General features: G+C 35.2%; 208 protein-coding genes, 2 tRNA genes and 1 pseudogene. 109 read left to right on the top strand and 102 right to left on the bottom strand.

The annotated features are described in order from the left end of the window. Positions 1-304 precede the first annotated feature (304 nt). From CLV90_RS01725 to CLV90_RS01715, 3 genes are all read left to right on the top strand, one after another. Positions 305-883, top strand: coding sequence for a PepSY domain-containing protein (locus CLV90_RS01725; protein ID WP_133685802.1), 579 nt, complete (start codon positions 305-307; stop codon positions 881-883). A 43-nt stretch (positions 884-926) separates the two neighbouring features. Next, the gene (gene rlmF, locus CLV90_RS01720; protein ID WP_133685801.1) at positions 927-1,898 is read left to right on the top strand and encodes a 23S rRNA (adenine(1618)-N(6))-methyltransferase RlmF; all 972 of its coding nucleotides are present in this window, start codon (positions 927-929) and stop codon (positions 1,896-1,898) included. Positions 1,899-2,009: 111 nt separating this feature from the next. After that, positions 2,010-2,405 carry an ACT domain-containing protein gene (locus tag CLV90_RS01715; RefSeq protein ID WP_133685800.1) on the top strand — a complete coding sequence of 132 codons (396 nt, stop codon included), beginning with the start codon at positions 2,010-2,012 and terminating at the stop codon, positions 2,403-2,405. 30 nt (positions 2,406-2,435) lie between these two features. Here CLV90_RS01715 and gltX read toward each other — a convergent pair whose 3' ends face one another. Continuing rightward, positions 2,436-3,944 (bottom strand): glutamate--tRNA ligase, encoded by a 1,509-nt coding sequence (gene gltX, locus CLV90_RS01710; protein WP_133685799.1) that lies wholly within the window; start codon positions 3,942-3,944, stop codon positions 2,436-2,438. A 193-nt stretch (positions 3,945-4,137) separates the two neighbouring features. On the opposite strand from gltX, the gene CLV90_RS01705 reads away from it, so the two are divergent. The 5 genes from CLV90_RS01705 to CLV90_RS01685 all read left to right on the top strand — a co-directional run bounded on the left by CLV90_RS01705 (position 4,138) and on the right by CLV90_RS01685 (position 11,566). Then, on the top strand, positions 4,138-7,632 hold the full coding sequence (locus tag CLV90_RS01705; RefSeq protein ID WP_133685798.1) for a DUF4175 family protein: 3,495 nt from the start codon (positions 4,138-4,140) through the stop codon (positions 7,630-7,632). Next, on the top strand, positions 7,625-8,044 hold the full coding sequence (gene ybeY, locus CLV90_RS01700; RefSeq protein WP_133685797.1) for an rRNA maturation RNase YbeY: 420 nt from the start codon (positions 7,625-7,627) through the stop codon (positions 8,042-8,044). The genes CLV90_RS01705 and ybeY overlap by 8 nt, the downstream gene beginning before the upstream one ends. 5 nt (positions 8,045-8,049) lie before the next feature. Then, complete coding sequence (gene mnmG, locus CLV90_RS01695; RefSeq protein ID WP_133685796.1) at positions 8,050-9,918, top strand: tRNA uridine-5-carboxymethylaminomethyl(34) synthesis enzyme MnmG; 1,869 nt, start codon at positions 8,050-8,052, stop codon at positions 9,916-9,918. A 65-nt stretch (positions 9,919-9,983) separates the two neighbouring features. After that, positions 9,984-10,820 (top strand): class I SAM-dependent methyltransferase, encoded by an 837-nt coding sequence (locus CLV90_RS01690; protein ID WP_133685795.1) that lies wholly within the window; start codon positions 9,984-9,986, stop codon positions 10,818-10,820. Positions 10,821-11,059: 239 nt separating this feature from the next. Next, the gene (locus CLV90_RS01685; RefSeq protein WP_133685794.1) at positions 11,060-11,566 is read left to right on the top strand and encodes an OmpH family outer membrane protein; all 507 of its coding nucleotides are present in this window, start codon (positions 11,060-11,062) and stop codon (positions 11,564-11,566) included. Between the two features lie 65 nt (positions 11,567-11,631). Here the strand turns inward: CLV90_RS01685 and CLV90_RS01680 are convergent, their stop codons facing one another. The 3 genes from CLV90_RS01680 to rnr all read right to left on the bottom strand — a co-directional run bounded on the left by CLV90_RS01680 (position 11,632) and on the right by rnr (position 15,255). After that, positions 11,632-12,294, bottom strand: a complete 663-nt coding sequence (locus CLV90_RS01680; protein WP_133685793.1) for a LysE family translocator — start codon at positions 12,292-12,294, stop codon at positions 11,632-11,634. A gap of 6 nt (positions 12,295-12,300) precedes the next feature. Then, complete coding sequence (locus CLV90_RS01675; protein WP_133685792.1) at positions 12,301-12,978, bottom strand: head GIN domain-containing protein; 678 nt, start codon at positions 12,976-12,978, stop codon at positions 12,301-12,303. Positions 12,979-13,062: 84 nt separating this feature from the next. Beyond that, entirely contained in the window at positions 13,063-15,255 is a 2,193-nt protein-coding gene (gene rnr, locus CLV90_RS01670) for a ribonuclease R (RefSeq protein ID WP_133685791.1), read from the bottom strand. A 648-nt stretch (positions 15,256-15,903) separates the two neighbouring features. Between rnr and rpiB the strand changes: the two genes are divergently transcribed. Together rpiB and CLV90_RS01660 are read left to right on the top strand one after the other, a co-directional pair. After that, on the top strand, positions 15,904-16,335 hold the full coding sequence (rpiB, locus tag CLV90_RS01665; RefSeq protein ID WP_133685790.1) for a ribose 5-phosphate isomerase B: 432 nt from the start codon (positions 15,904-15,906) through the stop codon (positions 16,333-16,335). A gap of 109 nt (positions 16,336-16,444) precedes the next feature. Beyond that, on the top strand, positions 16,445-16,888 hold the full coding sequence (locus CLV90_RS01660; RefSeq protein WP_133685789.1) for a GNAT family N-acetyltransferase: 444 nt from the start codon (positions 16,445-16,447) through the stop codon (positions 16,886-16,888). A gap of 48 nt (positions 16,889-16,936) precedes the next feature. Here CLV90_RS01660 and CLV90_RS01655 read toward each other — a convergent pair whose 3' ends face one another. Together CLV90_RS01655 and dcm are read right to left on the bottom strand one after the other, a co-directional pair. Then, positions 16,937-17,311, bottom strand: a complete 375-nt coding sequence (locus tag CLV90_RS01655; RefSeq protein WP_133685788.1) for a hypothetical protein — start codon at positions 17,309-17,311, stop codon at positions 16,937-16,939. A gap of 150 nt (positions 17,312-17,461) precedes the next feature. Next, positions 17,462-18,691, bottom strand: coding sequence for a DNA (cytosine-5-)-methyltransferase (gene dcm / locus CLV90_RS01650; RefSeq protein WP_133685787.1), 1,230 nt, complete (start codon positions 18,689-18,691; stop codon positions 17,462-17,464). 56 nt (positions 18,692-18,747) lie between these two features. Between dcm and CLV90_RS01645 the strand changes: the two genes are divergently transcribed. Next, a complete protein-coding gene (locus CLV90_RS01645) occupies positions 18,748-19,941 on the top strand; it encodes a C40 family peptidase (protein ID WP_133685786.1) in 1,194 nt (397 codons plus the stop codon). Between the two features lie 101 nt (positions 19,942-20,042). Continuing rightward, positions 20,043-20,672: a hypothetical protein gene (locus CLV90_RS01640; protein ID WP_133685785.1), complete on the top strand. Its 630-nt coding sequence runs from the start codon at positions 20,043-20,045 to the stop codon at positions 20,670-20,672. A 23-nt stretch (positions 20,673-20,695) separates the two neighbouring features. Here CLV90_RS01640 and CLV90_RS01635 read toward each other — a convergent pair whose 3' ends face one another. Then, on the bottom strand, positions 20,696-22,201 hold the full coding sequence (locus CLV90_RS01635; protein ID WP_133685784.1) for a S10 family peptidase: 1,506 nt from the start codon (positions 22,199-22,201) through the stop codon (positions 20,696-20,698). 197 nt (positions 22,202-22,398) lie between these two features. On the opposite strand from CLV90_RS01635, the gene CLV90_RS01630 reads away from it, so the two are divergent. Next, positions 22,399-23,274 (top strand): 3-keto-disaccharide hydrolase, encoded by an 876-nt coding sequence (locus CLV90_RS01630; RefSeq protein ID WP_133685783.1) that lies wholly within the window; start codon positions 22,399-22,401, stop codon positions 23,272-23,274. Positions 23,275-23,304: 30 nt separating this feature from the next. Here CLV90_RS01630 and CLV90_RS01625 read toward each other — a convergent pair whose 3' ends face one another. The 8 genes from CLV90_RS01625 to CLV90_RS01590 form a co-directional block, all read right to left on the bottom strand. Beyond that, on the bottom strand, positions 23,305-24,933 hold the full coding sequence (locus CLV90_RS01625) for a S41 family peptidase (RefSeq protein WP_133685782.1): 1,629 nt from the start codon (positions 24,931-24,933) through the stop codon (positions 23,305-23,307). Beyond that, positions 24,914-25,342: a ribonuclease P protein component gene (rnpA, locus tag CLV90_RS01620; RefSeq protein WP_243835242.1), complete on the bottom strand. Its 429-nt coding sequence runs from the start codon at positions 25,340-25,342 to the stop codon at positions 24,914-24,916. The genes CLV90_RS01625 and rnpA overlap by 20 nt, the downstream gene beginning before the upstream one ends. A gap of 27 nt (positions 25,343-25,369) precedes the next feature. Next, complete coding sequence (locus CLV90_RS01615; protein ID WP_133685781.1) at positions 25,370-27,223, bottom strand: M1 family metallopeptidase; 1,854 nt, start codon at positions 27,221-27,223, stop codon at positions 25,370-25,372. Between the two features lie 15 nt (positions 27,224-27,238). Then, entirely contained in the window at positions 27,239-28,888 is a 1,650-nt protein-coding gene (locus CLV90_RS01610) for a S8 family peptidase (RefSeq protein WP_133685780.1), read from the bottom strand. A 46-nt stretch (positions 28,889-28,934) separates the two neighbouring features. Then, entirely contained in the window at positions 28,935-29,795 is an 861-nt protein-coding gene (locus CLV90_RS01605) for an MBL fold metallo-hydrolase (protein ID WP_133685779.1), read from the bottom strand. A gap of 163 nt (positions 29,796-29,958) precedes the next feature. After that, complete coding sequence (locus tag CLV90_RS01600) at positions 29,959-30,378, bottom strand: response regulator (protein ID WP_133685778.1); 420 nt, start codon at positions 30,376-30,378, stop codon at positions 29,959-29,961. Next, a complete protein-coding gene (locus CLV90_RS01595; RefSeq protein ID WP_133685777.1) occupies positions 30,359-34,546 on the bottom strand; it encodes a PAS domain S-box protein in 4,188 nt (1,395 codons plus the stop codon). Before CLV90_RS01595 ends, CLV90_RS01600 begins: the two co-directional genes overlap by 20 nt. 521 nt (positions 34,547-35,067) lie before the next feature. Continuing rightward, positions 35,068-35,388: a SulP family inorganic anion transporter gene (locus CLV90_RS01590; RefSeq protein ID WP_133685776.1), complete on the bottom strand. Its 321-nt coding sequence runs from the start codon at positions 35,386-35,388 to the stop codon at positions 35,068-35,070. A 413-nt stretch (positions 35,389-35,801) separates the two neighbouring features. Here CLV90_RS01590 and CLV90_RS01585 point away from each other — a divergent pair, with 413 nt between their 5' ends. The 5 genes from CLV90_RS01585 to CLV90_RS01565 all read left to right on the top strand — a co-directional run bounded on the left by CLV90_RS01585 (position 35,802) and on the right by CLV90_RS01565 (position 42,560). Next, positions 35,802-37,658: a cation:proton antiporter gene (locus tag CLV90_RS01585; RefSeq protein ID WP_133685775.1), complete on the top strand. Its 1,857-nt coding sequence runs from the start codon at positions 35,802-35,804 to the stop codon at positions 37,656-37,658. 143 nt (positions 37,659-37,801) lie between these two features. Next, the gene (locus CLV90_RS01580) at positions 37,802-38,062 is read left to right on the top strand and encodes a hypothetical protein (RefSeq protein WP_133685774.1); all 261 of its coding nucleotides are present in this window, start codon (positions 37,802-37,804) and stop codon (positions 38,060-38,062) included. Positions 38,063-38,398: 336 nt separating this feature from the next. Beyond that, on the top strand, positions 38,399-40,765 hold the full coding sequence (locus CLV90_RS01575; protein ID WP_133685773.1) for a TonB-dependent receptor domain-containing protein: 2,367 nt from the start codon (positions 38,399-38,401) through the stop codon (positions 40,763-40,765). Between the two features lie 12 nt (positions 40,766-40,777). Continuing rightward, positions 40,778-41,785: a sensor histidine kinase gene (locus CLV90_RS01570; RefSeq protein ID WP_133685772.1), complete on the top strand. Its 1,008-nt coding sequence runs from the start codon at positions 40,778-40,780 to the stop codon at positions 41,783-41,785. Between the two features lie 10 nt (positions 41,786-41,795). Further along, positions 41,796-42,560, top strand: a complete 765-nt coding sequence (locus tag CLV90_RS01565) for a LytR/AlgR family response regulator transcription factor (RefSeq protein ID WP_133685771.1) — start codon at positions 41,796-41,798, stop codon at positions 42,558-42,560. Between the two features lies 1 nt (position 42,561). Here CLV90_RS01565 and lepA read toward each other — a convergent pair whose 3' ends face one another. Then, the gene (lepA, locus tag CLV90_RS01560) at positions 42,562-44,358 is read right to left on the bottom strand and encodes a translation elongation factor 4 (RefSeq protein ID WP_133685770.1); all 1,797 of its coding nucleotides are present in this window, start codon (positions 44,356-44,358) and stop codon (positions 42,562-42,564) included. Positions 44,359-44,561: 203 nt separating this feature from the next. Here lepA and CLV90_RS01555 point away from each other — a divergent pair, with 203 nt between their 5' ends. After that, the gene (locus CLV90_RS01555; protein ID WP_243835241.1) at positions 44,562-46,964 is read left to right on the top strand and encodes an outer membrane beta-barrel family protein; all 2,403 of its coding nucleotides are present in this window, start codon (positions 44,562-44,564) and stop codon (positions 46,962-46,964) included. A 109-nt stretch (positions 46,965-47,073) separates the two neighbouring features. Next, entirely contained in the window at positions 47,074-49,473 is a 2,400-nt protein-coding gene (locus CLV90_RS01550; RefSeq protein WP_133685769.1) for an outer membrane beta-barrel family protein, read from the top strand. A 3-nt stretch (positions 49,474-49,476) separates the two neighbouring features. On the opposite strand, the gene CLV90_RS01545 is transcribed toward CLV90_RS01550, so the two are convergent. From CLV90_RS01545 to CLV90_RS01535, 3 genes are read right to left on the bottom strand one after another with little or no spacing between them, the layout of a single operon-like run. Beyond that, positions 49,477-49,674: a hypothetical protein gene (locus CLV90_RS01545; RefSeq protein ID WP_133685768.1), complete on the bottom strand. Its 198-nt coding sequence runs from the start codon at positions 49,672-49,674 to the stop codon at positions 49,477-49,479. Then, positions 49,671-51,065, bottom strand: a complete 1,395-nt coding sequence (locus CLV90_RS01540) for a radical SAM protein (protein ID WP_133685767.1) — start codon at positions 51,063-51,065, stop codon at positions 49,671-49,673. The genes CLV90_RS01545 and CLV90_RS01540 overlap by 4 nt, the downstream gene beginning before the upstream one ends. Then, complete coding sequence (locus tag CLV90_RS01535) at positions 51,037-51,819, bottom strand: prolipoprotein diacylglyceryl transferase family protein (RefSeq protein ID WP_133685766.1); 783 nt, start codon at positions 51,817-51,819, stop codon at positions 51,037-51,039. The genes CLV90_RS01540 and CLV90_RS01535 overlap by 29 nt, the downstream gene beginning before the upstream one ends. Before the next feature lie 184 nt (positions 51,820-52,003). On the opposite strand from CLV90_RS01535, the gene dusB reads away from it, so the two are divergent. Beyond that, the gene (gene dusB, locus CLV90_RS01530; protein ID WP_133685765.1) at positions 52,004-53,002 is read left to right on the top strand and encodes a tRNA dihydrouridine synthase DusB; all 999 of its coding nucleotides are present in this window, start codon (positions 52,004-52,006) and stop codon (positions 53,000-53,002) included. Here the strand turns inward: dusB and CLV90_RS01525 are convergent. Both CLV90_RS01525 and rbfA read right to left on the bottom strand, forming a co-directional pair. Then, positions 52,999-54,204 carry an ABC transporter permease gene (locus CLV90_RS01525; protein WP_133685764.1) on the bottom strand — a complete coding sequence of 402 codons (1,206 nt, stop codon included), beginning with the start codon at positions 54,202-54,204 and terminating at the stop codon, positions 52,999-53,001. The genes dusB and CLV90_RS01525 overlap by 4 nt on opposite strands. A 4-nt stretch (positions 54,205-54,208) precedes the next feature. After that, positions 54,209-54,601 carry a 30S ribosome-binding factor RbfA gene (gene rbfA / locus CLV90_RS01520; RefSeq protein ID WP_133685763.1) on the bottom strand — a complete coding sequence of 131 codons (393 nt, stop codon included), beginning with the start codon at positions 54,599-54,601 and terminating at the stop codon, positions 54,209-54,211. 64 nt (positions 54,602-54,665) lie between these two features. On the opposite strand from rbfA, the gene mce reads away from it, so the two are divergent. The 4 genes from mce to CLV90_RS01500 all read left to right on the top strand — a co-directional run bounded on the left by mce (position 54,666) and on the right by CLV90_RS01500 (position 55,950). Next, entirely contained in the window at positions 54,666-55,070 is a 405-nt protein-coding gene (mce, locus tag CLV90_RS01515; protein WP_133685762.1) for a methylmalonyl-CoA epimerase, read from the top strand. A gap of 134 nt (positions 55,071-55,204) precedes the next feature. Further along, positions 55,205-55,278: transfer RNA gene (locus tag CLV90_RS01510), tRNA-Ile, on the top strand. A 54-nt stretch (positions 55,279-55,332) separates the two neighbouring features. Further along, the gene (locus CLV90_RS01505; protein ID WP_133685761.1) at positions 55,333-55,632 is read left to right on the top strand and encodes a GIY-YIG nuclease family protein; all 300 of its coding nucleotides are present in this window, start codon (positions 55,333-55,335) and stop codon (positions 55,630-55,632) included. A gap of 108 nt (positions 55,633-55,740) precedes the next feature. Beyond that, positions 55,741-55,950: a GIY-YIG nuclease family protein gene (locus tag CLV90_RS01500; RefSeq protein ID WP_133685760.1), complete on the top strand. Its 210-nt coding sequence runs from the start codon at positions 55,741-55,743 to the stop codon at positions 55,948-55,950. Between the two features lie 272 nt (positions 55,951-56,222). Here CLV90_RS01500 and CLV90_RS01495 read toward each other — a convergent pair whose 3' ends face one another. After that, complete coding sequence (locus CLV90_RS01495; protein WP_133685759.1) at positions 56,223-56,603, bottom strand: hypothetical protein; 381 nt, start codon at positions 56,601-56,603, stop codon at positions 56,223-56,225. 35 nt (positions 56,604-56,638) lie between these two features. Beyond that, positions 56,639-56,950 (bottom strand): hypothetical protein, encoded by a 312-nt coding sequence (locus CLV90_RS01490; RefSeq protein WP_133685758.1) that lies wholly within the window; start codon positions 56,948-56,950, stop codon positions 56,639-56,641. A gap of 381 nt (positions 56,951-57,331) precedes the next feature. On the opposite strand from CLV90_RS01490, the gene CLV90_RS01485 reads away from it, so the two are divergent. The 6 genes from CLV90_RS01485 (at position 57,332) to CLV90_RS01465 (ending at position 62,120) form a co-directional block, all read left to right on the top strand. Beyond that, entirely contained in the window at positions 57,332-59,872 is a 2,541-nt protein-coding gene (locus CLV90_RS01485) for a M14 family metallopeptidase (protein WP_243835240.1), read from the top strand. 544 nt (positions 59,873-60,416) lie between these two features. Continuing rightward, positions 60,417-60,593: a hypothetical protein gene (locus tag CLV90_RS19155; protein WP_166638516.1), complete on the top strand. Its 177-nt coding sequence runs from the start codon at positions 60,417-60,419 to the stop codon at positions 60,591-60,593. A gap of 8 nt (positions 60,594-60,601) precedes the next feature. Further along, the gene (locus CLV90_RS01480) at positions 60,602-60,871 is read left to right on the top strand and encodes a hypothetical protein (protein ID WP_133685756.1); all 270 of its coding nucleotides are present in this window, start codon (positions 60,602-60,604) and stop codon (positions 60,869-60,871) included. Between the two features lie 80 nt (positions 60,872-60,951). Further along, positions 60,952-61,194 (top strand): hypothetical protein, encoded by a 243-nt coding sequence (locus tag CLV90_RS01475; protein WP_133685755.1) that lies wholly within the window; start codon positions 60,952-60,954, stop codon positions 61,192-61,194. A gap of 36 nt (positions 61,195-61,230) precedes the next feature. Further along, entirely contained in the window at positions 61,231-61,419 is a 189-nt protein-coding gene (locus CLV90_RS01470; RefSeq protein WP_133685754.1) for a hypothetical protein, read from the top strand. Between the two features lie 131 nt (positions 61,420-61,550). Then, complete coding sequence (locus tag CLV90_RS01465; RefSeq protein ID WP_133685753.1) at positions 61,551-62,120, top strand: TlpA family protein disulfide reductase; 570 nt, start codon at positions 61,551-61,553, stop codon at positions 62,118-62,120. Here CLV90_RS01465 and CLV90_RS01460 read toward each other — a convergent pair. Then, positions 62,117-63,169: a phosphotransferase enzyme family protein gene (locus CLV90_RS01460; protein ID WP_133685752.1), complete on the bottom strand. Its 1,053-nt coding sequence runs from the start codon at positions 63,167-63,169 to the stop codon at positions 62,117-62,119. The two genes, CLV90_RS01465 and CLV90_RS01460, sit on opposite strands and share 4 nt — an antisense overlap. Before the next feature lie 185 nt (positions 63,170-63,354). On the opposite strand from CLV90_RS01460, the gene CLV90_RS01455 reads away from it, so the two are divergent. Next, positions 63,355-63,909 (top strand): hypothetical protein, encoded by a 555-nt coding sequence (locus CLV90_RS01455; protein WP_133685751.1) that lies wholly within the window; start codon positions 63,355-63,357, stop codon positions 63,907-63,909. Here the strand turns inward: CLV90_RS01455 and CLV90_RS01450 are convergent, their stop codons facing one another. The 15 genes from CLV90_RS01450 to nirB form a co-directional block, all read right to left on the bottom strand. Beyond that, positions 63,910-64,470: a phosphatase PAP2 family protein gene (locus tag CLV90_RS01450; RefSeq protein WP_133685750.1), complete on the bottom strand. Its 561-nt coding sequence runs from the start codon at positions 64,468-64,470 to the stop codon at positions 63,910-63,912. It abuts the gene before it with no gap. Between the two features lie 74 nt (positions 64,471-64,544). Further along, positions 64,545-65,432 carry a diacylglycerol/lipid kinase family protein gene (locus CLV90_RS01445; RefSeq protein WP_133685749.1) on the bottom strand — a complete coding sequence of 296 codons (888 nt, stop codon included), beginning with the start codon at positions 65,430-65,432 and terminating at the stop codon, positions 64,545-64,547. Continuing rightward, the gene (locus CLV90_RS01440; protein WP_133685748.1) at positions 65,429-67,414 is read right to left on the bottom strand and encodes an LTA synthase family protein; all 1,986 of its coding nucleotides are present in this window, start codon (positions 67,412-67,414) and stop codon (positions 65,429-65,431) included. The genes CLV90_RS01445 and CLV90_RS01440 overlap by 4 nt, the downstream gene beginning before the upstream one ends. A gap of 161 nt (positions 67,415-67,575) precedes the next feature. Beyond that, positions 67,576-68,274, bottom strand: coding sequence for a DUF1003 domain-containing protein (locus CLV90_RS01435; protein WP_133685747.1), 699 nt, complete (start codon positions 68,272-68,274; stop codon positions 67,576-67,578). Between the two features lies 1 nt (position 68,275). Then, positions 68,276-68,809 carry a DedA family protein gene (locus CLV90_RS01430; protein WP_133685746.1) on the bottom strand — a complete coding sequence of 178 codons (534 nt, stop codon included), beginning with the start codon at positions 68,807-68,809 and terminating at the stop codon, positions 68,276-68,278. A gap of 18 nt (positions 68,810-68,827) precedes the next feature. After that, positions 68,828-69,250 (bottom strand): MgtC/SapB family protein, encoded by a 423-nt coding sequence (locus CLV90_RS01425; protein WP_133685745.1) that lies wholly within the window; start codon positions 69,248-69,250, stop codon positions 68,828-68,830. Between the two features lie 47 nt (positions 69,251-69,297). Further along, a complete protein-coding gene (locus CLV90_RS01420; RefSeq protein WP_133685744.1) occupies positions 69,298-70,050 on the bottom strand; it encodes a COG4705 family protein in 753 nt (250 codons plus the stop codon). Positions 70,051-70,061: 11 nt separating this feature from the next. After that, positions 70,062-72,479: an outer membrane beta-barrel family protein gene (locus CLV90_RS01415; protein ID WP_133685743.1), complete on the bottom strand. Its 2,418-nt coding sequence runs from the start codon at positions 72,477-72,479 to the stop codon at positions 70,062-70,064. 60 nt (positions 72,480-72,539) lie between these two features. Further along, a complete protein-coding gene (locus CLV90_RS01410; protein ID WP_133685742.1) occupies positions 72,540-73,799 on the bottom strand; it encodes a sensor histidine kinase in 1,260 nt (419 codons plus the stop codon). A 3-nt stretch (positions 73,800-73,802) separates the two neighbouring features. Further along, positions 73,803-74,477, bottom strand: coding sequence for a response regulator transcription factor (locus CLV90_RS01405; protein ID WP_133685741.1), 675 nt, complete (start codon positions 74,475-74,477; stop codon positions 73,803-73,805). A gap of 91 nt (positions 74,478-74,568) precedes the next feature. Continuing rightward, on the bottom strand, positions 74,569-75,153 hold the full coding sequence (locus tag CLV90_RS01400; protein WP_133685740.1) for a precorrin-2 dehydrogenase/sirohydrochlorin ferrochelatase family protein: 585 nt from the start codon (positions 75,151-75,153) through the stop codon (positions 74,569-74,571). Beyond that, positions 75,140-76,990 carry an ATP-binding protein gene (locus tag CLV90_RS01395; protein ID WP_133685739.1) on the bottom strand — a complete coding sequence of 617 codons (1,851 nt, stop codon included), beginning with the start codon at positions 76,988-76,990 and terminating at the stop codon, positions 75,140-75,142. Before CLV90_RS01395 ends, CLV90_RS01400 begins: the two co-directional genes overlap by 14 nt. A gap of 20 nt (positions 76,991-77,010) precedes the next feature. Beyond that, positions 77,011-77,601, bottom strand: coding sequence for a DUF4202 domain-containing protein (locus CLV90_RS01390; protein WP_133685738.1), 591 nt, complete (start codon positions 77,599-77,601; stop codon positions 77,011-77,013). 21 nt (positions 77,602-77,622) lie between these two features. Continuing rightward, positions 77,623-78,000, bottom strand: coding sequence for a nitrite reductase small subunit NirD (gene nirD / locus CLV90_RS01385; protein ID WP_133685737.1), 378 nt, complete (start codon positions 77,998-78,000; stop codon positions 77,623-77,625). A gap of 36 nt (positions 78,001-78,036) precedes the next feature. After that, positions 78,037-80,556: a nitrite reductase large subunit NirB gene (gene nirB / locus CLV90_RS01380; protein WP_133685736.1), complete on the bottom strand. Its 2,520-nt coding sequence runs from the start codon at positions 80,554-80,556 to the stop codon at positions 78,037-78,039. Between the two features lie 124 nt (positions 80,557-80,680). Between nirB and cobA the strand changes: the two genes are divergently transcribed. The 12 genes from cobA (at position 80,681) to CLV90_RS01320 (ending at position 96,578) form a co-directional block, all read left to right on the top strand. Further along, a complete protein-coding gene (cobA, locus tag CLV90_RS01375) occupies positions 80,681-81,454 on the top strand; it encodes a uroporphyrinogen-III C-methyltransferase (RefSeq protein ID WP_243835239.1) in 774 nt (257 codons plus the stop codon). Positions 81,455-81,702: 248 nt separating this feature from the next. Then, positions 81,703-83,130: an MFS transporter gene (locus CLV90_RS01370; RefSeq protein WP_133685734.1), complete on the top strand. Its 1,428-nt coding sequence runs from the start codon at positions 81,703-81,705 to the stop codon at positions 83,128-83,130. Between the two features lie 12 nt (positions 83,131-83,142). Beyond that, complete coding sequence (locus tag CLV90_RS01365; protein ID WP_133685733.1) at positions 83,143-83,901, top strand: Crp/Fnr family transcriptional regulator; 759 nt, start codon at positions 83,143-83,145, stop codon at positions 83,899-83,901. A gap of 250 nt (positions 83,902-84,151) precedes the next feature. Next, the gene (locus CLV90_RS01360; protein ID WP_133685732.1) at positions 84,152-85,540 is read left to right on the top strand and encodes a CmpA/NrtA family ABC transporter substrate-binding protein; all 1,389 of its coding nucleotides are present in this window, start codon (positions 84,152-84,154) and stop codon (positions 85,538-85,540) included. A gap of 90 nt (positions 85,541-85,630) precedes the next feature. Beyond that, complete coding sequence (locus CLV90_RS01355; RefSeq protein WP_407943375.1) at positions 85,631-86,674, top strand: ABC transporter permease; 1,044 nt, start codon at positions 85,631-85,633, stop codon at positions 86,672-86,674. 19 nt (positions 86,675-86,693) lie between these two features. Next, positions 86,694-87,533: an ABC transporter ATP-binding protein gene (locus tag CLV90_RS01350; protein WP_133685730.1), complete on the top strand. Its 840-nt coding sequence runs from the start codon at positions 86,694-86,696 to the stop codon at positions 87,531-87,533. 11 nt (positions 87,534-87,544) lie between these two features. Next, a complete protein-coding gene (locus tag CLV90_RS01345) occupies positions 87,545-88,369 on the top strand; it encodes an ABC transporter ATP-binding protein (protein ID WP_133685729.1) in 825 nt (274 codons plus the stop codon). Between the two features lie 34 nt (positions 88,370-88,403). Further along, the gene (locus tag CLV90_RS01340; RefSeq protein WP_133685728.1) at positions 88,404-89,684 is read left to right on the top strand and encodes an alginate export family protein; all 1,281 of its coding nucleotides are present in this window, start codon (positions 88,404-88,406) and stop codon (positions 89,682-89,684) included. Between the two features lie 111 nt (positions 89,685-89,795). Beyond that, positions 89,796-90,467, top strand: a complete 672-nt coding sequence (locus CLV90_RS01335) for a response regulator transcription factor (RefSeq protein ID WP_133685727.1) — start codon at positions 89,796-89,798, stop codon at positions 90,465-90,467. Positions 90,468-90,584: 117 nt separating this feature from the next. Further along, the gene (locus CLV90_RS01330; protein ID WP_133685726.1) at positions 90,585-91,262 is read left to right on the top strand and encodes a hypothetical protein; all 678 of its coding nucleotides are present in this window, start codon (positions 90,585-90,587) and stop codon (positions 91,260-91,262) included. Positions 91,263-91,599: 337 nt separating this feature from the next. Continuing rightward, on the top strand, positions 91,600-95,130 hold the full coding sequence (locus CLV90_RS01325; RefSeq protein ID WP_133685725.1) for a nitrate reductase: 3,531 nt from the start codon (positions 91,600-91,602) through the stop codon (positions 95,128-95,130). A gap of 11 nt (positions 95,131-95,141) precedes the next feature. Beyond that, positions 95,142-96,578 carry a rubredoxin gene (locus tag CLV90_RS01320; protein ID WP_133685724.1) on the top strand — a complete coding sequence of 479 codons (1,437 nt, stop codon included), beginning with the start codon at positions 95,142-95,144 and terminating at the stop codon, positions 96,576-96,578. Positions 96,579-96,900: 322 nt separating this feature from the next. On the opposite strand, the gene CLV90_RS01315 is transcribed toward CLV90_RS01320, so the two are convergent. From CLV90_RS01315 to CLV90_RS01305, 4 genes are read right to left on the bottom strand one after another with little or no spacing between them, the layout of a single operon-like run. Next, positions 96,901-98,112: a Pycsar system effector family protein gene (locus CLV90_RS01315; RefSeq protein WP_133685723.1), complete on the bottom strand. Its 1,212-nt coding sequence runs from the start codon at positions 98,110-98,112 to the stop codon at positions 96,901-96,903. A gap of 52 nt (positions 98,113-98,164) precedes the next feature. Continuing rightward, a complete protein-coding gene (locus tag CLV90_RS01310) occupies positions 98,165-101,890 on the bottom strand; it encodes a BamA/TamA family outer membrane protein (protein WP_133685722.1) in 3,726 nt (1,241 codons plus the stop codon). Between the two features lie 24 nt (positions 101,891-101,914). Further along, positions 101,915-102,085 (bottom strand): hypothetical protein, encoded by a 171-nt coding sequence (locus CLV90_RS19150; protein ID WP_166638515.1) that lies wholly within the window; start codon positions 102,083-102,085, stop codon positions 101,915-101,917. Positions 102,086-102,090: 5 nt separating this feature from the next. After that, a complete protein-coding gene (locus tag CLV90_RS01305; RefSeq protein WP_133685721.1) occupies positions 102,091-103,452 on the bottom strand; it encodes an NAD-dependent succinate-semialdehyde dehydrogenase in 1,362 nt (453 codons plus the stop codon). Positions 103,453-103,645: 193 nt separating this feature from the next. Between CLV90_RS01305 and CLV90_RS01300 the strand changes: the two genes are divergently transcribed. From CLV90_RS01300 to CLV90_RS01290, 3 genes are read left to right on the top strand one after another with little or no spacing between them, the layout of a single operon-like run. Next, positions 103,646-103,978, top strand: a complete 333-nt coding sequence (locus tag CLV90_RS01300; protein WP_133685720.1) for a YtxH domain-containing protein — start codon at positions 103,646-103,648, stop codon at positions 103,976-103,978. Beyond that, positions 103,979-104,326 carry a phage holin family protein gene (locus tag CLV90_RS01295; protein ID WP_133685719.1) on the top strand — a complete coding sequence of 116 codons (348 nt, stop codon included), beginning with the start codon at positions 103,979-103,981 and terminating at the stop codon, positions 104,324-104,326. Between the two features lie 55 nt (positions 104,327-104,381). After that, complete coding sequence (locus CLV90_RS01290; RefSeq protein ID WP_243835238.1) at positions 104,382-104,528, top strand: hypothetical protein; 147 nt, start codon at positions 104,382-104,384, stop codon at positions 104,526-104,528. Positions 104,529-104,621: 93 nt separating this feature from the next. On the opposite strand, the gene CLV90_RS01285 is transcribed toward CLV90_RS01290, so the two are convergent. Then, entirely contained in the window at positions 104,622-105,089 is a 468-nt protein-coding gene (locus tag CLV90_RS01285) for a Dps family protein (RefSeq protein ID WP_133685717.1), read from the bottom strand. Positions 105,090-105,194: 105 nt separating this feature from the next. Next, complete coding sequence (locus CLV90_RS01280; protein WP_133685716.1) at positions 105,195-105,800, bottom strand: DUF2652 domain-containing protein; 606 nt, start codon at positions 105,798-105,800, stop codon at positions 105,195-105,197. A gap of 260 nt (positions 105,801-106,060) precedes the next feature. Between CLV90_RS01280 and CLV90_RS01275 the strand changes: the two genes are divergently transcribed. Then, complete coding sequence (locus CLV90_RS01275; RefSeq protein WP_133685715.1) at positions 106,061-107,134, top strand: DNA topoisomerase IB; 1,074 nt, start codon at positions 106,061-106,063, stop codon at positions 107,132-107,134. A 25-nt stretch (positions 107,135-107,159) separates the two neighbouring features. Here CLV90_RS01275 and CLV90_RS01270 read toward each other — a convergent pair whose 3' ends face one another. After that, positions 107,160-107,372: a hypervirulence associated TUDOR domain-containing protein gene (locus CLV90_RS01270; RefSeq protein WP_133685714.1), complete on the bottom strand. Its 213-nt coding sequence runs from the start codon at positions 107,370-107,372 to the stop codon at positions 107,160-107,162. A gap of 269 nt (positions 107,373-107,641) precedes the next feature. Between CLV90_RS01270 and CLV90_RS01265 the strand changes: the two genes are divergently transcribed. The 3 genes from CLV90_RS01265 (at position 107,642) to CLV90_RS01255 (ending at position 109,258) form a co-directional block, all read left to right on the top strand. Further along, positions 107,642-107,884, top strand: coding sequence for a hypothetical protein (locus tag CLV90_RS01265; RefSeq protein WP_133685713.1), 243 nt, complete (start codon positions 107,642-107,644; stop codon positions 107,882-107,884). 49 nt (positions 107,885-107,933) lie between these two features. Then, entirely contained in the window at positions 107,934-108,383 is a 450-nt protein-coding gene (locus CLV90_RS01260; protein ID WP_133685712.1) for a ferritin-like domain-containing protein, read from the top strand. Positions 108,384-108,595: 212 nt separating this feature from the next. Further along, positions 108,596-109,258, top strand: a complete 663-nt coding sequence (locus tag CLV90_RS01255; protein ID WP_166638514.1) for an SOS response-associated peptidase — start codon at positions 108,596-108,598, stop codon at positions 109,256-109,258. Here the strand turns inward: CLV90_RS01255 and CLV90_RS01250 are convergent. Together CLV90_RS01250 and CLV90_RS01245 are read right to left on the bottom strand one after the other, a co-directional pair. After that, the gene (locus CLV90_RS01250) at positions 109,255-110,292 is read right to left on the bottom strand and encodes a helix-turn-helix domain-containing protein (RefSeq protein ID WP_133685710.1); all 1,038 of its coding nucleotides are present in this window, start codon (positions 110,290-110,292) and stop codon (positions 109,255-109,257) included. The two genes, CLV90_RS01255 and CLV90_RS01250, sit on opposite strands and share 4 nt — an antisense overlap. 149 nt (positions 110,293-110,441) lie before the next feature. Further along, positions 110,442-111,488 (bottom strand): helix-turn-helix domain-containing protein, encoded by a 1,047-nt coding sequence (locus CLV90_RS01245; RefSeq protein WP_133685709.1) that lies wholly within the window; start codon positions 111,486-111,488, stop codon positions 110,442-110,444. Between the two features lie 275 nt (positions 111,489-111,763). Between CLV90_RS01245 and CLV90_RS01240 the strand changes: the two genes are divergently transcribed. Further along, positions 111,764-111,946: a hypothetical protein gene (locus CLV90_RS01240; protein WP_133685708.1), complete on the top strand. Its 183-nt coding sequence runs from the start codon at positions 111,764-111,766 to the stop codon at positions 111,944-111,946. A gap of 70 nt (positions 111,947-112,016) precedes the next feature. Here CLV90_RS01240 and CLV90_RS01235 read toward each other — a convergent pair whose 3' ends face one another. Beyond that, complete coding sequence (locus CLV90_RS01235; protein WP_133685707.1) at positions 112,017-113,573, bottom strand: hypothetical protein; 1,557 nt, start codon at positions 113,571-113,573, stop codon at positions 112,017-112,019. Between the two features lie 62 nt (positions 113,574-113,635). Next, positions 113,636-114,046, bottom strand: a complete 411-nt coding sequence (locus CLV90_RS01230) for an arsenate reductase family protein (RefSeq protein ID WP_133685706.1) — start codon at positions 114,044-114,046, stop codon at positions 113,636-113,638. Positions 114,047-114,179: 133 nt separating this feature from the next. Between CLV90_RS01230 and cls the strand changes: the two genes are divergently transcribed. Together cls and CLV90_RS01220 are read left to right on the top strand one after the other, a co-directional pair. Further along, positions 114,180-115,604 (top strand): cardiolipin synthase, encoded by a 1,425-nt coding sequence (gene cls / locus CLV90_RS01225; protein ID WP_133685705.1) that lies wholly within the window; start codon positions 114,180-114,182, stop codon positions 115,602-115,604. Continuing rightward, positions 115,604-116,233 (top strand): hypothetical protein, encoded by a 630-nt coding sequence (locus CLV90_RS01220; protein ID WP_243835237.1) that lies wholly within the window; start codon positions 115,604-115,606, stop codon positions 116,231-116,233. Before cls ends, CLV90_RS01220 begins: the two co-directional genes overlap by 1 nt. A gap of 4 nt (positions 116,234-116,237) precedes the next feature. Here CLV90_RS01220 and CLV90_RS01215 read toward each other — a convergent pair whose 3' ends face one another. The 3 genes from CLV90_RS01215 to CLV90_RS01205 all read right to left on the bottom strand — a co-directional run bounded on the left by CLV90_RS01215 (position 116,238) and on the right by CLV90_RS01205 (position 119,869). Further along, a complete protein-coding gene (locus tag CLV90_RS01215) occupies positions 116,238-117,761 on the bottom strand; it encodes a GH3 family domain-containing protein (protein ID WP_133685704.1) in 1,524 nt (507 codons plus the stop codon). A 154-nt stretch (positions 117,762-117,915) separates the two neighbouring features. Continuing rightward, positions 117,916-119,073 (bottom strand): hypothetical protein, encoded by a 1,158-nt coding sequence (locus CLV90_RS01210; RefSeq protein WP_133685703.1) that lies wholly within the window; start codon positions 119,071-119,073, stop codon positions 117,916-117,918. A gap of 40 nt (positions 119,074-119,113) precedes the next feature. Continuing rightward, positions 119,114-119,869 carry a sulfite exporter TauE/SafE family protein gene (locus tag CLV90_RS01205; protein WP_133685702.1) on the bottom strand — a complete coding sequence of 252 codons (756 nt, stop codon included), beginning with the start codon at positions 119,867-119,869 and terminating at the stop codon, positions 119,114-119,116. Positions 119,870-119,944: 75 nt separating this feature from the next. Between CLV90_RS01205 and CLV90_RS01200 the strand changes: the two genes are divergently transcribed. Then, positions 119,945-121,756 carry a sodium:solute symporter family protein gene (locus CLV90_RS01200; protein WP_133685701.1) on the top strand — a complete coding sequence of 604 codons (1,812 nt, stop codon included), beginning with the start codon at positions 119,945-119,947 and terminating at the stop codon, positions 121,754-121,756. Between the two features lie 4 nt (positions 121,757-121,760). After that, positions 121,761-122,849, top strand: coding sequence for an acyltransferase family protein (locus CLV90_RS01195; RefSeq protein ID WP_133685700.1), 1,089 nt, complete (start codon positions 121,761-121,763; stop codon positions 122,847-122,849). Positions 122,850-122,853: 4 nt separating this feature from the next. Here CLV90_RS01195 and CLV90_RS01190 read toward each other — a convergent pair whose 3' ends face one another. Continuing rightward, positions 122,854-123,438, bottom strand: a complete 585-nt coding sequence (locus tag CLV90_RS01190) for a riboflavin synthase (protein ID WP_133685699.1) — start codon at positions 123,436-123,438, stop codon at positions 122,854-122,856. A gap of 138 nt (positions 123,439-123,576) precedes the next feature. On the opposite strand from CLV90_RS01190, the gene pdxA reads away from it, so the two are divergent. The 10 genes from pdxA to CLV90_RS01140 all read left to right on the top strand — a co-directional run bounded on the left by pdxA (position 123,577) and on the right by CLV90_RS01140 (position 132,534). Beyond that, the gene (gene pdxA, locus CLV90_RS01185; protein WP_133685698.1) at positions 123,577-124,629 is read left to right on the top strand and encodes a 4-hydroxythreonine-4-phosphate dehydrogenase PdxA; all 1,053 of its coding nucleotides are present in this window, start codon (positions 123,577-123,579) and stop codon (positions 124,627-124,629) included. 122 nt (positions 124,630-124,751) lie between these two features. Further along, entirely contained in the window at positions 124,752-125,282 is a 531-nt protein-coding gene (locus tag CLV90_RS01180) for a YceD family protein (protein WP_133685697.1), read from the top strand. A gap of 7 nt (positions 125,283-125,289) precedes the next feature. Further along, on the top strand, positions 125,290-125,487 hold the full coding sequence (rpmF, locus tag CLV90_RS01175; protein WP_027065618.1) for a 50S ribosomal protein L32: 198 nt from the start codon (positions 125,290-125,292) through the stop codon (positions 125,485-125,487). Positions 125,488-125,720: 233 nt separating this feature from the next. Then, positions 125,721-126,713, top strand: a complete 993-nt coding sequence (locus CLV90_RS01170; protein WP_133685696.1) for a beta-ketoacyl-ACP synthase III — start codon at positions 125,721-125,723, stop codon at positions 126,711-126,713. A gap of 34 nt (positions 126,714-126,747) precedes the next feature. Beyond that, positions 126,748-127,242: an acetyl-CoA carboxylase biotin carboxyl carrier protein gene (gene accB / locus CLV90_RS01165; RefSeq protein ID WP_133685695.1), complete on the top strand. Its 495-nt coding sequence runs from the start codon at positions 126,748-126,750 to the stop codon at positions 127,240-127,242. Positions 127,243-127,326: 84 nt separating this feature from the next. Continuing rightward, complete coding sequence (gene accC, locus CLV90_RS01160; RefSeq protein ID WP_133685694.1) at positions 127,327-128,679, top strand: acetyl-CoA carboxylase biotin carboxylase subunit; 1,353 nt, start codon at positions 127,327-127,329, stop codon at positions 128,677-128,679. Positions 128,680-128,769: 90 nt separating this feature from the next. Then, positions 128,770-129,885, top strand: coding sequence for an NAD(P)/FAD-dependent oxidoreductase (locus CLV90_RS01155; protein WP_133685693.1), 1,116 nt, complete (start codon positions 128,770-128,772; stop codon positions 129,883-129,885). Positions 129,886-130,056: 171 nt separating this feature from the next. Further along, complete coding sequence (locus CLV90_RS01150; RefSeq protein ID WP_133685692.1) at positions 130,057-130,665, top strand: hypothetical protein; 609 nt, start codon at positions 130,057-130,059, stop codon at positions 130,663-130,665. Next, a complete protein-coding gene (locus CLV90_RS01145) occupies positions 130,652-131,122 on the top strand; it encodes a GreA/GreB family elongation factor (protein WP_133685691.1) in 471 nt (156 codons plus the stop codon). Before CLV90_RS01150 ends, CLV90_RS01145 begins: the two co-directional genes overlap by 14 nt. 83 nt (positions 131,123-131,205) lie before the next feature. Next, complete coding sequence (locus tag CLV90_RS01140; RefSeq protein ID WP_133685690.1) at positions 131,206-132,534, top strand: GntP family permease; 1,329 nt, start codon at positions 131,206-131,208, stop codon at positions 132,532-132,534. A 12-nt stretch (positions 132,535-132,546) separates the two neighbouring features. Here CLV90_RS01140 and arfB read toward each other — a convergent pair whose 3' ends face one another. From arfB to CLV90_RS01105, 7 genes and pseudogenes are all read right to left on the bottom strand, one after another. After that, positions 132,547-132,948 carry an alternative ribosome rescue aminoacyl-tRNA hydrolase ArfB gene (arfB, locus tag CLV90_RS01135; protein ID WP_133685689.1) on the bottom strand — a complete coding sequence of 134 codons (402 nt, stop codon included), beginning with the start codon at positions 132,946-132,948 and terminating at the stop codon, positions 132,547-132,549. A gap of 14 nt (positions 132,949-132,962) precedes the next feature. After that, positions 132,963-133,952 carry an ABC transporter ATP-binding protein gene (locus CLV90_RS01130; protein ID WP_133685688.1) on the bottom strand — a complete coding sequence of 330 codons (990 nt, stop codon included), beginning with the start codon at positions 133,950-133,952 and terminating at the stop codon, positions 132,963-132,965. Positions 133,953-134,037: 85 nt separating this feature from the next. After that, positions 134,038-136,193 (bottom strand): annotated as a pseudogene (locus CLV90_RS01125) (prolyl oligopeptidase family serine peptidase). Between the two features lie 86 nt (positions 136,194-136,279). Then, positions 136,280-137,269 (bottom strand): aspartate-semialdehyde dehydrogenase, encoded by a 990-nt coding sequence (locus tag CLV90_RS01120; RefSeq protein ID WP_133685687.1) that lies wholly within the window; start codon positions 137,267-137,269, stop codon positions 136,280-136,282. Positions 137,270-137,511: 242 nt separating this feature from the next. Continuing rightward, positions 137,512-137,913 (bottom strand): large conductance mechanosensitive channel protein MscL, encoded by a 402-nt coding sequence (mscL, locus tag CLV90_RS01115; RefSeq protein ID WP_133685686.1) that lies wholly within the window; start codon positions 137,911-137,913, stop codon positions 137,512-137,514. Positions 137,914-137,999: 86 nt separating this feature from the next. Next, positions 138,000-139,106 carry an alanine racemase gene (alr, locus tag CLV90_RS01110; protein WP_133685685.1) on the bottom strand — a complete coding sequence of 369 codons (1,107 nt, stop codon included), beginning with the start codon at positions 139,104-139,106 and terminating at the stop codon, positions 138,000-138,002. After that, complete coding sequence (locus tag CLV90_RS01105; protein ID WP_133685684.1) at positions 139,099-139,743, bottom strand: thymidine kinase; 645 nt, start codon at positions 139,741-139,743, stop codon at positions 139,099-139,101. The genes alr and CLV90_RS01105 overlap by 8 nt, the downstream gene beginning before the upstream one ends. Before the next feature lie 104 nt (positions 139,744-139,847). On the opposite strand from CLV90_RS01105, the gene CLV90_RS01100 reads away from it, so the two are divergent. From CLV90_RS01100 to CLV90_RS01035, 15 genes are all read left to right on the top strand, one after another. After that, complete coding sequence (locus CLV90_RS01100; protein WP_133685683.1) at positions 139,848-140,540, top strand: hypothetical protein; 693 nt, start codon at positions 139,848-139,850, stop codon at positions 140,538-140,540. Between the two features lie 155 nt (positions 140,541-140,695). Continuing rightward, on the top strand, positions 140,696-141,367 hold the full coding sequence (gene rsmI / locus CLV90_RS01095; RefSeq protein WP_133685682.1) for a 16S rRNA (cytidine(1402)-2'-O)-methyltransferase: 672 nt from the start codon (positions 140,696-140,698) through the stop codon (positions 141,365-141,367). Between the two features lie 105 nt (positions 141,368-141,472). After that, positions 141,473-141,844, top strand: coding sequence for a hypothetical protein (locus CLV90_RS01090; RefSeq protein ID WP_133685681.1), 372 nt, complete (start codon positions 141,473-141,475; stop codon positions 141,842-141,844). Between the two features lie 229 nt (positions 141,845-142,073). Further along, a complete protein-coding gene (locus tag CLV90_RS01085) occupies positions 142,074-142,880 on the top strand; it encodes an MbnP family protein (protein WP_133685680.1) in 807 nt (268 codons plus the stop codon). A gap of 50 nt (positions 142,881-142,930) precedes the next feature. Next, a complete protein-coding gene (locus CLV90_RS01080) occupies positions 142,931-143,971 on the top strand; it encodes a cytochrome-c peroxidase (protein ID WP_133685679.1) in 1,041 nt (346 codons plus the stop codon). A 3-nt stretch (positions 143,972-143,974) separates the two neighbouring features. Further along, entirely contained in the window at positions 143,975-144,943 is a 969-nt protein-coding gene (locus CLV90_RS01075) for a transporter family protein (RefSeq protein ID WP_133685678.1), read from the top strand. Positions 144,944-144,977: 34 nt separating this feature from the next. After that, entirely contained in the window at positions 144,978-145,322 is a 345-nt protein-coding gene (locus tag CLV90_RS01070; RefSeq protein ID WP_133685677.1) for a HopJ type III effector protein, read from the top strand. Between the two features lie 51 nt (positions 145,323-145,373). After that, on the top strand, positions 145,374-145,946 hold the full coding sequence (locus tag CLV90_RS01065; RefSeq protein WP_133685676.1) for a uracil-DNA glycosylase family protein: 573 nt from the start codon (positions 145,374-145,376) through the stop codon (positions 145,944-145,946). Between the two features lie 62 nt (positions 145,947-146,008). After that, positions 146,009-146,581 carry a uracil-DNA glycosylase family protein gene (locus tag CLV90_RS01060; protein WP_133685675.1) on the top strand — a complete coding sequence of 191 codons (573 nt, stop codon included), beginning with the start codon at positions 146,009-146,011 and terminating at the stop codon, positions 146,579-146,581. Positions 146,582-146,947: 366 nt separating this feature from the next. Continuing rightward, positions 146,948-147,376, top strand: a complete 429-nt coding sequence (locus CLV90_RS01055) for an OsmC family protein (RefSeq protein ID WP_133685674.1) — start codon at positions 146,948-146,950, stop codon at positions 147,374-147,376. Positions 147,377-147,576: 200 nt separating this feature from the next. Next, positions 147,577-149,265 carry a single-stranded-DNA-specific exonuclease RecJ gene (gene recJ / locus CLV90_RS01050; protein WP_133685673.1) on the top strand — a complete coding sequence of 563 codons (1,689 nt, stop codon included), beginning with the start codon at positions 147,577-147,579 and terminating at the stop codon, positions 149,263-149,265. Next, on the top strand, positions 149,262-149,453 hold the full coding sequence (locus CLV90_RS19395) for a VOC family protein (RefSeq protein WP_243835236.1): 192 nt from the start codon (positions 149,262-149,264) through the stop codon (positions 149,451-149,453). The genes recJ and CLV90_RS19395 overlap by 4 nt, the downstream gene beginning before the upstream one ends. A gap of 31 nt (positions 149,454-149,484) precedes the next feature. Next, positions 149,485-149,640, top strand: a complete 156-nt coding sequence (locus CLV90_RS19390) for a VOC family protein (RefSeq protein ID WP_243835235.1) — start codon at positions 149,485-149,487, stop codon at positions 149,638-149,640. Between the two features lie 62 nt (positions 149,641-149,702). Further along, complete coding sequence (locus tag CLV90_RS01040; RefSeq protein ID WP_133685672.1) at positions 149,703-150,065, top strand: hypothetical protein; 363 nt, start codon at positions 149,703-149,705, stop codon at positions 150,063-150,065. 104 nt (positions 150,066-150,169) lie between these two features. Continuing rightward, complete coding sequence (locus CLV90_RS01035) at positions 150,170-151,432, top strand: MFS transporter (protein WP_133685671.1); 1,263 nt, start codon at positions 150,170-150,172, stop codon at positions 151,430-151,432. 637 nt (positions 151,433-152,069) lie between these two features. Here CLV90_RS01035 and CLV90_RS01030 read toward each other — a convergent pair. From CLV90_RS01030 to CLV90_RS01000, 7 genes are all read right to left on the bottom strand, one after another. Next, complete coding sequence (locus CLV90_RS01030; protein ID WP_133685670.1) at positions 152,070-152,834, bottom strand: UDP-2,3-diacylglucosamine diphosphatase; 765 nt, start codon at positions 152,832-152,834, stop codon at positions 152,070-152,072. Positions 152,835-152,917: 83 nt separating this feature from the next. Beyond that, positions 152,918-153,904 carry an endonuclease/exonuclease/phosphatase family protein gene (locus CLV90_RS01025; RefSeq protein ID WP_133685669.1) on the bottom strand — a complete coding sequence of 329 codons (987 nt, stop codon included), beginning with the start codon at positions 153,902-153,904 and terminating at the stop codon, positions 152,918-152,920. Between the two features lie 83 nt (positions 153,905-153,987). Then, the gene (locus CLV90_RS01020; RefSeq protein ID WP_133685668.1) at positions 153,988-154,437 is read right to left on the bottom strand and encodes a 6-pyruvoyl trahydropterin synthase family protein; all 450 of its coding nucleotides are present in this window, start codon (positions 154,435-154,437) and stop codon (positions 153,988-153,990) included. 56 nt (positions 154,438-154,493) lie between these two features. After that, positions 154,494-154,922, bottom strand: a complete 429-nt coding sequence (locus tag CLV90_RS01015; RefSeq protein ID WP_133685667.1) for a hypothetical protein — start codon at positions 154,920-154,922, stop codon at positions 154,494-154,496. A gap of 213 nt (positions 154,923-155,135) precedes the next feature. After that, entirely contained in the window at positions 155,136-155,903 is a 768-nt protein-coding gene (locus tag CLV90_RS01010; RefSeq protein WP_133685666.1) for an enoyl-CoA hydratase/isomerase family protein, read from the bottom strand. Positions 155,904-155,972: 69 nt separating this feature from the next. Next, positions 155,973-157,307: an MATE family efflux transporter gene (locus tag CLV90_RS01005; RefSeq protein ID WP_133685665.1), complete on the bottom strand. Its 1,335-nt coding sequence runs from the start codon at positions 157,305-157,307 to the stop codon at positions 155,973-155,975. Between the two features lie 12 nt (positions 157,308-157,319). After that, entirely contained in the window at positions 157,320-157,820 is a 501-nt protein-coding gene (locus tag CLV90_RS01000; protein WP_133685664.1) for a GNAT family N-acetyltransferase, read from the bottom strand. 53 nt (positions 157,821-157,873) lie between these two features. On the opposite strand from CLV90_RS01000, the gene CLV90_RS00995 reads away from it, so the two are divergent. Continuing rightward, positions 157,874-158,671, top strand: coding sequence for a universal stress protein (locus CLV90_RS00995; protein WP_133685663.1), 798 nt, complete (start codon positions 157,874-157,876; stop codon positions 158,669-158,671). A 138-nt stretch (positions 158,672-158,809) separates the two neighbouring features. Continuing rightward, a tRNA-Ala gene (locus CLV90_RS00990) sits at positions 158,810-158,883 on the top strand. A gap of 449 nt (positions 158,884-159,332) precedes the next feature. Here CLV90_RS00990 and CLV90_RS00985 read toward each other — a convergent pair. Further along, positions 159,333-160,373, bottom strand: coding sequence for a succinylglutamate desuccinylase/aspartoacylase family protein (locus CLV90_RS00985; RefSeq protein ID WP_133685662.1), 1,041 nt, complete (start codon positions 160,371-160,373; stop codon positions 159,333-159,335). A 252-nt stretch (positions 160,374-160,625) separates the two neighbouring features. On the opposite strand from CLV90_RS00985, the gene CLV90_RS00980 reads away from it, so the two are divergent. From CLV90_RS00980 to CLV90_RS00905, 16 genes are all read left to right on the top strand, one after another. Next, positions 160,626-161,831 (top strand): serine hydrolase domain-containing protein, encoded by a 1,206-nt coding sequence (locus CLV90_RS00980; protein WP_133685661.1) that lies wholly within the window; start codon positions 160,626-160,628, stop codon positions 161,829-161,831. 18 nt (positions 161,832-161,849) lie between these two features. Continuing rightward, positions 161,850-162,386, top strand: a complete 537-nt coding sequence (locus CLV90_RS00975; protein WP_133685660.1) for a sigma-70 family RNA polymerase sigma factor — start codon at positions 161,850-161,852, stop codon at positions 162,384-162,386. A gap of 56 nt (positions 162,387-162,442) precedes the next feature. After that, a complete protein-coding gene (locus CLV90_RS00970) occupies positions 162,443-163,321 on the top strand; it encodes a PhzF family phenazine biosynthesis protein (protein WP_208295085.1) in 879 nt (292 codons plus the stop codon). Between the two features lie 287 nt (positions 163,322-163,608). Next, entirely contained in the window at positions 163,609-164,139 is a 531-nt protein-coding gene (locus CLV90_RS00965) for a nuclear transport factor 2 family protein (protein ID WP_133685658.1), read from the top strand. A 269-nt stretch (positions 164,140-164,408) separates the two neighbouring features. Further along, positions 164,409-164,762 carry a hypothetical protein gene (locus CLV90_RS00960; protein WP_133685657.1) on the top strand — a complete coding sequence of 118 codons (354 nt, stop codon included), beginning with the start codon at positions 164,409-164,411 and terminating at the stop codon, positions 164,760-164,762. Positions 164,763-164,978: 216 nt separating this feature from the next. Continuing rightward, positions 164,979-165,350, top strand: a complete 372-nt coding sequence (locus tag CLV90_RS00955) for a hypothetical protein (protein WP_133685656.1) — start codon at positions 164,979-164,981, stop codon at positions 165,348-165,350. 181 nt (positions 165,351-165,531) lie between these two features. Further along, complete coding sequence (locus tag CLV90_RS00950; protein WP_133685655.1) at positions 165,532-166,851, top strand: serine hydrolase domain-containing protein; 1,320 nt, start codon at positions 165,532-165,534, stop codon at positions 166,849-166,851. Positions 166,852-167,041: 190 nt separating this feature from the next. Continuing rightward, a complete protein-coding gene (locus CLV90_RS00945) occupies positions 167,042-167,728 on the top strand; it encodes a DUF6624 domain-containing protein (RefSeq protein WP_133685654.1) in 687 nt (228 codons plus the stop codon). Between the two features lie 273 nt (positions 167,729-168,001). Further along, on the top strand, positions 168,002-170,020 hold the full coding sequence (locus CLV90_RS00940) for an RNA-directed DNA polymerase (RefSeq protein ID WP_133685653.1): 2,019 nt from the start codon (positions 168,002-168,004) through the stop codon (positions 170,018-170,020). Between the two features lie 276 nt (positions 170,021-170,296). Continuing rightward, positions 170,297-170,698 carry a biotin/lipoyl-containing protein gene (locus tag CLV90_RS00935; RefSeq protein ID WP_133685652.1) on the top strand — a complete coding sequence of 134 codons (402 nt, stop codon included), beginning with the start codon at positions 170,297-170,299 and terminating at the stop codon, positions 170,696-170,698. Between the two features lie 113 nt (positions 170,699-170,811). Further along, the gene (locus CLV90_RS00930; RefSeq protein ID WP_133685651.1) at positions 170,812-171,381 is read left to right on the top strand and encodes a Crp/Fnr family transcriptional regulator; all 570 of its coding nucleotides are present in this window, start codon (positions 170,812-170,814) and stop codon (positions 171,379-171,381) included. Between the two features lie 58 nt (positions 171,382-171,439). Next, on the top strand, positions 171,440-172,444 hold the full coding sequence (locus CLV90_RS00925; RefSeq protein ID WP_133685650.1) for an NAD-dependent epimerase/dehydratase family protein: 1,005 nt from the start codon (positions 171,440-171,442) through the stop codon (positions 172,442-172,444). 173 nt (positions 172,445-172,617) lie between these two features. Beyond that, positions 172,618-173,568, top strand: coding sequence for an SDR family oxidoreductase (locus CLV90_RS00920; protein ID WP_133685649.1), 951 nt, complete (start codon positions 172,618-172,620; stop codon positions 173,566-173,568). A gap of 26 nt (positions 173,569-173,594) precedes the next feature. Next, the gene (locus CLV90_RS00915) at positions 173,595-174,104 is read left to right on the top strand and encodes a hypothetical protein (RefSeq protein WP_133685648.1); all 510 of its coding nucleotides are present in this window, start codon (positions 173,595-173,597) and stop codon (positions 174,102-174,104) included. Between the two features lie 4 nt (positions 174,105-174,108). Beyond that, on the top strand, positions 174,109-175,020 hold the full coding sequence (locus CLV90_RS00910) for a helix-turn-helix domain-containing protein (RefSeq protein WP_133685647.1): 912 nt from the start codon (positions 174,109-174,111) through the stop codon (positions 175,018-175,020). A gap of 336 nt (positions 175,021-175,356) precedes the next feature. Next, positions 175,357-176,439: a Fic family protein gene (locus CLV90_RS00905; protein WP_133685646.1), complete on the top strand. Its 1,083-nt coding sequence runs from the start codon at positions 175,357-175,359 to the stop codon at positions 176,437-176,439. A gap of 2 nt (positions 176,440-176,441) precedes the next feature. On the opposite strand, the gene CLV90_RS00900 is transcribed toward CLV90_RS00905, so the two are convergent. After that, the gene (locus CLV90_RS00900) at positions 176,442-177,782 is read right to left on the bottom strand and encodes a sugar porter family MFS transporter (protein WP_133685645.1); all 1,341 of its coding nucleotides are present in this window, start codon (positions 177,780-177,782) and stop codon (positions 176,442-176,444) included. Between the two features lie 116 nt (positions 177,783-177,898). On the opposite strand from CLV90_RS00900, the gene CLV90_RS00895 reads away from it, so the two are divergent. Continuing rightward, positions 177,899-178,609 carry an SDR family oxidoreductase gene (locus CLV90_RS00895; protein ID WP_133685644.1) on the top strand — a complete coding sequence of 237 codons (711 nt, stop codon included), beginning with the start codon at positions 177,899-177,901 and terminating at the stop codon, positions 178,607-178,609. 2 nt (positions 178,610-178,611) lie between these two features. Here the strand turns inward: CLV90_RS00895 and CLV90_RS00890 are convergent, their stop codons facing one another. From CLV90_RS00890 to CLV90_RS00875, 4 genes are all read right to left on the bottom strand, one after another. Beyond that, positions 178,612-181,356 carry a PD-(D/E)XK nuclease family protein gene (locus CLV90_RS00890; protein ID WP_133685643.1) on the bottom strand — a complete coding sequence of 915 codons (2,745 nt, stop codon included), beginning with the start codon at positions 181,354-181,356 and terminating at the stop codon, positions 178,612-178,614. A 71-nt stretch (positions 181,357-181,427) separates the two neighbouring features. After that, complete coding sequence (locus CLV90_RS00885) at positions 181,428-182,771, bottom strand: OmpA family protein (RefSeq protein WP_133685642.1); 1,344 nt, start codon at positions 182,769-182,771, stop codon at positions 181,428-181,430. Between the two features lie 113 nt (positions 182,772-182,884). Continuing rightward, positions 182,885-184,078 carry a glycine C-acetyltransferase gene (gene kbl, locus CLV90_RS00880; protein ID WP_133685641.1) on the bottom strand — a complete coding sequence of 398 codons (1,194 nt, stop codon included), beginning with the start codon at positions 184,076-184,078 and terminating at the stop codon, positions 182,885-182,887. 6 nt (positions 184,079-184,084) lie between these two features. Continuing rightward, positions 184,085-187,180, bottom strand: a complete 3,096-nt coding sequence (locus tag CLV90_RS00875) for a UvrD-helicase domain-containing protein (protein ID WP_133685640.1) — start codon at positions 187,178-187,180, stop codon at positions 184,085-184,087. Positions 187,181-187,299: 119 nt separating this feature from the next. Here CLV90_RS00875 and CLV90_RS00870 point away from each other — a divergent pair, with 119 nt between their 5' ends. Further along, complete coding sequence (locus CLV90_RS00870; protein WP_133685639.1) at positions 187,300-187,908, top strand: superoxide dismutase; 609 nt, start codon at positions 187,300-187,302, stop codon at positions 187,906-187,908. 1,065 nt (positions 187,909-188,973) lie between these two features. Here the strand turns inward: CLV90_RS00870 and CLV90_RS00865 are convergent. The 4 genes from CLV90_RS00865 to purN all read right to left on the bottom strand — a co-directional run bounded on the left by CLV90_RS00865 (position 188,974) and on the right by purN (position 193,168). Next, positions 188,974-190,872: an amidophosphoribosyltransferase gene (locus tag CLV90_RS00865; protein ID WP_133685638.1), complete on the bottom strand. Its 1,899-nt coding sequence runs from the start codon at positions 190,870-190,872 to the stop codon at positions 188,974-188,976. 44 nt (positions 190,873-190,916) lie between these two features. Then, the gene (locus CLV90_RS00860; protein ID WP_133685637.1) at positions 190,917-191,843 is read right to left on the bottom strand and encodes a PfkB family carbohydrate kinase; all 927 of its coding nucleotides are present in this window, start codon (positions 191,841-191,843) and stop codon (positions 190,917-190,919) included. Between the two features lie 114 nt (positions 191,844-191,957). Beyond that, entirely contained in the window at positions 191,958-192,593 is a 636-nt protein-coding gene (locus tag CLV90_RS00855) for a ribonuclease H1 domain-containing protein (RefSeq protein WP_133685636.1), read from the bottom strand. Then, entirely contained in the window at positions 192,593-193,168 is a 576-nt protein-coding gene (purN, locus tag CLV90_RS00850) for a phosphoribosylglycinamide formyltransferase (RefSeq protein WP_133685635.1), read from the bottom strand. The genes CLV90_RS00855 and purN overlap by 1 nt, the downstream gene beginning before the upstream one ends. A 290-nt stretch (positions 193,169-193,458) precedes the next feature. Here purN and CLV90_RS00845 point away from each other — a divergent pair, with 290 nt between their 5' ends. The 5 genes from CLV90_RS00845 (at position 193,459) to pyk (ending at position 197,819) form a co-directional block, all read left to right on the top strand. Continuing rightward, the gene (locus CLV90_RS00845) at positions 193,459-193,692 is read left to right on the top strand and encodes an acyl carrier protein (RefSeq protein ID WP_008269813.1); all 234 of its coding nucleotides are present in this window, start codon (positions 193,459-193,461) and stop codon (positions 193,690-193,692) included. Positions 193,693-193,799: 107 nt separating this feature from the next. Beyond that, positions 193,800-195,050: a beta-ketoacyl-ACP synthase II gene (gene fabF / locus CLV90_RS00840; RefSeq protein ID WP_133685634.1), complete on the top strand. Its 1,251-nt coding sequence runs from the start codon at positions 193,800-193,802 to the stop codon at positions 195,048-195,050. A gap of 9 nt (positions 195,051-195,059) precedes the next feature. Further along, the gene (rnc, locus tag CLV90_RS00835) at positions 195,060-195,794 is read left to right on the top strand and encodes a ribonuclease III (protein ID WP_133685633.1); all 735 of its coding nucleotides are present in this window, start codon (positions 195,060-195,062) and stop codon (positions 195,792-195,794) included. Between the two features lie 115 nt (positions 195,795-195,909). After that, positions 195,910-196,374, top strand: coding sequence for an IPExxxVDY family protein (locus tag CLV90_RS00830; protein ID WP_133685632.1), 465 nt, complete (start codon positions 195,910-195,912; stop codon positions 196,372-196,374). A 2-nt stretch (positions 196,375-196,376) separates the two neighbouring features. Next, on the top strand, positions 196,377-197,819 hold the full coding sequence (gene pyk, locus CLV90_RS00825; RefSeq protein ID WP_133685631.1) for a pyruvate kinase: 1,443 nt from the start codon (positions 196,377-196,379) through the stop codon (positions 197,817-197,819). 71 nt (positions 197,820-197,890) lie between these two features. Here pyk and CLV90_RS00820 read toward each other — a convergent pair whose 3' ends face one another. The 6 genes from CLV90_RS00820 to dinB all read right to left on the bottom strand — a co-directional run bounded on the left by CLV90_RS00820 (position 197,891) and on the right by dinB (position 206,241). After that, positions 197,891-198,415 (bottom strand): PAS domain-containing protein, encoded by a 525-nt coding sequence (locus CLV90_RS00820; RefSeq protein ID WP_133685630.1) that lies wholly within the window; start codon positions 198,413-198,415, stop codon positions 197,891-197,893. A gap of 259 nt (positions 198,416-198,674) precedes the next feature. Further along, entirely contained in the window at positions 198,675-200,123 is a 1,449-nt protein-coding gene (locus CLV90_RS00815) for a TolC family protein (RefSeq protein ID WP_133685629.1), read from the bottom strand. Then, complete coding sequence (locus CLV90_RS00810; protein WP_133685628.1) at positions 200,110-203,358, bottom strand: efflux RND transporter permease subunit; 3,249 nt, start codon at positions 203,356-203,358, stop codon at positions 200,110-200,112. Before CLV90_RS00810 ends, CLV90_RS00815 begins: the two co-directional genes overlap by 14 nt. Positions 203,359-203,377: 19 nt before the next feature. Further along, the gene (locus CLV90_RS00805; protein ID WP_133685627.1) at positions 203,378-204,463 is read right to left on the bottom strand and encodes an efflux RND transporter periplasmic adaptor subunit; all 1,086 of its coding nucleotides are present in this window, start codon (positions 204,461-204,463) and stop codon (positions 203,378-203,380) included. Positions 204,464-204,609: 146 nt separating this feature from the next. Continuing rightward, entirely contained in the window at positions 204,610-205,029 is a 420-nt protein-coding gene (locus CLV90_RS00800) for a hypothetical protein (protein ID WP_133685626.1), read from the bottom strand. 108 nt (positions 205,030-205,137) lie between these two features. Beyond that, positions 205,138-206,241 (bottom strand): DNA polymerase IV, encoded by a 1,104-nt coding sequence (gene dinB, locus CLV90_RS00795; RefSeq protein WP_133685625.1) that lies wholly within the window; start codon positions 206,239-206,241, stop codon positions 205,138-205,140. A gap of 52 nt (positions 206,242-206,293) precedes the next feature. Here dinB and CLV90_RS00790 point away from each other — a divergent pair, with 52 nt between their 5' ends. Next, positions 206,294-206,761: a CYTH domain-containing protein gene (locus CLV90_RS00790; RefSeq protein WP_133685624.1), complete on the top strand. Its 468-nt coding sequence runs from the start codon at positions 206,294-206,296 to the stop codon at positions 206,759-206,761. 151 nt (positions 206,762-206,912) lie between these two features. Here the strand turns inward: CLV90_RS00790 and CLV90_RS00785 are convergent, their stop codons facing one another. The 18 genes from CLV90_RS00785 to CLV90_RS00700 form a co-directional block, all read right to left on the bottom strand. Next, positions 206,913-208,316 carry a TolC family protein gene (locus CLV90_RS00785; protein ID WP_133685623.1) on the bottom strand — a complete coding sequence of 468 codons (1,404 nt, stop codon included), beginning with the start codon at positions 208,314-208,316 and terminating at the stop codon, positions 206,913-206,915. Positions 208,317-208,332: 16 nt separating this feature from the next. Further along, positions 208,333-211,470 carry an efflux RND transporter permease subunit gene (locus tag CLV90_RS00780; protein ID WP_133685622.1) on the bottom strand — a complete coding sequence of 1,046 codons (3,138 nt, stop codon included), beginning with the start codon at positions 211,468-211,470 and terminating at the stop codon, positions 208,333-208,335. A 37-nt stretch (positions 211,471-211,507) separates the two neighbouring features. Beyond that, positions 211,508-212,593, bottom strand: a complete 1,086-nt coding sequence (locus tag CLV90_RS00775; RefSeq protein WP_133685621.1) for an efflux RND transporter periplasmic adaptor subunit — start codon at positions 212,591-212,593, stop codon at positions 211,508-211,510. A 101-nt stretch (positions 212,594-212,694) separates the two neighbouring features. Further along, a complete protein-coding gene (locus tag CLV90_RS00770) occupies positions 212,695-213,174 on the bottom strand; it encodes a GbsR/MarR family transcriptional regulator (protein WP_133685620.1) in 480 nt (159 codons plus the stop codon). 255 nt (positions 213,175-213,429) lie between these two features. Continuing rightward, positions 213,430-213,825 (bottom strand): hypothetical protein, encoded by a 396-nt coding sequence (locus CLV90_RS00765; protein ID WP_133685619.1) that lies wholly within the window; start codon positions 213,823-213,825, stop codon positions 213,430-213,432. A gap of 9 nt (positions 213,826-213,834) precedes the next feature. Continuing rightward, a complete protein-coding gene (gene pheS, locus CLV90_RS00760; RefSeq protein WP_133685618.1) occupies positions 213,835-214,854 on the bottom strand; it encodes a phenylalanine--tRNA ligase subunit alpha in 1,020 nt (339 codons plus the stop codon). Between the two features lie 78 nt (positions 214,855-214,932). Next, positions 214,933-216,801, bottom strand: a complete 1,869-nt coding sequence (locus CLV90_RS00755) for a SulP family inorganic anion transporter (protein ID WP_133685617.1) — start codon at positions 216,799-216,801, stop codon at positions 214,933-214,935. 170 nt (positions 216,802-216,971) lie between these two features. Next, a complete protein-coding gene (locus CLV90_RS00750) occupies positions 216,972-217,601 on the bottom strand; it encodes a carbonic anhydrase family protein (RefSeq protein WP_133685616.1) in 630 nt (209 codons plus the stop codon). A 61-nt stretch (positions 217,602-217,662) separates the two neighbouring features. After that, positions 217,663-219,255, bottom strand: coding sequence for a SulP family inorganic anion transporter (locus tag CLV90_RS00745; protein ID WP_133685615.1), 1,593 nt, complete (start codon positions 219,253-219,255; stop codon positions 217,663-217,665). Between the two features lie 70 nt (positions 219,256-219,325). After that, the gene (locus CLV90_RS00740) at positions 219,326-219,619 is read right to left on the bottom strand and encodes a hypothetical protein (RefSeq protein WP_133685614.1); all 294 of its coding nucleotides are present in this window, start codon (positions 219,617-219,619) and stop codon (positions 219,326-219,328) included. A gap of 59 nt (positions 219,620-219,678) precedes the next feature. Further along, positions 219,679-220,440: an SH3 domain-containing protein gene (locus tag CLV90_RS00735; RefSeq protein ID WP_133685613.1), complete on the bottom strand. Its 762-nt coding sequence runs from the start codon at positions 220,438-220,440 to the stop codon at positions 219,679-219,681. 2 nt (positions 220,441-220,442) lie between these two features. Then, a complete protein-coding gene (locus tag CLV90_RS00730) occupies positions 220,443-222,167 on the bottom strand; it encodes a BatD family protein (RefSeq protein ID WP_133686988.1) in 1,725 nt (574 codons plus the stop codon). A 59-nt stretch (positions 222,168-222,226) separates the two neighbouring features. Continuing rightward, on the bottom strand, positions 222,227-223,081 hold the full coding sequence (locus tag CLV90_RS00725) for a tetratricopeptide repeat protein (RefSeq protein ID WP_133685612.1): 855 nt from the start codon (positions 223,079-223,081) through the stop codon (positions 222,227-222,229). Next, a complete protein-coding gene (locus CLV90_RS00720; RefSeq protein ID WP_133685611.1) occupies positions 223,074-224,120 on the bottom strand; it encodes a VWA domain-containing protein in 1,047 nt (348 codons plus the stop codon). Before CLV90_RS00720 ends, CLV90_RS00725 begins: the two co-directional genes overlap by 8 nt. 1 nt (position 224,121) lies before the next feature. After that, positions 224,122-225,120, bottom strand: a complete 999-nt coding sequence (locus tag CLV90_RS00715) for a vWA domain-containing protein (protein WP_133685610.1) — start codon at positions 225,118-225,120, stop codon at positions 224,122-224,124. After that, positions 225,121-226,782: a hypothetical protein gene (locus CLV90_RS00710; RefSeq protein WP_243835305.1), complete on the bottom strand. Its 1,662-nt coding sequence runs from the start codon at positions 226,780-226,782 to the stop codon at positions 225,121-225,123. Positions 226,783-226,787: 5 nt separating this feature from the next. Then, positions 226,788-227,654, bottom strand: coding sequence for a DUF58 domain-containing protein (locus CLV90_RS00705; RefSeq protein WP_133685609.1), 867 nt, complete (start codon positions 227,652-227,654; stop codon positions 226,788-226,790). Between the two features lie 85 nt (positions 227,655-227,739). Beyond that, positions 227,740-228,741, bottom strand: a complete 1,002-nt coding sequence (locus tag CLV90_RS00700) for an AAA family ATPase (RefSeq protein ID WP_133685608.1) — start codon at positions 228,739-228,741, stop codon at positions 227,740-227,742. Between the two features lie 171 nt (positions 228,742-228,912). On the opposite strand from CLV90_RS00700, the gene CLV90_RS00695 reads away from it, so the two are divergent. Further along, the gene (locus CLV90_RS00695; RefSeq protein WP_133685607.1) at positions 228,913-229,776 is read left to right on the top strand and encodes an aldo/keto reductase; all 864 of its coding nucleotides are present in this window, start codon (positions 228,913-228,915) and stop codon (positions 229,774-229,776) included. A gap of 12 nt (positions 229,777-229,788) precedes the next feature. Continuing rightward, entirely contained in the window at positions 229,789-230,544 is a 756-nt protein-coding gene (locus CLV90_RS00690; protein ID WP_133685606.1) for an SDR family NAD(P)-dependent oxidoreductase, read from the top strand. Positions 230,545-230,686: the final 142 nt, after the last annotated feature.

Raw genomic sequence — 230,686 nt, 5'->3', positions numbered from 1 at the left:
CAATTTAGATTTTAATAGATAAATCTTATTGTGTAATTATATAAGGAATTATTTAACTTCCTCTTTTATAAATATGGCACTTAAATATACACAATATCCTTCTTACCATTTTCCACTTATTACATGAAATAATTAGTATATAATTATCAATCAAACGGTTATACCAAACACTAATCGAAATTAAAATCAATTGGCTTAAAACAAATCTCAATAGTTTTTAAACAGGTAGTCTTTCTTTTAACATTATTGGATTCTCCGAGCCTACAAAATCTAGTTATATTGCATAGCTATATCATAGTTATTTATGGCAGAGTCATCTAAAAGACAAAGACAGGCTAAATGGTTACGTATTTTTCGAAAAGTACATAGAACAACAGGCGCAGCATTATTTATTTTCTTCTTTATTATTTCAATAACCGGACTTCTTTTAGGGTGGAAAAAACACAGTGGGGGAATACTATTATCAAAATCATATGAAGGTACTTCGACCGAATTAAAGCATTGGTTACCTATTGATAGTTTACATACCCTCGCCAATTCATATCTATTAGAAAACGTATCGCCAGAATTGTCAACAAAAATTGATAGGATTGACATAAGAAAAGATAAGGGGATGGTCAAGTTCGTTTATGACGAGCATTATTGGGGCTTACAATTAGATGGTGCGACAGGTAAATTACTTCATGTAGAAAAAAGATATTCTGACCTAATAGAACAAGTTCATGATGGTTCTATTATAGACGATTATTTAGGTACCAGTAACAAACAAATTAAAGTTTTCTACACCTCTATAATGGGTTTGGCGCTACTGCTTTTTACGATTACAGGATTTTGGCTGTGGTATGGTCCAAAGCGTATGCGAAGAAATAATGCAACAGCTTAAAAATTAGGGTTAGCTTTGGGGTCTCAATTATGGCTGATTAACTATGGCAGATACAAAGAAAAAAGAGGGTACAGAAAAACCCACATTACACCCAAGAAATAAACATACCGGTCGTTACGATCTAAGAGCGCTTAAATTAATAAATACTGATTTAAAGCCGTTTGTAGAGAAAAACAAATACGGAAACTTAACGATAGACTTTTTTAATCCCGTTGCGGTAAAAGCCCTAAATAAAGCAATTTTAATTTCTCAATACGGTTTAGATTTTTGGGATATACCAGATGGTTTTTTATGTCCTCCAATTCCAGGTAGAGCCGACTATCTACACCATATAGCAGATGTATTGGCCGCCAGTAATGATGGAGATTTAGTTAAAGGTGAAAAGATAAAATGTCTAGATATTGGAGTTGGGGCAAATTGTGTGTACCCCATAATTGGAAATAATTCTTACGAATGGTCATTTATTGGTTCTGATATAGATTCAAAGGCAATTGAAGCAGCACAAAAAATTGTGACTTCAAATCCTTCCCTTCATGGTAAAATAGAATTTAGACTACAACCGAAACCTGAACATATATATTCTGGAGTTTTAAATACTGAAGAAAAGGTCGATTTAGCTATTTGTAACCCTCCATTTCACGCAACACAAGCTGAAGCAGAAGCAGGGACGCTTAGAAAATTAAGTAACCTGAAGAAAAAAAGGGTGAAAAAACCCGAGCTAAATTTTAGCGGACAAGGTGGCGAACTTTGGACAGACGGTGGCGAAAAACGATTTGTATTAAACATGATTAATGAAAGTGCCCAATATTCTAAAAATTGCGCTTGGTTTTCTACATTGGTATCAAAACAATCGAATCTTCGTGCGTTTTATGACAGACTAGAAAAAGTAGGAGTGGTGGAACACAAAACCACACCAATGGGACAGGGCAATAAACTAAGTAGAATTATAGCTTGGACATTTTTATCTGCACCAGAAATGGAAACTTGGGCGAACGATAGATGGAAAAACGAATAAAATTTTCGCCGAAAAACCTTTTAGGTTCAAAATACAGCCACTTTAAGCCGTTTTAATCTTAAATAGACCCGAAGGGTCGAATTTTTTTTGAAAATAAGCACTATACCTAAAATGCCAGGAGAAACAGATATTAGCGTACTATTAAAGAGCTTAAAACCCATTTTAAATGATGGAAGCTATGTTTTTGTTTGCTTACAAGCATTAGATAAAAAACTTAGAGAACACATTTTATTCGAATTTAAAGAAAAGGAAGGCATAACGATTGTTTTAAGAAAAGAGAAAGCCGACGAATTAAATCTTGATTATGAATTTGTTGCTTCATGGATAACTCTAAATGTTCACTCCGCATTAGAAGCCGTTGGATTAACGGCGGCAGTTTCTACCGCATTAACAAAATATAATATCAGTTGCAATGTAGTGGCAGCGTATTATCACGACCACATTTTTGTCCCTATCAAAGACACGACAAAAGCAATGGCAATTTTAGGTGAGTTTTCAGGAAAATAAAGGGCTTTTTATTTTCCTGAAAATTCTATTTTATCCTAATTTGTTTAAAGCTCTTTCTATTCTAGAAATTGTTTCTTCTTTACCAATCATCGCCATAATATCGAAAATATGCGGTCCTTTCATATCACCAACTAAGAATAGGCGTAAAGGTGGCATCACTTTTCCGAAAGACAATTCTTTTTCGCCAATCCATGCTTTTACAATGGTTTCGCTATTTTCAGATGAAAAATTTTCTATAGGTTTTAATATAGAGATAAGATCGGTCATAATTTCTGCCGTATCTTCTTTCCATTGTTTTTTGGCTGCTTTCTCATTGTATTCATTGGGTGCTACAAAAAAGTAATCGCTTAATTCCCAAAAATCAGACACAAAAACTGCACGTTCTTTTATAAGCGTAACCACCTTCGTTACATAATCTAAACTTGAATTCTCACTACCTGAAATATGAGCCTCTACAACTGGTAAGTACAATTTAGCTAACTCATTATCAGCTGTTTCTTGAAGATAATGCTGATTGTACCATTTGGTCTTTTCAGGATCAAAACGCGCTCCAGATTTATTTACACGGTCTAAACTGAACGTTTCTACCAATTCATCTAAAGAAAATAATTCTTGTTCCGTACCAGGATTCCATCCTAATAAAGCCAAGAAATTAATAACCGCCTGGGGGAAATAACCAGATTCTTTATACCCAACAGATTCGTTCCAAGAAAGAGGAAAAACAGGGAAACCCATTTTTTCACCATCGCGTTTACTCAACTTTCCTTTTCCTACCGGTTTCATTATCAACGGTAAATGCGCAAATTCTGGAGCATCCCAACCAAAAGCATCATACAATTGTTTGTGCAGCGCCATAGAAGGCAACCATTCTTCCCCACGAATAACGTGAGTGATTTCCATTAAATGATCATCAACAATATTTGCTAAATGGTATGTTGGCATACCGTCACTCTTAAATAATACTTTATCGTCTAAAACGTTTGTGTCTATTTGAATTGAACCACGAATTAAATCTTTTAAATGTAATTTTTCATCTGGTGGATTTAAAAATCGAATTACGAAATCATCACCATTATCTAAACGACTTTTAACTTCATCTGGCATCAATGACAACGAGTTGTCAAGCTTTAATCTATTATGCCAATTATATATAAATGTTTTTCCGCTTTCTTCATGCTCTTTTCTGTGCCCATCTAAACTCTCTGCACTATCGAATGCGTAATATGCATGACCACTTTCAATTAAATCATCGGCATATTTTTTATATAACGATTTACGCTCGCTCTGTCTATATGGACCAAATCCGCCGTCTTTACCAATACCTTCGTCAAAAGGAATACCGCACCAATTCAAAGAATCAATAATATACTGCTCAGCACCTTCAACATATCTATTCTGATCAGTATCTTCTATTCTAAGAATAAAATCACCACCATGCTTTTTAGCAAATAAATAATTAAATAGGGCAGTACGGACACCACCAATATGTAATGGCCCAGTAGGACTAGGGGCAAAACGAACACGAACTTTCTTCGACATACTTTTTTTATAAGATCACAAAGATACATAACCGCTACTTTGTATCTAAAGATTTACAAATAGGATTTTAATGTCGTCTTTTTTAAAAATTTACTATTAGATGCCTAGTTATAAAATACACAGTGTTTTGATTTAACAAATATTTCCCAACAAACATAGGTGATAACCGTTATCTTGGTATAAAAAAGAACAATTGCAAGACTATAAACACATTTTAGACCGATTAAATCAGTTTATTCAGAAACATTACTCTCAAGTTCTACTGAAAGGTATATTATTATTCTTTGCCCTTGGGTTATTGTTTTTCTTATTGATTTTAGGAGTAGAATATTTTCTGTGGATGAATACCACAGGAAGAATGATTCTTTTCGGAATTTTTATAGCGGTTGAACTATTTCTTCTTTTCAAATACATTTTAACCCCAATTTTCTACTTATTTAAATTAAAACAGGGCATCGGACCAAAAGATGCCGCACAAATCATCGGGAATTATTTTCCTGAAGTGGGAGATAAGCTTACCAATTTATTAGATCTGGCAAACGACCCAGAACAATCAGAATTATTACTCGCTAGTATAAACCAAAGATCAAAACAGCTAGACCCAATTCCGTTTTCAAATGCTATTGACTTTAAAGATTGCTTAAAATATTTGAAGTATGTTATAATTCCCATTGCTATAATAGGGCTATTGTTAATCTCAGGAAATTGGAATAGTTTTTTTGGAACTTATGAACGGGTAGTTAACTATGAAATGGCATATGAAAAGCCAGCACCTTTTCAATTCGAATTATTATCAGATGATTTAAAAACATTACAAGATGAAACCTTTACCATACAGGTTGCTACTAGGGGTGAATTAAAGCCTGAAAATGTATATATAGAAATAGATGACAAGCAGATTCTATTGCAACAAAACAATGGTTTCTATGAATATGAATTTACACCACCATTAACTACAACAAACTTTAAGTTTATGGCAAATGAAGTCAATTCTAGAGAATATACATTAACCGCTTTAGAAACACCATCCATTTTAGATTTTACCATGAATCTTACATATCCTTCATACCTAAACAAACCAAATGAAACAATAAAAAGTACGGGAAACGCTGTAATACCTGAAGGCACCAAAATACAATGGAAAATAAATGGTGAAAATACCGATAAGATTAATCTCTCCACAAAAGACACGATACTACAGCTAACAAAAGAAAACAATACGTTCCAACTGGAAAAACGTATCTACAATGATTTCAATTATGAGCTAACAACCACCAACAAAAATGTTGAAGACTACGAACGTCTAACCTATAACTTTAAAGTAATTAAAGATGGGTACCCTACAATCAAGGTTAATCAAGTTCTAGATAGTTTGAATCCGAATGTATCTTACTACACCGGTAATGCAACAGATGATTATGGTTTACGCAAAATTGATGTTGTGTATTTTGAAGTTGGAAAAGAAGAAAAAAAGAATACCATAAACCTATTAAAACCTACTTCAAACTATGAGCAATTTTATTACACTTTCCCCTCTGGTTTAGCACTTGAAGCAGGCAAAAATTATGGCTTTTATTTCGAGGTTACAGACAACGATGCTATACATAATGGCAAGACAACCAAAAGTCAAATATACCAACAAGTATTGCTAGATGAAAATCAATTAACAAACAAAGATTTAGAGTCGCAACAATCCCTTATAAAAGACCTTGATAAATCGTTACAAAAATCTAAAGAACAAAAAGAATATTTAGAAGAAATCAATCAAAATCAGAAAGAAAAAAACAGTCTAAATTTTAATGATAAAAATCAAATAAAAGACTATTTAAAAAAGCAAGAACTGCAAGAACAGCTGAGGCAAAAATTCAGTAAAGAATTAAAAGAAAATTTGAATAAAGAAAACAAAGATGACAAATTAAACCAACTGTTACAAGATCGTTTAGAACGTCAAGAAAAACAAGCTAAGAAAAACCAACAACTCCTTGAAGAACTTAATAAAGTAGCTGATAAGATAAAGAAGGAAGACCTTACCAAAAAACTAGAAGAACTAGGTAAAAAACAACAGAATAGTCAACGTAGCCTTGAACAGTTATTAGAATTAACCAAACGGTATTATGTTACAGAAAAGGCATCTCAGATTGCACGCGATCTAGAAGAATTAGCTAAAAAACAAGAAGAACTTTCAGAACAAAAAAATGAAAATAATACCGCTGAAGAACAGGAAAAACTAAACGAACAATTTGATAAAATATCAGCCGAACTAGACGACCTAAAAAAGGACAATGAAAAGCTCAAAAAACCAATTGATATAAATATTGATAAAAGTAAAAAAGAAGGGGTAAAAGAAGACCAAAAAAAGGCACTAGAAGAACTTGAAAAAAACAACTCTAAAGACCACAATAAACCAACCAGTTCTGACGCAAATAAAAAGCAAAAATCTGCTTCAGATAAAATGAAAGAAATGAGTGAACAACTTAGCGAATCATCTTCTGGTGGAGGCGGTGGTTCATCTGTAACTGAAGATGCAGAAATGCTAAGACAAATTCTTGATAACCTTATCATATTTTCATTCAAACAAGAAACTTTATATGACAGACTAACAGCTAGAGAAGACCAAGATGCTACTCAATATTCTGAAAGGGTGCGCGATCAGAATGAATTAAAGAGTTTATTCGAACATGTTGATGATAGTCTTTTTGCATTATCACTTCGACAGGCTGAGCTTTCAGAATTTGTGAATGAACAAATTACCGAAGTATATTATAACATTGACAAATCTTTAGAAACCATGGCAGATGGTCAAATGTTTCAAGGAATTTCTCATCAGAAATATGTCTTAACAGCAGCAAATAGCCTTGCCGATTTTTTAGCAGAAGTAATGGACAATATGAATTCAAGCATGCAAATGGGCAAAGGTTCTGGACAAAGCGAAGGTGGTTTTCAATTACCAGATATCATCAAAGGACAACAGCAATTAGGTGAAAAAATGGGTCAACAAGGTAAATCTGGGAGTGAAGGAAAACAGGGTAAAAGTGGAGAAGTTAAACAGGGTGAAAACGGAGAAAATGGTGAAGGTGGAAAACAAGGCGAACGTGGTAAACAGGGGGCTAACGGAAAAGAAGGAGAGAGCGGAAGTGACGGGGAAAATGGTAAAAATGGAGAAGGAAAAAGTGGGAAAAATGGTATAAATGGTGAAGCTGGGGAAAATGGTCAAGGAAATAATGGGTCTAACGGTACAAACGGGCAAGGGCAAGGTTCAATGAGTGAAACTGAACTTAAAGAAATTTATGAAATCTATCAAAATCAACAAAAATTAAGACAAGAATTAGAAAAACAACTTGAAAATATGATAAATTCTGGTGATCAAAAATTAGGACAAAAATTGATCAAACAGATGGAAGATTTTGAGAACGATCTTTTAGAAAATGGAGTAACACAACGTACCATCAACAAAGCCAATACTATACAGTATGAATTGTTGAAATTAGAGAATGCAGCACTTAAGCAAGGAGAGAAATCTGAGCGAGAAAGTAATAGGAATACCAAAGACTTCACAAATCCTATTACTACTAAACCCTCATTATTAGATAATTATCGTAATGAAGTTGAAATTTTAAATAGGCAAAGCTTACCTTTGCGGCAAAATTTTCAATCTAAGGTTAAAGAGTACTTCAAAGCAAATGATTAATTACAATTACCTAACAGAATTTAAACTTGTAGCAGAAAATAACTTCGATTCATGGATTACAAAATCTTGTAATACCGAAGGGTTTTCTATAATTGAACTCAACTACATTTTTTGTAGTGATGACTACTTGCTTAAAATAAATCAAGATTACTTACAACACGATTATCTAACAGACATTATCACTTTTGATTATGTGTCAGGAAAAAATGTGTCGGGCGACCTATACATTTCAATTGACCGCGTAAAAGAAAACGCAAAAGAGTTTAATGTTTCATTTGATAATGAATTAAAACGCGTAATGATTCATGGGGTTTTACATCTTATGGGTTATTCGGATAAATCGGATGCAGCTACTGCCGAAATGCGCGCTAAAGAAGAAGAAAAAATAAAGCTGTTCCACGTGGAACAATAGAAAATATGTTTGGAGAAGAATATGATGTAATTGTAGTTGGCGGAGGACACGCCGGTGCAGAAGCGGCAGCAGCAGCTGCAAACTTGGGTTCAAAAACCTTATTAGTAACTATGAATTTGCAAAATATAGGACAGATGTCTTGTAACCCAGCAATGGGTGGAATTGCAAAAGGACAAATTGTTAGGGAGATCGATGCACTCGGTGGATATAGCGGAATAGTATCAGATAAATCTGCTATACAATTTAAGATGCTTAACAAATCTAAAGGACCTGCAATGTGGAGTCCAAGAACCCAAAACGATAGAATGCGTTTTGCAGAAGAGTGGCGTTTAATGTTAGAACGAACTCCGAACGTAGACTTTTATCAAGAAATGGTTTCTGGATTGTTAGTAGAAAATCATAAAGTTGTTGGTGTAAAGACTTCTTTAGGAATTGATATACGATCAAAAGCAGTTGTATTAACTAATGGAACTTTCTTGAATGGACTCATTCATATTGGAGAAAAACAATTTGGTGGTGGTAGAGCAGGAGAAAAAGCAGCGACAGGAATTACAGAACAACTAGTTGAATTAGGTTTTGAAAGTGGAAGAATGAAAACTGGAACTCCGCCAAGAGTTGATGGAAGATCTTTAGATTATTCTAAAATGATTGTTCAACCTGGTGATGCAATTCCTGAAAAATTCTCTTATACAAATACAAAACCATTAGCACATCAACGTGATTGTTACATGACACATACAAGTGCAATGGTTCATGATTTGTTACGCGAAGGTTTTGACAGATCACCAATGTTCAATGGCAGAATAAAAAGTTTAGGTCCAAGATACTGCCCATCTATTGAAGATAAAATAAACAGATTTGCTGATAAAGACAGTCACCAAATGTTTATTGAACCTGAAGGTTGGGAAACTGTAGAAGTATATGTAAACGGATTTTCAACTTCTTTACCAGAAGATGTTCAGTTCAAAGCACTACGTTCTGTAGTAGGTTTTGAAAAAGTAAAATTCTTTAGACCAGGTTATGCCATAGAGTACGACTATTTTCCGCCAACACAATTGAAACACACTTTAGAAACTAAGTTAGTTGAAAATTTATATTTCGCAGGACAAATAAATGGAACTACTGGATATGAGGAAGCAGCATCGCAAGGATTGATGGCTGGCATAAATGCACATCTAAAAATAAAAGAAGAAAATCCATTAATACTAAAAAGAGACGAAGCATACATTGGTGTATTGATAGACGACCTAATTACCAAAGGTACAGAAGAACCATATAGAATGTTTACCTCTCGTGCGGAGTATAGAACATTACTTAGACAAGATAATGCTGATTTAAGATTAACACCTTTGAGCCATGCTATAGGTTTTGCGACAGATGAAAGAATGAAAAGGATGGAGCAAAAACTAGAACAGTCAGAAACTCTTGTTAACTACTTTCGAGAAACTAGTGTATTGCCAAAGGACATTAATCCAATCTTTGAAAGCGTTGATTCATCTTTAGTAAAACAATCTGATAAAATGTACAAAGCCTTTTCAAGACCTAATGTTACTATGGAACATATGTTGCAATTACAAGATGTTTCTAATTTTGTAAAACAAAATAATTTCGATAGTGAGGTACTTGAACAAGCAGAAGTACAAATAAAATATTCTGGATATATAGCAAAAGAAAAACTGAATGCTGATAAACTTCATAGATTAGAAGCGGTTAAGATTCCTGCTAATTTTGATTACTCAAAATTGAAATCTTTATCTTTTGAAGCGAGAGAAAAAATGACAAAAATTCAACCCGTTACTATTTCTCAAGCATCAAGAATTAGTGGAGTTACACCGAGTGACATCAGTGTACTTTTAGTTTTTCTTGGAAGGTAGGGCAAATTGTTCCACGTGGAACAATGAAAAGTTATAGCAAAAATTTCAATATTTATAATTAAGACATGCCTAATCACATTTCAAAAATCTTGACAAAGGATTTTCTAGTAACTCAAGAATCATTTGAATTAGAATATGATTCTAAATACGATATGCTAGTTACAAAACCTATACCCGAAGACTTAGAAAAATACTACGACCCAAATAATTATATTTCACATTCCGATAATGGAAAAAGTCTAGTTGAAAAAATTTATCAAAATGTAAAAAAATACACCTTAAACAAAAAAGTAAAGCTGATAAATGAGTATACTACAGATGATAAAAATTTACTTGATATAGGATGTGGAACAGGAGAATTTCTAATCAATGCAAAAAATAAAAATTGGAAAACAGTAGGGGTAGAGTTAAATGATAGTGCAAGAAAGAAAGCAGTAGATAAAGAACTAGAAATTTATAAATCATTGGATGATTTAAATAGTAAAAAATTTGATGTCATAACACTATGGCATGTCCTAGAACATCTGCCAGATTTAGATAAGCAGATAAATAAAATAACATCTTTATTAAATAAAAACGGGACACTCATAATTGCTGTTCCAAATTACAAATCATATGACGCTCAATACTACAAAGAGTTTTGGGCAGCTTATGATACACCAAGACATATATGGCATTTTTCACAAAAAGCAATAAGAAGTATTTTTAAAAATAAAAAAATAGAAGTAGTCAATACTTTACCAATGTACTTCGATTCTTTTTATGTTTCATTATTATCAGAAAAATATAAATCTGGTTCTTCAAATTACTTAAAAGCAATTTACAGAGGATTTATCTCAAATATAAAGGCAAAGACATCTACTGAGTATTCTTCTCTAATATATGTGCTCAAAAAAGAGTAAAAAGCTATTTAAAACTTATTTAAAGGAATAACTAATCTAATCTATATACCATATCAAATAAATCTAAATAATCCCTTAAATAAGCTTTAAAATCGATAGAAAAAATAAGAAAAACTGATATTCTAAATTTTAATAATAAGAAATATCTATTTTTACTTAGATCTCATCATTTATCTTGATTTTAAAACATTTTCATTCTAAAAGCTTTATTACTTTTGCACGACATAAAAATGAAAAAAATGAAAAACATAATTTTAATTTTCGCTATCGCATTATTAGCATCTTGCCAACAAGAAAAAATCGGATACGTAGATAACGTAAAATTGATGGATGAGTATCAACAAAAAATTGATGTTGAATCTAAATTCAAAGTTAAAGCAGATGCTTTAGCAAAAACTAGAGATAGTATTTCTCAAGCTTTTCAATTTGAGGCACAAGCCTTTCAAGCTAAAGCTCAATCAATGTCTCAAACAAAAGCGCAGGAAGAATATGCAGCAATGCAGCAAAGAGGTCAAATTATTGGTCAACAACTTCAACAACAAGACCAACAATTACAAATGGAAGGTCAGACTGAAATGGACAGTATAGTTTCTGTAGTGAAAAAAGAAATTAAGGCCTACGGTGAATCAAAAGGTTACTCTTACATACTAGGTGGAGGAGATGGTGGTAGTGTTCTTTATGGCAAAGATGCCAATGATCTAACTGATGAGATTGTAAAGTTACTTAATGATAAGTACAAGAAATAAAACTATTATTTACTATAATTAAAAAGCCGGTCAATGACCGGCTTTTTTTATTCTATTATATTAGTCTAAAATCTTTCTAGTTCATGCTCTATATTAAACTGATCCTTAGGTAAAAATCCCTTTACAATAAGAACAACTCCACATATCACTAATATTATCCCTATAACCTTTTTTATAAGTACAATCCTTTTAACCGTCAATTTTCTCTTTAACTGTTTCGCTAATAGAATTTTAAAAATATCTGTTATAAAATAAGAAAGCAATACAGTAGCAAAAAAAGTGAAAAATCTATTTGGTTGATTATCTAAGCTTGGTCCTATAATAATTATAATACCCAACCAAAATACAAGAACCCCAATATTAATAAAGTTAAGTAAAAAGCCTTTTATAAAAAGACTAAAGAAATCTGATTTATTAATCTTCCTAGACTCATCTGGTATTTCTTTTTTATCAACTTTTAAAAAAGTAAATAACCCATAAATTAAAAGAATTACACCACCAAAAACATAAAGCCCCGGTTGATTACTTAAATTTTCAAGAAGTTGAAAACTACTAAAATAAGCTACTAGGATAAATAATATATCTGCCAAAAATACTCCCAAATCAAAAGTAATAGCAGCGCGAAAACCTTTTACAGCGCTAGTTTGTAGCAAAACAAAAAAAACAGGCCCTACCATAAAACTTAAGAAAAAGCCTAAAGGGATTGCTGCCTGAATATCTTCTAACATCTACGTTTACATTCTTTTAATAGTACCGCCAAATACAGTTTTCTCTTCTAACCTTTCAGGATTGCCATATACTTGAACCTCCCCACCTGCTTTAACCGTTGCTTTAACATAGTCTTTGGCATTAATTTCTGCTCTAGACCCTGCATTTACATTTATTGTAGAAAAATTTGTTTTGAAATTTTTACCTTCATAAACACCACCTGTATTTATTTGCACATCTTGAAAATTAGACGATCCAGTGGTTCTTATAATTCCGCCTGAAACAGACTTTATCAACATTTGCTCAACCTCTGCATTAACAATCAACTCACCACCTTCTTGAGCTTTTAATTCTAATATCTCTTGTTGAATAATCTGTTCAGTAACAATTCTAGCATCCTCATTAACATCGATAACCAAAATATCTCCGGTATAATATAAATCTACAAACGTTTTATATCCACTAAAAATTTTACCGATTTGCATCCGTATTTTTAAAATACCTTCGTTATTAACAATTGCGACTTTACTGGTATTCTCACCAGTTATAATAACTTTATTCTCTGTAGATTTAATAAGATTGATAGATAAACCATCAAATCCTTTTAATTCTTTAAAGGGCTCTAAATTTTGGGTAATCTTATTTTCCTGGCCTGTAACCAAAAGACATCCAAAGAGAAACATTATAACTACTATTTGTTTCATTCTTTTACGTGTAATTTTTTAGAAAAACTTTAATTTAAAATAGTTTTTCTAATTCAGCCTTATAATACCAAAATCTATTCCAAATTAATTATTCTTATCCGGAATTAAAGCAAAATCTAAATGTCTTTTGACTAAATCGGTATTTTTAACCATAACGGTTATCTCATCACCTAAGGTATATTTCTTTTTGGTTCGTTCACCAACGATAGCGTATTGCTTCTCGTCAAAGATATAATAATCTCCTTTAATGTCTCTAATACGAATCATGCCTTCACATTTATTATCAATGATTTCAACATAAATACCCCATTCGGTAACACCACTAATTACACCACGGAATTCCTCATCTTTATGATCTTGCATGAACTTAATCTGCATGTACTTTATAGAATCTCGTTCAGCACTTGACGCTAAATATTCCATATCTGACGAATGCTTACATTTCTTCTCGAATTCTTCTGCATTTGCAGAACTACCACCATCTAAATAATGTTGCAATAAACGATGCACCATTACATCGGGGTATCTTCGAATAGGAGAAGTAAAATGGGTATAATAATCAAAAGCTAATCCATAATGTCCAATATTATCAATAGTATAAATCGCTTTGCTCATACTACGTATCGTAAGTGTATCAACCATATTTTGTTCTTTTTTACCTTTTACATCTTGTAGTAATTGGTTTAAAGAAGAACTAATAGATTTCTTATCCTTGAAATCTAATTTATGTCCGAATTTAGAAACGATACCATTCAAGGCCATTAACTTATCTGGATCAGGATCATCGTGAATTCGATAAACAAATGTCTTTTTAGGTTTTTGTTTACCAATAAATTCAGCAACTTTTCTATTTGCTAAAAGCATAAACTCTTCAATCAGCTTATTAGCATCTTTAGATTCTTTGAAATAAACTCCGATTGGCTCACTATTCTCATCAAGATTAAAACGAACTTCAACTTTATCAAAAGAAAGTGCACCTTGATCCATACGCTTAGAGCGCATAATTTTTGCAAGTCTGTCCATCTCTAAAGTAGCCTCTACAACTTCTTTAGACACAGAATAAGCTGCGTCTCTAATCGAAATTTCTTCTGGTATATTGCCACTGCCTGTCTCTATGATATATTGAGCCTCTTCATAAGCAAAACGTTCATTAGAATCGATTACAGTTCTTCCAAACCATTGATTTCTTATGGTTGCATTCTTATCTAGCTCAAATATGGCAGAAAAAGTATACTTTTCTTCATTAGGTCTTAAGGAACATGCATTGTTAGAAAGGACTTCTGGTAACATGGGTACTACACGATCGACTAAATAAACAGATGTTGCTCTTTCATAGGCTTCATCATCTAAAATGGTGTCTTTCTGTAAGTAATGAGAAACATCGGCAATATGAATACCTATCTCATAATTACCATTTTCTAAAATTTGAAACGATAATGCATCATCAAAATCTTTAGCATCTTTTGGATCAATTGTAAACGTAAGAACATCACGTACATCTCTACGTTTTTTAATTTCCTCTTCTTTAATGCTAGTATCTAAACCATCCGCAAAATTTTGAACATCTGCAGGAAAAGAATATGGTAAACCATACTCCGCTAAAATGGAATGAATTTCAGTATCATGTTCGCCAGGTATACCTAAAACTTCGGTAACTCTACCAAAAGGAGAATCAACATCATCGGGCCAATCGGTTATTTCTACTAAAACCTTTTCACCATCATTTGCTCCATTTAATTTATCTTTCGAAACAAAAATATCGGTATACATTCTAAAATCTGAAGGTCTTACGAATGCAAATGTCTTCTGCATATCAACAATACCAACGAAAGTTGTCTTGTACCTTTCAAGAATCTTTACGATTTCACCTTCAAGTTTTTTACTTTTACTTCTAGGGTAGATATAAACCTCTACTTTATCTTTATGAAAAGCTTTATTTAATTTATTGGCAGGAATAAAAATATCGTCATCCATACCTTCGACTACGATATATGCATTTCCTTTTCCTGTAACATCTACAGTACCAACGTGATAAGATTTTGTATCCTCTAAAACCTGATACTGACCTCTATCAACCTCTTTAATTCTTTTTTTCTCTTTCAGCTCAGTTAACCTTTTTATAAGTGTATTTCTTTCTTGAGCATCGGTAATATCAATTTTGGCAGCAATTTGCTTATAGTTAAAACTTTTATTCGGATCCTTTTCAAGAACGGTAAAAATTCCTTTAGTAATTTCGTTCTTTCTATGGTTCTTCGCCTTCTTATTCTTCTTCGACATTAAACTTTTAATTTGTTGGAAAATTACGAATTATAATCCACTACCAATTAATCAACTTCTTATTGAAAAGTTAAGGAAACAAGTTGTTATTAACATATATATCATAATTGGCATTTTTTCTTTTAAATTAAATTAAATATTAATGATTATTATAGCTTGTTAATATCTGGAATAACTTATTTCAATATTACTTGACATTATGAGATACTAATACTTGTTGACGATCAATTTATATAATCTATAATTGAGAATCAGTATTTTGAGAAGTTATTAAACATGGTTTATAAGTGCTATTAACATGAATTTATTAATAACTAAATGTAATTTTAATGTTAACTAGGGTTGTTATTTTGATGAAAATCCTCTAATAGTTTCTAATATTTAAATTCGTCTTCAGAGGATTAATAATGTAAGCAGATGTTAACTTTAATAAGCAAATTTTTTAGCAACTTTTTCTAAACAATTTATGCATTACCTAATCTTGCTTATAACATACTAATTAACAATTTAAATTAATTAGATAATAACAAATGTTGTGAACCCCTCGTTTTTTGTTGTGAATGCCTGATTATTGTACCTTTAGCATGGTTTTATGCCATTCCCCACTGGTTATAAACAATGATCTATTAACCTTTAAATATTATACATATGAAAATAGCTATTGGTAACGACCATGCTGGTACAGAATACAAGTTAGCTATAATAGGTTTACTTAAATCTATACAGATTGAGGTTATTAACTATGGTACAGATGGTACTGATAGTGTTGATTATCCTGATTTTGCACACCCTGTGGCATTAGATGTTGAAAATGGTACCGCCGATTATGGTATTTTAATCTGTGGTAGTGGCAATGGGGCTTCTATGACCGCCAATAAGCAACAAAATGTAAGAGCTGCATTATGTTGGACAAAAGAGATAACGAAACTAGCTAGAGAACATAACGATGCCAATATATTAAGTTTACCGGCGAGGTATATTTCTTTACCTCAAGCACTTGAAATGGTTTCTACGTTTTTAAACACTTCTTTTGATGGAGGTAGACATGAACGTAGAATTGAAAAGATTCCACTTCAGTAGATAGTTATTATAACTATGTTGATAACCCAAAATAGTTATTACAACTACTTAATAATCAAATATTTATTAGGTTATAGATATGAACATATCTAGTTAATTAAGCAAACTCATGTTAGATATAAAAGTAATTGGTTTTAAAGAATTCGATATTGAAGAACTGTACAATGTACTACAATTACGAAGCGATATTTTTGTCGTAGAGCAAGATTGTGTTTATTTAGATTTAGATGGTAAAGATGGTAAAGCTTTTCACGTCATCGGCTTTAAAGACAATACGCTAGTAGCATATACAAGAATTTTTAAGCCAGGCGATTATTTTGACCAAGCAAGTATTGGCAGGGTTGCGGTACATAAAGATTTTAGAAAATTTGGTTATGGTAAAGTAATTATGGAAGCTTCTATTAAAGCTGTAGAAAAACGTTTTAGTGAAAATGAAATAAAAATTTCAGCTCAAAAATACCTTACCAAATTTTACACAGATTTAGGATTTAATGCCACAGGAAAAGAATATTTAGAAGACGGTATACCGCATTTAGAAATGATTAAAACATAAAAAAAGTCCACTAATTGCGGACTTTTTTAATACGTTATTTTAAAATATTTAAATTTTGATAGGCGTTTTATTACTTAAGTTAATATCCTCAAGCATATTATCTGTAAACTTATAATGACCTTTAGTTGTAATTATTCTAAACCGGTTAGAGTTCATTCTACTTAACGTGTCTAAAAACAACCACTTCGATTTTAATAATCTTGTCTTTGGAGATTTGAGACTAATATCAAAATAATATTTTCTTCCATTTTTTATTGCAACAATATCTGGAGTTATATTATCATTTTTTCCTTTTCTAGAATATGATTTAGGTGTTTCATAACCATCCATATCAGCCTTAATATTCTCGAAACCGGTAGCTTCTAAATGTTGAATTGACTTTTCTAAAAATTCTACGTTTTCTGACTTTTCTACTTTTACCATACCTAATAAAATAAAAAAAAAATGGACAATTCCTAATTTTAAACGTTGATTAACAATATGTTGGGTTTAAAAGTAGATTTTACACCACTATTATTTACAGCAAGATAACAGCGAAATAAGTACTATAAAACTATAAAAGAGAAAGTTATACTAGGTCGATTTTATGTTTTCATAAAGAACTTCGCCAATTTTTTTAACAACACCAACAACCAAGGCATTCCCCATAAAAAATGCTCTTTTGGTATTTGAAATACCCTCAAGTAATGTATGATCATCGGGGAACATATTCAAGCGTTCTAATTCAATGGGAGTTAATCTACGAAGTCCTTTTTTGGTGTTGATAACATGTTTAAACCGCGATGCGCTCTTACCGCCTTCACCAGTTATTATTGTTCTTGATGCATTGTCTAATGAATCAGGAAAAATCATATTACCCTCATTATAATGGTAAGCAAAACCAGATTTAGAAGTCCGGGTTTCTTTCTTTGAACCTTTTAGATAATACCATTTATCATGCTCCTCTTCAGGAATATAAAATTCTTCGGGTATTTCTTCTTTTTGTAAAACATCGGCTAAGACTGTTCTTTTACCAATATAACTAGCCTTAGTTTTAGCGGTGTATACTTTACCTTTAATGAACACTCCGGTATTTTGAAAAGGAGATAATTTTTCGCCTAAATTAAAATTTTTGGATAGTGAAACAAGATCTTCGGTAATATCAAATGAAATCATTTTAGAAGAAGTACTTGTAATAGGAAATGCTGTTGCAATTGTCCCTTTTTCAAAAATCCAGTCTTCAACTTTGGCTTTTTTAAATTGTTTATAAAGCGGCGTAGATTTATGGTATCCTAAGAAAAAAATACGTCTTCTTCTTTGTGGCATTCCATAATCTGCAGCGTTGATAACCCGCCATTCTACGGCATAACCTAAATCATCTAAACTTTTAAGCATTATGGCAAAATCTCTACCTCTTTGGTTTGACGGAGATTTTAACAATCGATCTACATTTTCAAGAAATAAGTATTTCGGCGGATTTTTCTTTTCCGATAAAATTCTATGAATGCTCCACCATAAAACCCCTTTTTTACCAATAAGTCCTTTAGAATTGTTCAGTGTAGCGGCAACGGAGTAATCTTGACAAGGAAAACCACCAACTAAAATATCGGCATCGGGTATATCTTTAGTGGGTACCTCAGAAATATCTTCATTTCTGTGATTCTCATGACCGAATCTAGCTTCATAAACTGTAGAGGCGTGCTGGGCTTTCGTACTAGGCTCAAATTGGTTACTCCAAACTACTTCGTAGTTCTCGGTATCCTCTAATCCTAAGCGAAATCCGCCAACACCCGCAAAAAGTTCTATGACCTTTAGTTTCTTCATTTGCGATAAAATTACATAATTTCACAAGGCTAATACTATTAGAAATTTTTTTACGGATGAAGAGAATACTATTAAAGAGGGCTTTTGTATTGATTTTGATTGTTTTAAATACAGCATGTGGCCTTCATATGGACGAAAAGAAATTATTGGTCGAAGAAATTGAAATTATAAAAAATGCTTTTGCACCAGATAAACGTACGGCACTTTTTAATTTAGAAGTATTAGATGGTCCATCTGGCTTTACTTTGGTAGGTGAAACAAATTTACCTTTAGCCGTAGATTCTTTAAATAGTCTTTTAAAGGAAAAGGGAATTACCGCTACCAATGATATAAAAATTTTACCAGCAGAAGATTTAGAGGGTATGACCAAGGCGGTTATTAACATCTCTGCAGCCAATCTTAGAAGTAACCCTAAACATTCGGCAGAACTGGCTACACAGGCCACTTTAGGTACTGTTGTTGATGTTCTAAAAAAAGAAGGGGATTGGTATTTGATACAAACACCAGATAAGTATTTGGCTTGGGTAGATTTAGGCGGAATAGAATTAATGAATGCAGATGATATAAAGGGGTGGACAACTGTGGATAAAATTATTTATACCAATACTTATGGGCATGCATTTAGTTCTGAAGAGGCTAAAAACAGAATATCTGATGTAGTTGCCGGAAGCTTATTAAAACTATTAAGTAGTGATGATGAGTATTATAAAATTGAATTTCCAGATGGTAGACAGGGGTACATTTCTAAAGATGAAGCAGAAGAATATGATACTTGGTTATCAAATCTGAGTTACAATGCAGATTCACTTATAGCTACTTCGAAAACCTTAATGGGTGTGCCTTACTTATGGGGTGGTACTTCTACAAAAGGTGTTGATTGTAGTGGCTACACAAAGACTATCTATTATTTAAATGGAATGGTAATTCCACGCGATGCATCTCAGCAAGTGCATGCTGGTAAGCCAATAGATTCTATTGCAGATTTCAGCAAATTACAGAAAGGAGATTTGTTGTTCTTCGGAAGAAAAGCAACAGAAACAAGCTCAGAAAAAGTAGTTCATGTAGGTATGTGGATCGGTGATAACCAATTTATACATTCATCTGAAATGGTACGTATAAGCAGTGTTGATAAAGATTCGCCAAATTTTGATGCGTTTAATGTAGGTAGATATTTAAGGACCCAACGCTTGTTAAATGAAGAGGATCCTTTGCTTCTAAACCTAAATATTACAAAACCGTTAAACGAATAACAGTTTTGGTTTTTAAAAGAGGTGTTTCATCGATTTTAAGATAAATAATATAACATAGTAATAATGAGCTCGTTTTAAAATAGCACGATCATTTATGTACTATGAAAAAAACAATTCTTCTAGTTTTAATCTGCTGTTTTGTAGGATCATCTATAGCTATTGCCCAAAAAGATGCTGCAACTTTATATTTTAAAGATGGCAAGCAATTAAAGGGAATGGCAAAGCTTGTAAATGGAGACCAGGTAAAATTCAAAATAAATAAGGGAGATAAACCAGAAAAATATCATTTTGAAAAACTTGAGCAAGTAGTTATCAATGATAGGGAAGAGCCATCTACCTACATTTATTTAGAAACCCGAGAAGGTTATTTTAATGTAGTAAGAGAATTAGAAATAGGCAAAGTAAGTCTTTATGTTCTCGAACAAACAGGGTATTCCGCACCCATGTTTGTTGGTAGTGCAAATGGCCAAATGAATATGGTGCATGGTAATTACTATGACATTAAAAATCTATATGTAAGTAAAGGAGTAAACGGAGAGGTAACCCACTTGGGGTCAAATCAGCTCTTTAGTAAGAATTTTAAAAATGCAGCTTCGACCTATTTTTCAGATTGTCCGGTTTTAGTGGAGAAAATTCAAAATAAAGAATACAAGAAAAAGCACATTAGAGACATTGTAAATTTTTATAATCTAAAATGTAATGAAGAACATGTGTTAATTCTTAAAAAATAGTACTACTGTAATATTGATTTTTATTAATCTACAGTAATAAACTCCCGTATATCTTTACTTAATTTAATAAGATCCGGTTCATGGGTATACATCATATGACCACCTTCATAATACTTCATTTGTACGCGCTCTTTTACGATTCCGTTTCTATCAAAAGTATATTCAGCATCAAAAAACGGAGTAATTAAATCATAATATCCACTTGCTACCATTACTTTCATAGCAGTATTTCTACGCATGGTTTCACCTAAATCCGGAGCAGTATTTACCGGCATCGGTTCCCAATATTGTCCATCGGGTACGGTTCTCCATCTCCAATTAGATCCACCACCAGAAGTAATATAGGGTCTATCCATTTTTACTTTTAAAGCTGAAGCGAAATAGTGATTTAAGCTAGCAGTGTAGGCAGCACTAATTTGATAACTTGCCGCATCGCCCAAATGTGGATTTTCAGAAACTTTATCTTCCTCATCACCCATAAATCGTCCGTCTAATCTACCAATTGCCAAACCTTTGTTTTCTAGTAGTTTTTTCTGAAAACGACCCATCAGTATTCTCAAATTAGATTGTAGAATATATGTTTTATCCAACCCTGTGAAATAAGAAAGTTTTTCAGCTATCGTGTTCTTTTCTGCTTCACTTAATGAATTGCCCTTGTATAAAGAAGGTATGTAGGTGTTGTATGTAAAATCTCTACATTCTTGTGTAAAGTTTTCTAAAGACTTGCCCTGACCTGCTTTTTTATGATACCAAGCAGTAGCCGCCATACTGGGTAAATAAGTAATGAACGAAGTAATATTGTTCTTTACTGAAGTAGAACCTGCATAATCTAAAGCTTGCGATATTAAAATCATTCCGTTCAAAGCCATATTTTGACCTGAACCTTCTAAAGCTTTTCCAAGAGCTGCGGCACGTGTGGTACCATAACTTTCACCAGCTAAATATTTAGGTGAAAACCAACGTTCGTTTTCGGTCACCCATTTTCTAATGAATTGAGCAAAAGAATCTACATCTTCTTTTAATCCGTAGAAATCTTTGCCCTCTCCTTTACCAACCAAACGACTATAACCGGTACCTACAGGATCAATAAAAACTAAATCGGTGACATCAAGTAAACCATGGTCGTTGTTCACTAAATTGTAAGGTGCGGCACCATCATCAGATTTGGCATCAGAATCTACTTTTACAATTTTTGGTCCAAAGAATCCCATGTGTAACCACATCGAAGCAGATCCTGGTCCGCCATTAAAAACGAAAGTTACCGGTCTTTTAGCAACATCTCCCATATTGGTTTTAGTATAGGCAACAGACCAAAAAGTAGCAATAGAATCTCCGTCTTTATTAGTTAAAAAAGTTTCTTTAGCCGTTGTTGTATAATCTATAGCCGTACCACCAAAAACACCTTTATGCTTGGTTATAAAAGATTTTGCTTCTGGTATGGGTTTCGTTTTAGTTTCCTTTTTTGAGTCTTGAGCTTGCAAAAATTGAAGAAACAAAATACTGGTTGCTAGTAATAGAAGATTTCTCATTTTGAGTAAAAGTATTGATGGTATCGTTAGTTTGTACTTTTAAAAGTAGCAATAATAAATGAACAGATGTACTGGTATTGATTGGAATATCTCTCAATAATCGCATCGCCTAAGGTATCAGAACATTGAGTATATTTATATATGTATTTTTTGCATCAGTTCCCTTTTTTTTGAAAATTCAACCAAACACTATCAACATGAAAACACAACAACTTAAATCTCAACTACTCGGAACTTCACTTTTATTTTTATTAGGATGCGGACTCATTACCTCACAAGAAACTAACGATGGTTGGGAAACCATGTTCAATGGTAATGATTTAGATGGGTGGACCACCAAAGTGCACCATTATGAAGTGGGTGATAACTATGCAGATACCTTTAGGGCAGAAGATGATATGGTAAAGGTGAGGTATGATAAATATGAAGGAGAATTTAACAATAGGTATTCTCATTTATACTATGACAAACCTTTTTCAGATTTTCATTTTACGGTACAGTATAGATTTCTAGGCGAACTATATAGAGGAGCACCAGATTATACGATTTTGAATAGCGGTGTAATGTTTCATTCTCAAGATCCAAAAACCATGCTAAAAGAACAAGATTGGCCCATAAGTGTTGAGATACAATTTTTAGCAGGGGTAGAAGAAGGTGTAGAACGCCCAACAGGCAATATGTGCTCACCAGGTACCGATGTAGTTTTTGAAGGTAAAATAGACCCAAGACATTGTATCAAATCAACATCCGATACATATTATGGTGATCAATGGGTAACGGCAGAATTAGTAGTTTATCACGATTCATTAGTTAAACATATTATTAACGGAAAAACAGTGTTAGAATACACAAAACCACAAATTGGTGGTGGTGTAGCTAATGGTTATGACCCCAGAATGAAAGAAGACGGTAAGTTATTAACAGAAGGCTTTATTGCTTTACAAAGCGAAGGGCAACCAATTGATTTTAAAAATATAAAAATTAGAAATTTAAAAGGATGTACAGATCCAAAAGCAACGAACTACAAAGAGTATTACGAGGTTTCAGATTTAAAAGCATGCAGCTATAATTAAATTGGTCGCTTAAAAATTAAGTAAACAACACTATTTTAATATAGCACTGTATTTAGAATTATTGCTTAATAATTCGGTAGCAGCTAAAATAGCATCATCATTATTTAAGTAATATTGGTACAAACCATCTCTGTAGAAATAACGCTTAACAATTTCATCTTCAAGATTCTTTTGAATCTCACTTTGGTATTTGTCCAACGCGTTGATTTTACCTTTTTCAATGTTGGCCAACAACGTTTTATAGCTATCCTTAACATCTGAACCTAAAAAGTCATTTTCATCGCCAGATAGGGCTTTTTTAATGGCTTGCTCTGCTTTGGTTTCAAAAGAGAAACTACTCTGTTTTACGTAGCTCTTAAAAGCAGTAAAGTCGGCATCTGTAAATTTAAAGTCGGCAACGGCATTATACTTATGTGAATAATGGTAATTAGTAGCATAATCGAAAATGACGTTATTCTGTAGCAAAGCCAAAGTAAGGTCATTGGTTTTAGAAGTGGCTACTTCAATATCTGGTAAAATACCACCACCATCTTGTACTTTTCTACCGTTACGGGTCGTAAAATCATTGAAAGTAGTATTACGCACAGCTTTACCACTTTCATCTCTGTTCCAATAATCTAATGATTGTATGCAACGGCCAGATGAAGTGTAATATCTAGAAATGGTCACTTTTAATTGTGTACCATAAGTCAATTTTAGCGGGCGTTGTACCAAGCCTTTACCAAAGCTTCTAGCACCCATTATTACCGCTCTGTCTAAATCTTGTAAACTACCAGAAACAATTTCACTTGCCGAAGCACTGCTTCCGTTTACTAAAACCACAAGTGGAATTTCTTCATCTACAGGTTGGTTATTAGTGTGATATTCTCGGTTAAACTTTTTGACCTTAGATTTTGTAGTCACCACCAACTCCCCTTTAGGTACGAATAAGTTAGTCACGTTAATAGCTTCAGATAATAATCCGCCAGGGTTGTCCCTAAGATCTAAGATTATTTTTTCTGCACCTTTACCTTTTAAATCTAAAAGAGCCGCTTTTGTTTGTTCGGTTGCTTTAGCATTAAATTTTGCCAGAACAATATATCCGGTTTTGTTATCAATCATTTTAAAGAAAGGCACGGCATCTACTTCAATACCTTCGCGGGTAATAGCTGTTGTATTTAATTTACCCTGTCTTTTAAAAGTAACATTTATAGTTGAGCCGTTAGCCCCTTTAAGAAGCTCACTCGCATTATCTTCAAAATCGGCTACTTTGATATCTCCAATTTGTATTATTTCATCACCAGCCTTCAATCCTGCCTTATCTGCGGGGTATCCTTGGTGTGGTTCTATAATTAGCAGTTTATCATCAAAAGAACGGACCATAGCACCAATACCAGAATATTCACCAGCGTTATTTATACGGTATGTCTCAACATCTTGTTCGTTTAAGAATTTGGTATAAGGATCCAATTCGTTCAGCATATTTTTAATGGCGGTGTCCATTAATTCTGCAGGGTTGGTTTCGTCCACATAGTTCATGTTCAATTCTTTGAACAAGGTGGTAAAGATTTCGATTTGTTTGGCTATTTCAAAAAAGTCGCTTTTATAACTACTTCCTACAAATAGAAAAGCGATGGCAATTATGGGTACAAGTACTTTTTTACTTATTATTTTTTTCATCAATCTGTAGCTTAAACTTGTTTAAAACGAGCTTCATTTTATGATCTAACTGCTCAAAGGTGGGCATATCCTTACCAAGGTATAAAAATAGAAACGCAAAGTTTGCATCTGTATTGTTAAAAACCAGTGCTTTATTAAGTCTATAAGACTCTCTAAGTAGCCGCTTAATCTTATTTCTATCTACGGCACTTTTAAAATTTCGTTTAGATACGGTAACCCCTGTTTTAATAGGCACTTCTTTTTGTTCTACGGAAAGATAAATTAATTTCAGCGGATATACCGAAACGCCCCTACCCTCTTCAAACAACTGGGTAATGAGTTTTTTGCTTTTAAGTTTTTCCTTTTTTCCGAAGGTGGCATCCATTATAAAAGAAGTATTAAAAAGAACTAGCCCCCAATGAGGGGGCATAAATATCTAAAAGTTTAGCAAAAGAAACTACTCTGCTTGCCAAACATTATTCTCTAAATTGACATCTGCCATTAATTGCGAAGGATCAATAACAATTGCTTTTATTGAAGACATTGGTTTGTTTATAGTAAAGTTATACGTTGGGTAAGCCCAAGGCCAGTCTTCTATAACAGTTCTTTCAATACCCTCATAAGGGTTTGCTTTTTCACCACGCATCATACGTAAAGGAGCATAAAAGGTTTCTTTAGAATCATCATTATATACCACCAAAATATCTATAGGCATTGGCATTAAACCAATACGTTCTAAGGTAACTGTAGTATTATTTTCTGATGCAGCAACCTCTTTAATACTGTAGTCAATAGTATTAGTCGTTTGTGTCCAATCGGTTAAATACCAATCTAGTTCAAAACCAGATACTTTTTCAGCAACACGTTTAATATCGTTAGGCACCGGGTGTTTAAACTTGAACTCATCGTAGTATTGACGAATAGTTTCCATCAATTTATCTTGACCGATAACATAGCCCAATTGAGATAAAAATATAGAGCCTTTACTATATGCAGAAACACCATAAGCAAAGTTAAGAGCATAACGATCCGCATAGGTACCTTGAGGTTGTTCTTTACCCGAAAGCGCTAAGTTTCTATACCCTTTGTAAGTACCCTCAAACGGATTCTCTTTTTCGTAATCCATTATTTCGCTCATACAAAGCTTAGAAATAAAAGAAGTAAACCCTTCATCCATCCACTCATGTTTAGCTTCATTAGTGGCTAATATATGTTGAAACCATGAGTGTGCCATTTCATGCGCCATAACACCAACAAGGCTACCAAATTTGCGGTTACCTGTAATAAGAGTAGACATGGCATATTCCATACCACCATCACCACCTTGAATAACCGAATATTGATCATAAGGGTATTTACCAATGTTTTTACTAAAAAACTGCATAGCCTCTATCGTTTTAGGCTGAAGTTTTTTCCAGTTCTCTAAAATTTTAGCATCGTCTTTGTAAAGAAAATGAAGTACTGGTCCGTCAGGTACTTGCTGAATATCGTGAATATATTCTGGGTCTGCGGCCCACATGAAATCATGTACCATTGGAGCTTTAAAGTGCCATGTTAAGGTCTTGCCCTTTTGTTTTTTAATTTTGGTACCAGGCGTCTCGTAACCATGACCAATCTCATCAGGGTTTTGTAAATAACCAGTTCCACCAACGGTGTATTCTTTATCAATGGTCAATTTTACATCAAAATCTCCCCATACCCCTTGAAACTCGCGAGCGATATATGGATCTGCATGCCAACCTTCAAAATCATACTCCGCTAGTTTTGGGTACCACTGACTCATAGATAAGGCAACACCTTCTTCACTATTTCTACCAGAACGTCTAATTTGTAAAGGCACTTGACCTTTAAATTCCATGTTAAATGTAGACTTCGCACCAGCAGCTATCGGCTTAGCCAAATCAACAACCAACACAGTGCCTTCCTCTGAAAAAGTAACCTTACTACCATCTTGTGTTAAAGAGGTAGCATGTAAGTAACCTATTTCGCTATCGGTAAGTGATGCTATTCTACTTTTCTTGTCTGGCGTAGTCATTCTATCATCTGGATCTGCGATGTTCTGCAGGCGAATATCCATTTCACTACCAGGTTGAAAAGCGTTGAAATACATATGGAAGTAAACACGTTTTAACTCATCTGGTGAGTTGTTCGTGTAAACCAAAGTTTGTGTACCGTTATATTGAAAATTGTCAACATTCATATCTACCGCCATGGTATAATCAACATGTTGTTGCCAATAATCGGTTTTATTCTGGGCAAATAATGCAACAGTGAATACTACCGTTAAAAATGTAAGAAATGATTTAATCATGAGAGTTGTATAAAATTATAATTTAACCTGTCCGGCAGCTACTTTACTTGCTAATACCAAAGCATTATATGCATTTGCGATTTTACCAGAAGTAGACACTTCGTTTAAAGATCCGCTTTTACCGCCATTGCTGCCTAATACTACCTTAGTTTTAATTGGTAAACCAGATTGTAATATGATTTTTTTGACCTGTGCAGCTGTTAGGTTTGGATATTGAGAAATCACCAAAGCAGCAATACCGGCAACACCAGGAGAAGCCATTGAGGTACCAGGTGAATATTCGTACTCGTTGTTTGGGTAGGTAGAATAGATATCTGTGCCCGGGGCAAAAATATCAACATTTATTTTACCATAATTAGAATAGCTAGCAACCATTTCAGAACCATATTTAGGATTCAAAGCACCAACTGTAATTACGTTATCGGCAAATTCTGGTCCGTTTGTAATTTGATCGTTAGGAAAGTTTGGATTTGTAGGATCATCTAAATCGGCACCATCATTACCAGCTGCATGTACGAAAAGAACATTTTTCTTCGCGGCATATTTTAAAGCATCGTTTACCCATTCGGCCTTTGGTGAAAATGACTTACCGAAACTACCGTTTATTACACGGGCACCATTATCAACAGCATAGCGAATACCTCTAGCAATATCCTTGTCGTACTCATCACCATTAGGTACAGCTCTAATACTCATTATAGCTACGTTATTGGCAACACCGTTAACACCTTTACCATTATTACGTTCAGCAGCAATAATACCTGCAACGTGCGTACCATGACTTTCATCATCTACCCTGTTCATTGGGTTACCATTACCGTAATTTACATCTGCTAAATTATAAGGGTCATCACCAACAGGAGATCTACCGTTGAAATCTTTATTTAGATTGTAGTTAAGCTGTTCTGAATAATACTTAATTCCTTTGTTTAAATCGTCAAGTACGCCAGGTATTGTTTCATTAATACTTAACATTTGGTTCAGTATGGCAACATTTCGCTGCATAGCCTCGTCCGTTGCTTTTATACCAGCAAGATCTTGTTTGTTGTACGTTTCTTTCTTCAAGTACTTTTTAACATCGTTATCAGCATTCTTTACCGCTTGGTAAATAGACTCGTATTGCTCTTTACCTTGTAAAGCCTCGTTGTATTTAGCATCTAATTGTGATTTAGCTTTTGATAAAGTAGCAGCATCCCCAATATTTAAGCGAAGCATACGTACATATTCTAGTTGCTCATTATAAGATTCGCCTAAGAAGTTATACCCGTGAATATCATCTATATAACCATTACCATCATCATCAATACCATTACCTGCTCTTTCTTTTGTATTCGTCCACAGAACATTAACAAGATCTTCATGTTTTAAATCTATACCAGAATCAAGAACGGCAACAATGGTTTTGGTTCCTTTTCTGTTTTTTATGATTTCACTGTATGCTTTATCAACACTCATACCAGGTATAGTGTCTGCTACAAGGTCTAAATGACCCCAATTATTTTTCTCGCTGGTAGTAAGATCCGCAATTTTTAAAGGAGTAGAATCTATATTTTCTACAGGAGTAAGAATTAATCCGCTTCCGCCTGCTGTGCCTGCACTACCACAACTAGTTAAAATGGCAGCTATTGTAAGGGTGAAGATTGATTTAAAATATGTATTTGTCATACTAGGGTAACTTTTAATAATTTATTTATAGTTAATTATGATTGTATTAATTGAAAAGTTCGTTGAAGGTATAAATTTGATCAAGCCGAACACCACGATCAGTATGTTTTAGGGTACATAATTGATTATGTGCATCATGTTCAAAAAACAGATAGTATTTATTATCTGCCGCTTCGTTTAAGAATAACGCTTTCTCTGCCATTGTCATTAGTGGTCTCGTATCATATCCCATTACATATGGTAATGAAATATGACCTACGGTAGGTATAAGGTCTGCCATGTAGGTAATGGTCTTACCTTGATATGAAAATTGTGGTAACATTTGCTTTTCGGTATGCCCGTCTACAAAACGAATATCAAAACCTAGCGGACTATTTTTTAAAAAATCATTTTCTGTGTGATTAATAAAATTCAAATGACCACTTTCTTGCATTGGTAGTAAGTTCTCCGTTAAGAAAGAAGCTTTTTCTCTTGGGTTGGGTTCGGTGGCCCATTTCCAATGTTTTTCATTGGTCCAAAATTTTGCATTTTTAAAAGCAGGTTCATACCCGGTTTTATCTTTGTTCCACTGAATGGCACCACCAACATGATCAAAATGAAGATGGGTTAAAAATACATCGGTAATATCATCTCTATGAAAACCATGTTTTTTTAAAGAAGAATCTATCGTAAAATCGCCCCATTTATAGTAATAGCCAAAAAATTGATCAGACTGTTTATTACCCATACCGGTATCAATTAATATCAATCGGTCGCCATCTTCAATTAAGAGACTTCTTGCAGCGATATCAATTAAATTGTTTTGGTCTGCTGGGTTTGTTCTTTGCCAAATCGTCTTGGGAACAACACCGAACATAGCGCCACCGTCCAATTTAAAATTACCGGTTTCAATGGGATAAATTTTCATAAGGGGCAAAATAATAAAAGCGAATGATATCTTAAGATTATTAAGAATATATTATCATTTAACCCACAGAAAAGTGAAGATTTTACTATTTATAAATATCTGTGCCGAGTTTTGTGGTATAGTAAAGGTTAGGCAGTATTTAAATTATTTGGTAGGCGGTTGTTTAGTCTTCAGCAAGTAAATGTCCAATTTGGTGGTGTGCCAATGGTTTTATTAAATGTTTTGTAACTACCGAGTACTCTTTGCCTTTTTCTGAATCAACAGAGTCCATAGACGAACTTAGAATATAAATTTTACAATGGTCTGTCAATGCTTTTGGTAGGTTAATGTATTCATCTAAAAACTCAAAACCATTCATTCTTGGCATCTTAATATCTAGAAAAATTACATCTGGGTAGTCCTCGGTATTATCGACAATACTTGTTAAATGTGCTAGAGCATCATGACCAGACGTCATAGTTGTAATTTGAGAGATATTATCTTCTTTCGAAATAATGGCTTTGTTTATGAAATTGTCCACATCCGAATCGTCTATCAATAAAATATTTATATCCTTTGCCATATTATAATCTGCCTGATTCATTTGGTATCCTTATAGTAAACGTTGATCCTTCTCCAATATTTGATTTAGCTTCGATAGTACCTTTTAATTTTGTTATAACTTCTTTAACAATAAACAAACCTATACCAGACCCCATTACTTTAGAAGACACTCTATAAAACATGTCAAATATTCTTTCAAGTTGGTCATCTGCCATACCAACACCATTGTCCTTTATTACTATAATAGCCTCATTATCGTTTGTCTTAACATTGATCCAAATAGAGGGCGATTCTTTATCTAAATCATGATATTTGATTGCATTAGAGATAAAATTATTCAATAAAACCGAAATTCTCTTACTGTCAGACACAAAACTGGTATTATCGGATATATGAACTTCTATATTTATTCTATCGGTATTCTCTAAGTACCAAAAGCTTTCTAGACAATGCTCAATTAAAGTAGTAAAATTTATGGTTTCTAACTCTACCTTTAGGTGTTTATTTCTAGAATACTCAATAATATCTTTAATGAAATCATCTAATCTTTCTATAGATCTTTCCATCATGTTTAAATGTTGAAACAACTTTGGGTCAATATCTTCATGTTGAATAAGGTTTATGAGCCCTAATACAGAGGATAAAGGGGCTCTTAATTCGTGAGAAGCGCTGTAAACAAAACTGTCAAGTTCTGAATTTGTTTTTTGAAGTTCTTGAAATTGAGTTTCTAAATTATTTTCTGCCTCTTTTCGTTTTGAGTCGTCAAAAATATTGACCAAGTAACTGACTTCGCCTTTTAATTGAAAAGGGGTAATTGACAGCAGAAGGGTCTTTTTTAGTCCGCTTTTGAGTTGAATCTTATACTCTTCGTTCAATATCTCGCCTTCTTCTATAAGTTTTTCCCAAAGTCTTCTTCTCTCGTTTTCATTAATAAATATTTCTTGAGATTCTATAACTGTCTTACCAAGTAATTTTTTCTTTGAGGTCTCTAGTATAGAGTATACCATTTCGTTGGCGTCAATTACTCGTCTTTGCTTATCTAAAATAAGCATGCCCATTAGATTGGTATGGAAAGCCTTAGAAAATTTTTCTTGACTTTCTTTAAGTGCTAATTCTGAAATAACACTTTTGGTAATATCCATTGCAGTACCATGATAAACTACAGGCTCACCATTTTCATCATAAATTATTTCAGAAAAAGCTAAAAAGTATTTAAAAGAATTGTCTTTGAGTTGAATTCTATAATTACTGGGTGTAGCAATACCTTCACCTTTTTTCTCGGCAAGTTTAGTATCTAAAATAAGTACGTCTTCATGATATATAATTTCCCTCACCAATTCTGGTGTAATAGGAGTATTTGGAGCTATTTCATGCATAGCATACATCTCTTTAGACCATTCTACTATAGGGTTTTCCATGTCCCAATGCCAATAGCCTATATTGCCAATTCTAATGGCAGCATTCATTTTTGATTGTAAATCAAGAATTTCAAAATCGGCCTCTTTTTGTTTTGTAATATCTATAACTGTACCTCTAAATACAAGTCCCTTATTATTAGTGTCTCTTATAACTTCTACCTCAACCATCAGATACTTAATGGAGCCATCTCTAACAATAATTCTATAGGTGAAATTATGATTGTTCTTCTCTTTTATAATATCAGTTAGATTTTGGCGATGCTTTTCTAAATCTTCTGGGTGAATGATACTTTCTAAATAAGGTATGGTCAAAACCGTGTCTTGGTCAATATCATATATGGTATACATTAAAGGCGAACAAATGAACGTCTTTGTTTCTATGTCAAAATCCCAGTATCCAATTTTACCAATACGAATGGCCGCGTCCATTTTACCTTGTAATGCAAGTATTTCTTTTTGATTTTTTTTACGTTCTGTTAAATCAAAACCAATAGCACCTATTGCAATGGGTTGGTCAGATTTTTTGTCTTTAATCAAGAAACCAGAAAATTCTAATGGGGTCTTTTTTTTAGTTTTAAAATTTTTCAAAGGAACTTCGCCCGACCATAAGCCTTTTTCCATAATGGTGGGCATATGTTCATTAGCGATGACATCTCTATATTCATCATCGAAAAAATCAAAAATGGTACTGTTTTTAACGTCAAAATCAACAGGGAGGTCAATCATCTTTTTACCGGCATCGTTCATAAAAACGGATTCACCTTTTAAAGTTGCCAGACCAATAAACCCTGGGCTATTCTCAATAATAGAGATTAATTGCTGTTTTTCTTGTTCAGCCTTTTTTTTGTAAGTGATGTCTCTAAAATATACTGAAAGTCCGCTAGGTGAAGGGTATAGGTGATTTTCGATCCAAAGGTCAGCTGTTGGGTGGTATTGTTCAAAATGAGTGTACACCTGATCGACCATCGCCTTTTTAAATGCGATATAGCCGTCTGAATTCTTAAAATCTGGATATTCGTCCCATACATTTTTACCCAACATTTCTGCGGCGTTCATACGAACCAGTTTGGCCGCCTTTATGTTGATATCGGTAAAACACCAGTTTTGATCAAACGCAACGAAGGCATCTGAAATTCGTTCGGTAAACTGTTTATATTTTTTTTCACTTGCAAGTATGGCCAAGTTGGCGCTTTTCGCCTCTGTTTGGTCAATGAAAGTACTTAGACTATATTTTTTACCTAAATAGTCATAAGGTTCGGCAGAAGTTATTAAATGTAATTTCTCACCTTTATTATTTGTAAAATCTAACTCAGTTTTATCGATACCTTCAGATTCTATTATAGATTTTTGACACGGGTTGGTATTTAAAGCCGGCGAAAAATCAATCAGCCCAATTTCATCAAGGGTTTTTCCTTTAATTTCATCTAACGAATACCCAATAAGGTTTAGAAAGTAAAAATTAGCGTCTACCACACATCTATTTTGATCTTTAATGACCATACCTACAAACCTGTTATTATAGGCCTTACCGAATCTTGCTAAATTTTCTTGTGCGGCTAGCTCTAATTCTTTTCGTTCGCTTATATCTCTTACAATACCTAAAACTGTTGTCTCATTTAATTGTCTAGCACTTACTTCACCGTAAAATAGAGTGCCATCTTTTTTTATCAATCTTCGTTCTGATCGTACAGTTTGCCCTTCACGCATCTCTTTATAGCGTGGTGGTTTTTTTTTAGTGTCTTCAGGAACAGTAATATCTATTAAATTCTTTGTTAATAGCTCTTCTTTATCATAGCCTAACATTTCTAGTCCATAAGGGTTTGCATCTACAATATTACCCTGAAAATCAATGAGGAATATACCGTCAGAAGCCCCTTCAATTAATAATCGGTATCTTTCTTTACTATCATTTAAGAGCGCTGTTTTTTCATCAACAAGTTTATTTAATTTAGCTGGTTGACGCATTAGAAACCACGACAAAATACCACAAACTATAGATAATATTAGACCGAGAACGGCAAATAGAATAGCACCAGAATTTGAATGTGTATTATTTGAGTAGACATACAACTTCCACTCGCCTTGGCTGGTGGTAAGTGGTACACCAATTGCACCTTCTTGAAAACTATTTTTTGATGTATAAAAGGTTTCTTCAGAATTATCCGTGTTTATTTTAACCAGTTTATAAGAGAATTTTGTCTGCTCAAGAGAATCTAATTGAACCGCATTTACAATAGTTGATAGACGTACCACGGCTGCAACGAAGCCATTGAATTTCCCGTTCTTGTACATAGGTCTGCGACCAATAACGCCCGAACCACCTTGCTTTAAATAAATGGGTCCGGCTGTATAGTAATCTCCTTTTTCAAGAGTAATCTTTGCTCCAAACTTATTTTCAGGATCGTTAAGAATATTCATACCAAGCACCTCATTCCCTTTAAAAGGATAAACGTGTGTAATTACACCTTCGGCATTAACTAATTCAAGAGCATCAACGCTATTGTTACTATTTAAAAGAATTTGCGCAATACTGTCAAAATTATTTGGTAAACCATATTGGTCAACAATAAATGCTAAAGTTTGTGTGACATTATAACTTTGGCCTAATACGTTCTGTAGGTCTATTTTAAGTTTATTAACTCTTTCATTTACTGTCTGGAGTTCTGTTTTTTGATAAATTTCATATTTTTGAAAGGCAATGAATTGGGTGATTATAAAAATAAAAAAAAACGTGGCAAGACCGTATAGAATAGGGTTTTTTAAAATAGACCGCTTATAGGGTTCAGACATTTTTATAAATATGAAGTATATAATTTTTTTTAAACCAATACTGTTGGTAAAAGCTTAAACCATAAGGTATTTACGAAGTTAAAAAAGTCGCGCCTATTATAACGTTTTTTCTTCAACTTTTGTAAGATTAAACTAATGTAAATAATACACTTAATTATTGATTATTAAGCGATTAACAATTTAGAATTTAACATTTTTAGTGATTATGATAAAAAATGTTTAACTAAATACTGATATATAGCAGATTTAACAATATGTTTCGGCAGTTGAGGTAAAACAAAAAAGCACTATACAGAAACACTTTGGTAAAGAAGTTGATTTAGTTTTTCCCCAAAATACAGTACTGCCTTATCTTCTTAACACTTAATAGGCGTTGCTTTTTAAGATTAAGAATAGATGTGCCATTGGTCTCAATATGATTCTAAGGGTTACTTTCTAAGAAAGTAATGAGCTCATTTGTAAATAGTTCTTGAATTACATTTTTTTGCTCTCCACCTAAGAAAAAAACGCTTATTGAAATCTTAATGGTTTTTTAAACCAATGGAGGCCAACATACCTTCAATCGCAGATGCCGGAAAGAAATCTGCCAATCTGCCCATTTTAAGAATCTCGAAAAACATAAGAATACCTGAGTAAACAATGGCTGCAAGTGTAAATAGCGCAGCATACAGATCACTACCAATAGTTGTAATTACCCCTAAAAGTAGAATCACCAAACCATTTCCAGGACCTCTAATGCTCACATTAGAACTACTCAGAATCACCACCAGTATAACGCTTACATCTGCAGCTATAATAACTGATATAGTGGGGGTCGATTGTAAGAGCAAGTCCCAACCCAAGAGGTATGCTATTAACGACACTACAAAACCAGAAAATAGATTCTTAGGCAGCGTAGCTAAAAATTAAAGGTTTTTTTTAGCTGTCAAATCTAAGTTTTAACCATTAATATATCGGTGGGTATATCCGATAGAATACATTCAATGTTATACGGAAGTACTCTACCTCAAACACTGGTTTTTACTGTAGATTCTAATATGTTTACCTTAAGTGAAGGTGAAAATACGATGTCGAATAAAATAGATTTTTATAACTTGATAAGCAGTCATTTGTTAGGTTGTGCGATAGAATATAGTGCTAATTAGCAAGAAGTCATGTCAACCCCTTAAATCGATGGTTTAAATATGCTTGTTATGGTTTAGTAATTTTGATATATAATGACCTAGAATTCTTATTTTTATCAAAAATAAACTAAATGCTAGAGCTTGCCGGAATTATTATTTTAGGAATACTTGCTCAATGGGTGGCTTGGCGCCTAAAATTACCAGCAATTTTACCTTTAATTCTTATTGGATTAATCGTTGGTCCGTTATCGACATTGTACACCGAAGATGGTTCTAAAATTATTGAGCCAATCTGGAACGGAACCAAAGGTCTTTTCCCTGGCGAAAGTCTATATTATTTTGTGTCTCTGGCCATTAGTATTATTTTATTCGAAGGCGGACTTACACTAAAGCGTTCTGAAATTAAAAATATTGGTCCGGTAATTACCAAGTTAATTACCCTTGGTAGTTTAACGACATTTTTCGGCGCTTCTTTGGCGGCTTATTTTTTATTCGGACTTTCTTGGCAGCTTTGTTTCTTGTTTTCAGCTTTGATTATTGTAACAGGACCTACTGTAATTACTCCTATTTTAAGAAATATTCCACTTAAAAAAGATGTTTCGGCCATACTAAAATGGGAAGGAATATTAATTGATCCCATTGGTGCATTGGCTGCGGTATTGGTATATGAATTTATAAGTGTAGGTGAAGGTCAAGCATATACTATGACCGCATTGATCGAGTTCGGTAAAATATTATTGTTCGGGTTTACTTTCGGTTTCACTTTTGCCCATGCGCTTACATTTTTAATCAAGAAAAGCTTTATTCCGCATTACTTATTAAACGTTGTCTCATTATCGGTAGTGTTGGGGGTTTTCGTTATGTCAGATGTTTTTGCTCATGAATCTGGCTTGTTAGCGGTTGTAGTGATGGGTATGGTGATGGGGAATACCGATTTACCTAATATTAAAGAATTACTTTATTTTAAAGAGTCGTTAAGTATTCTTTTAATCTCGATATTATTCATATTGTTGGCGGCAAACATCAATATCGCAGACCTAGAGTTAATATATACTTGGAAAACAGTCGCTTTGTTTTTATCTATCGTTTTAATAATTAGACCGCTAGGTGTTTTTCTAAGCTCTATAGGGTCTAATTTAAAATTCAACGAAAAATTATTTATTAGTTGGGTAGGCCCTAGAGGTATTGTTGCTGCAGGTATAGCTTCTTTATTTGGTTCTAAATTATTGGCAAGGGGCGAAGCTGGTGCAGAATATATTACACCTTTGGTATTTATGATTGTTCTTGGTACGGTATTGCTAAATGCTACTACAGCTAGAATATTTGCGAAGCTAATAGGGGTGTTTTTAAACAAGTCTGAAGGAATTTTAATTTTAGGAGCCTCTAAAGTATCACGTTTAATAGGAGCGTACTTACATAAAAACGACAGACATGTGGTTTTAATAGATAACAACCAGACGAATATTGACAAAGCAAACAAATTAGGACTAGAAGCTATTTCAGCAAATATTTATTCGGATAACCTAACCGACAATATTGAGCTTAATGACATAGGTTATTTAATGGCCTTGACCGCAAATTCAGATATTAACAGATATGCGATAGATAAGTTTCAAGATGTATTTGGTGAAAATGGATCTTTTAGGTTGGTAGATGTCGATGAAATGGCTGACCCAGAGAATAACCCAAAAGAAGGGTTGTTTTCGCATACCGATGACTTTATTAAATTGACGGAAGCGGCAAGAAAGTACCCTTCAATACACGAGATAGAACTTCATGATACAGAACATTACGAGGGTTTAATTGAGATTACAAAGGCAGATTCAGATATTGTTCCTTTATTTCTGAGAGATTTAGAAGGAGAAATACATATTATCACGGCATTTAGTAAAGAATTCACAGATATTAAAGAAGGATATAAGTTGGCATACTTAGGCAAAATATTTCCTTTAGAAGACCCAAAGAAAGAAGAAGCTCAAGAGAAGTAATCATCCACACTTGGAGTTTAAGTTTATTATATTATTACTGATAAAGGAACTATAGAATGCCTATTTGAATATTACTTTGGCAATAAACCGCAAAATCATTTCGTTAAGGAAGTAAGAAAAACCAACCAAAACCAAATGTTTTTATGAAAAAAGTAGTTTTATTTTTAGCCTTAGCGGCTACCGTATCATTCACAAGTTGCTCAAAAGATAGTGATAACGAATGTAAATCATGTACTGGCGCAGACCAAAAAGTTGAAATTTGTGATAACGGCGACGGAACTTATGACTTAACTGTAGGCGGAGAAAGCAATGGAACATTAAATGAATCTGATTTGGAAGGACTATCTCCTCAACAAGTTGTAGATGCGACTTGTCAAGCTTTAAACTTACTTTCAGATTTTTAATACAAGAATGCTTAAGAATAGAAATGCCCTACATATCTTTTGTAGGGCATTTTTTTTGTATAAATATTTAGTTTTCAACGTCATTATTAGATGCAATTCTAAAAGCTTTATTAATTATTAGCCAAATTTTTTTTAACCTTCAATTTCAACGCTACCACAAATACCTCTTCTAGCACATTTACACTATTTACAATGGTTGTAGGTGATATTTCATTGAAAGTTAATCATAAGAGAGAGACCCAGTTCGACCGTTTTTTATCCCGATTGGGCAGAATGAACTTTAAAAAATAGGGGTCTGACTATAGTTTTACAGTATCAATTAAAAAACGAACTGTCATGAAACTAAAATCAACAATTCTATTTATTGCGCTACTTATCACAGCGGCTACCATAGCTCAAAACACCATCACCGGTATAATCACGGACACAACAGAAGCACCGCTTTCTTTCGCCAACATCATTCTATACGAAGTAGGAAAAGAAAAAGCGGTAACAGGAGTAATCAGTAATGAAATAGGCACTTATTTCTTTGAAAACATTGCAAATGGCAACTATGTAATAGAAGTGTCGGTATTAGGATTTGAAACCAAAAAATCTGATGAATTTCAATTACCGCAGTCAAAATTAATAGTAGATTTTATACTGAACGAAGAAGCTCAGAACTTAGATGAGGTTGTTGTAAAAAGTAGACGACCACAATTTAAGCAAACTGCAGAAAAGCTCATAGTTGATCTTGAAAATTCAGATATGGTGAATACCAATCTTCAAGATGTAGTAAAAAAGGTGCCCGGTATTATAATGACCAATGGTAATGTAAGTTATGCGGGTCAAGGTAATATTAGAATACTGATTAACGGTAAGACTACCGATTATATGGATACGGCAAGTTTGTTAAGAGATTTGCCCGCAGATAATATTTCTAAAGTAGAACTAATACAACAACCAGGGTCAGAATACGACGCCGAAGGTTCTGGACCAATTTTAAACATTATTCTAAAGAAAAATATAAGGTTAGGTACACATGGTAATGTAAAGCAAATGGTGGGCTATGAAAATAGATTTGAGTATGCCACCAGCGCATCTATTGCGAGCTATAAGAACAAACTAAATTGGCAGCTTAGCACGGGTTATCAAAAATCTACATCAAGAGATGATCTAACACTTTCACGTAAAGTTTTGGACGACACCTATAAACAAATTTCCAAATCAGCATTTGATCCTAGAATATTTAATGTGGGGGCGGGTATTGATTATTACTTGTCAGATAAACACACTATAGGTATTAACGGTAGATTGATTAACAATGATTCTGACCGAGTATCTAATAACAACACAACGATTTCTAACGCAACATCAAACATTTCACTTTTTACTGATAATAGTTTCGATAGAAACAGAAACATAAAATCTTTGAATCCGTATTACGAGTTTAAAGATGATAAGAGTAAATTAGTGCTAGATTATAATTATGTTGACTACACCTATGATAATGAAAATAATCTATATCAAGTAGGCACTTCAACTCAGTCCTTCAATAATAGACGTTATTTTCAAGATGCGTCGTATAAAATCAACACCTATAAAACCGACTATAAGCGAACTGTAAATGATAATTTTTCTTGGGATGCCGGTGTTAAGTTTTCAGATGTTAAGTCAGATAGTGATTTACAATCGTTAACAGAGGATGATGAAGGAGTTTTTCAATTTAGACCTGCCGAAAGTAATAGGTTCTTGGTAAATGAAACAATTCTAGCATTGTATTCTAAAATGAACGTAAAGGTTGATAAATGGACCTTCTCTGGCGGATTGCGTTGGGAGGAAAGTGATACCCAAGGGACAGCGACAACTACAGGAGAAACAAGAACAAGAAAAATCTCAAAGCTATTTCCGAGCGCAAGTATCAGCAGAAAAATTACAAATGAAATCAGTGCAAATTTGGCGTATAGTTACCGTATTCAAAGACCATCTTACAGTTCACTTAATTCTTTTGTGTATTTTTATGACCCGTTTACATTTGAAGAAGGAAACCCTAATTTAAAACCTTCGTTCACAAATAGTTATCAATTTAATTTAACCTTTGACAACCAACCATTTTTCAACATCAACTACAGAGAAACTTCGGATCAATTATTTGAGATTATTACCCAAAACGACGTCTCCGCAGAAACCTCTAGAACCATGATCAATTTGGCTGAAAATAAAAACTGGAGTTTCAGTTTTTTCGCGCCATTAGATTTTATAGAAGGTATAGACGGTTATTTTGGCGTACAAGCGAATCATAACGCATATAACTCAGAAAACTTAGAACCTAAATTAAACCTTTCCAAATGGAGTATTACGGGTTTTGCAGGAGCTGAATATGAACTACCATGGGAAATCAATTCTGAAGTATCAACATACTATACTTCTGGCGGCTTAGAGGGCATCATCGAATATGATTGGTTGGCTGGTATTGATATAGCTTTTAGCAAGAGCTTTTTGGATGATAAATTAAAGGTAAGTTTAGAGTTTGAAGAATTGATTCAGAGACCTTTTAATGGGGTTGTTAAGTATGATAATGTAAATGCAACCATAGTTTCAAATTGGGCAAGAAACAACGTATTTTTACAATTGAACTATAGTTTTGGTTCTAAATTCGGAAAAAACAATAAGCGAGAGAATTCTTCAAAAGACGAACAAAACCGTATTAAACAGGACAATTAATACATAGCATATATGAACACTAAACTAAATAAGTCAGACTTTATATTGCTAGGTATTATTATTGGCGTAACATCACTTCTTAATGTTTGGCAATATTATGTTTATGGTAATGACCTGTTAGAATTTATAGTTGATATTCCAACATACATAATTATGGCATGCATTGCTATTGGGTTGTTTATGTATTGGTTGTTGCCAAATTTTTTATTGAAGAATACAAACTACTTCCTGTTCATTAACTTAGCTATTGTAATATTGACCGTTACAGGTTTCATAGAAAACCTTGCCGGGTATTGGTCATGTGAAAATGATTGCAGAACATACCCGGTTTGGCACAGAGCATTATTAGACGGTCTTTTTGCCGGTGCAGATAATGTTGGTATTCCCTTAGGGATTTTGTTGACCAAAAAGTTCTACGAAAGCCAAACTCAAGTCGTAAAAATTCAAAAACAACAGAAAGAAAATGAACTAAAACTTCTACGTTCGCAATTAGACCCGCACTTTCTTTTTAATAATCTAAACACTCTAGATGCCTTAATAGATAGTAATGCTGATAAGGCAAAGGAATATATAAATCGTCTTTCTTTGATCTATAGATACTTAATTCAAACAAAAGACGCTGAGGTCATGGAGTTGTCGGAAGAAATGAATTTAGCGGATAATTATATGTTTTTAATTCAAACGCGTTTTGGTGATGATTACAGTTTTCACATCAATAAGAACATCGATCTTTTAAATAAATTCTTACCCACTGGGGCTATACAGGCATTGTTAGAAAATGTGGTAAAACATAACAAAGCAGGTGGAGAAAACAAAGTACATACTAGTATTGATGTTGATGAAAATTGGTTGACAGTAACAAACAACAAATTAAAATTTGCAGCACCTAAGGATAGTTTGGGTACAGGACTCATCAACTTGAAAGCGAGGTATCAATTACTTTCTAAAGAGATACCTAAAATAGAAGAAAGTGAAACGGAGTTTAAAATTTCCATTCCAATTATCAAATTAAGTAACTAATTAGAAGCATATGAACCTTTTAATTTTAGAAGATGAAATACCCGCATATCAGAAATTACTAAGTCATCTTAAAACGTTTTTTGATGATGATATAACAAATCACTGGGCAAGATCTATTGTAGAGGGTAAATCGCTTTTAGAAGCTAATACATACGATCTTATTTTATCTGATATTAAGTTGTTAGACGGAATTTCTTTTGACTTGTTTAATCAGGTTGAGGTGAGTTGTCCAATAATATTTTGCTCTGCGTATGATGATTATTTGTTCCAAGCATTTAATACGAACGGGATCGCCTATATCTTAAAACCATACACCAATGCTGATTTTATAAAAGCTTTAGAAAAGTATCAATCTCTTTTTAAACAGGGAGAATATGATAGTAAGCTAAGCAATGAAACATTAAGTGCATTAAAATTGGCACTGCAAGATGAGCAGATCAATTATAAGAAACGGTTTGTAATCAAAAGACCTAATGGCATTCAGCTCTTGAACACTTCTGATATTAGTATGATAGAAGCCTCAGGAGATTTTTGCATTGCTACCGATCAAGAAGGCAAAAGGCATCCGATATCTCAAACAATTGGGAGTATTGTACAACAGCTACCACCCAAAAAGTTCTTTAGAATCAACCGTAGCGAAATTGTACATATCGATTTTATAGAACAGATTGAAAGTCATTTTAAAAACCGATTGCTTATAACGATAAAGGGGTGTAAAGAAAAATCGATGACCAGTACTTCTACCACTTCTGATTTTAGAAAGTGGTTAGAGTAAGTTAATCGTTCAACTTTAATACCGCCATAAATGCTTCTTGTGGCACTTCTACATTACCAACTTGACGCATACGTTTTTTACCTTTTTTTTGTTTTTCAAGAAGTTTACGTTTACGAGAAATATCACCACCATAACACTTAGCCGTTACATCTTTACGCAAAGCCTTAGTTGTCTCTCTAGAGATGATTTTTGCACCAATAGCAGCTTGAATAGGAATATCAAACTGTTGTCTTGGTATCAGTTCTTTTAGTTTCGAACAAATCTTCTTACCAATATTTACGGCATTATCAGCATGTAATAAAGCAGAAAGTGCATCTACAGGCTGTGCATTTAACAAAATATCTACACGAACTAGTTTAGAAGGGCGCATGCCTATAGGTGTGTAATCGAAAGAGGCATACCCTTTAGAAACTGTTTTTAAACGGTCATAAAAATCAAAAACTATTTCTGCCAAAGGCATGTCGAAATTAAGTTCAACACGCTCGGTAGTCAAATAGGTTTGATTGGTAATTATACCACGCTTTTCAATACACAAAGACATAACGTTACCTACGAAATCAGCTTTCGTAATAATGGTAGCTTTTATATAAGGTTCTTCAACATGATCAATACTTGACGGATCGGGTAAATCAGTTGGGTTGTTTACAACAATTGGAGTATCGGGATTTTTACGCGTAAATGCATGGTAACTAACATTGGGTACCGTAGTAATTACCGTCATATTGAACTCACGCTCTAAACGCTCTTGAATAATCTCCATGTGTAGCATTCCTAAGAAACCACATCTAAATCCGAAGCCAAGTGCAGCACTACTTTCTGGTGCAAATACAAGAGAAGCATCGTTCAATTGTAGTTTTTCCATAGAAGCACGTAGCTCTTCAAACTCATCGGTATCAACCGGATAAATACCCGCAAATACCATTGGTTTTACATCTTCAAAGCCGCCAATAGGGTTTTTAGTAGGGTTTGCGGCATCAGTAATCGTATCACCTACTTTAACCTCACGAGCATCTTTAATTCCAGTAATTAAATAACCAACGTCACCAGCTTTTACACTTTTTTTAATTTCTTGAGTTAATTTTAAAGTGCCTACCTCATCGGCATAATAGTCTTTGTCTGTTGCTACAAATTTTATTTTTTGTCCTTTTTTAATTTCACCGTTTATAACTCGAAAATAAGTTTCAACACCTCTAAAAGGGTTGTAAACAGAATCAAAAACCAAAGCCTGTAATGCTTCGTCTGGGTTGCCTTTTGGTGCAGGAATACGCTCAATAATAGCACTCAATATTTCTTCAATACCAATACCTGTTTTTGCAGATGCTGGTATAACATCTTCGGCTTTACAACCTAAAAGATCTACAATATCATCGGTTACCTCTTCTGGGTTGGCACTTGGTAAATCTACCTTATTTAAAACGGGTATAATTTCGAGGTCATTTTCTAGTGCTAAATATAGGTTAGAAATCGTTTGAGCTTGAATACTCTGTGCAGCATCTACCACTAACAATGCACCTTCACAGGCAGCAATTGATCTAGAAACTTCATATGAAAAATCTACGTGACCAGGAGTATCAATAAGATTTAAAATATATTGCTCGCCCTTATAGGTATATTCCATTTGTATGGCATGACTTTTTATAGTGATACCACGCTCTCTTTCAAGATCCATACTGTCTAGTAACTGTTCTTTCTTTTCTCGATCGGTAACAGAACCGGTAAACTCTAACAGTCTGTCTGCCAGGGTACTTTTACCATGGTCAATATGTGCAATAATGCAGAAATTTCTAATGTTTTTCATAGCGGTAACAGTAATAATAATGCTAATTTAAACCAGGATCAATGCCCGGCACCAAAGAGCAATTGCAAATATAATCTAATTTATAGCGCTAAGCTTGAGTGCAGTTACGTATTTATTATTGTAAAGATTACTTTGGATTACATATATTGTAAAGGATTACAACGTTTTTTTAATTAGATTTGACCACCAACCCCGAATAACCATTGAAACTACTAACCACCATTATATTCTTATTTTTAGCAATGACCCATGTTATTTTTGGTCAAACCTTTGAATTAAAAGGAGAAGTCAAGAATCAATATCAATCACCCGTAGCGTTTGCTTCTGTTTTTATATCGAACGTATCAGATTCTGTATTGGTAAAAGGCACATCTGCAGACGAAAATGGTGCTTTTTTATTCTCTGATATAGCAGAGGGTCTCTATTTTTTAAAAGCATCTTATGTAGGTCAAACTTCAGAAAATTTAGCTATTGAGATAGTTAAAGACACTAAAATAGGCGCTTTGATTATAGAGGAGCAGGCAGAACAATTAAATGAAGTTACAGTTATTAGTAATAAACCAGTTGTAAAAAGAGAAGTTGACCGAATTGTTTTCAATGTCGAAAACACGGTTATCTCTCAGAACAGCTCTTGGGATATTCTTCGTCAAACACCAGGAGTCATTATGATGAATGATGAGTTGAAAGTAAGAAATCAAGTAACAACGGTTTATATCAATAACCGTAAAGTGCAATTGTCTTCAGAAGAGGTTAGAAGTCTGTTAGAAAACTACCAAGGCGAGAATATAAAATCTATTGAGGTTATTCATAATCCGCCAGCAAGTTATGACGCCGAAGGTGGTTCTATTTTGAATATTGTCACCAGTAAAAACCTTTCTGTAGGCTATAAAGGCAATGTAAATGCAGGGTATACGCAAGGGGTGTTTCCGAAGTACAATTTTGGAACATCACATTTTTATAAGACAAAAAAGTTAAATGTAAACGCAAGTTACAATTACACCCCAAAGAAGGAGTTCAAGAATACTTTGAGCAATACCAATTTTATGGATAATACCGGTATTACTTCTATTTGGGATACAGATTTTGATCAAGTAATACGTACTAATACCCATAGCGCAGGGGTATCGGTAGATTATCAATTTAACGAAAAGAACTCCCTAAGCTTAACAAGCAACGCACAGTATCAACCAAAAAAGGATGCTGATTTTTTTCAGGAAACTACCATTAAAAACAGCGTAGGGGTTTTAGATTCAATTTTTACATCAAACAGTTTTTTAAGTGAACAAAAGCATAATATTTCGGGCGACCTTACTTTTAAACATAAATTTAAAGACCAAGGAAATTTAACTGTAAATGCACACTATACAAATTTTGGTTTAGACCGAAATCAAGATGTAAACTCAGATTATTTTCAGCCTAGTGGCTCATTTCTGCGCGATTTTAATTTCTCGACTATTGCCGATCAACAGATAGAAATAAAGACCGCTCAAATAGATTATAGTGATTATTTTGGCAGCGTATTTTTTGAAACAGGGGCAAAAGGTTCTTTTATTGATTCTGAAAGTAGATTAGATTATTTTCTACAGAATAATGGTACGCAGTTTATACCCAATCTTTCTGATGACTATACCTATGACGAAAGTGTGTATGCGGGTTATTTTAGCCTTTCGAAAGACTGGGATAAATGGAGTATAAAAACAGGGTTACGTGCAGAACAAACAGAAAGCACGGGAGTGTCTGTAAATGTATCAAACATTAATGAGCTTAGTTATTTTGAACTTTTCCCTTCATTGTATATTCTGCACAATATCAATGACCACCATAGTCTATCTTTTGATTATGCCAGAAAGGTACAACGCCCCAGGTATGAGAATTTAAATCCGTTTAGAACATATAGTAATGAGCGTATTTTTGTAGAGGGCAATCCTAATTTGATACCAAGTTTTATTCATAACTTTAATTTAAACTATACGCTAAATCAAGAGTATTTTTTTGATTTTTACTACCGTGATAATGGCAGGTATATTTCGGATCTTACTTTTCAAAACAACACTGATTTTGTATTAACCGATAATTTCCAAAATGTACTAGGAAGTACTTCTTACGGTTTCGATTTTACCTATGGTAAGTCAATTACAAATAATTGGTATTTGTACAGCTATATGTCTTTCTTTCATGAAGAAGAAACTTTTATAGCTTCCCAAAGCGATGCATTTTCATACACCAATGAACTTAATGGTGCATATATTGATATTACCAACTATATAACCCTTTCTAATGATGGTAGTTTTAAGGGCGAGTTAGGTATTGTGTACCTTACGGGTTGGTTAGAAGGATCTTTTATCCAAGATGAGACTGCAAATTTAACCATAGGATTAAGAAAATCATTTTTAGATAATAGAGCTGTATTAAGCGTTAGTGCAAATGACCTTCTTGGAAAATATAATGCCTATAGTTCTTCTCAATACTTAAATCAAAATAATCGCTACTTGGCAGTCGAAGAAACCCAATATGTAAAATTTGGCTTCACCTACAACTTTGGTAATTTTCGCTTAGAAGATAACCAGCGAGATATAGATAAAATAGAACGCGAACGTCTTGAATAAAGCTAACTATTTAACTATCAGAACCTTTGTTTTTTATTAAGAAAAATTTAAGAATTCTGTAAGATAATTCAATATTACTTTCCTACATTTAGTTGTTATATGCACACTAATGACTAGGAATTTACACTTAACACTACTGTTTTGTCTTACGTTTTCTTTAGCGTTTGCCCAAGATTTTTTAATTAATGGTGCAGTAATAGATGACAATCAAAACCCAGTTGTTTTAGCGAATGTAATCTTATTGACCGGTGAAGGTGAATTCATTAAAGGCACGGTAACAAATGATCAAGGTTTATACGAGTTTAAAGCGGTTACCCCTGGCACTTATAATATTGTTGCTAGCTACATAGCAAATACTATTGAGAGTTCTAATATTTCAATTACAGAAAATACTGAAGTAAAGCCCTTAATTCTTAAAAGTTCTCAAGAGTTAGATGAGGTTGTAGTTACTCAAAAAAAGCCGGTATTAGAACAATTAGCAGACCGTCACATTTTTAGTGTTGAAAACACCGCACTATCTGATGGTGATATTTGGGATGTACTAAAACGTACCCCTGGTGTTATGGTAATGAATAATCGTTTATATATTAACGGTAGTCCTAATGTTAATGTGATGATTAATGGTAAGCTAGTGAACTTACCAGAAAGCGATATTGTAAACCTTCTTACCGGTAGCTCAGCCAGCAATGTAGAAGCTATTGAAGTAATTACGAGTCCGCCAGCTAAATACAGTGCCGAAGGCGGATTACTGATTAATATTAAAATGAAGAAAAATCTGGTTGCTGGGTATAATGGTGCCGTATTCAATAGATATACACAAGGGGTGTTACCAAAACACACGTTAGGAACAGACCATTTTTTTAAAGGAAAAAAGATAGATTTCTCCACCAACTATAGCTTTAGCCATAATAGAAATTGGACAAGATATACCGACATTACAACCTACTTGGAAAACGGACAAGAAAACGAAATTTGGACAGCGGAACAAAAAATAATCGATAAGAAGAAAAGTCACAATATTAATCTCTTTTTAGATGTACAATTAAATGAAAAGAATACCTTAAGCATAACTTCTACCTCTAATTTATCGCCAAACGGAAATACAGATTATTTCTCAATTACAGATATTAATACTATCGATGGCGATTTAACCGCTAGGTTAGATGGTTTAAACGTACAAAATGATGATTCGTACAACACATCAAATTATCTAGATTGGGTGTATAAATTAAATGATAAAGGGGCAGAACTAACCACTAACGCTCATTTTACTTACTATGATTCTAAACAGAGCCAAGTATTGAACAATAATATTACACAAGGCTTTACAGAGAATACATCAGAAAACACATTGAATATAGGGTCTGATCAAATTATAAACCTTTTTAGTGCACAAACAGACCTTACACTACCGCTAACAGAGCAATCTGTAATGGAAACAGGCTTGAGAGTGGCAACTATCAATTCTGAAGCAAGTATTATGCAATCTGGGTTTGATGATTCGGTAGACGGAATAAGCCCTACAGAATCTGGTTTGTTTGATTATGACGAACAAATTTATGCAGGCTATGTCAGTTTGAATAACAATTGGGAAAGTTGGAAATTAAATGTAGGTTTAAGAGCAGAGTATACAGATACCGAAGGTAATTTAGATATGTCGGCTTCTCTAAATACAACTTCTTATTTTAAACTTTTTCCTAATATGGCGCTTTCATATAAAAAAGAAAAAAATGCCTTTTATTTAAAATACTATAGAAGAATTACAAGACCGAGATATAGCAGCATTAATCCATTTCAATTCTATTTGACGGCAAATTCTCTTTACGAAGGTAATCCTAATTTAAAACCGGCTTATAGTGATTATTTGCAGTTCGATTATGTCTATGACCGCGATTATAAAGTGGTATTATTTGTCAATAGAAAATCTAATGAACAAGCGCAACAGATTATCCAAGACAACCAAACCAATATATTAAGAACTCAATATATAAATTTAGAATCCAATTATTTTTACGGGATCGATGTAAGTGTGTCTAAAGAACTTACATCGTATTGGTATCTATATGCTCTTGTTAGTCATTATCATGACAAAAAGACCTTTAAAGACCTGAATACAAATACCATAGTAGAGAATTCTATTTGGACCACCTTTATTCGCGCCAACAATTACTTTACGCTTCTTAAAGATGAATCACTTTTTGCCGATGTTACCTATACGTATTTTTCACCATACATTAGTGGTAATGCAACATCGGAGTCTTTTAGCAAATTAGGTCTGTCGTTTAGAAAAACCTTTTGGAACAAAGACGCAAGTATTTCTTTAGGTATTGAAGATATTTTTAATAATGGAAATACATTTTCAACTAGAAATTATCTGGACCAACAAAACACAGTTAGCAGTAGGGTCGAGAATAGATTATTTGTTCTAGGCTTTAGATATAAGTTTGGCAACACTAAAATTCGCGATAATTCTAAGAAGAAGAATACCGATGAGGGCAAACGATTATAGTTGTTATACCATCATAGAACCGCATATGCCTAGGCTTATTAGGCAATATACCCCAGCTAAAATCATAAAGACTTTACCTGCCTTTTTCTTCTTATTATAAAATAAAATTGCCCCAATAATAATGAACAATAGTGCGGGACCGAACATTATTAGAAAGATTAAAACAACTAATCCATCTAGATTACCAACTTCTAAAATCATATCATTTCGTTTTGTAGTTCCTTTAATCGTTCGATCTTATCATCTCTATAAAAGAGGTTCATGGTTTCAAAAGGGATAATCTTATAGTCCTTATTTACAATATGCACACATGACTTTTTTATGGCACGAACGTCAAAATTGTGGGCATCTATAAACTGCATGATAATGATACGAAACAAATTGTCATATCCAAGTTCGGGCGCATCAATTTCTGGTAGGCAGCACATAATACTCTTTAGATTTTCAGATGCTTTTTCAACGGAATTTCCGGTACTAAACAGCTCAATCATTTTACCGTGTAGCTGTTCATCTTGCTCGTAAATAATGGTATTTTTGCCTTCGTTTAATAAGTCATCAGGATTTATGAATCTAGTTAACGGATTCACCTCATCACCCAGTTTTAAAGCATAAGCCATCACCAATGCATCTGGGTTACAGGGAACAGGTATTAAATCGTCCGACTCAAAAATAGGGGACTGTTCCAAAATTTTTCTGCGTACTTCTGTTAAGGTGATACGGTTTTCATCTACTTCAAAATTCTCTAACCTACCTGCTATTTGGGTAGGCTGAAAAGTGACTCCGCGTACACACTTTTGCTTTAAGGCAAAATCTATGGTGCTTCCCATTTCGTGGTCGTTCAATCCTTTTTGTAGCACAACTACTAGTGTGGTAGAAAGGTTCAATTTATTTAGATGTTCTAATGCCTGTAAACGAACATCGGATAGGTCTGCTCCGCGTAAGGTTTGCAGTACCTGGTTGTCTAATGAATCAAACTGTAAATACACTTCAAAATCTGGTGCATAGCTGGCTAATCGCTTAGCAAACTCAAAATCTTTCGCAATTTTAATTCCGTTGGTATTCAACATTAAATGCCGAATTGGTAGGGACTTGGCGTAATCTAGTATTTCAAAAAAATCGGGGTGTATAGTGGGCTCACCACCACTAAGCTGCACCACATCTGGTTCACCCTCGTTCTTTACAATAACATCGAGCATTTTCTTTATTTCTTCAAGCGTTCTATGCCTACCATAAGTTGGCGATGATCCTGCGTAACAGGTAGGGCAGGTAAGGTTACAACGATCAGTTAGTTCTATGACCGTAAGGCAAGAATGTTGCTCATGGTCAGGGCAAAGTCCGCAATCATAAGGGCAACCGAAATGCGTTTCGGTATTAAATGTTTTCGGGTATTCAGAAGCCTTATTATAATTTCTAATGTTCTTGTAATACTCAATATCATCAGCTATAAGCACTTTAGATCTACCATGCTCTTTACAATTTTTAAGCATGTATACATTGCTGTTTTCAAAAACGATTTTAGCATCTACCCGTCGTAAACATTCTGGGCAAAGGCTTAATGTAAAATCATAATATGTATAGTTTTTTTCGGACATATGTAATTCCCTGAAGGATGAATTTATAGTAGTAAACCAAACAAATTAAACATAATATTTGAATGCTGCTTAGACCAAGGGTGTAAAAACTGTTAGGTTTTAGAAACTCGATAAAGAAACGAAGGGAAAAATAACTGACCATAAAGAGCTTAAAAAGATCTCCGTTCTTAAAAGTAATATTCGCTTTTTGAAGTCTACGGATGATAATAAAAAGCACCGTTAAAAACACCACTTCATATAACGCAATAGGATGCCTTTGAATACCATCACCTAAGTCCATACCTGTAAAAAAGGAGGTTTCTTTGCCATAGGTAAACTCTTTAATACCCGATAAAAAGCAGCCGATTCTTCCAATGATAATGCCTAGGATAATAGGTGCGGTAAATAGGTCGCCAGAAGATTGTTTTTCATCAATAATCTTCTTGGCGAGTTCCACGCCCAGTAGACCACCAAAGAGTCCGCCCATTATGGTTTTATTGTTCAGATTGTATAGCCAATCTTCTTGAATATGTGCCACGGGGTTTTCAAAAAATGCGACTAGTCTAGAAAGAAATAAAGCTCCAAAAATGGCACCTATAATTATAGATAGTCGGTTGTTAGATGAAATGACATCAGTACTTCTTTTACGTAGAAAAACATAATATCTGAATGCGAGAAAGAACGCCAAGTATTCAAGAATAAGATGCATGTTTAATTTTACACCAAATACAACAGGCTCATAAGGTATTGAGAAAATAAGGAGCGAATTAATCATGAATTTATTGGTGGTAGATTTAGGAGTTTAAAAGACCAATTTCGTCACTAATTTACGCTCTTTCTATAACAAGTATTCGAGTCCGTGATTACAGCCTTCAAGACCATACAATTTATAGAAAAGTCTACGTAATGCCCTTGTCGTATTTTTATATAACTTTGCAACCCAAAATTAAAATACGCCCGTGCCCAAAATAGGAGACATACAACTGCCTGATTTCCCGTTGCTTTTAGCACCGATGGAAGATGTTAGCGACCCACCATTTCGTGCCCTTTGTAAAGAGCAAGGAGCAGATGTGGTTTATACAGAATTTATTTCTTCGGAAGGATTAATTCGTGATGCCGAAAAGAGTGTCATGAAATTAGATATTTATGAAAAGGAACGCCCAGTAGGTATTCAAATATTCGGCGCTAATTTAGAGAGTATGCTGCAGTCTGTAGAGATTGTAGAAAAGTCGAAACCAGATATTATAGATATTAATTTTGGTTGCCCTGTAAAGAAAGTAGTATCAAGAGGAGCAGGAGCCGGAATTTTAAAAGATATCGATCTAATGGTATCTTTGACCAAGGCCATGGTAGAGCACAGTAATTTGCCCATTACGGTAAAAACAAGACTAGGTTGGGATGATGATTCTATTAGAATTGTTGAGGTTGCAGAACGGTTACAAGATGTAGGTTGTGCGGCAATTTCAATTCATGGTAGAACCCGTGCTCAAATGTATAAGGGTAATGCTGATTGGAACCCCATTAGAGACGTTAAGAACAACCCTAGAATGCATATACCTGTATTTGGTAATGGTGATGTCAATTCTCCGGAAACGGCCATGAAAATGCGTGATGAATACGGATTAGATGGTGCCATGATCGGTCGTGCAAGCATAGGTTACCCTTGGATTTTTAGAGAAATAAAACATTTCTTTGAAACGGGTACTCATTTAGCTCCACCAACGATGGAAGAACGAGTAGATGCCGCACGTCGTCATTTGCAAATGTCTATAGATTGGAAGGGTGAAATATTAGGTGTTTTCGAAACCCGTAGGCATTATACCAACTATTTCAAAGGCATTCCTAACTTTAAGGAGTATCGCATGAAAATGGTGACTAGCGATGATTCTGCATCAGTATTTGCTGCCTTTGATGAGGTATTAGAGAAGTTTGGAGACCACAAGTTTACTACCGTTTAAAGATCAACCAATTTTTTATTGATTCGGCTACTTGCAATTTTAGATGCAATGATACCTAGTACAATAATGGTAGCAAGAACAATGACAATATTGATGAATTCAAATTTCACAGGATAAGCCAACGACGGCGTAATTTTCAACCAGCTAAAAGCAAGTTGTGACCATACGATTAGCACACCTATTAAGACTCCAATAAATCCGCCGAAACCGGTTACTAAAATTCCCTGTACAAAGTAAATTCTACGTAGTTCTTTAATTGTTGTACCTAGGCTATAAAGGGTTTTAGAATTCTGCTGCTTGTCTAAAATCATCATGATTATAGCACCTACAACATTAAAAAGCGCGATGATAAGTACCAAGGTAAAGATGAGGTATGTAGCCACATTCTCGGTATTCAACATTTTATAGAGCGTACTATTCAGTTGTTGTCTGTTTTTCAATTGCACATTAGACCCTAAAATAGATTGAATTTCTGAACGTACAGCACTTGGTTCTACACCTTCATCCATCTTAAAATTAATACCAGAAATAGAAAGGGAATCTTTTTCAAGTAACGCTTGCGTCAATCGTAAATCGGCAAATACATATTTATTATCTAAATCAGCCTCAACAGCATACACACCGCCAATAACCATGGGCAGTTGATTGTAGAGCGATGAAATACTTTGTTGCGAAATAGAGCCTTTACCAGGTTTAAAAGCATAGATCTGCATGGGGCTTCGAAATTGGTTGATGGTTACCCCTAAAATATTAGCAATGCCCAAACCTGATACCACTTGAGTGTCATTAATAGTCCAGTCGCCAATGTATAGCGTACTATCGACACCGGTTACTTTAGTATAATTACTATCAACACCTTTTATGTAGGCAATATGGTTTTTGCCACGATGCTCAAGAGATACTTTTTCTTCGAGCTCTTTGGAGTAAAATGCGAGCCCGTCTACAGAATGTAAACGTTGTTCTTGTTCAGGAGTAATGGTAAAAATCTTTCCGGCTACGGGCGAAGCTTTTAAATCTGGATCAAAAGATTCTGTAAACGAAAGACTAAATGTTTTTAATCCGGCGAAAGCCGAAAGCACAATAAACAGTGCTGCAGAGCCAATAACTATAACTAAAAAGGTAATAAAATTAATAATGTTGACCGCGTTCTGGGTACTTTTAGAACGCACATACCTTTTAGCGATATAGAGAGGAAAATTCAACCGATCAGCTTTTTTTACGTTTAGGCAACAAATCTCTGTTTTCTATTGGGTTTTCTTCGCGTTTTAATGACTTTTCAATATTCTCAATGTAATCTAAAGAATCATCAAGGTAAAACAACAACTCGGGTACTCTACGCAATTGGTTGCGTGTACGCTGAGAAAGTTCATGTTTAATAAGTGGCTGGTTAGACTTAATCCCTTCCATTAATTCGCCAGCCTTATCATTTGGGAAAATGCTTAAATATACTTTCGCGATAGATAAATCGGTAGTCACCGCAACCTTAGAAACGGAGATAAGCGTATTTCGTAGTCCGCCATCAATGGCAGCCTTTTGTAGAATGTCTACAATATCTTTCTGAATGACTCCAGCTATTTTACGTTGTCTTTGCGTTTCCATACTGCAAAAATACATAGAAATTGTATCTTAACCCCTATATGATGTACACTGAAGCAAATAAGGCATGAAAAAGATTGAACATTTAGGTATAGCGGTAAGGAACATGGAGGATTCTAATGCGCTTTTCGAGAAATTATTAGGCGTAGCTCCCTATAAACAAGAAGAAGTAGCATCGGAAGGCGTAATGACTTCTTTCTTTAAAAACGGACCTAATAAAATAGAGCTTCTAGCAGCCACAGAACCAGACGGACCTATAGCCAAATTCTTAGAAAAAAAGGGAGAAGGCATACATCATGTAGCTTTTGAGGTAGAAGATATCGTCGAAGAAATGAAACGGTTAAAAAAAGAAGGCTTCACATTGTTGAATGAAAAACCTAAAAAAGGTGCTGATAATAAGCTAGTAGCCTTCGTTCACCCAAAGACAGCAAATGGGGTGTTGGTAGAGTTGTGTCAAGAAATTAAAGAGTAAGCTTTATTTTGTTTGTGACAGTTAAAAATAAGTAGTAATATTGCATCCGCAATTCGCGGGTTTTGTAATAACTGGTTTGAGCACCGGTTTAAATCTAAATATGATTTTACAGAACAACACATAGAATTGTTACCGGTCCTATAGCTCAGCTGGTTAGAGCACCTGACTCATAATCAGGTGGTCCCTGGTTCGAGTCCAGGTGGGACCACATTTAAAACTCCATTAAATCATTTGATTTAATGGAGTTTTTTTATTTTTAGGCATGTCCTCATTCACTTACATTCTACATAGTAAAGCACTCAATAAATTCTATATCGGTGCATGCCATGAAGATTTAGAACAACGTATTGAAAATCACAATGCAGGTACTTATGGTACAAAAAGTTTTACTTCTATCACACAAGATTGGATTTTGTTTTTAAAGATTGATTGCGATGATTATGCCCATGCAATTCGACTAGAACGAAAAATAAAATCCATGAAAAGCAGTGTTTACATTTGGAACTTGACTAAATATGCCGAGCTACGAGATAAAATATATAATGAAACCAGGAGCACCTGACTCTCCCGATAGCTATCGGGACAGGTGGTCTTCCTTTAAGTAAGGTGGGACCACATATAAAACTCCTTTAAAATCACTAGATTTAAAGGGGTTTTTTTATTTCCAATCATGTCTTCACATACTTACATTCTCCACAGTAAAGCACTCAATAAATTCTATAACGGTGCATGCCATGAAGATTTAGAACAACGTATTGAAAATCACAATGCAGGTACTTATGGTACAAAAAGGTTTACTTCTATCACACAAGATTGGGTTTTGTTTTTAAAGATTGATTGCGATGATTATGCCCATGCAATTCGACTAGAACGAAAATAAAATCAATGAAGAGCAGTGTTTACATTCGGAACTTGGCTAAATATGCCGAGCTACGAGATAAGATATTTTGTGAGATGAAGAACACCTGACCTCTCCCGATAACTATTGTGACAGGTGGTCAACTTTTGGATAGGTGGGACCACTTTTAAAACTCCATTAGATCATTTGATTTAATGTAGTTTTTTATATTGTAGAACGAACTTCTTGTAATAGTTTATAGCATGGGTTCAGAATAAATTAGTATTCATCAATAGGTAATTTAGCTATTAATCTTAATTATCTGCACTAAAATTGTCTTTCTGAAATCCTTCAATGCCTATAAATAAAATGAGCCCTAGGGAATAGGCAGCAACATCTAAAATATCTGCCGTGTACCGCTCATTATAACTAGGAAGTACCACCTCAAAATAAATTATGAATAGGAAGGTCGTTATAATTTGTAGCGGCAAAGGGAGTACTATGTGTTCGTCAGATTTTATATATCGGATACTGAAGAGACCTATTTTGAGAACAATGGGCATACACAAAAAATCGTTCAGATAATTGTTTATAAGTGTTGGAATATCAGCATTATAGCGTTGGAGCAGGTATACTAAGAGTCCAGTAATTATAAATACGGGAAAATAATATTTCTTTACGATGGTTTTGAACATTTTAAGAAGGAAATCTAACAAAAACATTTGATAAGCTAAGCGGCAATATAGCCGAAGACTAAAGCTAAAAAAGAACCTATGGCGAGTACTACGATCCAAATAGAATAAAAAAAGCGAGAGATATAGCGAATAAAAATGTTTTCATGAACCTTCGCATTTTCAAAAAATAAAGTGATATCGTTTTTTTCTTTCACCTTTATAGAAGCCAACTTTTCCTTGTTCTTTTTCTCACGTTCTAACCTTCTTTTAAGGTTGATGTTTATAATATTTCCGCAGTTCTCACAATAATCGCGATTTAAGTTTACGGTCCCGCAATTTTGACAAATTCTGTAGCTTTCATTACTCATAGCACCATATTAGTTGTAGTCCTGAATAAATCAAGGATAATTTTCAATAAAAATAGGAAAACACCAATAATTAAGTTTGTCGTATTAATAAGAATGGTGCTCTATATGAGTACTATTTATTTTGAGTGTGATGTAATTCTAACAAAAATAAAATCTATGTGCAGAATAGTTTAATTATTTGGCAAGAGAAGTAGGTTTAAATTACCAACAATAAAAAATTAGCAAGTTTTCCTATTTTACTCTTTTAAGAATTTATTTTTCTATTTCCATTTGTTTAAATTACTGTTCAATTCAAACTAACTCAAGATGATTTTAAAATTTAAATGCTACAAGTTCGTCTTAATGGCGCTCCTACTATCTAGTTCGTGCATATCTCTGACGATGGCACAAACCGTACCTACTCCCGAAGATGTATATGGTTTTAAGGTTGGTGCCGATTATAAACTGGCAGACTACAGCCAAATTGAAGACTACCTTTCTAAACTAGACGCTTCTTCTGAACGCGTTAAAAAAGTAGAAATCGGAACTACCGTATTGGGTAGAAAAATGTACATCTTATTTATTTCTAGCGAAGAGAACCTTAAAGATTTAGACAAATGGAAAGACATTAGTACTAAACTAGCTCGTGTTCAGGTTTCAAATGACGAGGCTATGAAACTATCTGAAGAAGGTAAAGCTGTGGTTTGGATCGATGGCGGTATGCACTCTACCGAATTGGCGCATGGGCAAATGACATCTGAACTGGCGTATACTTTGACCACATCAGAAACTACAGAAATGAAAAAAATCAGGGAGAATGTCATTACGATATTGATGCCTGTAATGAATCCTGATGGGTTAGATATTGTTGTTGATTGGTACAAAAAGAACTTAGGCACCGCTTATGAAACATCGCGACCTCCAATTTTATATCACTACTACATGGGTCATGATAACAACCGAGACTGGTTCATGAATACCATGCCAGAGACGTATAATGTTACTAAGATATTGTACAATGAGTGGTATCCGCAGATCGTGTATAACCACCACCAATCTTCACCATCTTGGACAAAAATATCATTACCACCATATGCAGATCCAGTAAACCCAAGAATTCACCCAGCGATTACTGCAGGTGTAAGTGAGCTAGGTTCTGCAATGACCAAAAGATTTTCATTAGAGAATATGCCAGGTGCAATTGCCGATAATTTCTATACCATGTTCTGGAACGGCGGTGGGCGTACAGTGCCATACTACCATAATATGATCGGAATTTTAACGGAGACCGGACATACATCACCAACACCAAGATTCTATGATCCAGAGAAATTACCTAAAACCGTTGCTGGTGGCACACCAACCGATGGTACAGATATTATGTACCCGGACCCATGGAAAGGTGGCGAATCTCATTTTCGCGATGCTGTAGATTATATGTTGACTGCAACTTGGGCAACGCTAGACTTAGCAGCAGACCGTAAGAGCAATTACCTGTACAACATTTACAAAATGGGAGCTTCGGCAATTGAAAAGTCGAAAGAAGGAGGTCCGTTTGCTTACATAATCGGGAAAGATCAATGGGATGCTTTTGAGTCTGTAAACTTGGTAAACGTTTTGCTTAAAGGCGGAATCGAAATTGAAAAAACAACCAAAAGTTTTGAAGTCAACGGAAAGAAATATGAAAAAGGTGCTTATGTAATTTATACGGCACAAGCGTTTAGACCTTATTTGATGGATTTGTTAGAGAAGCAAAATTACCCAACACGTTTTCAATACCCAGGTGGACCACCAGATACTCCATATGACTTAGCAGGTTGGACATTGCCTATGCAAATGGGAATTGCGGTTGATAAAATTGCAGAGCCTTTTGAGGTAGCAACTGAAAAGGTATTAGACGAAGCATCATATTATGAAGGTGATGTAAAGGGGAATGCTTCCTTCGGATATTTACTAAGTGCCAACACTAACGCATCTGTCATTGTCACCAATAAAGTATTAAAAGCAGGTGGTACGGCGTATAAAACAAAGGCATCCTTCAAATCGGGGAAAACAACATATCCGGCAGGTGCTTATATCGTCTCTGGCGGTAGCGCTTCTGTTGAAGATTTGGCAGCTGAATATGGTTTAGAAGTAATAGGATTATCCGCAGAACCTAAAGTAGAACTAACGAAAGTACATGCGCCTAAAGTAGGATTGTACAAGTCGTGGGTTTCTAATATGGATGAAGGATGGACTCGTTTTATAATGGATGAATATTCGTTCGAAACCGATACCCTTCACGATAAAGACATTCAAACAAAAGATTTATCTCAGTATGATGTTTTAATATTACCGTCGCAACGACCAAAATCAATTTTACATGGCAATTCAGCTTTGTCCATGCCAGTGAAATTTACTGGTGGCATTGGTTTAGAAGGATCATTGGCATTGAGCAATTATGTAAAAAACGGAGGTACGTTATTGGCTTTTGATGAAGCAAGTAACTATGTCATAGAGCAATTTGGTTTACCATTAAAAGATGCGACTGAAGGCACAGAGAGTACAGAGTTCTTTATCCCGGGTTCATTGATTAAAACAGGCATAGATACTACACATCCATTAGCATTTGGTATGCAAGACACGGTTGCGGTTTCGTTCAATAAGAGTCGAGCTTTTGTTATTGATAAGCAAAGTAAAAAAGGGGAAGGTGGTACAGAAGACATTAAAGATGCACCGTTACCAGAAGTTGAGGTAATAGCCAATTATGCAGAGAAAGATTTGTTGATGAGTGGCTGGGCAATGGGCGAGAAAAAGTATATAGCTAAAAAACCGGCTATGGTAAAAGCGAAATATGGAAAAGGCGCTGTGGTGTTATTTGCATTCAGACCACAGTTTAGGGCACAACCAAGAGGAACGTATAAGCTTATTTTCAACTCCATTTTTGAAGGAGCTGCAGAATAGTTAAATACTAAAAAACTAATAATATTCAGGCGCAGTAGAAATATTTGATGTAAGCTTCGATAATTATTTAGTAGAAATACCTTGCAAATGTAAAAACGAATTTTTCTTTTTAAAATATTTTTTTAGATAATAGAAAGCGGCCTAAAAGGCTGCTTTCTTGGTTTTTAAGTAGTTTATATCTTGTAAACTTCAATTAAATTCAAAAAACTGATTTTTGTATTTCCTAATTAAATATTAAATTGAAATAGCCCTTAATATTGGTAAACTAAAGTTCCCCCAGAATTCATTAGTGTTGCTATTTATTATTGGGCTTTTTTATTGATGTCCGTCCGAGACAAGACTTCTTATACTTCAATTACCCCATTCAAGCAAAACACTAAAGCTTAGTTTTAAGAAAATCTGTTGATTTAGCAGTGTATCAGCGAAAATTCTAAAAAATCAATTAACTTTAATAGGTATATGCCTTGGCGGCATATTTTACCGTACCAAATTCAAAGAATAGTATTAAATTTAGGCAACACTACGTAAAACGCATTTGTTAATAATGGCAAAAATTGAGATTAAAGGTTCCCCCGAAGAGCTTGAAAGAGTAGCCACTTTTTTGGCGAACAACAATATAAAGTTCGACATTGTTAATGATTATGGCAATCATTCTCTAGAAGATTTAGATAAGTATGCTGACCTTATTAATAAGTTCTCAGCTGCTGTGCCTGAAAAATAAGTATCTATATGAAAGGCTTACAAGAAATAAAATCTGAAATAGACCGGTTGGTTAGCACTAACGGAAAAACAGAACTAGAGGTTGTTGAGGCGCTTCATAAATATTACTTCAACAAAGCCGTAACTGCAGAGATCAAACTTTACAAGAAGAAAAAGAAAAAGGTAGCTCAAATTACGAAAGACCTTAAAATTAGTCACCGTAGGTTCTATAAAATCTTAGAAGATAAAAAGGTTGAGTTCACTAAATACAACAAGTCTAAAGAAGAGGAATCAGTTTAGATTTTCTTGACGTTTCAGCAGCAGCTTTCTTAGATTTATAGGAGAAAGGAACCTGGTGATATAAATTTAAGTTATCAAATATGAATCAAGAATCGCTCTCTAAATTGAGTACAGAAGAACTGCTCAAAAAACATACTGCTGCAAAAACTATGGTGTGGCTTTTGGCAATTGTATTAACTGGAGTTTTATTCTTTTTTATATACGTTTCTATACAAGATGGGCTTACTCCTTTATTGGCAGTTCCGTTAGCGTTATCAGTAATTATACCTTTAAATGTAAAGAATATGAATGCGCTAAAAAAGGAGTTAGATTCCAGAAAATAAGATTTAGCTATTTAATAAGAATACAAAATCAGAATTATGAAAAAAATATTATCAATTGTTGGAATGGTCATAGCGATAATTGAAATAGCATATAGTTTTGTTGGAGACAGCGATACAGGTCAATTTTTTGGAATTGATATGAATATTTGGGTTTTCCGTTTACTTTGGCTTGCCTTGTTTGGTGTTGTTTTGAATGGATATTTAAAAGAACGAAAGAATTCATAACCACGCTATAATTTGAACAATATTATTTTTTATAGGCTGTATTATATATTAAAGAGGTAAAATAGTGTTATTTTGTTTGTGAAATTAAAATTTCCGTAAACAATCACCAAGTATTTCGACCCACATATCACATGAAAAAGCGAAAATTTAAAATCAGTGATATCCTATTTGTGGTGTTCATTTTGTTGTTGATAATTCCGCAAACAAGAACACCAATTCAGGTTGCCGTCAATAAACTGAAAGTAGTAATTTGGTCACCCAGTATTGAAGATGAAGAAGACCAGAATATGGTTACTCCGTTTCAATATGCTGTTGTTGATTTACAGGGTGAAACTCAAAGCATATTGATAGGTAAAGGCAAGGTTACTTTTATTAGTTATTGGGCAACTTGGTGTCCCCCATGTATTGCAGAATTACCAGGAATTCAAGAATTGTATAAAGACTACGGAGACAATGTCAATTTTATATTACTGACTCAAGAAGAACCAGAAAGAGTGCAGCGGTTTATTGAAAAGAGAGGTTATGAACTACCTATTTATTTTCCACAAATGCAAGCTCCCGAAATATTACAAGAAAATAGCATCCCCACTAATTATGTAATTGGTACTACAGGAAAAATCGTCATAAAAGAAACCGGTGCCGCAGATTGGAATAGCGCTAAAGTGCGCAAGTTGATAGATGGATTAATAGTAAATAATTAAACAAGGACTTTTGCGATATAAGCTGCCATAAAATCTTTTTTGCTGAGTGCCTTATCAGCAAAATTAAAGAGACTATAACAACGATCTAAATTCTGATTCTCATAAGTGACTTTGTAATACCTGTTATTGTTTAGGTAATCAGTTAATGCACGTAACCCATGAATAAATGGCATAAAAACGGCACCTAATGGTAAACTATCTTTATCTGCGGCAGTTAAAAATGAGCTGTTATCAGCTAAACCATCAACAAAAGCTTTAAACAATGATTCATCAAAATTTATCAATTCGTGGTTTTGCTCATCTTCAGGTGCATTGTTAACTACAGTTCTAATAGCATCACCAAAATCATAGAAGAAATAGCCCTTCATAATGGTGTCTAAGTCAATAAGACACAATGCTTTTTTTGTCGATTTAGAGAATAAGATATTATTAAGCTTTGTATCGTTATGGCAAATTCTAACTGGCAAATCAGTAGTGTCTAAATGTTGAAGTTCTTTGAGAAATGACTTTGCCTTTTTAATGGCGACGTCGGCAATTTCTGTTTTTTGTGCATCAGCATTCTGCAGTGCTTCTTGAAACTCTTTATTTCTAAAGACTAGATCATGAAATTTTGGTAGCGTTTCTTTAAACAGCCCAGTATCTGTATGTAGCAAGAGCTGATGAAACTTGCCAATAATGCATCCCGCTTCAAAGGCAGTTGAGGTTTCGGTTGTTGTATTATAGGTGGTACTATTGGGTATGTAGGTCATCATCCGCCAGAAATCATTATCCTGCATGAGATGATTGGTTCCTGCAGTTGTATTCAGAAAAGTAATTTGGCTGTAATCGTCTGCTTTAAGCACAGGTAAAGCAAATTGAATATTATCCATCAGAATACTAGCATTTTTAAACACCTGGGTATTTATCTTTTGAAGTATATATTGTTGGTCATCATCTTCCGTAACCAAATACGTGTCATTAATGAGTCCGCTAGTGAGGGGTGTCCATTTTAATGAATTTCCGTTGAGGTTAAATTCAGAAAGTATTTTTCGGATGGATTCTTTAGTCATGTTTTAGCACTACGATTCAATTTTTAAAGATATTGAAACTTAGGCATTGTTTTGAGCACTGGTTTTGATAACCTTAATTCAATAATTAACAGGAATTTTCTTTATTTTGTGCAGTTGGCCTAATAATAATACGATTTGTAAAATAAAGCAGTTAGTATCTTTAACAATCAAATTTTCCCCCAAATATGATTACGATTAAAACCTATTTAAAAGTTGCCGTACTGTTTTTTACATCAACTTATATTCAAGCCCAATGCGAAGTTTTTAAGAGTGAAATCAGCGATGTACAGCAGTACATGACGCAATTTAGTCAGCTCTCAGATTCATTGAGTACCGCTGTTGAGATTGCTTCTTTTGACGCCTCTATAAGTACGGCACGAAAAAATACTAAAACAGCAATGCTATTAATAGGACAGGCAGTTAATGCTGCCGATGAAGCAGTAATTTTAGCTTCAGAAGCGCAATACGATTCTCAAACATGTGGTTTAGAAGATGCCATGAGCTATACTATCGATGCTGAAAGACATACTATAGATTCTCGCGATTTTTCAACCGAAGCTTTTGAAAATGTAAAGAATGCTGCCAAGGCGAACAACCTAGGTAACTTACAATACTATATGCGTAAAGCACAGCGTTTAATGAAAGAAGCCCAAAGTTCAGCAGATTCAGCAGTGTACGCGGCAGACAACGCGCATTACAGTTGTAGTCATGACGTTGCCCATCTTAGTTTTGATAGGTAATTAAAATTTATAGACGAAACCAAGTAAAAAGCTGTCGGCATCGTTCGAAAAGCTTAGTTGCATATGTTCTTTTTGGTATGGTGTAGTAAAAATATAGGCACTACCAACACCTACTACGGCACCGGCAAGAACATCCCAGCCATCATGTTTTTTGGCATTTATTCTACTAAAACCAGTGTAACCGGCAAGAAGATATGCGGGTAAACCATAACCCCAACCATATCTTTTTTGAATAAATGCGGCACTTTGAAAAGTTGTTGAGGTATGCCCAGACGGAAAAGCTCTTTCACCACCACCATAGGGCCTGTCTTTATTAAGAGCATATTTAAGTCCGATTGTTACAGCTTGGTTAACGGCAAAACCTTTTGCGAATTGCAAAGTACCTTCGTAATCACCTTCTATTAAACTACCTGCAAGTGCAGATGCCGGCATGGCAAAAAGCAGTACATCACCTGAAGTTTGTATAGCATCGCCTTGACCATAAGTATGCATTGAGGTGGTAATAAGAAAAAGAATAGCCAGTTTGGTACAAAATAAATTTGGCTTTAAAAGAGTAAGCATATAATACTGTATTTAATTTTTGAGGAAAATTAAATTACAATTCTAAAGAGAATTTAAAGTTGAAAGCTATTTCATTATTGAGGTGTTAGCACAAATAACGATTTTTCAACTAATGAAATAGTGAGCTCATTAGTATCTATTCTCTTATGCTCACCGTCTACTTGAGTATCAAAGAAATCTGATTGATTACATTTTATATGTACATTTTTGGTCTGAAAACTTCTAGATTCTTTTAGCCAATGCACTTTTCTAATGAGAATCAAAAACCCTAACCACAGCATTTTTATGCGGCTAATATTTTTAATTACCAAAACATCTAATAATCCGTCTTGTAGCGATGCTTTTGGAGTTAGGCTTAATTTATATCCCATTTCGTTTGAGTTGGAAATTAGAATAATAAATGGGTTCGCCATAGGCACCTCTTCATCTACAACAATAGAAAGAGGAGTATTTTTATTGATATCTCTAAATGTAGTTGCACAAGCCCGTATGTAGCCTAATAATGTTCTTTTTTCAGAAGACTCATAGTGTTTAATTAAACTAGCATCGAAGCCAACACCGGTATTACTAAAGAAATAACGACCATTTATCTTACCTACATCCATATGTTCGATGTGTTTATTCCTAATAATCTCTAACGCCTTTCGTCTTTTTTTAGGTATTTTAAGATTAGATGCCAGCCCGTTGCCAGAACCCATGGGTAAAATGCCCAAAGCGATATTGGTACCTATTAAGCATGATGCTACTTCGTTAATGGTACCATCGCCCCCACAAGCAACAATTATGTTCGCATTTTCTAAAATAGACGATTTGGTTAATTCGGTAGCATGTTTTTTATATTCAGAAATTTTAACGGTCAATTCATGTATACCTCTTATAAAATAAGGCTGTAGGTCTTCTTTAGTAAATGAAGCATGGCCGTGGCCTGCTATAGGGTTTACAATAAAGTGTATGCGAATCATTCTTTTAGAGATTTTAATTGGAGTCCGCCATTGTGGTACAGCTCATCTGCTACTTGGTAGTTCGAAATCGCCAATTTTTTAAAAGACTCGTCCATTGTGGTATTTTTTAAACTATTGTCAAGTGCATTCCAATCATAAAAATTAACAGTTTCACCATCGCCCAGCACCATTACTTTATTGTCTTTCAGGTATCCTAATTTTCGGTAGTTTCCAATGAAAGCACGCTCATCTTGTGGTCTCATTTTTAAAATATCCATACCAAAAAGGTTGCTTTCATAATTCCACCCCAAGGTAGAAAATAAGGTAGGGAAAACGTCTATCTGAGAACAAAGCGTATTAATTTTAGCGGGTGGTTTGTTCTGTAGATTATATATAAAGGCAGGTATATGATAGTTTGCTACATCAAGTTCCCACTTGCCCGCACTACTTGCACAGTGATCACTCATAATTACAAATACGGTATTTGCGAACCAAGGTTTCTTTTGGGCTTCTTTTAAAAAGGCACCAATAGCAAAATCGGTGTATTTTACGGCTCCATTTCTACCTGTACCAGAAGGTATATCTATTTTCCCTTCAGGATATGTAAAAGGCTTATGGTTCGAAGTTGTCATGACAAAATCGAAAAACGGTTTGCCAGATTCATGGGCAATATCGGCTTCTTTAAGCACCTTGTTATAAATATCTTCATCGCAAACACCCCATGCATTTTCGAAGGTAACCTCATCGTCTTCAATATTAGTGCGTTTTACGGTAATTGCCTCATCTAAAAGAAAGCCACGCCCTCTATCAATAATATTGAATCCGTTTCCTCCAAAAAAGGTATTCATATTATCAAAATAGCCATCACCACCATAAAAGAAATTACGGTCGTACCCTTGATTTTTAAAAACTTCACCGATGGTAAAAAGTCCGGTATTATTACTTCGTTTTACAATACTTCTACCGGGTGTTGGTGGTATAGAAAGTGTGATAGCTTCCATACCGCGAACCGTACGTGTGCCTGTCGCGTATAGATTATTGAAGAATAGACTGTGATTTGCAAGGGAGTCTAAAACGGGAGTGATATTTTCATCATTACCCAAGCTATTTAAGTACTTGCCGCTCAGGCTTTCTATACAGATAAATATGACATTGGGTTTTAGTGCGACAATAGTAGTGTCTAAGGTATGAACCGTTCTGTAGATTTCATTTTTATTTGGATGTGTAAATTCAACTTTAAAAGGCAGATACTGGTTCTTTACATTAGCAAATGCCTCTGTTTCTGGCATGGTGCTATAAAATTCAGAAAAGGCGAGTTCATTATTTCTAAAAGCTGCAAAAAACGAATAGATACCTGCCTTAGATATTTCGTTGTTATACCTATTCTTTGACCATTCTGCTTGAGCATTTGTAATGAAGAAAGAAAAGAAGACACAAATGGCAACCCAAGGCAAAGTTGCAAAAGCTCGTTGTTTAAAGGTTGTTTCATTTTTGAAAGTAGCGTGAAAAACCTTTCTTTTAAAGCTGATAAATAGGGTAAGTGCTACCAATGAAATAAGCGTGCCTAATAGCAATGGAAGCGGATATGATTCATTAATATTCTTAACAACTTCATAGGTGTAGATTAAATAGTCTACCGCTATAAAGTTGAATCGACGTTGAAATTCGTCCCAAAAAGTAAACTCGCCGAAGAATGAAAAATAGATGATCAAAATAGCAATAAAGAATCCGAACCAGGTAATGGCTCTATCTACCAAAGAACCGTACCATTTTTTCGGAAAAATGAATAGGTATAACAAAAAGGGCATCATAAATATAGAGAGCGTACCAACATCGTAGAATAGCCCTGTAATGAAGGTTTTTATAATAGCACCCAAATGGGCATCTACCTCAGAAAACCCCCATATAAAAAATGTGAGCCGAACCAAGAATGATAAAGAAATAAATAGTAACACAAATGCTTTAAGTAGAGAAAAGCGCTTAGGAAAAAGATAGGTCAACATATATACTGTAATTAGACTAATTTGAGCCTAAATGTACATGCCGATTCTAAAGAGGAGTTAAAGTTTTAGTAGATGAAATAATATTTATTAGATGCAAATAACCAATTGATATATAGCGTTATATGTATTGAAAATTAGTTTTCGGATTAGAATGTAAAATTTTATGTATTCGGATTGATTTGCTTCATAATATCTTCAAGCATTTCAACCTGTATTTGTTGAATATTCAATAACTCTTGCTGCTGATGTATTATTAAATGATCTATTTTTTCATGAAGTGTACGAATTTCAAGTTCAGCCTTTAGATTGACCATATAATCTTGCTTTGCCCTTTCGCGGTCTTTTTCTTCTTGCCTATTTTGGCTCATCATAATTACAGGTGCTTGAAGTGCCGCTAAACATGATAAAATAAGGTTAAGTAAAATAAAGGGGTACGGGTCAAAACCTTTGTTTGCCAATAAAATGATATTCGCAGAAATCCAAAAGAAAATAATAAGTGCAAAAATTATGATGAATTTCCAGCTGCCGCCAAATGCGGCAACCTTATCAGCAAGTTGTTGACCGAAGCTCGATTTGGTAGTTCCCTCACCCTCCTTTTCTGAGATAATTTCATGGTCGTTCAATGTCTTTAGAACATCTTCTTCTAAATGGGAAAGCTCACCAACCTCTTTTACTAAATAACCAGAAAGATATTTTTGGCGATACAGGTTAAGTTCAGTAATAGATATTGAATTTTTTTTATTGAAGCTAGGGTAGTCACTTAGAATTACATCAAAAATTGATTTTCGTATCGTGTTACCAAAAACTTGTTCGCTCTTTGGAAATTCTTGTTTAGAAATACTGCTAGTAAATGTATTCATATTACTTTTTTTTAAATCGAAAGAGTATAGATAGCAAAGCGATTATTAGAAGAGCACCAATAATATAGAATTCAACTTTTTCAAGGTCATTCAGGTATCTAATTATTAATTCGCCAAAGAATATACCCAATCCGGTAATTATTGTTGCCCAAATTAGTGTGCCTAAAAGTGAAAATTTCAGAAACTCTTTAGCGGTTATATTTTGAGTACCTAAGAAAATAGGTGTAATAACGCGAAACCCATATAGAAAGCGATAACCGAGAAGAGTTTGTATTCTATGGTTTTCAAATCTCTTTTTAACCCCGCTCATTTTAGTTGACCACTTACCATTATTAACGAAGCGAGAAACTTTATGTTTACCGATATTAAAATAAAAAAGATCAGAACCAATTGTGGCTATTATTGCGGTTATAATGACCAACCAAATATTTAAATAGCCGTGGTGTGCTGCAATAACTGCTGAAAGTAACACAAATTCACCCTCTAAGAATACTCCCAAAAAAAGTGCAGCATATAGTAGTACGGAATGAAACATAGGTGTTTTTTTGTCTTTTTATTTTCTGTTTTTCAACCATTTGTCTAGCGGAGTTAAAAACGAATTGACTACTATTACGGTTATGGTACATACAAGGGTTTCTATAAAAAAACCCGAAGCCGCCAGACAGCCAATTGCAGCACTACACCAAATAGTTGCTGCTGAGGTTAGGCCATGAACATTATTACCTTCCCGAAAAATAATGCCTGCACCTAAAAAACCCACACCTGTTACAACTTGGGCAATAATACGAGAGGTGTCAATACTAGATTCGCTCTCTTTCAACTCGAAAGAAATCAAAACAAATACTGCAGCACCTGTTGCGACTAATAAATTAGTGCGCAGACCAGCAGTTTTATGGTGCCACTGTCGTTCGAAGCCAATGGCGAGACCGGCTAAAAGTGCCGCTCCCAATCTGAAGATAAATTCTGAAATAATCATTTTCTTAAAGATATTAAATACATTGAATGAATAGTGGTCTTTGGTATTTATTGTTTTCCATTCAATTTTGCATTTTCTAATCGATGAGAAATACCAATTAAGATCACCATTAAAATTATAGACACGATCGATGCATTCAATGTCCCTAAATCGAGCCCTCCTTTTACTATCGGTTTGGTCAAAAAATCGCCAAATGTAGCGCCGAAAGGTCTAGTAAAAATAAAGGCGATCCAAAAAAGGATGATTTCGTTAATCTTTGTAAAGTAATGTAGTAATACGACGAGTACTATGATACTTGCAGTGACGAAGGCTCCGCTCAAATAACTTAACCCTATTACATCACTCAAATAATCGCCGAATGCGGTACCGAGACTATTTGAGAATAAAATAGCGATCCAGTAATAAATTTCGGTATTGCGATCTAGAATTGGAAATACCACCAGATGATGATATTTTTTATTCCATAAGAATAACGTGGTCAACAGACCTAGAAACAATAAAAGACTCCCCCATGTATAACCTAGGTTAAGGCTGCGATCAATAAAATCTGATATTTCGGTACCTAATGTTGTGGTGGCAATAATTACCAACCAAAACCACACCGGTATGTATTTTTTTCGGGTCAACTGAATGATAAGGGCGATACCGAAAAAAGTTAGGGTTATTAAAATACCGACCGTATAACCTAAGCCCAACGTTTGTGCAATAAAATCACCTAAAGTTTCGCCGAGAGTGGTAGCGACAATTTTCATTAACCAAAATAACAGGGTAACCTGGGCGACCTTATTTAGGGAGTTCATAAGGCTAGATATTAAATTTTATATTTCAGGCCCAATCTAAAAAGTTGGGTCTCGAAATAATTTTGGTAGATAGCAGTAAAACCGGCATTGGTAACTTCTTGTCGAATACCAAATCGGTTGAAAATGTCGGTAGCAGAGAAGGTAAGTTCTGCCTTTTTGTTCCAAAGACTTTTCTTAACCCCTAAGTCTACAGAGTAGCGAGAAAGCTCTTTACCTTGCGGAATGTTTTTATCAGAATAGTAAACGCCTGTTACTTGAAAAGTATAGTCGCTCGGTAAGTTAAGCTCAGAAGACAGTTTAGCGTTCCAAGCATTGGCGGTAGATTCTTCAATCACAAACGGTCTAACGAAAGGGAAAAGCACAGTACCTTCGTATTGGTCTATGGCATTCGAGTACCAGTTTACCGTACTAGAAAGACTCCAGTTTTCAGTAAGATCTTGACTCAATAATAGCTCTAAACCTGTATTCGTCGCCCTACCCGTATTTTGATAAATTCGATTTACGATATCGTAATTGGGGTCAGAATCATCGATACTAAAAATACGCATGTACTGATCTTGAATAATTCGATGGTACACGGCAGAAAATAAAGATCCATTAGACCAAGAGTATTTATGGGCAACTTCAAAAGCATCGGTAAATTGAGGGCGTAAATAGGGGTTGCCCACTTTTAGAAGTTCTGGATCGTCATATTTTGGAAACACCCGTAATTCTGGCTCGCCCGGTCTATCGATACGGCGATTATAAAAAGCAGATATTTTATTGTTTTCGTTTAGCTTAAAGGTAAAACGCGCACTGGGGAAAAGCTCAAAATAATCATAGGCATCATTATTTGGGTAATAGGTGTTCGCGGGGTCTAGATCATAAAAAACATCGGTCTGTTCGGCACGTAATCCTGCTTCAATATCGTAGAATTCTTTCTCTAGAAGGTAATTTACATAACCGGCATAAAGGTTTTCTCCCCAGTCAGAGAAAGTACCTAAACCTGGGTAAATTATAGATTCATTGCCAGGGGTTATGGTATAATCTACAGGTAGCCTCCGAATACGAAGTTTTGCGCCAAGTTCTAGTCTACCGTTACTCAATGGTTTTACATAATCGGTGGCTAAGCTAGTAGTGTTTTCAATTGCTCTAATATTGGTTTTATCTCTACCGATACGAACTGCAGAGCTGTCGTTCAAAGAATATGTTTCATCTTCTAAACCTTGGGTGTATTGTGCATTGGCACTTAGGTTATGCCCAGGTTGCTCAAATGAATGTTTGTAGTTGATAGCGGCATTTATATATCTAGTAACTTCTTCTTCTTCCCAAGTGTAAAATCGGTTTCTACTATTGGTATTTAAATCTATAAATGCTACTTGCGAAGTGTCTATATGTCGCTCTCTGTCGTATAGCCCTGAAAATGTAAAGCTATTCTTATCATCTAAATTATAGTCGATACCACCATTTATGATAGAGCGAAATTGCTTTCTATTTTCTGGTACCTGCGAAATAACGTTGCGCCCATCATCATAGTTTCTTGTAGTAAACTCGTTATTTGGCAGGGCTTCTTGAACAATAAATTCTGACTGTAAAAAGTAGTTTAGTTTACCCTTTCTATAATTAAGGTTTATACTTGGTATAAGTTTCGGGTTTACCGAAAAACTTCCTAAATCTGTAGGCGTATCGGGTATTCGCTTGCCTAAGGCACCCAACCCAAAAGACAAACCAACATCACCGTTAAGTCCGTTTTGAGTTTCCTTTTTGTAGATAATATTGACGATACCGGCAAAACCATTGGCGTCATATTTTGCCGATGGGTTATTGATGATTTCAATTTTTTCAATATTTGAAGCCGGTATGTTCGACAAGCCTTTTTGGTTACCAAAGCCGGTTAAGCTACTTTGTTTACCATCTATAAGAACAACTACCTTATCGCTACCCCTTAAAACTACTTTCCCATCTTGATCAAATGTAACCCCTGGCATTGTTTTCATGGCATCTAAAACCGAGCCGCCTGCTTGCGCGATGTTATTATCAAGATTAAAAGATTTTTTGTTGAGGTCGCTATTGGTAGAGGCCTCTTGACCTATAACCTGTACTTCGGCAAGTTGCTCGGCGCTTGGTTGCAGTAAAATTTGCCCAAGATTAAAAATGCTATTTAGACCGCCAGCGATCAAAGGTTTGGTTACAGATTCATAGCCTATAAAAGAGAAGACTAAACTGTATTTACCTGTTGGCAATCCTAAAATTTCGAATAGCCCATTTTCATCTGTAATAGCACCTGTAATCATCGAATTATCTACAGCACTCTGTACGGTTACATTGGCAAAGGGTAACGTTTCTTGTGTAACACCATCACTTAATTGCCCTGTTACAGTTACCGAATTTTGAGAAAAGCCAGGTATAAAGAAGCAAAGGAGTAGTACTACGGATAAAATCTTTTTCATGAGATCAACTTTTGTGTGCAATGATACGTGTAGAATCTAAAGATACCTTTAAGATGATTATTAATTTACAAATGAAATGGTGAAAAAGTGTGTTTCGTTTTTGTAGCTGTAGGATGGTGTAAAATTATAAAGATCACATATTTTTTTAACGATTGCCAAGCCCAACCCAGTTGATTTTATATGTTCAGATTCTTTGTAAAAGCGCTGAAATAATAGCTCTGGTTTCAAAATAGCCTTGGTACCATTATTTTCTAATGTCAATGAATTTTTATCCAATACTACGGTAATTGGGGTTTTAGGGGTTGCATGTTTAATTGCGTTAGACAGCAAATTATCGCATAGAACTTCCGCTAAATAGGCATCCATCATAAGAATAACATCTTCATTGTTTTTAAATATGATAGTTACGGAATAGAGATCTGCTAAGTTTTCAATTCTATGTTTTAGAATAGCGTTTAAGTAACACGCAGTAAGGTTTTGAAACTGGTAATTCTCTATTTTTGAAAGTAGCCCAAGTCTTTTGTTTAGTTGTTTAAGCCGCTGAATGTCATTTTGAATAGACGATAACTGCTCAAACTGAAACTCATTAAGTTCTTCACCATTTATAATGGTATCTATTTTAGCCTGAATTATTGCCAACGGGGTTTGTAATTCGTGAGATACGTTTTCTGTAAACTGCTTCAGGTTTTTATAGTCTGAGCGTACTTTATCGGTTAAGGTGGTAATTTCTGTATTAAGCTCTGAAAATTCTAAAATTGTACTGTCTTCTAAAGAAATAGGAATCTCTGAAGTCAATGAAAATTTTTTCATTTGTTCTAAGTTCTTAAAAAAGGGACTCCATAGTTTTTGTGTTCTAGATTTGTTTAAGTAAAAGAGAAAGACAAATACAGAAAAGATGACAATTAAGTAAGAAACGATTACGGCGATCAAAATATCTTCAGACTCAACAATAAGTGTACGCACAGTAATCTGATAATTATGATCATTGATTTTTGAATAGGTAATTAGCTCTCGAAAATCTTCCATTTCGTTCTGAGATGGATCGAATATTAGAGTGTCTTTTAAATGCTCAACACCTAAGGTAGAAACCTCTGTAACTTCAACCATGGGTGGCAGCTGATACATTTGGCTATAGTTAGAAATGGAACTTTCTATTCTCGCTTCGGTAGAACGCAGCTCTTCTTCTATTTCATTTTGTAAAAGATTACGAACGTAAAAAAAAAGTACTATTGTACTAATAACCATTAATACCAGGCTTACCGATAGAAATGTTTTCGAAGTTTTATGTAATAACCCTATTTTTTTTGATTGCTCGCCCATTCATTAATCTTCTATAAATTTATAACCACTGCCATATGCCGTTTTAATATATTTAGCACCTGCATCGGTCAATTTTTTGCGTAGGTTATTAATATGCACATATATAAAATCGTAATTATCGAGCATATCGCTATGGTCGCCCCATAAATGTTCTGCGATTATTTCTTTAGAAAGTACGCGACCTTTATTTGTAATGAAGAATAAAAGTAAGTCATATTCTTTTCGTGTAAGTGCCATAGTCTGATTATTGATATAGGCAACTTTCGCTCTGGTATCTATTGATATTTCATTAAACTTCAATCGTTCAGAACCTCCAAATTTACCTCTTCGAAGAACAGCTTTAATTCTAGAATTGAGTTCGGCTAAATGAAAAGGTTTGGTCAAGTAATCGTCTGCACCCAAATCAAGTCCTTTAAGTTTATCATCTAATGAGTTGTTTGCAGAAATAATAATAGTCGCCGTCTCTTTTTTTTCTTTTTTTAAGAACTGAAGAATGTCTAAGCCGCTACCGGTAATTAAATTAATATCAAGCACTAAAAGGTCATATTCATAGAGGTCAGTTTTATAAAGGGCATCTTCATAGGTAGATGCTGTTTCACATACATTACCATCTTTTTCCAAATAATTGGCGATGGCTTGTAAAAGGGCAATCTCATCTTCTACGATTAAAATTTTCATCTGATTAAAGTTAGGACTTTCATACCTATAAATTTAAAGTCCTTTTCTAAAGAGAATCTAAAGAGGATAGCGCAAAAAACAGCGCATAATTTTACTCCTCTTTCTTATTCACCAACCCTTTGGTAAACTCATTTAAAGTCTCGACTTTTTCTTCGAAATCACCTTTTATGGTCTTTCTAAATTCGTTGAGGTTTTTGACGAGGTCATCTATATTTTCAGGTATTACGTCTTCAAAAAACTGACGTAATCTTTTGGCAGTGGTGGGTGATTTTCCATTAGTAGAAATCGCTACTTTTACATTTCCTTTTGTAACAATACCGCCCATGTAGAAATCGCAATAAGGTGGGTTATCGGCTACGTTTACTAATATTTGCCGTTCTCTACAGTCATGATATACCTGCTCATTTACAGGTACATTATCTGTGGTAGCAATAGCGATGTGTTTCCCTTTCAAATAAGAAACATCGTAATTTGCCATATTCATTTTTATATTGAATTTATTGGCAAGTGCAATGGTTTCATCACGGAACATAGGTGCAACCATTTCTACCTGCGCATTAGGACTTGACTTTAACAAGAAAGTCAATTTTTCTAGCGCAACATTGCCACCGCCAACAATTAAAATATGTAGGTTAGATACTTTTAAAAATACGGGGTAAAGCTCATTCCGTTCCATGTAATGTTTTGTTTTCTTCTGTTTTGTAATTGATAGTCACTCGCGTTCCCTTCCCAATTTCAGAGTTTATAAAAAGTCTGCCGTTAATATAGTCGATACGTTCTTTCATAAAAAACAGACCCATACCGCCTTCACTATTATTTTTTGGTAATTGACCAAGAATACTATCGTCAAAACCTTTGCCATCATCATCGATCACCACGCTCAAAATAGGATAGGAGTAATTTAAAGTAACCAAAATGTAATTAGCCTCTGCATATTTAATGGCATTGTTTACCGCTTCTTGGGTAACGCGATAAATATTGGTTTCTGCCAAAGAGTCGAATCTAATATTATCATCTGTTTTGTTTTTAAACAAGATATTTGTGCCGGTCAATTTAGAAAGCTCAGTGGTCATTTTATGAATTGCAGGAAATATACCATGATCGCTTAATTCTGGCGGAGTAAGATTAAAAGTCGCTGTTCTAACACCCTTAATTAGGTCTGAGGTTAATGCTTTTAGATAGGCGATTTTCTCTCCTGTTTTAGCAGTATTTTCAATATCAATAGATTCAATATTAAATTTAAGAGCGGTAAGCATTTGTCCAATACCATCATGAATATCTTTGGCAATACGTTTGCGTTCTTCTTCTTGGCTCTCTACAATTTGGCTTGCCTGCACCTTCTTTTGTTGCATGCGTTCTTCAAAATTCTGCTTGGTCAATTGTTGAACTTTAAGCTGATTTTCTTTTCGCTCTGTAATGTCTGAGCATAGAATAAGAATGTCTTGCTCTAAAGTAGATTGATGCATGGGTACGATAGACATATCTAACCAAATAGTAGCGCCTTTTGTGGTTACCACTTGCAGCTCTTCATTTCGCATTACATTTTTTCTATTGATTTTCAGCACCTCTTTAAGGTACGATTGCTGCCCTTCTTCAATAGTGAGTATTTCTGAAATAGGTTTGTTTACAGGTGCCGTATCGTGCCCTAATAAGTCTAAGAATTTCTTACTAATAAATACGATGGTGCCATCTTTTCGAATACTTGCAAAAAGGGCTGCGTTATCAATTACGAAATTCAGTTCTTGCAGTTCTTTAAGAGAGCGTTCCTTTTCATTATATAAGCTCTGAATTTTATCTAGCTGACCCTTTGACTCCTCATCTTTACCCATTAAATGACCAATGGTATTTTTAATTTGGATGGATAACGGTCTAAAAATTACGAAGATTTCTAACAGCAAAATCAATAAAGAGAATGCCAACAACCAATATTCTTTTCGTTTTAGTTTCTGAAGTTGTTCATTACTACGGGCATCATACTCATTAACAATTTGATCCATAATACTTAAAAACGGACGCTCATTATTCAACAATGCATTAAGGTCATTTTCCTGAACATTGGCGTTGATATTTTGCTCGTGAGTTGCAAGAATATTTTCAACAGCTGTGACCATGGCAGAATGGTGCGGCTCTAATTCTTTAAAAAGCGACTGTACTTTGGGGTCATCTTCGTAAGGAAGGTTAAATGATGCATCGCCTAAATGAAGTCCGTCGTGCGAAACTTTCCAAACGCTTAGTGTTTTCTCAATTTCAGATAATATTAATTTTTTATCTGTAGGGTCGTTACTATTTTTTAGTAGCAAGGTTTCTTTCACCAGTTTTTGGCTAAAGGCACGTTGTCTACCCGCTACATTAATAAGTTCAGAATCGCCAGATTGTGCTTTTAGGTGCAATTGAATCAGCACTTGGGCAATAATAACTGTAAGCGCAATGGCAGCCAATGCCAACAAATACCACTTACGTATACGTATAAACGTAGCCGTGTCCAATGGTATATTGTGCTCGTTATTGGCCATAAAGAAATTGTAATTTACGGTTACCCCTGTAGTGCCTTGGTAATCAAAGCTAAAGAGAATTTAGAGAGTGGTAGTTTTAAAGCGGCATCTTGACCTTTTTTTGACATTTTTTTCCATGTTTTTTGAAGGATGTCTATTGTCTTATCTTCAGGATGCTTATGTGCAAAAGGTTCAAAATAGAACTCTAAGAATACTAAACAGATAACATCTTCTAAAGATTGTGTTTCTTCGTTTTTCTTTAGCTGTTTTTTCTCTAAAAGAAATTTGACATTGTCAATGGTTTCATCATCATAACCAACATTTTCTAATATAGACGCAGCTTTCTTGGCATGAAATTTCTTTAATTCCTGTCGCCATCTTAGATATCCCTCGCGGTTCATTTCATAAGACTCTCGAGGTATTTCCCATCTACAGATATGTTGGCATCTTGCGGTAAGGCGTAAAGCTTCAGAAGCAGTTGGGTCAAATTCGTTTAGGCGTTCTGTCATTCTAATACCATAAAGCACTTCTTTGGGGTAGGTAGTACCTTCAAAAACTTCGGTATTTGGATCTTGCTTGTTGGCTTCGTCAAAATGTTGAAATGCTACCAGTAATTTATCTGTCGTCGCCATAAGTCAATTATTTACTCAAAGCTATTCAGAAAAGCCAACATACACAAAGTCCGACTCTATTTTTACCGGGTAAATGGCGATAGGGTCCAAATCACTATTTAAATTTTCACCATTTTCCAATGAAAATGTCTTTTTGTGTAATGGACAGGCTACCATTGGTATACCCTTATGGTCACCAATCATACCTCTGCTTAAAACCATTTCTTGTTTTTCAGGAGAAAGGTTTTGGCAAGCGTACCAAGTATTTAGTCGTTCAAAATTAAATACAGCAATTTGTAGGTCTTTATATTTTACACAAGCGCCTCCATCTTTTGGAAACGCAGTAACTGGTGCTGCTTTAAACCAAACGGTTACTTCCTCTGGTTTTACGGTCTTATATTTATCTGAAATTATAGTCATTTTTTAAATTTTAGAAATTCGTTGTTTAAAACGTAGTTAGACCCATTTTTCTGGCATTTTTTGTTCTCTTAATGGAACAAAAACTAAGTTGTCATCTTCTTCTTCACTATTTACAAAATGATTAAAACGCTTCATCATTTCTGGATCGTTAATAGCTTGTGTCCATTCACACTCAAACTTATTAACTAGTGTTTGCATTTCATTTTCTAAGTCTTCTGCAATACCTAATTTATCATCTATAATTACTTCTTTTAAGTAATTAAGTCCACCTTCTAAACGTTCTTGCCATGCTGCCGTTCTTTGTAAAGGTTTTGCAGTACGCATGTATAACATTAGGTAACGGTCAATGTATTTAATTACGGTTTCATTATCTATTTGTTCTGCAAATAATTCGGCATGTCTTGGTGTAGCGCCACCATTACCGCCAAGGTATAGGTTCCAACCACCTTCTACGGCAATTAAACCAAAATCTTTTCCACGAGCTTCGGCACATTCACGAATACAGCCAGAAACACCACCTTTAATTTTATGTGGAGCACGTATTCCTCTATATCTATTCTCCAATTCAATACCAAAACTTACACTTTCAGCCATACCGTAACGACACCAAGTAGAACCCACACAAGTTTTTACTGTACGTAAAGATTTTCCGTAGGCATGCCCGCTTTCAAAACCCTGGTCTATTAAATCTTTCCAAATTAATGGCAATTGGTTTAAGGTAGCACCAAATAAATCAATACGAACACCACCAGTTACTTTGGTATATAAATCATATTTCTTAGCAATTTCTCCTAGTGCAATTAACTTATCTGGTGTAATTTCTCCACCTGGTACACGAGGAACAACAGAATACGTTCCATTACGCTGAATGTTTGCTAAGAATCTATCATTAGAATCTTGTATGGCATACTCTTTATTAGCAGTATCTGCATTAATACTAGCCATCAAAGAAGCAACAACCGGTTTACATAATTCGCAGCCATGACCACCGTTTCCGTGATTATCAAGAACATCATTAAAAGTTTTATAGCCTTTTACTTGAATGATTTTATATAGGTCTTGTCTGTTTAAATCAAAGTGCTCGCAAATTGAATCTTTAACTTCTATACCTAATGATTTTAGAGTAGCCTCTGTAAGGTCTTTTACCATGGGTTTACAGCCACCACAACCAGTACCTGCTTTAGTACAACTAACCACATCGGCAAGGTCTTTAGATTCACCACTCTCAATAGTACCGCAAATTTGTCCTTTTGTAACATTTTCACAAGAACATATTTGTGCTTCATCTGGTAAATCCATAACATCACCAAAAGAACCACCACCTTCGCTTGCAGGTAGAATTAATTGAGAAGCATCTTCAGGAATAGCCATTCCGTTTAAAAATATTTGGTGCAGCATGCTATAATCTGATGCATCACCAACTAGAATACCACCTAATAAGGTTTTGCCATCAAGGCTTACATTTATTCTTTTATAAAGGTGCTGTGTTTTATTTTCAAAAATTATAGAGTGTCCTTTTGCTGCAGGCATAAAAGGCTCGCCAAAACTAGCAACATCAACCCCAATTAACTTTAGTTTGGTCGACATGTCTATCTCTTCGGGCATTAGTGTTTCTGTTTTACCAATAATTTGGTCTACTGCCACACCTGCCATATCGTATCCAGGGGCAACTAATCCATATATCATTTGATTGTAAAGAGCAATTTCGCCTATAGCATATATATTACTGTCAGATGTTTGCATTTTGTTATCGACAACAATACCGCCACGAACACCAACTTCTAATCCAGAACTTCTGCCTAGCTCATCTCTTGGGCGAATACCTGCAGAGACTACTAATATTTCAACATCTAAAACATCATCTTCTCCAAACTCCATTCCTGTAATGTATCCATCATCTCCAAGAATTTGATTGGTAGCTTTACTTAGGTGTATGTTTAAACCAATAGATTCTAGTTTCAATTGTAGTACTTGACTACTTCTAGAGTCTAACTGTCTCGGCATTAATTTTGGTGCGAACTCTACTATGTGTGGTTCTAAGCCCATATCCATGACCGCTTTACCAGCCTCTAATCCTAGAAGTCCGCCACCTAAAACAGCAGCTTTTGCATTTGGGTTCTTTGCCTTTATTTTAGCGGCGTACGCCAACATGCCTTCTAAATCTTCAATAGTTCTATATACAAAAACACCTTCTTTTTCAACACCTTTAATAGGAGGTACAAAAGCAGATGATCCTGTTGCTAAAACCAGATAGTCATAAGAAAACGCTCTGTCTTTGGCTGTGGTTATGGTTTTATTAGTTCTATTGATGTCGGCAACGCGTTCATCTACAATTAATTCTATCCCATTTTCTGCGTACCATTCTGCCGGAGCCATTTCTAGAGCTTTAGCATCTTGGTTTTCAAAAAATTCACTTAGGTGAACTCTATCATATGCAGGTCTGGGCTCTTCTCCAAAAACAATAAGTTTAAATTGTTTGCTTTCTTCTTTAGCTACAAACTTCTCACAAAATTTGTATCCTACCATTCCATTACCGACAACTAGTATAGTTTTCATACGCTTACTTATTTAGCTACAGAGCAATATTACGTATAAATACGTATATATTCTATATTTATATCAGAAAAAATACGTATTCTTGTTGTTGAATCGATAATTAATAAAGCTAAATACTATGAAGATGGAATTAGAGAAAACGGCAAAAGTAAGTTTAGTAGGAGCAGGTCCTGGAGCTAAAGACCTAATAACAGTAAGGGGTTTAAAGGTATTGAACGAAGCTGATGTTATATTATACGATGCATTAATTAGTGATGAACTATTATCTGAACTACGTACCGATATACCTAAAATATATACAGGAAAAAGATGTGGAAAACACTCCCATACTCAAGATGAAATCAATGAACTTATAGTAAAATACGCATTTGAGTTTGGACATGTAGTCCGTTTAAAAGGCGGAGATCCATTTGTTTTTGGCAGGGCAAATGAAGAGATAGAATATGTAGAAGCATTTGGTATACCTGTAAGTATTATACCCGGTATTTCAAGTTCAATTGCCGTACCATCTAGTCAAGGAATACCTATGACCAAAAGAGGGGTAAGCAGTAGTTTTTGGGTAATGACCGCTACTAAAAAAGATGGTACAATTTCACAAGATTTGCAATATGCAGCAAAATCATCTACCACAATGGTCATATTAATGGGGATAAAAAAGCTAAGTAACATAGTAGATGAGGTTAGTAAATACAGGGGTAGAATGACGCCCGTTGCCGTAATTCAAAACGGAACCACAGAAAATGAAAGCTGCGTTGTGGCTACCTTAGATAGTATTCATCAACACCAATCATCCATAGATACAAATATGCATGGAATTATAGTAATAGGTGATGTAGTAGCCGATCATCCATCTTTCTTTGAAGAAGAAGTACAGCGTATATTGCATGATGCTATTTAAAGCATATCTCTTCCTTTAAATACTACTTTCTACGTAGCAATTTTACAAAACAACTTCTTGTTTTAAATCTGAAATTCCGAATAACTGATTTTCGTCTTATTGAAATTCCGAATGTGATAATGGACCGGTCGCAATAATTAAAATTGTGTAATTATACGTAGTAAATGGTCAAATTATTTAAAACTACGTATAATTACGTATTAAATAGTTTAGGTTTGTACTGAGTTATAAACGAAACCTTTACTATTATGGAAAATCAATCTAAAAAATCCACAACCTTAAAGTTAACTGATTTGAAAAGTATGCCAATACGTACTTTTTGGATTACATCAATAGCATTCTTTATATGCTTCTTTGCTTGGTTTGGTATTGTACCATTTATGCCAGATGTAGTTAAGGATTTAGGTTTGACTCCCGATCAAAAATGGAATTCTATAATATTAGCGGTTACGGGAACTGTTTTCGCTAGACTATTGATTGGTAAGCTTTGTGATAAATATGGCCCTAGATTGTGTTATACCTATTTGTTGATTTTAGGGGCCATACCTGTAATATTGATAGGATTTGTTCAAACACCTACGCAATTCTTAATATGTAGATTGTTCATAGGGTTTATTGGTGCATCGTTTGTAATTACTCAGTTTCACACTTCAATTATGTTCGCCCCTAATATTGTTGGTACTGCCAATGCTACTTCAGCAGGATGGGGAAATTTAGGTGGTGGTGCCAATCGTCTTGGTATGCCATTAATTGCTGCTGCAGTAGTAAGTTTTGGAGTTGCAGATGAAATTGCTTGGCGATATTCAATGATCATTGCTGGTGTAATTGCGATGTTAATGGGTGTTGTGTATTACTTTTTTACGCAAGATACTCCCGAAGGCAATTTTAAAGAATTGAAAGAAGCTGGCAAAATGCCGAAGCTTAAAAAAGATGAAGAATCATTTATAAGTGTATTAAAAGATTATAGAGTGTGGATTCTTTTCATTGTATACGCAGCATCTTTCGGTATGGAACTTACCGTTTATGGTACTATGGATGATTACTTGCAAAACACATTCGGACTAACAAGGTCTACAGCAGGTAATTTGGTTCTTTCATTTGCACTCATGAATATTTTTGCCCGAACCTTAGGCGGCTTTTTCGGTGATCGTTTTGGTAGATTAAAAGGATTACGTGGCAGGGTTCTTTTCTTGACCATAATACTAGCACTTGAAGGTATTATGCTTTCAACATTTTCTTTAGCTACAAGTTTTACAATGGGTATTATATTCTTAATTGCTTTTAGTGTTACGGTACAAATGGCAGAAGGTGCAACTTTCTCGGTAGTACCATTTATAAACAAAAAAGCAATTGGTTCCATATCTGGTATTGTAGGTGCAGGTGGTAATGTAGGTGCCTTTTTAGCGGCACTTTTATTGAAGTCTAAATCAGCATTGGCAGAAACCAAAGCATTAGCGGCGAATGCTAATTTAGGAGAAGAGGCTATGAAGGCGGCACAATCTGCAGCTGCATCAGGAGCAGTTTCTAGCGGTTACTTTATTATTGGTGGCTTTGTAATTGTTACCGCATTGACAACCTTGGCAATCAAATTCTCGGCAGAAGATGAAAAACAGGTGAAAGAAGAATTGAGTACAGTTAACAAGCCTGTAATTGATTTATCTCCAAGTACTATATAAATAAGATTAACTATGCGTACAGGCACAACAAACATATCAAAGTTCTCTTCCAATAATTCGGAACTACTTGATAGTGCCTGTGGTATTTGTACCAATAAGAAATGCCTAATTCAAAAGAATATTCATTCTTCTAATATTGACGAATTAGTACAAGCAAGAAAAGAAATAAAATGTAAAAAAGGGCAGCAGTTTATCATGGAAGGTGCTTCTGTTACCGGACTATTTTTTCTGCTAAGTGGCAAGGTCAAAGTATTAAGAACTGGTCTTCATGGTAAAGAACAAATTGTTCGCTTTGCAACTCCGGGTGAAATTATTGGGCATAGAGGTTTTGGCACAGAAGAAACCTACCCCATAAGTGCTATTGCTTTGGTAGATTGTACACTCTGCTATTTTTCAAAAGAAGTATTACAGCAAACATTAAGAGAAACACCTACCCTAACATATGATTTCATGTTGTTTTATGCGAACGAACTTAATCGCAGTGAAATCCGAGTAAAATCGCTATCTCAAATGACGGTTAGAGAACGGGTCATTGATACTTTATTATATATCAATCGTAAGTTTGGGCAAACCAACGGATTTTCTTCCCTTTTATTAAGTAGACGAGAGTACGCGGATTATGCCGGTACTACAGAAGAACAAGTCATAAGAATGTTCTCTATTCTTAAAAAAGAAGGCCTATTGATTACCAAAGGCAAAAGAGTAGGTATTTCTAATATTGAATTACTTAAAAAAGAAATTTCAGAACATAATTTCTACTTAGACAGCTAATAGTACGTACTCCTTTTATTCTTCTATTTACGTAGTTAACACCACTCATTTTTGTACATGTAAGTTTCTGTAAAACAATGTTTTATTATTTAAAAACTGTTTTTTGGCAGTTTTTAATATGGTTTTTTAAGAGGTTGTAATGTGTTTTAAAAAGAGGTTTAAACCTCGCTAATATCATTTATGAAAAATGCTGTTACGTATATATTTGTAGAAATAAGTATTAATACGTAGAACACTAAATTATAAGATTATGAAAAACATTTTTACCTCATCTATTTTAACGCTTTCCCTCGCCTTGGTATTTACGGCTTGTGGAGATACAAAGAGTAAGAAAGCCGAATCGGTTGCTGAAGAAGCGGTAGCCTCAAAAACTAAAATGTTGGATATTGAAAAGCCTCAATTAACATTTGGTTTTATAAAACTTACAGATATGGCGCCTTTGGCCATTGCAAAAGAAAAAGGCTTTTTTGAAGAAGAAGGACTTTTCGTTTCGGTAGAAGCACAATCTAACTGGAAAAATGTTTTAGACCGTGTAATCGATGGTCAATTAGACGGATCACATATGTTGGCAGGTCAGCCAATTGCTGCAGGAGCAGGTTTTGGTAGACAAGCAGAATTGGTTACTCCATTTTCAATGGATTTAAATGGTAACGGAATTACGGTATCTAACGATGTTTGGTCTAAAATGAAGCCAAATGTACCTGCAGATTCTGATGGCAAGCCAATTCACCCAATAAAGGCAGATGCTTTAAAACCGGTAATTACATCGTATAAAAATGAAGGGAAACCTTTTAAAATGGGAATGGTCTTTCCGGTTTCTACTCACAATTACGAATTGCGTTATTGGTTAGCTGCAGCAGGTATTCACCCAGGTATGTATACTGCAGATAATGTTCAAGGGCAGATAGATGCCGAGGTTTTACTTTCTGTTACGCCTCCGCCACAAATGCCAGCTACATTAGAGTCAGGTACTATTTACGGATACTGTGTAGGTGAACCTTGGAACCAACAAGCGGTTTTTAAAGGTATTGGTGTACCGGTTACAACAAACTATGACATCTGGAAAAATAATCCTGAGAAAGTATTTGTAATGACGAAGGAATTCGTAGAGCAAAATCCGAATACAGCCATAGCGGTAACCAAAGCATTGATCAGAGCTGGTAAGTGGTTAGATGAACCAACTAATAGAGCTGAAGCGGTAGAAATATTATCAATGTCACAATACGTAGGTGCACCAAAAGAAGTGTTGGCAAATTCTATGACAGGTACATTTGAATTTGAAAAAGGAGACAAGCGCGAAATGCCAGATTTCAATGTTTTCTACAAGTATAACGCAACATATCCATTCTATTCTGACGGTATTTGGTTCTTAACACAAATGCGTAGATGGGGTCAAATTCCTGAATCAAAATCTTCTGATTGGTACGCAAGTACAATAAAAGATATCTACAGACCAGATATATGGAAAAAAGCCGCAGATCTTTTGGTTGCAGAAGGGCAGATACCAGCAGCAGATGTTCCAGATACAGACGGTTACAAAGCAGCAACTGCAGACTTTATAGATGGCACAAGCTATGATGCCAAAGATCCAATTGGGTATATCAATAGTTTTTCGATCGGAAACAAAGACAAGAAATAATTAAAGTAATTCATTGACCTAAAATTAAATAGTATGGAACAAGAAATGGTTTTAAAAAACGAAAATAGTTTGTCTTCTAGTTTGAAGCAAATGCTTTTGAAACTTACGCCAAGTATTAAAAAAGATGGCATTATAAAATCCTTAAAAAATACTGGTATAACACTTCTATCCATCTTAATGTTTATTGGTTTATGGCAAATGGGTTCTAAGGCACTTTACAATAAAGAAGCAGATTACAGAATTGAAAAAGCGCTAACGGAAAGAGGCGAAGAGGCTGCTGCTGCAGAACGTGCATGTATTGAATCTGGTGACAGTAGTTGTCAGCCAAATACATTGCCATCGCCTTCTCAAGTATGGGCTTCACTACAATCGTTAATAGCGGATCATAATTTAATTGGTGCAAAGAAAAATGCATTTGCTAAGAAAATGGCGGCTACTAATGAAAAAATGATTGCTGAAGGTAAAGATCCAATTGTATATACAGGTAGAGCCTCATTTGTAGATATAGTCTTAACAAGTATAAAAACAGTATTTGCCGGTTTTCTTTTAGCAATGTTTATCGCAGTACCTATAGGGATAATTATAGGTCTTAGTCCGTCATTACGAAGCGCCTTCAATTGGTTCATTCAAATATTTAAACCAGTATCGCCAGTGGTATGGTACCTGTTGGTTTTTATGATCGTAAAGACATTGTATATCGGTGATAGTTCTGATAATGCATTTGTTATCTCATTTATTAGTGTTGGTCTTTGTGCCATGTGGGCAACGTTGGTCAATACGGCTATGGGTGTTGCATCTGTAGATAAAGATTATATCAATGTTGCCAAGGTATTAAAGCTGGGCACTTTTCAAAAAGTGTTCAAGGTAATTTTACCTTCTTCGTTACCACTGATTTTTACGGGACTACGTATTACACTTTCTGTGGCTTGGATGGTATTGATCGCGATTGAACTTTTAGCACAAAGTCAGGGATTAGGGCTTTTCGTTTGGGAAGAGTTTCAAAACGGGGCTAACGATTCTAACTCAAAAATCATTGTGGCAATGTTCGTCATTGGTATCATTGGTTTCTTGTTAGACAGACTGATGCTGGCTGTACAGAATATGGTTTCTTTCAATAAAAATGAAATGGCATAACGCCTTCAAAAGATAGAACATGGCATACTTAGAACTAAATAATATATACAAAACCTATGGTGAGGGAGAGAACAGTACAGAGGTACTTTCTAATATCAACCTTACTATGGAAGAAGGAGAGTTTGTTGCTATTGTAGGCTTTACCGGAAGTGGAAAAACCACTTTGGTAAATCTTATAAACGGTTTGTTACAACCAACTAGCGGTGAGGTGCTGTTTAAAGGAGTTCCGGTTACAGATACCAGTCATGAACGTGGCGTGATTTTTCAAAACTATTCGCTTTTACCATGGCTAACGGTAGGTCAAAATATTTACATGGCCGTTAAAGAGGCTTTTCCTAAAGAGAGTAAAAAAGTGCTGATGGAAAGGGTAAAAGAGTATGTAGGTATGGTAAACCTTAGTCCTGCAATCAATAAAAGACCAAAAGAATTATCTGGTGGTATGCGACAAAGGGTTGCGGTAGCCCGTGCCTTGGCCATGAATCCTGAAATGATCATTATGGATGAACCTTTAGGAGCCTTAGATGCTTTGACCCGAGGAAACCTACAAGATGAAATTTTGAATATCTGGAGTCAAGACAAGCGTACGGCATTGTTGATTACTAACGATGTTGACGAAGGTATTTATATGGCAGATAGAATAATTCCTTTAAAACCAGGTCCGAATGCAACTTTAGGTCCCGAGTTTAAAATTAACATTGAAAGACCAAGGGATAAAACGGCAATGAACGATAATCCTGAATACAAGAAAACGAGAAACGCCATTATTGAATACTTAATGGATATTGGTGATGAAAGAAAAACAGTTTCTGATGTAGAATATAAATTACCAGAGCTAACGCCTAAAAGCTTTGTAGCCTAAAGAAATAGCAAATGAACACAACACAACAATCTAACGAAGTATATTCAGAAAATGGCATTGTCTATCCTGATAATGTAATGCTTGACCTTTCTAATTTAAAAAAGGTATACCCAACCCCAAAAGGAGATTATGTGGTACTTGAAGATTTGAACCTGCAGATTCTAAAAGAAGAATTTGTAACCATAATTGGGCATTCGGGTTGTGGTAAAACAACCATGCTTTCTATGATTGCAGGGCTGAACCCTATCTCTGGCGGTAATATTTCAGTACTGGGAAATCCGGTAAAAGGTCCGGGTCCAGATAGAGGGGTCATATTTCAATCTCCAAGTTTAATGCCTTGGATGACGGCCTTGCAGAATGTATTACTTGGGGTAAATCAGGTTTTTCCGCATGCAACTAAAGGGCAGCGTCAAGACATTGCCAAATACTATTTACATAAAGTAGGTCTAGAAAATGCCTTCCACAAAAAAGCATCAGAATTATCTCAAGGTATGCAACAACGTGTAGGTATTGCCAGAGCATTTGCCATAAAGCCAAAAGTATTATTGCTAGACGAGCCTTTTGGAATGCTAGATTCTTTGACCAGGGGAGAACTGCAAGATATTCTCATAGAAATTTGGAACAAAGAAAAGATTACTGCGGTCATGATTACACATGATGTCGATGAAGCCATCTTTTTAGCAGATCGTGTGGTGATGATGACCAGTGGACCAAGTGCTAAAATCGGAGATATCCTATCCATAGATTTTGAAAGACCACGAACTCGTAAATCCGTTTTAGAGAACGATGATTATTACACGTACAGAAAACACCTAATAGACTTTTTAGAACACTAACAAATAACTCAATCAAACATTAAAAATTACGATTATGAAAAAGCAATATTTACTCATCACCTTATTGTTTCTGGCAGCAAATTCAATTTATGCCCAATTTACCTTAGACGGGCAGTTTAGACCAAGAACAGAATATAGAAATGGTTTCGGAAGCCTAATTCCTGATGCTGCAGATGCCGGTTTCGCAATTTCTACACGTGCACGTTTAAATGCAAAGTATGAATCGGAAGCATATCAATTTTATTTAAGCATACAAGATGTAATGGTTTGGGGTGAGAACAGACAAATTTTACCAGATGACCAGAACGACTCTTTTGCTGTATTTGAAGCATGGGCAAACATTAATTTAGGCAAAGGCTGGTCTACTAAGTTAGGTAGACAAGTAATTTCATATGACGACCAGCGTATTTTCGGCGGATTGGATTGGGCGCAACAAGGTAGAAACCATGACGCGGGACTTTTAAAGTATAAGAAAGATAAATTTATGTTAGATGTAGGTCTTGCTTTTAGTCAAGATTTTGATAACCCAACAGGATTTCAATCTGTAGGTACAGCTTATAATACATCTGGTTTTTTTACCTATAAAACCATGCAATATCTATATGCCAAACAACAATGGGATAAATTCTCTGGTAGTATTTTGGCATTGAATAACGGATTTCAAAATTTCGATACCGAAGGTGCTGCAGACGGTGTAAGCAATCTACAGACAATTGGTACGCACTTAAATTTTAAACAAGGGAAATTCAATGCGAAAGCTAACTTATTTTTACAAACAGGAGAAAGACAAAACGAAGTGAAATCCAGTGCGTATTTATTAGGTTTGGAATTGGGTTATAAAGCAAGTGATAAAGTGATGTTGGGTGTAGGTACGGAAGTAATCAGCGGTAACAAGGCTGATACTACAGATAAAACAGAAGCATTTTTTCCTTTATACGGAACCAACCATAAGTTCAACGGATTCATGGATTATTTCTACGTAGGTAACCATGCTAATTCAGTGGGTCTTTTTGATATTCATGCAAGCGCAAAATTCGATTTAGGAAAGCAATCTAGTTTATTGGTGAAAGTGTTGAACTTTAGCGGAGAGCAAGAATTACCAAGCGGAGAAAAATCTTTGGGTACCGAAATTGATTTGGTATTTGCCAAGAAATTCAATGGCTACGGTCTTGCAATCGGATATTCTCAAATGTTCGCTGCAGATGGTATGTATGAACTTAAAGGGGTTACAGAAGATTTAGCGGAAAGTAGTCAAAACTGGGCTTGGGTACAATTAACGATCAAGCCTCAATTTTTGAATAGCAAAAAAGAATAGAGTTTTACAAGAATTTAGTTAGTTATACGGTCTATACAGCATTGGTTGTGTAGGCCGTATTTTTGTTTTTAAAATATGTAATTTAGCACGGTACGTATAATTACCTATATTTTGAGTGAAACAACGAGGATAGTATTGGCAGATGATCACGCTTTGGTTAGGGACGGAATCCGTTCTTTATTAGAATCTGAATCTGATTTGGAAGTGATCGGTGAAGCATCGAATGGTAAAGAAGCTATTGAATTGGTAGCGAAGGTAAATCCTGATCTTTTAATCATTGATATTAGAATGCCCGTTATGAACGGTATTGATGCCGTAGCTGAATTGACCAAAAGCAATTCTGAAGTGAAGACCATTATACTATCTATGCACGACTCAGAAGAATACATTTTAAAATCTATTAGCTCTGGTGCAAATGGGTATTTATTGAAAGATACCGATAAATCAGAATTCATTAAGGCAATACATACCGTTAGAGAAGGCGGTAAATACTTTAGTGGAGACATAAGTAATGTTTTGGTCAATAACTTATTGGGAGCAAAAAAAGAGGTCGTTAAAGAAGAGTCACCTCGTAAAAGTGCTAATAATGTTTTTGATTTAACGAATAAAGAATTGAAAGTATTAGAGTTGGTATTATCTGGTTTAACCAATCAACAGATATCAGAAAAACTTCAAAATAGTAAACGTACTATTGAGACACATCGTTTTAATTTAATGCGTAAGATGGATGTAAAAAACCTCATTGACCTTTCTAAAAAGGCACAGAAGCATAATTTGATTTAAGAACTTGTTTGGTTGTTGGTTGTAATGGTAAAAAATATTTTCGGAGATAAATATCTTTAGGACTTAATTTGGATACAAAAAACAAAAACTTCACTTACGCCCCAAGAAATTAATTCTATGACTACCACAGAAAAACGTAAAATATTATTTGACAGTCTACTACCCATATTACAACCTTTAGAATATAAATCATTCAAAACAGGTGGCAATCCTTGTTTTATTTATTTTAAAAACGGTATCGCCATCAAAATCGGTTTCAATTTTTTTGATATGGGAGACATTACATTTTCTGGTTTTGGTATAACTCATTATGAAGTTGAAGATTATATTTTAGATCTGGATTATTTTCAGGATTTTTTTAAAGAGAAAAAACGTCATCATTTACCTACCGTTTACGATTGGACTACTAAAGGAACTTTTGGGTTTAATGCAACTACTCATGAGGAAATTGAGCAAGGTATTGAACTAATCAAAAATTACATCAACGGTGATGGTAAAAAGTTTTTAGATAACTATTTGTATTTGCCGAACATTCTAAAAAGAATGGATGAGCTTGAAAATCAGGGTATACTCTGGCATGATAGAAAAAATAATGGCATTTTAGCAGGTACGCTAGATGCTAATTTTAGAGGTTTAATTATTTCTAAACTATGTAATGACAAAAATTATGAATCGAAAAAAGCGATAGTAGATTTAAAATTAGAAAAACCAAACTATGCTAATTGGAAACCCTATTACGAAAAGCTCAAGACTGTTTTACCTTCAATACAACCAAAATATAATTTAGATAGTTAATAAAGAACAGAGGTTGTTACTAGTTCAAGCGATAATATGCTTTACCGCATTATTGCTGTGATGATGGCATTTTTAGCAAAATTTTCTCAAGAAATGTCCGTAGTTAAGACAGTCAATTCCGCTTGAAAGTATTCTCAGTACAGTTCACTCAGTCAACATTCCATTTTAACATTTCAACACCTCACTTTCCTATTTATTGATCCATTCTCAGTCTTAAGGCAGAATAATTGCGGATCACTCGATTATACGCAGAACATTTACGATAAAAAAGTACGTATTTATACGTACTTTTTATAATTTGCAGTATACTTCTGAACCATTCTTTATCACTGATAAAATGAATAGTAATAAAACTCATAAAACAATATGTTCCTATTGCGGTGTTGGCTGCGGTATACTTGTAGATGTTGACGCAAAAGGAACTATTTCGGTAGATGGTGATTCCGATTACCCATCTAATAAAGGCATGCTGTGTAGCAAAGGACGTAATCTTAACTACGTAGCTCAAGACACTACCGATAGAATTCTATATCCAGAAATGAAGTGGAGCAGAAATCACCCCTTGCAACGTGTTTCTTGGGATGCCGCTTTTGAGCGTGCTGCCGCAGTATTTAAAAGCATTATTGCCAAACACGGTCCGGACAGTGTAGGGTTTTATGTGTCTGGTCAGTGCTTAACGGAAGAGTACTACCTCATCAATAAACTAACAAAAGGGTTTATAGGTACGAACAACATAGACACCAATTCTAGACTATGTATGAGTTCTGCCGTGGTAGGGTATAAGAAAACATTGGGCGAAGACTCCGTTCCAATTTCATATGAAGATATTGAGCTGGCAGATTGCTTCCTAATTGCAGGGGCTAACCCGGCATGGTGCCATCCTATTTTATATAGAAGATTGGAAAAGCATAAAGAAGAGAATCCGCAGGTAAAAATAATTGTTGTAGACCCACGTAAAACACAGACGTGCGCAGGGGCAGATTTACATTTACAGATATTACCTGGTACCGATGTTATTCTTTTCAATGCCATTGCCCGCCGATTAATTGAGAAAAGAAAAATAGATTCCGCCTTCATAAAAAAGCACACCGCAAATTATGAGGCGGTTAAAGAAATGGCCTATACGCTAACCCTTAAAGAAGCCGCAAAAAAATGTGGTATTCCTGTAGGTGATATTCGTAAAGCTGCCGAATATATCGGTAATGCCAAAAAGTTCATTAGTATGTGGACTATGGGGTTGAACCAAAGTGTTATTGGTGTAGCTAAAAATGTATCATTACTAAATTTGTCACTTTTAACGGGGCAAATAGGCAAACCAGGTGCTGGTCCGTTTTCATTAACAGGTCAGCCAAATGCCATGGGTGGTAGAGAAGTCGGTGGGATGGCAAGTTTATTGGCGGCACATAAAAATTTAGGAAATGCGGCGCATAGAAAAGAAGTGTCAGACTTTTGGGGAGGTGGCGAAATACAAGCAGAGCCAGGGTACACGGCAACAGAAATGTTCGATGCCCTCAATGAAGGAAAGTTAAAAGCAGTTTGGATCGTTTGTACCAACCCTGCGGTAAGTATGCCTAATTCTAATAAAGTAGAAAGAGCTTTAAAAAAGGCAAAATTTGTGGTAGTTCAAGATATTTCTCATAACTCAGAGACCACAAAATTTGCCGATTTATTATTGCCTGCAGCAGGGTGGTTAGAGAAAGAAGGTACCATGACCAATTCAGAAAGGCGCATAAGTCATTTGCCTAAAGTAATAGATGCACCAGGTGAAGCTTTACCCGATGCAGAAATTATATGGCGTTTTGCTCAGGCAATGGGCTATAAAGGCTTCGATTATAAGAATAGTAGTGAGGTTTATGACGAGCACTGTTTATTGACAAAAGGCACGGAAATAGACATTTCTGGTTTATCATATGAGCGTTTGATTAATGAAGGAAGTTTTCAGTGGCCGGTACCTCATAAAACACATAAGGGTACACCAAGATTATTTACGGATCGTAAGTTCTTTACCAATGACAAGAAAGCACATTTTAATGCACCATCGACATTGTATAATAAGTCTGAAGAAACCGATAATAACTATCCGCTAATTTTGAATTCTGGGCGCGTTCGTGATCAATGGCACACCCGAACCAAAACAGGTAAAGTAAAAAGGTTATTGACCCATATACCGCAGCCTTATCTAGAAATGAATGCAGTAGATGCTTATTTGAGAAAAATAAAGGAAGGCGATATTGCGGTTGTAAAAAGCCGAAGAGGCCAAGTGCAGGTAAAAGTGCAGCTCAATTATGATATTCGAGAATCGGTGGTTTTCTTACCCATGCATTGGGGTAAAGTATTGAATAATGATTTTGGAAGGGCAAATAACCTAACCAACGATTTGGTCGATCCCGTGTCAAAAGAGCCAGATTTTAAATACTGCGCCGTTGAGGTTACCAAGTTTGTAAAAGAAAAACAGAAAGTAGTTGTAATTGGTGCAGGTGCTGCGGCATACCGCTTTATACAATCGTACAGAGAAAAAAATAGTATTGACGAATTACACGTCTTTTCAAAAGAGAAAGATCCCTTTTATAATCGTGTATTACTACCTGAATATGTTAGTGATGAGCTTTCGTGGGAAGCCTTAGAGAAGTTAAAAGATGGCGAGTTACAAAAGCTAGAGGTCTCTTTACATAAGGGTATTGGTATCGACAATATTGATGCAGAAAATAAAACAGTTTTAGATTCTGACGGAAAAGAGCACAGCTATGATTTGTTGATCATGGCAACCGGTAGTAGGGCATTTATACCAAGTGATGTACAAATACAATTACCGGGTCGTTTTACCATGCGCGAAAGAGGCGATGCAGATAAACTTAGAAAATATTTGTCAGAAACTGGATTGCAGGCAAAAGACCAGAATGTGGTTATTGTAGGTGGCGGATTACTAGGATTAGAGCTTGCCGCCGCTTTAAAGAAAATAGATATTAATATTCATATCATTCAACGTGCACCGCGTTTAATGGAGCGTCAATTAGATACTATTGCCAGTCGTTTATTGGCAGAAGATGTGGTAGAACGAGGTATAAATCTGTATTTCGATAATGAAGTAAGTACTGTTTTTGAAGATAAGGATCAAAAACATAGCTTATCTGTAAATCTTAAAACAGGGCGTTCTATTAAGTGCAACGCCATAGTTTATGCTATTGGTACAAGACCGAATATAGAATTGGCAAAACCTACGGGGATCAAAACCCGAAGAGGTGTGGTCGTAAATTCGTACTTGCAAAGTTCTGATCCATCGATATTTGCTTTGGGAGAAATTGCGGAGTTCAAAAACTCACTTTTCGGTATTACCTCAGCTGCCGAGCAGCAAGCAGATATTGCGGCTAATTTTATACTTGGGGACTTTAGTAGTATCTACAATGGTTCGGTATTGATGAACATTTTAAAGTTCGAAAATCTGGATCTCTGCAGTATCGGTATGGTGAATTCACCCATAGGAGATTCTTCTTATGAAGAAATTATTTTAATGGATGTGAGCAAGCGCTTTTATAAGAAGTGTATTGTAAAAGATGATACGTTAAAAGGTGCCATTTTATTGGGTGATAAAAATGAGTTTGCAGAATTTAAAAGACTAATAGAAGAAGAAATCGAACTATCTGAAAAACGAAATGAGTTGCTGCGTGGAGCATCGACCTCTGTACCGCTAAAAGGTAAATTGGTGTGTTCTTGCAGCCAAGTTGGTGAAGGCAATGTAATAGATGCCATAAACGGTGGATGCTCAGATTTCAACAAACTATGCTCAGAAACCGGTGCCGGTTTGGGCTGCGGAAGTTGTAAGCCCGAGATTAAAGATGTATTAAAGAAACAACTGGTATTAGCAAATTAAAATAGCGAGACATGAACGATGATCTTCATAGAATACTGATAAAAGGTGGTGTTACATCTCCTGGTGAATTGAAAGATATTATTACCATGCTGGAGTCTGCCGGACTCACAAGTGTGAATTTTGGGTCTCGACAAGATATTTTGTTTCCACTAAAGGATGCAAAAGAAGAACAGCTAGAAAGTATCTCGAAATTCAACACCGATATTATTGCTAATCGTACTTATCAGAACATTGTAAGTTCGTATGTATCTGCAGATATTTTTGATATGACGCATTGGTTAAAGGGTTCTACCTACTTATATATTTTAGAAGGATTTGATTTTTTGCCGAAGTTGAAAATCAATATTACGGATCCAAAACAACGCTTGGTTCCTATTTTTAGTGGTAACCTCAACTTTATAGCATCTGAACAAGAAGATTATTGGTACCTGAATATTAAACTACCACACTGGAAATCATCAGCTTTTTATCCCGTGCTTATTTATAGTTGGGATATCAATTCTATTTCAAAACAGATCGAAGAAATTTATGAAGATATTACCGATATAGATGAGTTGTTCTTTGTGATGAACAAGAACCTAGAAACCAACAACAAAACTATGGAAAAGGAATTGAAGGTTCCTTTTCAGACATTTCCGTATTATGAAGGCATGAACCGTTTGGGATCAGATATGTATTGGCTTGGTCTTTATTGGAGAAACAATAAATATGACCTTTCCTTCTTAAAAGAATTCTGTGGCTTTTGTTTGGATAATAGTATTGGTAAAATCTGTATTACTCCGTGGAAATCTTTTGTTGTAAAAGGTATTAAGAAATCTAGCAGACCTGCCTTAGAGCGCTTTTTAGGTAAAAGAGGAATCAATGTAAGGCACTCTCAATTAGAGATGAATTGGCATGTACCTATTGATGATGGCGAGGCGTTGGAGTTAAAGAAGTATTTGGTTCGAAGTTTTGATCAAAATGATATAAGTACTTACGGACTCACTTTTGGTATCAGCAATGAGGTGGGTAAACGTTCGCACTTTGCCTCGGTGATTATTGAAAAGAACAGCTTACCCACCATTGTTAAAGAATTTGAAGTCCGCCCAACATATAACGTGCTGCATTTTGAGCATTTTGATCCTAATAGTCAGAAGTACATTACCTATGCCCAAGATATTGATAAGATAGAATTACCTGGGTTGTTGATGGAATTAAGTAAAATGTACTTCGATCAATTAGGTCGCGCCGAAGATGATGAAGAAACGACAAGTGTTGAAGTTATAGAAGCAACACAATCGTTATATCAATGCCAAGACTGCTTAACGGTTTATGATGCGACCTATGGTGATAAAGAGTTTAATATTGCCTCAGGTACCAAATTTGAAGATATTGATGACGCGTATGAGTGCCCCATATGTTCGGCTCCAAAAGCTACATTTAAAAAAGCTATGATTCAAATGAGCTAAGTGTAAGTTGTTGAATTATAATCGTCTAGCTTTATCGTGAAATGTTAAGAAAATCGTAATAAAGGCAAGAAATTTAGTTATATAGTTAATCCCGAAACCCGTTTCGACATAATTTTGTGGTATAATCTTAAATAGACCACCGCTCATGACCAGGGTAAATATAAATAATCAAACTAAAGAGCCAGCATTGGCAAAAGCTTTAAAGTTCACTATTGTAATTGCTGCAATCGGCATTTTGTTGTGTATACTTTTAATGACTTTCGGAGTCTAACGAATGCACTTAACGTATTCTTTCTAAATGCAGATAGAATAGCCTTTTTAATTATGGCTGCATCACGGGGAGTTCCAAGATTCTTTCGGGACCATAGAATTTAAGCGCGATGCCAAATACGATTACTGAAATTATCATACCTACCATGAAAACGGTATAGGTCCAACGTAGAATTCGATATTTCCTTTCCAAAACAACACCCAAAAAATAAAGATCTTTGGTCAATGAACTGTAGATATAGTCTTTATCTTTAATAAGTTCGTTCATTGCCCAATTATACTGCTCTAATTTCATTTTATGAAAATTACCGAAGAATAATAAGTTCACTTTTTTGGTAGTTACCTCTTCTTCGGTAAATTGACCGGTAGTAATGTTCGGCTTCGTCGCAATAATGGACATAACCATAGAAACAACGCTAAAAATTATAAAGACAAATGTGGGATAAAAGAGATAGTCATTAGTGGGATTATCTAATTTTGGAACCAAATTTGCCAATGCCATTGAAATAATTATGGCATTCACGGAAAGTAATATGTTTGCCTTCGTATCTGCAATATCGCTAAGTTTTAAGTGATTTTGTAAAGTAACCCTATACAAGGTCTGTATTCCCCTATCTGGTAACTCTCCCTTAAATTTCGCTTTTAGGCTTTCTTTTTTAACTAGCTCTTTGTGTTTCTTTTTGGCCTTAATGAGTTTTTTAATATTCTTGTCTTTTCCTTTTTGCCAATTAGCAATCGCATATTCTGTATAAAAACGATGTTTTGTACGTAGTAGAATAATATTCTCATCTCGCCAATCTGCAGAAGTTTTACTTTGTTTACCTAAAAGAGAAAGCTCTTCTCGTAATAATTCTGTAGTAGCTATAAAGTTCTTTACATGAAAATGAGAAGAATCGGCATCGCGTATAATTTTCTCTAATTCATTTTTTGGCTCGTAATTCTTTTTGGTAGCCATAATAAGGCTACAAACCTGAGCTATAAATGTATCTTGGCTTTTGTGTTGAGCTAAGAAGTCTTTAGCTATCTTACAGCTATGCTCTTCATGATTTTCGTTAGAAACAGTGTAGCCAAGGTCATGCAACCAAGCAGCAACTAAAAGTAACTCGCTTTCTTCATCGCCAATTTTTTCGCCTTCAATGAGTTCTTTTGTACCATCTACAACACGCTGTGTATGTCTAAGATTATGATAGAGAAATCTTGGATCGATATTGTCACTCAATTTTGCAGTGGCAAACACTTCAACTTTAGAAACTATTTTAGACATGTTTTTTTTATATGATCGAACGCTTTAGAAAAGTACGAATAAATTAGTTGAGTTAAATAGAAAGTCCGAAGCCGACTTGAATTAGGTTACTTTCCTTAGAATTAAAATACCCTATATTAAGGGTCAGTGCTTTTAAACTACTGATCCAGAAACCACCACCTTGAGAGGTGTGCCATACATTAGAAATTTCATTTGGCATCCAAACCCTACCATAATCAAATCCGCCATACATCCCAACGGTAATTGGTGCAACTGCCGTAACATAGCTTTTAAGCTTCAATTTAATGTCCGATGATTGATAGAAATATGATTTACCTGTAAATCTTTCATCTCTGAATCCACGTAAACCATTATTACCACCAATTGACGGGGTATGGTAGAAATAGACATCGTTATAATCGAAAAGACCTTTGTATTCTGCAGTTGTACTTAGAACTAGGTTCCCCTTAGATTCTAATTTGTGATCGATCCCAACTTTTAAAGAGGCATAACCAAACTTGTTGGCATTATTGTTCAGGTTGATTTTATATCCTGCTGAAAAACCGAAATAAATAGCTTTAGAAGGGAAATCACCGGCATCGTCACGATCATAAAAACCGGTCAGTTCCGCCCCTCCATAATTTTGATTATCAAAGACCGCATCCTCTAAGTTATTTGAATTAAATAGTCTGTTAGGATTGTCATCTACTTTAAAAGATTCAAATAAACCTTTTATCCGTAGGTCATAAAAAGCTAGACCGGCACTTGCTTTAAATGTTCTAGTTCTACCTCTATAATAGTCTCTGTTCAATGCATCTTCATTGTTTACGGTTTCATTACCAAAACCAAAGAAGTTACTTACATATCTATCATTAGCAAAATAAGCATCCATTTCAAAATTCCACCCAGGGAAAACGCTACCATATACACCAGAATAAGAGATTTCTGCAGCTTTAAATTTAAAAAAGTAATTGGCGCTTACAGTATGTCGTTGTTTAAAAGTATTACCGTCAATACCATCTTGCGTATAGGTGTTTGAGCCACCTAAAAAGAAACCATCATCTGTTCTAAACCCAATATTTGGCATTAAAATATTGCTATTAGGCTCAAAGAATCTAAAATGAAAGGTATTTGTTTCATAGTTATTCGAAAACGATGTGGCAGGTTCTAGTTCTTCAATATTTATTTTCTCATGTTCCCAATCATATAATTTCACTCTTTTCTTATTTTCGATTTTATAAGTGTCTTTACCATAACCACCAATGATTCTTAATTTTGTTTTAGGGTTTTCACTTCCTTCAACCTTAAAAACATCATCATCGCCTAAACCGTAAACCCAAAGTTCTTTGGTTAGACTATCGTTAAAAATTCTAGAATAAATTAATTCATCTTTTTCGTCTGATAAGATTCGTTTTACTTCAACCTTTGTGTCACCATTTTTCATCTTTGTAAGGGTGAAAATATCATCTTTTTCGGTGCCGGTTACAGCTACGATTTTGTTGAGGTATTCAGCATATGATTTTGCGACCTCAGGCAAGGTTGAAAGACGTTGCTTTAGACTTTCTTTAATAAATTCAGAGGTTTCGTCTTGTACAGATTTAGGCAATCGGGTGAATGCCTTTTCAATTACATTTGAAGTCATACCTTCTTGTATGGCTATAGCCTCTTCGACCCAAACCTCGGGTCCGAAAGAGGTTAGCAAGGCTCGGTCTAATTTATTGCCAGAAAGGTTCAGCCATTTTACATTATCAACATCATCATCATAAGTTTCCCAATTTCTTGAATTTGGAGCAAACCAATTTACAAAAGGTATAACTTTGCCGTCAAATCTTGGAAAGGCATTATCACGATCTCGAGGAATGGGCAAAAATTCTTTTTCACCATCCGGACTTTCATATTCAACCCATCTCCATTGGTCTTGGTGACGATCCCAATCGCCTAATAACATGTCAAAAATTCTTGCACGTATAAATGCCCTTTCGTCAACAGAATATGATTCATCACTTTTAATTTTCTCAAGCATATCTGTTGTACTTTCATAATCTACAACTTTGCCAGAATTTTGATCAATACTTCTTCTGTAACCTTTATAATTAGCCTGCTCTTCTGAAGGTCTTCTTTCTATATAATAAAGTTCATCACCATAATTTTCGTTGAATTGCTTTAAACTATCTTGTTTTGGAACATAGAACAAATCGGTGTCAGAATGGTTAATTTGTACAGATTTGGCCAAAGGGTCAATAACTAACTGCATGTATGGGTGGGCAGTAGTAAAAAAATCAGAAATAGCTTTTTCTGCCCAAGTATCTTGATAATCCTCCGTATTATATGAAATGCCGGGGAGTTTAAATTTTAGAAATTTTAAGGCACTTTTTCGTAAAGAACGCATTGCGTACTGTTTGCCATTGGCATCTTCTAAACGGAGCGAAAAAGACTGGTGACCACCACCTTCTTTTACTACAGATAAACCACCATATAGAGTGTCAAGTTTTACAACTGGTGCGTCTACAGGTTGACCATAATATTTACGATAACGATCACCCCAAAGAAATGTATAAGCTGCACTTTTGTTAAAATCATTAGGATCATCTAAAATTGCACTATTCTCTATTAATTGCGAGCTTATGTTAAATTGGGTATATTCTTTTTTAGGTTCAAATTCAGGCAGAACAGATAGTTCGGTATCTTTATCAAGATTATGCTCAGAGATAAAAGTAACTTTTGAACTTCCATCTTTATAGTAATCTAGTCTAGCAAATCCTCTATCTCCAAAAGCATATTGTCCTTTGTATTCAATAGACCCACCTATTGCGGTAATTCTACCATCTCCTAGATTAGTTGCACTTTTTGTACCTAAAGAGCCACTAATGATTTGATGAATACCACCACCCTCTAATAATTGAAGACTTTCTTCATGACCAGAAACTAGTGTAATTCTATCGTTAGCCTGTGCTAAGGCACTTACCGCTATTCTTAGGTAGTTATATCTTCTAGAATTTACATGTTCAGGATCAAAGGCACCTAAGCCCATTACCGTATTCTTGATGGTACCTAAAACAGGAATTGGAGTAAGGTGGTCCTTAAGAGTTGTATTCCCCGCATAAATACCATTTGTAAAAACTGGGTGGTGCATTGCAATTACGATATTTTTACCAGCCCCATCGCCAATATACCCTTCGAGTTCTTCCATAAATCTTCTACGGGTAATAATGTCTGTGCATTTACTATTGATATCTTCAACTCTAGACCAATTGGACACGAACCATTTCGAGTCAACTATTATCAGATCTAAGTCATCGTTAATGACCCTATGTTCTATCGGACAACCATTATTGGGTACAACCGCAGTATGTTCTCTTGCAATATCTTTTAATAAATTTTCAACCTTTTCAATTTTCTTAAGTTCGTAGCTTTTCCATTCATTATTACCGGGTAAAAAAACGGTTTCTCCCTTAAAATTAGATGATATATCTAACTGTGCTTTGATAAGTAAACTATCAATATCCCAATTGTTTATATCTGGTGAAATATTATCTCCGGTAAATAGTAAAGTACTATTTTCAGAAGCACGATCAAGCTCTTCTTTAAAGCGCTGCAATAGAGCTTTATTTGGTAATGAAGAAGAATTTCCTAATCCCCCAGCAATGTAAAAAGAATAGGTCACTTCTTTATTTGCTGTGATTTTCTCATTATTTATATTGCTTTGTTCTTTAAATGTAGCACAGGAAGAACCTAACAGTACTAAAATGGTAAATGTGAGATGTTTTACCCAAGTGGATTTAATTGGTTGGTTGATCATTTATCAATTATTAGATACTAGTTTTTAGTTGGTGAAAAATATGTTCGATACAATAACACCAATTACAAGTAGTACTAGAAAAGCTACTAAAATGGTAATCCCTACTTTTGTTTTTTTATTTTTCTGAAGTATATATTGCTGTGTATTCTCTTCAGGTTCTTTAACGAATTTTGTTTCTTCTGTTTCTTTATTCATGCGTATTATTTTTTAATATAAACTGTTTTTTTGTTGACAAATTCTAAGATACCTTCTCTAGATAATTCTCTACCATAGCCAGATGCTTTTGTACCACCAAAGGGTAATCTAGGATCAGATTTTACCATATCGTTGACAAAAAATGCCCCGTCTGGTATGTCGGAAATAATATCCATTGCCGCATCGGTATCTTCTGTGAATAACATACTACCGAGTCCTAATCTAGAATTCGCTGCTATGGTAATAGCATCTTCTCTGTTTTTAGCTTTAATAATTGCCGCCACAGGGCCGAAAGTTTCTTCTTTAAAAACCGGCATATCTTCGGTAACATCTGTAAGTATGGTAGGAGAATAATATGCACCATTGCGCATATTGCCTAACACAACCTTGGCACCTTGTTTTATAGAGTCGTTCACTTGTTTTTGAAGTTCTTCGGCTAAATCTTCTCGAGCCATAACACCTATAAAAGTATCTTCTTTCATAGGATCACCGCTTTTAAGTGATTTCACTTTTGCCGTAAATTTTTCTAGAAAATAATCATAAATGTTTTCACAAACAATAAAGCGTTTTGCAGCGATACAACTTTGACCTGTATTCTGCATACGTGCCATTACCATAGTATCGATGTGCTCATCTAAATCGGCATCTTCCCAAACGATACATGCATTGTTTCCGCCAAGTTCAAGAACAGATTTCTTTAAGTTCTTTCCTGCCGTACCTGCTATTGATTTACCGGCTTTTTCGCTTCCGGTTAAGGTTACCGCTTTGATTCCGTCATTGGCAATAAGCTTCTCAATCTCTTCATGACCTGCTTTTAAACTTTGAAAACATCCTTCAGGATATCCTGCATCTAAAAACAATTGTTCAATAGCAAGTGAGCAACCCGTTACATTCTGTGCATGTTTAAGCAATGCGGTATTACCTGCGGTTAATGTAGGTGCCGCAAAACGTATTACTTGCCAAAATGGGTAGTTCCATGGCATAACGGCAAGAATGCAACCTAAGGGATCATGACTAATAAAACTCTCATCGGCATCGGTTTCTATGAGCTCATCGGCTAAAAGATTTTCAGCATTATGTGCATAAAAATCACATGCCCAAGCACATTTTTCAATTTCAGAAATACCTTGAGAATAAGGTTTTCCCATTTCTTGGGTCATCAGCTCTGCATATTCCTCTTTACGGTCTATAAGCAGTTCTGCCACATTGGAAAGAAGTTCGCACTTATCTTCAATTTCTACAGCTGCCCAAGAGGCTTCTATAGCTAAGGCTTTTTGTAGTTTTTTATCTATATCGGCAGTGCTGTCTTGTACATAAGTCTTAACAACTTCACTGTTGTACGGATTCTTAGTTTCATATTCTTTCATAGTTACAAATTTAGAGGTAAACAGTTTGATGCATTAATTCGTTTCAAATAATTCTTAACCCTTTTAAGCTATTGTTAACGTCAATTTTAAAAGGTTTTGAGTTAAGTAGTTGTATCTTTATTTTAGACATTTGTACAACACGATAAGCAATAGTTTATCACGAATAAAAAACGTTTAATCTAAAATATTTAATATGAACAATAGCGGAAATACATTATTAGCAATTATTGCAGGTTCTGCAATCGGTGCAGCTTTAGGAATTCTTTATGCACCAGATAAAGGTGAGAACACAAGAAAATTAATTGCTGACCAAGCAGCTGCAACAAGAGATAATTTTACTGAAAGTGCAGTAGATCTTAAAAATAGAGTAGCATCTAAAATGGTCGACGAAAAAGTAACTTTAGATGCACGAGTAGAATCTTTAGTATCTGATTTAAGTTATAAGACAGATGATGTTATTTCAACTTTAGAGAAAAAGTTAGCTGAGTTGAAAATGAAAAATAAGAAACTGCAGAAAACAGTATAAATGGGAGTTATTGAATCACTTAACGAAACGTCTAACAAGGCAATTGATGTAGGAGAGGTTTACTATAAGAAAACCCAAGAATACTATACGCTAAAAGTGTTTCAACAATTAACAATGACCACCGGTATGCTGCTGAAAATGGCAGTTATAGGTGGTCTTGCTTTTTTGGCACTTATATTTATAACGGTAGCTGGTGTTGTTTTCTTGGCGAATGTTCTCGAGAGTATGGTAGGCGCGTGTTTAATAGCAGGAGCTTTATTTATAATACTATTGATTTTAGCCTATATTTTTAGAGGTAAAATAGATAACATGTTGGTAAGAAAGTTGTCGGATAAATTTTTTAACTAATAGAGATATGTACAAAAATTTTAATGAGATAGAGTATAATTTAAAACGCCTGAAGTTGGAGAGACAAATAGCTTTAGAAGAATTAAAAGGGTTAAAGCAAGATGTGCAGCAAGATTTGAGTCCGTATAACTGGGTGTCAACCGCATTTTCTGCAGCCAAAAAATTTGGTATGTTATATTTAATGCGAAAAGTAGTAAAATGATAAACAATTAGATTGCATTTGTAATCTAGTTGAAAGCAAAAAGCACCTCTTTTAATGAGGTGCTTTTTTTATACTTTACTATGTATTTAAATTTTATTCTTTTGACCAGGCATCAAGCATCCAACTTACTTTTTCAATCTCGCCAATATAACCACCGATCATATCAATAGTTCCTTCATCACCGCCAGCTTCAGCTTTCTTAATTACCTTGTTCATTTGCTTCAACAAAATCTCATGTTGATCTAAAATGTGGTCTACCATATCGGTATCTGCAATTAGAGAAGATGTTTCTTTAATAGATGACATTTCAAAATATTTTGAAAACTCGCTAGTTGGGTTATGTCTTAGAGTTAAGATACGCTCAGCAATTTCATCGATTTTAATTCTTGCATCGGTATAGAGTTCTTCGAACTTAATATGAAGGTCAAAAAAGTTCTTTCCGGAAACATTCCAGTGGTAACCTCTGAGATTTTGGTAGTACAAATTGTAATCTGCCAACAATATGTTCAATTCATCAACGATTGGTTGTATATCTTTTGATTTTATATCTAAATAGCTCATAATTTTATTTAATTTTTCTGTTACAAAATTAAAGGATATAGAGGGTTATCATTGACTCATAAGAGGCAATGATGAACGTTTTACAGTTTAGAAGTGATGTAAAACTTATTCTTCTACCAAGGGTTTTAAATTGATATATGAGTAGTTAATTTCACCTACATGGTCATACTCCGTTGAGTTTTGTTTTAGCGATCCCCAATCGAATTGGTTATCTAAATTATTCTCTTTATAGTAATTAGTTAAGCCTTCGGTAAGCAATAAATATTCGCTTAATCTAATTTTGTTTTTCAAAAGTTTGTGTGCAATAATCAAGTCTTCGCCAAATAGTTTAATGCTGTTGCCAACTTTAGTCAACGCAATTTCTTTACCGTAATGTAAAATGATTTTTAAGCCCAGAATGTCTGGCATCGAATCGGCATCTTTATTTTTCTTATGTTTTACTCTAAGTGAGTTTAGTTCTTTGTAGAACTCGGTATAAAATTGTCTGCACTGATCAATTAAATTTTCTAGACTGGGCATTTCGCCGGTCTTAAAAAACAAAACCGCGTCACCTTCAATTTCAGAAACTTTTAGTCCAATTTTATTGGTGTAGATAATTTGATTCAGTAGGGCAGGGATAATTTTTGAGCTCAAATCGAAATCCGTTTCGCTCATAAACTCTGTAAAGCCGCTTATGTCTGGTATACATATTAACATTGGTTCTCCTTTCATAAGCAATAGTCGTAAGTGAGGGTGAAAGGTAAATAACTTTTAATTTTAAAAAGATCGCGTACGATAAAATTACTATCGCAATCGATTTGGGTTTAAAGCCATGAGATTTATTTGAATAGATCCTTTTAAGTTACAATAGAACGGTATAGAACACATAATAAAAAGCCTCTTTGATTATTTTTGTTTGATGTTGTCTTTAAAACAATAAACAAAAGAAGTGTTTTCTATATCTATATCAGTACTATTTTAAAGAATTTTAAATGAACTATTCAGAACTTTTAGCGAGCGAACCACATGATGTAGCAGCACATATGCACTTAAAATATGTGAATAGAGAAGCATTATCAATACTGCGGATAAAAGAGAAAGATCAATTTTTATATCTGCTAAAAAACAAACCGCTCTGCAAAAAAGCTGAATTATCAAGGATTAAAAAACTGGTGATACCGCCTGCATGGCAAGAAGTAAAAATTGCACCGATTGCCAATGCACATTTGCAAGCGGTTGGGTATGATATGAAGCATAGACTTCAATACCGTTACCATGAATTGTGGTTATTAGTCAGAAACAGAACCAAGTTTTTAAGAATGCATCAATTTGGGGAAGCCTTGCCTCTTATTAGAAAAAAGGTCGATGAAGATTTACAGTTAGATGGATGGCCTAAAGAAAAAGTTCTCGCCCTAATTGTAAGGTTAATGGAAGAAACCCATATTCGAATCGGAAACCGGCAATATGCAAAACGAAACAAAACTTATGGCTTGTCTACCTTAAGAACAAGACATTTAAAAACAAGTAAGAATAAGCTAAAGTTTGAATTTACCGGTAAGAAAGGCAAAAAGCATAGTATCACATTGAATAATCGCAGGCTACGAAGGTTGGTTTTGCAATGCGAAGAAATACCTGGTTGGGATCTGTTTCAATTCTTTGATGAAGACGGAACCAAAACGGGAGTAGACAGTGGTATGGTCAACGAATATTTACAAGAAATAAGCGGAGAACTATTTACTGCGAAAGATTTTAGAACATGGTCTGGTACGCTCATATTCTTTGAGTCGCTTATGGAAAATGAACCAACCGATGTAGAAAGTGAAATTAAAAAAAATGTTATAAAAGCATTTAACGATACGGCTAAAGCATTAGGAAATACTAGAAATGTGTGCAAGAAATACTACGTACACCCATTTGTAGTCAAAAAGTATGAAAAGAGTGAGCTCAATGATGTTTTTGAAAGCGTAGAGAAAGCAACTTCATCAGAATACCAAACCGCAGCAGAAAAAGCTTTGATAAAACTGATTGCCGATTTTAATCCGTTATTAAATTTAGATATAAATTAGAAATACCAAAAAGCTTGATTATAAATTAATCGGCACGTTCTACTTCACTTTCGCTCTTTAAAACATAATCACCATCTTCTTGTTGAATGTAAAGTGCTTTGTCATCATCGCTACCATTTCTGGTAACTTCATTTCCTTTAATTGTCTTTGTTGTTTTTGAAGTATAAGTTTCTTCAACTTTACCTTCGGCAGTACCATTACCCCAAGACCATTTTACAGTTGTACCTTTTTTTATCATTATATAATTATTTAATTGTTTGTGCTTTCCATCACAGCTAGTTTTTTGGAGAACCATGTGATGGAAAATATCATTTACAGATGCACAAACATGAGAACTAAATTGAGACTACAAGTTCTATGATTAAATTAAATATTGTGCAAGAAGGGCACTATATTTTTGATGCTAAAAGCCTGAATTTTAACCCTATTCGAAGGAGTTAATTCAAAAATTTTTAACGGTAAAAAATAGTGAAAGTCCCGTTTATATTTGTCATCAAATTATTACAGATGGTACAATTAATTGCAGGAATATCGATAATTATAGGTTTTGGCTTCATTAGCTTATTAGTAAAAGATTATATCATTGATGATATGCGTAACGATAGTACAAATGTTGATGAAGATGCATTTTGCGAAATCAATATGGAGCATGTATTAATGTTCGCAGATAAATCGCAAGTAAAAGACGTAGCCGAATTGAAAAGAAAATTACAAGATTTTAAAAACAGAAATAAATTTTATAAGATGTAATTGCGATTGACATCTCTAAATAAAAATCGCATCATTAAAATTATATACAATGAGTACATATACAGAACAAGTAGGAGAAAAATTAAACGAACTTTTAGAAAAAACGTATGATGCTGAAAAAGGCTACAAAAAAGCTGCAGAAAATACAGAACATGAGCAATTAAAGTCGTTTTTCGATTCAAAAGCTAGGCAACGTTATGATTTTGGACATGAGCTAAAAGCAGAGATTAAATCTTTCGGTCAAGAAGTTGATAAGGGAGATAGCATTGCAGGAACAGCACACAGGGCATGGATGGATGTTAAAGCTCTATTTTCATCTGATAGCGCAGAGGCAATGTTAGAAGAAGCAATTAGAGGCGAGAAAGCTGCTATTGAAGAATATGAGGAGGTTTTGAAAGAAACTTCATTGCCTTCAACAACGGCGACTATTTTAAGAAGCCAAAAAGAGGCTATACAAAACGGCTTGTCCAATATTAAAATGTTAGAAAGCATTAGATAAGTTTAATGCCACAGTTTATTAAAGGGGTCTATTTAGACCTCTTTTTTTATGCCTTAAGATTAAGAAACTGCTTACTATTTCATTTCTTATGTCACTTATTTTTATGGGTTACATTTTCATTTTTCTGCAATAATGGTGATGATAATAATTGATGAACTTTATGTTTAAAGCGAATGATTGATATGTATTTTAAAATTTCGAATACAGCAAAAATGAAAGAGATAGAACAAGATGCAAATGCCTTGTTCAAGTATCCAAATTTGTATAGACCACAAGTGGTTATTAGTGGTTTAACAGAGGTGTCAATACCTATAATCACCATGAATGAGCCGGACGCGGTCAATTTAGCCATATGGGGCTTATTACCGAGCAGTTTTAATGAAGACTGGGAGCTATTTCAAAAATTGACCAATACGTTAACTATACCTTCCCAAAATGCACATACCAATATTTGGTATCACGATTCTTTTATAGAAAAAAGATGTATAATACCTGTAACGGGTTTTTTCACATCAGTTCTAAAAAAAGGAGAAATCTACCCTTATCACATTAGCAAGAAAAATGGAGCGATCTTGTATTTGGCAGGTATCTATACCACATTGGAAGATGGCTTTATAACCTGCTCACTACTTACTGGGCCTCTTGAAAAAGAAATTGTTCATTATCAAAATTTAGTAGATTATATGCCTGCTATTGTGGATCGCGATATCAAGAATGAATGGCTTTCTGGTAATACCGATTTAGAAAGGGCGAAAGAGATATTAAGACCGCCACATTCAACTGAATTAGAAATAAGACCTATTGCAAGAAACCTGTTCAATCAAGATATATCTTATGATAGTATGTTGAGTCCGTATGAATATCCTGAAAATTAGCGAAGTGAAGAATTCTTATTTTTAAGATGTTTTCTATATTCTGTTGGTAGAATTTCAAAAGCTTCAAAGAATATTTTAGAGAAGTAACTTCTGCTTTTAATACCAATGGCGTAAACAATTTCAGAAACCGATAAATCGGTATTTTTCAAAAAATCTTTGGAGATTTCAAGCTTCAACTGCCTAACATATTCATTCACGGTTTTTGAATACAGAATCTTAAAACCAATTTGAAGTTTCTTGGGACTTAATCCGGATTCTGCACTTAACGTTGATATAGAAACAGTATCAGAAATATGCTCTAATATATAAGTGGTTAATTTGTGAATCTTTAGAATATCCTCTTTAGAAATAGCTTCAGGTAAATTCATGTTTTCTTCAAAATTTTTATGTTCTAATAACTGCATCGAAAGAATTAAATAAAGTCTGCCTTCAAGGGAAAGAGACTTAAGCATACCGCTATTTGTATCAACATCGTTTAACAATTTAATTTCATCTGCAATTCTTAAACTAAAACCACCACTATGTAGAAAGGAGGTTTTTCCGTTATTATCATTGAATAATGACACCAACAATTGATTTAATTGACACACATTGTTATTCTTTTTCTGTAAGAACTCTTGGCGATTTATTCGAATAAAATTTATTTTTAAATGCTCGTCTTTCGGAAACAGAAAAGTTTTTTTTGCTATTCGTTTGTTCGATATGATAGTGTTCTGAAATTGCTCTAATCTGGTACACGCATCCGTATTGTTTTCACTGTAGTCAAAATACCCCTTAGTAATAAAAATGAACTCAATTGGTGCTAGATCCTGCGTGTCAAATACAACCTTAGTTTCTTCGTTCAGTTTTATATTACAATCAAAAAGAGATACTCCCCAGTTAAAATCAATGGTTCGCAAAAAGCCTTTTCCAATGGTATTATCAAAAGTTAAAACACTTTCGCCGCAGTCTTCTTTTAGCTTACCCTGAATACAATCTTGTAGTTGGGTAAACATTTCATTAGACTTAGAACTAAGTAAGGTTAACTTTTTCATTGTTTTATAATAAAGCACAATACAAATTGTACTTTACAAAAAAACTAGAATCGAGACACATTCATTAACACTATTGAAATGTTAATTGACATAAATGAGCACTTTTGTTTTTATTAAAATAGAATATTGATAATTCTAAAAGGGTGATTTTAGATCGTATTAGTTTCTTTTTTATTGTCAGAAGCAAGTTTTTGCATGTATTGTTTTGGTGACATTGCGTACCGCTCTTTAAATAACTTAGCAAAATAGCTTCTGGAGTTAATACCTATCCTATATGTAATTTCAGTGATGTTCAAAGTGGTATTTTCCATTAGGTGTCTGGCTTTTTCCATCCTATTGTTTTGGATATATTCATTAACAGATAACCCGAATAAACTTTGAAATCCGTTCTGTAGTGTATTTTGATTTAATCCAACTTTTTTTGATAACGTAATTATATCTGGAGTCTCATCTAAAGCGTCATCAATAATATTTGCAGCCTCTTCAATTTTTACAACTGTAGATTGTCTTAAAATGGTTCTTTTCTCACTTGGTGATGAGTCATCAACATATTGTCTTAAATGATGCGCCAATATTTCATAGCACTTGCCCTCCATAAAAACACTTTTGGTAAAGCCAGTATCCTCACTTTGGTTTATTTCTTCAATACATTTGGCAATATCTAGGCTGTAATGGCCTTTATGAAAAAATAAATTAATACCGTTTACATCCCTAAATAGACCTTCTAAATCTTCGTTCATTTCAGGAAGAAAAGATTCTATTTTCTCCTCAAATAGTTTTCGGTTTATTTCAAGATTAAAAAAGCAAATAGGTTCGTTTGCCTTTAAGTTAAGTACATTTCCATATTTACTGTTGCAGGAAAAAATAGCACTTTCTAAATGTTTAATTTCGGTTTTTTTTTCTTGACCTTCAAATTCATGTAGCAGGCTAGTTTCTCTATTAAATATTATTTCAAGTGGTTGAACTAAAGATTGGTTCAATACGAACCGTACTTCCTTTTTTAGAGTAATGTCAACATCCATAACGCCAACACCATGAGAAAAACTAATTGCTTTAATATGGCCAGTACCCGCTTCTTCAGGGATATCCATACAAATTTCATTGTTTTCTTCCTTATAGCTAACGCCTAATCTATGGGCAATATCTTTTACCACATCTACTACATTCAACTCCTTAAGTTCTTTTTTTGTGCTCATTTAAACGAATAATATAAGCACAATATAAGGTAATTATTGCAAGAACAGGCGCTCTAAAAAATTGTGTTATTAAGATATGTGAGTAGATAATCAATTGATAATCAGCAAATCAAATAATATTGGTCAGATGAGTCAATATTCTTTTTTTTACAACTAAGCGCTCCGCCTTAAAAACATCAATTTTGTAGATGTGGTTTTGGCATGCTTTGCAGTAGATAAGCAAGCCTGAAAGCCTAAGTATTTAAAATATTAACCTAATTATTAAAATCAATATTATGAAAAAGTCACTATTAATGATCGTATTTGCATTTGCTACATTGAGCATTGCAACAAGCTGTAGAGAAGAAAAAACTACAGGAGAAAAAATTGAAGAAGGAATGGACGATGTTGGAGATGAAATCGAAGATGGAGCTGATGAAGTTGAAGATGCAGTAGATGATGCTACTGATGACAACTAGAATACATATTGCTATGAAATGAGAAGCCAGGTAGTTTACTACCTGGCTTTTTTAGTTCACAGTGTTTTTATTATTCTTTTTTACCATTACCGGTAAGCACATCTAAAAGACCATCTTGTAAATTGATCCATAGATAATTAAAGAACGATTTATTCTTTATTCGCTCAGTTTCTATATCACCATATCTATACCCATCTTTATCTGTTTTTGACCCATCATTTATAAATAAGTTACCAATAAATGATAGTACTTTTTTTACTCCGTTTCTTTCTTTGTTGAGTACTTGAAATTTAAAATCCTCATACCTCATTTTAATATCACCTGTAGCTACGTGTTCGTTACCAGAAATCGTAAAGTAAAGTTGGTCTATAGTACCTGTAGTTTGTGTTCTCAAATTAGGTACAAGAAAATCATTTAAGCTTGCGGTATTAAAATTTGATAGTCCGCCAGAAATCAGAAAAGTACTTTGTGGATCATATACCTCAAATTCCCAATTCAGATCAAATTGCCCAGTTCCCATTAAGTCTGCCTCTAGCTGAATCTTAACCGGGTTTTCGGTGTGACTTATGTTTGATAAATTACTGATGGAAGCATCTAAATTTTCAAAACTAAGAGCACCGGCTTTAACATCATTCGGAATATCTTCTTCATAGATTATAGTCCCTTTTTTGATTAAAACGGAGTCAATTGCGACTTTAAAAGGCAATTTTTGTAATAATTTGCCATAAAGTGGTTTGTTTTTAAAATCTTCTAATCTCGATTTATCACGGTACATTTCTAATTTCGGTTCAGTAAGCGACAGTGTTTTAAAATTGACCTGTAGCGAATCGTTGGCAACTATGTAATTATGATGTTCCACTGTTACTGCCGGAATCATTAAACTCAAGTGATCTCGCTGATACCTAATTTCATTACTTAATTCAGACTTAGAAAAAATGGTAGAAAGAGATATATTTTGAACGTCAATAGTAGAATTATTGATGACCATAGAGGTTAATTGTAATTTCTCGTAATCACCTAACGGTGCCTTAAAATTTTTAATTTCAATGGTATAGTCGGAAAATGTAAAAGGAATATATTCGGTAATAATACTAGGGTCTGTAGCCACTTCTTTCAGGGAAAGATCAATAGACTCAACGGCAATTAATTCAACCTCTTCTTTTGAATCCCATATTTCTACAATGCCCGTATCAAAAATTAATTCGTCTACATAGATTTCTTTTAAAAGATTTATGGGGTTACTTTTATTTGCAACGACGTTATTTGGGTCTTTAGGGCAAGTTTTAAAATTAAGGTGAGGTTTAGAAAGTGTAAGAGATTTTATGTAGATGGAGTTTTGAAATAGAATCTTCCAATAACTAAAACCTTGTATTGAAAGCTGTTCTGCATCAATCTTAATTTCGCAAGAAGAAGTTTGTTTGCCTAAACTGACTACAGCAACATCGTTAAATGCAATGTTACCCTTAATAAGGTTAATAGTTAGTTGGTCGTATGAAAAATCTATATGATCGGGTATTTTTCTCTCTAAAAAGCTAACGATTTCTTTTTTCATTTTCCATTCGGCAAGTATATAACCGCCAATGCAGAGAATAAGAAGTAGAACAACCCATTTTAAAATTTTGAGCATAAGGTTTATATTAAATGCTATGTATTAGAAGTTTATAAACCCTATGTTTATAGGTCAGCGAACTATTTATAAGGTTTGTCTATGCCTTCACTGTCAGGATCCATATACTGCTTAAAATCAGAAGCACTGGTAAGTTCAATAAAGTGCTCTCCTTTTATAACAATAGCATTTTTAAGAAGAACAGGGTTCTTATTCAATATTTTTAACCAACCATCATCATCTAAATCGATAGAATCGTCGCCATAGATTTTTTTAAAATCGGCATGTTCGGTGTTTACTAAATCAGAAATATTCTTATCTAGACCATCAGCTAATTCCGCCCATTGGGTGCCAGTGACGTTGGTTTTAGAAATATCTATTGTTAAATGGTCTTCACCTGACGATTCAACATACGCGTTCAATTGTTTCCCTATTGAGTTTTCAGAACTGTAATACAGGGTTATCTGTTTTTTATCCATAGCAATTACTCCCATTACTTTTTGTTAAAAGTACTCACATTTACAGGTAGTAATTAACTCGTTTAAGACTAAAAGTGTCTTGATAGGTTGAATTAGATAAAGCCTTAAGCAATTTATAGTATCTTGTTTAATATCAAAATATATAGAGATGAATACTGTTTTTTGGCTTGCTTATTTAGTAGTTACAATATGGAGTATTATCAATATTGTTTTTAATGGATCTAGAGCAACCAAAATGATTAGTTGGTCATTATCGGTAATCATTTTCCCTTTTTTAGGACCACTTTTATATTACCTATTTGGAATTAACAGAAGAAAATTTAAACTCTTTAAACTAAAGCAGACCGAAAAGAGAAGATTGTATTCAGAAACCTATAAAGAACTTGAAGGGGGTGAACAAAGTGTACATGAATTTGACGATTATAAACATGATAAGCTTGCTACACTTATTCGAAAAAACAGCTACTTCGCACCTTATGAAGGTAATAATATAACCTTATTAAATAGTGGAGAAGAAACATTCCAAGCTATATTTAAAGCAATAGAAGAAGCAAAAGATTTTATACATCTTCAATATTATATTTTAGAAGAGGGTACACTTTTAGATAGATTTCATGAGCTGTTTCAAAAGAAGATTAAAGAGGGAGTAGAAATTCGTATGTTATTTGATTCTTTTGGTAGTAATTCTATGCGCGGAAAACGAGTAAAGCGTTTTAAAGAAATTGGTGTAAAAGCTTTTTCAACGATGCCAATTAGGTTTGGCAATCTATTATTCACCCTAAATTATAGAAATCATAGAAAAATTATAATTATTGATGGTAAGATAGGATTCACAGGAGGTTTCAATGTGTCCGATAAATATATAAAACCCGTTTCAGAATTGGGTGTTTGGCAAGATTTACATTTAAAGATAGATGGTCCGGCGGTAAATAGTCTGCAACGCATTTTTGTTAAGGACTATCATTTTGCGGGTAAGGAAGAGTTGCTGCTTCAAGACAAGTACTTTCCAAAAGTAGAACCAAAAGGAGATACGGTAACCCAGATAATTTCTAGCGGACCAGATTCTAAATATCCGTCGATCATGCAGCAATATCTAGCGATGATTAATATCGCTACCAAGCGTATTTGTATTGCAAACCCTTATTTTATACCTGGAGAACCAGTATTGGAGGCTATTAGAATTGCTGCGTTAAGCGGCGTAGAAGTTAACTTGTTGACCCCTAAAATATCAGATTCGTTACTGGCTCAATATAGTATGTTCTCTACGTTTGAAGCTTTGCTAGAAGTAGGGGCCAAGATTTACCTAAGACCAGATTTTTCGCATAGTAAGGTTATTATTATAGATGGCGAAATAGCTTCTGTGGGGTCTGGTAATTTTGATTACAGAAGTTTCGAACATAATTTCGAGACCAATGCAATTTTATATAATAAAGAATTAGCTTCTGAAATAGAAGGGCTATTCACAAAACACTGTACTGAAGAGGCGGAGGTAGATTTAGAAAAATTTAAAAAGAGATCACCGTTTAGTAAATTTTTAGAAGGTCTCGCCAAATTCTTTAGTCCGTTACTATAATGAAACACTTATTTAAACATAAATCGAACTATTTAATCTTAATACTATTAAGTTACACTATGGTTGCATCTGCACAACATACAATACCAGTTGAAATAACAGAAGAAGCAAAAATTGCGCTATCTCACTATCCTGAGCTTGCGAATACTAAAATTGAATTCAAGTTTAAAAAGGAAATCAAAAAGTCAACAATGCAGGCACAACCTTCATTTTGGAGTGTTTTTAAGTCGAAAAAAAAACGTTCCTATTTTATATTGATCAGTGAGAAAATTAAGATTGCCGATTCGGTATACTATACCAAAGACATACCTTCAGAAATTATGATAGGTTGGTTAGGTCATGAACTCGGTCATGTGATGGATTACCAGCAGCGAAGTGGTTTTAATTTAATAGGCTTCGGCTTTAAATATGTAACCTCTCAAAATTATATACGAGAAGCAGAGCGCCGTGCAGATTCTTTTGCAGTTACCCATGGTATGGAAACTTATATTCTTGCCACCAAAGAGTTTATTTTAAAAGAGGCAGGCTTAACACAGGCATATGTTGACCGTATTAAAAATCTGTACTTATCTCCAGAAGAAATTATGTTATTAGTTGAAGAAAGAGATGCATTGAGCCAAGGTAAATAAGCATTTAATCATGCTTATTTACAAAAGCTTCCCACTCGGCAAATTTATCTTCTTTCATTACACGCTCCATTTTTACTTGTCCGCCTTTCTTTTTGTTGCTATCGTTCCAATCGTAAAATATATCAGGATTGATAGTAAAAACCTTCACACCTTTTAATGCCTTAGAACGGGCAACTTTATAATTTTTATTGGCAGCTTTTAAAGATTCATCTAGCTTTTTAGCAATCTCTTTTGGGTCATGGGTCGCGTTAGTTCCTAAATACCAAGTATGGTAAAATCCGTCTTCATACTTTTTTGCACAAAGTGTATACTCAGGTATTTCAATATCAAAAGTTTCCATGATGTCTTGTAGTGCATCATCCAATTTATTGACAGATAATTGCGAGCCAACCGTGTTCAAAAAGAACTTGGTACGCCCTGTAATTTTTATTTCCGCACGTTCCACATCGGTAAACTCAATAGTATCACCAATAAGGTAACGCCAAGCACCACTAACCGTACTAATAATAAGCACATAATTCTGACCGGTTTCAACCTCGGATAGTGTTAATGACGGAGCATCTTGAGAAAGCGAGCCATCTTCTAAAATATAATCAGGGTTGAAAGGAACAAACTCAAAATAGATTCCGTTATCGGTCACTAATTTCATAGCATCGGTTTCTGGTCGTGCTTGAAAGGCGATAAATCCTTCGGATGCCAAATACGTGTCAATTACGGTAACAGGTTTCCCCATTAAGGCATTGAAACTTTTCTCATAAGGTCCGAATGCTACTCCGCCAGAAGTATATACCTGTAGGTTGGGCCATATTTCGTGAATGTTATTGAGGTTGTGTTTTTTGATGACTTCCTTTAACATTAATTCTATCCAAGAAGGAATTCCGCTTAAAGCACCAATATCCCAATCCGCAGCTTTTTCTGCAATTTTTGCAACACGTTCGTCCCAATCGTCAATTTTTGCTATTTCTTTTCCGGGTTTGTAGTATCCGCTAAACCAAGATGGAATATTACTGGCACTAATACCGCTGATCTCACCTTCTAAATGGTCATCATTTTCCACCAAATCTGTAGAACTCCCCAGCATTAAGATTCCCGTTTCAAAGAAATCTGCCGGAAGGTCAAAATTCGAAATTGCTAATACCTGCTTAATACCCGCTTGTCTTATAGCGTCTATCATAGCATCGGTCACCGGAATACGTTTGCTTGTTTTTCCTGTAGTACCAGAACTCAATGCAAAATAGTCTGGACTACCAGGCCATGTAACATCGGTCTGGTCTTCGTGCAATTTATGCCACCACTTTTCATTGATTTGATTATAGTCGAAATAAGGTACGGCATCACGAAATGCTTGCTGAGGATCATCACTTTCTAGAATACGTTCAAATTCATAGGCTTTCCCAAAAGAAGTTTCTTTTGCGGTTTCTAAAAGGTTTTGAAGAACAGCTTTTTGATCTTCAACAGGGTTGTCATCACCAGTAATTTTGTCGGTAATATCGATAACTCCTTTTATAAAATTTCCTATGATATTCATGTGTAACGGTATTTTAGGTTAGTACTGCTAAATTACTGGTTACGTGGGGTAAAGATTAACCCTAATATGAAATATGTGGACTTTATTGGGTTGGTAGTTTGTGGTTTATGGTATGTATTTGTGCTTTTTTGACTGTATTTTGAAAACCAGTCTTTTACTCATCTAACCATCGCTTGGGAATATTTAAAATTTCATCTAAATTTTCTCCTGTAACCCCGACTCGTTCTTTATTGTCAATAATATTGTAAATTAAATTAAGCTTCTCAAAGTCTAATTTGTTTATAGCGAAAGGATTTTCATAAATCCAATATTTAGCACTTGGCACATTTGATGGAAATACTTTAGAAACAAATATCCCACTGACATTGGTTAGTTGTTTCTTTCCAGAGTTAAAAAAAACTCCATCGGTTTCTCTTGACATTGTTCCATTTTCAATATTATTGAAATCTGAAAATGTATATTTTAGAGAACCCCAAATTGCACTTTCTACGTCTATTTGATCTCTAGTTTTCTTACCTAACGCATTAATGCAAATTAAATAGGGTATATTAACTTTTCCATATCGATTTGCTTTTTTAATTATGGAATCTCGTAATGCTTCTTTTCCGTCGCCCCAAAAAGTTTCAATTGGAAACATCCCAATTGGATTTACATTAAGGATATGTCTTTGAGAATCTTCTAAAGGTATTGGCTGTATTTTTATTTGAAAGTCTTCGTTTTCATAATAAATATTTGGACAACCTTCAAATCCTAATATTTCCATTTCATAGGTAAGAACTTTTGGGTCAAGTTTTTCAATTTCTTTTTCAATTTTTAAAATAAGCTTTTTTACACTTGGTTGTTTGTTGGTTTTAAAATCCAATTCAGCAATTCTCAATGAAAATCCATAAATTTTAACTTTGTTTATGTTGTCAAAAAATTGATTCTTCCTTCTTTCAAAAGCCATTTCTTCTTGAGATTTGTCATAACAAACTTTAGCTTCTACATAAGATTGAATTCCATCTTTCTCAATTAAAAAGTCTGGTCTTTTTCTAGAGTTTTGTAGTGTAGGGTGAATTTTAATTATAAAGCCAAGTTTTTTGAACATCTGGTATAAAAAAAGTTCATAAAAAGCAGAATCCATATCTTTTTTGAAGCGATTTTTTAATTCGATTTTTTCCGATTTGGGATATAATAAGAACCAGTCTTCAATTGTTTTTCTAATTATTTCAATATCTTTTCGATTACTTTTTTGATAATAATTAAAGGAATTTTCGTTATTATCTGACGGACCAGTAATTGTATCTAAAGTTTTGTCAAAAAGTTTAATCATTATAGAATTTTATATTAAACAATAAATTAAAGATACACCACTAACTAAGCATAATAAGCACAGCACCCACAGCTGTCAGAACCAAAATCATCTTTCTAAAGAAGGCTTCTTTTATGTGTTTAATAAATCGAATACCCACAAAGAAACCTATAAGTATACCTGGTAAAAGCATTAAGTTTAAGGTCAGCGATTCAATGGATATGGTTTTCCAAACAAAAAAGTGAAAGGGTAGTTTAATGATATTTATGATTAAAAATAACCAAGCGGCAGTACCTATAAATTGATTTTTAGGTAAGCGCATGGCTAAAAAATAAATATTAGAGAATGCTCCGGCTAAGTTCCCGACCATGGTGGTAATACCGGCTATAATACCAATAGATCCAGCAAACGTCCAATGAGAAGGTACAGTTTTGTCTTTTTTACGATCCCAATAAAACATCATACCAACGGTAATGATGATTATGGTTGCCATGCCTATTTTAAAGAACTTTTCGGGCAGTTCGTTTCCAATAAACACACCTATTAGTAAACCAACTATCATCCACGGCAGTACTTTAAAAACATATTTCCATTGGGTATATCTATTATAGTAGATAACGGCAAAAATATCAGCAAGTACAAGCAACGGCACAACCATGCCCGTAGACTGTCTTGCGCCAAATGCCAAAGCCATTATGGTGACATTTAATACGGCAATACCTTTAATGCCTGCTTTAGATAATCCTATGATAAAGGTCGCAATTGATGCAAGGATCCAAGCGGTTGGGGTAATTTCTGTAGTTATTGATAGAAGCACGTGGTACGTTTAGCGTATTAGGTATAAGAATGTCCTAAAATAATATATCTTTAACAATCAACCTAAAACCAACTTATGGAACTCAGTACGTTAGACTATACATTTATTATAGTTTTCTTCTCCCTTGTCTTAGGCATAGGGTTTTATGTCTCTAAAACATCAGGTAAAAATTCATCGGAATTTTTTCTTTCGGGCCGTACAATGCCATGGTGGCTTTTAGGGCTTTCAATGGTGGCAACTACTTTTTCAACGGATACACCCAATTTAGTAACAGATATAGTGCGTACTAACGGAGTCTCGGGTAACTGGGTATGGTGGTGTTTTTTGATCACAGGTATGTTGACCGTTTTCGTTTATGCAAAACTATGGCGTAAGTCGAACGTAAATACCGATTTAGAATTTTATGAAATGCGCTACGGTGGTAAACCGGCTAGTTTCTTAAGAAAATTCAGGGCCGTTTATTTAGGGGTTATTTTCAATGTGATAACGATGTCTGCCGTAACATTGGCAGCTATAAAAATAGGAAGCATTATGCTAGGTCTAGAACCTTGGCAAACGGTTGTAAGTGCGGGTCTTATTACAGTAACCTTTAGCGCCCTTGGCGGATTCAAAGGAGTAGTATATACCGATTTCCTTTTATTCTTTGTAGCCATGGCTGGTGCGATAGGCGCTGCATATTACTTAGTGAATATACCTGAAGTTGGAGGTATCGAAGCGTTAATGGCGAATGAGAACGTAGCTTCAAAATTGAACATATTACCAGATTTCAGCAATAAGAAGGCATTAATAACCTTATTTATTATTCCCCTTGCCGTGCAATGGTGGAGTTCTTGGTACCCAGGTGCAGAACCAGGTGGTGGTGGTTATATTGCGCAACGTATGTTGGCGGCAAAAGATGAAAATCATGCAATTGGTGCAACATTCTTTTTCAATATTATGCACTACGCGTTAAGACCATGGCCGTGGATTTTAGTGGCATTGGCATCTATTGTAGTGTACCCAGATTTAGCGAGCATACAAGAAGCTTTCCCAAATGTTACGGCAGATAAATTAGGACATGATTTAGCGTATTCTGCTATGCTGACCAAACTACCTAGTGGTTTATTAGGTGTGGTATTGGCTTCTTTGGTGGCGGCATATATGAGTACTATTAGTACACAGTTAAATTGGGGTTCATCATACATTGTTTTTGATTTTTATAAGCAGCAGATAAATCCTAATGCATCTGAAAAAAGATTGGTTGCGGTAGGTCGAATTTCAACCGTTGTTTTAATGTTGTTTAGTGCTGCCTTGGCATTGTTGCTTCAAAATGCGCTTCAGTTGTTTGATATTTTATTGGCTTTCGGTGCAGGTACCGGACTCATATTTATTCTAAGATGGTTCTGGTGGAGAATTAATGCATGGAGTGAAATCACGGCAATGTTCGCATCAGGTATTATCTCTATCATATTAAAACTGACTCCCGTAGGTGCCTATCTTTTTGCAACGGAAACAGGGGTGCTGCCAGACTGGTCAGAATACATATTTATTGTAGTGTTGACTACGGCGATTTGGTTGATAGCAACATTTATGACACAACCAGAATCTAACGATACCTTAAGAAGTTTCTACACTAAAATTCAACCAGGTGGTCCGGGTTGGTCAAAAGTAGTAAGCGATGCAAAAACCGATACTGTAGAAATTGTAAAAGAAAAGGAAAAGTGGAGTGTACCTGCAGGTATAACTGCAATGTTGTTAGGGGTAATTCTAATTTATTCTATAATGTTCGCAACCGGGTATTGGATATATGGCAGAACCACACAAGCAATTGTTTTAACTGTTGTTTCTGCGGTAGCAGGAATATTGTTGGTAAAAGCATGGAATCGCCTTAAAGGAAACATCTTATAGCAAGATGGTAAAAGACAGAATTTTATCGGTCGATATTTTTAGGGGAGCAACCATATTATTAATGGTCTTGGTAAATACACCGGGAACATGGTCTAATGTGTATGCTCCTTTTCTCCATGCCGATTGGAATGGTTATACACCAACCGATTTAGTCTTTCCGTTCTTCTTATTTATTGTAGGCACATCTATAGCGTTCTCGTATAAAAATAGAACGGTAGATGCAGCTGCCTATAAAAAAATTGCCATAAGAGCATTGAAGTTAATTGCATTAGGACTCTTCTTAGGAGCGTTTGTTATTCATTTTCCTTTCTTTAAAAATTTCAGTGATATTCGTTTTCCCGGGGTGTTGCAACGAATAGGTGTCGTGTTCTTTTTTGCGGCATTGTTATTCATCAATCTGAATTGGAAACAGTTGATTTGGGTAACGACGTTATTATTAATAGGCTATTGGCTGATGATGATATTTATTCCTGTAGAAGGTGTGGCGTCTACATTAGAAAGGGCACCAAATAATTTAGCCAATTGGATAGACGTACAGGTATTCGGTTCTCATAACTACAAAGCAGATTACGACCCAGAAGGATTGTTAAGCACCATACCCTCAATCGCAAGCTCCTTATTAGGAGTATTCACAGGACTCATCTTAACCAGTAAGCAAGAAAAGAAAGCCACCATTTTAATGGGACTGGGCGGTAGTCTATTAATTATAGGTCATATTTGGGACCTCGTTTTTCCAATAAACAAAGCCCTTTGGACAAGTAGTTTTGTTTTGGTAACCGCAGGTTGGGCAAATCTTATTTTGGCGTTGATTTATTATTTAACCGATGTCAAGAAAATAGAATTCGGCTCCGTCTTCAGATATGCAGGTGCAAATGCCATTGTTATCTATTTCTTGTCAAGTTTTATCAGTAAGGTAATGGGGCAAATACAAATTGGCGACACCTCGTTACACGGGTGGTTATTTCAAACCGTATATGTACATGATTTTTTGGCACTAGAAACATCATCCTTATTATACGGATTAAGTGTAGTGTTGTTTTATAGCTTGGTTGGCTATATTCTATATCAGAAAAAGATATTTATAAAGGTGTAACGGGTTATTTTGCCATCAACTTGGCAACATACTTCCCAATAACATCAAACTCCAGGTTTACAATAGTTCCCGGTTTATACGTATTAAAACGTGTATGCTCATATGTGTAGGGTATAATCGCTACCTCAAAAGTATTCTTGCCAGAATTAACTACGGTTAAACTTGTACCATCAATAGTAATAGAACCTTTTTCAATAGTTGGGTTACCGGTTTTGGCATCGTAGGTGAAAGAGAAAATCCAACTGCCATTATCTTCCTTCACACTAGTACATTCCCCCGTTTGATCTACATGTCCTTGAACAATATGTCCGTCTAACCGAGACCCTAAAATCATTGCGCGTTCTAAGTTTACGGTATCGTTCGTTTTTAGAGTATCTAGGTTGGTTTTGCTTAAAGTTTCAGCAATAGCGGTAACGGTATAGGTTGTATCCGTTAAGCTAACAACAGTTAAGCAAACCCCGTTATGGGCAACACTTTGATCAATTTTCAGTTCAGGTGTTAAACTAGATTCTATAGTAATATCTAAGTTGCCACCTTTAGCTTCAAGAGAAGTAACTTTACCTAATGTTTCAATAATTCCCGTAAACATGTGTCGTTTAATTTAAGTAATTTTGTGCTTGAATATTTATATCCCAATGTATAAATGGGATAACCACTTTACTTCTCCTTTGAGGAGGATAAAACTCTTTTTAAGGTTTTAAGTGGGGTTACAAAGGTACAGATTATCATGGAGGAAAATAGGAAAATAAGGTTGGGTATCTCAATAGGAGACTTAAACGGAATAGGTTGCGAGGTGTCATTGAAAACATTTGTAGATAGTAGAATGTTAGATTTTTGCACTCCCGTTATTTTTGCCTCTAATAAAACAGTTTCTTTTCAAATGAAACAGTTGAATCTCAGTATTGTTTTCAATGGTATACCCGAAGCTTCTAAGGCAATAGACAATAAGATCAATATTGTTAATGTATGGAAAGAAATGCCTAGAATTGATTTTGGTCAAGCGACCAAAGCTGGTGGTGACTATGCCATTAAATCTTTACGAGCAGCGGTCGATGCATTAAAAAAAGGAGATATAGATGTATTGGTGACAGCACCGATCAACAAGAACAATATTCAGTCAGAAGAATTTAAATTCCCAGGGCATACTGACTTTTTAGCGCAAGAACTAGAAGGCGAAAGTTTGATGTTTATGGTGACAGATAGCTTAAAGGTCGGGTTATTGACTGATCACGTGGCAGTAAAAGATGTTTCTGCAGCAATAATACCTAGACTGATACGAGATAAAATCAATACCATAGAAAAGTCATTAATGATGGATTTTGGTATTCGCAAACCAAAAATAGCTTTGCTAGGTATAAATCCGCATAGCGGAGATAATGGCGTAATAGGCAAAGAAGACGATGAGGTAATGAAGCCGGTAATTAAAGAAATGTCGAATATGGGCCATTTGGTATATGGTCCGTACTCAGCAGACAGCTTTTTTGGATCTGATGGCTATAAAAAGTTCGATGCTATTTTAGCGGCATATCATGACCAGGGGCTGATTCCTTTTAAAACAATATCATTCGGTCAGGGAGTCAATTTTACGGCAGGTTTAAATAAAGTTAGAACATCGCCAGATCATGGTACTGCTTATGAAATAGCAGGAAAAGGGGTGGCTGACGAAAGTTCATTTAAAGAAGCGGTTTTCATGGCGTTGAAGATATTCAAGAACAGAACCGAGTACGAAGAGCTAACAAAAGATGTATTAAAAAAGCAGCGTTTAAAGAGAGAGCGTTAATATTTAGTAGCATTAAAAAGTTATAAAGATAAATAGTTGATAACTATTGTCTTTTATTAAAATTATAGTATCTTTGCACCCGCCTTTTGTGGGCGATTAGTGTTAATTTAAGTGTGTACGAGATGAAGCAAAAGGAGTTCAATATTCCTTTCTCAGGATTGAAGCAAGGAAAACACAACTTTAATTACCAGATTGAAAATACGTTCTTTGATTCTTTTGGATACGATGAATTCAATGCTACCAACATCAATTTAGATGTAGTACTTCATAAAACAAGTACAATGATGGAGGTTGACATGGAAGCATCAGGAACAGTGAATGTTGATTGCGACATAACTAGCGAACCGTATGATCAAGCTATAAGCGGAGATTTGCATTTGATAGTTAAGTTTGGTGAAGAGTATAATGATGAAAATGATGAAATATTGATTCTTCCTCATAACGAACACCAATTGAACATTGCGCAGTATGTGTATGAAATGCTAGTATTGGCAGTTCCGCAAAAAAGAATTCATCCTGGTATTGAAGATGGCACTTTAAAATCTGAAGTGTTAGACAGGTTAAAGGAGCTTCAACCAAAAGAGAAAAGATTAGACAAAAAAGAAAGCGATCCCCGTTGGGACGAATTAAAGAAACTATTAACGGATAAATAAGGTTTAAATGGCACATCCTAAGAGAAAAATTTCCAAAACAAGGAGAGACAAAAGAAGAACACATTATAAGGCAGTAGCTCCTACTTTGGCTACAGATTCTACAACTGGCGAGACTCACCTATTTCACAGAGCTCATTGGCACGAAGGAAAATTACATTATAGAGGTCAAGTTTTAGTTGATAAAACTGAAGAAGCAGAAGCTTAAGACTTTTTTAAATTATACTAAGCTCCCACTTCATTTGAAGTAGGGAGTTTTTTTTAGCCCAATTTGTTTTTTAGCACCTTGTTATTCAGATAATATAAGGGGCAATAGTGGTGCGGCTATCAATTGCAATTTTTCAAAAACCCGATAACTTTACCAAAAAAGTCGCTGAAAATCACTAATTTTCATGACTTTTGACAGGTTTTTTAAGTTTTTTACAAGAAAGCAAATAAAGTATGACCAAAATTACAGCAGCTATAACCGCGGTAGGAGGCTATGTTCCCCAGTTTGTAATGACCAATAAAATGCTTGAAGATTTGGTTGATACCAATGACGAGTGGATCACTACTAGAACTGGTATTAAGGAAAGAAGGGTGCTTAAGAAGGAAGAAGGAGAGGGTACGTCGTATTTAGCCATTAAAGCGGCACAAGACCTCATGCAGAAGAAGGGGTTGGATGCAGCAGAAATAGACCTTGTAATAGTCGCAACTGCAACACCAGATAGTATGGTTGCTTCTACGGCAGCTTTCGTTGCTTCAGAAATTGGTGCCGTAAATGCTTTTGCTTACGATTTATTGGCTGCATGTTCAAGTTTTCTTTTTGGCATGTCAACAGTTGCTGGGCATATCGAAACCGGCAGATATAAAAAAGTATTATTAATAGGTGCCGATAAAATGTCATCTATTATTGACTATACCGATCGTACAACTTGTATTATTTTTGGAGATGGTGCAGGTGCAGTTCTTTTTGAACCGAATACAGAAGGTCTTGGTCTACAAGATGAGTATTTGAGAGCAGATGGTAGCGGAAGACAGTTTTTAGGAATGGAAGGTGGCGGATCTATCATGCCGGCCACTATAGAAAGTGTAACCAATAAAAAACATTACATTTTTCAAGAAGGCAAAACGGTATTCAAATTTGCCGTTTCTAATATGGCAGAAGTCGCAGCTAAGATCATGGCAAGAAATGGACTTACTGAAAATGATGTCGACTGGTTAGTGCCACATCAAGCAAATAAGCGTATTATTGATGCCACTGCCAAAAGAATGGGTGTAGGCGAATCAAAGGTGTTGATGAATATTCAACGCTACGGTAATACTACCTCTGCAACATTGCCATTATTATTATTTGATTACGAAAAACAGCTTAAAAAGGGAGATAACTTAGTCTTCGCAGCCTTTGGTGGCGGCTTTACATGGGGTTCTATCTACTTGAAATGGGCTTATTAACTAACAACAAAGACCAATTATAACTTAGAAATATATGGATATTAAAGAAATTCAAAGCCTTATCAAGTTTGTGGCCAAATCTGGTGCTAGCGAGGTAAAACTGGAAACGGATGATATTAAGATTACCATTCGCACAGGAAGCTTAGCAGGAAATTCTGAGCCAACATATGTGCATACGATGCCTATGTCTCAACCAGCTATGCAAGCTGCTGCTCCTGCACAGGCAGAGCCTCAAATAGCTGCAGCGGGTACTAACGATGCTGAGAAGAAAAAAGCTGAAGATGATAAATACATCACCATAAAGTCTCCGATCATTGGTACTTTCTACAGAAAGCCTTCTCCAGACAAACCTGTTTTTGTTGAGGTAGGACAAACTATTGGTACAGGTGATGTACTTTGCGTTATTGAAGCAATGAAATTGTTCAACGATATCGAATCTGAAGTTTCTGGTACTATCGTTAAGATATTAGTAGATGATTCGTCGCCAGTTGAGTTTGATCAACCATTATTCTTGGTAGATCCATCTTAACAAAATTTTGAGTAGTAGTTTTTAGATGTCATTTTATAATGATGTGTAAGAATCTTGTCGAACCTAGAACTTAAAATTTAAAAGATGTTTAAAAAAATACTGATTGCCAATAGGGGTGAAATCGCTTTGCGTGTTATCCGTACCTGTAAAGAAATGGGTATTAAAACGGTAGCTGTATATAGTAAGGCAGATGAAGAAAGTTTACATGTGCGTTTCGCAGATGAAGCCGTATGTATTGGTCCTGCTGCTAGTAGCGAATCCTATTTAAAGATCCCTAATATAATTGCGGCTGCAGAGATTACCAATGCAGACGCTATTCACCCAGGTTATGGTTTTCTTTCGGAAAACTCAAAGTTCTCACGTATATGTGCAGAACATGATATAAAGTTTATTGGTGCCTCTGGTGATCAAATAGACAAAATGGGAGATAAGGCTACGGCCAAAGAAACAATGAAAGAAGCAGGTGTACCTTGTGTGCCTGGTTCAGAAGGCCTTTTGAAAGATGTAGCAGATGCAAAAAAGGTAGCGAAAAAAATGGGCTACCCTGTTATGATCAAGGCTACTGCCGGAGGTGGTGGTAAAGGTATGCGCGCTGTTTTCTCTGAAGATAAAATGGAAGAACTTTTCGATAGCGCCGTAAATGAAGCAACTGCTGCTTTCGGTAATGGTGGTATGTATATGGAAAAGTTGATCGAAGAGCCAAGACATATTGAAATTCAAATTGTTGGTGATCAATTCGGTAAAGCATGTCATCTATCAGAAAGAGATTGTTCTGTACAACGTCGTCACCAAAAGTTAACGGAAGAGACTCCGTCACCTTTTATGACAGATAAATTAAGAGAGCAAATGGGTGAAGCTGCGGTTAGAGCTGCAGAATACATAAAGTACGAAGGTGCAGGTACCATAGAATTTTTGGTAGATAAGCACCGTAAATTCTATTTTATGGAAATGAATACCCGTATTCAAGTAGAGCACCCGATTACAGAGCAGGTTATTGATTACGATTTAATTCGTGAGCAAATTCTTGTAGCTGCAGGTGTGCCGATTTCAGGTAAAAATTACCTTCCAAAATTACATTCTATCGAGTGTAGAATTAATGCAGAAGACCCGTATAATAACTTTAGACCATCGCCGGGTAAGATTACAACCTTGCATATACCAGGTGGTCATGGGGTAAGAATGGATACTCACGTATATAGTGGGTACAGTATTCCTCCAAATTATGATTCAATGATCGCTAAGCTGATCACTACTGCCCAAACGAGGGAAGAAGCTATCAATAAAATGAAGCGAGCTTTAGATGAGTTTGTAATTGAAGGTATAAAGACCACAATTCCTTTTCACAGGCAATTAATGGATCATCCAGATTATTTGGCTGGTAACTATACAACAGCCTTTATGAACGACTGGAAAATGAATCCGCCTAAAGAAGATTAATCAAAAAAACTCCAACAGTAATGTTGGAGTTTTTTTATACTTTTTTTCAAGATGGATTTGCCTATCTTTTGTCCGAATCAAAATGCTATTATGAATCTTAGTTATTGGGAACGTACGTCGTGGTTTTCAAATATCGAATTTACTATTATCGGTAGTGGTATTGTAGGCTTAAATTGTGCTTTAGAATTAAGGCGAAAACATCCGAAAGCACGTATTCTTATTTTGGAAAAAGGGAAGCTTCCGCAAGGCGCCAGTACCAAAAACGCAGGTTTTGCCTGTTTTGGTAGTATTTCTGAAATTTTATCCGACTTAAAAACACACTCAGAACAAGAAGTGATTAACTTGGTGCAAGAACGATATGACGGCATATATTCATTGCGCAATCTTTTAGGTGATGCCGCAATTGGGTATGAGATTAATGGCGGACACGAATTATTTTTAAAAAAGGATTTAGAGTTGTACGAGCGTTGTCTTAAGGAATTAAAGTCGGTAAATGAGTTACTACATTCTGTTTTTAAAGCGGATGCTTTTAAGATTACCCCGGATAGCTTTAATTTCAACGGAATCAACAACAATTATATTTCTCAAATATTTGAAGGGCAAATTGATACTGGTAAAATGATGCATGCTTTAGTGCATTTAGCTCAGCTAAAAGGCATCACTATTTTAAATAATACTCAGGTAGAAGGTTTTCAAGATTCGGGTACTACGGTAACCATAAAAACCACTAAATTAGAATTTACCACTAAAAAATTATTAATAGCAACAAATGGGTTCGCAGCACAATTGATTACTGAAAATGTAAAGCCTGCACGAGCACAGGTGTTGATTACAAAACCCATTAAAAACTTACATATTAAAGGAACCTTTCATCTAGAAGAGGGCTATTATTATTTCAGAAATATTGATAACCGAGTTTTGTTGGGCGGTGGTAGAAATTTAGATTTCAAAACAGAAGAGACTACCGAATTTGGTACTACTGCACTAGTAAGTAATAAGCTTAAAGAACTTTTGAAAACTGTTATTTTACCAGAGCAACCTTTTGAAATTGATTATAGTTGGAGCGGTATTATGGGGGTAGGTCAGCAAAAGAAACCTATAGTAAAGCAGCTTAGTGAAAATGTGGCTTGCGGTGTGCGTTTAGGTGGTATGGGTGTTGCAATTGGCAGTACTATCGGTAAAAAGCTGGCACAATTAATTAGTTAAACCGAGAGCTTTTTAACCCATTTTTTAAAATCTTATCAAAAAGGCGGGTGTACTCTTATTTTTATTTATAAATTGTCTATCCCCTTTGATTATCTATTACCCCCTATGCGATTGTTAGTTTGCCTTAGAACAGCAAACTTTTAATATGGTTTGTAATAGCAAGTATACTATATGAAAAGATTGATTAGAAGAATTACCTCGGCTACATTTTTAGCCGTTATAGCAATAGTGTGTCTAAATAGCTGCGGATTGACAAAAACCCATTACCAGCGAGAATATGCTAGGGTATGGAAAGAGCATATAAAAAGTGAAGCTTGGAAACAATCACTTATTGCCGATAACTCGTATACCAAAGAAGATTTATATGCCAGTACGGATGAAGAAGTTGCATTGGCAGATGATACTATGGAATCAGGATTCTACTCTAAATACGAATCTTTAGTATCTAGAGCTTATTTTAAGATCATTACCGAAGCAGAAAAAGCAGATGCCCAAATTACGGCAGATTATAAGATACTAAACGATAGTGAGTCAGTAGAAAAGGTAGATAAGAAAAGGGTTCAAGCAATTACAAACCGTTACGAAGCACATAAAGCAATGTTAAGCGGATTAAAATCTTGGAATATATTTAGTGATAATCGCTCTGGAGATTTGAAGTATTTTAAAGCTGAAAATGAAATAGAGATTCAAAAGATGATAAGTGGTGGTGAAAGTGATAATCAAATCGTAAATTACTTGATTTATAAACTGGCAGATTTGTATCACATTGAAGGAAACTGAATCACTTGAGATTTTAAAAAAGGACGCTTACGACTTCTGCGTGCATTTCGTTAACGATAGGTTGACAAGAATACAGAATCAAATTAAAGAGTTGGAGTCGGCACTTACCTCAGAAACGAAGAGTAGTGCTGGCGATAAGCATGAAACCGGTCGTGCTATGATTCAGTTAGAACGTGAAAAGCTAGGTCAGCAGCTGGCAGAATTGGAAAAAACGCAACAATTACTTTTAAAAGTGCCAAAAGACAGAAATGCCTCAACTGTAGGTTTAGGTAGTTTGGTCGTTACAGACTCATTTGTGTATTACATAGCCATTTCAGCAGGGGAGTTTAAAAGTAAGCCTAAGTCCGTCTACTGTATTTCTGCGGCAACGCCTATAGGTAAGCTTGTCTTTGGTAAGAAAGTAGGAGATGTTTTTAGTTTTAACGGAAAGGAGCTAATTATAGATAGTATTGGATAGTGTTTCATTGCATTTAATTAATTTGTTTCCTTGACGATTTTTGAGTATTTATGGTGCACTCTAGACAACAATAAAAATCAATTATGGAAATATTCTACTTACTCATCGCAGTCATTGCCATAATTATACTGACAACAAAACTAAAGATACACGCGTTTCTTGCCCTATTCATTATTTCAATTTTATACGGAATTTTTGCAGGTATGCCTTATGCCGATATTATTGTATCTATCAATGATGGTTTTGGCGGTACACTAGGTAAAATAGGGTTGATTATAGTTCTCGGAGTCATCATTGGTGCGTTTTTAGAACATACCGGTGGCGCATTTGCCATTGCAGAGAAAGTGTTGGGTGTAATAGGGAAGAAACGGGTGACAACAGCAATGGGTATTATCGGTTATATAGTGTCTATTCCTGTCTTTGCAGATAGTGGTTTTATGTTGTTACATCCATTAAACAAAAGTCTTTCTAAAAAAGCCAAAATATCAATTGCTGGTCCTGCAATAGCATTGGGTTTGGGCTTAATGGCATCCCATACGATGGTGCCACCAACTCCTGGTCCTATTGCAGCAGCAGGTATTCTTGGGGCAGATTTAGGTTTGGTCATCGCTTTCGGATTTCCAACAAGTATCGTGGCTTTGATTGTCGGAATCATATTCGCCAAGAAATATGCATCCCAAACGATGATAGAACCTGATGTTGAAGATGCACTAGAAGCAGAACAAGAGATTAAAAATTCGCCTAGTGCCTTAAAAGCGTCCATACCAATTCTAGTTCCTATTTTTCTAATTGTTTTGAAATCGGTTTTAAACTCTATGGATATTGGACACGAAAACAGGCTATTAGATTTTATTAATTTTATTGGGGAGCCTGTAATATCACTTTTAATTGGCGTATTGTTATGTCTGCTCTTACCTAAAAAATTGAATTATGATATGCTCTCATCGGCAGGTTGGGTAGGTAAGGCAATTAAAGATGCAGCTTCTATATTATTGATAACAGGAGCTGGTGGAATTTTTGGTAAAATATTACAGAACTCGGGTATTGCAGAAATTCTAGGGCAAACTTTGACGGATTATAATATGGGTATTTTTTTGCCTTTTGTTTTAGCAGCGGCTTTAAAAACGGCACAAGGTTCTTCTACGGTGGCATTGGTAACAACAGCATCGATAATCATGCCTATGATGTCATCTTTAGGTTTTGATACCGAAATACAGAAAGCTTTAGTCGTAGTAGTTATTGGGGCAGGTTCTGCGCTAATCTCTCATGCCAATGATAGTTTCTTTTGGGTGGTAACACAAATGAGCGGCATGAACGTAAAAACTGGGTATCGCCTTTTTGGTTTAGGTACGGGAGTTCTTGGTCTTACAGGAGCGATAACCGTGTTTGTATTCTATACTATTTTCGCATAAAAAACAAGAAATTTAATAATCTGGCTTACAGCGATTCTGCTTTTTGAGGGAGGCAATTTTCTTGCCCTTCAACCTTTTTTCAATAGATGATCTAGTAGGTCTACTTTTCTTTCTAGCCTTGGGTACTACTAAAGATTTTTCTAGAAGTTTCAAGAATCGTTTAATAACCAATTCTTTGTTTTTGTGTTGACTACGAGATTCATCGCATTGTAAAATCAGTAAGCCTTCTTTACTTAGTTTGTTGCCTAGCTTTAGAAGAACTCTTTTCTTTTGGCGTTCTGTTAGTCCCGCGGAAGCTTCAATATGGAAAGACAGTTCGACTTTAGAAGAAACTTTATTAGCATGCTGACCACCAGGACCACTACTTCTAATGGCTTTAAATTGTAACTCGGTAAGAATCTGTTCTTGGTTCACAACATGTTTTTAAATTAATTAGCAGCAGCTTCTTGTATGCGCTGATTGATAGTTTCAATGGCAACATTTAAAAACAATTCTTTCCCTTTCGGGTATAATTTATCTGCGTTGAAGAAAATGGTTTCATCATCATCGCTTTTACTTTCGGTTAAGTAATAGGCGCCCATTGGGTATGCTTTTTCTACAATAACATGAAATCCTGATGAAGGCGAAACTCGAAACTCATGTGCGTAGACAATAATTTTTCTTTTGGTATTCGCATAGGTTTTAAGCACATCGATTGAAATCATGCTCGCCTCGCCAAAAAGGGATGCCACATATAAACTTTTTGGGTTCTTATAAAGTTCCATTGGTCTTGCCCTTGCAATTATTTCCTTATCACGCAAAACGACTGCACGATCGGCAAATGGTAAAACATCATTTACATCATGGGTCGCAACAATGGTGGTAATAAGATTCTCTTTTAGGTAATTGAAAATATTACGACGTAAGCTATTTTTTAGGAAATTATCTATATGACCAAAGGGTTCGTCTAAAAGTAAGACTTCGGGCTTTTGTGCCAAAACTCTAGCCAAGGCAACACGTTGTTGCTGACCGCCGCTTAAGGTTTTAACCTTTTTATCGGCAAACTCGGTCATCTCTATCATTTCTAATAGCTCTTGTGTTCTTTCTTTTAATTCTTCTGGATAAAAAACAGAGAGATACTGGCTAATATTTTCAGAAACGGTAATGAACGGCATCAGATCAAAATCTTGAGAAAGGTATTTCATAAAAGGAGCACCAGGAACCAAGTTATACGCCGGACCCAAAATTTGCTCGTCTTCCCAGAAAATTTCACCTTGCTCCAAATCCATTAACCCATACATGAGTTTTAACAATGTACTTTTACCACAGCCACTTTCACCAATGATAGCAACATGTTCTCCACGTTGAATACGTAAATTAATGGACTCTAAAACTGGAAGTTTATCATATGAAAATGATAGATTCTCTACTCGTAACATGCTTTTATTCTTAGGAATGCAAAATTGAAAAATCCGTTCCAAAGTGAAACGGATTTTTCAATAATTTATTGATTTATGGTATAAATTACTCCTTAAATTCTTTTAAAACACTTTTATTAGGCAGTTCGGTATAGCCCATATTATAGAGCGTAAAGCCAAAAATATCTGCATATTGCTCTATAGTTTTACTCACAGGAGTACCTGCACCATGACCGGCATTGGTTTCAATACGGATTAAAGTCGGGTTTGTGCCCGCTTGCTTTTTTTGAAGTTCTGCGGCAAACTTAAAACTATGTGCCGGTACTACTCTGTCGTCATGATCACCGGTGGTAACCAAAGTAGCAGGGTAAGCTGTACCCGCTTTTACATTATGCACTGGCGAATAACCTTTTAAGTACTGAAACATTTCATCGCTATCTTCTGCAGTACCGTAATCATAAGCCCATCCTGCGCCAGCCGTAAATGTATGATAGCGCAACATATCCATAACTCCAACAGCAGGCAATGCTACTTGCATTAAATCTGGTCTTTGTGTCATTGTGGCTCCAACTAGCAATCCGCCATTAGAACCTCCGCGAATAGCTAAGTATTCTTTCGATGTATATTTATTATCCACTAAATATTCTGCAGCAGCAATAAAATCATCGAATACATTTTGCTTTTTAGTTTTGATACCCGCATCATGCCATTTTTTACCATATTCGCCACCACCACGAAGATTGGAAACAGCATAAATTCCGCCTTGTTCCATCCAAACGGCATTACCGATACTGAATGACGGAGTTAAACTCACGTTGAATCCGCCATAGGCGTAAAGAATTGTTGGATTTTTACCATTCAATTCTGTTCCCTTTTTATAAGTAATAATCATAGGCACCTTAGCACCATCTTTGGAGGCATAGAAAACTTGCTCAGAAGTATAATCTGCTGGGTTGAAATCTATTTCTGGTTTCCAGTATAATTCATATTCACCGGTTGCGGGGTCAAATTTATAGGTAGAACTGGGAGTGTTGTAATTGGTAAAAGAGAAATACAATTCTTTATCCTCTTTCTCTCCGCCAAATCCGCCAACGGATCCAATACCTGGTAATTCTACTTCGCGGATCAGTTTACCATTGTAATCATATTGATTCACTTTCGAAATGCATCTACCATGTACTCGGTAAAGAAATAACCGCCACCTGTATTGGGGCTTAATACATTTTCTGTTTCCGGAATAAAATCGATCCAATTTTTTGCTTCAGGATTAGCAGCGTCAACCGTAACTATTTTCTTGTTAGGTGCATTTCTATTGGTAACGATATACAGCTTAGAACCGATATTATCAATAACATAGTTATCAGAATCGGTGTCTTCGACCATGGGGATAAGTAATCCGTTTGGGTCTTCTAAATTTTGAATAAACAATTTGTTACCAGAAGTAGAAACAGAAGCACTTATTAATAGATACTTGTTGTCTTCGGTAACATTCGCCCCAATATAGCGATGCTTTTCTAGAGAAGTACCACCAAATATAAGCTCGTCTTCTTTTTGTGGCGTACCCAATTTATGATAGTATACTTTATGTTGGTCGGTTTTAGCCGATAGCTCACTACCTTTTGGTTTGTCATAACTAGAATAGTAAAAACCTTCATTGCCTTTCCAAGAGAGTCCGCTGAATTTAATATCAATTAAAGTGTCTTCGACAATCTCTTTAGTTTCAGTATTTAGAATAATCGCTTTTCGCCAATCGCTACCACCTTCAGAAATTAGGTAAGCTGCCAGTGAGCCATCTTTGGTGAAGCTTAAGTTAGCCAAAGATGTAGTACCATCTTCTGAAAAGGTGTTTGGGTCTAAAAATACCTCAGGCTTTTCATCGGCTTTAGCTCTATAAACAACATATTGGTTTTGGAGTCCGTCATTTTTCATGAAATAGGTATAATCACCTTTTTTAAAAGGCGACCCTAGTTTCTCATAATTCCATAGTTTTTCAAGACGATTTTTTAAGTCATTTCTAAAAGGAATATGTTCTAAATAACCGAATGTAGTTTTATTTTGTTCTTTAACCCAAGCTTCGGTCTCTGGGCTTCTATCATCTTCTAACCAACGATAAGGGTCTTTAACTTCGGTGCCAAAATAAGTATCTACAGTATCAACTTTTGCGGTAACAGGATAATTCACAATAATGGGTTCAGGTTTAGATTCGTTTTTACAGGAAGAAATGAGCGCAAAGGCAAGTAGCGCAGGTATTACTTTTTTCATGAGTAGTTCAGTTTGCACTAAATTACCATAAAAAAACCTTCAAAACAGTTAAGTTTTGAAGGTTTTAACGTTGTAAAGGGTATAAATTAAACTAGGCCTTTTTCTACTAGGTATTCTGAAATTTGAACAGCGTTTGTTGCTGCACCTTTTCTAAGGTTATCGGCAACAATCCACATATTTAATGTATTTCTTTGCGTTTCATCTCTACGTATACGACCAACAAAAACCTCATCTTTATCATGAGCATATATTGGCATTGGGTAGGTATTCGTATCAGGATTATCTTGAACAGTTACACCTGGCATTTCATTTAAGAGACGACGGACTTCATTTAGCTCAAAATCATTTTCGAACTCTACGTTTACAGATTCTGAATGTCCGCCAGCAGTAGGTATACGAACCGCAGTAGCGCTAATAGAAAATGTACGGTCATCTAGAATTTTCTGCGGTTCGCGCGCCAATTTCATTTCTTCTTTAGTGTATCCATTTTCCATGAAAACATCGCAATGTGGTAATGCGTTTCTACCGATTGGGTAAGGGTATGCCATTTCGCCTTGTACACCTGCAATTTCATTTTCTAGTTGCTTAACTGCTTTTACCCCGGTACCGGAAACCGACTGATAGGTAGAAACAACAACACGTTTCATTTTGTATTTCTTGTGTAATGGGTATAATGCCATTACTAACTGAATAGTAGAGCAATTAGGGTTTGCTATAATTTTATCTTCAGCAGTAAGCTCGCGAGCATTGATCTCAGGAACAATCAGTTTTTTGGTCGGATCCATTCTCCAGGCAGATGAGTTGTCCACTACGCTAGTACCAACTTCTGCAAATTTCGGAGCCCATTCTAAAGAGGTGTCACCACCTGCAGAGAATATGGCAATATTCGGTCTTGCGGCTACAGCATCTGCCAAGCCTATAATTGTATGTTCTTTTCCTTTATAGGTCATTTTTTTACCTACGGATCGTTCAGAGGCAACTAATAATAACTCCGTTAACGGAAAATTACGTTCTGCCAATACTTTCAACATTACTTCGCCAACCATGCCTGTGGCACCAATTACAGCTACTTTCATTTGTAAAACAATTATATTAAACGGCAAAAATAAGTAATACTGGTACTTGCGCAAGTAAAAAAGAAAAGAATAATCAAAATATAACAAATTGTTTAAATTATAACAATTGTTTATTTAGGAGTAATTTGGAAAGTGTGCTATAAAAAAGAACCGTCAACAATGTTAGCGTAACAAAGTTGACGGTTTTAATTAATGTAAGTTGCAGTGCAACGGTACCCTATTATAATAGGGAGTATTTTAGATTACTTTTTTAAAGCATCTCTTATTTCTGCTAATAACTCTTCTGCAGTTGGTCCTGCTGGTGCAGCTGGAGCTGGAGGAGTTTTAGTTTTGTTATAAGCTTTAACAATGATAAACATTACGAATCCAACAATAAGAAGGTTAACGATAGCATTTACCCATGCACCCCAACGGATAGCATTTTCTGGCTTAGCAATTACGCCATCAGCACCAACAACAGCTTCATCTAATACGATTTTCAAATCAGCGAAATCAACTCCACCTGCGAAGTGACCTACGATTGGCATGATGATATCAGCAACAAATCCGTTTACTACTAATCCTACTGCTCCAGCTAAAATAACTGCTACAGCAAAATCGATGACGTTACCCGTCAAAATAAAATTCTTGAATTCTTTTAACATGTGTTCTTAATTTTTTATTAATGGTTAAATTTAAAAAGTAACGCAATTTACTAAAAAAAACGATTCCTTAATAAAATGTTAAGAAATCAATTTTTAATAATTCGCTTAATGCGTTGGGAAAGTCCCGTAAGTATTTCATAGGTTATGGTTTGGGCAGTTTCTGCAAATTCATTTGCTGACAGGTTTTTTCCAAAAATTTCAACTTCATCACCTTCTTCACATTCAATGTTGGTGACATCGACCATAATCATATCCATACAGACATTTCCAATAATTGGAGCTAGTTTTCCGTGTATACTAACATATGTTTTTCCATGACCATATTCTCTACCAATACCATCTGCATGACCTAAAGGCAATGTAGCTGTCACGGTTTTGTGATCAGCTTTGTATTTCCGATTGTAGCCAACAGATTCACCTGTAGGTATAGTATGTTTTTGAGAAATGATTGTTTTTAAGGTCATTATAGGTTGCAATTCTGCATCTATATGTGGTTCGTTACCATAACCGTAAAGTCCTATGCCGCTTCTAACCATATCATATTGTGCATGTGGGTAGTTTATAATACCCGAGGTATTGAGCACATGCTTTAAAGTCTTGGTTTTAAAAAGTGTATCTGCCTTTTTGCAAATAGCATCAAACCGAGATAATTGAAGGTTGGTGAAGTCGGTTTCATTAGCATCTTCTGTGGCGGCCAAATGTGATAACAGCGCAATTACCTGAACTACTTTTTGTTGATTAATAATAGTAGATATTTCAGGCAATTCATCCGCAGAAATTCCTAATCTATTAAGTCCCGTATTAAATTTTAAATGAATAGGATAATCTGTCTTACCTAGTTCTTTGGCTGTTGAAATGAAATCCGATAAAATGGTTTTGGAATATATGCTTGGCTCAAGATTATTTTCAATGAGCGTTTTAAAATGAGTTTTCTGAGGGTGAAGCACTAAAATAGGAGCGCTAATACCACCTTCTCTAAGTGTTATGCCTTCATTTACATAAGCCACGGCGAAATAGTCGATACCTAAATTTTGAAGGTATATGGCAATAGCGACGGCATCACTACCATAGGCATACGCCTTTACCACCGCCATAAATTTTGTTTCGGGTTTTATTTTAGAGCGCAAATAAGAGTAGTTATGACCAAGAGCCTTTAGGTCAATTTCTAAAACGGTCTCCTCTGCCTTAGCCATTTTGCTTCTTTTTGAGGGTGTTGATTTCCTCAGATTTTACATCCATCGTTTTCACTTGTTCTTTAAGCATGGCTTTATAATATGCACCTCTACTTAAGGGTTCATATTCATTTACTTCGCCCAACATGACCAATTTATCGTTATTTGATTTCCTAAAACTATAATTTGCCAAGTTGCCTGTGCGTGTGCAAATGGCGTGTACTTTGGTAACATATTCTGCTGTAGCCATAAGAGCAGGCATTGGTCCGAAGGGTTTTCCTTTAAAGTCCATATCTAGTCCGGCAATTATAACTCTAACACCTTTGTTTGCTAGGTCATTACAAACGGTAACTATTTCATCGTCAAAAAATTGGGCTTCATCAATACCGATAACATCGCAGGTATCTGCAAGAATACGAATATTGGCAGCTGCGGGTACTGGCGTAGAACGAATTTCGTTGGCATCATGCGATACCACCATTTCATCATCATAACGGGTATCTACCATAGGTTTAAAAATCTCCACCTTTAATTTGGCGAACTGCGCTCTTTTGAGTCTACGGATCAATTCTTCTGTCTTTCCAGAAAACATAGACCCGGCAATGACTTCTATCCAGCCGAATTGTTCTTTAGGATTAACTGTGTTTTCAAGAAACATTTTGTAATTTTAGACGAAAATAATCGGTTTTTCGTTTATTATTTAAGAATGATAAAGGTATTTAAAAAACCCGCTATTTAGGTCTTTACCATAAAAATTGTGAGATGAAAAATAAGTTGAAACTGGAATTGAGAAAGTTATCTACAGAAATTTTGACTGCTGATAATTTAGATGATGTAACAAAATTGTATGAGGTTTCTAAAAACCTTTACGAAAAACTCGCTGTGCTTAAGTTTATTGAAGTAGAACTCAATGATATGCAAGTTGATGTTTCTAAAAATGCTATTGCGGCAAAATTTGAAGAAATGGCGAATGCCGTAATGAAAGGAAATACAGGCGTGCCAGAGAGCAATCCGCATGAAGAGGATATTATCAAGTACCCTGGGATGGAAACTATAAAAGGATTTGTTTCTGAAATGCCAGATAATAATCAATTAGAAGATGTATTGGCAGAATTTATGTCAACACCGAATCTAATGAAAAATGATAAGGAGCTTTTTATGCCTTCAAAAGAAGACCTAAAACAGACCGATGCATCGCCAAAATCATTAAATGACCGTTTAGCAAAAAGTAATGTAAAAGTAGATTTGAACGATCGCTTGGCATTTGTAAAACATTTGTTCAATGATAACATGGAAGATTACAACCGTGTGCTATCTCAGTTAAATACTATTGATACCGAAGAACGCTCGATTTCATTTATAAAAAATATGGTAAAGCCAGATTATAATAATTGGGCAGGTAAAGAACCATATGAAGAAAGATTCATTGAATTGGTATCTCGTAGATTCTCCTAAATAATATAAGATTTGTATCAAAAACCCAGCACCTGTATTGGGTCATTTACGCGATAATAGAGATTTAAATACACTTACGTTTGCGTCATAATCTAAATTAAATTTTCAAATCAATCCCTCGAGAGCCTGCCTTGAGGTTTTTTACTTTAAAACACATGGGAAAGCTTTATTTAGTACCTACACCGATTGGAAATTTGGAGGATATGACCTTAAGGGCCATTCGTATTCTTAAAGAGGTTGATTTAATACTTGCTGAAGACACACGTACTAGTGGAAAATTATTGCATCATTTCGAGATTGGCACGCAGATGAAAAGTCACCATATGCACAACGAGCATAATATGGTAGACTATTTAGTAGGAAAGCTAAAAGGAGGTGAGAATATCGCCTTGATTTCAGATGCAGGTACACCAGCAATTTCTGACCCAGGTTTTCTTTTAACTCGTGCCTGTGTAGAAGCGGGTATTGAGGTCGAATGCTTACCAGGGGCAACAGCATTTGTACCGGCATTGGTCAATAGTGGCTTGCCTAATGACAAGTTTGTTTTTGAGGGATTTTTACCTGTCAAGAAAGGAAGACAGACACGATTAAAATTGTTGGCAGAAGAACCACGTACCATTATCTTTTATGAATCTCCACATAAGTTACTAAAGACCTTGGGCAATTTTGTGGAATATTTTGGGGCAGAAAGACCTATTTCCGTTTCAAGGGAACTGACCAAACTCTACGAAGAAACAGTCCGTGGAACTGCAGAGGAAGTTTTAAAACACTTTACCGAGAAACCACCAAAAGGGGAAATTGTAATTGTTGTTGGGGGTAATAAGTAGAAACTTCTAAAATTCTACAACAGTTTCATATTCCTATAACTCAAGTGTTAATTTGAAGAAATGTTTAAGAATATTTCAAAATCAGAATTATCTTCGTGCCGATTAATGAAAAAAATTCTCACATATACATTTATATTGTTATACCTCACAGCGATGGTAAAACCGGTGTTGCCTGTATTGGAGTATGTAATTAATCAAGATTACATTGCTGAGGTTTTGTGTATCAATAAAGATAAACCGATGCTTAATTGTGATGGTAAATGCTACCTGTCACAAATGATAAAAAAGCAGCAACAAGAAGATCATCAAGACATTCCTTCTGCTGACCTTCGTGAATATCCTATTGGTTTTGTAAGTATTCTCGATTGTAATTTTCAAAATACAATAGTTGAAACAAAAGTGGTTTCAATACATCCAAGTTTAAACGAACAACAGTTTATATCGGCTGTTTTTCATCCGCCTAACTTCTTATCTTAAATACAACTTAGCATACGTATGCCTTTTTTGAAAAGGTATATGCTATTGTACATTTTACCGCGACACAAAATCTGTAGTCGTGTACACAATCATTTATTTTAAATCATGCCTAAGAAATTGTCATTAGGTAAAACCATTACATAAACTAAGGTGTAGTGCGTGGTAATACTTTTGGTAAAACCAGAGGTATAGCTTCACGAACTATATCCAATAATTAATACATCAACATATGAAATCTATATATAAAATATTTACAGTGACTCTAATATTAAGCGTATTCGCTAGCTGCAGTAGCGATGATGATGATGGTAGTACAGAACTAATGGGAGAAAACAGTGTAACCCTAGAGTTCGATAATAGTGTAGGATCAGACGATTTACTATTGGCAACTTCTAGTTATACCAACTCGCAAAACGAAACTTTAACCATTACCAGGTTAAATTACATTGTAAGTAACTTCAGTTTAACCAATGATGCAGGTGAAGTATTTACTTATGATAAAGATGACAGCTATTTTGTTACAAGTGAAGAAACAGGTAGTACAGAGGTAGTGCTAGAGAATATACCAGCAGGCACGTATGTATCTGTAACTTTTGGTATAGGCGTAGACCAAGAAAAATATCTTCAAGGTGCAGAAGGTCAGGGCGATTTTTTAACCGTAGCAGAAGAGACCAATATGATGTGGTCATGGCAAGCGGGCTACAAGTTTTTAAATTTTGAAGGCACTTTTACTTCAGAAACAGTAACAGAAGCAACAGACTTTAAAGTACACATGGGAAGCCACGGTTCTAGCTTAGATAACTACAAAGAAGTAACCTTGAGTTTGGGTACAGATGCTTTGGTAAGCGATGAAATGTCACCTATAATTCATTTGGTAGCAGATGCCAATGCCATTTTAGACGGAGAGAATAAATTGTCTTTGACTGAGCAGTCGGTTATAATGGTGAGCGAAGAAAAGTCTCCAAAAGTTGCCTTGAACACAGCAAGTATGTTCTCTGTAGACCATGTACATAACGGTTCAGAACATTCACACTAAATTAATCAGGGTCGCTCTTTTTGGGCGACCCTATTTTAAAACTATAACAGATGAAATATCTATTTTGGGTATTACTGTCCGTGTTTTTGGTGTCTTGCAACGAAGATGATGCTTATGTAGCTATTGAGAATACTTTTTTAACGGTAGACGTTCCTGAAAATTTTCCTGAGTTGGCGTACGATATAGAAGCAAATCCGCCAACACAATTGGGTTTTGAGCTGGGTAAGAAATTATTCTATGATGGTAAACTATCCTCATCCGGATTTATCTCTTGCGGCTTTTGTCACGAGCAGAGTTCTGCTTTTACGCATCACGGACATCAATTTAGTCACGGTGTAAATGATTTGGAGGGTACAAGAAATACGCCTACCATATCTAATATGGCATTCTTTACTGAATTTGCTTGGGATGGTGCTACATCTCATTTAGACCTCTTTCCAATAATTCCTATCACTAATGAAGTGGAGATGGGTGAAACCATGACCGGTGTCATCAACAAACTCATAGCCGATGCCGAGTATCAAAAAGAATTTGAGATGTCTTTTGAAGAAGGCGGTGTAAATGCAGAGAATTTTTTAAAAGCGATATCTCAGTTTATGGTTATGATGATTTCTTCAAATAGTAAATACGATAAGTATGTTCGCAATGAAGAAGGGGGTCAATTGACAGAAACTGAAGCCTATGGTTTATCGGTTTTTCAGCAAAAGTGTGCTTCATGCCACGCTACAGATTTATTTACAGATGGCAGTTTTAGAAACAATGGTTTACCGCCCAATCCACAATTAAATGATATTGGTAGAGCAGAGGTAAGCGGTAGCGATAGTGACAACTATAAATTTAAAGTACCTAGTTTAAGAAACGTATCATTGACCGCGCCCTACATGCATGATGGCAGGTTCGGTAGTTTAGAATCTGTATTAAATTTCTACACCAATGGTATGATTGCATCAGAAACGTTAGATGATTCTTTGCAAACCGAAGACGGATTAGGAATTGCCTTAAACGACGAAGAAAAAGAGGGATTATTAGCCTTTTTTGAAATTTTGACGGATGACACTTTTATAAATGACGAACGATTTTCAGAATATTAAAATATGAACAAGATTATAATAATATTGATGCTTGGCGGATTTTTTACTGCCCAAGCAAACGATTTTCCAGAAGAAACAACCGAGTGTATCTGGAAAAATACCGCATATGAATATTTCTGCGATACCTGTGGGTGTGGTGGCAATGGAGGAAGTATGGGTTTTGGAACCGGATTGAATAATAACTTTGTAGGGCTTAGATATATTGGTCAGAAGTACCGTTCTCGCGATGGTATTTTTGATAATTCCCCATGGATAAATGAAAACTTTAACACCGTACAGGCGTGGGGAAAATTTCCTATCGGAAATCGCTTTTTGGTAAATGCCTTGCTTCCGTATCATTCGCATAACAGAACATTTGCCGATAATACAGAGCAGACTATAAATGGTATTGGAGATGCCACAGTTTTGGCATATTACAATGTACTGCGCCAAACCCCTGATAGTGTAATTTCCATTAAACCACAACACGCCTTACAAATTGGTGGTGGTGTAAAAATGCCCACCGGTAGTTTTGATGCTGCGAATATTGAAGGCAGTGTCAACCCAAGTTTTCAATTAGGTACTGGCAGTTGGGATTATATTTTAGCGGCGAATTATGGGATCACCCATAGAAATTGGGGTTTATCTGCCTTATTGAATTATACCATAAAGACAGAGAATAGCAAAAACTACTTGTTCGGTAATCAATGGAATGTGGCGTTGAACACTTATAAGACTTATTACCTTTCTCCGTCAGTGTCGCTTACACCGCAAATAGGTTTGGGAGGAGAGATTTTTGAAAAAAATCAAGAGTTTAGTCTTACTGTGCCAGATACAGGTGGCGAAGTGTATTTTGCCCGTTTTGGTGTAGAAGCTAATTATAATAGGTACGCATTAGGCATTTCTAGTATGTTGCCTATATCTCAAAATTTGAATAAAGGTAAAGTAGAAGTAAAAAATAGGGTTTCGTTATATTTGAATATCAATATTTAAGAAATAACCATATTTAAGTCCAAAACCAGTAACGATGACATTAGCAGAGTTCAAGAATAAACTGAAGACCACACCGAAAGAAATAAATTTTTCTGACACCATGGTTGCGATTGATTCTAAATATAGTTTTACACCAACGGCATATACTAACGGTAATGTAAGTAATGAAGTTGGTCAAAATTCCGGGTCTTGTAAGCTATTCTCATTTGCTATTAAAGAAGGACTTTCAAAAGAAGAAACGTTGGCTTGTTTTGGTCAGTACTATTTTGATGAGGTTTTGCTTGACTTAAAAGGCACTTCGCATCAGAATATTAGAAACTTTATAGAAACGGGTTTTGAAGGTTTGTCATTTGAAGGAGAAGCATTAAAGTTGCTTTAGAACTATTCGTCATTAATTTCTAATGGTATTGGGATAAATTAGATATCAACCATGCAAGAATTATTAGCAGAAATAAGAGGTTGTACGGTTTGTAAGGCGCACTTGCCTTTAGAGCCCAGACCTATTGTTGCAGGTACTATTAATTCTAAAATTATATTGGTAAGTCAGGCACCAGGTAGAAAAGCCCATGTAGAAAACAAAGCTTGGGACGACCCCAGTGGTAAAAAACTTCGCGAATGGCTGGGTGTAAATGAGGAAGTCTTTTACAACCCTGATAATTTTGCGGTATTGCCCATGGGATTCTGTTATCCTGGTAAAGGCAAAACAGGCGACTTACCACCTAGAAAAGAATGCGCCCCATTGTGGCATTCGCAAGTATGGGAAGAATTTAAAAACGTAAAGCTTATACTGCTTATCGGTAAATATTCACAAGACCAATATCTAGGTAAACAAGCAAAAAAGAACCTGACCGAAAACGTTTTGCATTACAAAGAATATCTACCAAAATATTTTCTTCTTCCTCACCCATCGCCAGTAAATCGTTTTTGGAGAAGTAAGAATCCGTGGTTCGAAGAAGATGTCGTTGGGGAGCTGCAGGGATTAGTGGCTAAGATTTTGAAGTAGTTATTCGTCATTGCGTCCCTTTTTGTAATCGTTAGAGGCATAAATTATACATCAATTACGCCATGCAAGAATTATTAGCTGAAATAAGAGGTTGCGAGGTTTGTAAGGCACATTTGCCATTAGAACCACGACCAATTGTTGCGGGTACTAACAATTCTAAAATTATATTGGTAAGTCAGGCACCAGGCAGAAAAGCACATGTTGAAAATAAGGCTTGGGATGATCCAAGTGGTAAAAAACTTAGAGAATGGCTGGGTGTAAATGAGGATGTCTTTTACAACCCTGATAATTTTGCAGTATTGCCCATGGGGTTTTGTTATCCTGGTAAGGGAAAGACTGGCGATTTACCACCCAGAAAAGAATGTGCCCCATTGTGGCATTCGCAAGTATGGGAAGAATTCAAAAACGTAAAGCTTATTCTGCTTATCGGTAAATATTCACAAGACCAATATTTAGGGAAACAAGCAAAAAAGAACCTGACCGAAAACGTTTTGCACTACAAAGAATACCTGCCAAAATATTTTCTTTTGCCACACCCATCGCCAGTAAATCATTTTTGGCGAAGCAAGAATCCGTGGTTCGAAGAAGAGGTAGTTGGGGAACTGCAGGAATTGGTTGCTAAGGTTTTGAATTAGTTATTCGTCATTGCGATTCCGATAGCTGTCGGAAGAAGTAATCTGTTTGTTTTAAGTAGGTGTTCCAAATGTTTTCGATACCCTCCTAACCGGCTGGCAGGCATTTTTTAAGTCAATGAAAATATTGATTTAAAAATCAATCTAACTGACAGTAGTGTCAAAGAGAAAATAAGTTTTCAAATAATTGCTCAGTCTTGCACTTTCAATTCGCAATTTTTAATTTCTCCTAACTCCTAACTCCTAACTCCTAACTCCTAACTCCTAACTCCTAACTCCTAACTCCTAACTCCTAACTCCTAACTCCTAACACCTAGAAAAACCACCCTATATTGTTGTATTTTTGTAGTCTACAAAAAACATAAAACTATGAGTACAACAAATCATATTAGCACAAAGTGGTTGGGCAACATGTCCTTTGAAAGTAATAATCCATCAGGGCATTCTTTACGAATAGATATTGCAAAAGAAGACGGTGGTGATGGTAGCGGTTTAAGACCAAAAGCATTAATGTTGTCCTCATTAGCTGGTTGTTCAGGTTTAGATGTTGCTGCATTGATTAAGAAGATGAAATTAGAGGTTGATGAATTTCATATAGAAACAATCGCAAACTTAACAGATGAGCATCCTAAGTTTTATGACAAAGTAGTTATAGAATATCATTTTCATGGCGCAAATTTAGCCGAGAAAAAATTACAAAGAGCAGTAGACCTATCTATTGAAAAATATTGCGGAGTAATGGAGATGTTCAGACAATTTGCCGAGCTAGATATTAAGACTGTTTTTCACAAAAAATAAAACGTCATTGCGATTCCGATAGCAATCGGAAGAAGCAATCTGTTTGTTTGGTACACTTAAGTGAGAGATTGCTTCGTGCCTCGCAAAGACGATATCGATTATACTCTGAACACTGACAACTGATACTGCCAACTGATACTGCCAACTGTTACTGAGAACTGCCAACTGAGCAATTTGAACTTATACTTTAATTTGAAAAAATGCGCTGGACAATTAAACCAAAACCGAAACAAGAAGATATTGATGCTTTAGCCAAAGCGTTAAAGGTCGATGATTTGGTGGCGCAGCTATTGTTGCAAAGAGGAATTTCTACATATGAAGAGGCGAAGGGTTTTTTTCGTCCGCAGTTAGAAGATTTGCATGATCCTTTTCTTATGAAGGACATGGATATTGCCGTAAACAGGATTGAGGAAGCCATTGCCAACGGAGAGAATATTTTGGTGTATGGCGATTATGATGTAGATGGTACTACGGCTGTTGCTTTAATGTCATCGTACCTGTTGAGTTATTACCCGAATGTGGCAACCTATATTCCCGATCGGTATGATGAAGGTTACGGAGTGTCGTTCAAGGGAATCGATTTTGCCGAGGATAACGGATTTACATTGATCGTTGCGTTGGATTGCGGAGTGAAGGCAATCGATAAGGTTGCTTACGCAAAAGAAAAGGGAATCGATTTTATCATTTGTGACCACCATAGACCTGGTACAATATTACCAAGTGCAATTGCGGTTTTAGACCCAAAAAGAGAAGATTGTTCATATCCCTATGATGAGTTATGTGGCTGCGGAGTCGGTTTTAAATTGATTCAGGCATTAGGTTCCCGTAGAGGAGAGACTATTGACGATGTTATCTATTACCTTGATTTAGTGGCAACTGCAATAGGAGCGGATATTGTACCGATAACTGGGGAGAATCGCATACTGGCTTTTTATGGCTTGCAGGTTATCAATCAGCAACCCAGAATCGGTTTTAAAGCTATTATCGATCAAATCAATAAAAAAGAGCTTACCATTACAGACGTGGTTTTCATCATTGCCCCTAGAATTAATGCAGCTGGTAGAATGAAACACGGTCAATATGCAGTAAACTTATTGACGGAAACCAATATAGATCAAGCCATACAATTTGCTGCTGAAATTGAAAAATTCAATACAGATAGAAGAGGACTGGATCAAGAAATTACGATTGAGGCACTAGGGCAAATTCAAGAGAATCAGGAGGAAGAAGGTTTTACTTCTGTAGTTTATAAAGATACTTGGCATAAAGGAGTTATTGGCATAGTTGCATCAAGATTGACGGAAACCTATTATAGACCCACCTTGGTTTTTACTAAAAGTGGTGATAAGTTGGCGGCATCGGCTCGATCGGTCAGAGGCTTTGATGTGTATAATGCCCTAGAAGGTTGTGCAGATTATATTGAGCAGTTTGGCGGGCACAAATATGCCGCAGGATTAACCTTGCTAGAAGAGCAGTATAATAATTTCAAGCATCAGTTTGAGAAAGTGGTGAAAGAGAGTATAGATCCACAGATGTTGATACCTGAAATTACTGTTGATGCTGTAATTGAATTGAAAGATATCACACCTAAGTTAATGCGAATTCTAAAGCAGTTCGCCCCTTTTGGTCCTGGTAATATGTCGCCAATATTTATGGCTGAAGATTTAAAGGATACTGGTTACGCAAAAGGTGTAGGTAAAGAAGAAGCACATTTAAAAGTTTCTGTAGTTCAGCAAGACAGTCATAGAATTGATGGTATCGGCTTTAATATGGGCGATAAACTTTCATTGGTAACCGGTAGAAAACCTTTTAGCGCCGTTTTCTCTATTGATGAAAATGAATGGCAGGGTAATGTGAGTTTGCAATTGAAGCTAAAGGACATTAAATGAGAATAGAGCATATCGCTATTTGGGTCTCAGATTTAGAGGCAATGCGTGCATTTTATGAAACGTATTTTAATGCCGTAGCAGGAGAAAAATATCATAACCATAGGAAAGAATTTACCTCTTACTTTTTAAGTTTTACTGATGGTGCAAGATTAGAACTTATGCATAAGTATTACTGCAACTACAGATAATGAAATAAATACCGGATTCATACATTTTGCCATGTCCGTAGGATCAAAAGAACAAGTAGATTTTTTGACTGAAAAGTTGAGAGAAAACGGATTCACAATTGCCGGTGAGCCTAGAACTACGGGCTATGGCTACTACGAATGTGTCATTCTAGACCCCGAAGGGAATCAAATAGAAATTACGATTTAACAATACTATTTATAATTGTTCTAAATAAGATCTATATATTTATACTAAATATGAAGATTCTTATGAACGATATACATCCTATTTACCAGAATGATTTTGGAATAGCCTTCCAATGGAAAAAAGATAAACCTAGTCAATCCAATAAAGTACAGGTGATTTTCAGGGATATCGGACTATTGCTAAACCAAAGCGAATTACGTCATTTTTCTAAATGTATTGCAGATACTGTAAAAAACGGTAAGGGTAATCTTTGTGGAGATTGTAAAACGAAAGAAACGTGTCGGTCATTATTATTGAACACTCCCGCTCACCAAGTAACATTTGCTGTAAGCTATCAAGAAGCCATTGAGGTAGGAGATTTAATAAATGGTACATTGTTTAAGTTAGAGTTAGATTCCTATTTCGGAGAATTAGGCATTGAATAGCATGCAATAAAATTCTTATTACTTCCATCGATTAATTAGTCACTCAATCGCTTACTGCTCTTTAATTTATTAAATATCTTTGGACTCTATTTAGCGATTGAACTATGAGCGTTAATGACCCCTATGCTGCCTTAAGATTTAAGGAATTCAATATTTTTCTTCTAGTTCGTTTTGCCATGGTTTTTGCTTGGTCTATGCAATTTATTGTTATAGAGTGGCAAGTGTATTCAATGACGAAAGACCCATTATCATTAGGTATCATTGGTTTGATGGAGGTAATACCTGCAGTAGGTATGGCACTTTTTGCAGGGCATATTGTGGATCAAAAAGAAAAGCGAAATCTATTAATGAAGTGTATTTTTGGCTTTTCGGTCATTAGCTTCGGTCTGTTTATGTTAAGTCTGCCTTCTATTTTAGAATCCTATGAAACCAAAGTCATTCTTTACGGAATTTACGCCTTGGTATTCTGTGGCGGATTGGTTCGAGCATTTCTAGGTCCCACCATATTTTCATTAATAGCTTTAATAGTTCCAAAAAAAATATACCCCAATGCTGCTACTTGGAGTAGTACTACCTGGCAAATGGCATCTGTATTAGGTCCCGCATTAGCAGGATTCTCTATTAGTCTTATAGGCGTACATTGGTCTATGTGTGTCATTTTCGGATTTTCCTTATTGGCATTGACCGCACTTTTCAACATTTCTAAAAAACCAATTCTTAATCCTAAAATTGGGGAACCAGTTTTTCAGAGTTTAAAAGAAGGGTTGACATTCGTTTTTAAAACCAGGGCAGTTTTAGGTGCATTGACCCTAGATATGATTGCTGTACTTTTTGGTGGAGCAGTAGCATTGTTGCCCATTTTTGCTCAAGATATATTGCATGTAGGATCGGAAGGCTTCGGCGTATTAAGAGCTGCACCAGCAGTTGGTGCTGCGTTAACCATGTTGGGATCTACTAGATTTCCGCTTCATAAAAATGCAGGTAAAAAATTATTACTCGCCGTATTCGGTTTTGGGGTTTGTATGATCGTATTCGGTTTATCAGCCTATTTCTGGCTGTCTGTTATCGCGTTGTTTTTAAGCGGAGCGGTAGACGGGGTGTCAATGATTATAAGACAAACGATATTACAATTAAAGACTCCCGATAACATGCGTGGGCGAGTAGCTTCTGTAAATTCAATGTTTGTGGGTTCATCAAATGAACTTGGTGCATTTGAAAGCGGAGTAACAGCAAAATTTATGGGTACGGTAACCGCTGTTGTTTTTGGCGGCACCATGACTTTATTAACAGTGGGACTTACGGCAATTGTTTCACCTAAGTTTAGAAAGCTCGATTTACAGAAAGATGTCGACGAGCATGAGAGTTAAAGAAGGTAGTTATAGTTCATAAAAAAAGCCCCTAATTAGGAGCTTTTTTTATTGTAGGTAATGCTTAATGTTTGGGTCATTAAGCGGGGGAACTTGTAGGTAAACTGAAGATTTGGGAATCAACACTTAATCTTAACAACAGTGTAAAGGTATAACCGATTGGTAGTTTACACTAACTTTTGTTGTGAAGTGCTATTTTTAACATGTAAGAAAAGGATTACATGTTGTTTGTTGATATTTTTATCCTGAATAAGTCTAATTTTGTAAAAAAGACATCACAAAAAAAATGTAAATTATTTCCTTTTTCTGAAGTGTAAATGAATAGCATTTTGATTTTTAAAATTTATGGGATTTTCTTAAAATAAAAAATAATAATTGAAGTAAAAAAGCTAAAACAACGAAAAAGCCCCTAAAATAGGGGCTGTTCTTTAAAGTAGGTACACTTAAAATTTGGGTTTTAAGCTGGGGAAACTTGTAGGTAATGTGAAGATTTGGGTCAACACTCAAACTTAATAACACTGTAAAGATATAACGAAGAACTAGTTTTATAAAACTATTGTTGTGAACTGCTCAATTCTTGTTGTAAGAAAAGGATTACATTTCAATTTGTGTATTTCATCGATGTTTTTGATGAAATTTAGCTGAATTCTTTCAGTGAAAGCTGTTGGCCATCGAACTCGGCATAAGTGTAGTAACCGATCCAATCTCCAAGATTGGTATATTTTGAATTTTCTTTTAATTCTATTTCTAAAGCAAGATGTCTATGACCAAAAATGAAATGGTCGTAATGTTGTGTTTCTAATTTTCGTTTGGCATATAGCACCAACCATTCTTTGTCTTCACCTAAAAACTTGGCATCATCATCGCCACTGATCAGTTTGTTGCTAACAGAAAGATGTTTTGCCAAGCGAACGCCAATATCTGGGTGTAGCCATCTAAAAAACCATTTGGCTACGGGGTTGGTAAATATCTTCTTCATCCTTTTAAACCCTTTATCGTCCGGTCCTAATCCGTCACCATGGCCTATGAAAAAAGAAGTTCCGTTAATGGAGTATTGTTGAGGTTTATGGTAAACAGGTATGTTCAGTTCTTCTTCAAAGTAACCGTTCATCCAAAGGTCATGGTTACCTACAAAGTAATGAATTGAGATACCTGCATCAGACAGTTCTGCAAGTTTTCCTAGTGTTCTGGTAAATCCTTTAGGTATAACGGTTTTGTATTCAAACCAAAAATCAAACAAATCGCCCATCAAGAAAATCACTCCTGCATCCGACTTGATCGTGTCTAACCAACGAATAAACTTTAGCTCTCTCACTCTACTTTCTTCCATAGTAGGTGCGCCTAGGTGGTTATCACTAGCAAAATATACTTTTTTTCCTGCGGGAAGTTCAATGTTCGTCATCAGGATGTAAATATAATAACTGTTTTGCGGACCACGGGAATACGCAGGTCAAAATAAGAGCATGCTAGTTTTTAGAGGTGCAATTATACTACGGCATCTTTTTCGTTCAGTACTATTTTTATGGGTAGGTGGTCGCTATAACCCTTGTCGTTAAATGTTGAAGAATTGGGTCTACCGAACTTTACTGGTTTCTGGTAAGATCCAGAAGTAAGCTCAGGGTAGGCAATGATTTCTACGGTACTCAATTTAAAAGGTGATTCTGACTTCTCTGACAAAATACTTTTAGAGATTATAAACTGATCTAACAGATTATACTCATTACCGAATACAAATGTGCCTATTTGAGCATCTAAAAATCGATGCATTACATTATAAAAGTACTTTAGGCGCACTCTATTACTTTTCACCAAAGCTTTGTTATTGATAGCCTTTAAATACGCAGTAATACTTTTGTTGTACGGATTGTCATTGAAATCGCCCATTAATATGATATTGGCATCATCACCCTGCTCTTCGTAGATTCTTTCAATCCAGTACGATAAATTTTCGGCAACCATAATTCTAAATGGTTCGCTTTCGAGTTCACCACCAGATCTAGAAGGCCAATGGTTAAGTACGCATACCAGCTTATTGCCATTAGCAGTGTTTATATGTACTTGAAACAAATCTCTGGTCGTATTTCGTTTTATAATACGTAGACTAAAAGTTTGCTGTTCAGGCCCGTATTTAGTTTTGTCATAAATAAGTGCGGTATCGATACCTCGTTTATCTTCCCCTTCAGAAATCACATAGCCGTAGTTCTTATCAAGTGCCGTGCTCATGGCATCAATAAGTAACTCAATAACATATTCATTTTCTACCTCACAAACTCCCAATAAATCAGGACCTTTACCATCGTTGAATTTTGATATGACTGCAGTTAGGTTCGCAATTTTCTGATCAAGAATAGTAGCATTCCATCCGTCTAGTTCCTTACCTAAATGGTTGTTTAAAAATTCACTTCGTCTAGGCGAATTTTCTACATCGAACAGGTTTTCAAGATTCCACCAGTAAATATGATGCTTTGTCATGTTGTTATATATTAAGGAGTTGCCCTAAAAATAAAACAATTTATAAGCTTGTAAAGTAAGTATATGGTTAAGTTTTGTTGAACTTAATTATCACTGGCATACCACTCTGCAAAAGAGGTATCGGTTTCTTGTAGTTTTAAAGAGAATAAAGAAATGTTTTCTGGAAGGCGAGATTTTATTTTTGCGGCAAAATCGATAACCATGTTCTCACTTGTAGGTTGGTAATCTGCCAAGATAACGTTATGCCCTCTGTCCGTCAATTCTTTGGCAAGTTCTACGTGTGGTGTATTTTTATTGAATACGGTAGCGTGATCAAAAATGTCAACGATATCTTCTTTTACTATTTTTTTAAGATCTCCAAAATCGATTACCATTCCTAATTTTACGTGGCTGGTATCTGTTATAGGCGTACCGATAACGGTTACAGATAATTTATAGCTATGGCCGTGTACATTTCTACATTTACCGTCATAACCGTAAAGTGCGTGACCGGTTTCAAAATTGAATTGTTTCGTAATACGAATATTGCTCATAGCCTATAATTATATGGCAAAGGTAGGGAATCTTTAAAAGCATTTATAGAGAGAAATCATTCTAAAACAATCTCGGTATTTCCAGTGATTAAGCTCACATGACAGCAGTCTGCGCCAACCTCATAGGTTTCGTTAATAACGGCTTCAGTGTCAATAATACCTTTAAAAGTAAGTGTGGCGGTCGAATTTTGGTATTGCACCCGATTTGCATCACTAAGAATAGGGTATAGACCTTGTTCTTTATAATATTGATATTCATCGCCGTTAAAATCTGCAGCAATGTTTTCACCCGTTTCAGTATCGATTACCTCGTAGCTATCTAATACTATAGCTTCGCCCGATGCATCTTTTACACTAACCGTAATGGTAACAAAATTTAGGGTGCATATAGCCGTAGAACAATCTTGTTGTTCAACAGCATCGTCCTTTTGGTTACAGGCAACGAGGAAAATAGAAAGAAATACGAATATGATTTTTGCGAACATAAAATTGGTTTTTTATAAGATGTTCAAATACCAATTAGTTGCGTAAAGTGTTGAATTACCTTTTATATTTCTTCTTTGCACGCATTTTGTTTACAAAATAAATGATCAAAACAGAAAGGGCAAGAACAGGAAATACTAGGTTACCGTTTAAAAATTGAAAGAAATCCATACTAATTATTTAGAAACAGAACGAAGCGCTGTTTCAGTTATTGTTTATTTTTTAAATTTTGACAGTGCGTTTCTTGTAAAATCGGAAAGGGCTAATTTACCTGTAATAGCTGCGCGGTCTGTCAATAAGGTATCCCAATGGTCGGTACCTTCCCATAAAACTTTCTTCCATTCTGTTAAAGCTTCGGCATTATAGCTAGCCAATTTATGAATGAAGAAGTCCAATTCCTTATCCATTTCTTGTGCAGAGTCATATACTTTATTGAACAGTCCTTTCTCTTGTGCCCAATATGCACTTTTCCATTCGGTAGGTGCTAAAGACATTTCACCCATGGCAGCATTACCTATTTTACGGGCAACTGCAGGTGCAATTACTAAAGGCGCAATACCTATACTAAGCTCAGAAAGTTTTATAGAAGCATTAACGTTAGAATATACATAATCACAAGCAGCGGCAAGACCTACGCCACCACCAACAGTTTTACCATGTACACGACCTACAATGACCTTTTTACATTTACGCATGGCATTGATAACATGGGCAAATCCGCTAAAGAATGCTTTGCCTTCTTCAAGGTTAGATACTTCAAGTAACTCGTCAAAGGAAGCACCTGCACAAAATGCTTTTTCACCTTCAGATTTTAGTAGGATAACAGATATGGCCTCATCTTCAGAAAGTTCGTTAATAGTATCCGTTAAACGTTCTAAAAGTTCAGAAACAAAAGAATTACTGGCAGGATGCCCAAACTCTACGTGAGCAACTTTACCATCTATTCTTGTATATAAACTTCCATTTTTTCTTGAAGTGACCATAGCATTTTGTTTTACTCGATAATCGAGATTGTTTACTTCAAGATTTGCCTTGAAGTAGCTGATACAAAATTACGGATTTTGCAATAAAGGTTTGAACTTGTTTCTGAATTTCCATACGAGTGCGCCGCCTCTAATGAACATCCAAACGGTGAAAGCCAGCCAAATTCCAGTTAATCCCCAGTGAAGATATTTTCCTAAAAACAGCATGGGTACAAAACCTAAAAAAGTAGCTACAAGTAAGGTATTGCGTAAATATTTCATTTCCCCAAGACCTTTAAAAACTCCGTCTAAAACAAAGGCGGTACTATTAAAAGGAAGCCCTAGAATAATAATATAGAAGATGCCGTAAAAAGCAGAAAGCACCAAGGGTTCGTTAGAGAATAAGCTGCCCAAGGGTTTGTAGAAAATGGTAGCCAAAGACATAATCACTAGGCTAACTATGAGTCCGTATTTCGTAATCTTTTTTGCCAATAACCAGAGTCCGTCATAATTGCGTTCCCCTAATAATCGACCGCCCATAATATTACCGGCGGCACCATAACCATCAATAAAAAAGGCAGAAAATAGCCAGAGGTTAATGGCGATAGTATGTGCACCAATATATTTATCGCCAAGAGCAGTAGCTTCTCTAACGGCAAGAATAAGTGCAGTGTTCAAGGCAATGGCACGAACAAATAAATTCAAGCTCATAATTACCAAACGACCAAGTTCTGGGTGAATGGGTAATCTTAATTTTAAGCTAATATCGGTCTTCGTCCAAAGTAGGTAGAACGCCATAATCGCCATGATTGCTTGCGCCAACAAACTAGCATATGCGGCACCCTCTAAATACATGGCAGGAATGAATCCTTCAATACCATATACAAAAACAAAATCTAGAATAACGTTTAAAACTGCACCGGTAATAGCAATGACCATGGGCCAATAAGTGTTCTGTAATCCGCGAAAAATACCCATTACGGCAAAGACAAATAAGGTTAATGGGAACCCCCAAACACGAATGGAGTAGTAGCTGATGCAGTACTGCAGTATTTTTCCTTTGGCATTTAGCAGCTCAAAAATTTCTTGAATCACAAAAACGGTAGATAGCAAAACTATTATACTTAAGGCAATGTTGAGGTAAATAGCCTGTGCGGGTAATGTTTTGACTTCTTCTAGTCTACCGGCACCTAAATACTGAGAAATAATGGCGGATATTGCACTCCGTGTCTGACCAAGAATCCAGATCAGCATAGAAAGAAAAGAACCTACAATACCTGCTGCCGCGAGAGATTCTAATCCGTCCACCGGAATATTGCCCACAATGGCCGTGTCGGTTATCGACAACAAAGGTTCTGCAATACCCGCAATAGTTGCAGGGATCGCCAAGGCATTTATAGTTTTTAAATTAACTGAAGTCTTCAAAAAATAGGGTTTCTATAGTACAAGTTCGTAGCAATGAAAAGGATGTTCACTTTGGTTTGGGAAAAAGATATCTCCTAATTTTGTATAACCACGTTGCTCGTAAAATTTCTGATTTCTTTTGTTCTGGCTAAAGGTATCTAACCTAACGGAGACAGCATTGTTTTCTCTGGCAAAGTTTTCGCCGAAGGCCATTAACCGCTGAGCAAAACCTTTACTTTGAAAGTTAGGGTGCACGGCTAGGCGATGAATATAGTAGTTATTTATATTTTCCGTCAACCAGTTTACAGAAGTGTATTCTTCATCCATAAAAAGGGAAACAACAATACAACCTACTATTTCGTTATCATGTTGAAGCACATAAAGTTCATTACGCTCTATGTCTTTTTCAAATGCCTGTTTAGAAGGGTAATCGGTCGTCCATTGGTAAATACCATTGGCTTCCATAGCAATTCTACAAGCATCTGTCATGATAAGAATTTTGGGTATTTGCGATATCTTTGCCGGTACAATCATAAAAGCGATTTAATTAAATTGTAAATTTAGAGTTATAAACAACACTTTTTATCATGATGAATATTCTTGTTCCTATTGGCACCTCCTCAAATGCGAATCAAACATTACAATATGCAGTAGATTTTGCACAAGACTTTGGTGCAGAAATATATGTAATGGATGTTTTTAATGTTAGCGGAAAAACAGGAACGCTTGCCAATATAACACAAAAGGTAGCAGATAATTCAAAGGAAAGATTAAAGGACGTAGTAGGTACAGTAGATACAAAAGACGTCTCTATAAAAATAGCAAGCTTTAACGGTGAGCTAAAAGACGGACTTAGAGAAATTGATAAAGGAATAGGAATTGACCTAATTATTTTGGCACCAAGAAGTAATGATATTCAAGAAGAGAACTATTTAGGACAAACTTCAGGAGCCATTATTAAAAGAACAAACATACCAACATTGATTGTACCCAAAGGAACAGCATATATACCTTTTAAAAATATTCTGGTTGCCTTCAAGTCTGGTATATTAAAAAGAAAGAGAATTCTTGATCCGTTAATTTCAATTAAGAATAAGCACAAGGCCGTTGTAAATCTTTTAATGGTGAAAACTCCGGGATATTCAGATGACGATTTAAAGATCAACACGGCATTGATGGATATCAGTTCTCAATTGACCTTTACAGAAAACTCCACAACGTATCATGGCGTTTTAGAGCATTTTCAAGCAAAACACCCCGATTTATTGTGTGTTTTTAGAAGAAAACGTGGTTTTTTTAAGAAATTATGGGAAAAGAGCACTATTTCAAAATCAGAGTTTTACGCCCCAGTACCGGTTTTGGTATTAAGTGTAAAGAAAGATTAAGTAGTACTTTGTTGGCATAGTAAAATGTATTTTCTTTGAGCTTCTCGAAAAGCGGGGGATTAGCTCAGTTTTCTTGTGCGTTCCAAAAGCATTCGGGAAGGTCCTCTTTTAATACCTTCGGTATTAATAAAATATTTTGGGGGATTAGCTCAGTTGGCTAGAGCGCTTGCCTGGCAGGCAAGAGGTCACCGGTTCGAATCCGGTATTCTCCACTTAGAGCTCCCATAAATGGGAGCTTTTTTGTTTTAATTTGATGGTGATAAGAAGTAATAGAGCGTCCCGAAAGCCTTCGGGAAGGTCACCGGTTCGAATCCGGTATTCTCCACGCAAAGCTTCCATTTATGGGAGCTTTTTTTGGTTTTAATTAGGGAGTCATTTTGTTTAGAGCGTCCCGAAAGCCTTCGGGAAGGTCACCGGTTCGAATCCGGTATTCTCCACTTAGAGCTCCCATAAATGGGAGCTTTTTTGTTTTAATTTGATGGTGATTAGAAGTAATAGAGCGTCCCGAAAGCCTTCGGGAAGGTCACCGGTTCGAATCCGGTATTCTCCACATCTTTAAAGCCTTCACGAAAGTGAGGGCTTTTTTTATACTAATTTTCAAAGTTCCTATTTGTAATTAAACAAATACCAGTTTTCTAACACACCACCACAAAACAATATCCTACAAACTAGAACTAATACAAAACAACGTATCATCTACATTCACCGGCGGTGTTGATATTTTATACAAAATAATACCGGTTGCATCAGCTGTGTATTCTTTGAGTTTCTCGCCAAATTCGTTCGTAATATATCCTACAATATCACCTTTGGTAACAGCATCACCTGCTTTAAGGTCGCTATAGAAAAGTCCGGTTTCGGTGGCACTGATATAGGTCGGGTTGTTTAGCTGAACAAGGTTGGCATTTGGTCCCGTTCCTTTATCATACATATCCAAATTGTTCAGCATATTGTATACGCCGTTTTTTATAAAGCTTACGGCATCTTTCTGTACGTTGCCCAATTTGCCGCTTTCAAAGCTCAAAGCTATTTTACCATCTTGCGAGGCTTGTTTAAAGACATATTTTGCAGGTTCGTTGTCTTTTAAAGTGAACGGATATGAAACAATGTATTCAAATCCGCTGATTTCGGTAAGTTCCCTAGCTTTTTTTGTTTGTTCCGGATAATTGGGGTTATCGTAGAAAAGTGCAAACGGAAGCAGATCTTCATTTACTCCACCGCCATGAATATCTAAAAATACATCGCTCGCTGGTATTATGGTCGTAGTAATAAAATCGGCTATTTTCTGGGTAATGCTACCAGAAGATTTCCCTGGGAAAGCACCATTTAGATTCACTTGGTCATACGGATTAACAATAGAGGTTCTTGAAAAGAACGAACTTGTATTTGCTATAGGAATGATAATCAAAGTACCCGCCAACTTATCGACATCAATTTCTCTTAAAAGCTCTTGAACCCCTATAATTGGCGGATATTCAAACCCGTGTACTCCGGCAACCATGGTAAAAACAGGTCCTTCACTCTTTCCTTTTAATATAGATATAGGTAAATAGGTTTTATTATTTCTATAATCTTGAAATTCGATACGGATGTTGTCTTTTGATGGTCTTGTGGTGTTTGAAAATACATCTTGAAAGCTATTTTGAGCTATCGCAGAAGTAATTGATAAAAACATGAAAAGGGTAAAAAGAAGCTTTGACATGATAAGATATTTTGGTTCTCATTTGTATGGTATGACTAAGGTATTAAAAACGTAGTAGGTAGTAAAACTTTACACACAACACAATCACGGCATACAATCAGCTAACTTGTTACTTAATACTTAGTACTTTTTACTTAATACTATTTTTCAACCAACAACCAACAACCAACAACCAATAGCCAATAGCCAACAACCAATTCCTAAATCGTTAAATTGCAGTTAATTCATCAATCAATCAAATCGTTTACCATCATGATAGCACAAAAAATCAGTTCGCTTATCCTTTTTTCTATGCTAATAGGGAGCACCTATGCACAGACCAATGATTCCATTTCTAACAAACTCACCAACGAATTAGAGCAAATAGCTGGCGACGGACCCATAGTAGGTTTCTCCGTAGCAATCGTTAATGAAAATGGCATGCTGTATGAAAACGGATTTGGCTTCGCGGACAAGAAAGCGAATAAAAAATACACCAAGAATACACTACAGAATATTGGTTCTATCTCAAAGACGTTTATTGGGATGGCGTTATTAAAGGCACAAGAACTGGGTAAGCTCGATTTAGATGATGACATTAATGATTACTTGCCTTTTGAGGTAGTGCATCCTAAATTTAAGAATACACCTATTACCATTCGGCAATTGGCAAGTCACACCTCGGGTATTATGGATCCTTCAGAATATGAAAGAAAAGGGTATATACTTAAAGAAGCCGAAAATGGAGATGCCAAGGAGAACGGTAATTTTTTGCCTCCAAATGAAATGATGTCTTTAGGTGAATATCTTGAAGCTATTTTAAGCGAAGATGGTAAGTGGTATAAAAAGAAAACATTTTCGAAGTACACCCCAGGAGGCATGTTTAATTACTCAAATATTGGCGCAGGTTTAGCGGCACTGCTTCTAGAACAAGCAACGGAAGAATCGTTTCCCGAGTTTACTCAAAAACATATTTTTGACCCTTTAGAAATGACAAGTACTGGATGGTCTTTTGATGCCATTGATTTTTCAATGCATTCGAAACTATATGCCGATGCAGACACCGAGCTGGCATTTTACAAGTTAGTGAATTATCCCGATGGCGGATTGATTACCTCTGCCCATGATTTAGCAAAATACTTATCTGAAATCATAAATGGATATGCAGGTAATGGTACTATGTTATCCGCAGAAAGCTTTAAGATCCTATTTACACCTCAGTTAACAGATGAAAATCATAAAGACAGAAGTGATAAGGAATATAACGACGAATACAATATGGGGGTGTTTATGGGTATGTCTTCAAAAGGGCAAATTGGGCATACCGGTAGTGATCCAAGTGTGGTGACATTTATGTTCTTCAATGAGAAGACTAAAACAGGAAAATTAGTTTTGATAAATACAGAGTTAGTTAAAAAAGGGATAGAAGAATTCATTGCTATTTGGAGGGCTTTAATTGCCAGTGAAGATAAGTTTTAGTGGAAAAAGAGGAGCAGTATGAAAAATGAAATCAATACCATTTGGTTGGATCTCAATGAAGAATTGTATCATTTCATTTTAAGTAAAATTAAAGATGAGCAGCAGGCAAAAGATATTCATCAAGAGGTATTTTTGAAGATACAGACCAAAATTCATCAGGTGCAGCACACGTCTAAGCTAACATCTTGGGTATATCAGATTACGCGAAATACAATCATGGACCATTTTCGAAAGCGGAAAGATAAAACGGTGGATATATCGCAATTTGATATGCCTCAAGTTCAGGAAGATGATTTTGATTATTCCAAGTTGATCAATTGCATCAATCAGAAAATAGGCGAGTTATCTGCCCTGCATAAAGAAGCCATTGTACTCACCACATTCCAAGAATACTCTCAAAAGGAGTTGGCAAAGCACTTGAACATATCGTATTCCGGTACAAAATCTCGGGTACAGAAAGCACGTGAAATTCTAAAAATTCAATTGCTCAGTTGTCAGAATGTTGCTGCAGATGGCACCGGTAAATTACTCGATTTTGAAAATAATGAAGATTAGCTACGTCTTTTTATAAAGTACTACGTCTATCTGTTATAAACCTTAAAAAAGTTATGATGGACGACGTAAAAACAGTAACCGTACAAATACTAAATGCCTTCACCGAGAATGATAAAGGCGGCAACCCGGCAGGTATTGTGCTACATGCAGATGCCTTATCGCACGAAAACAAATTGGAGATAGCCCAGAAAGTCGGGCTCTCGGAAACGGCATTTATATCAGAATCTAAGACGGCAGATTATAAGTTAGATTTCTACACACCCACCAAGCAAATAGCACATTGTGGACACGCCACTATTGCCGCATTCTCCTATTTAAAACAATTGGGGTTGTTAAAGGGTAAAACTTCCTCTAAAGAGACCATAGACGGAAATAGGAAAATAGAAATACAGGGCGATTTAGCTTTTATGGAGCAATTGGCACCAACATATGTAGACCCAGCAGATAGGGAAAACGATATTTTAAATTCCTTAGGATTGATCAAAACAGACCTGCTGTCAAATGCACCAATGCAAGTGGTCAATACCGGAAATTCTTTTCTATTGATTCCCGTAAAAGATGTAAAGACGTTAGAAGTTATTACTCCAAATTTTGATGCCATAGAAAGCATCAGTGAAGCATATGATTTAATAGGATATTACATATTCAGCACCGAAATTGCTACAGAAATTGACGCCACAGCCAGAATGTTTGCTCCGCGATATGGCATATTTGAAGAAGCAGGTACAGGTATGGCTGCCGGACCTTTAGCTAGTTATTTGTTTGATGTATTGCAATTAAAGAAAACTACCTTCCATATTCAGCAAGGCAAATATATGTTGCCGCCATCACCAAGTGCCATCACGGTGCAGTTACAAATAGAAAATGAAAGAATTGCCGGACTCATGGCGGGTGGAAAAGGGGTAGTGTCCCGTAAACTGGAGGTTAAGATATAAGCAGAAGAATCAACCAATCACTTTGTACTTAATACTTAATACTCAAATAGAATTTTTCAGACGTTTTGAATTTTACAATGGGAATACCATATTAATTTATTTTTAGATATAGAAATGTTAAAAATAATCACTAACTTTCTAAGGATTAAGATATTGTGTCTAAACAATATTTTTTGTTGAAGCAGTATTGAAGCAAGTAAATTCCCCTAATATGTATTGCCGGTAAAATTGTTCCCCTTTGTGGTAAAACACTTATTGATTAGAATAATAACCAAAAATTATATATTATGAGAACTATTAAGATGACTATGTTTTTTATGCTTGCTGTGTTTTTAACACCAATTATCAATACCGCACAAGAATTTTCGGCTACCATGGATTTTGAGAATGCAGAAGCCAATGTAGCTGTTGTATCGAATTACGTAAATGCTGTACAAAACGGAGATTTGGAAACTATGATAGCGCAATTAGCAGATGACGCGAAAATTTACGGTCTAAACGCAGGATTTTCTGACGCAATGAATCCTTCTCAATTGTCTGAATATTATAAAGAAAGTTTTGCAACTTCTACACATTCAATTGACGCAAACACGTCTTATGCACCTATTAAGGTAACTGGTGGCATAAACGAGGGCGAATGGGTCATGGTGTGGACTACAGACACTATTTCAAATAAGAAGACCGGTCAAGAAATCGCGATTCCTGCACAGGTTACGTGTGTTGTTGAAGACGGTAAAATTGCGATGATGGCGCATTATTACGATCAATTAAACGTAATGACGTCTATGGGCTACACGCTACAACCTCCTACAGAATAATAAATGAACTTATTGCATTAATGTTAAACCCAGAAGCTTTTTCTGGGTTTTGCTTTTTAGCGTTTAATGAACTACAAAATAAACACCCATCCTTTTACGGTTATCCGCATTGATATATTGATGTACGATACCTTTTAAATACAGCAAGTCTATTGCCTCAAATTTGCAAGTAGAAAATGTAGCCAGTGAACTGGAAGTTAAGATATAAGCTATTAAAGCAACCATTTTTATTAAACGCATCTTTTTACTATAACTATATCTTTAAAGGAATGAATAATAGGATGTTTAATTGGCTTATTTATGGTGTAATTTTATTGGCAGTTTTGTGTGCTTGTAGTGATGATAACGATACAGATTTCACTTGTAATGTTAATGACCCGGTAGAAGAATTACCTTGGCTTAATGACTGGGTAAATTCACTGACTGATGATTATGAGTATATCAAAACAGCCAAATATTTAGGTAATGATGTTTTTTACTACGTGAATTGTAACCCAACTGTAGCATATGTTTCATTCACCAGAAATTGTGAGGGAGAAACCATAGGCAATACAGCCGAATTAAGGTCAGAATTCACGCAAGACCGAATTTTATGGTTACCAGAAAATTCTATATGTAATTAGATTACTTAATACTTAATACTTTGTACTCTTTACTTAGTACTATTTTTTCACCTAACTCCTAACTCCTAACTCCTAACTATTTTAATTCTCGTACCTCTCTTTTACAGTCACCTTTAAACATACTTGAAAGAAAAATACTACCTTGCTGGTTACTATTTACTTTGTAATCAATAGCTTAAACATAAGGTTTGGTTTGGTTATTTTTAAAAAATATTTATGAAAGCAAAATTTTTCGTGTTTTTACTTATTAGTCTGGTTGTTTTAAACTCATGTTCAAATGAAAAAGACGATGTATTTGTATATGAAGGATATTGGAGTGGTCAATATACAGGTAATTTAGATAGTGGTAATTGGTCAATAAGAGTTGACATGAATAAAACTGTTATTGGAACGTATACTCCTATTCAGTCTTCATATTCCTACCAAATTATAGGAACTATCACCGAGAATGGAGTTTTAAATGCAGATATAAAAACTTCAGAAATCATTGGAGAGTTTAGTGGATCTTTTATAGACAATATTGCTTCTGGACTTTGGACAATGAATAGTGATGACGATAGCGGAAGTTGGAGCGGAGTAAAATTGTAAAAAAAAAAGTTGTAGTAGACGATTGTGAAACGGTTTTGGAAGATTGATCAAAGACCGTAATCAAAATCATAAATTATAAATGTGAATTGTGCGAGCAATAAAGGCTCTTATAATTTATTAATACGGATTATGAAATTATGGTTTCTATTTTCCAAGAACCCCAAACCTAACAAGACACAAAATGAAAAAGACCATCTTCATAACAGTATTTTTTTTAATTGTTTGTCACATTGGGTTTTCGCAAAGCTTGGACAAGACCAAGCTAGACACCTATTTTAATACACTTGAAGAGCATAACAAGTTCATGGGCAGCGTTGCCGTTTCAAAGAACGGAGAAATAATTTATTCTAAATCGACCGGATTTGCTGATGCAGAAAACAATATTAAAGCAACTGAAAAAACAAAATATAGAATTGGTTCTATTAGTAAATCGTTTACCGCGGTTTTGGTTCTAAAAGCTGCTGAAGTGAAGAAGTTAGATTTGGACCAAACAATAGACAAGTGGTTTCCTGTAATCACCAATGCAGGGAAAATAACGGTAAAACAATTGTTAAACCACAGAAGTGGCATACATAACTTTACCAATGACGCTGACTATTTATCATGGAGCACACAATCAAAAACTGAGAAGGAACTGATTGAAATTATAGAAAAAGGAGGTAGCGATTTTGAGCCTGACAGCAAAGCGGATTATAGCAATTCTAATTACGTGCTATTGACATACATACTTGAAAAGACTTTTGATAAAACATATGCAGCATTGGTGCAAGAGTACATTGCTAAACCCATTGGTTTAAAAGACACGTATGTTTTTGGAAAAATAAATACAAGTGACAACGAGTGTAAATCATACAAATTTATGGGTTCTTGGAAAGAAGAACCCGAAACAGACTTTACAGTTCCCTTAGGTGCAGGTGCTATTACTTCTACGCCAAACGATTTAACAAAATTTGCAGATGCTTTGTTTGATGGAAAACTTTTAAATGATGAAAGTCTTGAAAGCATGAAAACCCTAAAAGAAGGTTACGGTCTTGGCTTGTTCCAAATTCCATTCTACAATAGTATAGGTTACGGGCACACCGGTGGCATTGATGGCTTTAGCTCTGTGTATTCACATTTCCCAGAGGAAAAAGTTTCATATGCCTTAACCTCAAACGGAACAAACATAAATAATAACGATATTTCCATAGCCGTTTTAAGTGCGGTCTATAACAAACCATATGAAATACCTGTATTTACAAGGTTAGAGTTGACCTCAGAAGATTTGGACAACTATTTGGGAGTGTATGCTTCTGAGCAAATTCCTTTGAAAATAACGATTACCAAAAACGAAAATACGTTAATAGCACAAGGTACAGGTCAACCGTCATTTCCACTTGAAGCAACTGAAAAAGATAAATTTAAGTTTGATCAAGCAGGAGCAAAATTTGAATTCAATACAGTTGAAAACACCATGATCCTTTTTCAAGGAGGAGGCAAGATTATGTTTGCCAAACAATAAATACTGTTCTTGATTCATTGAGAAAAACATTATTAAAATATGGCTGTTTAATATTGTTTACGGTTACCGGTAATGCTAAATTGAAGAAAAATACTACCTTGTTGGTAGGTTTTAAAATATTACTTCCCGGTGCAGTTTTGATTTTTACTTTAAACCAATATTGGCATTAAACAGAGAAAAACTTAAATGAATGAAAATATTTAAACAATTCTTTTCCCTATTTATTTTATGTTTTACTATTATTTGTTTTTTTAGTTGTAAAACAGATGCAATACCAGAGTCTGAAAAAGCAGAAATTATTACAGAATTAAACGCAATAAAAACTCTTGACCAAAAATACGCAGGTCTACCGCCTGTAACATTAACCGATAAATATGGGTACGAAAAGGGTTGGGAGATCTTTGAAATACAGAGAGATAGTATTGGGCTATTAAATCAAAATAAAATAAAAGAGCTTTATAAAAAATATGGCTATTTAGGTTACAAGGAAATAGGAAAACAGGCATCGCACGATTTTTGGATATCAATACAACACGCCGACAATGACATTGAATTTCAGCAGGCGATGTTAGAAGAATTAAAAAAAGAAATAGCAATAAATAATGGCAGTAAATCTGAATACGCTATGCTTGAAGATCGAGTACATATCAATACAGGTAAAAAACAAAGATTTGGCACTCAAGTAACCTATAATTCATTTGGACAATCAATACCAAAAAACGGACTAATTGATTCCGTCAATATTGATAAATTAAGAAAGGAATTTGACCTGCCTACCTTTCGTGAATACTATAACGAGATGACTATTGATCATTTTGAAATGAATAAGTCAAATATGCTCAAAAGAGGTATTGCAGAACCAAAACTCTACAAATAAATACGGCTCAGAATAGAGAACTGAGCTCAAAACAAACAAAACCTAGCGCAACTTGCCTACATAGCTTCTATAACATTTAGAGATTAGGTGTTACGGCTATTTTAAATAGATTACGGGTTACCGTAATGCTGCATTGAAGAAAAATACTACCTTGTTGGTCGGTTCTAAAAACTACTTCCCCCTGCCGTTTTAGAATGTTATTTTATAAATTAATATTTGGGTGTAAAGTAACTTGTTGCTTTATACCATTGTTGGCAGTAATTTGAGAAAAGAATGAACATTAAACATTTATTGAATAAAGGATACTTTCCTAAAGAGCTTCCGCCATCATTCTTTACTGAATTATTTGGTAACGATTTTTCGAATATATCGGCATTAGCTGATTCGACCAAAAATGCAAGTTTAACAGCATTGCAGAATTCTGTTAATACTATGACAGGTCTATCCAGACCTGAAAAAACGGAAAAAAAAGTTAGATTAAAACAAATCTTTAAAAATCGACTAAATTATTCTGATTGTAGCCAATTTAATATTCCAAAAAGTGGAATAGCAAGAAAAATAATTAAAATACCAAACCCAATTCACCAAGGTAAATTATCCCAAGCAATTGTTGACAATTATACAGAGATTGCAAAACTATTTAATGATTCTAATTTATCAACTACGAAACCACAAATTGAGACTGAAATTGAACAAAACAAGCGTTCAGTAAAACACAATGATTTTAGTTTCTTTAAAGAATCGGGCATAATAAACTCTTTTAAATATGCTGTTCAATTAAAAACTGATATTGCAAAATTTTATCCATCAATTTATACTCATTCAGTTCCTTGGGTAACATTTGGAGGAAAAGATAAATACAAAAGGAATCGAGCGTTAAGTAATACAGACCCTTTAAAGGTTAATAATATTTATGGAAATGATATTGACGATAGACTTATGTGGTGTCAAAATCAACAAACAATGGGAATACCTATTGGTCCAGATACTTCATTCATAATAGCAGAAGTAATTGCTTGTCATATTGATAAACATCTTGAAAAAAAACTAAAATCAAAAAAGATAGATTTTCTTGGTTATAGATATTATGACGACTATGCTTTATATTTTAATTCGGAGTTAGATGCTCAAATAGGACTATCGGAATTGAAAAAAATTCTAAATGATTTTGAATTAAAAATTAATGATGAAAAAACAGAGATTTCAAGAACACAAAGTGAATTGGAAAAACCTTGGGCACTTGATATAAAATCATTTTATTTTAGACCATCCGAAAATGACCAAAAAGATGACATATGGAATTTCTTCTCTATTGCTTTTAGACACGCACAAGAAAACCCAAAAGATAGCGTACTAAAATTAGCTCTAAATAAATTTAATTTTGTCCGTATTGAAGAGGAAAATTGGGATTATTTTGAATCTTTGCTTTTTAGACTTGGTTTAATTGAGACAAGTTCTTTAAATAAAATTGCCAAACTATTAATTACTTACGAAAAATTAGTTTCAAAAAAACGCTTAAAAGAATTTTGCTTCGAAATCATCAAAAGGAACTACGAAAATCAACACGATTTTGAACTGACTTGGTCGCTTTGGATTTTAAACGAATTTAAAATTCAACCAACCAAAGATATTTATGAAATGGTTTTTAAAAGTAAAAGCGTTACAGGAATTATTGTTGGACTTGACTTATTTCAGCAAAATAACAGAATTAAGAACTTTGATTTCACTTCAGTAACTGAAATGATTAATACGGACAATTTAAATAACAAAGAATGGCTTTTAGCTTATGAAACAGTTTATAAAGATTGGATACCGACTTTAAGTAAATCAATTATTCAAGACCATTTCTTTTTTAATATTTTGGAATCTCGAAATATATATTTTTACAACAATTCGAGAAAATTAGAACCTTTAAAAGTAGAAAGGTCATACCTCAAAAAAATTGAAACGAAACTCAAGCAAATAACAACCTACATATCTAAAAACAAATTTTCTAACACAGAATTAAAAAGTGAGCTTATAGAATTAAGTGAAAATTTGAATTTAACTGACTTAACTCAAACTACAGACCGAAAAGAAATTCAAAAAAAGCTATCAGACTCTGATTCGAAAATAAAAGAACTGATAGATAAAATAGAAGCAGTAAAGCTTGAATTGAAAAAATTCGATAAGAAAAAACCATATTTTGTAGTTGGTAAAAGACTTGAAGAACTTTCTGAATTAACAAGTAAGGAAATTGAAGCAGAAGCAAAACAAAATAAAGGTTTATTATTCGACCCAACGTATGAATAAAAACTACTGCCAACAATGTATATAAAACATAGCTAGTATAGGCTTTCCGAAAGGTTTGTGTGTATTTGCCAAGACCGCCAAATTTTTAAATTTGGCTTTTAGTAAAATAAAGATAAAAAGAAAAATTTAAAAATTCGGCTCGTATATAATCCGAAACGACAGTGTCTTTTTACACGCTACGTTTCATATACGGAGACGTTATCTTCAATACGGTACGTTAAAGGGACATCCTTTACAAAGTTAAAGTCTCATAGTTTACACTTTTAAGGTTCTAATTTGAGAAAAATAATAGAAGCATATTTAGCTAAGCTTTTTATGTATAATAAGAAAAGCGCCCAGTATATGGAGGATTTTAAAGCAAATCCTCATTTTAAGACTAGGGAAGAAATGGAGAGAGAAGATACAACGTCTAATAAGGTTGTCATTCCAGAACTGAAAACAGGAGAAGTAAGTGTATGTACAACACCAGATTTGGGAAATCAGATGCCTTTAGTTTTAGAAAAATGGTATGTAAAAGTTGGCAATAGGGTAAAATCTGGTGATGTATTATGTGAAATTGGAAACGAAGGCGTTACCGTGGATTGTGAGAGTTCCTTTAATGGTAAAGTAATCTGGACTTGTGAACATAAAAAAGATTTAATTCCTGGAGATGAGCTATTTAAAATTGAAGGTTTATAATAGATTATTAAATGTATATTGATAAACTTAACTCTATTAACAACAGTAGATAGAAAGGACTCATTAACGAGATAATTATATATTAAAATAACTATGGTATTAGCACATTGAAAATGGAAAACCTTATCAACTACATACAAGCAAAAGTTAGGTTAACTTCATCGGATAAGGAGTTAATTAGCGATTGTTTTGTGTCAGAAAAAGTACCAGCACAAACCCTACTTCTAAAAGAGGGAAATGTAGAGCGATTTATCTATTTCTTGGAGAAGGGGATTGTAAAGGGATATCAAAATATAGATGGCAAAATAGTTGTTCAACATCTTGTAGAAGAAAATGATATATTTACATCTTTAGATAGTTTCATGACCGAAACATCTGCAAATGATTATTACGAAACCATTACGGAATGTCAAGTAGTAAAAATTTCAAAAAAAGACTTCACCCGTTTACAGACCAAAACAACGTTCTGGACACAATTTGTAAAAGAAGTGACCAATGAGCATCTTAATTGCAAAATGGAACGAGTTAAAGATTTTCAATTATTAACGGCAAAAGAGCGCTACTTAAAATTCGTAAATCAACATCCAAAACTAGTGGCTGGTGTTTCTATAGACAATATTGCATCATTCTTGGGGATGGAGCCGCAATCATTAAGCCGTATTAGAAAGCAAATCGTTTTCTAACAAATGTTATTTTTTTAGTCCGCCAAGCGCTTGAAATTTGCTCTTATAAAATAAGAATATGAGCAACGAAATTTCATTGGTAACGGGAGGCAACGGTCATTTAGGTAACAATTTAGTACGCCTTTTACTTGCCAAAAATCTACAAGTTAGGACCACGGTAAGAAATAGTACTAATCAAGAACCATTTAAGGGCTTAGATTGCGAAGTGGTTGAAGCGGATATTACAGATAAAGTATCACTTAGAAAAGCATTTTCCGGTGTGACAAATGTATACGCAGTAGCCGCAAATTTTAGTATGTGGGCTAAAGATCCCAAAGCCGAGATATATGACAACAATTTAAAAGGTACCCAAAATGTATTTGATATTGCAAAAGTATGCGGTGTTAAGAACATTGTTTATGTAAGTTCTGTCGCTAGTTTAGATTTTACAAAATTACCGGCCAGTGTAAATAATGGTTATAATAAAGACCGTAGAAACTGGTATTACAATTCTAAAAACGATTCTGATAAGCTTGCATTGACATTGGGAGAAAAATATAATATTAGAACCATAGTGGTACTACCTTCTGCAATGATTGGCTCAAAAGCGTTTAAATTAAGTTATACCAATGCACTAGTATTACAAATTTTAAAAGGTGAAATACCGGTAGATACCAACATTACACTTAATTGGATAGATGTAAATGATGTTGCCACGGGTTTGTATAGCGCGATGGAAAAAGGTAGAAATCTAGAACGTTATATTTTAGCGAACAAGAAACACACAACACTACAAGAAAGTGTACAGATAGCTGCGGATCTATATCCGGAATTAAAATTAAGAATACCTAGAAAGGTCCCTAAATGGTTGTTGTATGCCGTTGCAACAGTAATGGAATTTGGTAGTCGTATAAGTGGAAAAGAGCCCTTATTGCAAAGACATTATCTGGATATGTTTTATGGCTTAAAACAAGATTACGATATACGTAAATCGGTAGAAGAGTTAGGTTTTAATCCTAAATCATCTAAACAGGCTTTAGAAGATGCTTTACACTATCTAAAAACAGATTGGCTCGATAAATGATACAAGGCATAAATTCACCTTTTCGTTAACTCACCATCTCACTAATTCACCATCCCAATAAAACCCTAATATCCACCAAAAAGTACACAACATTCGAAAATGTGTGTAAGGCAAAAGCCTATCCCCCATTTTACCTTTGTCCTATTCTTTAGACATATAAAAAATAGGATATAATGAGTACAACACAATTTGGTAAAAAAGGGTGGACGCCCGATAGGATTACAACCCTAAAGGGCAAAACATTCGTTATAACGGGTACTACGAGCGGTACAGGTTTTGAAGCGGCAAAAATTCTTTTGAAAAAAGAAGCAAAAGTGGTGATGTTGAACCGTAACCCAACAAAAGCTGCAGATACCTTGGCAACCTTAAAACAAGAGCTAGGTAATGCCATACCGGTGACGAATATACAGATGGACCTGGCATCATTGGCTTCGGTAAGAAAAGCTGCCGAAGAAGTGCTGAAAACCTTACCACAAATAGATGCGTTGATGTGTAACGCTGCTATTGCCCAAGTACCAAAACAGACATTTACAGAAGATGGATTTGAAAGTCATTTAGGGGTAAACCACTATGGTAACTTCTTACTGCAGGCATTGCTATACCCACGCATTGAAGAATCGAATGGGCGAATAGTGACTGTAGGTAGTATGGGCTACAATTTGGGAATTAAGACCATACAGTTCGATGATATGAACTGGGACAAAAATTATAGTCCGAACGGGGTGTACAGCCAAAGTAAATTAGCACAGATCATGTGTGTGTATGAACTGCAAGACCGACTTAAGGCAGCTGGAAAAACAGGTGTGAAATCATATGCTTGTCACCCAGGGGCATCATCGACATCACTTATAAAAACCAGCGGAAGTTTAATGACCAGATTCATTTGGCAGATCATGAAATTAACGCCCATGGTACAATCTGCAGAGAAAGGGGCATACCCAGAATTGATGTGCGCTACAGAACCCGATTTGGACCAAACAGCATTTTACGGTCCTACAGGTAAAAATTATTGGACAGGTCCCGTTGGGGAGTGTAAACTAGAGCCACACGCAAAAGATAAGCCGGTAATGAAAAGACTTTGGGAGCTATCGGAAAACGAAACCGGTGTAACTTGGAATTTGTAAATTAGTAATCGACCAAAATTATAACCATGGATATTTTAAAAGCAGCAACAGATTGGGCAAAGGCAGAACTAGTTTCAACTCCGTTTTTCATGCTCTTCGGTCTGGCATTTTTAATGGCTAGCTTTGGGTTTTGGCAATTGGGCAAGACCGATATGGCAAGAGCTTACATTATACCTACTTTGGTAGCGGGTTCATTACTTATGATCATTGGGTTGGGATTGTTCTTTACCAATAAATCAAGAATACCTCAATTTGAAAAAGCATATGAAACAGATGCACCGGCATTCGTAGCATCAGAACTTGAGCGTGCCAAAGCTACTCTAAAAGAATATAATACGGTTGTTTTTACCGCAATCCCGATAATTATAATAGTTTGTGCGTTGGTATTGTTATTTGTAAGCACACCTATTTGGAGAGCGAGTATGATTACAACAATTGGGATGTTGGTCGCCATTTTGTTGGTTGACGGTACCGCACATGCCAGAATAGACGGTTACAATAAACAATTACAGTTGGCAGCTAAAGAAATGAACTAGTAATATGCAGCACTTTAAAACCTTATCGGCATTTTTAAAATATTTGGAGCTACCCGGTCCAGAACACCCTATGTTAAGTGTGTTTTCAGCATCGGAAGATGGTTTTTTACCCTGCCCGAAAGAAAGTTCCCCACCAATTACCAACGACTGTTATTCCATCAGTTTTAAAAAGATTGTAAAGGGCGATTTAAACTATGGTAGAACAACATATGATTTTACCAATGGAGCTTTGTTTTTTATAGCCCCTAGGCAAGTATTACAGTGGGATAGTAGCGCAGTTTTTGAGCAAAATGGTTTTTCAATCAACTTTCATGAAGACTTTTTAAAAGGGACGGAATTGGCGCAACAGATTAAGAAATACGGCTACTTTTCGTATTCGGTCAATGAAGCGTTACATCTATCACCAAAAGAAGAAAAGCAATTAGAATCCATAGTAGAAAATATTGAAATAGAGTATCAGAATAATCAAGATGAGTTTAGTAAAGACATCATTATATCACAACTGAGCACCCTTTTGAAATATGCGAACCGTTTTTATGAAAGGCAGTTTTTAAACAGAAAAGAACTTTCTACAAGTTTATTGGAGCAATTTAATGCACAATTAATAGCGTATTTTGAATCGGGGCAATTACAGGAAAATGGTATACCGAGTATAGAACAGATCGCGCATAAAATGTTGGTATCTCAGCGTTACCTAAGTGATACCTTAAAGAAAGAAACCGGTAAAACTACTACCGAGCATTTGCAATTGCTGTTAATTGATGAGGCAAAAAATATGTTGTTGCAGCCCAGTAAAAGTATCGCTGAGGTAGCGTACGAGTTGGGATTTGAGTATCCGCATTATTTTTCAAGGTTGTTTAAGAAGAAAGAGGGCATTAGCCCCACGGCGTATCGAGAAAAGTATAGTATGAATTAAATGGTTGGCAATCTTTAACCTTAGAATTAAGAAAGAGCCCTCGTAATAATTATAACGAGGGCTCTTTTTCTATAAATACTTACTATCTACTCCTTCACCAACTCCTTACTCAATTCCTCTAAAGAAACCCCTTTAGTTTCGGGCATTTTGGTAATTGGAGATAATAGTCTAGATAAGAGCTAATTACGTATGTGATATAATTTCTATTTTAATATGGAATAAAATAGAAAAGTGAGTAGATACGAGGGTAAAGATTACCGTTTTAATTCAAACGAAGGTAAAAAATTATTATATTTACCTTCGTATATTGTATAGATGTAAAATTTACCTTCGTTAATGGAAAGCTTTATTAAGACTAAACCGTATAATAATCTTCCGCTACTTCCGCCTAAAACAGAATTAGAAACAAAGGAGGTATTAATAAAAACAATTGCTGCTAGTAGAGCATTGGCTCAGTTAAATGGAGCTATTAGAAATCTGCCAAATCCGAACTTATTTATTGATGCTTTACATTTACAAGAAGCCAAAGCCAGTTCAGAAATTGAAAATATTATTACCACAAATGACGATATATACCAGGCAATTGTTGCGGATAAAAAGTTTGACAACCCGGCAACTAAAGAAGTAATTAATTATAAAGAAGCTATTTGGCTTGGCTTAAGTCAGCTTGAAAAAAAACCTTTTATTACTACTAATTTATGTGTTGAAATAGTTCAGTGTATAAAACAAAATACAGCAGGAGTTAGAACGACTCCAGGAACAACATTATCAAATAAAAAAGGTGAAACCATTTATACACCGCCATCAGGTGAAGAGGTTATAAGAGCTAAAATGGCAAATTTAGAATCATTTATTAATGAAAATAGTACGATTGACCCTTTAATTAAAATGGCAATATCCCATTACCAATTTGAAGCTATCCATCCTTTTTTGGATGGTAATGGAAGAACGGGCAGAATTATTCTTTTACTACAACTTAAACTTGAAAAACTTTTAGATGTTCCAGCCTTGTATCTTAGCGAGTATATTATAAAGTATAAAAATGAATATTATAAAGGTTTAAGAAATATAACAGAGAAAAATGATTGGTCAAAATTCATTATTTATATGCTTGACATGGTGGAAAAAACTTCAATTGATGGTCTAAATAGACTGGAGTCAATTACAAAGCTTATGGATTTAACAGGTGAAAATATTAAAGACACGCTACCAAAAGTTTATTCTAAAGATTTAGTTGAGGTAATTTTTAGGCTTCCTTATACAAAAAGACAAAACTTGATTGATATTGGTTTAGGAACACCAAAAACAGTTGGTAATTATTTAAATGCCCTTGAAAAAAAAGGGTTTCTAACCTCCATAAAAGTTGGAAAAGAAAAATTATATTTAAATAAGAAGTTAATGAACATTTTAGTGAAATGAATCTACTCTTTCACCAACTCCTTACTCAGTTCCTCTAAAGAAACCCCTTTAGTTTCCGGCATTTTGGTAATTGCCCAAATAAGCTGTAATACCATCATGGCACAGAAGAAATAGTAGATATACCATACTTGATCTTTTAAAATACCTTCCGTAGCATCTAAGAAAAACGGAGTGATCAATGTTATAATCGCTGCAAATACCCAATGTACACTTACTCCCCAAGATTGCCCGTATGCACGCACGCTGTTCGGAAATATTTCTGAGATAAATACCCAGATTACGGCACCTTGCCCAATAGCATGAGAGGCAACAAATGTACAAATGAAGGTAAGGGTTAGGGTAGACCCTAAATCCATCTGAAAACAAAGCCCCACCATTATTAAACTAATAATATAGCCAATAGATCCAATGATGATTAATTGTCGTCTTCCTAATTTATCTAACAATCGTATACCGATAAAAGTAAAAACAAGATTTACAGCACCGATGGCAATAGAATTAAATAGCGATTCTTTACCGCCCAAACCTGCTTGTTCTAATATTTCAGGAGCATAATACAGCACAAAGTTAATACCCGATAGTTGATTGAAAAAGGCAATAAAAAAGGCGAGATAAAGTACTTTCGAATATTTCTTTTGAAAAAGACGTTCACTTTTGGTAGAATGCTTGAGGTCCGTTTTTATTTCTGCCAATTGCTGTGCAGCCTTTTCTTTTGTATGTATGATTTCTAGTATTTTCAAGGCAGCGGCATCATCCTTTTTATGAAGAGCCAACCATCTTGGACTTTCTGGTACGGTCAATACCATGGCAGTATATATAAATGCTGGTATAGCTTCAACACCCAACATCCAACGCCAGTCATTTATTCCGTCAAAACCTTTTAACAGCCAGTTAGAGACAAAGGCGATTAAAATACCGAACACTAACCAAAATTGATAAAGCCCTACCAGTTTACCACGATTTTCTTTTGAGGTAATCTCAGAAATATAAATAGGGGCGGCAACGGTTGAAATACCTACGCCGACACCACCAATAAAACGAAATACCGAGAATGAATAGGGATCTTGCGCCAATGCAGAACCTACAGCAGAAACCAAAAATAAAATACCTACCCAAAGTAAGGTCTTTTTACGCCCAAGATTTTTGGTAGGTATACCACCAAACAGAGAACCGAATACAGTGCCCCAAAGTGCCATACTCATAATAAAAGTGCCATGAAAAAGCGGCGAAGTGTTCCAAAGTTGTTTAATAGGTTCGTTTGCGCCTGATATTACTACGGTATCAAATCCGAATAAAAAACCTGCAAGCGCTACGGTGATAGACCAAACGATTATTTTGTTCATGGTTGAGTATTAAGTTGATGTTAAATATAATCAATGATAACCGTTAATTCTTAATCTAATAGGACAACAAAAAAATTAGAGAATTGCTAACTTGTCGTATTATTAAAAATAGAACCATGAAAGATGTAAAAAATAAAGTAGCCTATATAACAGGAGGCACAAAAGGTATAGGTTTTGCGGTAGCGCAAACATTGCTAGGGCAGGGTATGAGAGTGGCTATTAGCGGTAGATCGCAGAGTAGTGTTGACCAGGCGCTAAAAGAGTTTAATAACGATGCTGTTTTGGGTATTGTTTCTAATGTTGGCAAAATGGCAGATGAAAAAGATGCGGTTGCTAAAATACTGGATAAATGGGGTCAAGTAGATGTAGTTTTGGCAAATGCCGGAGTAGGTAATTTTGCACCTATCGATGAAATGACGGATGAAGATTGGCATCAAATGATCGATACTAACCTAAATGGGGCTTTTCATACCTTAAAAGCATCTGTAGAGGCTTTAAAGAAATCAGAAGGGTATTATATAACACTAGCGAGTTTAGCGGGTACAAACTTCTTCGCAAAAGGCGCAGGGTATAATGCTTCTAAATTCGGAGTGGTTGGTTTTACTCAGGCTGCAATGTTAGATTTAAGACAGTACGGTATTAAGGTATCTACGATAATGCCAGGTTCTGTTTCAACACATTTTAATAATAACGAGCCAGATGAAAAAGATGCATGGAAAATTCAACCAGAAGATATTGGTGAATTGGTATTAGACTTACTACAAATGAACGAAAGAACCTTACCTAGTAAAATTGAGGTAAGACCTACAAGACCAGATAAGAAGTAGTATTACACTTCTTTTTCGGTAAACGCAATGTCAGCATTGCATATTTCTGTAATTAGTTGACCAAGTATCTGCTCGAAATCGGAAATGACCTCATTCGTTATAATGTGGTTTTTTGTGGTTGCTCGGGCAGATTCTTTTTGCGCGAATAGCAACGTGCCTTCTGCAAAATTCTTTAAAGAAATGATACCTGCTTGAATAGATAGATTTTCTGCGGGATGTGTTTTAGAAAACATTAATCCGTAACAAAGTAATTGAAACGCTTTACTGTATTGATATTCTTCGGTTAGTATATCCCATTCTACAATTTCTACATTACGGCGTTCTACTTTCCCCGTTTTATAATCGATGATTCGGGTAATTCCGTCATATTCATCAACACGGTCTAATTTACCTTTTAAGAGGATAGGGAAATCTAATCCGGCAACCTCTAAAGGCACCGAGAGTGATTGCTCTAAAGCAATAATGGTAATACTGTGGTCGGCAAGTTCTTTAATCTCGACATCGATAAATGTTTGTATGTATTTGAGAATTACATGAAAAGAAATGTAGTTTTTACCAGAACTGATGTTTCCGTCTTTAAAAGTTTTTTCAAAATTCTGAGCCACAATGGTAGGTATTCCTTTTCTAATGCCATTAAGTAAATATACCGTAAGAGGCTTACCAATTAAAGGGGTATATAATGCCTCTAAGCTATCATGAACAATGGTACCGAAAGTATTTGGCGCTAAAGTTTCTTCTACTTGTAATACCTCATTGATATTTAATAAATTCTGCTTGTAGAAATCGATAGGGTTTCTAATGTAATTACTGAGCGAACTAGGTGAAAAACCTTTTCTGGCTTTGTCTTGAATAAGCGCTACTAACGAAGGGGTTTTTTCAACCTGCTGAATTTCATTGGTAATAGGTTGTATAGTTGGTGTGGCAATAAATGATTTAATATCGCTTCTATTGTCGTCGGTCAATAATTGGGTAATCAATCGACTTCGCTCTCCGCCTTCCAAGGCATCTGGCTCGGTGTTGTACAATATATATACATTTTTAGCCCGTTGTAATAAGCGATAGAAGTGATAGGTGTAAACCGCATCTTTCTCTTTATAAGTTGGTAATCCGTTTTTGATTTTTAGGTCGTACGGTATAAATGAGTTGTTAGATTTACCCGATGGCAATACACCTTCGTTGACAGACGTGATGATAATAGTCTCAAAATCTAACAAACGACTCTCTAACATTCCCATAATTTGAATACCTTCAATAGGGTTACCTTGAAAATCTAAAGTTTCTGAGCTTAACAGCTGTGAAAACAGATGTTTTAGACTTTTAAGATTATTGATATAGGTAAAGCTCTTACAAAGATCTTTTAGCTGATTGAATAGTGTAAAGAATTTATAAAGCTGCTCTAGTAAAAGCGAATTTTCTTTTACTAAGTCGATAACTCGTAAAGCTTCAATAAGAGCCAAAAAATTATCTATAAGTCGATTCGGGTTATTCTTTACATCTTCGAATAGTAAGTTGATCGCTGCATTTTCTGGTAAAAGTTCGCGTATTTGAGTATTGGTGATGTAAGACCAGTTATTTGTTTTGATTTTTGATATTAAACTATCTGTAGAGACTTCATTTGCGTCAAATAATAGCACGGCATATGAATGTGTCAAAAGATTAAGTAAGTGCTTGTAGAACCATCCTTTTTCTGTCTTTTGTTCATGAAATTCAATTAAGTTGGTAAAAAAGCTTGCCAAGGTAGTAGCCGCTAACTTTTGACCCATGGTAATATTGGTAGCCGGTATATTTTCTGGAATTGAATTCAATAACGGATTTAATAGTTCTTCATTGCCCAATACGATTGCAGCATTACGTAGTGCATCAGGAGATTCATTTTGAATTTTGTACAATAAATCACCTACATAATTTACTTGAGAGATATTTTTAGGCACCCCAATAATTTCAATATTCTTTTTGGTATTGTAGTAATTGGTGAGTCCCGCCAGGGGTTTTCCTTTTAGAACATTCCATGTACTTTGATAATTTCTTATAAAAAAACCTGCATCATGAATATTGTCTTGTAAAAAGTAGGGGTCAATATCCCAATAAATATCAGCATCTGTTTTTTCAAGAATGGTCTGTATTAAAATACTCTCTGCAGTGTTCAAGGCATTAAAGCCAAGAAAGATGTGTTTTTTATTCGTGTTTTCAAGGTAGTTAGGTAATTCAGAAACCGAGGTTTTATAGATGAGTCCCTGGTGACCAAGTCCCTGTTCTAATAATCTGCCATTAAATTGTTTGTAGATGTCTTCTAAATACCTCCAGAAGTGAAGGTAGTTTTCAATCATTTCAGAATTATCAGGATTCAATGACCAGTGGTTGACTTCTTGTATAGCAGCAACATTTTGGTATAGTGAAGAAGCGTCAACCAAGTAACGGTCTACTTCATTAAAATCTTGTAATAGTATTTGACCCCATTTTAAAAAAGAATCAAAAGATTCCTTTTCATAATCACCCACTTTTAAATAGGCATTATAGAGTTCAAATAATTGCGTGGTAGTATTTGCGGTGACTAGGTTAGAAACCTTTTCAATAAAATCTTCAATACTATAGATTTCTGGGGCAAGTACTGTTTGGGTAAGTGACTTGGACAATATTTTTTTAAGAAATACACCCGCACGTTTACTGGGTAGAATAAAAACTACTTTACCAGTATCTGGGTTATTTTTTAAAACGTCTAGTACTACATCTTGTATAAAACTCTGCATAGTGTAAAAATAAAAAAGCCCCACAATATTGTGGGGCTTTTAGTTATTAAAACACTTAGGTTTTTATAAACTTATTTTACTAAGTTGATTTCTACCCTTCTGTTTTGAGCTCTACCAGCTCTTGTATTGTTTGTAGCCATTGGCTTAGACTCACCGTAACCTACAGCAGATAATCTAAACTCTTCGATTCCTTTGTCTACTAAGAATTCTTTTACAGAAAGAGCTCTTGACTCAGAAAGGCTTTGGTTTAATTTTTCGCTACCTACGCTGTCAGTATGACCTTCAACAGTAAACTTAGCGTTAGGGTATTCTTTAAGGATTGTGATAATGTCAACCATTACAGAAGTAGACTCAGCTTTGATAGAAGATTTACCAGTATCAAATAAGATAGTTCTAGCGTAATCATTCAATTGCTTTTGAACTTCTTCAGTTACTTCAGGACAACCAGCGTTAGCTACTGTACCAGCAACATCTGGACATTGATCATCTTTGTCAAGTACACCGTCACCGTCTTTATCAGCCCAAGGACAACCTTTGTTTTCAGCAGGACCAGCTTCAGAAGGACAAGCGTCATCTTTATCAGCAACACCATCGCCATCAGCATCAGGACAACCAGCTAAAGCAGGAAGACCAGCTTCGTTTGGACAAGCATCATCTTTATCAGCAACACCGTCACCGTCAGCATCAGGACATCCGTTCATTTCTTTAGAACCAGCTTCGTTAGGACAAGCATCTTTGCTGTCTTCGATGCCATCGCCGTCAGAATCAGGACAACCGTTGAATGCTTCAAGACCAGCAACTTCTGGACAAGCATCATCTTTATCGTAGATACCATCACCATCAGTATCAGTACCACCAAATTTAACTGAAATACCAGCTAAGTGTTGGAAATGAGTAACACCGTAATCTTCGAAGGCATGCTTGTAAGTAGATTGTAATGTAAGACCTAAGTTTTCAGTAAACCAAATGTTTAAACCAAGACCTCCATTAACTGTACCTGCACCAATTTCATCAACCCAAGTATAACCACCACCAATCTCTACGAAAGGATCAAGAACGGTTTGTTTTTTAATTAAATCATATTTAATTGTACCATCAATAGCATAATGAGAAAGATCGTCAACGCTAGTATCTCCTATTTTGCTAATCTTATTTAAAGAACCTCTAGCACCAACAGAGAAACCATCTCCGATTGATTTAGATACTCCTACATAAGAAATAGAAGGTAAAATGTTCCAGTGATCGTTCACATTAAAGAATTCATTACCGAAAGAACTTACATCCGAAGTAGGATATACGTCAATGGCATTAACCCCAAATTGCACTTGCCAAGGGTTATTCTCGTCTTGCGCTTGTATGCTGTTGATACCTACTACAAGTAGGGCAACTGCCAATAATTTGCTAAGATGTTTCATGTATTAAATTTTAAGTTTAAGTGTTTATTAGCTGCAAATGTAACTTGTTAAATATTATTAACAAAATCAATTTCCTATTTTTTTTAGCGCATTTAAAAGATTAAATACTGCATTTAAACGATTTTAAGTTCTTTGCCCACTTCGGTAAAGGCTTTAATGGCACTGTCTAAATGCTCAATCGTGTGCGCTGCGGATAGTTGAACGCGTATGCGTGCCTTACCTTTCGGGACTACAGGATAGAAGAATCCGATGACATAAATTCCTCTTTCCAGTAACTTATTTGCCATATCCTGTGATAATTTTGCATCATATAGCATTACGGGTACTATTGCTGAGTCCCCTTCAACGATGTCAAACCCCGCTGCTTTGATCCCTTTTTTGAAATATTCAGTATTTTCTTGCAATTTATCTCGTAGAGAAGTATCGTTCTCTAACATGTCGAATACCTTAATAGATGCACCAACTATGGCAGGTGCCAATGAGTTAGAAAACAAATAAGGTCTAGAGCGTTGTCTTAGTAGGGTGATAATTTCTTTTTTACCGGTAGTATAACCACCCATAGCACCACCTAATGCCTTACCTAAGGTACCTGTAATAATGTCGATTCTGCCCATTACCCCTTTTTCCTCTAAGGTTCCTATTCCTTTAGCACCTATAAATCCGGTGGCATGGCATTCATCGATCATGACCAAAGCATCGTATTTATCTGCTAAGTCACATATTTTATCTAATGGTGCTACTATACCATCCATAGAGAAAACACCATCAGTTACAATAATTTTAAAACGTGCACCATCTTCGTTCGCTTTTATAAGTTGTGCTTCTAAATCTTGCATGTCGCTATTAGCATAACGGTAGCGCTTAGCTTTACACAAACGCACACCATCAATAATAGAGGCATGATTTAATGAATCTGAAATTATGGCATCTTCTGCATTCAGCAAAGGTTCGAACACCCCGCCATTGGCATCAAAGGCAGCGGCATATAATATGGTGTCTTCCGTACCATAAAAGTGGGCAATCTTTTCTTCTAATGTCTTGTGTATATCTTGAGTACCACAAATGAAGCGAACAGAAGACATACCGAAGCCATGCGTATCCATAGCATCTTTAGCCGCCTGTATAACATCGGGGTGAGATGATAGCCCTAAGTAGTTATTAGCGCAAAAATTGATAACCTCTTTCCCGGTGTTGATTTTAATAACAGCATCTTGCGGAGAAACAATAATCCGTTCTTCTTTAAAGAGTCCGTCATTTTTAATACTCTCAATTTCTTGCTGTAAATGTTCTTTAATTTTTCCGTACATATTCCTTTATATATAATCTAGTTCTATTTCAGTGTTAATATACACAATGATTTTGTGGTCTATCGTGTAGCCCATATTTGAAAAACTTTGGGCATAAGTATTTACTTGATGGTGGTATTTAGAGTTTCGCTCACCGGTTTTATAATCTATAATCGTAGCATGTTGGTTTTTAAGCACCACCCTATCTGGTCTTTGCACGCTACCATCTGCAATTAATAGGTCGCGTTCGTTCAGCACTTCAACATCGTTTTGATAGAATTGGGTCAAATCTTCATGAAAGATGACTTTTTTTACAATATTCTTAATAGTGGTTACTTCCTGTTCTTTAATTAATCCTTTCTGCAAAGCCATCTGTACAGCTCTGTCTAAATCTTTAGTTGTATAGATAGCGCCTAATATATAATGTATAACGTTACCTTGATTTATGGCCACATCTAAACCTTCGTCCCAAAGGGTGCCGGCTAATGCAAGTATTTTAAAATCGGGCCTGTTTTTGTTGGTATATATATAAGGTATCGTCAATTGATTAGTACTCTTATTGTTTTTTGTTTCATTTATTGCAAAATTACCAAAGTCGTACGATAGTTTGTCTTGTTGATATACACCGATACTTTTTAAAAAGTGAATAAAGAGGCCCGAATAGTAGTTAGGGTTATGGTCGCCTTTTTTATCTAGATTATTGGCACTTATTATAAATAGTGCATTTACCGCTCTTGTAAGAACGACATATAACAGGTTAAATGCATCTAACTGTAGCTTTTGGTGGTCAATGTCATAGAGCAGCGATTCTATTTCGCCATATTCTTGAACCTCTTGTTTTTTATTGATAAGTACTTCGGAAAAGCCAAGGAATTCATTTTTATTTACCGGAAGCCACAATTTTGGATCAATCTCTTCGAACACGTTTGAATTCGCATAGGGGAAAATAACCACAGGAAACTCCAGACCTTTAGATTTGTGAATGGTCATAATCTGCACCGACTCAATATTCTCTGGAGTACTTATACTCGCCGAATTTCCTTTTTTGTCCCAATAGTCTAGAAATGATTGCATGTCTGAGCCATATTTTTGCTCTACATCAAAAACCAAATCCATAAAAGCAGATACATGAGCATCTGAAGTTGGTATAAGGTCGAAGGTTTTAATAGCATAGGCCAAGCCATCAAATACAGAGGTTTGCCTAAGTTTAGAAGCATTAAAACCATAGGTTTCTAAAAGGTGTATATCAAGTTTACCCAAGTTTTCATGGATATAGGCGTGTTTATCAGCTTTACCATCTGACAGAAAATTCAAAATTTCATATTGAATCTCTAATTCTGCAGGCTGAACCATATATCGAATAAGCTGAACCAAGAAAATGGTTTTGTCGCTCTCGCTAAGTAAAAGTGAATCTGAAGAAACTACGGGAATTTTATGCCGCATTAAAAAATCGGCAAGTAGTAATCCGTGTTTCTTTTTTCTAATAATAATACAGATATCACTATATGAATACCCTTGCGTCAAGCAATTTTCAATGGTTGCCAATGTGTTGGCCGCATATTCATCGTCGGTATCTTCTTCTAATAAAGATATATTGACATAGCCACCAATTTTGTGGTTAGTTTCTTGAGTGTTGCCCAGTTTAAAAAATTCTTGATAAATATCGTTCTCTAAAAACGGACTAATACTCTGAAAGAAGTTGTTGTTGAAGTTGATGACCTCGGCGTAACTTCTATAGTTTCTAGGTAGGGTAACCAGTTCAGACGGTATGGTAAACGGGTGCGTTTGGTGTGTAGCCAGTTCAAGAAATTGTTCTGCCTTGCCACCGCGCCATCTATAGATAGCTTGTTTTGGGTCGCCTACCAAAAATAGGGAACCCTTGTTGCCAAGCTCATCTTCACCCTCCATGGCACTACCAATGAGCGGTATAAGGTTTTCCCATTGCATTTGCGAAGTATCTTGAAATTCATCAATAAAATAATGACGATACTTTTCGCCCAAGCGCTCATAGATAAAAGGAGCAGGTTGATCCTTTATTTCTTTTGCAATTAATGTATTAAATTCAGAAATAGACAATTGGTCTTTCTCTTCTTGAATAATCTTCAGCTCTTTTTGGATCGCATTCAATAGCGCAAAGGGGATAATGTTTCTATTGATATTGGCGAACAATCCTCTTTTATAAATAAGCTTTTTTATTCCTTGATAATACTGAAGTAATTGTGGGGCTAAATCTGCGGGAGCATCTTTTATGGAGGCTTTTACTATTTTCCCCTCAATTAAATTATCCTCAAGTTTGTTATTGTAGAGTTGTGTAGGTGTAAAGTTTTCAGCAACTATTTTCTTGAAATGGTTAGGTAAAGTTTCTCTAGGGAAATCTTTTAAATCCAAACCAGATGAAGTGATAACTTCAAGAGCGGCAGTAGCAAGTGCTACAATCTTTTTCTCTAGATTTTTGGTTTCTTTTTTAAGATGCGTTTGTAACTTTAGAAAATCGCCTAGTTCTATTTCTTGTAAATGTTTTAAATGTTCGGCATTGTTCTCATCGAATATGAGCTTACCAATTTTCAATAGATCAAAACCAATATCCCAACTACGGTCATCTTCAATTTTTTCAATGGCAAAATCTAAGAGCACTTTTGTAAACTCAGGATCTTCACCTGCTTTGCTTATAACACGCTCAACGGCTTCTTGTAAAAGTAGGTCCACATCAAGAACAACCTCAAAATTTTGCGGAATCTTCAAATCTTTCGCAAAAGTTCTTATGAGTCGGTGTGTAAATTTATCAATGGTAGAAATATCGAAGAAAGCGTAATTGTGCAGAATTTGCTTTAATCTAAGTTTGCTAAGAGCAGGCAACTGTTCAAAAGTGTAGTTAGTTTCGCTTATAATGTCTTTAAATAAAGGAGCGGCGTCTTCAATAGAGGTAGTTTTAGAAAACTCGAACAGACTGTTTAATATTCTGTGTTTCATTTCATTTACCGCTTTATTGGTAAATGTGATGGCTAAAATTTTTCTAAAATTTTGCGGAGAATCAAGTATAATTTTCAGGTATACCTTGGCAAGCGCATAGGTTTTTCCTGATCCGGCGGATGCATTATATATGGTAAAAGAATTACTGGACACTAATTTTTACTGCAAATTAAGGAATCCTGTACAGTTCTTAACAAATTATTACATGAATATAAATGTTAAAACCCGTAACTTTGGTAGACAATTAATATTAATCTAAAAACACATAAATTATGGCTTTTGAACTACCAAAATTGCCTTACGCCTATGATGCTCTTGAGCCTCATATCGATGCAAGGACTATGGAAATACATCATACAAAACATCACCAAGGATATACATCTAAGTTGAACGCTGCTATAGAAGGTACTGATCTTGCTGAGAAGTCTATAGAAGATATTTTAACAGGATTGGATATGAGTAATGGTGCTGTTAGGAATAACGGTGGTGGATTTTACAATCACTCATTATTCTGGACAATCTTATCACCAAATGGAGGCGGAAAGCCAAGTGGCGAATTAGCTGCTGCAATTGATAGCGCTTTTGGTTCTTTTGATGCATTCAAAGATAAATTTACAACTGCAGCTGGTACAAGATTTGGATCTGGTTGGGCATGGTTATGTGTTCATAAAGGTGGTAAAGTAGAAGTATGTTCTACACCAAATCAAGACAATCCATTAATGCCAGGTGTTGAATGTGGAGGTCAGCCAATTTTAGGTTTAGACGTTTGGGAACATGCCTATTACCTGAATTACCAAAACAAGAGACCAGATTATATTGAAGCGTTTTTCAATATCATTAACTGGGATGAAGTTTCTAAAAGATATGCAAGTAACAAATAAGAAAGAGTAGAAATATTCTTAACTATCTTGTAGGAAACCACTTATGAATTATTCATGGGTGGTTTTTTTGGTTTTAAAATAGAAAAGGGCGGAGAAGTCTCCACCCTTTTCGTCCCAAATCTTACCATAAACTTAACCTACTTATGCTATGGCGAGACTAAATTACTGGTATTGAGTAAATAAAAAAAGGATTTTTAAGAAAAAATTAATCTTTTATTTAACTAAAGATGTTTTACAGGAATTGGTCATTGTGGGCGGCGGATTATTTTATAACCCAATTGGTATAAATTAAAAAGACGGAGCATTGCTCCGTCTTTTCCCCAAATCTTACCATGAACTTAACCTACTTATGCTATGGTTCTGTAAATATATAGGCTTAGAGGGTATTGCAAAAAGCTATTCGTTGTACGTCACAAACTTAGGTTGTACTACCGAAATGAAAAATTGAGGAGAAATATTCGTTTTTTGTGAAGTTATAAAATGGATCAAAAATAAAAAGACGAAGCATTGCTCCGTCTTTTCCCCAAATCTTACCATGAACTTAACCTACTTATGCTATGGTTCTGCAAATGTATATGCATAAAGGGTGGTATAAAAAGCTATTCGTTGTACGTCACAAACTTAAGTTGTAATGCTAGAATTGAAATTTTAAGAAGATTTTGCCTGGTGATGAAGTTAGAAATGGCCGTAAATTAAAAAGACGGAGCATTGCTCCGTCCTTTTCCCCAAATCTTACCATGAACTTAACCTACTTATGCTATGGTTCTGTAAATGTAATAGGCTTGTTTATATATATAAAAGGTATTGGCTAAACGTCTTGTAATAACGTTAAAGAGAGCTTTGTGAAGAAATGGATTACAACTTTGTGGATAGAAAAAAATGGCAAATAAAAAAGGTGGAGAAGTCTCCACCTTTTTTGCCCCAAATCTTACCATGAACTTAACCTACTTATGCTATGGTAGCTTTAAAAGTAAAGCTGCTTAATTCAATTCGACTATTCAATCGATAAAAGACCATTATCGTCGATGAAATACACAAATAGTATGTATTTCATCGAAATATTATTTAATAAGCGCGTTCGTTATTCCCTTCGTAAAAGTTTATAAATGCTCTATTTACTACTCTGTTTCCGCCCGGGGTTGGGTAGTTACCTGTAAAGTACCAATCGCCTAGGTTTTTAGGACAAGCTTCGTGTAAGCTCTCAATAGTCTGGTAAATAATAGAAACTTCGGCTTTAATTCCATCAGGACTTAAAAGCTCTCCGGTTTTCTTTGAAATCTCTTTTGCGGTAAAAGGAGCATAAAATTCTTTGACATAATTAATCACATCTTTATCGCGTGATTTTACCTGAGTTAAACATTTTTTATAGATTTCATCTACGATATGCATAGAGTTATTGTCTACATGTAATGCCAAAGCTGCTTTAAAAGCAATAAAATCTTCCAATTTCGCCATATCGATACCATAACAATCAGGATATCTAATTTGCGGAGCCGATGATACTACTATTATCTTCTTAGGTGATAATCTGTCAAGTATTCTAAGAATGCTCTTTTTAAGTGTGGTACCGCGAACAATACTATCATCTATTATAACAAGGTTATCACCTTCTTTTACAGAACCATAAGAAATGTCATAAACATGTGCTACCAAATCATCTCTACTACTATCTTGAGTAATAAAGGTTCTTAACTTAGCATCTTTGATGGCAACTTTCTCTATTCTTGGACGTACATCTAGTATCTCATGTAATTGTTCACCTGTAATACCGGTGCCTAAAGCCAGTATTTGCTCTTCCTTTTTCTTGTTCAAGTAATTTTGAGCTTCCTTAACCATACCGTAGAAAGAAGTTTCTGCTGTATTAGGTATGTAAGAGAATACCGTATTCTTGATATCTTCATCAATAGCTTCTAATATTTGTGGGAAAACCAATTTACCTAAAGCTTTACGCTCTTGGTAGATCTCTTTATCGCTACCTCTAGAGAAATAGATACGTTCAAAAGAACATGCTTTACGCTCTTTAGGTTCTAGTATTTGTTTAATGTCACTAGTGCCGTTCTTTTTAATAATGATCGCTGCACCTGGATCCAATTCTTTTACCTCTTCATAAGGTACGTTGAATACAGTCTGTATAGCAGGTCTTTCTGATGCTACCACAACAACTTCATCATCTCTGTAATAGTATGCAGGTCTAATACCGCTTGGATCCCTTAATACAAATGCATCACCATGACCTAATAAGCCGGCCATAGCATAACCACCATCAAAATTTTTGGCGGCCCTTCTAAGAATTTTATACACTTTTAAACGTTCGGCAATAAGTGGTGATGCTTCTTGTTTGGTATACCCTTCTTTTTTAATTTGCTTGTATAGTTTGGCGACCGCATCATCAAGAAAGTGACCAATTTTCTCCATCACGGTTACGGTATCTGCCATTTCCTTTGGATGTTGCCCTATCTGAATTAAATTATCGAACAATTCATGAACGTTGGTCATGTTGAAGTTACCGGCAACAATAAGGTTACGGTGCATCCAGTTGTTCTGTCTTAAAAATGGGTGTACACTTTCAATGCTATTTTTTCCAAAAGTACCGTAACGTACATGCCCCAAAAGTAATTCACCTATATAAGGTATGTGCTTTTTTTGCAAGGCCACATCATCTTCATATTCCGGATGCTCTTTAAGCTCAGAATTTATGCGATCGTTTATTTGGGCAAATATGTCTTGTATAGGTTGTTGTTGGCATGAGCGCACACGACTCATGTAGCGTTCCCCTGCTTTTACATCTAATTTAATACTGGCAAAACCTGCACCATCTTGACCACGGTTGTGCTGTTTTTCCATCATTAGGTACATTTTATTTACACCATAAAATGCTGTTCCATACTTTTCCTTGTAATACTCTAAAGGTTTTAACAACCGTATTACAGAAATACCACACTCATGCTTAATTGCGTCACTCATTGTTTTTGGTATTAAAAAAACCCCAAATATTTGGGGCTAGGGGATTATTGTAATTCTATGTCAAACTGAGTCAGCTTTTTAAACTGATGCAGTCTCTCTCTAATTTCTTTGCGTTCTAAATGAATCATTCTTTCAGCTCCGAATTTCTCAACACTAAAAGATGCCAAATTAGATCCGTGAATAATAGCCTTTTTCATATTTTCAAAAGAACTATCATCGCTAGCTGCTAGGTAGCCTGAAAAACCACCAGCAAAAGTATCGCCAGCACCAGTTGGATCAAATACCTCTTCTAAAGGTAACGCCGGAGCAAAGAATATTTGGTCTTCGTTAAATAACAAAGCACCATGTTCTCCTTTTTTTATGACTACGTATTTAGGCCCCATGGTAAAAATCTTTTGCGCTGCTTTAACCAAAGAGTATTCGCCAGTTAATTGTCTAGCTTCTTCGTCGTTGATAGTTAAAACATCTATATGGTTAATTACTTCCATTAAATCTTTCAGAGCATTGTCCATCCAAAAATTCATGGTGTCCAATATGATTAACTTTGGTCGTTTTTTCATCTGATTAATTACACTCAGTTGTACCATTGGGTGAAGATTGCCTAGCATTACAACATCTGCATCACTGTAATCTTCAGGAACTACAGGGTTGAAGTCTTCTAAAGTGTTTAATTCAGTAGCCAAGGTATCCCTGGAATTTAAATCGTTATGGTATTTACCGCTCCAGAAGAAAGTTTTACCACCTTTTACAATTTCTAAGGCAGAAATGTCAATACCTCTGTCAGTTAAAAGGTCTAGGTATTCTTGTGGTAAATCATCACCAACTATAGATATAATTGCTGAATCTACATCGAATTGAGATGCTGCTAAGCCAATATAGGTAGCTGCGCCGCCTAAAATTTTATCTGTTTTACCGAAAGGAGTTTCAATGGCGTCAAAAGCGACAGTACCGACTATTAAAAGCTTGCCCATAAAATTGTAAAAATTTAAGCTGCAAATATACGATTTTGAAGGGCTAATTAAAATGGTTTATCAAATACAAATTTTAATAGTTATCAAAGGCGAATTGTTCATATATAATGCTAATTATTTCCTTCCAAAATCAGCGGGTATCTCTCCCCAAACCTTTGTTTCCCATTTTACGATAACAGTACTGTATTTGTTCTTCTTTAACCAGTCTTCGGCTCTATCGATAAGCTCAAAAAGATTTTTGTTTTTTGTAGATGCTGTTAGTTTGGTGTTGCATTTCTTTTTGCGTACCCAACTCATGGCGGTTCTAGAATCTGTGTAGATAATACGGTCGCTATTTCGATCCTTCAAAAATGCTAGTCCATGAACCAGCGCTAAAAACTCCCCAATATTATTTGTGCCTTGCGGAAAAGGGCCTTGGCGAAATAATTTTTTACCCGTTTTAGTATCGACACCTTGGTATTCCATCACTCCTGGATTTCCGCTAGAAGCAGCATCAACAGAAATGGAATGATAATTAGGTAGCCCTATTCGTCCCAACTCTTCTTTAGATAATGAAGGTGCTGTTTTTTTCTTTCCTTTAAAATCGGCATAATTACCATTATAAGCTTTTTTGGCGACGTCAAAAGATTCAAAAGATTTGTATTCTGCACCCGCATAGTTTGCAATAGATTTTTTGCATGCTGCCCATGAATCAAAGATACCTGGCTTTTTCCCTTTCCATACAACATAGAATTTTCCTTTTTTAGCCATTACTGTTTAGATAAAATTTCGTCAATAACTATAGGAAAATATTCATATTCTAATTGATGAACTTTGGACGCAATATCTTCTGCTGTATCGTTGATGGCGATAGGTGCTTTTGCTTGTTTAATGATTGCGCCTTCATCGTATTGGGCGTTTACATAATGTATGGTAATGCCAGTTTCGGTTTCTTGTTGTTCCTTAACTGCATTATGAACGTTCATGCCATACATACCTTTGCCGCCATATTTAGGTAGAAGGGCGGGGTGAATGTTGATTATTTTATTGGGGAAAGCATTGGTGATTGCTTCTGGTATTTTCCATAAAAACCCGGCTAAGACTATAAGGTCTGGCTCTAGGGACTGTAACATATTGAGAATAAAGTCGCTTTTAGAGAAAGCTTGACGATTAAAAAATAGCGCATTAATTTCAAGTCTGTTACATCGTTCGATGACTTTGGCATCGCTTTTGTTAGTTAATACACAGCATATAGTAACATCATTGCGGAGTTTAAAATAATTGGCAATGTTTTCAACATTAGATCCAGAACCGGAGGCAAAAAGAATAATTTTTTTGGTTTTCAATAGAAGTGGTCTTTTTAAGAGAGCGAACAATGAAATTAAATTCGGTATAAAAAGCGACTAAAAAGCTTGTCAGAATTTAGAAAAAAACGATTATCATTTATAGTTCTAATACCTCACTTCTTTTAAATATCTTTTTTCAACGTTACCGAAACAAAATATTAATTTTGGTAAAATTACAGCACATGTCTTTAATTTGATTAAATTACCATACATTTTAACGACAATTAGTGTAATTAAACCAAAGTTTTTTATTTTTGCCTTCAATTTAAATTTTTAAAACAAATATTATTATGTCAGACATTGCATCAAGAGTTAAAGCTATCATCGTTGATAAATTAGGAGTTGATGAAAACGAAGTGGTAACCGAAGCTAGCTTTACTAACGATTTAGGCGCAGATTCATTAGACACGGTAGAGTTGATAATGGAATTCGAAAAAGAATTTGATATCCAAATTCCAGACGATCAAGCTGAGAATATCGCGACTGTTGGTCAAGCCATCAGCTATATAGAAGAAGCGAAGTAAAACATGTTTTCTTGAATAGAATTCAAATTATCCATGTGGTAAATGCTCCGCATGGATAATTTTTTTTAATTTACGCTTGGTTTAGATTTAAACAAATAAGAAGTTAAATGCAGTTAAAGCGAGTTGTAGTTACAGGTTTGGGGGCACTTACCCCAATAGGTAATAATATTGAAGAGTATTGGAATGCCTTGGTCAACGGTAAAAGTGGAGCAGCGCCAATTACTTATTACGATACAGAAAAATTCAAAGTAAAGTTCGCATGCGAGCTGAAGAATTACAACATCGAAGATCATTTTGATAGAAAAGAAGGCCGTAAGCTAGATAGATTTGCACAATACGCACTTGTATCTTCAGATGAAGCTATTCTTGATTCTAAATTAGATTTAGACAAAGTCGATAAATTTCGTGTTGGAGTTATTTGGGGTGCAGGCATCGGAGGATTGGAAACTTTCCAGAACGAGGTCATGAATTTTGCCAATGGTGATGGTACACCAAGATTCAATCCATTCTTTATACCAAAGATGATTGCTGATATAGCACCAGGAAATATATCTATAAAACATGGTTTTATGGGGCCTAACTACACAACTGTTTCAGCATGTGCCTCCTCGGCAAATGCGATGATAGATGCCTTAAACTATATACGTTTGGGTCATTGCGATGTCATTGTTACAGGTGGTAGCGAAGCGGCCGTAACGATTGCAGGTATGGGTGGTTTCGGGGCAATGCATGCATTGTCTACAAGAAATGAGAGTCCAGAAACAGCTTCAAGACCTTTTGATGCAACCAGAGATGGTTTCGTATTAGGTGAAGGAGCAGGAGCATTAGTTCTTGAAGAATATGAACATGCAATAGCAAGAGGAGCAAAAATATATGCAGAAGTAGCAGGTGGTGGTATGTCAAGTGATGCTTATCATATGACGGCACCACACCCAGATGGGATCGGCGTTGTTCGCGTTATGGAAAACTGTTTAAGAGATGCAGGTCTATCTATAGAAGATGTTGATGCCATTAACACACATGGAACATCTACACCATTAGGTGATGTTGCAGAACTTAAGGCCATTACCAAAGTATTTGGTGAGCACGCCAAAAATATAAATATTAATTCTACAAAATCAATGACCGGTCACTTGTTAGGTGCAGCGGGCGCTATTGAAGCGATTGCATCGATTTTGGCAATGGAACATGGTATGGTACCACCAACTATAAACCATACCACGGTAGATGAAAATATAGATCCTAGTTTAAACCTTACATTGAATAAAGCTCAAAAACGAGATGTAAAAGTTGCGATGAGCAATACATTTGGTTTTGGTGGGCACAATGCATGTGTGGTTTTTAAAAAAATCGATTAATTAGTTTTTATGTCATTTCCCTCAAACTTATTTAATTCCCATCCAAAAGAGGATGGGGATTTTTTTTTGGGAATAACCAAAATTTTAGGTTTCAAGCCTAAAACATTATCGTATTATAAAAAAGCCTTTCTTCATAGGTCAATGAATAAAAAGGATGATAAAGGTAATGCCATGAATTACGAACGGCTAGAATTCTTAGGCGATTCTATGTTGGGCACCATAATTTCTAAACATTTATACAGCGAAGTGCCAGAAGGTGACGAAGGGTATTTGACGAAAATGCGATCTAAAATTGTTAGTAGAGAACATTTAAACGAGCTGGGTAAAGATTTAGGTTTAATAAATTATGTAGAAAGTAGAATACCTAAATCTCACTTTGGCCAAAACATACATGGTAACGTTTTCGAAGCATTGGTTGGGGCTATTTATCTGGATCGTGGTTATAATTATTGCGAGAAATTCATTCACAAAAGAGTAGTTGAGCCCTATGTTGACATTGAACAATTAGAAGGTAGGGTTATAAGTTATAAAAGTTTGGTGATTGAATGGTGTCAAAAGAAAAAGAAGTCTTTTGATTTTGATGTATACGAAGATACTGGCAACGATCCATTAAAACATTTTGCCGTAAAACTTTCCATTGGCGGTAATGTGGTTGCAAAAGCTAGGGCAACATCAAAGAAAAAAGCAGAAGAAAGGGCTTCTAAAAGAGCATTTTTCGCCCTGCAGGACAAAATGGGCAATTAATCATTTGTAAAAATGATAAAATGCTAACATTTTAATAACTTTTAAGGTGTTTTTATCAATTTATGTAACTAGGCATTAAGGCTTAGAAGTTTTATATTTACCCTTTTATTGAAGTATGGCTACTACTTACAAAATAAATGATGATTTTTACGATGAATCTTTTAGCCTTATAGCTTTACACACTACCTTAGAAGATTTTTCTTTGGCCTACGGGTTAAACCAAAGCATAAAGGCAAAATTTGTAAGAGCGAAAAAGAATTTTAATCTTGCTGAAAATAAATCGTTTCCAATATTTGAATGGGATGATGAGTTTAATGATATGTATTGGGTATTAATAGCCAATCATAGCAGTGAAAAAGAACTCGTGATGCACGATGATTTATTTAAGAACGAAACAACATATAAACGACACAGGTTATTGCCAGAGTATAAAGATGTTGACTATCTATTAAAAATAGAAACTGAAAAGGATTTTGATACAAATTCCTTAATAAAGAACATATTAATGTTGCCAAGAATGATGGCGGCTTATGAAATAAGTACTGACAAACTAAAATCAAAGAACAATCTAATTTTTTAAATATGCCAACTGTAAAAAAGACGAAAATTGTAGCCACCTTAGGGCCTGCAACTAGCAAGAAAGAGGTACTCAGGAGCATGATTGATGCAGGAGTAGATGTATTCAGAATTAACTTCTCTCACGCTGATTATGCCGATGTTAAAGAGCGTGTAGACATGATACGTGAATTAAATGCTGAAATGGAGACAAACACATCCATACTAGCAGATTTACAAGGACCAAAATTACGTGTAGGCGTAATGGCAGGTGATGTCGTAGTAAGTCCGGGTGACGAAATTACATTCGTAACTGGCGAACCATTTGAAGGTACTGCAAAACGTGTTTACATGAATTATAAAGAATTTCCTAGAGATGTAAAACCTGGGGAGCGTATTCTTTTAGATGATGGTAAATTAATGTTCGAAGTAGTAACGACTAATGGTGTTGATGAGGTTTTAGCCAAGGTTATACAAGGCGGACCTTTAAAATCTAAAAAAGGTGTAAACCTACCGAACACAAATATTTCTTTACCTGCACTTACTAAAAAGGATATAAAGGATGCTGAATTCGCTATCTCGTTAGAGGTAGATTGGATTGCACTTTCTTTTGTACGTTTTAGCCAAGACCTAATTGATCTACAGAACATCATCAGTAAACACTCTGATCACAAAATTCCGATCATTGCCAAAATCGAAAAGCCAGAGGCTGTAGAGAATATCGATAAAATTGTTGCTTACTGTGATGGTTTAATGGTTGCTCGTGGAGATTTAGGTGTTGAAGTTCCTGCTCATGAAGTACCATTAATTCAAAAGCAATTAGTTTTAAAAGCTAAGAAAGCCAGAATACCGGTAATTATTGCTACCCAAATGATGGAGACCATGATTACTAGCCTTACACCAACAAGAGCAGAAGTAAATGATGTGGCAAACTCTGTTATGGATGGTGCTGATGCCGTAATGTTATCTGGAGAAACTTCTGTTGGTAATTACCCAGTACAGGTTATTGAAAAAATGACAAGTATTTTACAAAGTGTAGAAGGTTCGGATCTAATACATGTACCACATGATCCACCACATATTCGTACCAAGAGGTTTATTACAAAATCTATTTGTTACCATGCCGCTTCAATGGCGACCGATATTAAAGCGAAGGCAATTTCTACTTTAACTAATAGTGGGTATACTGCATTTCAAATCTCTGCATGGAGACCAAGTGCGCACATTCTTGTGTTTACATCGAACAAAAGAATACTTACGCAATTAAATTTACTTTGGGGCGTAAAAGCTTTTTATTATGATAAGTTTGTATCTACCGATGATACTGTCGATGATGTTAACCGTATCGCTTTCAATAAAGGATATTTACAAGTTGGTGATATGATTATTAGTCTTGCAGCTATGCCTATTAAAGATAAGGGAATGGTAAATACATTAAGAGTTAGTGAAATTGAGTCTGGTGATATTTAGTCAGCTTACCTATTATAAATAAAAAAGGGTCGCTAATTAGCGACCCTTTTTTATGCTTTAAAGTGAAATACTTAAGCGACTTCTTTTTCATATGCGATAAAGTTAACAAAAGCTCCATTTTTATCGAATATAGGTTCCCCTTGAATCCAACAATTATAAGTTGAACCATCTTTTCGGTAGTTTATTACAGTAACCTCAAATGGTTTTTTCTGATTAACCGCATCAGAGACTATTTTTAAAGTCGATTTGGATGTCAAATTTCCCTGAAACATTTTTGGACTTTTACCTATAACTTCTTCAGGATGGTATTGACTCATATTCCACATGTTCTTAGTAGCAAAAACAATGTTTAGTTTTGCGTCAGTTACCACAACAACATTCTTGTTAGCCTTTAATCTTTCATCTAGAATATTGGTATCAATATTCCATGAATTTGTAGAAACTAAGTTTAATAGTATCGCTGAATCTTCTTCAGTACGTTTTATATCTTCATAATTAGAAGCGTAAAAGTCCCAAGAAAGAACGGGCAACATGGTAAAGTTTAAGCTTTTTCTAAACTTAATTACGGCATTATCGTAATTTTTTAAATCTATCATTCTGTGTAGTTTAGAGATAATTAAAATTTCTTTTTCATAGCAATTTGCTATAAAACTATAAAAATTACCGATGACACTTATAATTTTAAGAGATGATTCCTATAAATGTTTAAGTCTTCTTTCATTAAACTTTAAAAAAGGCATTAAAAAGTTGAACACAAATAATGATAATTTTCTCGTAAATACCTGAATATAAAGAAAAACCCTAATAGAAATTAATTCTATTAGGGTTTAAAACAAGTGAGTTATATGCTAAAAATTAATTCCAACCACCACCTAAGGCTTGATATACATTTACTCTTGCCATTAGTTGGTCTTTTTTGGTTTCAACCAATTCCATTTTAGATTCGAGCGCTTCACGTTGTGTTAGCAATACTTCGATATATTCAATTCTTGCAGATTGAAATAAACGAGTAGATAAATCGATAGATTCTGTCAATGCCTTTACTTGGTTTTCTTTCAACGCATAACTCTGTTTCAGGTTCTCCATTTTAGACAATTGATTTACCACTTCGATGTATCCACTTAAAATGGCTTTTTCATATTCAAACACTGCTTGTATTTGTTTAGAATTTGCGGTGTTATAATCGGCTTTAATTGCATTTCTATTAATTAGGGGACCAGCAATATCACCAACCGCACTATATATTAAAGATGCTGGAGTCTCGGTTAAGTACTTAGGTTTAAATGCCTGTAGTCCTAATCCTGCCTTCAATCCGATAGAGGGGTAAAAGTTAGCTCTTGCTACTTTAATATTAAGTTTCGCAGCTTCCAATTCAAATTCCGCCTGTCTAATATCTGGTCTGTTTAAAAGAAGTTGAGACGGTAATCCCGCATAGATAGTATCCATCTCGGTTTCGATAAATCCTTCAGAATTACGAGTAATTGATTGAGGTTGACGCCCGATTAAGAAATTTAGTTTGTTTTCCATTTCAACAATTTCTTGTTGTACTTCAAATTTGTGACTTTGATTTTTTAAAACCTCTGCCTCAAATCTCTTTACCGCAAGTTCTGTAGCTCTTGCAGCCTCTTTTTGTAAGCGAACCATTTTTAGTGCGTTACTCTGCAGTTCAAGATTTTGCTCTATAAATGCTAATTGATTATCTAAAGCAACAAGCTCATAATAAGAATCTGCAATTTCGGCAATTAATCTAGTCACCATAAAGTTTTTGCCTTCAATTGTAGATAGGTATTCTAAAGCAGCTGCTTTTTTAGAGTTGCGCAGTTTTTTCCAAACATCTAACTCCCAAGTAGCAAAAAGTCCGGCAGAGTAATCTGTTAGTGGCTCAGGAAACTCTTCGCCATCCTTAATGTCCAGATTTTTTTCTACTGCACCGTTACGGGTATATTCACCTACTTTTTCAACTTCAGCACCAGCACCATAGCTTATGAAAGGGAGGTATTCTCCCTTTCTAGCTTTAACCTCATTTTGGGCAACATCAATCTGCTGCATCATAATGCGTAGTTCTTGGTTATTAGTCAATGCCGTATCAATCAATTTTGTCAGGTTTTCATCTTTAAAGAAATCTGACCATTTTAATTGAGCACTATTTGTAGAATCTGTTGTTTGATCAACATATTTCGATGGCATATTTGTATTCGCCTCTTTCAAGTCTTTTGTAGGCACGCATGAATAGAATAAACCTACGTTCATAAGAACCACCAAAAGTAGTTTTCCATGCTTTATGGTTTTTTTATTTTTGATCATTTTCTTCTTTTTTGGTTAGTTTTTTAATCATTTGCTTTAATTCGCGAAGCTTTTGACGTGTTTTACTTTCACCCTCGCTAATTCTTACAAATTCTTCTGAAATAGGTTCATCAGATTCGCCTTTTATGAGTCCGCGACCGTCTGCAATTGTTGCAAAAATGTAGTATAGCCCTGGTATAATAAGAACACCGATAAGTGTTCCCATAAGCATACCGCCCATGGCAGAACCACCAATTGTTTTATTCGCAATTGCCCCAGCACCATGTGCAACAACTAACGGAATAAGTCCTGCGATAAATGCAAAAGAGGTCATTAAAATAGGTCTAAACCTCACTTTTGCACCTTCGATAGCGGCTTCTAAAATAGTACTGCCCTGTCGTCGTTTTTGAACGGCGAATTCGACAATAAGTACCCCGTTTTTACCAAGAAGTCCCACCAGCATTATTAGTCCGATTTGAGCATACACATCATTGGCTAATCCCATTGCTTTTAGCATAAAGAAAGAACCAAGAATACCTATTGGTAAGGATAGAAGTATAGCAAAGGGCAGTAAAAAGCTTTCGTACTGCGCAGCAAGAACGAAATACACAAATATTAATACGACAAGAAAAATGTAAATAGATTCATTACCCCTTTGCGCTTCATCATATGATAAACCTTCCCAAGCAACGTCAAAACCCCTAGGTAGTGTTTGCTCTGCTACTTCATAAATTGCAGCAATTGCATCTCCACTTGTATATCCTTCAGCAGGAAGTCCTCTAATAGAAGCAGAATTGTAAAGATTGTATCTGGTAATTTCATTAGGTCCCAATTTCTTCTCCATAGACATGAAAGCAGAATAGGGTACCATTTCGCCCTCTTCGTTTTTCACGAACAACTTTTCCAAATCTGAAGGTAATGCTCTGTATTCTGGAGCAGCTTGGGTATAAACTTTAAAGAATCTACCAAAACGAATGAAACCTTGCTCATATGTACTACCGATTAAAATGTTCAGGTTTTCCATTGCTTTACTGATGGAAACACCTTTTTGCATCGCAATTTTATTATTTATTTTCAATTCATACTGCGGATAGTTGGCAGAGTAGAAAGTAAATAAACCAGTAAGTTCATCTCGTTTAGATAACGCATTCATAAAATCATTGTTGATTTTTTCAAACTCGTGATAATCGGTACCATCGGTTTTATCTAAAAGACGCATTGAGAATCCGCCAGAAGAACCAAAACCAGGTACTGCAGGAGGTTCAAAGTATTCAATAACGGCACCGAGGTCTTTTGTTTCTTCCTCTAACTCTTCCATTATTTCATGAACCGAGTGATGACGATCACCCCAAGATTTAAGGTTGATCAAAACCGTACCTGCGTTAGACCCACGACCTTCGGTCATAATTTCGTAACCAGCTAAAGACGAAACAGATTCAACACCTTCAGTTTCTTCACAAATTTTCTGTAGTTTTCTAGCAACGTCATTTGTGCGTTCTAAAGTTGATCCTGGCGGAGTCTGTATAATAGCGTAGATCATACCTTGATCTTCGTTAGGTATAAAGCCAGCTGGCAATGTTTTGTTAGTAAAGAAAATACCAACACAGAAAACACCCAAAATACCAAAAGTTAGTACTCTTCTGGCAACAATTTTGTTCAAAACCTTAGTGTAGCTGCCAGTTAGTTTTTCAAAACCTCGGTTGAACCAATCTATGAACTTATCTATAGGAGATTTTTTACGCGCTTTACCGTGATTGTTTTTAAGAATCATGGCACATAAAACCGGAGTTAATGTAAGTGCTACAATCGCAGATAAAACGATAGACCCAGCCATAGTAATTGAAAATTGGCGATAGAATACACCAACGGGTCCTGACATGAAGGCAATTGGTATAAATACCGAAACCATTACAAGGGTAATTGCGATAATAGCACCACCGATTTCGTTTACCACAAGTTTTACAGCCTCATACGGACCTAAATGTGTTTCTTCCATTTTAGCATGTACCGCTTCAACTACAACTATGGCATCATCGACCACAATACCAATGGCGAGTACTAGAGCAAACAACGTAATAAGGTTAATAGATAACCCAAACATTTGCATGATAAAAAATGCACCAATTAAAGATACTGGTACTGCAATAATGGGTATAAGAGTAGAACGCCAATCGCCTAAAAAGAGGAATACAACAATGGCAACTAAAATAAAAGCATCTCTCAAAGTATGTATTACCTGCTGTATAGATGCGTTCAAGAAGTTAGAAACATCATAACTAATTTTATAATCTAAACCAGTAGGTAGGTCTTTTTTGAGTTCAGCTAATTTTGTTTTAACCTCTTCAATGACATCACTAGCGTTACTGCCAAAAGTTTGTTTTAATACGATGGAGGCAGATGGTTTGCCATCTAGGTTAGAATAGATATCAAAAAACTCACTACCTAATTCTACATCTGCTACATCGCCTAATTTTAAAATTTCACCTTCTGCAGTGGCTTTGAGAATAATATCTTTATACTGTTGTGGCTCATCAAATCGATCTTGATACATGAGCACGTATTCTAAAGACTGCGATGTTTTACCAGAACTTTGACCAATTCTACCAGGGCGAGCTAAAATACTTTGCTCTTCCATAGCTTCTAGAATTTCTTCTGCAGAAACATTATAAGCACGCATACGATCTGGTTTTAACCAAACACGCATCGCATATTTACGGCTACCTAAAATCTGAGCGCTTGCAATACCATCTATTCGCTGAATTTCTGGAATCATTTTGGTGTATGCGTAGTTGTATAAAAATAATTCATGATCATCAGAATTGTCACTGTACAGGTTTACATACATTAGCATACTCGGTTGAACAGGAGTGATAATTACACCTTCTCGTTGTACCAATTCAGGTAACAAAGGCATCACTTGATCTACTCTAGTTTTCACCCTTACTACAGCTTGATCTGGATCTGTGCCAGGTTCAAAAATGATACGTATGGTACCTTCACCTGCACTAGTAGCATCAGATGCGATGTAACGCATATCTTGAACACCATTAATGGCAGTCTCTAAAGGAATTAGGGTAGATTTTACCAAAACGTCTGCACTAGAACCAGGGTAGGCGATAAAGATATTTACCGTTGTTGGTGAAATATCTGGGAACTGTGAAATGGGCAATTGCTTTATGGAGAGCAATCCCACAAAAACGATTATTACCGATATGACAATAGCCAATACCGGTCTTTTTATAAACTTACTGAACATGTCTTTTGTATTTGTTTGATTATTCCGCGTACACGGCTAATTTTGAAATCACTTCATTTGGCTCAGCAAATTTGGTTTCAATCTTTTCATTGTTTTTTACCATACGAATACCGTCAACTAGTATTTTGTCGCTTAGTTTTAAACCTTTACCAATTACAAAAAGGTGAGGGAGTTCTGCAGCAACAGTAACCTCAGTTTGGTGAACCACATTGTCTTGATCCAAAACAAAAACAAATCGTTTGTCCAATATTTCAAAAGTTGCTTTTTGAGGAATAATAAGAGCATCTTTAAAAGGGATGGTCATGAGAACACTGCCAGTTTCACCATGTCTAAGAATTTGATCAGGATTTTGGAAGGTTGCTCTGAAGGCTATGTTACCGGTTTCATTATTAAATTCTCCTTCAATAGTTTCAACAATACCCTTTTGATTAAAAGGCTTATTGTTCGCCATTAATAGCTGCACTTCTTTTTTGGTGTCTTTGTCTGTGCTAATGATATAATCTAAATACTCAGCTTCAGGAACATTAAAATACACCCACATTTTTGAGTTGTCTGACAAAGTTGTCAATAATTCACCTTCATCTAAAAGGCTACCTTCTCGTGCATGTAAGTGATCCATAATACCATCAAAAGGAGCACGAATATTTGTAAAGCCTAAATGTGTTTGTGCTAATGATACTTCGGCATTTGCTTTATCAAAATTAGCTTTCGCCATGGCAAGTTCATTTTTAGAAACGACATTACCATCGGTTAAAAGTTGGGTATTTTGTAATTCTATTTCAGCAACCTTTGCTTCTGCTTTCGCTTTCTGCAAGTCTGCTTCGTAGATGTTGGGCATAATATTGAACATTTTTTGCCCTTTTTTCACTAGTTGACCTTCGTCAACGTGAATTTCCTTCAAATACCCTTTCTCTAGGGCTCTAAGTTCAATATGTTTAAATGAATTAATATTACACACATAATCTTTAGTGATCGATGTGTCTTTTTTAATAGGACTGGTAATGAGAAATTTTGTGTGCTCTTCTTTTTTTTCTTTTTTTGAATTGCAACTTGCCGCAATAAATAATGTGCATGCGGTAGCGATCAGGAGTACGCTCTTGGTCATAGAAATGAATATTTAATTGATTGGTAAAATGAAATTTAAAAATGCGGAGACATTCAAATTGTAGGACGAGTAGATTAATTAATCTAAAGGGGCTGTTGCCTAGAAAGTGATGTCAGGTCAAAATACAATATTGACCAAAAGAAATTTTAAATACGAAATACCTGATATAGGACAAAGCGCCTATCTGCTGTGGGTAGAAAAGTAAATAGCCTTTGTAGTGAATTGCTATTTGTAAAATAACTGAATAAGAAAAGTACTGATAAAAGGTAAAAAGATATTGCAGCTTGCTGTTGTTCAGAAGCTTTTTTAAAGAATGTATGTTCACTCTCTTCTTCCTCGATCTCAACAGCTTCAATTTCTAGAACCTTTTCTAAACTATTGAAATTACCCTTTAAATTTGCATCATGCCCAACAACAGTTTTTAGATTGTTGTTCAATGAATGGGTTAATTGCTGAATGGATTGAAAAGAAGTATCCTCTAAATTGTTATTAGCAAATAGAGGACTGTATATACCAGAAAGTAATATACAGATAGAAAGAAGAAATTTTAAAAAACCTTTTTTCATTAAGTGAACAAAACTATTCTAGCTAATTATGCTGTACAAGAAATTGCCGTTAATTTTTGTTAACATTTTAAATAATTAGTTTAAAGAGAGAAAATGAACCTTGAATATTTAGAAATCGAATTTTAATTGTACTAAAATTGATTTATCATCAACTTTTTTAGCCGTTTTATCGTCTGTATTTAAGTTAGAAAGCGAAATACCGAGCAGTCGAACAGAGTTTTGAAGCTCTTCTTGATACAAAAGATCTTTAGCGGTTTCTAAAATAAGATCTTTGTCTGCGATAAAATAAGGCATTGTTTTACTTCTTGTATTTAAAGTAAAATCGCTGTATTTTATTTTTAACGTAATTGTTTTACCTGCCACCTTAGATTTCGTCAATCTTCTTTCTAGTTCTTGAGCAATATGTTCTAGACGTTCGAGCATAAAAACCTCGCTACTTAGGTTTTCGTTGAAGGTTCTTTCTGCACCTACAGATTTAGGTATGCGGTGCGGTTTAACTTCGCTATTATGAATGCCGCGTACCACATGATAATAATAAGGACCACTCTTACCAAAGTTCTCTGCGAGAAACTCTATTGATTTGTTCTTTAAATCATTTCCGGTGAAAATGCCCAGCTTGTACATTTTTTCAGCAGTTACTTTACCCACACCGTAGAATTTTCTAATATCTAATGCTTCTAAAAACGGAATAACCTCTTCTGGGTTCACCGTTTTTTGTCCGTTTGGCTTGTTAATATCACTAGCGATTTTGGCAATAAACTTATTGATAGATATACCTGCGGATGCATTTAAGCCTGTTTTTTCAAGAATACGCTGCCGAATTTCAGTGGCAAGCATTGTAGCCGATGGATTGCCCTTTTTGTTGATCGTTACATCTAGATAAGCTTCATCAAGGGATAATGGTTCTACAAGGTCGGTATACTCAAAAAATATAGAACGTATAATTTTCGAAATCTCTTTATACCGCTCGAACCTTGGTTTTACAAAAGTTAGCTGCGGACAGTTTTTCTTAGCCATAAATCCGCTCATGGCACTACGTACACCATATTTACGAGCTTCGTAATTGGCGGCAGAAACGACACCTCTTTTTTCACTACCACCCACAGCCAAAGGTTTCCCCTTTAAATCGGGATTATCCAGTTCTTCTACAGATGCATAAAACGCATCCATATCAACATGAATAATTTTTCGAAGAGGCATTTCATTGGGCATAAGCAAATTTAAGACTTATCTTAGTTTTTGAATAGTAGTTTTAACCATTCATATGATAGAAATAGAGCGCAAGTTTTTGGTAAAATCTGATGATTATAAATCAGTTGCAAGTACTAAAACACGAATTGTTCAAGGTTTTTTAAATACTGATCCTAATAGAACGGTTAGAGTTAGAATTAAGGGCGATTTAGGTTTCATAACCGTAAAAGGTAAATCAAATGAATCAGGAACTTCTCGTTTTGAATGGGAAAAAGAAATTTCAGTCGATGAGGCAGATAGTCTATTGAAATTATGTGAAAAAGGTATTTTAGATAAAAGTAGGTACGAAATTTCAGTAGGGCAACATACGTATGAAGTAGATGAGTTTTACGGCGATAATTTAGGATTGACAGTAGCCGAAATAGAATTGAGTTCTGAAAATGAAAATTTCGAAAAACCTGCTTGGTTAGGCGAAGAAGTTACTGGTATTGTAAAATATTATAATTCACAATTAAGTAAATACCCTTTCAATCGCTGGTAGTTTTTCGATTAATTGATAATAAGAGGTAGCTATCCATTAGAAATAAGAAAAGATGCAAAGGGTCTCCGCGACATCATCATTTCTGACCCTTTACATCCAATTTTAAGTGTAACTTTAATTCTAGTGTTACACATTTTTTTTAATAAATAGCTTACTGCCATCCACCACCAAGAGAACGATATAATTCTACCGTTGCCGATAGTTGCGAAAACTTGTTGTCAACTAGGCTTAGCTCAGCATTTAAAGAATTCTCTCTAGCTGTTAAAAGATCTAAATAAGTTAAATAACCACTATTCAATAATTCTTCTGAATTATTTTCGGCACGTTTTAATGCTAATACTTGCTTAGAGATAAATTCTTCTTTTTCAACTGCAATATTGTAGTCATATAAAGCTTCAGATACTTCTTTGCCAGCAGTTAAAAGAGCCTTTTTAAAACTTAGTAAAGACTGCTCTTGTTGTACTTGGGCAACTTCATAAGCCGTTCTAATTTTTCTACCGTTAAAAATCGGTTGTGTAAGTCCGCCTACCAAGTTCGCGAAAATGGAACCAGAATCTATCCAATTATCAATCTCTAAACTTTGAAATCCGCCTTGTGCCGATAAAGTTATTGAAGGGTAGAAATTACTTCTGGCAACGTTAGTAAGTTCAAAACTGTTTACTAAGCTATACTCTGCCTGCATAATATCTGGTCTATTGCGCAATAAAAGCGCTGGTACCCCAAGTTGCATTTCATTAGCTAGAGATTGTTCGTCTAACGTACTACGAGAATAGGTCTGCGGTTGTTCGCTTAATAAAATACTCAGTGTATTTTCTGCTTGGTACAGTAAATTTTTAATATCCAATAATTGGCTCTGAGCGCTATATAATTGCGCTGCAGTTTGGTCAACACCCACCTGGTTTGTTTGCCCGGCCTCTTTTAAGGCAGTAATAGTCTCTAAACTTTTAGAGCGGTTTTCAATCGTCTCTTCAGTAACCAAAATCTGCTTGTCTAATGATAGAATTCTATAATAGGTAGTAGCAATTTGGGCAACTAGACTCGTTTTTACTGCTTTATGTGCAGCTACAGTTTGTAAGTAACTAGCATCGCTTGCACGTTTAGAGCTTCTGATTTTTCCCCAGATATCTGCTTCCCAAGAAACGGTACCCGAAGTTTCAAATTGGTTAAAAGGTTGCGCGAAAAGGCTACCAAATTGTCCATTTTCACTATTCCTTGCAGTTCTAGTCGCACTTGCAGCAGTGTTAACTGTTGGTAAGTAACCAGCTTTTCCTTGTTTTACATATGCCTCGGCAGCTGCAATACTCTGTAGTGCAATACGAATATCAAGGTTATTTTGTAATCCTCTTTGAATATAAGTCTTCAAATGAGCATCTGTAAAAAGGTCTTGGTAAGAAACCGACGCAAATGATACACTGTCTTGCGGTAAATTATCGGTTCGATACAAGTTTTCTGTTTCGATATCTGGTCGCTCGTATGTTTTTGCCGTAAAGCAAGACTGCAACAATAATGGCAGTATGGCAACCAGTATAAGTTTATTTGATATTATTTTATTCATGATTTCTTTAGTTCTATTATTCTTCAATAGTTGGTTGTGGAGCACCTGTAAAACGCTCTTGAATAGTCTGGAAAATAACGTACAATGCCGGTATAACGAATACACCGAATATAGTACCGATTAACATACCACCAACAGCACTCATACCAATAGATCTGTTACCAACAGCACCAATACCCGATGATAATGCCAATGGCATTAAACCAAGAATGAATGCGAATGATGTCATTAAAATTGGTCTAAGTCTCGCTTTTGCACCGTCGATAGCAGAGTCGATAATCGACATACCATGTTTTCTACGTTGCAATGCGAACTCTACAATAAGAATAGCATTTTTAGAAAGTAGACCAATAAGCATGATTAGTGCAATTTGAAAATAGATGTTATTTTCAAGTCCCGCCATACTTACAAAACCAATAGCGCCCGCAATACCAACTGGTAATGAAAGTAAAATTGATAATGGTAGAATATAAGATTCATACTGTGCACTTAATAAGAAGTATACAAATACCAAACTCAATATAAATATGATGATGGTTTGGCTACCTGCGCTATTTTCCTCTTTGGTAAGTCCAGAATATTCATAAGTGTAATTATTAGGTAATACCTCTGCAGCTACTTCTTCAATTGCTTTAATCGCATCACCAGTGGAATACCCAGGGTTCATAGCTCCGTTGATTTTTACAGAACTCAATAAGTTAAATCTACTTACCACCTCAGGACCGTAAATTTTCTTTAGCGATACAAATTGAGAAACGGCAACCGATTCTCCATTAGCATTGGTTACAAAAATATGGTTCAATGAATTTTCATCGGCTCTATCTTCTGGTTTAGCTTGGATCATTACACGGTATTGCTTACCGAATTTATTGAAATCGGTAGTATAAAGACCACCATAATAACCTTGCATAGCACTAAAAACATCAGTAACAGCTAAGCCTGCCATTTTAGTTTTCTCAACATCAACGTCTAACTCATATTGAGGGAAATTGGCGTTGAAGTTAGTAATCGCGTATTGAACCTCTGGTCTTGCATTAATGGCACCTAAGAACTCATTGGTAACTTTACTTACGGTTTGCCAATCATCGGCATCTTTACTCTGTAAGTTCATCTCAAAACCGGTAGAGTTACCAAAACCACGAACACTTGGCGGCGTAAAGAAGAATATTTTAGCATCTTTTAATCCCGCTGTTTTTGCGAACAGGCTTCCTACCACTTCTTGAACAGATTCTCCTTCACCTTCTCTTTCACCCCAATCTTTAAGACGAAGAACAGAGAAACCATATGATCCACCGTTAACACTGTTTAGAATACTGAACCCGGTAATGTTCATTCTAGCTTCTATGATATCCATAGATTCATAAATAGAATCGAGCTTCTTTACAGTTTTTTGTGTTTGCTCTAAAGTAGTACCAGGAGGCATTGTAACATCAGCAAATAATAATCCTTGATCTTCATTAGGTATAAAGCCTGTTGGTGTAGATTTAAATAACATCACCGCAATTGCTGCGAATATTATAAGAGATACCCATGTCAACCATTTTCTTTTGGCTATATATTTTACTGATCCAACATATTTATTAGTCACCGCATCAAAACCAGTATTGAAAGCTGAGAAGAAACGTTTTACAACGCCTTTCTTTTTTTCTTCGGATGTATGATGAGGTTTCAGTAAAAGAGCAGCCAAAGCCGGACTCAGTGTCAAAGCGTTTACAGCGGAAATAAGAATTGCTATTGCCAATGTGATACCAAATTGTTGGTAGAACACACCTGATGATCCACTAATAAATGATACAGGAATAAATACGGCCGACATTACCAAGGTGATAGAAATAATTGCACCTGATATTTCTGACATAGCAGATTTCGTAGCCGTTTTAGCATTTGTAGCACCTTCTTCCATTTTAGCATGCACGGCTTCTACCACTACAATGGCATCATCCACTACAATACCAATTGCAAGTATCATTGCAAATAGCGTTAACATGTTAATAGAATACCCAAATAGTGAGAGAAAGAAGAATGTACCGATAATTGCAACCGGTACTGCAATAGCCGGTATTAATGTCGATCTAAAGTCTTGTAAAAATATGAATACCACTAAGAATACTAATAAAAAAGCCTCGATCAAGGTTTGTATCACGTGATCTATAGATGCACTTAAGAAATCTTTAGTGTTATAAGGTATTACATAGTCCAGTCCTTTAGGGAAATCTACTTTGCTCTCTTCTAAAATTGTTTGAATTTCATCGATAATAGCATTTGCATTTGAACCTGATGTTTGAAAAACACCCACGGCAGCACCAGGCTTGCCCATACCTTCATTCTTAGTTCCGTAATTAAAAGCTCCCAATTCAATTTCGGCAACATCTCTAAGTCTTAAAAATTGTCCGTTTTCTTGAGCCTTAATAATAATATTTTCATATTCAGCTTCATTTGAAAGACGACCTTTATATTTTAATACATATTCGTAAACACCATCGGCATTTTCACCAATTTTACCCGTTGCAGCTTCGAGATTTTGTTCTGTAAGTGCAGCTTGAATATCAGATGGCATTAGCTTGTAAGCAGCCATTTTTTCTGGATTTATCCAGATACGCATAGAATAATCCTTAGCTCCAAAAACAGTTACGTTACCTACACCTTCAATACGTTGTAATTTTGGTACGATGTTAATTTTAGCATAGTTTTCTACAAACGTGGCATCATACTCATCATTATCAGAAAAGAGTGAGAAGAATAATAATGCACTGGTCTGAGATTTTTGTGTGATAACCCCTGTTTGAACAACACTTTGAGGTAATACACTGTTTGCTCTTGCAACCCTGTTCTGCACGTTTACCGTAGCAATATCTGGATCAGTACCTAATTTAAAAAATACGTTTATGGTTGAAGCACCGTCATTACTTGCGTTAGAAGTCATGTACAACATGTCTTCAACACCATTAATTTGCTCTTCTAGTGGAATTACAACACTATTAAGAACGGTTTCTGCATTTGCACCTGTATAGGTACTTGTAACTTGCACCGTTGGTGGTGCTATTTCTGGGTATTGTTCTATAGGCAAGGTCGTTAAACCTAAAACACCTAGAATAACTATAATGATCGAAATCACCGTAGAAAGTACGGGACGATCTATAAATCTTTGAAACATTGTTGTTTATTTATTTGTTTTAATGAATAGCGGATTCTTATTTGGCTGGGTTAATAGCCATTCCGTCTTTTAATTTAGAAACCCCTTCAATAACAATAGTAGTTCCCTCTTCAATTCCGTTTTCAACTACAAACCCTTTTTGTGTTGTGGTAATGATATCTAATGGCATAGTAGTAACCGTATTATCATCTTTTAAAACGTAAACCAGTTTTTTACCTTGAAGATCAATAGTTGCAGTTTGTGGTATTTCATAAGCACCACTATAAATAGTCGGAATTTTAATTTTACCTGTACTACCACTGCTTAATAAATTGTTTTTGTTGTCAAAATCTGCTCTTGCTGTTACACTACCAGTTGTACTATTAATAATAGTATTGATCATAGCAATTTTGCCAGGTTCAGCGTAATCTTCACCGTTGATCATAATTAAAGTTACCTCTGGGGCTTGCTCTAAGTCTAAAACGTTATTATCATTTTTAGGCAAAGACTCTTTTAGTTTTAAAAGCTCTTTCTCGTTCATTGAAAAATAAGCACGAACCTCGCTAATATCAGAAACTGTAGTTAATGGTTTAGCCATTGCAGAACTTACAAGCGCACCAATTTTAAAAGGAATTTCACCAATATACCCATCAACAGGACTAGTGATACGTGAATAACCAATGTTAGAAGTAACACTTTGGTAATTTGCTTGTGCTTGTGCAAGTTGTGCTTTTGCAGTTTCTAATTGCACTGGGCTAATGATATTCTTTTCTACCAAAGGCTTTAATTTATCAACTTCCACTTGCGCTACATTAACAGAAGCTTTTGCAGCGTTAGCATCTTGATTTAAAGTTTGAGTTTCTAATTTAAAAAGTAACTGACCTTTTTTAATTTTTTGACCCTCTTCAACATATACTTCTTGCACAAAACCAGATACTTTTGGCCATATTTCTACATTCTGCTTACCTTCAAGAATAGTTGAGAATTCATTATATATAGTTAAGTCTTGCTTTTCTAATTTAGCGACTTGCAAACTTGGTGGTGGTGGAGCTGCAGGACCTTGAGCTGGTTTTTCTGATGAACCAAAGCACGAGCTTAAAAGAAGCACTGCACTTAATATTCCTATAATTGATAACTTTTTCATTTTAATTGGATGTTTATTTGTATTTGAAAATATAATTGTCCTGTTAAGGTTTTGTTAATTCAGATTGTTCGGTATAAAACGAACTTAATTTATAAATTTTTTTAAATCAGCTTTCTTAGGGCTTCTATTGTTTCTTTATTAGTAGCTTCATTTTGGTCAAGACAATTTAAATACGCGTCCATTTTTGCTTTATTAGAAATGTATTTTTCATTGTTGTACTGCTGATCATACTTGGCAACTTTTTGAATCATTTTAGATTCATTAGCAGCTTTCTTAATAGCCTGCTCTAATTTTTTAATGAAAAAAGTGCTTTTGTCAGATATTTTAAAATACCTTCTTCTATCGCCAGATTTAGTAAAATAGGTTATCATACCTAATTGTAATAGTAAATTGAGCGATGTAGAAATAGAGCTTTTACTTGCCCCTCTTTTCATTTGACAATCGTCAAATGTAAGACCTACTTCTTCAGTTACTACAAGATTTCCAAATATTCTTGCAGCCAATGGAGGTAGATTATATTCAGCTTCAAAATGAACACCTAGCTCTTCTATTAATCTTTGTTTATGTTCTTCTTTTTCCATGATTCGAAATTTGAAGCGACAAAGGTATAGTTAGTTCGGTTACAAACAAACTAAACGAACATTCTTTTTTGTTAATAAAAGTTAATACTTCGTTACGGGAACAAAATTATAAAGTAGTCTCTTGATTATTAGTTCAATAAAAAAATTTATTGACTGTGATTTGGGTAGTGGCTTAGGGTTTTTTTATAAATAAGTAAGCTCTATTGAGAAGAAAAAAAAGAAATATAACTGAACTAACTGATTAAAATGTATGAACTACTTGGCAAAGATGCCGTCTTTTTCTATTAAAGGAATTGTAACTAGATTATTTTCATTCACTGTGTTTTTCTCGAACACAAATCGTTTTTCATACAATTTGTTATCAGCATAGTAAGTGACATAAAATTCATTATTTAATGCTAACACATCTTCTTGAACCACTTCGATTTTTTTAAATGATTTAGGCTCAACGACACCAATACCATGTCTCATGATTGAAGTTTTACGGTCATCGTCATAACCTTTAGATACTACCATGGTCATTTCAATAGCAGTATCTCGATCATTTATGATATATGCATTCCAATCTTTGTTCAAGAATTCTTCGTTCCATTCTCTAATAATGGCGATGTGTACATCTTTAACGACAGGTATTTCTATATCTTTTTTCACAGCGTACTATTAAAGGGCGCTTTTAAATTGTTCTAAAAAGCGTAAATCATTTTCACTCAATAAACGTATATCTGTAATTTGATGAAGAAGCATAGCAATACGATCGATACCTACACCGAAGGCAAAGCCAGAATATACGTCAGGATCTAGTCCACAATTTTTAAGCACATTTGGATCGACCATACCACAGCCTCCAATTTCTAACCAACCAGTACCTTTCGTAATTTTGTAGTCAGATTCGGTTTCTAGTCCCCAGTACACATCAACTTCCGCACTTGGCTCTGTAAAAGGAAAGTAAGAAGGTCTTAATCTAATTTTGGACTTTCCAAAGAGCTCTGCGGTAAAGTATTGAAGTGTTTGTTTTAAATCAGCAAAAGAAACATCCTTATCAATATATAAACCTTCTACTTGGTGAAAGAAACAGTGCGATCTTGCCGAAATAGCTTCGTTTCTATATACTCTACCCGGAGATATTGTACGAATAGGAGGTTGGTTGTTTTCCATATACCGCACTTGTACAGATGAGGTATGAGTACGCAAAAGGATATCTGGATCTGTTTGTACAAAGAAAGTATCTTGCATATCTCTTGCAGGATGATATTCTGGCAAGTTCAACGCAGTAAAATTATGCCAATCATCTTCAATCTCCGGACCTTCGGAAACATTGAATCCGATTCTAGAGAAAATATCGATGATTTTATTTTTCACTATAGAAATAGGATGACGAGATCCTAGTTCTAAAGGGTAGCCAGGTCTGGTCAAATCACCATAGACCTTTTCATCAGTAGTGTTATTTTCTAAAACTTCTTTTAAAGATTCTACTTTTTGAGTCGCAGCTTGTTTAAGTTCGTTAATTGTTTGTCCGAACTCTTTTTTCTGGTCATTAGGTACATTCTTGAACTCCGCAAAGAAGTCATTTAGAATGCCCTTTTTACCTAAAAATTTAATACGAAACGCCTCAACGGCTTCTAAATTGTCAGCTGTGAACGATGCTACTTCAGAAATTTGTTCTTTTATCTTATCAATCATGAATGTTGATTAAAGCCGCAAATTTAAAACTTTTAAAAGAGGTATGATATGTTTTTGTTGCATTTGATGCCTTAGCTATCACGGAATCTTTAATTTAACATTAGACTTTACCCAGATTAGGCACTCATCGAACGTTTTAAAAATATGTTCTTCAGGAATTAGATTTGGAATAACACCAATACGTTCCATCATGTAGCGAGGCTGTTTAATTACATCAACAAATAGAATATCCATTCCAGATTTTCTTAGTTCAAATAAAACATCTTCTAAGGTATATAAACCAGATTGGTCCATGTATTCCATTCTGCCCATTCTTATGATTACCGTAGAGGCCGAATCGGGTATTTGATCCGCTAAAAGTTGAAACTCACTCGTAGAACCAAAAAATAATGGTCCCTTTAAGTGCTTTATAAAAACTTCTTCTTGTAAACTTAATGGAAAAGCAGCTTCATCTGGCCAGTTAACTTCTTTCTCCAACGACTTTACATCAGAGCGTTCTGCGGTTAAATCGCCCATTTTTTTCATGAACATTAAAGAAGCGATAACTAGACCTACGCCCACTGCATAAACTAAATTCCAAATGGAAGAAAGTACATGTACCACAAGCATGATGACAACTTCAGAACTGAATTTTATTTTACCTATACTCATATCTTTTGGTAAAGTCGGTATAGCTTTTAGTCCTTTATAATCCATTACACCAATACCTACCGTTACTAAAATACCGGCTAAAACTGCGGCAGGTATTTGAGAGGCTACAGGACCAAGGGCCAATAAAACAATTAATAATAACACACCTGCAACCATGCCGGATAATTTAGTTTTACCACCGGCATTTATGTTAACCACTGTACGAATTGTTGCACCGGCCCCAGGTATACCACCAAACATTGCGGCAATACTGTTACCGATACCTTGCCCTACGAGCTCTTTGTTCGGCTGATGTTTTGTTTTTGTCATGTTGTCGGCCACTACTGAGGTCAGTAATGAATCTATTGCGCCCAATAATGCCAAAGTAAGAGCTGTGAAAAAATATGGAGTCACAGAACCTAAATCGAATTCTGTAAATATGCCAATGTTGGGCATAGGAAAACCACTAGGTATTTGCTCAATTGGCCTATAATCAAGATTAAAACCATAGGCTACACCCGAGATTACTATTAGTGCTACAAGCGCACTAGGTATGGTAGTCGTTATTTTTTTAAAACCATAAATAATAATAATGGTCGAAATGGCCAGTATAAATTCTAGCCAATTTATATTTTTTAAAGCTCTAGGTAAAACCTTAATAGCACCTATTACTCCCGATGCTTCAGAGTTTGCCAAAGTCTGTGCCTCTTTCAATATATCGTCTTCGGTGATAGCTTCTGCGCGCGAGATGGTTTCTTTAAAGTCTTCTAATACCAAAATATCTTCACCTGCTTCTTCTTTTAAGATATTGTCAAGTATAACTTGCTCTGCCATCGGTTTGTATTTATGTACAAATTGGGCATCTTCTTTTGGGTAATAACCTATGGCAGGTAATATTTGGGTTACCAAGATGATGACACCGATTGCCGTCATAAAACCAGATACTACGGGGTAGGGAATGTACCTGATATACTTACCCAGACCTATTAAACCTAGTCCAATTTGCATTAAACCAGCTAATAGAAAAACAATTAAAATAGCAGGTAAAGCTTTTTCTAGGTTTCCGTCATTCATTGCAACGATACCTGCTATAACGACCATACTTACGGCAGTCATTGGTGCGGTAGGGCCAGAAATTTGTGTGTTTGTTCCGCCAAAAAGTGCGGCGAAGAAACTAATAAAAATTGCACCATATAATCCGGCGCTTGGTCCCATTCCTGAGCTAACTCCAAATGCAAGTGCTAAAGGTAGTGCCACAATACCCGCTGTTATACCGCCAAATAAATCTCCTTTGAAATTTGAAAATAGATTCTTCATACTCTTAAAATAATCAATTTTAATAAGAAATTATCACGTTACTTTAAAGTGATATTACTCGAGTTTAAATAAAAAATTCTTCGTTGGCTGCGAATAATTGATTGATTTCCAGGTATTATAAACCGATGAATAACATCGGCTTTATAGTCACTATTTTGTATTGTTAATTTCTATTTGTAGAAATCTACTTCACCTGTGGCAATATCATACATTGCCCCTACTATAAGTACTTCGTCGTTTTCTTCCATTTCAGCTAAAACCGGGCTATGCTTTCTAATGTTTTCAATAGTCAATTCAACATTTTTAGCCGCCACTCGATCTACGAAGTCTAAATTTTTAGAATTTCTTAAACTTTCATCTGTGGGCTCTTTTACAGCATCTACTGCGGGTTCTATTTTGTTGATAAGCGCAGTTAAGTTGCCTAATCTTGCATGATCACAAGCACCTTTTATGGCACCACAACTGGTATGACCTAAAACGACAATTAGTTTGGTGCCTGCTAGTTTGCAACCAAACTCCATACTGCCAAGAATATCTTCGTTGACGAAATTACCTGCTATTCTTACACTGAATATATCTCCCAATCCTTGATCGAAAACTAGCTCTGCAGAAACTCTCGAATCTATGCAACTTAGTATGGTGGCAAATGGAAATTGACCTTCACTTGTGTCATTAACTTGTTCTAATAGGTTGCGATTTGCTTTTAAATTATTTTGAAATCTTTGATTTCCCTCTTTTAAGAAATCTAATGATTTCTTTGGGGTCATCGTTGCTTGGGTTTCTCTAGTATGTGCTTTCATTTTTTATATTAAGATATGTTTTACTTACTGCTGTAAGATCGGTATAGACTTTTTATTATTTCTAGCTTAAGCTTACATTCGATTTTGGTCGTTGCTCAAAGAATTCGATATAACTTGGCGGATTCTCTACCACACCACGCTTAGAAATAAGCTTTATGTCAATATTTCTTTCTTTGGCCTTATGGCTGAAATCTTCTAATATTTCTATGATATCATAATCTAAGAATCTTGTTTTTAATACATCGAGCTCTAAGTATGTATTCTGAGGTAGATTATCTAATTCTTTTAAAATAGCACCTTTATTGAAAAAAGTAACTTCTTCTGCCAAAGTCATTTTAATTTTATGTTTACCATCACTATTGTCTTCAATATGAAGAAAGTGAGAATTTTGGTAGCTCTTTAATAAAATAACTACGATACCTACGGCAAGACCTAAACTAATACCGACTAGTAAATCTGTAAAGACTATACCAATAACGGTTACAAAAAATGGAATAGATTGTTTCCATCCTAATTTATACATTTTTATGAATAAGGCTGGTTTTGCTAATTTAAATCCTACGATGAATAGAATAGCGGCCAAAACCGATAACGGAATCTTGTTCAGCAAAGTAGGGATCATGATTACGGATATCAATAATAGAAATCCGTGAATTATAGCCGATAATTTTGTTCTACCACCAGACTGAATGTTTGCTGAACTACGAACTATTACTTGGGTTATAGGTAAGCCGCCAATAAGACCAGAAACAATATTACCTGCCCCTTGGGCCAATAACTCTCTGTTCGTTGGAGTTACATTTTTATGTGGGTCTAATTTATCTGTTGCTTCAACACAAAGTAAGGTTTCTAAACTGGCCACTAATGCAATGGTAAAGGCTGTAATCCAAACTTGAGGATTAGTTATGGCACTGAAATTAGGAAAGCTAAACTGACCAACAAAAGATGAAAAATCGTCTGGTACCGGTACACTTACTAAGTGATCTTTTGAGATTGCCAAAACCTCACTATTTTGTGTAAGAACATAAAATATAATACCAATGGCAACAGCTACTAATGGACCTTGTATTATTTGAAACACTTTTCCCTTTTTAGAAAGAACTTTATCCCAAAGTAAAAGAATCGATAAACCAATAATTGCAATTAAGGTAGCCCCAGGGCTAATATTGTTAATAGTATTCAGAATCTCAGAGAACGTGTTTTCGCCATCTACTTGAAAAAATGCCCAATCACCTTCTGGATCAGAATCGTATCCAAAAAAGTGAGGAATCTGTTTAAGTATAATGATGATACCAATACCGGTAAGCATACCTTTAATTACAGAAGACGGAAAATAATAACCTATTACTCCTGCTTTCAAAATTCCAAATACTATTTGAATAATGCCACCCAAAACAACGGCAACCAAGAAATTCTCATAACCCCCTAAAGCGCCGATTGCAGTTAATACAATTGCCGCTAAACCTGCAGCAGGACCACTAACTCCAATTTTAGAGCCACTTAGGCCACCAACCAAGACACCACCGATAATACCGGCAATTACTCCAGAAAATAAGGGAGCTCCACTAGCTAAAGCAATACCTAAACATAAAGGTAGCGCAACGAAAAATACTACGATACTAGCTGGTATATCGCTTTTGATAAATTTGAACATGTATAAAATAAAATTATGCCCTAAAGTTGTTTTTAGAACAGATTAGTCAATTGAAAAAATGTGATGAAAATTAACTAGCCTGATCGGGTGGAGGAGAGAAAACCTCTTGAGAAAGGTCTAAGTAACCAATTTGATTAAAGTTGTTGATAGTCGAACTTTCAATAATGCCAATGGTTGAAAAATCCAAAAAATTTTCTTTAAAAAACTTTTCTTCACCCATAGATTTTTTACCTGACTCTTGCTCTTCTTCGTTGAGGTTGGTTATAACAATTGGGTTATCAATATCGCATAGGGTTATTATGCTAGGCGCAGTAACCGCAAATAGCCATAATAGTAATAAAGTAATGCGAGCAAAAATTGTCATATAATAAAAATATGATTTTAAAGATAGTGTTGAAATTGTTAAAAACTGTTAACTTTTTTCTAAAAATCTTTTATCAGTTTTAAATCTGTCGTTGGTAGCCATCCTATTTTACCGTCTGCAAGTTTTATTTTTCTCCAATCGTCTAATTGGTCCAACACATTTACTTTGGTGCCTGCGTGAATAGTAAATACCGCTGCACTAGTGTCATTAGGTTCAGATTTAACATTGCTTTCTTCGGCAAATAATATTGCAGGTTGGTATTCATCAAAATCGCTTCGTTGTATAAATGCAAAAACTATGGCAATTATACATAAGAAAAGTGAAAGTAAACTACCAATGAACATCCACCTTTTTCTAGTGGAATATATAGCGTAATAGAAGAGAATATATAAAAGAACAAATAGCAGCATAAAACTTATAGCCACATATGCCCATTGATCAAAAGTTAATTTACCGGTTATATTTTTATACAATTTAGACAAGCTCGTTTCTGGCATAGTATCTATGGCGTCTATGGTCATATTTTGAGCATAGCTGAGGTTGGTCTTCGTCTCTTTATCATTAGGCGAGAGTACTAGTGCTTTCTCATAAAAATAAATACTCTCCGCTATTTTATTGAGCTTGTAATAAGAGTTGCCAAGGTTAAAGTAAACTGCGGCCGAGTGCTCGCCACTACTTAGAATGTCGTTATAATAATCAACCGCCTGATCATAATTACCTGTATTGTAAGCTTCGGTAGCCTGCTCAAACAATTTGTTGTTCTGAGCGGCACTTAAGAGAACCGTAAAAAGACTAATAAGAGTAGCTAGCTTTTTGAACATACTTATAATTGTTTATCCATTATAGAAATTACCTCGCTTGCCTTGTCATAATCGGCTTGCATTTGTACGTTAGAGAACGGACTATAGCGAGCTGCTTCGCAATTTTTGAGAAGAGATATAAAACTATTTATCGTTTCGCCATCTATCTGTTTTTGAGAAAGTAGCTCCGTAATTTTGTCTTTACTAAACTCAGAGGTCTCTATCTTTAATTTCGCTTTTAAATAGTTATGCAGTGCTCGCTCAAGGGCCACATAGAAAGCTTCTTTATTACCTAGTTGCTTTCTCGCTGCAGACAAATACTTACGCGCCAATTTGTTTGCTTTTCTAATTTTATTACCCACAACGTCACCTGCAATAGCATCCCTTTTCTTTCTAAATAGAATAGCTAATGGGATAAGTAGAAGAGGGCATAATAACCACAAGTAGAATGATGTAGAGCCGAAAAAGTACGAAACACATTTATCTGATAGATTAGAGTCTAGTTTTAAGAAATTAAATTCATTTCCGCTACTGACTACAGATTGTTTGTTGTTATTTGAAGATGCCTCAGAATTAGACGATGCACTTAACGGACCCTCTAGAACATTAATTACAATTTCATTTGATGTTAGCGTAGTATATTTTCCTGTGGAAGGATTAAAATAACTAAAACTTAAGGGAGCAATAGGATATTTACCTCTAAACGATGGCACTATAGTATATTGATTGCTCACTTTACCTTGCATGCCTGCAAGCGTTGTTCTTACACCTTCAGTAAACTCAGGTTCATATACTTCTAAGGCACTTGGTAACTCCAATTCTGGAAGTTTAAATAGTTTTAAATTTCCCTTACCACTTACCTCTATTGTTGCTTGCAAAGATTCTGATGCATTTAAACTTGTTTTGCTTGTAGAAACCGCAAAATCAAAATCACCAACAGCACCATTAAAATTGGCAGGTTGGTTTGCTAGAGGTAATGGTTTTACATTTATAGTTCTACTACCTGCAGAAACTGTTTTGTTCGTTTGGGCATACATTCTTTGACCAAAGAAATCTCTTCTACCCGAAGGTACATCTACAGTAACGTCGAGAGATAAGGGTTCAATGTCTAGTTCACCAGATTTTTGCGGATAAAGAACAACACGCTTTAAGATGACATATCTATAAGGTTTGCCTTTATACGTTCCATTTTGCGCACTCAGTGCATTTACTTTAATATCTTGACTCCAGAAATTATTATAGGTAGGGTTGTCTAAGGGTTGATAGTTCGATACGCTAATATTCGGACTCACATATAGCTTATAAATGATTGTAATGGCTTCATTCAAATACGGATTCGTTTTTGAAATCTCGGCAACTAAATGTAAGTTTTCATCTGCAACATCATCAGCGGTCATTTGGTCGCTTGGCTTATCGACAGCTGCGGTTACTTCAACATCTTGTGCTAATGATTTATAGGTTTCACCGCCAATTACAATAGATGCTTGTTTAATGGTGTATTTGCCTCTTGCTGAAGGCGCTAAAGTATATGAATAAGATTTTGAGTAGCTCCTAACTCCGTTAATCCAAGAAGAGCTAATAGATTGAGAAGGTCCCATGACAACTTTGAATCCGTTGAAGTCTGGTGGGTTAAAATTATCCCCATCACGGTTCATAATAAAATCTACGCGCAACCTTTCATTAAGACCAAGCTTTGGTTTGCTCAGTTTCATTTCAAAAGTTACATCGTTATTACCCTGGCCCATCATCAAAATTGATGATAGAAAAACGGTTACCAGTAACCCAAGTTTAGCTATGGACTTAAAGTCTACCAATCTTTTTCATTTTTAACCTTAACACCTTGCACTTTTTTTGCATCGATTTTATCCTGAACCTTTTTTTCTGCATTCTGCATGGCTCTCAATAAATTATCGACCTGCTGCTTAGAAAGTTGATTGGGTCTAGGTTGTTTTTGCTCTTGTTCTTTTTCGCCCTCGCCTTGTTCGGGTTTCTTTTTTTGATCAGATTTATCCCCTTCACCATCTTTATTATCGTCTTTCTTATCTTCGTTTTTATCGCCTTCGTCACCCTTATCTCCATCTTCTCCTTGATCTTTCTTATCCTCGTTTTCTCCTTCGTCCTTTTTGTCTTCGTCTTTGTTCTCGTCTTGATCTTTGTCCTTATCCTTGTCGTCTTGATCTTGCTTGTTCTCGTCTTGATCTTTTTTCAACAGTTCTTTTGCCAAGGCTAAGTTGTAACGGGTTTCTTCATCAGTAGAATCATTACGTAAGGCCTCTTTATAAGCTTCTACCGCTTTTGCATAATCTTTGCGTTTCATAAATACATTACCCATGTTATGGTAAGCTTTATGTTTATCTGCTTTAGATGTGGATGCTTCGCCTGCTTCTTTAAATCTACCAAAAGCCTCATTATAGGTCTCGTTCTCATAATAGGCATTACCTAAATTATAAGGAGCGGCGCTATTATCTGCGCTTTTTGAAATAGCTTTTCTATAGTCAACTTCTGCAGCGATAAAATTGTCATCAGACAAAGCTTTGTTAGCATCCCAAGTATAATTTGTAGATGATCTTAAAGCCTTTTCTTTTTCCTTTTCATCGACTTCTTGAGCGAAAGACGATAGGCAAACGAAAAGCAAAAGTAAAACTGTGCTTATTTTATTCATTTCTTTTCTCATTGAACAGATTGAGTTTCTTTAACCAGTTAGTCTTGCGGTCCAAGATAAATATATCTAAAAAAAGAAGCAACAATGCCCCGCCAATAAACCATTGAAACTGATCTTTAAATTCTGCGAATTGCTTGGCCTCGAATTCTTTCTTATCCATTTTCAACAATTCTTCTTTAATAAATTCTACTGCTGCGTCTGTGTTAGAGCCGTCTATATACTGTCCTTTTCCTTCGTTGGCAATATCTACTAATACGCTCTCGTTTAATTTTGTGATTACGGTTTCGCCTTGACTATCTTTTTTCAGGCTTTCTAAAATCCCGTTTCTTTTAATGGGTATCGGTGCACCTTTCTCTTTACCAACACCAATAGTGTAAATAATTATACCTTCATCTACAGCGTCTTCTACAACATCTAATGTCGAGCCTTCAGAATGATCTTCACCGTCAGATATAATGAACAATACACGATTAGTTTGTTCGGCATCATCATAATAGGTAGTCGCTAACTCGATGGCTTGGTCTATGGCAGTACCTTGCGATGTTAGCATATCTGTATTCATACCCTGTAAGAACATTTTTGCAGCGCCATAATCTGTTGTAATTGGTAGTTGTGGGTAAGCCTGACCTGCATAGGCTATAATACCAATTCGGTCGCTTGCCAATTGGTTAATGATTTCAGAAACCAATCTTTTCGCTTTTTCTATTCTATTGGGTGCAATGTCTTCTGCGAGCATACTTTTGCTGACATCAACAGCAAATACGATATCTACACCTTCGCGTTTAACGGTTTCTAGTTTTGTTCCGATTTTAGGATTTACTAATCCAATAATTAATAATGCAAGGGCAAGAATAAACACGACTAATTTTACGGTTCCTTTATTATAAGAACGATTTGGTGTTAGCCTTTTTAAAAGTTCAGTGTCTGCAAATTTCTTTTGTGTTCTCTTTTTCCATACCAATAATAACAGGAACAACACCACTATCACCGGGATGATAATGAGTAAATAGAAATATATTTTTTCGTCGTACTGTACCATATTATACAAAGCTTCTAAAAAGCGTGTTTCTTAAAATCAATTCTAACAAAAGCAAAGCTCCTGCCAATAAAACCCAAAATCTAAATTTTTCTTCGTAGCGGTAATATTTAAATTCCTCTATTTCCGTTTTTTCAAGTTTATTTATCTCGTCGTAAATTTCTTCTAAAGACTCATTATCTGTAGCTCTAAAATATTTTCCTCCAGTAGCGCTGGCAATATCCTTTAATAGATTCTCATCAATTTCTACCTGTCGCATTCCGTATCTAAAAGAACCGTCTGCGTTATAGGCGATTGGGGATAGAGCATTGCCGTTAGTACCCAAACCTATGGTGTATGTTTTTATTCCGAATTCAATGGCAAGGTCTGCTGCAGTTTGTGGTTCAATGAAACCAGAGTTGTTGACCCCATCGGTCAATAATATAATAATCTTACTTTTTGCAGTACTTTCTTTTAAGCGGTTTACAGAAGTTGCCAGTCCCATGCCTATTGCTGTACCATCTTCTAATTGACCATAGGTAATTTCAGAAAGCGCATTCAATACAATAGCTTTGTCGGTAGTAACAGGTGTTTTAGTGTAACCTTCACCGGCATAGACTACTAAACCTATACGGTCATTGGGTCTTTTTTTAATAAAGTCCGCTGCTACATCTTTAAGCGCCGATAGTCTATTTGGCTTCAAATCTCTTGCCAACATACTTGAAGAAACATCGATGGCCATAACAATATCAATACCCTTTGTAGTTTTGGTACGCGTAGATATATCTTCTGTCTGTGGTCTTGCCAATGCTACAATGATGGCGCCTAAGGCCAGTAATCGTAAAACAAATAAACCAGGTTTTAATTTTGGTAAAATACTATTATGGCTAAACCCCTTTACACTTGATATACGTAACGATGCAGTTTGCTCTTTTTGCTTAAAGATATACCATACGATTGCTAATGGCAGTAGTAAGAACAGCCAAAAGAAATCAGGATTTGCAAATGATATATTATCGAACATTTATGCTTCTGTTTTTACTTCTACCGATGCTAAAATTCGGTCTACTATTTCTTGTGCGTACGTGTCGTCTTTTAACCAAGTAAGAATTACGTATTGTTGAAAACCTTTACCACCAAAAAGGAGTACAGTATATTCCCCTGCCATTAATTCTTTTGATCCAGGTGCTAAAAATTCTCCGCTTCCAAAAACTTTAACCCCTTTAACCCCGCTAATGGTACTGAATTCTTCTTGTTTGGTAATAATATTTTTCGCGCCCTGACTTTCAAAATTTGATAGAATCTGCTCAATGGTTTTATCAAAATCTGGTTCGGCATCTTGTTGTGCCAATGTAATAGACGTTGTTGCTGCATTGAAAAGACCAATTGGGCTAGAATATTGAAAAGCTTGAATGTCTGCAATAGCAGCTTTGGCCTCTGGCGGCAATTTTATTTCTTGACGCACCAAAACTTGCGGAGTCTCTAATTGAATAGGCGGAAACCCATAACTACTACGTATCCATTCACCCTCTAAAAGTTCTTTTGTTGGATGCCCTATAACAGTGTCTTTTAAATAACCAAATCCGAATTTTACGCCGGCAATGGTAATGCCTATTAAAATTAAGGCAACAGTAGAGATTATAGCAATTTTTATTTTCTTCTTTCTAGCATTACGCTCAAGCTCTTCTTGGTATTCGGCTTGTTCTAGTAACTCTTCTTCCGTCGGTTCTGGTAAAGCATCGTGTGTTTTTACAACGATTTGTTCTACCAACTTTCTATCTTGTTCGGCAATAGAACTAGAAGGTTTATTTTTTGCGAACTTTACTAAATCTGCCGTCTGTAATATTTGCGAAAATTGTTTAATGGTGTCATCATCTAATTGTAATTCGCCGGCATCTTTTAAAAGTTCTAATTTTTCAATTAACTGACCGGTAGTACTTTCTAATGCAGAAACATGCGCATCTTCTTCTAAATAAGAACGTACAATGGTCGTTAGTTCAGAATAATATTGTTTGTACTCGTCTTGAATTAAATATTTAGAATTTTCTAAACGTTTAAGTTCTAATAAAGCTCTATCATAAGGCGGTAAAAGTGCTACTTTTTCTTCTTCGCTAAGTGGTTTTTTGCGGAGCACGAACCAATATAATAGGGCACCTATTATTAAGAAAATCAAAAGACCGATCAATACGTACTTCCAAAGGTCAAAATTGCTTTTATCTACGTTTATAAGAGGTTTAATATCATACATTTTCTGATTTAAAGTATCTACAGGTATTGTAGCTACATTAATCAGTGTTGAATCGGTCATAAAACCAGTACCGTTAATATCTATACGTTGCGATGGTAGTTTGTAAGCGCCAGAATCGAATTGGGTAAGCGCGTATATTTTTTGAAGCGTAAGGCGGTCTTTTTTTCTTGTCGTATCTGTAGCAAAAGCCTCAACGGTTTCTAAGGGAGAAAATGTCTGTCCCTCAGGAAAAATAACAACATCGGTAGAATCAACATTAACGGTAACCGTCCATTTTACCTGCTCTCCAATTTTAATAAATGTGGTGTCTACCTTTGTGGTTATACTCGGGCGTTCTTGAGCGGATAATTCAGAGAAAAATAGTAGAAATACCAAAAAAGGTGAAATTCGTTTTATGAACGAAACACCGCTGTTAATTTTTCTATTCGTATAAATCATTCGTATCAACCTCTTCGTTTAAAATAGCCCAATAATTTTTTCACATAACTCTCATCGACCCTGCAATCTAAAACTCCGCAACCAGCTTTGGTAAACGATTCTTTAAAATAGGCAACACGTTCTCTGTTATATGCAGTATAAGCGTTACGTACTTTTTTAGATTTGGTATTCACCAATTGTAATTTACCGGTCTCGGCATCTTCAATTTGCACCATGCCCAAATTCGGAATGGTTTCTTCGCGTTCATCGTAAATACGAATACCTGTTACATCATGTTTATTACCTGTAATCTTTAGAGTCTTTTCGTATCCTTCATCAATAAAATCAGAAAGAACAAAAACGATAGCTTTCTTTTTCATGATACTGCTCAAGAACTTTAATGCCTGTGCAATATCTGTCTTATTACTTTTTGGCTTGAACTCTATCAATTCTCTAATAATGCGTAAAACGTGGGTCTTTCCTTTTTTAGGCGGAATAAAAAGTTCTATTTGATCAGAGAACAAAATAACGCCAACCTTATCATTATTTTGGAGTGCACTAAAAGCTAATGTTGCCGATATTTCGGTTACAATTTCATTTTTAAATTGATTGGTAGTACCGAATAATTCAGATCCGCTAATATCTACCATTAACATCATGGTCAATTCTCGCTCTTCTTCAAAAACCTTTATGAAAGGTTCGTTATAACGGGCGGTAACGTTCCAATCAATATTTCTTACATCATCACCAAATTGATATTGTCGTACTTCACTAAAGGTCATACCACGACCCTTAAAGGTAGAGTGGTATTCCCCACCAAACATATGGTCAGAAAGACGTCTCGTCTTTATTTCAATTTTCCGTACTTTTTTGAGTAGCTCTTTGGTATCCATTTTTTAGTAAACAGTTTACAGTTTCCTTTAGTAGTATATCATATTCGGCATTATGTTATTGTATTTACCGAATACCATAACTAGTTTAAGGTACTTCTATCTCGTTTACAATCTTGTTGATGATATCAACAGAGGTAATATTTTCAGCTTCTGCTTCGTAAGTGATTCCTATTCTATGTCTTAAAACATCGTGTACAATAGCTCGTACATCTTCAGGAACAACATAACCTCTTCTTTTAATGAAAGCATAACATTTAGCAGCGGTACCTAAGTTGATACTTCCCCTTGGTGATGCACCAAAACTGATTAAAGGCTTTAAGCTTTCTAAATTATATTTTTCAGGATATCTAGTGGCGAAAACAATATCAAGAATATATTTCTCGATCTTTTCGTCCATATATACTTCACGTACTGCTTTTTGTGCGCTAAGTATTTGTTCTATGGATACAACAGCGTTTACATTCTCATAATTACCCAATAAATTCTGACGCATAATTAACTGCTCTTCGTTTATTTTCGGGTAATCAATAACAGTTTTCAACATAAAACGGTCAATTTGCGCTTCAGGTAACGGGTACGTACCTTCTTGCTCAACTGGGTTTTGGGTTGCCATTACTAAGAAAGGCTTATCAAGAATAAAAGTTTCGTCACCAATGGTTACCTGCTTCTCTTGCATCGCTTCTAATAAAGCAGATTGTACTTTAGCAGGTGCACGGTTAATCTCATCTGCAAGCACGAAGTTTGCGAAAATAGGACCTTTCTTTATAGAAAAATCATTTAGTTTCATATTGTAGATCATCGTACCAACAACATCTGCAGGAAGTAAATCTGGGGTAAATTGTATTCTGCTAAAACTACCTTTAACAGCTTTTGAAAGCGTGTTAATGGCTAGGGTTTTTGCTAGGCCAGGTACCCCTTCGAGTAAAATATGACCTTGTCCTAAAAGTCCGATTAATAATCGTTCCACCATATATTTTTGGCCAACAATTACCTTATTCATCTCAAGCATTAGTAAATCGATAAAGGCACTTTCTCGAGCTATTTTCTCATTAACGGCACTAATATCAATTGAAGTATTTTCTTCCATTTAAAACTTTATATTATTGATTGTTAAGACTTCTAATTTTAACAGTCATGCAAATTGAAAATTTATTCAGTCAGTCGCTGTTAATGATAGGTTAAAAAATTGGAAAACCCCCGATTTTTATGAAGGTTTTAAGGGATTTCTTTTTAATTTCATTAAACAAATATCAATACATTGAAATATTCTAGAATAATTGCGGGTACTATGACCTGGGGTAAATGGGGAAAACAACATTCTACCGCCGAAATGATTTCATTAATGAATCATTGCATAGAAAATGATATCACCACTTTTGATCATGCAGATATTTATGGTGATTATACCAATGAAGAAGATTTTGGTAAAGCCTTTAATAAAAGTGCCATTAAAAGGGAAGATATTCAATTAATTAGTAAGTGCGGTATTCAGTTCGATGTAAAAGAGAGGTCGAATAGGGTTAAGCATTACGATTATGATAAAGATTATATAATAGCATCAGTAGAGCGGTCTTTAAAAATGCTACAGACAGATCATTTAGATATGCTACTCTTGCATAGACCTAGTCCATTAATGAATCCTTCAGAAATTGCCGAAGCTGTAGATAAATTGAAGAATGATGGAAAAATAAGGCAGTTCGGAGTGTCGAATTTTACACCGTCTCAAATTCAACTTATAGAAAAGGAAATACAAGTAGATGCTAATCAGGTCGAGTATTCCTTATCTTCAAACGGCGTAATGAATGACGGTACCCTTGATGATTCTTTAGCTTATGATAGAATGATAATGAGCTGGAGTCCGCTTGGCAGTTATTTTAGAGAAGAATCTAAAGCCAATGCTAGAATAAAAAAGGTATTAGCGGTATTGACGAAAAAATATAATGCTACAGAAGATCAGCTTTTATTGGCATGGATTTTAAAACACCCGTCTTATGTTTACCCTGTTGTAGGTACGGCAACACCGAAGCGTCTAAAAATGGCGATGGATGCCGTTTCAATTGAGATGGAGTTACAGGATTGGTTTCTATTATTAGAAGCAAATGAAGGACATGAAGTTGCATAATTAAAATATAAAATGACAAAAACAGCATTTATTACAGGAGCTACAAGCGGGATTGGAAAATCAACGGCAATACATTTTGCCCTAAACGGAATTAACTTGGTGTTGTGCGGTCGACGTCAAGATCGGCTAGATGCGCTAAAAGAAGAATTAGGTAAAGAAGTTCAGGTACATACTTTAAATTTTGATATCAGAAATAAAGAATCGGTTAAAGAGGCAGTTCATTCGTTACCAAAAGAATTTTCTCAAATAGACATTTTGATCAATAATGCAGGTAACGCCCATGGTATGGATACCATTCAAGAAGGAAATACAGATGATTGGGATGCCATGTTAGATATTAATGTAAAAGGATTGTTATATGTTTCAAAAGCGATAATCCCTCAAATGGTAGCTCGAAAATCTGGTCATATTATAAATATTGGTTCTACAGCCGGTAAAGAAGTATACCCAAAAGGCAATGTATATTGTGCAAGTAAGCATGCGGTAGATGCTATCAATCAAGGAATGCGAATAGATCTAAACGGCACAGGTGTTCGTGTAGGCGCAGTAAACCCAGGGTTAGTAGAAACCGAGTTTAGTAATGTTCGTTTTAAAGGAGATGATGATAGGGCAGAGAATGTGTATAAAGGATTTCAACCCTTAAAACCAGAAGACATTGCAGATATCATTCATTTTGTAGTTACTAGGCCATATCACGTAAATATTGCAGATTTAGTGGTAATGCCAACAGCGCAGGCATCTTCAACTATAGTGAAGAAAGATGTGTAGTGCAAAATTATTAGAGATTAGTAAAAAATTTTAGAATAAAATTTTTTAAGCCAAAAGCCAAAAGCCAAAAGCCAAAAGCCAAAAGCCAAAAGCCAAAAGCCAAAAGCCAAAAGCCAAAAGCCAAAAGCCAAAAGCCAAAAGC

Origin of the sequence: Maribacter spongiicola, from assembly GCF_004364165.1 — a bacterium.
In the GTDB taxonomy this organism is placed as follows: Bacteria; Bacteroidota; Bacteroidia; order Flavobacteriales; family Flavobacteriaceae; genus Maribacter; species Maribacter spongiicola.
Note: the sequence above shows the minus strand (reverse complement) of the source record. Positions and strands in the feature narration are given on the sequence as shown.

Bases quoted from the DNA above. Each gene is read 5' to 3' on its own strand.
- pdxA (WP_133685698.1), top strand. From the start codon at position 123,577: ATGGAGGAAAATAGGAAAATAAGGTTGGGTATCTCAATAGGAGACTTA.
- CLV90_RS01325 (WP_133685725.1), top strand. From the start codon at position 91,600: ATGAATAGTAATAAAACTCATAAAACAATATGTTCCTATTGCGGTGTT.
- CLV90_RS00745 (WP_133685615.1), bottom strand. From the start codon at position 219,255: ATGTTCAAATTTATCAAAAGCGATATACCAGCTAGTATCGTAGTATTT.
- CLV90_RS00975 (WP_133685660.1), top strand. From the start codon at position 161,850: ATGAAAAATGAAATCAATACCATTTGGTTGGATCTCAATGAAGAATTG.
- CLV90_RS01065 (WP_133685676.1), top strand. From the start codon at position 145,374: ATGCAAGAATTATTAGCAGAAATAAGAGGTTGTACGGTTTGTAAGGCG.
- CLV90_RS01640 (WP_133685785.1), top strand. From the start codon at position 20,043: ATGAAAAAAACAATTCTTCTAGTTTTAATCTGCTGTTTTGTAGGATCA.
- CLV90_RS00735 (WP_133685613.1), bottom strand. From the start codon at position 220,440: ATGTTCAAAAAGCTAGCTACTCTTATTAGTCTTTTTACGGTTCTCTTA.
- CLV90_RS00740 (WP_133685614.1), bottom strand. From the start codon at position 219,619: ATGACAATTTTTGCTCGCATTACTTTATTACTATTATGGCTATTTGCG.
- CLV90_RS01035 (WP_133685671.1), top strand. From the start codon at position 150,170: ATGAGCGTTAATGACCCCTATGCTGCCTTAAGATTTAAGGAATTCAAT.
- CLV90_RS01140 (WP_133685690.1), top strand. From the start codon at position 131,206: ATGGAAATATTCTACTTACTCATCGCAGTCATTGCCATAATTATACTG.
- CLV90_RS01260 (WP_133685712.1), top strand. From the start codon at position 107,934: ATGAGTACATATACAGAACAAGTAGGAGAAAAATTAAACGAACTTTTA.
- CLV90_RS01635 (WP_133685784.1), bottom strand. From the start codon at position 22,201: ATGAGAAATCTTCTATTACTAGCAACCAGTATTTTGTTTCTTCAATTT.
- CLV90_RS01445 (WP_133685749.1), bottom strand. From the start codon at position 65,432: ATGATTCGCATACACTTTATTGTAAACCCTATAGCAGGCCACGGCCAT.
- CLV90_RS01315 (WP_133685723.1), bottom strand. From the start codon at position 98,112: ATGTCTAAAATAGTTTCTAAAGTTGAAGTGTTTGCCACTGCAAAATTG.
- rnpA (WP_243835242.1), bottom strand. From the start codon at position 25,342: ATGCCCCCTCATTGGGGGCTAGTTCTTTTTAATACTTCTTTTATAATG.
- CLV90_RS01195 (WP_133685700.1), top strand. From the start codon at position 121,761: ATGGTAAAAGACAGAATTTTATCGGTCGATATTTTTAGGGGAGCAACC.
- CLV90_RS00900 (WP_133685645.1), bottom strand. From the start codon at position 177,782: ATGAACAAAATAATCGTTTGGTCTATCACCGTAGCGCTTGCAGGTTTT.
- CLV90_RS00705 (WP_133685609.1), bottom strand. From the start codon at position 227,654: ATGGATACCAAAGAGCTACTCAAAAAAGTACGGAAAATTGAAATAAAG.
- CLV90_RS01015 (WP_133685667.1), bottom strand. From the start codon at position 154,922: ATGTTCGCAAAAATCATATTCGTATTTCTTTCTATTTTCCTCGTTGCC.
- rpmF (WP_027065618.1), top strand. From the start codon at position 125,290: ATGGCACATCCTAAGAGAAAAATTTCCAAAACAAGGAGAGACAAAAGA.
- CLV90_RS00890 (WP_133685643.1), bottom strand. From the start codon at position 181,356: ATGCAGAGTTTTATACAAGATGTAGTACTAGACGTTTTAAAAAATAAC.
- rpiB (WP_133685790.1), top strand. From the start codon at position 15,904: ATGAAAATAGCTATTGGTAACGACCATGCTGGTACAGAATACAAGTTA.
- CLV90_RS01220 (WP_243835237.1), top strand. From the start codon at position 115,604: ATGAAACACTTATTTAAACATAAATCGAACTATTTAATCTTAATACTA.
- CLV90_RS00800 (WP_133685626.1), bottom strand. From the start codon at position 205,029: ATGAAAAAAGGTTTTTTAAAATTTCTTCTTTCTATCTGTATATTACTT.
- pyk (WP_133685631.1), top strand. From the start codon at position 196,377: ATGCCAACTGTAAAAAAGACGAAAATTGTAGCCACCTTAGGGCCTGCA.
- cobA (WP_243835239.1), top strand. From the start codon at position 80,681: ATGGAATTAGAGAAAACGGCAAAAGTAAGTTTAGTAGGAGCAGGTCCT.
- CLV90_RS01500 (WP_133685760.1), top strand. From the start codon at position 55,741: ATGTCTTCACATACTTACATTCTCCACAGTAAAGCACTCAATAAATTC.
- CLV90_RS01545 (WP_133685768.1), bottom strand. From the start codon at position 49,674: ATGATTTTAGAAGTTGGTAATCTAGATGGATTAGTTGTTTTAATCTTT.
- CLV90_RS01685 (WP_133685794.1), top strand. From the start codon at position 11,060: ATGAAAAACATAATTTTAATTTTCGCTATCGCATTATTAGCATCTTGC.
- CLV90_RS01460 (WP_133685752.1), bottom strand. From the start codon at position 63,169: ATGACTAAAGAATCCATCCGAAAAATACTTTCTGAATTTAACCTCAAC.
- CLV90_RS01645 (WP_133685786.1), top strand. From the start codon at position 18,748: ATGAAGAGAATACTATTAAAGAGGGCTTTTGTATTGATTTTGATTGTT.
- recJ (WP_133685673.1), top strand. From the start codon at position 147,577: ATGCGCTGGACAATTAAACCAAAACCGAAACAAGAAGATATTGATGCT.
- mscL (WP_133685686.1), bottom strand. From the start codon at position 137,913: ATGTTAAAAGAATTCAAGAATTTTATTTTGACGGGTAACGTCATCGAT.
- CLV90_RS01615 (WP_133685781.1), bottom strand. From the start codon at position 27,223: ATGATTAAATCATTTCTTACATTTTTAACGGTAGTATTCACTGTTGCA.
- CLV90_RS00925 (WP_133685650.1), top strand. From the start codon at position 171,440: ATGAGCAACGAAATTTCATTGGTAACGGGAGGCAACGGTCATTTAGGT.
- CLV90_RS00895 (WP_133685644.1), top strand. From the start codon at position 177,899: ATGAAAGATGTAAAAAATAAAGTAGCCTATATAACAGGAGGCACAAAA.
- nirB (WP_133685736.1), bottom strand. From the start codon at position 80,556: ATGAAAACTATACTAGTTGTCGGTAATGGAATGGTAGGATACAAATTT.
- CLV90_RS00930 (WP_133685651.1), top strand. From the start codon at position 170,812: ATGGAAAACCTTATCAACTACATACAAGCAAAAGTTAGGTTAACTTCA.
- CLV90_RS01080 (WP_133685679.1), top strand. From the start codon at position 142,931: ATGAAATATCTATTTTGGGTATTACTGTCCGTGTTTTTGGTGTCTTGC.
- CLV90_RS01330 (WP_133685726.1), top strand. From the start codon at position 90,585: ATGACTACCACAGAAAAACGTAAAATATTATTTGACAGTCTACTACCC.
- kbl (WP_133685641.1), bottom strand. From the start codon at position 184,078: ATGTACGGAAAAATTAAAGAACATTTACAGCAAGAAATTGAGAGTATT.
- CLV90_RS00790 (WP_133685624.1), top strand. From the start codon at position 206,294: ATGATAGAAATAGAGCGCAAGTTTTTGGTAAAATCTGATGATTATAAA.
- CLV90_RS01345 (WP_133685729.1), top strand. From the start codon at position 87,545: ATGAACACAACACAACAATCTAACGAAGTATATTCAGAAAATGGCATT.
- CLV90_RS01455 (WP_133685751.1), top strand. From the start codon at position 63,355: ATGATTACGATTAAAACCTATTTAAAAGTTGCCGTACTGTTTTTTACA.
- CLV90_RS01625 (WP_133685782.1), bottom strand. From the start codon at position 24,933: ATGAAAAAAATAATAAGTAAAAAAGTACTTGTACCCATAATTGCCATC.
- CLV90_RS00700 (WP_133685608.1), bottom strand. From the start codon at position 228,741: ATGGAAGAAAATACTTCAATTGATATTAGTGCCGTTAATGAGAAAATA.
- CLV90_RS01210 (WP_133685703.1), bottom strand. From the start codon at position 119,073: ATGATTAAACTTTTTGACAAAACTTTAGATACAATTACTGGTCCGTCA.
- CLV90_RS01090 (WP_133685681.1), top strand. From the start codon at position 141,473: ATGAAAAAAATTCTCACATATACATTTATATTGTTATACCTCACAGCG.
- CLV90_RS01405 (WP_133685741.1), bottom strand. From the start codon at position 74,477: ATGAAAATTTTAATCGTAGAAGATGAGATTGCCCTTTTACAAGCCATC.
- CLV90_RS01360 (WP_133685732.1), top strand. From the start codon at position 84,152: ATGAAAAACATTTTTACCTCATCTATTTTAACGCTTTCCCTCGCCTTG.
- CLV90_RS00755 (WP_133685617.1), bottom strand. From the start codon at position 216,801: ATGAAGAATCTATTTTCAAATTTCAAAGGAGATTTATTTGGCGGTATA.
- CLV90_RS00690 (WP_133685606.1), top strand. From the start codon at position 229,789: ATGACAAAAACAGCATTTATTACAGGAGCTACAAGCGGGATTGGAAAA.
- CLV90_RS01395 (WP_133685739.1), bottom strand. From the start codon at position 76,990: ATGGCCAATAACGAGCACAATATACCATTGGACACGGCTACGTTTATA.
- CLV90_RS01605 (WP_133685779.1), bottom strand. From the start codon at position 29,795: ATGAAAATTTATCCCATTGAAACCGGTAATTTTAAATTGGACGGTGGC.
- CLV90_RS00945 (WP_133685654.1), top strand. From the start codon at position 167,042: ATGAAAATATTTAAACAATTCTTTTCCCTATTTATTTTATGTTTTACT.
- CLV90_RS01435 (WP_133685747.1), bottom strand. From the start codon at position 68,274: ATGAATACATTTACTAGCAGTATTTCTAAACAAGAATTTCCAAAGAGC.
- CLV90_RS01320 (WP_133685724.1), top strand. From the start codon at position 95,142: ATGAACGATGATCTTCATAGAATACTGATAAAAGGTGGTGTTACATCT.
- CLV90_RS19155 (WP_166638516.1), top strand. From the start codon at position 60,417: ATGGCAAAAATTGAGATTAAAGGTTCCCCCGAAGAGCTTGAAAGAGTA.
- CLV90_RS00815 (WP_133685629.1), bottom strand. From the start codon at position 200,123: ATGATCAAAAATAAAAAAACCATAAAGCATGGAAAACTACTTTTGGTG.
- CLV90_RS01340 (WP_133685728.1), top strand. From the start codon at position 88,404: ATGAAAAAGCAATATTTACTCATCACCTTATTGTTTCTGGCAGCAAAT.
- CLV90_RS01390 (WP_133685738.1), bottom strand. From the start codon at position 77,601: ATGGCGACGACAGATAAATTACTGGTAGCATTTCAACATTTTGACGAA.
- CLV90_RS01440 (WP_133685748.1), bottom strand. From the start codon at position 67,414: ATGTTGACCTATCTTTTTCCTAAGCGCTTTTCTCTACTTAAAGCATTT.
- nirD (WP_133685737.1), bottom strand. From the start codon at position 78,000: ATGACTATAATTTCAGATAAATATAAGACCGTAAAACCAGAGGAAGTA.
- CLV90_RS01310 (WP_133685722.1), bottom strand. From the start codon at position 101,890: ATGATCAACCAACCAATTAAATCCACTTGGGTAAAACATCTCACATTT.
- gltX (WP_133685799.1), bottom strand. From the start codon at position 3,944: ATGTCGAAGAAAGTTCGTGTTCGTTTTGCCCCTAGTCCTACTGGGCCA.
- CLV90_RS01475 (WP_133685755.1), top strand. From the start codon at position 60,952: ATGAATCAAGAATCGCTCTCTAAATTGAGTACAGAAGAACTGCTCAAA.
- CLV90_RS00855 (WP_133685636.1), bottom strand. From the start codon at position 192,593: ATGGCTAAAAAAGGAAAATTCTATGTTGTATGGAAAGGGAAAAAGCCA.
- CLV90_RS01570 (WP_133685772.1), top strand. From the start codon at position 40,778: ATGAACACTAAACTAAATAAGTCAGACTTTATATTGCTAGGTATTATT.
- CLV90_RS00810 (WP_133685628.1), bottom strand. From the start codon at position 203,358: ATGTTCAGTAAGTTTATAAAAAGACCGGTATTGGCTATTGTCATATCG.
- CLV90_RS01150 (WP_133685692.1), top strand. From the start codon at position 130,057: ATGAAAAGATTGATTAGAAGAATTACCTCGGCTACATTTTTAGCCGTT.
- CLV90_RS01425 (WP_133685745.1), bottom strand. From the start codon at position 69,250: ATGATTATTTCAGAATTTATCTTCAGATTGGGAGCGGCACTTTTAGCC.
- CLV90_RS00980 (WP_133685661.1), top strand. From the start codon at position 160,626: ATGATAGCACAAAAAATCAGTTCGCTTATCCTTTTTTCTATGCTAATA.
- accB (WP_133685695.1), top strand. From the start codon at position 126,748: ATGGATATTAAAGAAATTCAAAGCCTTATCAAGTTTGTGGCCAAATCT.
- CLV90_RS01610 (WP_133685780.1), bottom strand. From the start codon at position 28,888: ATGACAAATACATATTTTAAATCAATCTTCACCCTTACAATAGCTGCC.
- CLV90_RS01235 (WP_133685707.1), bottom strand. From the start codon at position 113,573: ATGCTCAAAATTTTAAAATGGGTTGTTCTACTTCTTATTCTCTGCATT.
- CLV90_RS01190 (WP_133685699.1), bottom strand. From the start codon at position 123,438: ATGTTTACGGGAATTATTGAAACATTAGGTAAAGTTACTTCTCTTGAA.
- rbfA (WP_133685763.1), bottom strand. From the start codon at position 54,601: ATGGAAACGCAAAGACAACGTAAAATAGCTGGAGTCATTCAGAAAGAT.
- CLV90_RS01565 (WP_133685771.1), top strand. From the start codon at position 41,796: ATGAACCTTTTAATTTTAGAAGATGAAATACCCGCATATCAGAAATTA.
- CLV90_RS01270 (WP_133685714.1), bottom strand. From the start codon at position 107,372: ATGATAAAAAAAGGTACAACTGTAAAATGGTCTTGGGGTAATGGTACT.
- CLV90_RS01485 (WP_243835240.1), top strand. From the start codon at position 57,332: ATGGCACAAACCGTACCTACTCCCGAAGATGTATATGGTTTTAAGGTT.
- CLV90_RS01155 (WP_133685693.1), top strand. From the start codon at position 128,770: ATGAATCTTAGTTATTGGGAACGTACGTCGTGGTTTTCAAATATCGAA.
- CLV90_RS01470 (WP_133685754.1), top strand. From the start codon at position 61,231: ATGAAAAAAATATTATCAATTGTTGGAATGGTCATAGCGATAATTGAA.
- CLV90_RS19395 (WP_243835236.1), top strand. From the start codon at position 149,262: ATGAGAATAGAGCATATCGCTATTTGGGTCTCAGATTTAGAGGCAATG.
- CLV90_RS01180 (WP_133685697.1), top strand. From the start codon at position 124,752: ATGAAGCAAAAGGAGTTCAATATTCCTTTCTCAGGATTGAAGCAAGGA.
- CLV90_RS01675 (WP_133685792.1), bottom strand. From the start codon at position 12,978: ATGAAACAAATAGTAGTTATAATGTTTCTCTTTGGATGTCTTTTGGTT.
- CLV90_RS00885 (WP_133685642.1), bottom strand. From the start codon at position 182,771: ATGAAACATCTTAGCAAATTATTGGCAGTTGCCCTACTTGTAGTAGGT.
- CLV90_RS00870 (WP_133685639.1), top strand. From the start codon at position 187,300: ATGGCTTTTGAACTACCAAAATTGCCTTACGCCTATGATGCTCTTGAG.
- CLV90_RS01490 (WP_133685758.1), bottom strand. From the start codon at position 56,950: ATGAGTAATGAAAGCTACAGAATTTGTCAAAATTGCGGGACCGTAAAC.
- pheS (WP_133685618.1), bottom strand. From the start codon at position 214,854: ATGATTGATAAGATAAAAGAACAAATTTCTGAAGTAGCATCGTTCACA.
- CLV90_RS01580 (WP_133685774.1), top strand. From the start codon at position 37,802: ATGAAAAAAGTAGTTTTATTTTTAGCCTTAGCGGCTACCGTATCATTC.
- CLV90_RS01025 (WP_133685669.1), bottom strand. From the start codon at position 153,904: ATGACAAAGCATCATATTTACTGGTGGAATCTTGAAAACCTGTTCGAT.
- CLV90_RS00955 (WP_133685656.1), top strand. From the start codon at position 164,979: ATGAAAGCAAAATTTTTCGTGTTTTTACTTATTAGTCTGGTTGTTTTA.
- CLV90_RS01585 (WP_133685775.1), top strand. From the start codon at position 35,802: ATGCTAGAGCTTGCCGGAATTATTATTTTAGGAATACTTGCTCAATGG.
- CLV90_RS01660 (WP_133685789.1), top strand. From the start codon at position 16,445: ATGTTAGATATAAAAGTAATTGGTTTTAAAGAATTCGATATTGAAGAA.
- CLV90_RS01040 (WP_133685672.1), top strand. From the start codon at position 149,703: ATGAACGATATACATCCTATTTACCAGAATGATTTTGGAATAGCCTTC.
- dinB (WP_133685625.1), bottom strand. From the start codon at position 206,241: ATGCCCAATGAAATGCCTCTTCGAAAAATTATTCATGTTGATATGGAT.
- fabF (WP_133685634.1), top strand. From the start codon at position 193,800: ATGCAGTTAAAGCGAGTTGTAGTTACAGGTTTGGGGGCACTTACCCCA.
- ybeY (WP_133685797.1), top strand. From the start codon at position 7,625: ATGATTAATTACAATTACCTAACAGAATTTAAACTTGTAGCAGAAAAT.
- accC (WP_133685694.1), top strand. From the start codon at position 127,327: ATGTTTAAAAAAATACTGATTGCCAATAGGGGTGAAATCGCTTTGCGT.
- mce (WP_133685762.1), top strand. From the start codon at position 54,666: ATGAAAAAGATTGAACATTTAGGTATAGCGGTAAGGAACATGGAGGAT.
- CLV90_RS01240 (WP_133685708.1), top strand. From the start codon at position 111,764: ATGAAAAAGTCACTATTAATGATCGTATTTGCATTTGCTACATTGAGC.
- CLV90_RS00940 (WP_133685653.1), top strand. From the start codon at position 168,002: ATGAACATTAAACATTTATTGAATAAAGGATACTTTCCTAAAGAGCTT.
- CLV90_RS01600 (WP_133685778.1), bottom strand. From the start codon at position 30,378: ATGAATCAGGCAGATTATAATATGGCAAAGGATATAAATATTTTATTG.
- CLV90_RS01410 (WP_133685742.1), bottom strand. From the start codon at position 73,799: ATGGGCGAGCAATCAAAAAAAATAGGGTTATTACATAAAACTTCGAAA.
- CLV90_RS01415 (WP_133685743.1), bottom strand. From the start codon at position 72,479: ATGAAAAAGATTTTATCCGTAGTACTACTCCTTTGCTTCTTTATACCT.
- CLV90_RS00725 (WP_133685612.1), bottom strand. From the start codon at position 223,081: ATGAATAAAATAAGCACAGTTTTACTTTTGCTTTTCGTTTGCCTATCG.
- alr (WP_133685685.1), bottom strand. From the start codon at position 139,106: ATGGCTAAGGCAGAGGAGACCGTTTTAGAAATTGACCTAAAGGCTCTT.
- CLV90_RS00995 (WP_133685663.1), top strand. From the start codon at position 157,874: ATGATGAATATTCTTGTTCCTATTGGCACCTCCTCAAATGCGAATCAA.
- CLV90_RS01280 (WP_133685716.1), bottom strand. From the start codon at position 105,800: ATGAAAGGAGAACCAATGTTAATATGTATACCAGACATAAGCGGCTTT.
- CLV90_RS01655 (WP_133685788.1), bottom strand. From the start codon at position 17,311: ATGGTAAAAGTAGAAAAGTCAGAAAACGTAGAATTTTTAGAAAAGTCA.
- CLV90_RS00910 (WP_133685647.1), top strand. From the start codon at position 174,109: ATGCAGCACTTTAAAACCTTATCGGCATTTTTAAAATATTTGGAGCTA.
- mnmG (WP_133685796.1), top strand. From the start codon at position 8,050: ATGTTTGGAGAAGAATATGATGTAATTGTAGTTGGCGGAGGACACGCC.
- CLV90_RS01430 (WP_133685746.1), bottom strand. From the start codon at position 68,809: ATGTTTCATTCCGTACTACTATATGCTGCACTTTTTTTGGGAGTATTC.
- CLV90_RS00775 (WP_133685621.1), bottom strand. From the start codon at position 212,593: ATGAAAAAGTTATCAATTATAGGAATATTAAGTGCAGTGCTTCTTTTA.
- CLV90_RS00985 (WP_133685662.1), bottom strand. From the start codon at position 160,373: ATGTCAAAGCTTCTTTTTACCCTTTTCATGTTTTTATCAATTACTTCT.
- lepA (WP_133685770.1), bottom strand. From the start codon at position 44,358: ATGAAAAACATTAGAAATTTCTGCATTATTGCACATATTGACCATGGT.
- CLV90_RS01275 (WP_133685715.1), top strand. From the start codon at position 106,061: ATGAACTATTCAGAACTTTTAGCGAGCGAACCACATGATGTAGCAGCA.
- CLV90_RS01100 (WP_133685683.1), top strand. From the start codon at position 139,848: ATGAAAAATAAGTTGAAACTGGAATTGAGAAAGTTATCTACAGAAATT.
- CLV90_RS01105 (WP_133685684.1), bottom strand. From the start codon at position 139,743: ATGTTTCTTGAAAACACAGTTAATCCTAAAGAACAATTCGGCTGGATA.
- CLV90_RS01465 (WP_133685753.1), top strand. From the start codon at position 61,551: ATGAAAAAGCGAAAATTTAAAATCAGTGATATCCTATTTGTGGTGTTC.
- CLV90_RS01010 (WP_133685666.1), bottom strand. From the start codon at position 155,903: ATGGTCACTTCAAGAAAAAATGGAAGTTTATATACAAGAATAGATGGT.
- CLV90_RS01060 (WP_133685675.1), top strand. From the start codon at position 146,009: ATGCAAGAATTATTAGCTGAAATAAGAGGTTGCGAGGTTTGTAAGGCA.
- CLV90_RS01020 (WP_133685668.1), bottom strand. From the start codon at position 154,437: ATGAGCAATATTCGTATTACGAAACAATTCAATTTTGAAACCGGTCAC.
- CLV90_RS01420 (WP_133685744.1), bottom strand. From the start codon at position 70,050: ATGAACTCCCTAAATAAGGTCGCCCAGGTTACCCTGTTATTTTGGTTA.
- CLV90_RS00730 (WP_133686988.1), bottom strand. From the start codon at position 222,167: ATGATGGGCCAGGGTAATAACGATGTAACTTTTGAAATGAAACTGAGC.
- CLV90_RS00970 (WP_208295085.1), top strand. From the start codon at position 162,443: ATGGACGACGTAAAAACAGTAACCGTACAAATACTAAATGCCTTCACC.
- CLV90_RS01170 (WP_133685696.1), top strand. From the start codon at position 125,721: ATGACCAAAATTACAGCAGCTATAACCGCGGTAGGAGGCTATGTTCCC.
- CLV90_RS00830 (WP_133685632.1), top strand. From the start codon at position 195,910: ATGGCTACTACTTACAAAATAAATGATGATTTTTACGATGAATCTTTT.
- CLV90_RS01075 (WP_133685678.1), top strand. From the start codon at position 143,975: ATGAACAAGATTATAATAATATTGATGCTTGGCGGATTTTTTACTGCC.
- rnr (WP_133685791.1), bottom strand. From the start codon at position 15,255: ATGTCGAAGAAGAATAAGAAGGCGAAGAACCATAGAAAGAACGAAATT.
- CLV90_RS01245 (WP_133685709.1), bottom strand. From the start codon at position 111,488: ATGAGCACAAAAAAAGAACTTAAGGAGTTGAATGTAGTAGATGTGGTA.
- CLV90_RS01400 (WP_133685740.1), bottom strand. From the start codon at position 75,153: ATGGAACGGAATGAGCTTTACCCCGTATTTTTAAAAGTATCTAACCTA.
- CLV90_RS00720 (WP_133685611.1), bottom strand. From the start codon at position 224,120: ATGGTACAGTACGACGAAAAAATATATTTCTATTTACTCATTATCATC.
- CLV90_RS01120 (WP_133685687.1), bottom strand. From the start codon at position 137,269: ATGAAAGTAGCTGTAATTGGTGCCACAGGCATGGTTGGCGAAGTAATG.
- CLV90_RS01255 (WP_166638514.1), top strand. From the start codon at position 108,596: ATGAAAGAGATAGAACAAGATGCAAATGCCTTGTTCAAGTATCCAAAT.
- CLV90_RS01495 (WP_133685759.1), bottom strand. From the start codon at position 56,603: ATGTTCAAAACCATCGTAAAGAAATATTATTTTCCCGTATTTATAATT.
- CLV90_RS00770 (WP_133685620.1), bottom strand. From the start codon at position 213,174: ATGGAAAAAGAAGAACATAAACAAAGATTAATAGAAGAGCTAGGTGTT.
- CLV90_RS01250 (WP_133685710.1), bottom strand. From the start codon at position 110,292: ATGAAAAAGTTAACCTTACTTAGTTCTAAGTCTAATGAAATGTTTACC.
- CLV90_RS01365 (WP_133685733.1), top strand. From the start codon at position 83,143: ATGCGTACAGGCACAACAAACATATCAAAGTTCTCTTCCAATAATTCG.
- CLV90_RS00920 (WP_133685649.1), top strand. From the start codon at position 172,618: ATGAGTACAACACAATTTGGTAAAAAAGGGTGGACGCCCGATAGGATT.
- CLV90_RS01540 (WP_133685767.1), bottom strand. From the start codon at position 51,065: ATGTCCGAAAAAAACTATACATATTATGATTTTACATTAAGCCTTTGC.
- cls (WP_133685705.1), top strand. From the start codon at position 114,180: ATGAATACTGTTTTTTGGCTTGCTTATTTAGTAGTTACAATATGGAGT.
- CLV90_RS01505 (WP_133685761.1), top strand. From the start codon at position 55,333: ATGTCCTCATTCACTTACATTCTACATAGTAAAGCACTCAATAAATTC.
- CLV90_RS01370 (WP_133685734.1), top strand. From the start codon at position 81,703: ATGGAAAATCAATCTAAAAAATCCACAACCTTAAAGTTAACTGATTTG.
- CLV90_RS01295 (WP_133685719.1), top strand. From the start codon at position 103,979: ATGGGAGTTATTGAATCACTTAACGAAACGTCTAACAAGGCAATTGAT.
- CLV90_RS01130 (WP_133685688.1), bottom strand. From the start codon at position 133,952: ATGTTACGAGTAGAGAATCTATCATTTTCATATGATAAACTTCCAGTT.
- CLV90_RS01725 (WP_133685802.1), top strand. From the start codon at position 305: ATGGCAGAGTCATCTAAAAGACAAAGACAGGCTAAATGGTTACGTATT.
- dcm (WP_133685787.1), bottom strand. From the start codon at position 18,691: ATGAAGAAACTAAAGGTCATAGAACTTTTTGCGGGTGTTGGCGGATTT.
- CLV90_RS01300 (WP_133685720.1), top strand. From the start codon at position 103,646: ATGAACAATAGCGGAAATACATTATTAGCAATTATTGCAGGTTCTGCA.
- CLV90_RS01690 (WP_133685795.1), top strand. From the start codon at position 9,984: ATGCCTAATCACATTTCAAAAATCTTGACAAAGGATTTTCTAGTAACT.
- CLV90_RS01200 (WP_133685701.1), top strand. From the start codon at position 119,945: ATGGAACTCAGTACGTTAGACTATACATTTATTATAGTTTTCTTCTCC.
- CLV90_RS01350 (WP_133685730.1), top strand. From the start codon at position 86,694: ATGGCATACTTAGAACTAAATAATATATACAAAACCTATGGTGAGGGA.
- rlmF (WP_133685801.1), top strand. From the start codon at position 927: ATGGCAGATACAAAGAAAAAAGAGGGTACAGAAAAACCCACATTACAC.
- CLV90_RS01070 (WP_133685677.1), top strand. From the start codon at position 144,978: ATGACATTAGCAGAGTTCAAGAATAAACTGAAGACCACACCGAAAGAA.
- CLV90_RS01265 (WP_133685713.1), top strand. From the start codon at position 107,642: ATGGTACAATTAATTGCAGGAATATCGATAATTATAGGTTTTGGCTTC.
- CLV90_RS01630 (WP_133685783.1), top strand. From the start codon at position 22,399: ATGAAAACACAACAACTTAAATCTCAACTACTCGGAACTTCACTTTTA.
- CLV90_RS00805 (WP_133685627.1), bottom strand. From the start codon at position 204,463: ATGACCAAGAGCGTACTCCTGATCGCTACCGCATGCACATTATTTATT.
- CLV90_RS00820 (WP_133685630.1), bottom strand. From the start codon at position 198,415: ATGATAGATTTAAAAAATTACGATAATGCCGTAATTAAGTTTAGAAAA.
- CLV90_RS01715 (WP_133685800.1), top strand. From the start codon at position 2,010: ATGCCAGGAGAAACAGATATTAGCGTACTATTAAAGAGCTTAAAACCC.
- CLV90_RS01550 (WP_133685769.1), top strand. From the start codon at position 47,074: ATGACTAGGAATTTACACTTAACACTACTGTTTTGTCTTACGTTTTCT.
- CLV90_RS00865 (WP_133685638.1), bottom strand. From the start codon at position 190,872: ATGAGTGACGCAATTAAGCATGAGTGTGGTATTTCTGTAATACGGTTG.
- CLV90_RS01000 (WP_133685664.1), bottom strand. From the start codon at position 157,820: ATGATTGTACCGGCAAAGATATCGCAAATACCCAAAATTCTTATCATG.
- CLV90_RS00965 (WP_133685658.1), top strand. From the start codon at position 163,609: ATGAGAACTATTAAGATGACTATGTTTTTTATGCTTGCTGTGTTTTTA.
- CLV90_RS00950 (WP_133685655.1), top strand. From the start codon at position 165,532: ATGAAAAAGACCATCTTCATAACAGTATTTTTTTTAATTGTTTGTCAC.
- CLV90_RS01215 (WP_133685704.1), bottom strand. From the start codon at position 117,761: ATGAATATCATAGGAAATTTTATAAAAGGAGTTATCGATATTACCGAC.
- CLV90_RS01085 (WP_133685680.1), top strand. From the start codon at position 142,074: ATGAAATCTATATATAAAATATTTACAGTGACTCTAATATTAAGCGTA.
- CLV90_RS19150 (WP_166638515.1), bottom strand. From the start codon at position 102,085: ATGAATAAAGAAACAGAAGAAACAAAATTCGTTAAAGAACCTGAAGAG.
- CLV90_RS01355 (WP_407943375.1), top strand. From the start codon at position 85,631: ATGCTTTTGAAACTTACGCCAAGTATTAAAAAAGATGGCATTATAAAA.
- CLV90_RS01285 (WP_133685717.1), bottom strand. From the start codon at position 105,089: ATGAGCTATTTAGATATAAAATCAAAAGATATACAACCAATCGTTGAT.
- CLV90_RS00785 (WP_133685623.1), bottom strand. From the start codon at position 208,316: ATGAATAAAATAATATCAAATAAACTTATACTGGTTGCCATACTGCCA.
- rnc (WP_133685633.1), top strand. From the start codon at position 195,060: ATGTCATTTCCCTCAAACTTATTTAATTCCCATCCAAAAGAGGATGGG.
- CLV90_RS01305 (WP_133685721.1), bottom strand. From the start codon at position 103,452: ATGAAAGAATATGAAACTAAGAATCCGTACAACAGTGAAGTTGTTAAG.
- CLV90_RS01575 (WP_133685773.1), top strand. From the start codon at position 38,399: ATGAAACTAAAATCAACAATTCTATTTATTGCGCTACTTATCACAGCG.
- CLV90_RS01450 (WP_133685750.1), bottom strand. From the start codon at position 64,470: ATGCTTACTCTTTTAAAGCCAAATTTATTTTGTACCAAACTGGCTATT.
- CLV90_RS00860 (WP_133685637.1), bottom strand. From the start codon at position 191,843: ATGGGCAAGCTTTTAATAGTCGGTACTGTCGCTTTTGACGCCATTGAA.
- CLV90_RS19390 (WP_243835235.1), top strand. From the start codon at position 149,485: ATGTCCGTAGGATCAAAAGAACAAGTAGATTTTTTGACTGAAAAGTTG.
- CLV90_RS00780 (WP_133685622.1), bottom strand. From the start codon at position 211,470: ATGTTTCAAAGATTTATAGATCGTCCCGTACTTTCTACGGTGATTTCG.
- CLV90_RS00905 (WP_133685646.1), top strand. From the start codon at position 175,357: ATGGAAAGCTTTATTAAGACTAAACCGTATAATAATCTTCCGCTACTT.
- rsmI (WP_133685682.1), top strand. From the start codon at position 140,696: ATGGGAAAGCTTTATTTAGTACCTACACCGATTGGAAATTTGGAGGAT.
- CLV90_RS00715 (WP_133685610.1), bottom strand. From the start codon at position 225,120: ATGTTCGATAATATATCATTTGCAAATCCTGATTTCTTTTGGCTGTTC.
- CLV90_RS01480 (WP_133685756.1), top strand. From the start codon at position 60,602: ATGAAAGGCTTACAAGAAATAAAATCTGAAATAGACCGGTTGGTTAGC.
- CLV90_RS00710 (WP_243835305.1), bottom strand. From the start codon at position 226,782: ATGATTTATACGAATAGAAAAATTAACAGCGGTGTTTCGTTCATAAAA.
- CLV90_RS00750 (WP_133685616.1), bottom strand. From the start codon at position 217,601: ATGAAAGCACATACTAGAGAAACCCAAGCAACGATGACCCCAAAGAAA.
- CLV90_RS01055 (WP_133685674.1), top strand. From the start codon at position 146,948: ATGAGTACAACAAATCATATTAGCACAAAGTGGTTGGGCAACATGTCC.
- CLV90_RS00915 (WP_133685648.1), top strand. From the start codon at position 173,595: ATGGATATTTTAAAAGCAGCAACAGATTGGGCAAAGGCAGAACTAGTT.
- CLV90_RS01230 (WP_133685706.1), bottom strand. From the start codon at position 114,046: ATGGGAGTAATTGCTATGGATAAAAAACAGATAACCCTGTATTACAGT.
- CLV90_RS01030 (WP_133685670.1), bottom strand. From the start codon at position 152,834: ATGACGAACATTGAACTTCCCGCAGGAAAAAAAGTATATTTTGCTAGT.
- CLV90_RS01535 (WP_133685766.1), bottom strand. From the start codon at position 51,819: ATGATTAATTCGCTCCTTATTTTCTCAATACCTTATGAGCCTGTTGTA.
- CLV90_RS00845 (WP_008269813.1), top strand. From the start codon at position 193,459: ATGTCAGACATTGCATCAAGAGTTAAAGCTATCATCGTTGATAAATTA.
- CLV90_RS01680 (WP_133685793.1), bottom strand. From the start codon at position 12,294: ATGTTAGAAGATATTCAGGCAGCAATCCCTTTAGGCTTTTTCTTAAGT.
- CLV90_RS01595 (WP_133685777.1), bottom strand. From the start codon at position 34,546: ATGTCTGAACCCTATAAGCGGTCTATTTTAAAAAACCCTATTCTATAC.
- CLV90_RS00960 (WP_133685657.1), top strand. From the start codon at position 164,409: ATGAATAATAGGATGTTTAATTGGCTTATTTATGGTGTAATTTTATTG.